Raw genomic sequence first — 218655 nt, forward strand, 5'->3', positions numbered from 1 at the left:
TCAGGCTAGGCGGTGGCGGGCGCTGCGACGGTCGCTCCCGTCACGCGGCGTCACGCGTGCGGGCGGGCGCGGTAGGCGGGGCATGACCCCGCTCTGCGCGCCAGCGCATCGGAGGCCGGATGTCCAGCCCTTCCCGCCCGTCCGAAGCCACCGGAGGATGCGAACGACAGCAGTCGCACGACGGAGAGGCGGACATCATGACCGACGCATCGCAGACGCACGAGCCCTTCGGCTCGAACACGGGTCCGGAGGGCGCCACGATCGCCGACTGGACCGACCTCGGGCGCGAGATGTGGTCGTACCTCACGGGCCGCAACGCCGTCGTCAACTACACGTTCGACGACATGCTCATCGAGGTGCCGCGCGACATCGGGCCCGACTCGCCGCGCGCGACCTGGCGGGTGCATGGCACGCTGCGGGTGACGACGAGCGACGACGCGTCGGGCTCGCACCGCGCGGACTGAGCCCGGGCGATGATCCGCTTCGACATCGACCTGTCGATCGAGCAGCAGGGCGACGACGGCTTCGGGGCCACGGTGACGGCCGCCGGCACCGAGATCGTGGTGACGGTCGACGACGCCTCGCGACTGCCGATGGGCGGGCGGCGCACGCTGCACGACCTCGGCCCGTTCGCCGACGACCTCGCCAGGCAGGGGGTCTCGGTGCGTGTCGACGGGCCCGACGGCACGCTCGTCGCCCTCGGCGACGTCGGCGCGAACGTGCTGCAGCGCCTCGTCTCGGGTTCCCAGCACGTGCGGGTCGGCTCGCCGACCGCGCTCGCGCGGGTCCGGCGCGGCGCGCGCTCGTCGGCGACCATCCCGGTGCCGCCCACGACGATGCTGCCGATCGCGCCTACGCTCGGGCGCCGCATCCGTCGGCGGCCCACCACGACGCACGCGAGCCCTGGCGCGGGTCGTCCTCGCCTCGTCTTCGCCGTCGGCACGGGCTCGTGGGACGACGCGGTGCCGTACGAGTTCGACCTGCTGCCCGAGCGCACGCGCATCGGCTCGGGTGCCGACGTCGACCTGCGGCTGCCCGGACTCGAGCCCCTGCACGCCGAGGTGGTGCATCGCGGCGACGACGAGTACGTGCTCGTCGCGCACGGGCCCATCGGCGGTGGCGCCGCGTCCCGCGACGGCGAGGCCGCGCCGCGCGTGCTGCGCACCGGTGCACGCATCGAGCTGGGTGCGTGGCGGCTCGCGTACGTGCGCGAGGAGTGGGCCGATCACGGTCGGCCCTACGGCGGCAGGCAGGGGGGCGAGCTCGCCATCCAACGCCCGCAGCCGCCGCGGCACGTCGCGCGGCCCGAGGTCGATCCCGGTCCGCAGACGGCCGGCTAGGCGTCTCGACGCGACGGCGGTCGTTCAGCTGCGAGCGACCGCCTTCGCCACGAGGTCGCGCACGCGCGCCTCGACGTCGGCGTTCACCTCGATGACGGCGAACGAGACGCCCCACATGACGCCGTCGTCGAGCGACGCGTGCTCGTCGAAGCTCACCGTGCCGTAGCGGGTCTTGAACTTCGACGCCGGCTGGTAGAAGACGACGACCTTGCCCTCGTCGTTCGCGTACGCGGGGAAGCCGTAGAACGTCTTCGGGTTGAGGTCGGGGGCGACCTCGCCCACGATGCGGTGCAGCATCGTCGCGACCTCGCCGTCGACGCCCTCGAGCGCCTCCACGGCCGCGCCGCACGCCTCGAGCTCCTTCGCGAGCCTCGCAGCGCCCTTGAGGCCCTTCGTCGAGCGCAGCTCCTCGGCGCGCTGCTGCATCGCCGCGCGCTCCTCGTCGGTGAATCCGGTCTTCGTGCTCACGATGCGGTCCTGTCCTCCTGGATGCGGATGCGAGTGCTCGCGGGGTCGCCGACACCTTCGTCGCGCACCCCGGTCATGCGGTGAGCGTACGCCCGCCGCGCACGCACGAGGGGTCGCCCGTGATGGGCGACCCCTCGTGGATCGGTGGACGCGCGGGCCGGGCCCGCTCGGCTGGCCGTCACCGCAGGGGCGGCGTGAGGGCCAGCAGGCGGAGGGCGTCGCGCTCGCGGCGCGCATCGGCCGCGTCGCGGAGCTCGGCCGACCGGCGGTCGGGACGGTGCAGGGCGATGCGTGCGAGCGCCTCGGCGAGCGCGAGCAGCGCACGCCGGGCGGGAGTCGCAGGCCTCGCGGCTGCGAGCCGCAGGGGCTGGGAGATGGTCGACATGGGGGGTCCTTCGGATGAGGCGCGCGGGCACGCCGAATGCAGGTGCGAGCGCATTCGCGAATGCGAGATGGAATGCGTGCGGAATTGCACGCAGAATGCATCCGCGCGGAAAAGGAGTCGCGCGATGGGTGCGCATTCGCGAATGCGAGATGAGGGCCGAGCCGTGGGGCTCGGTGTGCTGTCGTGTCGCGGTCACGCCGACGCGTGCTCCACCCGATCGCATCCGGGCGACGGACGATGCCGAGGCTCGGATGCAGGGGTGCGGGCGCTGCGTTGGCGGCGATGCACGAGCGGCGACGCGGCGGATGCGCGCGTGGCCGGCGGTGCCGACGTGTCCGCGGTGCTAGCGGATCCCGGAGACGAGGGCCGGGCCGGTGCACGTGGTGGTCATGAACATGGCAGCTCCTCTCTCGACGGGATTGCGGCGTGTGCCGTGGACGAGAGCGAGCATATCCACACGAATTGCGCTCGCGCAACTCGAATCGCGGAATTCTCGTCGAGATCCTCGAATGCGGTCGAGATCAGGCGATCGGGGACGCCGGTTCCGCCTGCGCGGTCGTGGCGATGCGACGTGCGCGCAGCAGCCACGTCATCCACCACGTCGCGAGCGCTCCGAGCGGCGCGCCGACGAGACCCAGCAGCACCGCGAGGGTCACGGCCTGCGGCACCGCCGGCGGGCCCCCGATCAGCGTGAGGGCGGGGACGAACGCCGCCGTCGTGACGGTGCCCAGCACGAGCATCGCGACCGCGACGGTCGCCGACGACAGCCCCACGACCGCGCCGGGCGCCGGCACCCGTCGACGCAGCAGCAGCCAGAGCGCCACGAACGACGCCGCGCCCACGACGGCGCCCGCGCCGCCTGCCGTCGCGAGGGGCACCGCGAGCTCGACGAGCGCCTCGTCGTCGAGCACGTCGCCCGGCGGTCCCCACATGATCGAGAGCAGACCGGTGCCGGCGCCGACGAGCGTCGCGACGGCGAGCGCCACGACCACGAGGTTCGAGAGCGACAGGCCCGCACCGAGCATCGCGCCGCCGACCGCGCCTGCGAGCAGGGCCGCGAGCAGCACGCGTCTGGGCAGCCTGGGTCGAGGCTCGCGCAGCACGGTCATGCGGGCACGGTAGCCAGCGCCGGTGTGCAGGTGCTGTGCGCAGGCGTCATCGCGTCTGCACGACGTCGGACGCGAGCATGCACCCGTGCGGCGCCGACCCCTACGACTCCTTCGTGATCTCGACCGTCACGAACAGCTCCGACCCGCCTGCGCCGGCGTACACGCCGCGCAGCGGAGCGACGTCCGCGTAGTCGCGGCCGTAGCCGACCTTCACGTGCCGCTCGCCGATGTCGATGAGGTTCGTCGGATCCCACGCCGTCCAGTCGCCCGTGAACCACTCGACCCACGCGTGGCTCTCGCCCACGACGGTCTCGCCGATCTGCGCGTTCGGCCGCGGGTGCAGGTAGCCCGAGACGTACCTGGCGGGGATGCCGACGGCGCGCAGCGCGCCGATCGTCACGTGCGCGATGTCCTGGCAGACGCCCTTGCGCTTCGCCCACGCCTCGTGCGCGTTCGTGTGCACGTGCGTCACGCCCGACATGTACTGCATCTCCTCGCCGACGTAGCGCGCGATCGCCGCGGCGGCCTCGCCGGGCGTCTCCGTCTCCTCGACGAACCGACGCGCCGTCGCGACGAGGTCGTCGAGCGGTCGCGTCCGATCGGTCTGGCCCAGCTGCTCCACGTACGTCGTCACGCGGCGGGCGACCTTCGCGAGCGCCTCCCACGTGATGTCGTGCCCGCCCGTGAGGCGCGGCCGCACCTCGACGAGGCTCGTGGCCGTGAGCTGCAGCTCGGTGTGCGGCGAGAGCACGTCGAACGACGTGACCTTGTTGCCCCAGTAGTCCTCGTACGTGTTCACGGACGTCGACGGCCGCACGTCGAGGTTCGAGTAGATGACGAACTGGCCGTCGCTCGTCGACGGCAGCATGCGCGCCTCGTTGTACGACGCCACGGCGGGCGCCTTGTAGCGGTAGCCGGTCGTGTGCCGGATGCGGATGCGGCTCATGCTCGCTCCCCCACCCACGCGGGCAGGTTGTGCGTCGGGAAGTACCGTTCCCGCACCGCCTGCGACACGGTCGTCGTCGCCGTCTGCACCTGGTCCATGACGCTCGCGAGGTCGGCGATGATCTCCCCGATCGGTCGGAACTCGAGCTCGGCGCGCACCTGGCCAAGCATCCGCTGCGCCGAGTCGCCGTAGCCGACGCGCTCGTGGCGCGGCTCGATGTCGCGCAGGCACTGCTCGGCCCGACGCACGCTGAAGAGGATCGACCGTGGGAACAGGCGGTCGAGCATGAGGAACTCGGCGGCGTTCGTCGACGACGGCACGCCGCGATACGTGCGCAGGTACGCCTCGTAGGCGCCGACCGAGCGCAGGATGGCGGTCCACGACGGGCTCGCGTCCTCCGTGAGCGCTCGGGTGGCGAGCAGGCGGGCGGTCATGTCGGCGCGCTCGAGCGAGCGGCCGAGCGTGAGGAACGACCACGCGTCGTCGCGGCTCGCGGTCGAGTCGGCGATGCCGGTCGCGAGCGCGGCACGCTCGCGCACCCATCCGAACAGCTCGTGCACCTTCTCGCCCGACACCCGCCTCGGCATGCCGGTGTGCGTCGTGTTGAGCACCTCCCACAGCTCGGTCGAGATGATCTCGCGGGCGCGGCGGGCGTTCTCGCGCGCGGCGTTCACCGAGTAGGCGATGGAGGCGGTGTCCATCCGGTCGATCGCGAGCGACGTGATGACGTCGCCGCGGCGCAGCGTGCGCTCGGGCGGGGCGTCGCTGCCCATGACGCCCAGCAGGGCGCGGCATGCGGTGTCCTCGTCGACGAACGTGTCCTCGAGCAGCAGCTGCAGGTAGACGTCGAGGATGCGGGCGGTGCCGTCGGCGCGCTCGATGTAGCGGCCGATCCAGAAGAGGCTCTCGGCGATGCGGCTCAGCATGCTGCGTCCCCCTCCGTCGCGCGCTGCGCTTGCTGCTGCTGCTCGGCCTGGCGATTCGTGCCGGCATCCTGCGGGCTCTGATCCTGCGGATGCTCGTGGCCGGCGATGATCGAGATGGGTCGCGTCATCGGCTCGCCCGATCCGCCGAACTCCGCCTCGACGTCGTCGAGCGGCGCCGGCTCGCGCGGGTCGCCCAGCACCCAGGTGTCCTTCGACCCGCCGCCCTGCGACGAGTTCACGACGAGCTGGCCCTCGGGCAGCGCCACGCGGGTGAGGCCGCCGGGCAGCACCCACACGTCGTGGCCGTCGTGCACCGCGAAGGGGCGCAGGTCGACGTGGCGCGGACGCATGCCGTCCTCGACGAGCGTCGGGATGGTCGACAGCTGCACGACGGGCTGCGCGATCCATCCGCGCGGGTCGGCGATGAGCCGCTGGCGCAGCTCGTCGAGCTGCTCCTCGGTCGCATCCGGACCCACGACGAGCCCCTTGCCGCCCGAGCCGTCGACGGGCTTCACGACGAGCTCGTGCAGTCGGCCGAGCACCTCGTCGAGCGCGCCCTCGTCCTCGAGCCGCCACGTGTCGACGTTCTTGAGGATCGGCTCCTCGTTGAGGTAGTAGCGGATGAGGTCGGGCACGTACGTGTAGACGAGCTTGTCGTCGGCGATGCCGTTGCCGACGGCGTTGGCGATCGTGACGTTGCCGAGGCGCGCCGCGAGCATGAGGCCCGGGCTGCCGAGCATGGAGTCGGGTCGGAACTGCAGCGGGTCGAGGAAGTCGTCGTCGACGCGGCGGTAGATGACGTCGACGCGCTGCGGCCCCTCGGTCGTGCGCATGTAGACGCGGCCGCCGCTCGTGAAGAGGTCGCGCCCCTCGACGAGCTCGACGCCCATGAGCCGAGCGAGCAGCGTGTGCTCGAAGTACGCGGAGTTGTAGACGCCGGGGGTGAGCACGACGACCGTCGGGTCGTCGACGCCCGCCGGCGCGCTCAGGCGCAGCGCCTGCAGCAGCTTGTCGGGGTAGTCGCCCACGGGGCGCACGCGCATCGACGAGAACATCTCGGGCAGCGTCTGCGCGATCACGCGACGGTTCGAGATCACGTACGAGACGCCCGAGGGCACGCGCACGTTGTCCTCGAGCACGCGCCACTCGCCGTCCTGGTCGCGGATGAGGTCGATGCCCGACACGTGGATGCGCACGCCGTTCGCGCCCACGACGCCGGCCGCCTGGCGGTGGAAGTGCGTCGACGACGAGATGAGCGCCGCGGGGATGATGCCGTCCTCGACGGCGCGCTGCGGGCCGTACATGTCGGCGAGGAACGCCTCGAGCGCGAGCACGCGCTGCCTCACGCCCGACTCGACGTGCGCCCAGTCCTCGCTCGTGATCACGCGCGGCACCGCATCCAACGGGAACGGCCGCTCCTCGCCCGCGAAGTCGAACGTCACGCCCTGCGCCAGGTACGAGCGCGCGAGCGCGTCGGCCCTCCCTCGCAGCTCGGCCTGCGTCATCTCGCTCAGCGACGCGTGCACGTCGCGGTAGGGCGCGCGGGGGGTGCCGGATGCGTCGAACATCTCGTCCCACGGCGTGCCTTGGCGCTTCGGCGGATTCGCGAAGGGCTTGTCGTAGTCCTCGAACAGGTCGCCCATGTCGCGATCCTACGGGCGCGCGTGTTTCCGACTCGTGACGGTGCGACGGCGCCGCGCATTTGCTATCCGCGCGCGGGGCGTCGGGAGCGCGTGGGGATGCGCCCGGCGACCGCGAGGAGATCGCGAGGATCGGCCCGTCGTCGCGCGCGAGCGCGCAGGCTCGTCGGCATGCACTCGACATCGGAGCCCGTCGAACGGACCGACGACCCCTCGCCCGACGCATCCTTCACCGTGCTCATCCCCGCGACCGGGAGCCGCATCCGCATCCGACGCCTCGGCACGCAGCTGCGCATGCAGGCCGCACGATGACGCTCACCGACCAGCTGCCGAGCCTGCGCCGCACGCTGCCCGATCCCCTCGCGATCGACGCGTGGCCGGAGGAGACGCGGGCGCGCGTCGACGACGTGCTCGTCGGCGGGCTCTCGCTGCGCGCCGTCGCCGCCGTCACCGGCACACCGTGCGTGCATGCGGGCGCCGCCGTGCTGCCGGGCACGGGCGGCGTGCCCTGTGCAGATGCGACGACCGCGGTGGTCGTGACGATGGTCGTCGCGAGCGTGCCGCACGGCGCGGGCACGGGCGTGGTGCTCGACGTCGACCCCGGCACGACCGGGCTCGTCTGGCACGAGGCGCGACTGCTCGGCCGCGCGTCGACCGCGCGCCGGATCCCGCAGCCGATCGTGCGCGAGGGCCGCGTGCTCGCCGTGCCGCGGCTCGCGGCCGACCTGCACCCCGGCGACCTGCTCGCGATCCCCTGCCCTGGACGCGTGCACGTGCGCCACGGCGTGCTCGAGCGCGCCGATCGCGAGCGCGAGACGTGGCTCACCGCCCTGCGATGAGCCATCGAACCTGCACGTGAGCGCCTGCTGGAGTGCATCCTGCACCTGAGGCCTCCCTCATGTGCGGATTCGATGCGCGTCAGCCCAGGTGCGCCTCGACGCCGAACCGCTCGCCCGCTGTCAGGGTCACGTCGGTCACGCGCACGCCCGCCGGCAGCTGCGCGGCGAGGTCGATGGGCTGCTTCGTGCGCTCCTCGACCTTGCCGCGCACGGCGGCGAGCAGCCCGGCGACGATGACGTTCGACGACGTGATGCGCAGGTCCTCGACGTGCACCTGCAGGGCGTCGTCGATGCGCAGCGTCGCGGTGGCGCTCGCCGGGGCTCCGAGGAAGCCCTTCTTGATGCGGGCCGTGCCCTCGGCACGCACGGTGCGCGGACCCTCCGACGTCAGCTGCACGTCGAGGTCCGCGAGCGTGACCCCCTGCTCGGCGAGCGCTGCCTCGGCGACGCGGCGCACCGCATCCACCGTCTCGGCCTGCGGCGCCTCGATGCGCACGTGCCCGCGCACGGGGCTCGCGGGGTCCTGCCCGGCGGCGTCGATGCCGACGGTGCCGTCTGCGACGACCTCGACCCAGCGGATCGCGATGCCCTCGAGCGTGATGCCGACGTCGACGGGCACGCCCTCGACGTGCATCGGATGCGCGCGCACCGTCAGCGAGCGCAGCTGCCCGCGATCCGTCTCGCGCACCTCGGCGTCGCGCGTCGGCACGAGGTCGGAGGCACCCGAGTCGTCGCCGAAGAGGCCGTCGAACGACAGCCCCGTCGCGTCGAGGTCGAGGGTCACGTCGGCACCCTCGACCTCGGCGGACGCGTGCGAGAACGCCGCCTCGACCTGCAGCCGCAGCCGCTCGGGGGCGTCGGCGAGTGCTGCCGTGCGCATGCGCGCCAGCAGGTCGGCGCCCGTGGTGGGACGCGGGGCGGGGCCGAGGTTCAGGTGCTCGCTCATCCTCGCCAGGCTATGGGCTCCGGCCGCGTCCCCGCTCGGCTCAGTCGACCAGGCGCGCGCCGATCTCCGCGAGCCGCCGCCCCTGGTAGCGGGCTGCGGCGAGCACCTCGGCGCTCGGCGGCGCCCCGTCGGCGCCCGTCGCGTGGCCCGTGCCGTAGGGGTTGCCGCCTGCCGCGTACAGCAGGTCGTCGGTGTAGCCGGGCGGCACGATCACGCAGCCCCAGTGGTAGAAGACGTTGTTGAGCGCGAGGATCGTCGACTCGATGCCGCCGTGCGCGTTCATCGCGCTCGTCCAGCTCGTCACGGCCTTGCCCGCCATCACGCCCTCGCCCCACTGCTTCGACGCGGAGTCGATGAACTGCTTCAGCTGCGCCGCCGGCAGCCCGAAGCGCGTCGGCGTGCCGAAGGCGTAGGCGTCGGCCCACTCGAGGTCGGCCAGCGTGGCCTCCTCGACGCTCGGCGCGACCTCGTCGACGTGGCGTCGCCACTGCGGGTTCGAGTCGATCGCCGCATCGGGCGCGAGCTCGGCGACGCGGCGGATGCGGACCTCGGCGCCCGCCTCCTCGGCGCCGGCTGCGACCGCCTCGGCGAGGGCGTGGTTCGTGCCGGTGGACGAGTAGTAGATGACGGCGACCTTCATGGGACGCTCCCTTCGTAGCGACCCCCAGGGTGCGCAGACGCGCGGCGTCGCGTCGACGCCTTGCGCGCGCCGCCGGGGCGCGTCAGGGTGCCGGGTGCGGCGCGAACGGCCAGTCGTCGGGATAGGCGTGCGGCACGGCGATCACCTGCACGTCGTCCTCGTAGGTGATGCGCCCCGGCGTCGCCGTGCGCACCTCCATCCACGCCACGCCATGCCGGTCGAGCAGCGCGAGGTAGGGCTCGCACAGGAGCAGCAGGTGCAGGGCGGACGCGCGGAACCACGCGCGGGCGCCCGGATGCAGCACGGGGTCGTAGCAGTCGGGCGCGACGGTCGTCGGGTCGACGTACGCGGCGGTGGCGCGCACGTTCGCCTCGCGCAGCCATGCGACGTCGTCGTGCGACAGCATGCCGGCGTCGCGCAGGCCGTTCGCGAGCGCGAAGACGCCAGGATGGCGCCCGTGCCGGTTGGGCGCCGCGCTCTGGAAGCGCACGAGACCCGTCATGGCGTGATCGTACGGGCGCGGCGCCCGACGCCCTCCTAGGCTGGCGGGGTGACCGACGCATCCCTGGCCGTCCGCCTCGTGACCGACGCGGGAGCTCTCGCAGCCCGCATGCGCGCCGAGGGGCTCGAGACCGAGTTCAAGACGTCGATCTCGGACGTCGTCACGGCGGCCGACCGAGCCGCCGAGGAGCTCGTGGGAGCGGCGCTCGCGGCCGAGCGTCCCGACGACGGCGTGCTCGGCGAGGAGGGAGCGGCCGCCGAGGGCACGACCGGGCGCCGCTGGGTCATCGACCCCGTCGACGGCACCTACAACTTCCTCTCCGGCCTCGCGTACTGGTGCAGCGCCCTCGCGCTCGACGACGCCGACGGCGTGGTCGTGGGCGCCGTGCACCAGCCCGTCACGGGCGAGACGTGGGTCGGTGGCCGCGACCTGCCGACCACGTTGGACGGCACGCCCGTGGCACCCCTCGTCGATCGCCCGCTCGCCGAGGTGAGCCTCGCCACCTACGTGCACCCGACGACGCTCGACGACCCCGACGTCGCGGAGCCGTGGCACGCGATCGTCGCCGGCGCAGCCACGCTGCGCGTGCTCGGGTCGGGCTCGTGCGACCTCGCGGGCGTCGCCGGCGGGCGCGTGGGCGTGTGGGCGCAGCACTCGACGGCCGAGTGGGACTGGCTGCCGGGCAAGGCGCTCGTCGACGCGGCCGGGGGCCGCACCGAGGTCGTCGAGCACCGCGGCCACCGCTGGCACGTCGCCGGCAACCGCCAGGCGGTCGGCGAGCTGCTCGCCCTGCTGCTCGCGAGCTGACGATGCCCGAGGCCGCCGCGTACGACGCCGTCGCCGACGCGTACGACCGACTGCTGCCGGGCCTCGACGCCGAGCACCCGCGCGACCTCGCGATGCTCGAGGCGTTCGCGGATGCCGCGGCGGAGGAGGGCGGATCCGTCGTCGACGTCGGCTGCGGCACCGGCCGCGTCGCGCGCTGGCTCGGCGCCCGCGGCCTGCCGGTGCTCGGCATCGATCCGTCGCCGGCGATGCTCGCCATCGCTCGCGCCGCGCAGCCCGACGCCGACTTCGCGGTCGGCACCGCCACCGCGATCCCCGCGCCCACGGCATCCGCCGCGGAGGTGCTCGCCTGGTACTCGCTCATCCACGTGCCGCCGGCAGAGCTCGACGCCGCCGCGGCCGAGCTCGCGCGCATCGTGCATCCCGGCGGCGTCGTGCTGGTCGCGGCCCAGTCGGGCGAGGGGATGCGCACGATCGCCGGCGCGTACGGCACGGACGCGACGCTGACGGCGTGGGCGTACGACGCCGCCGCGCTCGCCGCGGCGCTGGAGGGCGCGGGCCTCGACGTGGAGGCCACGCTCGACCGCGAGCCCGAGGGTCGCGAGCGCATGCCGCAGGCGGCCGTGCTGGCGCGACGCCGACTGCGCTGACATCGGCGGCGGCACGGCGACGAAGGTCGCCCTGTCGGGCCGGTTCCCGTACCTGCGTGCGGGCGACATGATGGAGATCGGCATCGAAGGCCTCGGCGAGCAGCGCCAGCGCCTCGTCGACGCCGTCGTCCGACCCCAGGAGGAGCCCGATGGCCCGCCAGTCCCCGCTCGCCACCATCGCGTCGATGGTCGACCTGTCGATGCTCACGAACCCCGCCCGGACGCGCCTGTCGAAAGCGTCGAACATCTGGGACCTGCGGCGCATCGCGAAGGCCCGCACCCCGAAGGGGCCGTTCGACTACACCGACGGCGCCGCCGAGGACGAGATCGGCATCGCCCGCGCCCGCCAGGCGTTCCAGGACATCGAGCTGCACCCCACGGTGCTCGAGGACGTCACCAAGGTCTCGACCGGCTGGGACGTGCTCGGCAAGCGCTCCGCGCATCCGTTCGCGATCGCACCCACGGGCTTCACCCGCCTCATGCACACCGCCGGCGAGACCGCAGGCTCCCGCGCGGCCGCCGCATACGGCATCCCCTTCACCCTCTCCACCCTCGGCACCACGTCGATCGAGGACACCCGCGCCGCATCCCCCAACGGGCGCCTGTGGATGCAGCTCTACATGATGAAGGACCGCTCGCGCTCGATCGAGCTCGTCCACCGCGCGAAGGCCGCCGGCTACGACGCCCTCCACATCACCGTCGACACCCCCGTCGCCGGCGCCCGCCACCGCGACAAGCGCAACGGCATGGCCTTCCCGCCCAAGCTCACCCCCACGGCGATGCTCGACGCCGCCCCCAAGGTCGACTGGTGGTGGTCGTTCCTCACCGGCGCACCCATCGAGTTCGCCGCGATCTCCGAATGGGACGGCACCGTCGCCGAGCTGCTCGACACCATGTTCGACCCCTCCGTCGACTACGACGCCCTCGCCGAGGTCCGCGCCGCGTGGGATGGGCCGATCGTCGTCAAGGGCGTCCAGTCCCTCGCCGACGCCAAGCGCCTCGCCGACCTCGGCGTCGACGCCATCACCCTCTCCAACCACGGCGGCCGCCAGCTCGACCGCGCCCCCGTTCCCTTCCTCCTGCTTCCGGAGGTCGCGAAGGAGGTCGGCGGCGACCTCGAGGTCCACCTCGACACCGGCATCATGTCCGGCACCGACATCGTCGCCGCCATCGCCCTCGGCGCCCGCTCCACCATGATCGGCCGCGCCTACCTCTACGGCCTCATGGCCGGCGGACAGGCCGGCGTCAACCGCGCCCTCGCCATCCTCACCGACGAGATCGCCCGCACCATGCGCCTCCTCGGCGTCGGCACCCTCGAGGAGCTCGGCCCCCAGCACGTCACCCAGCTCGAACGCCTCGTGCCGCGGCGGTAGGAGCGGCGGTCGCGTGGTCTCGTGACGCGTGCTCGCTGCGCTCGCGCGCTCCTCGACCAGCTGGTGGGGAGCCGCCGTCCTTCCAGCTGGTCGAGGAGGCCCCGAGCCGCAGGCGAGGAGCCGTCACGAGACCTCGCGACGTGCTCGCTCGGCGCGACCATGCGCATGCCTGTCAGGAGCAGCGGTCGCGTGATCTCGTGACGCGTGCTCGCCCTTCGGGCTCGCGCGCTCCTCGACCAGCTGCAGGGGAGCCGCCCCTCCCGCCCGATCCTCGCCGCCCACGGTTCGGGGACACCGTCCTTCCAGCTGGTCGAGGAGGCCCCGAGCGCAGCGAGGAGCCGTCACGAGACCACGCGACATGCCCGCTCGGCGCGACCATGCGCATGCCTGTCAGGAGCAGCGGTCGCGTGATCTCGTGACGAGTGCTCGCCCAGGGGCTCGCGCGCTCCTCGACCAGCTTCGGGGAGGGGCGAAGGCGGCGTGCGCACGCAGGAGGGCCCGCGACCGGATGGTCGCGGGCCCTCGTGCGCGGGATGCGTGGATCAGTCGTCGACCGACACGACCGCCAGGTCCTCGGCGAGCTCGACGTCGACGTCCTGGTCGCCACCGAGGTCGACCTGCACCTCGAACGCGTGGCTGTCGCCATCCTCGGTCTCGATCGACTGGACCGTGCCGCCACCTGCGGCGGCGATCGCGGCATCCACGATGTCCGAGACGCGCGACGTGTCGATGAGTCGATCGCTCGAGCGGTCGTCGTCGTCCTGCTGCACGAGCGCCTCGCGGCCGTCGGCGTAGACACGCACCTCGACCTCGGTGCCGTCGGCGAGACGCACGTCGACCTTCCAGCCATCGCGCTCGATCTCGACCTGCGTCGCGCCCTCGCCACCGGCGGCGGCGATCGCCGTCTCGATCGCGTCGACGTACGACGACGCCGAGGCGAGCTGGTCGGGGTTCGTGGGCGCCATGGTGCTCGAGCCGCCGTCGTCGGATCCGCCGCCGTTGCCGTCGTCGGAGCCCTGCGTGGGCGAGCCCGACGTCATGGGGGCCGTGACGCCCGGCTGCGTCTGGGGCTGGTCGTCGTCGAGCGCGTCGGCGACCGACAGGCCGATGCCCGCGACGGCGAGCACCGCGACGGCGGCACCGGCACCGATGAGCACTGGCTTGAGGATGCCGCGGCCGCGCCTCGGCGACGCGTCGGCGCCTGCGGGGTTCGCGATGGGCTGCTGCGTGGTGGTCGCCTGGGCGTCGGTGGGCTGGGCCACCGGGTGCTGCGGCGTGGGGTCGTTCGTGCCGACCGGCTGCTGCGGGTCGCGGGGCGTCTGCTCGTTCATGGGTCCCACTGTGCTGGTCGGGTGCTGACGCGCAGTTGAACGATGCTGAACGCGGATTCAGGGATGCGGCGGCTCGACGGCGATACCAGCCCCTCGCCAGCTGGTCGAGGAGCGCGCGAGCCCATGGGCGAGCACGCGTCACGAGACCCGGTGACCCTGCGAACGGCTCCGCGGATCGCCGCATTCGCGATGACTCGGGTCTCGTGACGGCTCCTCGCTGCGCTCGGGGCCTCCTCGACCAGCTGGGGGAGGCGAGGTCAGTCGTGCGCGGCCGGCAGCTCGAGCACGAAGCGCGCGCCGCCGAGCGGGGACTCGGCGATCCAGGCGTCGCCGCCATGGGCGCGGGCGACCTCGCGCACGATCGCGAGGCCGAGGCCCGACCCGCCGTCGTCGCGCGCTCGCGCCTCGTCGAGCCGCACGAAGCGCTCGAACACGCGCTCTCGCTCCGACGCCGCGACGCCCGAGCCGTCGTCGTCGACCCACACCATCGCGCGGCCGTCGCGCACCACCGAGCCGAGGGCGATGCGACTCGAGGCGTGCCGCATGCCGTTGTCGACGAGGTTGCGCAGGGCGCGCCCCAGCAGACGCGCATCCCCCGCGACGGGCGCGACGCGGATCGTCGCGCCGTCGACCGTGCGCCCGAGGGCGCGCACGCGCGCGACCTCGGCGTGCGCGAGGTCGTCGAGGTCGACGGCCTTCCGGGCCGCCGAGCCGTGCTCGTCGAGGCGGGCGAGCAGCAGCAGACCCTCGACGATCCCGTGCATCCGCTCGCCCTCGCCCAGCACGACGTCGGCGAGCTCGCCCGGCGACGTCGCGTCGGGATGCGCCTTCGACAGCTCGGCGAACTGCCGCATGGTCGCGAGCGGCGAGCGCAGCTCGTGCGAGGCGTCCGACACGAAGCGCTGCCTCGCTCGCACGCCGTCGTCGACGCGGCCGAGCATGCGATTCATCGTCGCTGCGAGCCGGTCGACCTCGTCGCCCGACCCCGTCGTCGGCACGCGTCGGTCGAGGGCGGTGGCGTCGATGGCGTCGACGCGCGCGCGGATGCGGTCGACCGGCGCGAGCGCGCGGCCGACGACGATCCACACGACGGTGCCGATGAGCACGAGCGCGAGCGGCACCGCGACGGCGAGCAGCACGGCCGCGGTGCGCACGGCGTCGTCGGCCTCCTGCAGCGACCGAGCGACGACGATCGTGCCCTGCGTGGTCTCGGCGGCGACGACGACGAAGTGCTCGTCGCCGACCCGTGCCTCGGTCGGCGCCGACGTCGGCGGGGTCGGCAGCAGCGCCGCGTCGGCTGCGTTCACCGTGACGCCCGCGGGCGCGCGCAGCGCCACGAGCACGTCGTCGTCACGGGCCACGAGCGCGGCGGTCTGGATCGTGCCCGCATCCACGCCCTCCGCGAGCGCCGTGAGCTCGTCGGAGAGCTGCTCGGCGACCGACGCGCGCAGCTGCTGCTCGAGCGTCCACGTCATCGCGACGGCGCCGATGCCGAACGCGACGGCGACGACCGCGACGGCCGCAGCCGTGATGCGCACGCGGATGGATGCTCGCCGCCTGCGCTCGGGAGCCGGTGCGGGCGCGACGGGGTCGGCGGCGTCAGCCACCGTCGGCCGCCAGCCGATAGCCGGCGCCGCGCACCGTCTGGATCGCGTCGCGACCGAACGGCCGGTCGACCTTGCGGCGGATGCGTCCGACGTAGACCTCGACGATGTTCGGGTCGCCGTCGAAGTCCTCGCTCCACACGTCGTCGAGCACCTGCGTCTTCGTGACCGCCTCGCCCTTGCGGCGCAGCAGCAGCTCGAGCACGGCGAGCTCGCGAGCGGTGAGCTCGACCTCGGTGTCGCCGCGATGCACGGTGCGGGCCGCGGGGTCGAGACGCAGGTCGCCGGCCTCGAGCACCACGGGGCGCTCGCGGCCGCCGCGACGCACGAGCGCGCGTATCCGTGCGACGAGCACGGGGAACGAGAAGGGCTTCGTGAGCCAGTCGTCGCCGCCGGTGTCGAGGCCCTCGACCTCGTCCCACTCGCCGTCCTTGGCGGTGAGGAAGAGCACGGGCGTCCAGATGCCCTCCGCGCGCATCGTCTGGCAGACGCGATAGCCCGACATGCCGGGCATCATGACGTCGAGCAGCACGACGTCGTACGCGAACTCGCGCGCCCGCCACAGGCCGTCGACGCCGTCGTGCGCGACGTCGACCGTCATGCCCTCGGCCTCGAGCCCGCGACGCACGCCGTCGGCGAGGCGCACCTCGTCGTCGACCAGCAGCACCCGCATGGCTCGATCCTGGCGCGGATGCGCTGACGCGGGGCTGAACGGCGCGCCCCGTCGAGCGTCCGCGTTCGCGATCGGCATGACGTCGCGAGTCGCTCCGATGCACCCCGACGCGAGAGGATGGGGCGTCGGGCCGCCCGGCACGGAGGACGCATGCAGCACCAGACGATCGCACCCGACGCACTCGACCGCATCCGCGCGGACTTCCCCGAGCTCGCGGAGCAGGTGCAGGGGCACGCGCTCGCCTACCTCGACACGGGCGCGACCGCGCTGCGCCCCACGCCCGTGCTCGACGCCGAGCGCGTGTTCGCGCAGACGCGCACCGCCGCCGTGCACCGCGGCGCCCACACGCTCGCGGCCCTCGCGACCGTCGCGTACGAGGAGGCGCGCGAGCGCATCGCCGCGTTCGTCGGCGCCGACGCCGACGAGGTGAGCTGGACCCAGAACGCCACCGACGCCCTCAACATGATCGGCCTCTCGCTCGCGCGAGCGCAGCGCGGCCCCCACGAGCAGCTCGTCGACCTCGGGCCCGGCGACGTCATCGTGACGACCGAGGCCGAGCACCACGCCAACCTGCTGCCGTGGCAGGACCTCGCCGCCGCGACGGGCGCGACGCTGCGCATCATCCCCGTCGACGACGACGGCGTCTGGACGGCCGACGACGCCCGCGCAGCGATCGACGAGCGCACGCGCGTCGTCGCCTTCGCCCACGTGGGCAACGTCACCGGCCTCGTCGCCCCCGTCGCCGAGGTCGTCGCCGCCGCACGCGCCGTCGGCGCCCTCACCGTGCTCGATGCGTGCCAGTCTGCGCCGCACATAGCGCTCGACCTCCACGCGCTCGACGTCGACGCAGCGGCGTTCTCGTCGCACAAGATGCTCGGCCCCGGCGGCGTCGGCGTGCTGTACCTGCGCCGCGCGCTGGGTCTCGCGCTGCCGCCCGCGCGCACCGGCGGGTCGATGATCACGACCGTGACCCTCGAGGGCGCCGAGTGGATGCCGCCGCCGCAGCGCTTCGAGGCGGGCACGCAGGCCGTCACGCAGGTCGTGGGCCTCGCGGCCGCCACCGAGTACCTCGACGCGGTGGGGCTCGACGCCATCGCGGCGCACGAGCACGCGCTCGGGCAGCGACTCGTCGACGGGCTCGCGACGATCGACGGCATCCGCATCGTCGGACCGCAGCCCGGGCAGGAGCGCGCGGGCCTCGCGAGCATCGTCGTCGACGGCGTGCACGCGCACGACGTCGGCCAGCTGCTCGATGCGCAGGGCGTCGCCGCTCGCGTCGGCCACCACTGCGCGCAGCCGCTGCACCGCCGCCTCGGCGTCGCGGCCACGACCCGCGCCTCGACGTACCTCTACACGACCGAGGCCGAGGTCGATCGGTTCCTCGACGCCGTCAGCGGCGTGCGCGCCTACTTCGGGGTCGGGCGATGAGCGGCCTCGACGAGCTGTACCAGCAGATCATCCTCGACCACGCGAAGGCTCGGCACGGCGAGGGTGCGCTCTCGGCCGATGCGGCCCACGCCGAGCGGTTCGAGCGCAACCCGACGTGCGGCGACGAGATCCGCCTGCGCATCGCGATCGACGGCGCACACGTCGACGCGGTCGGCTGGGAGGGCCAGGGCTGCTCGATCTCGCAGGCGTCCGCGTCGATCGTGGGGCAGGACGTGCCCGGGCTCACGCGCGAGGACGCCCAGCTGCGCGTCGACGCCATGCGCCGCATGCTGCGCACGCGCGGCGAGCACGACGACGCCGATCTCGACCTGCTCGGCGACGCCTCGGCGTTCGAGGGCGTCGCGAAGTTCCCGATGCGCGTGAAGTGCGCGATGCTGCCGTGGGTCGCCCTCGAGGACACCCTGCGGCAGGTCACCGCGCGCGACTGACGCGGCGCGCTCGCTCCGACGGCCGCGCGGCGTCAACCCCGCGCGCCCCGGCACGGCTGCGCCTAGCGTCGGGGCTCCGCAACGTCAGGAGCACGCCATGCCGATCCCCGTCACCGACTTCGCCCATGTTCGCCTCACCGTCACCGACATCGCGCGGTCGCGGGCGTTCTACGACGAGGTGTTCGGCTTCGACGTCGCGTTCGAGGCGCCGCCCGAGGATGCCGATGCCGAGACGAAGGAGCAGCTCGCGTTCCTGTTCGGCGGCGTGATCTACCAGTTCGCCGGCGGACTCCTCGGCCTGCGGCCCGTGGCAGCCGCGACCGACCGCTACGACGAGGACCGCGTCGGGCTCGACCACCTCAGCCTCGCCGTCGCATCCCGTGCCGACCTCGACGAGGCCGCCGCGACGCTCGATCGCCTGGGCATCGCGCACGAGGGCGTCAAGGACATCGGCGCCGGCTGGATCCTGGAGTTCCGCGACCCCGACCACATCGCCCTCGAGCTCAACGCGCCCGCCTGACCGCGTCGCCGCCTGCCGGAGGGCGGGCGGCCGCAGGTCAGCCGGCCTTCGCCGCCTCGCGCGCGGCGATGCGCGCCTGGACCTCGGGTCGACGCAGCGGCGGCACCGTCTTGGGCGGCTGCCTGCGGTCGGGCAGGTCCTCGAGCAGGTGGTGCGTGATGTGCGCGATCTCGGCGACCGCGCGCTCGAACGCCTCGCTCGTGCGGTCGGTGGGATGCGTGATGCCCGAGACCTTGCGCACGTACTGCCGTGCGGCGGCCTCGACCTCGTCGTCGTTCGCGGCCGGCTCGAGGCCGCGCAGGGTCGTGATGTTCCTGCACATGCCAGCCACGGTACGCCCGACCGTCGACGGACTCCAGAGGCGTGCGGTCAGCGCTCGAGCAGCGCCCGCAGGCCGGCCTCGCCCGCCCGCATGACGGCGTCGTGGTTCGCGCGCAGCCGCCCCGTGGCGACGCGGGCGATCGCCCGCAGCGAGCGACGCTGCAGGATGACGTGCTGCTGGAAGACGACGCACGTGCCGCCGTCGCTCGACGGCGACAGGTGCCACGAGCACCAGCCCAGCAGATCGCCACGGATGCGAGCGGCGAGCACGCCGTCGGGCGCGTCCATCTGCGTCAGCCGCACGCGCAGCGTGTACGGCAGCGGCCCGCGCATCCCGAGCGAGCCCTCGCGACGACCGGGCTCGCCGGACGCCTCGAGCCGCCCCTCGACGACGCTCGGCCACCACTGCGGATAGGCGGCGACGTCGGTGAGCACGGCCTGCACGGCATCGGGCTCGGCCCCGATCCGCCAGACGGAGCGGAAGCGGAAGTCAGGAGCCACGCACCCATCCTCTCGTCCCGACCTCGATGGATGCCGCATGCGGCATGCGACGCGGCCCGGGCGCATCACGCGGGGCCGCATCCCGCCTGGCGACACGCCGAGCGACATCGACGCCAGCCGCTCGCGGGGGCGTTGACACGGAGCGATCGCGGGAGCAGCGTGGCAGGCATGCGGACCACGAGGACCTCCATCGCCGTCGCGATCACGGCGGCAGCGCTGCTGCTCACCGGGTGCGGTGCGGCGTCGCAGGCGCCGACCGAGGGGCAGTCGCCGCCGCCATCGAGCGGCGAGGCCACGACGTCGCCCTCGCCTGCCGACCCGGAGACCGCGGGCGAGGAGGCGCCCTGCGCCGCCGAGTCGCTGCGCGTCACGGCCGCGACGGGCGACGCGGGCGCCGGCTCGGTCACCGTGACCTTCTCGTTCGAGAACGCCGGCGCCGAGGCGTGCACGCTCGCGGGCTTCCCCGGCGTCTCCGCCGTGGGCGGTGGCGACGGCGAGCAGATCGGCGAGCCCGCCGCCAGGTCGGATGCGACCTTCGCGCCGGTCGTCGTCGCTCCCGGTGCCACGGCGAGCGCCGCGCTGCGCATGGTGGACGTCGCAGGCGGCGGCGGTCCGCTCGGCGACGACTGCCAGGCGCAGCCCGCCGACGGCTGGCGCGTCTACCCGCCCGAGTCGACCGAGGCGATCTTCGTGCAGGTCGACGGCCTCACGGCCTGCGCGGGCGACGTCGACTGGATCACGATCGACCCCGTGATCGGCTGACCTCGCCGCCGCTCGTCGACGAGCGATCGTCGCCTCAGCCCGCCAGCGCCCCCTCGAAGGCCTCGAGCAGCAGGTCGACCTCGGCCTCCGTGATGACGATCGGCGGCGCGAGGCGCACGGTCTGACCGTGCGTGTCCTTCGCGAGCACGCCCGCGTCCATGAGCCGCAGGCACACCTCGCGTGCCGTCGCCACGTCGGGATCGACGTCGATGCCCGCCCACAGGCCGGCGCAGCGCACCTCGGTCACGCCGCGACCGACGAGACGGCGCAGCCCCGCCTCGAGCCTCGCGCCGAGCTCGAGCGCGCGCGCCTGCATGTCGCCCTCCGCGAGCATCCGCACGACCTCGAGGCCCACGGCGGCGGCGAGCGGATTGCCGCCGAACGTCGATCCGTGGCTGCCGGGGGTGAGCACGCCGAGCACGTCGGCGTCGCCCACCACGGCCGACACCGGCACGATCCCGCCGCCGAGCGCCTTGCCGAGCAGATACAGGTCCGGCACGACGTCGACCTGCTGGCAGCGGAACGTCGCCCCCGTGCGGCCGAGACCCGACTGGATCTCGTCGGCGATCATGAGCACGCCCTCGCGGCGCGTGATCTCGCGCACGCGCGGCAGGTAGTCGGCAGGCGGGATGCCGACGCCCGCCTCGCCCTGGATGGGCTCGAGCAGCACCGCGGCGGTGCGCGGGGTGATCGCGGCGGCGAGCGCATCCGCATCTCCGTAGGGCACGGTCACGAAGCCGGGCGTGAACGGCCCGAAGCCCTCGCGCGCGTCGGGGTCGTCGGAGAACGACACGATCGTGGTCGTGCGGCCGTGGAAGTTGCCGGCCGCCACGACGATCTCGGCCTGCCCGGCCGGCACGCCCTTGACCTCGTACGCCCAGCGGCGCGCGATCTTGATGCCCGACTCGACGGCCTCCGCACCCGTGTTCATCGGCAGCACCATGTCCTTGCCGGCGAGCGCCGCCAGCTCGGCGACGAACGGCCCGAGCGCTGCCGAGTGGAAGGCGCGGCTCGTGAGCGTGACGCGGTCGAGCTGCGCCTTCGCCGCCGCGACGAGCCGCGGGTTGCCGTGACCGAAGTTCACGGCGGAGTAGGCGGCGAGGCAGTCGAGGTAGCGGCGACCGTCGACGTCGGTGACCCAGGCGCCGGACGCCGACTCCACGACGACGGGCAGCGGGTGGTAGTTGTGCGCGGCATGCTGCTCGACCTGCGCGATGGCGGCTGCCGTGCGGGTCTGCGTCGACGAGGCGCTCACCGGCGGAGCTCCAGGGTGCAGCACTTCACGCCGCCGCCGCCGAGCAGCAGCTCGGAGAGGTCGACGCCGACGGTCGCGTAGCCGCGCGCCTGCAGGTCGCGGTCGAAGCCGGCGGCACGCGACGCGATGACCATCGAGCGGCCGTCGCCGAAGGAGTTGAGGCCGAGCACGGCCGCGTCGTCGTCGCTCACGACCACGGCGTCCGGGAACCGCCGTTCGAGCTCCGCGCGACTCGCGTCGTCGAACGCCTTCGGCAGGTAGGCGACGTTGGCGTCGTCGAGGATCGCGATGGCCGTGTCGAGGTGGTAGAACGACGGGTCGACGAGGCGCAGGCTCACGACCTCGCGGTCGAAGATGCGGCGCAGCTCGTCGTGCGACTCGAGCGTCGTGCGGAATCCGTGGCCGGCGAGGATCGCGTCGCCTGCGACGAGGAAGTCGCCCTCGCCCTCGTTGACGTGCGCGGGTGCGTGCACCTCGAACCCGGCCTCCTCGAGCCAGGCCATGTACGCGGGGCCCTCGGGCGCGCGCTGCTCGTAGGTGAAGAGGGCGCCGTACGCCTTGCCGTCGAGCGTGAAGCCGCCGTTCGCCGAGTAGACCATGTCGTTGAGACCATCGATCGGCGCGATGAGGTGCACGTCGTAGCCGAGCGCGACGTAGGCGGCGTGCAGCGTCTCCCACTGCGTCACGGCGGTCTGCGTGCTGGTGGGATGCTCGGGATGCATCCACGGGTTGATGCGGTAGCTGACCGTGAAGAAGTCGGGTCGGCACATGAGCACGGTCCTGTGCGTGGCGACGCGGTCGGACTCGGTCGGCGGGATGGTCGCGAGCTCGGGCTGCATGCGTTCCATCGTCGCAGCGATCTCGCGCGCCTCAGGCGGATCCCACGCAGGATGCCTGCGAATGTCATGGTCTGGTTGTAGATTCTTGCGCATGGACCGCATCGATCAGGGCATCATCGACCAGCTTCGCTCGAATGCCCGAGCCGGCTACGGCGACATCGGGCAGGTCGTCGGCCTGTCAGCCTCCGCCGTCAAGCGCCGTGTCGACCGTCTCGTCGCCGACGGCATCATCCGCGGGTTCACGGTGCAGGTCGATCCGAAGGTCGAGGGGCTCGCGACCGAGGCGTACGTCGAGCTGTTCTGCCGCGGCACCGTCTCGCCCACCGACCTCAAGCGCATCCTCTCGGGCGTGCCCGAGATCGTCGAGGCCGGCACCGTCACGGGCGAGGCCGACGCGATCGTCATCATGCGCGCCCGCGACGTCATCGCGCTCGAGGAGGCGCTCGAGAAGGTGCGCGCCGCGTCGTCGGTCGACCACACGCGCTCGGCGATCGTGCTGTCGAAGCTCGTCACGCGCGTCGCGGGCTGACCTCGATGGCGGCGGACGCTGGCTAGCCTGACGGCATGGCATCCGACCCTCGTCCGCTGCTCGCCATCCTCGCCGACGACGACCGGAGACTGCTGCTCGCCGAGGCGACCGTGGCCGCTGCGCGGCTCGCGCCGATCGTCGCCGAGCGGCTGACGGCCGTCGAGCGGCGGCGCCTCGAGGCGCTCGAGCGCGTCGGCCTGGTGTCGGTCGTCGACGGCCTCGTGTGGCCGCGCGACCCGTTCACGGCGACGCTCGAGCGCACGCCGAGCCGCACGGGCGTCGAGCGCTTCGTGCACGACGGCCGCATCGACGAGTGGCCGCGCCGCATGGCCGATCGTCTCGACCTCATGCGCTGGGCGATGGAGCAGGCGGTCGCCGCCGACGAGGAGGTCGACGAGCGCACCGTCACGGCACGGCTCGGCGAGGTCTGGCGCGACCCGGCGACGCTGCGCCGCGACCTCGTCGACGCCGGCCTGCTCGACCGCGACCTCGAGGGTCGCGCGTACCGGCGCGCAGGCTGACGCCGGCTCGGCGCCGTCAGGCGTCGTCGCCGAGCAGGTCGCGCCGCGCGGCATCCCATCCCTCGACCTGCAGGGCCCAGTCGGGTCGGCGGAGGTCGGCGGCCTCGAGCCGCATGCGGTGGTCGGTCGTCACGGTCGCATCGTCGTCGCCGACGCCTGCGATCCGCATGCGGGTGCGCCCGTTGTCGACGTAGCCGAGCCGTGTCGAGACGCCGCGGGACGGCGCGTTGCCCTCGGCGTACGACGTCTCGGCGACCTCGGCACCGAGGTGGTCGACGGCGAAGAGCAGCACGGCGGCGCGCATCTCGGTGCCGATGCCCCGCCCGTGCACGTCCTGCCGCAGCCACGATCCGGTCTCGACGGTGCGGCGCAGCGCGAAGTCCGTCGCACCGACGTCCTGCACGCCCACGACGCGTCCCTCGAATCGCACGCCGAGCTGCAGCGCCCAGTCCCTCGGCTCGAGGGAGGCGCGCTGCCGCCACTGGAACTGCACGACGCGGCGCCGGACCTCGTCGGGCGTGCCGACGTTCCACCGCAGCGGGAACGGGGTGACCTCGTCGCCGTGGATGCCGCTGATCGCCGCGTCGACGACGTCGTCGAGGTCCTCGTCGCGCAGCGGCCGCAGCTCGAGCCGGGGCGTGCGCAGCACGAGGTCGAAGAGGGGCCACGAGCGCATGCGGCGACGCTACCGCGCGCGGATGCGGCCGGAGCGCTCGGACGCGGACGCATCGCACCCCACCGAGCGCTCAGACCGCATCTCGGCGGCGCGGCCATCGATGCTCGCGGCGGCGCACCACGGCGAGGATCTCCTGCTCGATCGCGGGCCAGTCGTCGAGCACCTGGCGGTACGTCACGCGCATGACCAGGTAGCCCGAGGCGACGAGCGCTCGATCGCGCGCGCGATCGGCGGACTGCGCTGCCCAACCACCGTGGTGCTCTGCGCCATCGCACTCGATCACGAGCCGGTCGCCGACGACGAGGTCGACGCGTCGCGCACCGATCCAGACCTGTGCACGGACGCGGAGACGGCAGGACCGCAGGCGCACCCGAACGATCGACTCGAGCCCGGACTCGGCACGATCCGTCGTGGCGAGGAGGCCGGTCACCCAACGAGGAGCAGACCGCGCCGAGGCGGCGAGGTCCTCGAGCGTGACGAGACGAAGGTGCAGCAACGAGTCGGCGATGACGACCACGTCCTCCGCGGAGCCGCACCTCAGCACGCACCGGAACGCCGTCTCGAGATCGTCGAGGGCCGCTCGCACCGGAGGATTGCCACCGTGCGGGAGGCAGCCTCGGCGACCCTGCTCCCGCCGGTGATCTGCGTGGCGCACGTGCCGTCCCGCCAGCCCCTCCGGCACCCATGCGCCACGGAGGCGCAACGCACTGGCGCACGAGACGCACCCCTCGGCGCGCACCGCGTCGACGACGGTGCGGTCGGCGTCGGGGCGCGCGAACCATCCTCGGCGGACACGCACCAGGCGTCCCCGAGCGACCGCCTCGTCTCGGCTCCGTCGCGTGACGCCCATCGCGTCGAGCTGCGCCGCCGAGAGGACGCCGAGCCGGTCGAGCAGTGGGTCGAGCATCCCGCCACGGTGGCGCAGACGCGACGGAACGCGGGCATCGCACGGCGCTCCTGGGGATCGATCCGCGCGGATGCGGTCTGTGGAGGCGCTGGAGGACGCATTCCACCGCAGCCGTCGCTCCGACCGCATCTCGGACGGGAGGCGGCGACCAGCTGTCTGGCGCGCGGATGGCTAGCCTCGACGCGTGGGCATCATCACGGTCTCGGCGGTCTGCTTCGCGCGTGACGGGCGCATCCTCACCGTGCGCAAGCGCGGCACGTCGATGTTCATGCTGCCCGGCGGCAAGCCCGAGGGTGGCGAGACCGCCGCCGAGTGCGCGGCGCGCGAGGTGCACGAGGAGCTCGGCGTCGTCGTGGCGCCCGAGTCGCTGCGGCTCGTGGGCGTCTTCGACGCCGTCGCCGCCAACGAGGCCGGCTTCACCGTGCGGGCGACGGTGTTCGCGCACGACGGCGAGATCGACCCCGTCGTGCAGGCCGAGCTCGAGGACGCGCGCTGGATCGACCCCGTGGTCGGCATCGACGATCCGCAGGAGGCGCCGCTCAACCGCGTGCACGTCTTCCCGCTGCTGGTGGCGGCGCAGCGCTAGGCCGACCGCACCGGTCGCGGCGTCACCGCCTCGGCGGGCTCCAGCGCAGCATCCAGTCGGCCGCGATCTCGGCGACCAGCGTCGGCGCGAGGTGGAAGACGCCGTTGCGGGCGGCGGCGAGCACGGGGTTCCGCACCTCCATGCCCGACCGGTAGAGCCGGTGGGACAGCTGCTGCAGCCGCTGCGTGCGCGGGCGGCGCAGGCGGTCGTAGGCACCCAGCAGGTCGTCGACGTCGTCGCGCTGCGCGAGCACGCCGAGCGTCGCGGCGTCCTCGAGCGCCGACGCCGCGCCCTGGCCCATCGTCGGCAGCATCGCGTGCGCGGCGTCGCCCAGCAGCGCGACGCCCGGGGCGACGAACGTGCGCAGCCCCGTCGGCAGGTAGCGCATGTCGTGACGCAGCACGGGCGTCTCGGGCTCGGCGGCCACGTGCGCGCGCACGACCTCCTCGAACCCCCGCACGGCATCCCTCGCGGCTGCGTGCTCGTCGCGCGCCGTGCGCCCCATGCGGGCGCGGGCGGCGACGTACCAGTACACGCGGTCGCCGTCGATGGGCACGAGGCCCGCCTCGGAGCCCGCGCCGTACCACTGCATGCCGCCCGCGGGCGACTCGGGACGGCGCGCGACGACGCCGCGCCAGCACGTGGAGCCGGAGTAGTCGACCGGCAGATCCGTGCGGATCGCCGCCCGCACGAGCGAGTCGATGCCGTCGGCGCCCACGACGAGGTCGGCGACGCGCTCACGCTGCTCGCCGCCCTCGACGGTGGTGACGCGGGCGCGAGATCCAGGATGCACGCGCACGACGTGCGCGCCTGTGACGACCTCGGCACCGCTCGCGGCGTCGGCGAGGATGCGGTGCAGCGTCGTGCGGTGGATGCCGAGCAGCGCACTCGAGGCGAGCTCGGCGCCGCGCTGCAGCCGCGTGCCCTGCGCGGTGCGCACACCCTGCGGCAGCGCCTCGACGCCGACGGCGCGCACGGCATCGCCGAGGTCGAGGGCGTCGAGCGCCGCGAGCCCGTTCGGGCTGAGCGCGATGCCGGCCCCGACCTCGCGCAGCGCGGCGTCCTCCTCGAGCAGCGTCACGCGCCAGCCCGCATCCACGAGCCCCTTCGCGGCGGCGAGCCCGCCGATGCCTGCTCCGACGACGATGGCCTCACGCATGGTGTCGAGGCTAGCCGCGCGGCCCGTGCGCCGACAGGGCGCGCGCGTCGCGCTCGCGGGTGGGACGATCGAGGCATGCGCATCGCCGAGGCCACCTACGTGCTGCTCACCTCGTTCAAGCGCGACGGCGACGGCGTGGGCACGCCCGTCTGGATCGCGCCGCTCGGCGACGGCACCGCGGGATTCACGACGCACTCGAACGCATGGAAGGCCAAGCGCATCCGCCGCACGCCACGCGTCGTCGTGCAGGAGAGCGACGTGCGCGGCACGCCGACGCCCGGCACCGACCCGGTCGAGCTGCATGCGACCGTGCACTCGGATGCCGCGACCGTCGCACGCGTGCGGTCGGCGATCGCCGCGAAGTACGGGTTCCAGTACCGCCTCATCTCGGGCGTCGAGCGCGTCGCCGGGTTCGTGCGGCGTCGCTCGGTCGAGCGCGTCGTCATCGTGCTCGCGGAGCCCGGCGCCGCGTCCTAGCCGTCGCGCGTCACGCGTCGGGCAGCGCGACCGCCGCGACGAGCCGCCGCTGCCGCGGCGTCTCGACCGCGCGTGCGTCGTAGTGCTCGCGCACCCACGCGACCGCGTCGGCGGCGGGCACGCCGCTCATGCGGGCGAGGATCGCGAGCGCCGTGCCCGTGCGGCCGATGCCGCCGGCGCACGCGACCTCGACCCGCTGCTCCGGGGCTGCGTCGTGGATGCGTGCGAGCGCCGCGACGGCGGCGACGGGGTCGCGCGGCAGCCGGAAGTCGGGCCACGCGATCCACACGCTCGGCCACGGCACCTCGGGCGCTCGTGGGAGCAGGTACGCGCCGAGGTCGGGCTCGTCGCCGGGCGCGACGGCGCCGCGGCGCACGCCGCGACCTCGCACCCTGCGCCCGTCGGGCAGCGTCACGACGCCGGGAGCATCCGCATCCCACGCCCGTCGCCCACCGCTCGCAGCCTCCATGCCGCCATCCTGCCCCGGCCTCCGGCGTCGAATGGCCATCTTCCGCGATGCGACGGCATCGATCGGCGCCAATGCGCGCCAATCGACGCACCCGCGCGCCGAGCGGCGAACCGCGTCCGGAGTCCGTCAGCGCAGCAGCGCCCGCACCGCCCGCGCGACGTCGGTCGCATCGACGGGCTCGAGCGACGGCACCTCGAGCAGGTCGCCGATGCCCAGCGGGCCGGCCTCGGCGGCGAGGTCGTCCCACTCGCGCGCGAACCGCTCGCGCGTGCGCAGCCGGTCGCGGCTCGCGAGCGCCCGCGCCTGCGCGACCGCGGGATCGACGTCGCACCACACCTCGACGACGTGCGGCGAGCCCGCGCGCCGCAGCCCCTCCTGCACGAAGCCGAGGTCGCGTGAGCGGATCCACAGCGAGTCGACGATCGGCGGCTCGTCGCTGCGGCCCACGAGGGCCCACACGACGTCCATCGCGAGCGCCCCGTAGATCGCGCCCGGCAGCCCCATGTGCGGCGTCGAGCCGACGATGCCGGCCTTCACGAGGCTCTTCGACAGCAGCGGCACGTCGAGCTCGGCAGAGAGCGCCCGGGCGAGCGTCGACTTGCCCGAGCCGGGCAGACCGTTCACGAGCACGACGCTCGATGCCATCAGGCGGGATCCTCTCGGTCGTCGTGCGCGGACGCGGAGGCCGCGCGAGCGGCGCCGGGCCCGACCGCATCCTCGCCGCGCAGCGCACGCCCCTCGAGCGCCCGCTCGTCGGCGTCGAGCGTGTCGTCGCGCTGGTTCGTGCGTCGATCCCACACGAGCCACTTCGCATCCATCGCCCGCTCGACGTCGACGCCCGTCACCTGCGCGAAGGCGAGCAGCATGCCGATGGAGTCCGCGAGCTCGAGCGCGAACCGCTCGTCGATCTCGGCAGGCGTCAGCCCCTTGTCGCGCTGGCGGCCGGTCTTGGCGAGCCACGCCTGCGCGAGCTCGCCGACCTCCTCCTGCACCTTGAGCATGAGCCAGTCGCCATCGCGCTCGAAGCCGTAGATCTGGGCGTACCGGGCGCTGATGGCGTCGATGCGCCGTGCCAGCTCTGCGAGCTCCATCGCTCCATCATGGGGCGTCGTCCCTCACGACTCGCCGCACACGCAGCGACGCGGCGACCTCGTCGCCGAGGTCGCCGCGTCGGTTCGAACCGTCGTCTACCAGGTGAGGCCGGAGGCGAGCAGGGTCTCGGCGAACGCCACGGCGTCGGTGTCGTTGACCATGTGGATCCGCATCCAGCGGTCACCCTGCAGCAGCCACGCCTGGGTCTCGGGGAACTGCGCGTACGGCTCGGCGGCGTCCACGAAGAGCACATCGCCGGTCGAGAGCGTCACGGCCTCCCAGTCGGGCGAGGCGACCCGGCTCTGCAGCAGCGCGACGTCGGTCGGCTCGAGCCCCGCGCCGAAGTCGACGTGCAGGATGTGCCCGAGCGTCGTGTTCGACCAGGTGCAGTTCGTGAGCCAGTGGTCGGCCATGATCTGCAACTCGTCGGCCGGGTAGCCGATCCACGGGAAGTACGTCGAGTCGGGCGCGACGACGCCATAGAGGGTGAACTGGCGCTCGGACCACATGGCATCGGTGAGGGTCTGCGGCACGACGTTGGTGCAGCGCGCATCGAGCTCGGCGGGGAGCTCTGTCGAGCCCGGATCCACGACGTCGACGGGCTCGAACGTCGGCACCTCGACGCCCGGCGCGAGCTGCAGCTCCGACGGCTCGGGCGCCGGCTGCGCGGTCGGTGCCGACCACGTCAGGTCGGGCGTGGTCGTCTCGACGGGAGCGACGACGACGACCGACTCGGCGACGACGGTCGGCTCGGGGGCGGCGTCGACGGTGACGCGCGCGGCCTCGGCGTGCGCGCTCTCGTTCGTCGCGGCGACGGCGGTCGCCGTGCCGAAGGCGAGCACGAGCAGGATGCCTCCGGCGAGGATGGGGACGGTGCGCACGATGCGGCTCCTCGGTCTCGAGGCCCTCACGGCGAGGGCATCTGATCCGTCATGTCCGGCATCCCCCTGGGGTCACACCGGCGTGTCGCCGATGCTAGGCGCATCGCCTGGGACCGCGGTGGGCAGCGGCTGCTCGCGCATGCCCCACGCCTGGCCGTAGCCACCGTCGGCCTCGGGCGCCGCCATGAGATCGAGGAAGGGCTTCGCGTCGAAGGCCTCGGGGCCGAGCACGCCGGCCCCCGACCAGACGCCTGTCGCGAGCAGCTCGAGCGCGATGACGGGGTTGAGCGCCGTCTGCCAGACGACGCACTGCGAGTCGTACTCGGCCATCGTCCACGCGTTGTCGGACACGTGATAGAGGTACGTCGACCGCGGCTCGCCGTCCAGCCCCGTGCCCGTCACCCACACGCCCGCGCACGTCTTGCCCTCCATCCGCGGTCCGATCGTCGCGGGGTCGGGCAGCGCGGCGGCGACCACGTCGCGCGGCGACACCTCCACGGGGCCGGCCTTCGAGCGCACGCGGATGGGCTCGTTCGAGTCGAGCCCCAGCAGGTTGAGCGTGCGCAGCACGCCGATGAACTCCGAGCCGAGGCCGTACTTGAACGTCACGCGCTCGGCATCGAGCCAGCGCGGCATGAGCAGCACCTCCTCGTGCTCGACGTTGACGCACTCGACGGGGCCGATGCCCTCGGGGAAGTCGAAGACCTCGGGCTCCGAGAACGGCGGCGTCGTGAACCAGCCGCGCCCCCGCTCCCACACGACGGGCGGGTTGAGGCACTCCTCGATCGTGGTCCAGATCGAGAACGACGGCGCGAAGATCTCGTTCCCCTCGTCGTCGCGCACGACGAGGTTCGCACCGTCGCGCGTGCCGAGCTCGTCGATCGACGAGAAGAGGTGGTCGGATGCGTAGCGGGCGAAGACGTCGGAGAGGCCCGGCTCGACGCCCATGCCCACGAGCGCGAGGCGCCCGGCGGCCTCCCACTCCTCCGCCTTGGCGAACTGGCGGTCGCCGAGCATGACGCCGACCTCCTCGTACGGGCGCTCGGGATGGCGCGCCGAGAGGCTCATGGCCATGTCGAGGTAGTCGCAGCCCGCCTCGAACGCGCCGGCGAAGATCGCGTCGACGAAGCCGGGCTCGACGGCGTTCATGACGTGGGTCGCGCGGTGCTCGCGCGCCAGCGCGGCGACGTTCGCGGGGTCGGACGCGTCGACGCGCGCCGTCGCGAACCGCGCGCCGACCTCGGCGCCGTGGCGCTCGGCGATCGCGGCGACCACGGCCTCGGCACGCTCGAGCGCGTAGTCGGCGACCACGATCGCCTCGTGGAACGAGCGCCGGGCGGCGATGCGGGCGAAGGCGGCGCCCACGCCGCCGGCGCCGATGAGCAGGATGCGCATGGTCTCTCCTCGTTCGTGGCCGACCTCGGGCCCGTGCGCCCAGCATCCCCCGCGCGGGCGGAGGATGCCAACGGTCAGGGGCACGACGCGCTGCGCGACATGTGCACGTGCGCGGGGCGGCATCCCCGCACGCGGCCCTGCCGCCTCGCCCAGGTGCACATCTCCCCCGCATGCCACCGGCATCCGACGAGGCGTAGCGTGGACGCCGTGGATCAGCACTTCGACGACCTCCTCGCCGCCAATCGCACGTACGCCGAGACCTTCGACCTGCAGGGGTTCGACGGCATCGCCAAGTCGGGCGTCATGCTCGTGACCTGCATGGACTCGCGCATCGAGCCGCTCGGCATGCTGGGCCTCAAGCCCGGCGACGCGAAGATCCTGCGCAACCCCGGCGGTCGCGTCGACGATCGGGCGCTCGTCGCGCTCGTGCTCGGCAACAACCTGCTGGGCGTCGACCGCATCCTCATCGTCGAGCACACGCGCTGCGCCGTCGCGTCGAACGACGAGGAGACCCTGCTCACGCGCGTCGGCGAGTCCGCCGGGCAGGACGCGCACTGGCTGCCCGTCGACCCGATCGCCGATCAGCGGCGCGCGCTCGCCGAGGACGTGCACAAGGTGACGTCGCACCCGCTCATCGCCGACTCCGTGCACGTCGGCGGCTTCCTCTACGACGTGGACTCGGGCCTGCTCGAGCGCGTCGCCTGAGCGGCCGCCCGGCATGACGCACCCGAACCCGCTCGAGCAGGTGCCGCTCGAGCGGCTGCGCGAGCGCACGAGCATCAAGTGGCGGCACTTCGGGCCCGACGTGCTGCCGATGTGGGTCGCCGAGATGGACGTCGTGCCGGCCGAGGCGATCCAGGATGCGGTCGCGCGGGCGCTGCGCGACGGCGACACGGGCTACGGGCACGGCGTCGCCTACGCGGAGGCGCACGCCCGGTTCAGCGCCGACCGGTGGGGCTTCGCGCCCGATCCGGCGGCGTCGGTCACGGTCGCCGACGTCATGATGGGCGTCTTCGAGCTGCTCCGCATGCTCACGGACGCGGGCGACGAGGTCGTCGTGACGAGCCCCGTCTACCCGCCGTTCCACGGCTTCACCCGGCACGCGGGCCGCGTGGTGCGCGAGGCACCGCTCACGGCCGACGCGCGCCTCGACGTCGACGCGATCGACGCGGCGCTCGCCGCCGCGACGGCCGGCGGCCGCCGCTCCGTGCTGCTGCTCGCGAGCCCCCACAATCCGACGGGCACCGTGCACACCCGCGCCGAGCTCGAGGCCGTGGCCGCCGTCGCGGCACGGCACGGAGCCTCGGTCGTCGTCGACGAGATCCACGCGCCCCTCACGCTGCCCGGCGCCGTCTTCACGCCGTACCTCTCCGTCGACCCTCGCGGCTTCGCCGTCACGTCGGCGTCGAAGGCGTGGAACCTCGCGGGCATCCGCTCGGCGACGATCCTCGCGGGCACGGATGCGGCCGCGACGCTGCGCGAGATCCCCGAGGTCGTGACGCACGGGCCCAACCACCTCGCCGTCATCGCCCACACGGCCGCCTACGACCAGGGGCGCGACTGGCTCGACGCCGTCGTCGCGGGCCTTGCCGCCAACCACGCCCTCGTGCGCGACCTGCTCGTCGGATCGGGGGTCGAGCACCGCATCCCCGACGCCACGTACCTCGCGTGGCTCGACCTCTCGGCCACCGCGCTCGCCGATCCGGATGCTCGGGCCGACGGCGGCGCCGTCGCCGACACGAGCGCGCCGAGCGTCGCGCTGCACCGTGCCGGGCTCGGCGTGAACGCGGGCGAGCCCTTCGGCGCGGGCGGCGAGAACCACGTGCGCGTGAACGTCGGCACGTCGGAGGCGGTGCTGCGCGAGGGCGTCGCGAGGCTGCGTGCCGCGGTCGACGCAGCATGACACGCTGCTCCCCACGCGCACCCAGGATGCAGGGCCGCGATGCGAGTAGCCTCATCCGCGGAATGTCCGATGTCTGGAGGGTTCTGTGAGCGAGCCGATCGTGCCGCAGACGCGCATCCGCGCCGAGATCCGCCCCGACGGTGCCGGCGTGCTCGACGTCAACGGCACGCACCGCCACATCGAGCCCGGACCGTTCCCGCAGACGCGCACGGCGATCGTGTCGCACGCCGCCGAGTTCGCCGCCGCGCTGCGTCGCCCCATCGGCGTGACGATCGCGGGCGCCGACGGCCACTGGGACATCGTCGTGCACCCCGACGGCTCCGTGACCGACGTGCGCCAGCTCGAGGCGCCCGCGCCCGAGGTGATCCCGTCGACGCCGCCGCTCGCGGGGCCGCCCGTGCCGCAGCAGCCGGCCGCGCAGGCATTCGCGGCACCGGAGCCCGAGGCGCAGGCGCCCGCATCGCAGGTGCCGTCCGCACCCGCGGCTCCCCCTGCCCCCGCGCCCGCCCCGTCGTCGGCACCCGCCGCCGACGCTCCCGCCTTCGGCCAGACCGGCACGGTGCCGCCGCTCGCGGATGCGACGCTGGCGTCGCGCGACGAGCTGCCCGAGCCCGAGCCCGTCGTCGAGCCCGCACCGTCGTCGCACGGCGCGCAGGAGCTGCCCGCGACCCACGAGTCGCCCGCCCCCGCGCCCGCCGCCCCGTCGCCCGCGCTGCCGTCGTTCGAGCCTCCGGCGATCGACGACACCGTGGCGGGCGCCCCGTCGGCGACCGCCGCTGCGTCCGAGCCGGCGGGCAGCCCCATCCAGTCGGTCCCCGGCTACGACCCGCTGCTCGACGAGACCGTCACCCGTCCGCCGAGCGCGAGCCCCATCGCGGCGGTGCCCGCGGTACCCGGCACGCCGCCGCCCTCGCTCGGCTACCAGCCGGGCCAGCTCGCCGCAGCGCCCCCGCCCGCGGCCGACATGCCAGCTGCATCCGTGCAGGCGTCGCCGCAGGTGCCCATGCAGGCCTCCGCGCCGCAGGCACCGACGCAGCAGGCGACCGCGCAGCCCGGCTACGCCCCCGGCGAGCTCTCGGGCCCGATGACGGCGGACGGCCGCCACTCCTTCCTCCAGGCGGCGCAGCGCGCGCAGCCCGCGCAGCAGGGACTGCGCGGCGCCATGACCCGCATGGGTCTCAAGATGGCGCCGAGCCAGGAGGAGCTGTCGGAGCGCGCCGACGAGCGCGCCGTGAGCCAGCACTGGTCGGGACCTCGCACCATCGCCGTCGTGAACGGCAAGGGCGGCGCCGGCAAGACGCCCTCGACCGTGCTGCTGTCGGCGATCTTCGCCCAGCTCGGCGGCGGCGGCGTGCTCGCCTGGGACAACAACCAGACGCGCGGCACGCTCGGCTGGCGCACCGAGCGCGGCGCGCACGAGGCGACGCTGCTCGAGCTGCTGCCCCAGGCCGACCGCCTGCTCTCCGCGGGTGCGCAGGCCGGCGACCTCGCCGCGTTCGTGCACCACCAGTCGCAGGACAAGTACGACGTGCTGCGCTCGAAGCCCATGCGCCTCGCCCACGAGAACCGCATCGAGCCCGGCGACGTCGACGCCATCCACGCCGTCGCCTCGCGGTACTACCGCCTCATCGTCATCGACTCCGGCAACGACGAGTCCGACCCCATGTGGCTGCGGATGATCGACCACGCCGACCAGATCGTGGTCGCGACCACGACGAGGGCGGACCATGCCGAGGCCGGCGCCCTGCTGCTCGAGGCGCTCGCCGAGCGCGACGAGCGCTCGGCGATCCTCGCGAAGCGCTCGGTCGTCGTCGTGAGCCAGGCGGATCCGAAGGCATCGCGCCAGGACGTCGACGGCGTCATCGGCGGCTACGGTCCGCTGGCGCGCGAGGTCGTGCGCATCCCCTTCGACCAGGCGATCGTCGACGGTCACCTGCGTCTCGCGTCGCTGCGCCCCGAGACACGGCGCGCGTGGCTCGGCGCCGCCGCGGCCGTCGCTCGCGGGCTCTGACCAGCGTCGTCGCGAGCGCGCGCCCGTGGCGCGCATCCGGCCGCTAGGCGTCGGCGGCGGGCCGCGAGGCGTGATCGTGCGTGCTGCCGCTCGAGCCGCCGCCGCGCGGCGGACGCACCTCCGAGGGCATCATCGTGCGCGAGACGTGCTCCTGCGCGATGCGGCGCATGCCGAGCAGCATCGCGTCGCCCAGCACCGTGCCGATCACGACGGTCTCGGCCATGCGCGAGCGCGCCACGGCCGCGCGACCGACGGCCGAGAGATCCTGCCTGGCGATGAGCTCGATGGGCGTCGCGTAGACCGCGAGCATGTCCTCGACGTCCGCGCGACCGACGCCGATGGCCGTGTCGACGACCGCAGCGCACTGCAGCACCCCGGGATTGTCGTCGCCGACCTCCCACCCCTCGCGCTCGATCGCAGCGCGCACGATGGCGATCGCCTCGTCGGAGGGGCGCTGCTCGACGCGCGACACGGCGCGGTGCGCGTCGCGCACGACGACGTCGATCGGCAGGGTGTCGTCGTCGATGGCCTCGAGCAGCTCGCCGACCGCGGCGAGCGACAGGCGACCACCCTCGACGAGCGCGCGGATGAGGCGGAGCCTCGCGACATGCGTCTCGTCGTACGTCGTGCTGTTGACGGATTCGCGCACGCCGGGGTGGAGCAGGCCCTCGCGCACGTAGAACTTCACGAGCGCGACGCTGACGCCTGCGGCGGCACTGACCTCTCGCACGTGCATCGCAGCACCTCCCCCACCTGACAGCGAGCCGGCGGTGTCGGTCGGGTGGCCTCTCCTCGTCCGCGGCGGATGCAGCCTACTCCCAGGCGGTCGTGCCTGTCGAAGGATTCTCGACAATGTCGAGCATTGCTCGCTCGAACCCGTCCCCCACCTCGAGCACGACACGGTGTCGCGCGTCCGTCTCGTCCTGCCAGGCGCCGTCGACCATCTCGAGCGTCGCGCGCGTGCGTCCGCGCTCGGGTCCGTCGGTGCAGTCGACCGTCACGGTCGCGAGCGGCGAGCGCGTGGTCTGCACGAGACCCGTGGCGATGCCCAGCGCGACGGCGTCGTGGTTGACGGCGGCACGCTCGCCGAGGATCGGCTCGTAGAAGTCCATGTAGGCGTCGAGCATCGCCGCGAGCCGCCGTCCGAGCGCGTCGCCGCCCGCGAGCCGCTGTCGCATCGCATCGGTGATGATCGAGTCCATCGTCACGTCGAGCCCGACGAGCGTGACCTCCCACGAGGCGGCGAAGACCTTCGCCGCCGCCTCGGGGTCGTGGTGGATGTTCGCCTCGGCGAACTCCGACACGTTGCCGCGACGCAGCACCGCGCCGCCCATGATCGTGACCTGGCGGATGCGCTCGGGCAGCGTGGGGTCGGCGTCGAGCGCGTGCGCGAGGTTCGTGAGCGGACCGACGGCGACGAGCTCGAGGTCCTCGACGGCGTGGCTCGATGCGACGATCGTCTCGACGGCGGTGCGCTCCGAGAGCCGCGGGGCGTAGGCGAGGTCGGCGTGGCCTCCCTGCCCGTCGGTGCCGTGCACCTGCGGCGAGTACCAGGCGTCGCGGCCGTCGTAGGGGCCCGCGGCGCCGACCGCGACGGGCACGTCGTCGCGGCCGGCGAGCGCGAGCACCTCGCTCGTGTTGCGCGCGCCCTGCACGACGTCGACGTTGCCCCACACGACGGTGCAGGCGACGAGGTCGATGGAGGAGGAGCGCGCGGCCGTGGCGATCGCGAGGGCGTCGTCGATGCCCGTGTCGACGTCGAGGATGATGCTGGTCACGCTGCGAGCCTAGGTCGCTCGCCATGTCGGTGGTGCCACGCAGGATGGGGCGACCGACTCGAGGAGGAGCCATGTCCGAGCCCACGACCACCGATGACGCATCCGCCGGGTCCCCGCACCACGCCATCGACTACGTCGAGCTGTCGGCGCGCGACCTGCCGGCCGCGCGCGCGTTCTACGAGCAGGCGTTCGACTGGACGTTCGTCGAGTACGGCCCCGACTACGTCGGAATCCAGGGCGACGGTCGCGAGCAGGGCGGCATCGCCGTGGGCGCTGCCCCGCCGCTCGTGCAGCTGTACTCCGACGACCTCGACGCGACCCTCGCGGCCGTGCGCGCGGCGGGCGGCACGATCACGGTCGAGCCGTTCGACTTCCCCGGCGGTCGCCGGTTCGCGTTCGTCGACCCCGCAGGCAACCAGCTCGGCGTCTGGACGGCCGCGTCGGAGTGAGGCGGCCGCGCGGCTGCGAGCGTCGCGTCAGCGCTCCCGCGCTCGCTCCCCGAGGTGCGGGCGCAGCGAGCCAGGCAGAGCGGCCCGGCTACTGACCGTCGCTCGCGCGGCAGAGGCAGAAGGGGTGTCCTGCCGGGTCGAGGAAGACGCGGAAGCCGCCGTCGGTCGAGGGCTGGTGCTCGTGCAGCGTCGCGCCGAGCGCGAGCACCAGCGGCTCCGCGGCGGCGATGTCGTCGACGTTCACGTCGATGTGCATCTGCTGCGGGTGCTCCTGCCCCGGCCACTCGGGTGCGCGGAAGCCGTCCGCGCGCTGGAAGCACAGCGGCGGCCATCCCTGCGAGTACGCCTCGGCCCATGACCCGTCGTCGTCGGCGGTGTGCTCCCACCCGAGGAGCTCGGCGTAGAAGGCGGCGAGCGCTCCGGGATCGGGGCAGTCGACGACGACGATGGGGGTGCGTGCGATGGCCATGCCGTGACGCTAGCCCCGGCATCCGACATCCACGAGGGGCTTGCCGCCGCCGCGGCTCAGGGCAGGAGCGGCGCCGCGAGCGGGAAGAGCCAGATGAGGTCGGGGTTGCGACCGACCACGATCGCGAGGAACACGACGACGTCGAACAGCAGGTGCACCGTGACGACGTAGAGCAGGTTGCGCTTCGACAGGTTGAAGATGAGGCCCTGGATGAGCGCGAACGGGATCGTGAGCAGCGGCCCCCACGACTGGTAGCCGAGCTCCCACAGGAACGACACGAAGATCGTCGCCTGCAGCACGTTGGCGATCCAGAGCGGGAAGTGGCGCAGCAGCAGCGTGAAGACGATGCAGATGAAGAACAGCTCGTCCCACAGGCCCACGGCGTTGACGCCGAGGAAGAAGCGGCCCACCTCGCCGCCGTCGGCGAGCTCGGGCCAGTTCAGGTAGACGCCGGAGCCGAGGAAGTAGAAGGGGAGGATCAGGTACGCGGCGACGATCACGACGCCGACGTACGTCCACTGCGCGCGCGTCCATCGCCCACCCCGCCACGGGAAGGCGATCGACCGCTCCTTGTAGACGTACCGCGTCACGACGAACGGGATGACGAGGGCCAGGCCGAGCACGATCGTGAACCGCGCGACGCCCGCCCACGACACGTCGGCCTTGAGCTCGACGAGGCTGATGACGGTGAGGCTCGCGGCGATGACCGCGAGGTCGGCGCCGAGGCGTCGCGAGAGTCCGGCGCGATCGGTGAGGACGCCGCCGACGACGCCGGAGAGCAGGATGACGTAGCCGGGGATCGTCTCGAGGAACCCGAAGAGCACGACCGCCGACAGCGACACGAGCGCCGCGGGCACCATGGCCAGTGGATGCGTCGCGGCGGGGTCGGGCTGCGCTGCCCGAGCGCTCGCCTGCGCCGACGAGGGCTGCGGCTCGGTGGCCTCGGACGCGGTCACGGCCCCAGCCTACGGGCGAGGCCCCGACGCCCGTGAGGGGCGGCGGGGCCTCGGCAGACGGTGGTAGGGGTCAGCGGGCGAGCGCGTCGAGCGCCTCGCCGATCGGCGTCGCGCCCGTGTTCACCTCGACGATCGCCTTCGTGAGCGCGGGTCGCTCGAGCACGGCTGCGATGAGCGCCGCGACGTCGGCGCGCGCGATCGTGTCGGGCTCGACCGACGCATCCAGCTGCTTGACCTCGACGGCGCCCGTGGGCGCATCGAGCGTGAGGCCGCTGGGGCGCAGGATGACCCAGTCGAGGCCCGACGCCTCGATGGCGGCATCGGCGTCGGTCTTGGCGTCGGCGTAGGCGCGGAACGACGAGTCGTCGGGGACGCCGTGGTCGGGCCCCGCGCCGAAGTACGACACCATCACGTAGCGCGTGGCGCCTGCGGTCTGCGCCGCCTCGACCGTGCGGATGGCGGCGTCGCGGTCGACCGCGAGCGTGCGCTCGGGCGAGCCGCCGCCTGCACCTGCCGACCAGACGACGGCATCCGAGCCCTCGAACAGGCCCGTGAGCGCCGCGACGTCGAGCGACTCGACGTCGGCGACGACGGGCGTCGCGCCCAGGGCGGCGACGTCGTCGGCGTGGTCGGGATTGCGGATGATCGAGCGCACCTCGTGGCCCGCCTCGACGAGCAGGGGCGCCGCGAGCAGCGCCACCTTGCCGTGGCCTCCGATGATCGTGATCTGCATCATGCTCCCTTCTTGAGCAGCGGCAGCACGTCCTCGGCGAACTGGTCGAGGAAGCGCTGCTGGTCATGGCCCGGTCCGTGGAAGACCAGGTGGGTGAAGCCGAGGTCGACGTAGTGCTGGATGGCAGCGGCCGTCTCCTCGGGGTCGGACGAGACGATCCAGCGCTTCGCGACCTGCTCGATGGGCAGCTCGTCGGCGAGACGCTGCATCTCGGTGGGCGAGTGCACCGACTGCTTCTGGTCGGGCGTCAACGACAGCGCCGCCCAGAAGCGCGTGTTCTCGAGGGCGCGCTCGGGATCTCGGTCGTACGAGACCTTGATCTCGATCATGCGGTCGACGTCCGCATCCGTGCGGTCGGCCTTCGCGATCCCCTCCTCGAGGTTGGGGATGATCGTCTCCTGGTAGTACGCGTCGCCCTTGCCGGAGGTGCAGATGTGGCCGTCGCCGACGCGGCCGGCGTAGCGCGTCGTGGCGGGGCCGCCGCCGGCGACGTAGATCGGGATGGGCTCGTGCGGCTTGTCGTAGATGGTCGCGCCGTCGGTGGAGTAGTGCTCGCCCTCGAAGGTGACGAGATCCTCCTTCCACAGCTGGCGGATGAGGCGCACGGCCTCGCGCAGTCGTGCGAAGCGCTCGGGGCCGTCGGGGAACTCGACGCCGATCGCATGCTCGTTGAGCGCCTCTCCCGTGCCGACGCCGAGGATGAAGCGGCCGGGATGCACCTGGCCGAGCGTGCCGAACGCCTGCGCGATGACGGCCGGGTGGTAGCGCAGCGTGGGCGTGAGCACCGAGGTGCCGAGCACGATGCGGCTCGTGCGCTCGGCGGCCATGCCCAGCCACGTGAGCGCGTTCGGGGCGTGACCGCCCTCGTGCCGCCAGGGCTGCAGGTGGTCGGAGATGAAGGCCGAGTCGAACCCGACGCGCTCGGCCTCGACCACGAGGTCGAGGAGCTCGGCGGGCGTGAACTGCTCGGCGCTGGCCTTGTATCCGTAGCGCATGCTCCCCATGCTGCACCCTCTCCGTCGTGCTCGGTCGGGTCGGCCGCCTGCCTGTCGCACGATGCGCGCGCGTGCTATCGCCGCCCTCCCCAGGTGCAACGAGCGGCGCGGGTGGGCATTCCGCGGCAGGTGGGCACGCCCGTCGATCGGCCACTTCCTGCGGTGACTGGTCGCGAATGGTCGCTGACTGGTCGCGAATGGTCGATGACTGGTCACGAATGGTCGCTGACTGGTCGCGAATGGTCGCTGACTGGTCACGAATGGTCGATGACTGGTCGCAGTTGGCAGCCAAGGGCGACCAGTCGACAGCCAGGTGCGACCAGCGTCGCGCTCCCGGCGGGCCCCGAGGGGTCAGGCGCGCGGCCAGGCCTCGACGACGCGGGCGAGGAGGGTGGCGAGCTGCCGGCGCTCGGCCTCGTCGAGCGGGGCGAGCGCCTCGGCGACGGGCGCCGCCCGGCGTTCGCGGTGCTCGTCGGCGTGGCCGCGCCCCCTCGACGTCACGACGATGCGCGTGCGCCGCGCATCCGAGGGATCGGGCTCGCGCCGCACGAGCCCCTCGTGCTGCAGCATCTGCACGACGCGGGATGCGCGCGGCTGGTCGATGCCGATCGCGGCGCCGAGGTCGGTGATCGACATGGGCTCGTCGGACGCTGCCAGCACCGCGAGCGCGCGGTGCACGGCCATCATGCGGCCGCGGCCGCCGGGTCCGCGGCCGTGCGGACCCGGACCGCGATGCTCGCCGTCGCCGGACTCGGCATCGTGCGGGCCGCCCTGCGGCCAGCCACCGCGACCTCCACGACCGAGCGGGCCGGGGCCGTCGGCCTCGCCCCCTCCCGGCCCTCGCCCGCGCCCAGCGGGACCGCGCATCCACGGCCCGCCGGGTCCCGCAAGGCCTCGGCCGCGGCGCAGCATCGCGAGCGCGTCGAGCGCATCGGCGACGGCTGCGACGGATTCGTCGGATGCGGGGTCTTGACGTGACGGGCACATGCATGTCATCCTACATATGCATGCACTTCGACATGCATTGCGATGCGACAGGAACGACCACCGCATCCGCCCCTCGATCCCCACGGACCCGAGCCGCGGACGTCCGGTCCGACGCCACCCAGGCGCCCGGCATCGCCCCTGACCTGAAGGAGCCACCTTGAGCACCCACGACATCCAGAACGAGTCCACGCCCGAGCCGCGCGACGAGCGCAGCTGCGAGCACACCCACGACGGCCACCCGCATGGCGAGCATCCGCACCGCGGACGCGAGCACCGCGGCCACGGCCGCACGGGCTTCGGCCCCCGCCGGCACGAGGGCTTCGGCCCCCGTCGCCACGGCTTCGGCCCCGACCGCACCGACGACGGCGAGCGCGACGAGCGCCGCCCCGTCGGGCGCGGCATGCACCCCGGCCGCGCGTTCGGCCGGCCCATCGGGCACGGCGGCCGGGGCTTCGGCCCGGGTCCGTTCGGCCGGGGTCCATTCGGCCAGGGCTTCGGCCCCGGTCGCGAGACCGAGGGCGAGCACGGCGAGCGGATGCGCGACGAGCGCACCGAGCACCGCGGAGCCCGCGGCCGTCAGCGCCGGCTCGACCGCCGCATCCTGCGCACCGCGCGCATCGTGGCGTTCGCCGAGCACCGCTCGGGCCGCGAGGCCGTCGAGCGCACGATGGCGGCGAGCGTGAGCCACGCCGACCACGAGGCGACGATGCGCACCCTGCGCACCATCGCCCGAGCGGTGCGCGCCGAGCACCTGCCCGAGCGCGGCCACAGCCGACGCCACCAGGGCTGACCCATCCAGCACGAAGGGCCGCACCGCGAGGTGCGGCCCTTCGTCATGCACGAGGGAACGTGCGCGGATCCGGGTCCTCGCGACGCTGAGCGCCGCATGTCCCTGACGTCGCGCACGTTCGTCAGACTGAGCGCATGGACCCTGCGCCGATCACGAGCATCGAGCTGCTGCTCGACGCCGACGCCGAGGCCGCCGTGCGCGCGGAGTGGGATGCGCTGGCCGCGGCCGGGCTGTCGAGCATGGCGCCGCACGCGTCGCCGTCGAATCGACCACACGTCACGCTGCTCGCCCGTCGCGGCGGCGTCGCGCATCCGCTCGCCCTGCCCGACGACGCGCTGCCGGTGCCGCTCGTGCTCGGCGCGCCGCTGCTCTTCGGCGACGGCGACCGGCGCGTGCTCGTGCGGTCGGTCGTGCCGTCGGCGGCGCTGCTCGCGCTGCACGCGACCGTGCGGGATGCCGCGGGCGCGGGCGACGACGTCGACCACATGGCGCCGGGCACCTGGACGCCGCACGTCACCCTCGCGCGACGCACGCGGCTCGCGGACCTCGAGCGCGCGCTGCCGCTCGTCGGCGCCGAGATCGCGTGCGAGGGCGTGGCGCTGCGCCGATGGGATGCCGGCACGCGCACGGTGACGGCGCTCTCGTAGCGGCGCAAGTCCGCGCGCGACGGGGCTCGATCGGTCCAGCTCTGGACCGGTCACGGCGGCCGCAGCTCGATTGGTCCAGTTCTGGACCAATCACGGCGACCGCAGCTCGATTGGTCCAGTTCTGGACCAATCGCCCGGGGCGGACCTACCGGAAGAGACCAATCGCCGCACGAAGTGGCCAATGACCGCAGGAAGTGGCCGCTCGCGCGCAGGCGCTGGCCCGCCGCCCCCGAGGCGCGGCGGCACTCCCGCTCAGTCCTCCCGCGGCGCCGGGGGCACCGGCGTGAGGTGGAACGACGCGAACGAGCGGCTCGCCGTCGGACCGCGCTGGCCCTGGTAGCGATTCTTGTTGTCGCCGGTGCCGTAGGGGTGCTCCGACGGGCTCGTCAGCTGGAAGTAGCAGATCTGCCCGATCTTCATGCCGGGCCACAGCTTCACGGGCAGCGTCGACACGTTCGCCAGCTCGAGCGTCACGTGGCCCGAGAATCCGGGGTCGATGAAGCCCGCGGTCGAGTGCGTGAGCAGTCCGAGTCGGCCGAGCGACGACTTGCCCTCGAGCCTGGCGGCGACGTCGGCCGGCAGCGAGACGCGCTCGAACGTGGCGCCCAGCACGAACTCGCCGGGATGCAGGATGAACGCCTCCCCGTCGGGGGTGTCGACGAGCCGGGTGAGCTCGGGCTGGTCGATCGACGGATCGATGAACGGGTACCGGTGGTTGTCGAACAGGCGGAACTGCCGATCGAGCCGCACGTCGACGCTCGAGGGCTGCACCATCGACGGGTCGAACGGGTCGAGGCCCAGGTCGCCGGAGTCCAGACGGGCACGGATGTCGCGGTCGCTGAGCAGCACGGGTCGAGCCTATGCCGTGGCGCGCCCCGCATCCGAGCCGCCGACTGGTCGCTCGTGGTGGGGAATGGTCGCTCGTGGCAACCACTGGTGACCACTCGATCCCCACGAGCGACCAGTCGGCACCACCGATGACCGGTCACGGGATTGACGCCCGGGCGTCGAGCGCGGATGGTGGGTGCAGGAGGTCGCCATGCCCGCATCCGTGCCCGGCAGTCCCGCGCCGAGGAGCCCGGGGCTCGCGCTGCTCGTCGAGCAGGTCGCTCGCGTCGTCGCGCGCGCTCGGGCGCAGCAGGGCGACGCAGCGGTGCAGGGGCGCGTCGACGAGGCGATCTCGCCCGAGGATGCGGCGACGGCCGCCCGCGTGCTGCGCACGCTCGGCCGCGAGCTCGGCGAGACGCCGCTCGACCTCGGCGCGCTCGATGCGCGCCTGCGGTCGATCGCCGGCGACGCCGCCGGCACCGGCGATGCTGCGACGGGCGAGACGCCCGTCGCCGAGCAGCCGAAGCCCGGCCGCCCCGTGCCGCCCACGGGCCTGCGGTCGGCAATGCGCGGTCGCCGCGGCTGAGGATCCCGACGCCGCGACGAGAGGTCAGCGCTTCGACGCCCAGACGCCGCGCGCGATCGAGAAGACGCCGTACGCACCGAGGCCCAACCCCACGACGAGCAGCACCACCACGCCGAACGGCAGCTGCTGCAGCGACTTCAGCGCATCGTCGAGCCCACCTGCCTGCGACGGGTCGTGCGCGAACGCCGCGGCGACGAACAGCACGCCGACGACAGCGATCGCGACGCCCTTCGCGACGTAGCCCACGACGCCGAGCGCCGAGGCAGCCCGGCGAGCCGACGGCGGCGGCGAGATGTGCTTCTCGAACGATCGACGCACGCCCTGCACGACGAAGGCGACGCCGATCGCGAGGATGCCGACGCCGACGATGCCGACGAGCACCTGCCCGAACGGCTGCGCCATGAGCTGCCCCGTCGCCGACTGCGCCTGCTGGTCGCCGTCGCTGCCGCCGCCGAGCGCCGTGCGGATGCCCGTGACCGCGACCGCCGCATAGGCGATGGCCTTGCCGATGCCCTTCGCGAGGGCCTTCGCTCCGTCGCTCGCCCGGTGCGCGATGCCCTCGAGCACCGCGAAGACCGCGAGCGCCAGCATCGCGATCGCGACGCCCCAGAGGGCCGCGACGCCGAACGGCGTCGCTGCGATCGCCTGCATCGCGCCGCCCTGATCGGCCGACCCTCCGCCGGCCCCGGCGGCGACGGCCACGACGATGCCGGCGAGCGCGAGGTGCACGACGCCGTTCGCGACGTGCCCGACGCGGGCTCCGACGCGCATCCCCCTGCTCCGCTCGAGTCGGGATGCGTGCCGCTCGGCATCGCCTGCCGCACCCTTCGCAGCATCGGAGGCGCGGCGTACGTCATGTCGATCGACCATGCGAACGACGCTAGCCAGCCCACGCCGGATGCGGCGAGGGGTGGCGCCGCCGCTCGCGCACGCGTATCGCATCGGTGCCGCCTGATGCTCACAGCACGTCCAGGCAAGCGCCAGCGAGCGTCCAGCGGCACCTTCCTACGGTGGAGACAGTCCCACCGCTCGAAGAGAGGCTCCTCCATGCCCGCGCGCCGCGCTCCCCTGCTCGCCACCATCGTCGCCGCCGCGGCGCTCGGCCTCACCGCCTGCATCCCGTCGCCGCCCGCGGCACCGGCGGAGACGTCGCCTGCGACGACGGCCCCCGAGACGAGCGCGGCCCCCTCCGAGACCGAGGAGGCGGAGGAGCAGCCCGCGTCGGCCCCTGGCGAGGCCGCCGCCCCGGGCTCGGAGTTCGCGTTCGGCGAGTACGCGACCGTCGAGCTGCTGAACATCGACGACGAGCCGCAGCTCGTGGAGATGACGGTGACGGGCGTGCGCACCGGCTCGGTCGCCGACTTCGAGGCCGCGGGCCTCGACCAGGAGTTCCTCGACCAGCTCGAGGGCTACACGCCGCTGTACGTCGACGTCGAGGTGCGCCAGGTCGCGCCGATGACGGCCGCGCTCGAGTACGAGTCGGTGTACATCGACTTCGGCGGCCTCGACCAGGCCGACCGCGCCCTGCAGGACATCTCGATCTTCGGCTCCTTCGAGCCCTGCGACACGGCCTCGATCGATCCCGACTTCGACTCCGGCACGCCGCACACGACGTGCTTCATCGTCGGCACGGCGGGCGGCGACGAGCTGGCCGGCGTCAGCTACGCCCCGTACGACACGGTCTACGACGACTACGACGGCGAGCCGCTCGTCTGGCGTCCGTAGTCCGGTGCAGCACGAAGGGGTCGCCCGCGAGGGCGACCCCTTCGTCGTGTCCGGCTGGCCCCGGGACACGTGCGGCGGATCGGATGCCCCCATGCAGCCGATCCGCCGCGCTCACGCGGCGCGACGAGCGCGCCACAGGCTCAGCGCGTCTGGCCGGTGTGCTGCCCCTCGGAGATCTCCTCGATCGTCTTCGCGTTGAACGCGGGCAGGTCGTCGGGGGTGCGGCTCGACGTGAGTCCCTGGTCGACGACGACCTCCTCGTCGACCCACTCGGCGCCGGCGTTGATCAGATCGGTGCGCAGGCTGGGGAAGCTCGTCATGCGGCGGCCCCGCACGGCGTCGGCCTCCGTGAGGATCCAGGCGCCGTGGCAGATGACCGAGACCGGCTTGTGCTGGTCGAAGAACGCGCCCGCGAACGCGACGGATGCGGCGTCGAGCCGCAGGTGGTCGGCGTTGCCGGTGCCGCCGGGCAGCACGAGCGCGTCGAAGTCGGCGGCGTCGGCGGCCGATGCGGCGAGGTCGACGGTCTGCACGTGACCGTTCTTGCCCTCGACGGATCCCTCCTTGGGGCTCACGAGCGTCGCCGTCGCGCCCTCGCCGGTCACGGCGTCCCAGGGGCTCGTGAGCTCCGAGTCCTCGAAGCCGTCGGTGAGCAGGAACGCGACCTTCTTGCCGTCGAGCTGCGCCATGGTGTGCCTCCAGATGATTCGGTGATGTGCGGTGCCTCCACGCTAGGAACGGGCGGAGGTGGTTCGCGCGGCCTTGACACCGGTTCGCTCTCGGCGATGCGGTGGGCCACGCTGCGACGGCGTCGGCTGGCACGGCGCCGACCCCGTGCGCTAGCATTCCTGAACGAACGGTCAGGAATTCGCGACCCCGCGCATCCGGCCCCGATTCGTCGAGGAGGACGGATGCCCGAGGCGTACCTCGTGGGTGGCGTGCGCACGCCGGTCGGCCGCTACGGCGGGGCCCTCGCATCCGTGCGGCCCGACGACCTCGCGGCCCTCGTCGTGGGCGAGGCCGTGCGGCGCGCGGGCATCGACGGCTCGGCGGTCGACGAGGTCATCCTCGGCGCCGCGAACCAGGCGGGCGAGGACAACCGCAACGTCGCGCGCATGGCCGTGCTGCTCGCGGGGCTGCCCGACGACGTGCCCGGCATCACCGTCAACCGCCTGTGCGCCTCCGGCATGTCGGCCATCCAGCTCGCGTCGCAGGCGATCCGCGCCGGCGACGCCGACCTCGTCGTCGCGGGCGGCGTCGAGTCGATGACCCGCGCGCCGTGGGTGCAGGCGAAGCCCGAGCGGGCATGGGCGAAGCCCGGCGACGCGTTCGACACGTCGATCGGCTGGCGCTTCACGAACCCGCGGCTCGCAGCGCGGGACAAGGCCGTCTTCACGATGCCCGAGACGGCCGAGGAGGTCGCGCGCGTCGACGGCATCACGCGTGCGGACGCGGATGCGTTCGCCGTGCGCTCGCACGAGCGGGCGATCGCCGCGATCGACGCCAGCCGGTTCGCCGACGAGATCGTGGCGGTGCCGACGAAGGCGGGCGACGTGTCGGTCGACGAGGGTCCGCGCCGCGACACGTCGGTCGAGACGCTCGCGGGACTGCGCCCCGTCGTCGCGGGCGGCTCGGTCGTGACGGCGGGCAACGCGTCGTCGCTCAACGACGGCGCCTCGGCGATCGTCGTCGCGAGCGCCGAGGCCATCGAGCGCTACGGGCTCACGCCGCGCGCCCGCATCGTCTCGGCCGTGAGCGCCGCGCTCGAGCCCGAGATCATGGGCCTCGGCCCCGTGCCCGCCACCAGGAAGGCGCTCGAGCGCGCCGGGCTGACGATCGGCGACATCGGCGCCGTCGAGCTCAACGAGGCGTTCGCGTCGCAGGGCCTCGCGTGCATCCGTCGTCTGGGGCTCGACGAGTCGATCGTGAACGCCGACGGCGGTGCGATCGCGCTCGGGCATCCCCTCGGCTCGTCGGGCTGCCGCATCGTCGTGACGCTGCTCGGCCGCATGGAGCGCGAGGGCGTCGACCGCGGCCTCGCCACGATGTGCGTCGGCGTCGGCCAGGGCACGGCGATGATCCTGGAGCGGGTGCGATGACCGCCGGCGCCCTGCGCGTCGAGCGCCACGACGCCTACGTGCTCGCGACCCTCGACCGGCCCGAGCGGCGCAACGCCATCGACCAGGCCACGATCGACGACCTGCACGCGCTGTGCGCCGAGCTCGAGGCGAGCCCTGCGCCGCTCGTCCTCGCCGGCGCCGGCGGCGTCTTCGCGGGCGGCGCCGACATCGCGCAGCTGCGCGACCGGCGCGCCGACGACGCGCTGCGCGGCATCAACGCCACCGCGTTCGCGCGCGTGCACGCGCTGCCCATGCCGGTCATCGCGGCGCTCGAGGGCTTCGCGCTCGGCGGCGGCGCCGAGCTGGCCTTCGCCGCCGACATCCGCTTCGCCTCCCCCACGCTGCGGCTCGGCAACCCCGAGCCCGGCCTCGGCATCCTGGCCGCCGCGGGCGCGACGTGGCGCCTGCCCGAGATCGCAGGCCACGGCGTCGCCGCCGACCTGCTGCTCACCGCGCGCATCGTGGATGCCGACGAGGCGCTGCGGCTCGGCATCGTGTCGCGCGTCGTCGACGACCCGCTCGCCGAGGCCATCGCGGCCGCCGAGCAGATCGCGAGCCTCGACGCGCTCGCGATCCAGGCCACGAAGCGCGCCCTCGCGGCGCCGCGCGCCGAGCATCCCCGCATCGACTGCGAGGAGCAGGCCGTGCTGTTCGAGAGCCCCGAGAAGGAGCGACGGATGACCGAGTTCCTCGAGCGGAAGGCGCGGCGATGAGCCGGGTCCCCGCGCGCGTCGGCGTGCTCGGCGGCGGACGCATGGGAGCGGGCATCGCGCACGCGTTCGTGCTCGCCGGCGCCGAGGTCACGGTCGTCGAGCGCGATGCGGATGCGGCTGCCGGCGCCCGCGAGCGCGTGGAGCAGGCGATCGACGGCTCGCTCGCGCGCGGCCTCGACGCCGACCGCGGCGCGCTCGCCGCCGCGCTGACGACCGCGACCGACGCAGCCGCGTTCGCAGGCTGCGGCCTCGTGATCGAGGCCGTGCCCGAGGATCCGACGCTCAAGGCGGCGGCCCTCGCCCGCGCCGAGGCGGCGATCGACGAGTCTGCCGTGCTCGCCACGAACACGTCGTCGATCGGCATCGCCTCGCTCGCCGAGCCCCTCGCGCGTCCGCACCGCTTCGTGGGTCTGCACTTCTTCAACCCCGTGCCCGCGTCGCGTCTCGTCGAGGTCGTCGTCGGCGACGCGACCGACGCCGACGTCGTGACCGCAGCCCAGGCCTGGGTCGAGGCGCTCGGCAAGGCCGCGGTCACGGTGCGCGACTCCCCCGGGTTCGCCTCCAGCCGCCTCGGCGTCATGCTGGGCCTCGAGGCCATCCGCATGCTCGAGGAGGGCGTCGCGTCGGCCGCCGACATCGATGCCGCCATGGAGCTGGGCTACCGCCACCCCATGGGCCCGCTGCAGACGACCGACGTCGTCGGGCTCGACGTGCGCCTCGGCATCGCCGAGCAGCTCGAGGCCGAGCTCGGCCCGCGCTTCGCGCCGCCCGCGCTGCTGCGGCGGATGGTCGCCGAGGGGCGACTGGGCCGCAAGAGCGGCAGCGGCTTCTACGACTACGACTGACGGCCGCTCGCGGCCGAGGACCACTGGAAGGACGACGATGACCGAGGTGCTGCCCAGCTACGTGGCCGACGCATGGTGGACGCCCGCAGACGCGAGCGACGCCACCGTCGTGCGCGACGCATCCACCGGCGAGGTCGTGACGCACGTCTCGAGCGCCGGCATCGACCTCGCGGGTGCGCTCGAGCACGCCCGAACCGTCGGCCAGGCGAGCCTGGCGCCGCTCACGTTCCACCAGCGCGCCATGCTGCTGAAGCAGATGGCGCTCGCGCTCACCGAGCGCAAGGACGAGCTGTACGCGCTCTCGGCGCGCACGGGCGCGACGAAGGCCGACACGTGGGTCGACGTCGACGGCGGCATCGGCGTGCTCTTCACCTACTCGTCGAAGGGGCGTCGCGAGATGCCGCAGTCGACCGTCTACCTCGACGGCCCCGTCGAGCCGCTGTCGAAGGACGGCTCGTTCCTCGGCCGTCACATCGCCACGACGCTGCCGGGCGTCGCCGTGCAGGTCAACGCGTTCAACTTCCCCGTGTGGGGCTCGCTCGAGAAGCTCGCACCCGCGTTCCTCGCCGGCATGCCCACCGTCGTCAAGCCCGCGACGCCCACGGGCTACGTCGCGGAGCACATGGTGCGGATCCTCGTCGAGTCGGGCCTGCTGCCCGCGGGCACGGTGCAGCTCGTGTCGGGCTCGGCGCGCGACCTCATGGACCACCTGCGCCTGGGCGACCTCGTGGGCTTCACGGGCTCCGCATCCACGGCGGAGCGCCTCCGCTCGCATGCGACCGTGCAGACCGGCGGCGTGCGCTTCACGAGCGAGACCGACTCGATCAACGCGTCGGTGCTGGGGCCGGATGCGACGCCCGAGACACCCGAGTTCGCCGCCTACGTGCGCGGCCTCGTCGCCGAGATGACCGCGAAGGCCGGTCAGAAGTGCACCGCCATCCGTCGCGCGATCGTGCCGGCGGCGCAGGTGGATGCGGTCGTCGCCGCCGTGCGCGAGCGCATCGCCGACAAGGTCGTCGTGGGCGACCCGCGCGCCGAGGGCGTGACGATGGGCGCGCTCGCCTCGACCGAGCAGCGCGACGAGGTGCTGCGACAGGTCGCCCGGCTCGTGGCTGCGGGCGGCGAGCTCGTGATCGGCGGGATCGACGCCCCCGAGGTGCGGCTCGCCGACGGCTCGACGGGACCGGCGCCCGACGGTGCGTTCGCCTCCCCGATGCTGCTGCGCTTCGCCGACGCCGAGGCGGATGCGCTGCACGAGGTCGAGGCGTTCGGCCCGGTCTCGTCGATCGTCGGCTACGCCGACGCCGACGACGCCGCCCGGCTCGTCGCCCGCGGTGGCGGCTCGCTCGTGACGAGCGTCGCGAGCCACGACCCCGCGTTCGTCTCGACGCTCACGCGCCGCATCGCATCCTCGAACGGCCGCGTGCTGCTGCTGGACCGCGACGACGCCCGCGCCTCGACCGGTCACGGATCGCCGCTGCCGATGCTGCTGCACGGCGGCCCCGGCCGCGCGGGTGGCGGCGAGGAGCTCGGCGGCATCCGCGCCGTGCTGCACCACATGCAGCGCACGGCCATCCAGGGATCCCCCGCCATGCTCACGGCGCTCACGGGCGTGTGGCACGCGGGCGCTCCGGCGACGTCGGGCGGCACGCATCCGTTCCGCAAGTCGCTCGCCGAGCTGCGCATCGGCGATCAGGTCGTCTCGCCGTCCCGCGAGGTGACGCTCGACGACATCGAGACGTTCGCGGCGTTCACGGGCGACACGTTCTACGCGCACATGGATCAGGCCTCGGCCGAGGCGAACCCGTTCTTCCCCGGCCGCGTCGCGCACGGCTACCTGCTGGTGTCGTTCGCCGCCGGCCTCTTCGTCGAGCCGGCGCCGGGCCCGGTGCTCGCGAACACGGGCCTCGAGCACCTGCGCTTCGTGACGCCCGTCTCGCCGGGCGACTCCATCCGCGTCGAGCTGACGGCGAAGCAGATCACGCCGCGCGAGACCGACGAGTACGGCGAGGTGCGGTGGGATGCGCGCCTGCTGAACCAGCACGACGAGGTCGTGGCGCAGTACGACGTGCTGACGTACGTGCAGAAGGAGCAGGGCTCGGAGGTCGTGGCGGCCTGAGCCCACGACGACGCCGGGCGACGCCGGCCCGGGTCGTGCTCAGCGCGTCGGCGGCGCCCCGAGCGCCTGCTGGATGCGCTCGAGCGCCTTCGCCGCGTAGCCCTGCCACATGCGGGCGATGATGGGGGCGGCGACGCGGCCCAGCACGTTGCGGGGGCGCAGCCGCCATCGCCACGTCACGCGCGTGCCGCCGGCGACGGGCGCGAACGTCCACTCGCCCAGCACGCCCGTGAACAGCGCCGCGAACGGGCCCGTGAGGTCGCTCATCGCGTAGGTCGTGGCGCCCGGTGCGTCGACGGTGCGCACGGTCTCGACCATCGTGCCGCCGTCGGCGAGCACGATGCGACGCGACTGCCCCACCTCGCTGCCCCAGCGTCCCGTGCCGGTCAGGGTGACCGTGTCGTCGATCGCGGGCAGCAGCAGGTGCCCACGGTCGAAGAACCCCGTGAGGCGATCGCCGAGCACGCGGTCGAACGCCACGTCGATGGGTGCGGCGACCTCGATCGAGCGCTCCATCAGCGGTGGATCCGTCGGCGCCAGTCGTCGGGCACGCGGCCCTCGGGACCCGGCGAGGGCTGCGACTCGGGGCGCGCGGTGGGCGGAGCGAGCTCGAGGCCGTCGACCGACTCCTCGGGATCGAAGCTCCAGCCCCAGTCCTCGCCCGGCTCGAACGACTGCATCACGCGGTGGCCCGTGGCATTCCAGTGCGCCGTCGCGTGCTGGCCGGGCGACGAGTCGCAGCAGCCCACGTGGCCGCACGCGGCGCAGCGGCGCAGATGCACCCACCAGCCGCCGACGTCGTCGCACTCCGCGCAGCCGGTGCCGCTCGGCGGCACCGCCGCATCCACGTCTCCTGCATGCAGCTCGGCCATGTCGTGAGCGTACGCCCGTGCGGCCGAGCGGCGGCAGACGCGCGCGAACGACGACGCCCCGGACACGAGGTCCGGGGCGCCGCGATGCGATGCGAGGCGTCAGCCCTCGACGGGCGTCTCCGCCTCCGGCTCGGGCGACTCGACGACCTCGGTCGGGGCCTCGGCCGGGACCTCGGTCACGGGTGCCGCCGCCGGCACCTCGCTCGCGATGGGGGCCTGCAGCGACTCCTCGGCAGCGTCGGCACCGCTCGAGACCAGGCCGCCGCGTGCACTGAAGCCCGCGTCGAGACCGACGGGCGGGAAGAGGAACTCGACGTCCGTCTCCAGCGGCACGATGGCGGTCTCGGTCGCGCAGCCGGGACCGGGCTCGTACGACGCGATGACGTTCAGCCCCGTGATGTCGATGCTCGGCGGGAATCCGCCGAGCGGATTGGCGTAGGAGCCAGGGAACGGCGCGGTGAGGGCGGCGAGCTGGGCCTGGTACTGCGCCTCGATGTCCTCGTCCACGCCGAAGAAGCGCAGTCGGTACTCCCCGGCCTCGAAGTCGAAGGTGAGCTCGGTCGGGTACGAGACCGTCACGATCCCGGTCGCGAGCTGCTCGTCCGTCTCGCCGTCGTACACGCCGAACTCCTGGCTCTCGGTGTAGCCCGACCCGTCGAGCGAGTACGTGAGCGTGCCGGCGTCCTGCGCCGCCTGCAGGCTCGGCACGAGCGCCGCGTCGTCGGCGTCGTCCGGGACGATCGGCAGGGTGTCGACGGGGCCGCCGAAGATGTCGACCTCGAGCGTGCCCTGCGTGGCGGCGGGGAGCGCGACGGGCCACGGGGCGCGCACGCTGGGCGTGAGGTCGTAGGTCCACGAGGTCACGGCGCCGGCGAGGATGGCGTAGCCAGGCGCCGCTGCGGCCGTGACGGTGACGGAGGAGCCCGTGCGGGTCTGCGAGTAGACGACGCCCGTGGTCGTGGGGACCTGCAGCGACGGCTCGGCGGCGCACTGCACCGTCGTCGTCGGGATGCCGGGCGTCACCACGATCGCGGCAGCAGCGGGCGCCGGGGTCTGACGTGCGGGCGCGGTCGCGCACTGCGACGAGCCCGTGTCGGCCTGCGCCGATGGGGCGCCGCCGATGCCGGCCACGACGAGCGCGCCCACGATGGCGAGGGCACCCAAGCCGGTCAGCACGCTGCGACGCGCGCGGCCGCTCAGCGCCAGGGCGACGCCGGCCGCGATGACGAGGGCGGCGATGGCCACGAGGAGCAGCCAGTGCTCACCCGCGCCCGTCTGCGGGAGGACGCACAGTTCCATGGAGGCTCCATCGTCGATGTCTGGCTCGGCATCGAGCAGACGGCTCGACCTGTGGTGATCCTATGGATCGTCGAGCAAGCGCGCCAGAGGGAATCGAAGCATCCTCACCGTCGTCCCCCGGGACTCAGCACCCGAGGGGCAGGGCAGACGGGAGCTGCACCCATCCATGCCCAGCGACGCGGCGTCGCTGGGCACGGCGCGGCACGACGCCCCGGATGCTCGGGGCATCCGGGGCGTCGGCGTCGTGGCGAGCGGCTAGCGCTCGTCGGCGGGAGGCGTCGGCTCGACGACCTCCTCGTCCGAGGCCGGTGCTGCGTCGGCCTCGGACGGGGCTGCGGGCTCCTCGGTCGCGGGGGCCTCCGAGGCGGGGGCCTCGGATGCAGGCGCCTCGGATGCGGGAGCAGCCTCGGGCTGCGTGTCGAGCACGTCGTCGAGCCCCTGCAGGAGCGCGTCGGGCGCGAGGCGCGGCGCGTCGCCCGGGATCGGCTGCTGCGGCAGCACGAGCTCGATCGGCACGACGGCGGAGACGGTCTCGCAGCCCGCGCCCGGCGAGTACGACGCGAGGATGCGCAGACCCGGGTACGTGAAGGGCAGACCGTCCTCCGCCGGCACGACGAACGCGTCCGGGTACTGCGCCTCGATGGCCTCGATCTGCTCGGTCAGCTGCTCGAACAGCTCGTCGCCCGGGTTCCCGTCGAAGTCCAACAGGTAGTCGCCCCGCTCGAAGTCGTAGGAGAGCGTCGAGGGCACGGGCACCGATGCCACGGGACGCGCGAGCTCGTCACCGGTCTCGCGGTCGACGACGAGGAACTCGACGGCGAGCGCGAACTGCGATCCATCGAGCGAGTACGCGAGCAGGCCGGCGTCGGCGGCCTGCTGCAGCGCGGGCACGAGCGCGGCGTCGACGGGCGTCAGGTAGGAGCCGCCGTCGGGGGCTGCCTCGGTCGGCGTCGCCTGGGTCGAGACGGGAAGGTCGACGGGCCAGGGCGCGGCGGTCGTCGCCGTCATGTCGAACGACCACGTCGTCGTGGCACCAGCGGCGAACGCGTAGCCCGCGGCGGGCACGGCCGTGACCGTGAGGGTCGTGCCGGTGCGCGCCTGCGTGTACGAGACGCCCTGCGTCGACGGGATCTGCACCGTCGGCTCGGCCGCGCACTGCGCCGTGGCCGTCGGGATGCCGGGGGCGACGAGGGTCGCAGCGGACACCTCGTCACCCACCGGCGCCGGTGTCGTGACGCAGCTCGCCGAGCCTGCGTCGGCCTGCGCGGGAGCCGCGCCGCCGATGCCGCCGGCGACGAGCGCGCCGATGATCGCCAGCGCGCCCAGGCCAGTGAGCACGCTCCTGCGCGCCCGACCGCTCACCGCGAGGGCGATGCCGGCTGCGATGAGCACGGCGGCGACGACGCCGATGAGCAGCCAGTGCTCGGCGGCGCCGGTCTGCGGGAGGACGCACAGATCCATGGGGTTCCGTTCTCGATGTCAGTGACGGCATCGAGCGCGGAGCCCGACCTGCGTCGACCCTATGGATCGCGGCGAGCGTTCGCCACGAATCTCCGAGGGATCCTCACAGATGTCCCCCCGGCATCGCGAGACGCGACGGGAGACGGCCGACACGAGATGCGGGCGGCGCCCGCATCCCGTGCCCGGCTCAGCGACGCGCGAGGCGCGTGGCAGCGCCGAGCGCGACGAGCACGGCCCCGACGATCAGGACGAGCAGCAGCGGCTCCGCACCGGTGCGCGGCAGGGTCGTCGCGCTCGCCGCGGCGGCCTGCGACGGTGCGGGCTGCGCGGCGGCAGGCTGCGCCGCGACGGGCGTCGGCGCGGCGGCGGGCTGCTCGGACGCGGCCGGCGTACCGACCTCGGTCGGCGTCTCGGTCGTCGGCAGCTCGCCCTCCTGCGGCTCGCCGCCGGTCGTCGGCACCTCCGTGGCGGGAGGCTGCTCGGTGGGCGGCTCCTCGGACGGCGCGGGATCCGTCGGCGGGTCGACGGCCGGCACGTCGACGCCAGGCTCGCTCGGCGTCGGCTGCGACGGCGTGGGGTCCGACGGCGTCGGGTCGCTCGGCGTGGGGTCGCTCGGCGTCGGGTCCGACGGCGTCGGGTCGCTCGGCGTCGGGTCCGACGGCGTCGGGTCGCTCGGCGTCGGGTCGCTCGGGGGCGTGGACGCGGGCGGCGTCGCCATGGGGCACGCGCGCGCCGCGAACGTCCAGCTGCGACCGGTGTCGGTCGTGATGACGTACTGGCCGTCGACCGGAGCGATGCGGGTGCCGTCGGCATCCGTGTGGATGCCGCTGCCCGCCGGGAGGAGGTACGAGACGCCGTTGATCGTGTACGTCACGTCGACCGTCGAGGCGGAGTTGTCGAGCACGAACGCCGCGTCGCACGCGCCGACGTAGTCCTGGATCTGCGGAGCGACGACGCACGAGCGGGCCGCGAAGGTCCAGGTGCGACCCGTGTCGGTCGTGATGACGTACTGGCCGTCGACCGGAGCGATGCGGGTGCCGTCGGCATCCGTGTGGATGCCGCTGCCCGCCGGGACGAGGTACGAGACGCCGTTGATCGTGTACGTCACGTCGACGGTCGAGCTGCTGTTGTCGAGCACGAAGGCCGCATCGCATGCGCCGACGTAGTCCTGGATCTCGGGGTGGACGACGACGGGCTCGGAGGGAGCGGGGTCGGACGGCGTCGGGTTCGACGGCGTCGGCTCAGACGGCGTCGGGTTCGACGGCGTCGGCTCAGAGGGCGTCGGGATCGACGGCGTGGGCTCGCTCGGCGTCGGCTCCTGGGTCACGGGCGCGGCCGTGCAGATCGGGTCCTGCCCGCCCTCGCCGAAGTGCTCGTTGAATCCGTCGACCTGCACCCAGATCACGCAGTAGCCGTCGGCGGGCAGCTGCTGCTGCGCACCGCTGAAGGGGTAGTACGACTGGCCGATGTAGGCGCCGCCGGGCTGGTTGTTGTTGGGGTCGAAGTGACGCGTGACCTGCATGGGCGTCCAGTCGGCGCCGCGGGCACGGTAGGTCTCGCCGGGCGTGTACTGCGACAGGGGGATGACCTGCGCGTTGACGTGGCCGTTGGCGTGGAAGGTCTGACCGGCGGGCAGGGTGACGCCCGAGGCGGACACCGTGTACGGAGTCGGCGAGTCGGAGCCGCCGGCCATGGCGGGCGCGGCGACGACCAGGGTCGTGATCGGCAGCAGCAGTGCTCCGGCGACCGCGATGGCCAGTGCGAGTCGGCGCGTTCGGGCGCGCAGGGTGGGACGAGGCATGGGGGCTCTTCTCGGGGATGCGCTCGTTCCGGAGCGCGGCGGGCATGAGGTCGCGAGCGTCGCGTGGGTCATGCGGCCACGAACGAGACTCCTACGAATTCGAAGAAGACCTCGCTGATAGTTGAGGAATGCACGAGAACGCTAACCCGAGACATGCTCATTGCGCAGCGTTTGGAGGATTGCTCAATCCGTCGTACCCCGAACGATCGGCGACGGGATCCGAAGGCGAATCACCTCATGCGCGACGGGATCCGCACACTTCCCAGCGTTCATCCAGGAAGGACGCAGGCGGTCAGCGCGCTCGGATCCCGTCGAGCGCGATCGCGAGCAGGTCGTCGGCGAGCCGGCTCGCGTCCTCGAGACCGCCCGGCCGGTACCACTCGACGATCGAGTTCACCATGCCGAACAGCAGCCGCTCGACGATGCGGGCGTCGACGTCGGCGCGCACGGCACCGGCATCCTGCGCCTCGCGCACGAGCGCCTGCATCGCGCGGTCGAACGCGCGTCGGCGACGCACCGCATCGCGCTCGACATCGGTGTTGCCGCGCACACGCAGCAGCAGCGTGACCTCCGACAGCCGATCCACGAGCACGTGCACCGCGCCCCGCAGCACGTGCGCGAGCCGGTCCTCTGCAGGACCACCCAGCGCCTCCGACTCGACGACCACGGCCTCGAGCCCGCCGAGCGCCTGGTCGAGCGCAGCGGCGAGCAGCGCCTCCTTCGACGCGAAGTGGTGGTAGATCGCCGACTTCGACAGCCCGAGCCGCTCGGCGAGCATCGCGATCGAGGTCGCGTCGTAGCCGTGCTCGATGAACGCCGCGACGGCGACGGCGAGGATGCCCGCTCGGTCGTACCCGGGGCGTCCCCTGCGCTGCTCGACCTCGGTCATCCCTCCATCTTCGCGGATGCGCTGCGCCGGACGGTCCTGGTCGGCGTGCGTTTCGCAGGCGATCCCGGGTGCTGAGGGAGCATTCCCCGCAGGACCCGGAATCGCCTGCGAGACGCGACGGTCGGCGACCGGATGCAACCGTGGCGCACGTCGGCGGTCGGTGCCATGCTCGGCGCATGGCCATCGACGAGGGGCTCGTCGCCCGCATCCGCCCCCTGCTCGAGCCGCACGAGCCGGTCGACGAACGGCGCATGTTCGGCGGCCTCGCCTTCCTCGTGCACGGCCACATGACCGTGTGCGTCACGAGCCGCCGCAGCCTCATGGTGCGAGTGCGCGAGGAGGATCGGGATGCGCTGCTCGCGCTCGACGGCGCGGGCGAGATGGTGATGCGCGGCAGCGCGACGAAGACGTGGGTGCTCGTGTCAGGCCCCGTGCTCGACGACGACGCCGCGCTCGCCGAGTGGGTCGAGCGCGGCGTCGAGACGATCGAGGACCTGCCGCCGAAGGCGTGAGCGGGTCAGCCCGCGTGCGGCACGATGACGGCACGCGCGTCGAGCGTGCCCTCCTCGAGCCTGCGGTACGCCTCGGGGGCGTCCTCGAGCGAGAAGCGCTCGACGTCGGGCACGATCTGCCCGCGCTGGTACATCGCGACGACCTCGTGCAGGTCGGCGATCGATCCCCAGTACGTGTTGGTGATCACGGCCTCGTAGGGGTTCGCGAAGAACGACCACGACACCTCGCCGCCCGCGATGCCCACGACCGAGAGGCGGCCGCCGCGCGCGAGCACGGCCTGGCCGAGCTGGATCGTGGGGGTCGCCCCGACGAGGTCGAAGACCGCATCCACGCCCGTGCCGCCCGTCGCCTCGCGCAGCTGCGCCGCCTGGTCGCCGGATGCGTCGATGGCGATCGCGCCGCGCGCGACGGCGCGGTCGACGGCATCCTGCTTGCGATCGGTGACGTAGACCGTCGCGCCCGTGAGCGCCGTGAGGATCTGCACGGCGATCTGGCCGAGGCCGCCGAGCCCGATGACGAGGGCCGTCGAGCCGCCCTTCGCAAGCACCGGCAGCGCGAGGGAGATCGCGTGGTACGGCGTGAGCGCAGCGTCGGCGAGCGGTGCGGCGGCGACGGGATCGGCGTCGCCGAGCGGCACGAGGTTGCGTGCCGGCACCGTCACGTACTCGGCCATGCCGCCGTCGCGACCGAGCCCCGTCGCGAGGTACGGCATCTCTGCGACGCGCTCGCAGTACGTGTCCTGGCCCTTCGAGCACGGCACGCAGCGGCCGCAGCCGATGGGCCCGTAGACGAGGAACGCCTCGCCGAGCGCGATGCCCGTCACGCCCTCGCCCAGCTCCTCGACCCAGCCGGAGGTCTCATGACCGAGCGTGAACGGCGGCGCCATGCCCTTCGGCGCCGTCGCCGCCTCGAAGTCGTCGTACGCCGCGACGTCCGAGTGGCACGCACCCGCTCCCGCGACCTTGAGCAGCACCTCGCCGGGACCGGGGGTCGGCCGCTCCACGTCCTGCAGGGTGGGCTTCGTCTTCCAGTCGGTGAATCGCAGCGCGCGCACGGGTGTGCCTCCAGGGTCGTCGATGGGCCACCCGCCAGGCTACGCCCGCTCGCGATCAGGCGCGCTGCCGCGGCCGCAGCGTCGACAGGCCGCCGTCGACGCCGAGCACCTGCCCGGTGATCCAGGCGTTCGCGGGGTCGAGGAGGAAGAGGACGGCGCGCGCGACGTCGTCGGGCGTGCCGAGGCGCCCGAGCGCATGCATGGCCTCCGACGCCGACCGGCTCGCCTCCGAGCTCGTGAGCGATGCGGTGAGGCTCGTCTCGACGAGCCCCGGCGCCACGGCATTGATCCGCAGTCCGTGGTTCGCGTAGGTCGCCGCCGACGAGTGCAGCAGACCGATGACGCCCGCCTTCGCCGCGGCGATCGCATCGTGGTTCGGCAGCCCCGCCATGACGGCCGCCGACGAGACGAGCACGACGGATCCGCCCGTGCGCATGTGGCGCCCCGCGGCGCGCACCGTCGCGAACGACGTCGTGAGCGACGCGGCGATCACCTCGTCGTACGCCTCGCGGGACGTGAGGTGCGCGGGCTTCAGCAGCAGCGAGCCTGCGAAGCACGCGATGCCGTCGAACGGCCCGCGCTCGGCGACCACCTCGTCGACGGCGTCGAAGTCCGTCGCGTCGAGCACCACGTCCGCGCCCGCATCCTCGCGCCGAGCGGTCGTGACGACCTCATGACCGCCGTCGCGCAGCAGCGCGACCGCGGCCGAGCCGATGTCGCTGGAGGACGCGATGACGAGGAAGCGAGCCATGCGCCGAGCGTGGCACGCACGGTGCAGGCCGGCGCGGGCTTGACGCGCGGCTCGCAGCGCATCCGGCCGACCGCTACGCCGACGCCGGCTGGTCGCGGAGGTCGTAGACGCGCTTGAGCTTGCCCTCGCTGCGCGGCAGGTGGCCGGGCTGGACGAGGCGCACGGCGACCGACGTGCCGATGCGCTCCTTCACGAGCTCCTGCAGCCGGTCGGCCGCCCGCTGGGCAGCCGCATCCGACGCATCCGGGTCGGGCTCGATGCCCACCGTGAGCGCATCCATGCGCCCGTTGCGCGTGAGCTCGAGCACGAAGTGCGGCGACAGGTCGTCGATGCCGAGCGCGATCTCCTCGATCTGCGTCGGGAACAGGTTCACGCCGCGCAGGATGATCATGTCGTCGTTGCGGCCGGTGATCTTCTCGATGCGGCGCATGCCCGTGCGGCCCGAGCCGGGCAGCAGGCGCGTGAGGTCGCGCGTGCGGTAGCGCAGCACGGGGAACGCCTCCTTCGTGAGCGACGTGAACACGAGCTCGCCCACCTGGCCATCGGGCAGCGGCGTCCCGTCGGCGTCGATGATCTCGGGCAGGAAGTGGTCCTCCCAGATGTGCGGGCCGTCCTTCGTCTCGACGCACTCGCTGCCGACGCCGGGGCCCATGACCTCCGAGAGGCCGTAGATGTCGACGGCGTCGATGTCGAGGCGCTCCTCGAGCTCGCGGCGCATCTCGTTCGTCCACGGCTCGGCGCCCAGCACCGCGACCTTGAGGCTCGTCGAGCGCGGGTCGACGCCCGCGGCCTCGAGCGCATCCGCGATCGTCAGCAGGTAGGAGGGCGTGCAGAGGATGGCGTCGGGCTCGAAGTCGCAGATGAGCTGCGCCTGGCGTGCCGTCTGGCCGCCGGACATCGGGATGACCGTCGCGCCGAGGCGCTCGATGCCCGCGTGGGCGCCGAGGCCGCCGGTGAAGAGGCCGTAGCCGTACGCGTTGTGCACCTTCATGCCGCGACGGATGCCGGCGGCGCGCAGGCTGCGAGCCACGAGGTCGCCCCACCGGTCGAGGTCGCCTGCCGTGTAGCCGACGACGGTCGGCTTGCCCGTGGTGCCGCTGGAGGCGTGGATGCGCGCGACCTGCTCCATCGGCACCGCGAACATCCCGAACGGGTACGTCTCGCGCAGGTCGGCCTTCGTCGTGAACGGCAGGCGGGCGACGTCGGCGAGCGAGCGGATGTCGCTCGGCGCGACGCCGTCGGCGTCGAGCTTGGCCGTGTACAGCGGCACGTTCGCGTAGGCGTGGTGCACTGTCTGCTGCAGGCGCTCGAGCTGCAGCGCCTCGAGGTCGGCGCGGCTGAGGCGCTCCTCGGGGTCGCGCTCCTCGACGGGCGTCGCGGCGACGCGCATGCGCGCGGCCACGATGGCGCCGTCGCTCGTCGGCGTCTCGACGCCGTCGGTCGCAGCCGGGTCGGCGGCGTCGCCGTCGATGCGCTCGGGGTTCGTGATCGTCATCTCAGACTCCTTCGTCTGCTGCGTCTGCGTCCGGTCCTCGGATCGATTGGGCAGTAGTGGCTCGCTCACCGGCGTGTCGTCAGCCACTGCTGCCCAATCGAGCGCCAGAGGCGACCAATCGAGCGGTCAGGGGGTGGGGAGGGGGCGGGCGGTGGTGAACGAGCGGCCGCGGAACTCCGCCACGACGTCGCCCGTCTCGTCGGTGACCTGCACGTCGTAGAGGCCGGATCGGCCCCGCTGCGTGCGACGCACCGCGGTGGCGGTGAGCGTCTGGCCGGGATGCGTCGACTTGAGGAAGGTGACGTCGGCACCTTGCGCCACCGTCATCGCCTCGCCGTCGTTGCACGCGATCGCGAACGCCGTGTCGGCGAGCGCGAACACGAGGCCGCCGTGGGTGATGGCGAAGCCGTTCGTGAGCTCGGGGCGCACGACCATCGACGTGACGGCGACGCCGTCGTCGTCACGCTCGACCCGCATGCCCAGCAGCGCCGAGGCGGCGTCGCGCTGCAGCATCGCTCGCGTGTGCGGGCGCGCGGCGGCGACGGCGTCGCCCGAGATGCCGGACGCGAGCGCGGGGCTCGCGTCGCCGACCGCGCGCTCGACGTCAGCTCGGGTCGTCGCTGCCTCGGCCATCCGCACTCCCTCGTGCTCGAGCATCCGCGACCGAAGGGTGTTCCGGATCGCGTCGTGCCGCTATAGTAACTGAACGATCGTTCGGTAATCCAGTCGGACCGACCGCGAGCGCCTGCGATCGACGAAGAAGGAGTCGACGATGACCGCACCCCTCGCCCCCGCAAGCGCACAGGGCGATGCCCGTGCGACCGCCGAGCAGGCCGCGATCGACGAGGCCGGCCAGGCCCGGTTCGACGCGCTCATCGAGGCCGACGGCCGCATCGAGCCGCGCGACTGGATGCCCGCCGCCTACCGGAAGACGCTCGTGCGGCAGATCTCGCAGCACGCGCACTCCGAGATCATCGGCATGCAGCCCGAGGCGAACTGGATCACGCGCGCGCCGAGCCTCAAGCGCAAGGCCATCCTCATGGCCAAGGTGCAGGACGAGGCCGGCCACGGCCTCTACCTCTACTCCGCGGCGCAGACGCTCGGCATCGGCCGCGAGGAGATGACCGACCAGCTCATCGCCGGCCGCGCCCGCTACTCGTCGATCTTCAACTACCCCACGCCCACGTGGGCCGACATGGGCGCCATCGGGTGGCTCGTCGACGGCGCCGCGATCGCCAACCAGGTGCCGCTGTGCCGCGCCTCGTACGGCCCGTACGGCCGCGCGATGGTGCGCATCTGCAAGGAGGAGTCGTTCCACCAGCGCCAGGGCTTCGAGATCCTGCTCGAGCTGAGCCAGGGCACCGAGGCGCAGCACCGGATGGCGCAGGATGCGGTCGACCGCTGGTACTGGCCGTCGCTCATGATGTTCGGCCCGCCCGACGACGAGTCGCCGAACTCGGCGCAGTCGATGGCGTGGAACATCAAGCGCTTCTCGAACGACGAGCTGCGGCAGCGCTTCGTGGGCATGCTCGTGCCGCAGGCCGAGGTGCTGGGCCTCACGCTGCCCGATCCGAACCTGCGCTGGAACGACGAGACGCGGTCGTACGACATGAGCGACATCGACTGGACCGAGTTCCACGAGGTGCTCGCCGGTCGCGGCCCGTGCAACGCGCAGCGTCTGCAGCACCGCCGCCAGGCGCACGACGACGGCGCCTGGGTGCGGGAGGCGGCGCACGCCTACGCGGCGAAGCAGGCGGCCGCGACGACCGAGCAGGTGGCCGCCTGATGGCCACGCCCGGCGAGCTCGGCACCGAGGCCTGGCCCCTGTGGGAGGTCTTCGTGCGCGCGAATCGCGGCCTGAGCCACGTGCACGTGGGATCGCTGCACGCGCCCGACGCGACCATGGCCATCCGCAACGCCCGCGACCTCTACACGCGTCGCGGCGAGGGCGTGTCGATCTGGGTGATGCCGGCCGACGGCATCACGACGAGCGACCCCGACGAGAAGGGCGAGTGGTTCGAGAGCCCCGCGGGCAAGAACTTCCGCCACGCGATCTACTACACGAAGACCGAAGGCGTGAAGCACCTCTGATGGCGACGACGACCGATCAGACCGCCCCTGACTCCGCAGCTCCCATCGGGCGCCCCGCAGGGGCCCCCGACGCGAGCGCGGGGCGTGCAGCACCTGTGAGCCACGACATCAGCATGGGCGTCGAGGGCGAGGAGGCCCACGGCGACGTGAGCGTCGACGAGCTCGCACTCAGCGTCGAGCTGTCGGGTGCCGACGGCGCCGTCGCCACGCCCGACGTGGCCGAGTACGCCATGTGGCTCGGCGACGACGCGCTGATCCTCGCCCAGCAGCTGGGCTGGTGGATCTCGCGCGCGCCCGAGCTCGAGGAGGACGTCGCGCTCGGCAACATCGGGCTCGACGTGCTCGGTCACGCCCGCTCGTTCCTGCGCTACGCCGGCACGGCCGACGGCCGCACCGAGGACGACCTCGCGTACTGGCGCGACGAGCCCGCCTTCCGCAGCGCGTGGCTCTTCGAGGCACCCAACGGCCACTTCGGCGACACGATCGCGCGGCAGCTGATCGCCTCCGCGTTCCAGCTCGAGCTCTACCGCCGCCTCGCCGACTCCTCCGACCCCGCGCTCGCGGCGATCGCGACGAAGTCGGTCAAGGAGGTCGCGTACCACCTCGACCACGCGGCGCAGTGGATGCTGCGCCTCGGCGGCGGCACCGACGAGTCGCATGCGCGCATCCAGCAGTCGCTCGTCGACGTGTGGCCGCTCGTCGACGAGCTGTTCCGCGACGAGCCGGTCATCGACCGCCTCGAGGGCGTCGCCGTGCGTCCGTCGACGCTGCGCGAGCCCGTGCTGGCGCGCATCCAGGAGATCCTCGACGCAGCGGGGCTCGAGACCCCGAACGTCGAGCCGTCGATGGCAGGCGGCCGCCGCGGCAGCCACTCGACGCGCCTCGGCTACCTGCTCGCCGAGATGCAGGTGCTCGCCCGATCGCACCCGGGAGCGACGTGGTGACCGCGCTCGCCGCCCGCGCCGCGACGCCCGACGCCACGGGCGACGCGACCAGCCGTGCCGCGTGGGAGGTCGCCGCCCAGGTGACCGATCCCGAGGTGCCCGTGCTCACGATCGCCGACCTCGGCGTGCTGCGCTCGGTCGCGAGCGATGGATCCGCGGCGCACGTCGTGCTCACGCCCACGTACTCGGGCTGCCCGGCGATCGACCAGATGCGCGACGACGTCGTGCTGCAGCTCACCGCGGCCGGCTACGACGACGTGCGCGTGGACTTCACGCTCACGCCGGCCTGGACGACCGACTGGATGAGCGCCGACGGCCGCGCGAAGCTGCGCCGCTACGGCATCGCTCCGCCGAACGGCGCGGCGCCGCATCTCGACGGTCCCGTGCGGCTGACGATGGCCGTGAAGTGCCCCCGCTGCGACTCGCTCGACACGCGCGAGCTCGCCCGCTTCGGCTCCACCTCGTGCAAGGCGCTCTACGAGTGCCGCTCGTGCCTTGAGCCGTTCGACTTCTTCAAGGTGCTCTGACATGGCCGCGCAGAACCTCACGTCCGCGCGCACGCGCCGCGGGCAGTTCCACCGCCTCGAGGTCGCCGACGTGCGACCGCTCACCGCCGAGAGCGTCGAGGTGACGTTCGCGGTGCCGCCCGAGCTGCACGGCCAGTACGACTACGTCGCCGGGCAGCACGTCGCCCTCCGTGCCACGATCGACGGCCGCGAGGTGCGCCGCTCGTACTCGATCTGCCGCCCACCGAGCCCCGGATCCGTGTCGGTCGCCATCAAGCGCGACCTCGGCGGCGTCTTCTCGTCGTGGGCGAACGAGACGCTCGAGCCGGGTGCGGTCGTCGACGTCATGAGCCCGCAGGGCACGTTCACGTCGGGGCTCGACGAGCTCGCCGGCGCCCACGTCGTCGGCATCGCCGCCGGCAGCGGCATCACGCCGCTCATGGCGATGGCGCACCGCGTGCTGTCGTCGGCCGACGACTCGCGCTTCACGCTCGTCTACACGAACCGCTCGCAGCTCGACGTGATGTTCGTCGAGGAGCTCGCCGACCTCAAGGACCGCTACCGCGGGCGCCTCGCGCTGCACCACGTGCTCACGCGCGAGCAGCGCACCGCTCCCCTGCTCTCGGGCCGCATCGACGAGGAGCGTCTCGGCCGCATCCTCGACGCCCTCATCCCGCCCGCGACGGTCGACGAGTGGTTCCTGTGCGGGCCGTTCGAGCTCGTGCAGCTGTGCCGCGACGTGCTCGAGCAGCGCGGCGTCGACGCGAGCCACGTGCGCTTCGAGCTCTTCACGACCGGTCGCCCCGAGCGCGTCGAGGGGGATGCGGGTCGCCCCGTCGCCGTGCGGCAGGGCGAGCCCACGTGGCGCCTCGACTTCACGCTCGACGGCCAGTCGGCGAGCGTCGAGAGCCCCGTGGCGGCGAACGAGTCGATCCTGAACGCGGCGCTGCGCGTGCGGCAGGACGTGCCGTTCGCGTGCGCCGGCGGCGTCTGCGGCACGTGCCGCGCCCGGGTCGTCGAGGGCAGCGTGTCGATGACCGAGAACTACGCGCTCGAGCCCGACGAGATCGATCGCGGCTACGTGCTGACGTGCCAGTCGCATCCGAAGGGTGAGCACGTGGTCGTCGACTACGACGGCTGACGAGCATCCAGTCGGCATCCAGGCGCATTGCAGGCAGCACCCAGCGCATCATTGGGATGATCAGCGCATGAGCACTGCGAACGTCGACGTGCCGATCGGCACCCCTGTCTACGGCATCGGCTTCATGCCTGCCGTCAAGCGCTACGTGAAGGGCATCTTCACCTTCTCGGGCAAGGCCTCTCGTGGCGAGTTCTGGTGGGGCTACCTCGCCCTGGCCATCGTGTCGGTGATCCTCGGCATCATCGTCGGGATCGTCGCAGGCGTGGAGTCGGCCGCGATCGTCACCACCTACGCGGCATCGACCGACCCGTACGCCGCACCGCCCATGCCGGTCGGCACGGTCATCGCGAGCATCATCCTCGCCATCATCACGATCCCGATCGCGATCATGACCCTCGCGGCCGGCGCCCGGCGCCTGCGCGACGCGGGCTTCACGCCCCTCTTCCTGCTGCTGAGCATCGTCGGCCTCGGCATCGTGTGGCTCATCATGTGCGCACTGCCCACGAAGGACGCCGCGGCCGGCGGCTACGGCCAGCAGGGCTACGGCCAGCAGGCGTACGGCCAGCCGCAGCCGTCGTACGGGCAGCAGCCGTCCGCACCGCAGCAGTCGTACCCGCCGGTGCCGCCGTCGTCGGCGCAGCAGCAGCCGTGGGGTCAGCAGCCGGGCCAGGCGCCGCAGCAGCCCGGCCAGCAGCCGCCGAGCTTCGGCCAGCAGTAGTCCCATCGACGACAGGAGCGAGGGCTCGGACGCATCGCGTCCGGGCCCTCGCTCGCGTCCGCCCTCGCCTTCCCCGCGTCGCGCACGAGAGGATGGACGGACCGCGCGAAGGAGCAGCATGATCGACCTCACCATCGAGCACGACGTCGCCGAGATCACCCTCGACGCACCCCAGCGCCGCAACGCCCTCGACGAGACGGCCATCCAGGACCTCGGGATGGCCGTCGCCGACGCGGAGTCGGCGGGCGTGCGCGCCCTCGTGCTGCGCGGCGAGGGCCCCTCGTTCTGCGCCGGCCGCGACATCTCGGCGGTCGACCCGGCCACCGACGACGTGCAGGGCTTCCTCGGCCACCGCGTGCAGCCGCTGCTCGAGCACCTCAGCGCCTTCCCTGCTCCCACGTTCGCGGCGGCGCACGGTGCCTGCCTCGGCGTGGGTCTCGGCCTGCTCGTCGCGACCGACGTCGTCTACGTGGCGGAGTCCGCCAAGATCGGCAGCCCGTTCGCGAACCTCGGCGCGACGCTCGACTCGGGCGGCCACGCGCTGTTCGTCGAGCGCCTCGGCACGCATCGCACGCTCGACCTCGTCTACTCCGGCCGACTCATGACCGGCGCGGAGGCCGTCGCCGCCGGGCTCTTCTCGCAGGCGCTGCCAGACGACGAGGTGCTGGAGGCGACGCGCGCCGCCGCCGCGCACGCGGCGCAGGGCGCGACGCTCGCGTTCCGCGCATCGAAGGAGCTCGTGCGCGAGCTGCGCGACGAGCGCCTGGGCCTGTGGCGCTCGATGGCGCACGAGACGCGGGCACAGGCGCGGCTCGCGCGCTCCGACGACTACCGCGAGGGCTTCGCCGCCTTCCAGCAGCGGCGCACGCCCACGTTCCGCGGTCGCTGACGCCTCGCACGACCCGCTCAGCCGAGGCTGGGAGGGTGGAGGGATGACCTACGCAGCGCCGGCCCTCCACGGCCGACTCGATCAGCCCGTGTACGGATGCACCTTCGGGGAGGGCGCGAAGCGCGTGCTGCGCAAGACGTTCTCCGTGCGTGGCCGAGCCAGCCAGAGCGAGTTCTGGTGGGGCTACCTGACGATGTTCATCGTGCAGATGGTGCTGGTGCTCGGATGGGTCGTCGTGCTCTTCGCGGTGATCTTCGGCACCGGACTGGCCGCTGCGTCGTCGCCGACCGACCCGACGACCGGGCTGCTCGGCTCGCTCGGCATCGTGCTCGTCTACATGTCGCTGTACGCGGTGCTGATCATCTCGGCGATCCCGCTGTTCACGCTCACGGCCAGGAGGCTGCACGATGCCGGCCTGTCGGGGTGGCTGACGCTGCTGAACCTCGCCGCGAGCGGCTTCATGGTGGCGTGCGGCTTCATGCACTCGAGCACGGCCGGGCTCCGCTTCGAGGTCGGCACGGTCGATCCGGTCGTCGCACCGCAGGGCGTCGCCCCCTACGGCCAGCCCGTGCCCCCCGTGGCCGACGCGTACGGCATGGCCGCGTACGGGAGCGCCCCCTACGGTGCAGCACCGTACGGTGCAGCACCGTACGCGGGGCAGGCGGATGCCGGCGCGCCGTCCATGCAGGGCGACCAGCGCGCCTGAGCGACGCGCCCGGGGCACGTGCCGCCGGGCGTCACGCGTCGGTGATCGTCACGAACAGACGGTCGCCCTCGACCTCGAGCAGCACCACGTGGCTGCCGTCGCCGTACGTCGACGCCTCCTGCAGCGCGAAGCCGTCGTCCTCGAGGTCGGCGGCGTAGTCGTCGACCGAACCGCCCTGCAGGTCGTACGTGGCCGTGAAGGCGATGATGAGGTCGGTCTCCTCGACGAGCGGCAGCTCGGGTCGCGGCACCGACGACGGCCAGGCGCCCGTCGACTCGCCGCCTCCGCCCAGGAGGTCGACGCCACCGCCCGCATCCGCGCCCTCGGCGCATCCCGCCAGCAGCGCGGCGGCGACGGCCGCGCATGCGACGAGGGGCAGCGCCCGCCCGAAGGCGGGAGCTGCCCCTCGTCGCGTCGCACGCATGGGATCACCCTCGCATGCGCCGCTGGATGCCGCGATCAGGCCGTGAGGATGCCGAGCTCGCGCAGCTTCGCGTCGACGTCGGCGTTCGACGGCTCGACGTGATGCGTCGCGTCGGGGTAGACGACGACGGGGATCTGCGTGCGGCCCGAGATCTCGCGCGCCACCTCGACGGCGTCCGGCTCGGCCTCGAGGTCCACGTACCGGTACGGCACGCCCAGCCCGTCGAGCTGCGCCTTCGTGCGGCGGCAGTCGCGGCACCACTCGGCGCCGAACATCGTGATCCCCTCGAGACGTGCGCTCGCTGCGCTCGTGCGCTCCTCGGGACGGGCGCCCTGCGCTGCGGTGTCGCCTGCCGTGGTGCTGGTCGCGTCGCTCATGCTGCGATCCTCGCATCCCCGAGCGCGCCCCGCTCGGCGACGGTCGCGACGAGCGTCTCGCCCTCGACCGTCACGGCCACGGCGCCACCCTCGCCGACCGATCCGGCCACGAGCAGGTCGGCGACGCGGTCGTCGACCTCGCGCTGGATGAGGCGACGCAGCGGCCGGGCGCCGAGCTCGCGCTCGTAGCCGTGCTCGGCGAGCCACGCGATCGCCGCGTCGTCGACGTGGATGCGGATGCCCTGCCGCTCGAGGCGCGCGGCCGTCTGGCCCAGCAGCATGTGCACGATGGCGTGCAGCTGCTCGCGCTCGAGCGCGCCGAACAGCACGATCTCGTCGATGCGGTTGATGAGCTCGGGCCGCATGACCTCGCGCAGGCGCCCCATGACGCGGGCGCGCAGCTCGTCGGCCGAGAAGCCCGAGCCCCCGTGCGCGACGAAGCCCATGGCTCCCGATCGGCTCGCGAGGGTCTCCGAGCCGACGTTCGACGTCATGATGACGACGGCGTTGCGGAAGTCGACCGTGCGGCCCTGGCCATCGGTCAGGCGCCCGTCCTCGAGCACCTGCAGCAGCAGCGTCAGCACGTCGGGGTGCGCCTTCTCGATCTCGTCGAGCAGCACGACCGAGTACGGACGGCGACGGATGCGCTCGGTGAGCTGGCCCGCCTCGTCGTAGCCGACGTATCCGGGAGGGGCGCCGATGAGGCGCGAGACCGTGTGGCGCTCGCCGAACTCCGACATGTCGAAGCGCACCATCGCCGACGCGTCGCCGAACAGCGACGCCGCGAGGGTCTTGGCGAGCTCGGTCTTGCCGACGCCCGTCGGGCCGAGGAAGAGGAACGAGCCGATGGGGCGCGTCTCGTCGCCCATGCCCGACCGCGAGCGCCGGATGGCGCGCGCGACGGCCTCGACGGCGTCGTCCTGGCCGACGACGCGCTCGTGCAGCTCGTCGCCCAGGCGGGCGAGGCGCTGCCGGTCGTCGTCGCCGATCGACGCGGCGGGGATGCCCGTGGCGCGGCTCACGACCTCGGCGATCTGCGCGACGTCGACGACGGCGTCGGCGGCGGGCGCCGCGGGGGCGTCGCCGTCGAGCTGCGCCTGCACCGCGAGCACGCGGTCGCGGATGCGCGACGCCTCCTCGTAGTCCTCGCGGGCGATCGCCGCATCCTTGTCGGCCTCGAGCGTGGCGCGCTCGGCCTCGAGGGCCTCGACGTCGACGGTCGCGCCGAGACGCAGCCGCAGGCGTGCGCCGGCCTGGTCGACGAGGTCGATGGCCTTGTCGGGCAGGAACCGGTCGGTGACGTAGCGGTGCGACAGGTCGACGGCCGCGCGGATCGCGTCGTCGGTGTAGCGCACGGCGTGGTGCTCCTCGTAGGCCGAGCGGATGCCCTGCAGGATCGCGACGGCGTCGTCGACCGACGGCTCCGCCACGTGCACGGGCTGGAAGCGGCGCGTGAGCGCGGCATCCTTCTCGATGCGGCGGTACTCGGCGAGCGTCGTCGCGCCGACCATGTGCAGGTCGCCGCGCGCGAGCCTGGGCTTCAGGATGTTCGCCGCATCCATGCCGCCCTCGCCGCCGCCGGCGCCGAGGATCGTGTGCAGCTCGTCGATGAACACGACGAGGTCGTCGGCGTTCGCGGCGATCTCGTCCATCGCCGTGCCGATGCGCTCCTCGAAGTCGCCGCGGTAGCGGGTGCCCGCGACCATCGCGGTCATGTCGAGCGACACGACGCGCTTGCCGGCGAGCTGCGGCGGCACCGTGCCGGCCACGATCGCCTGCGCCAGGCCCTCGGCGATCGCCGTCTTGCCGACGCCGGCCTCGCCGATGAGCACGGGGTTGTTCTTCGTGCGGCGCGCGAGGATCTCGATGGTCTGGGCGATCTCGTCGGCGCGGCCGATGACGGGGTCGATGTCGCCGCGCTCGGCGCGCGCCGTGAGGTCGATGCCGTACTGGTCGAGCGTCGGCGTCGTCGAGTCGGCGGCGATGGGCTCGCCCTCGCGCGTCACCGCTGCCTCGCGGCCCTCGAGCTGCTCGCGCTGCGCGTCCGCCATCGCACGGGCCAGCGACTCCTGGCTCACGCCCGCGGCGTCGAGGATGCGCCCGCCGACCGTGTCCTGCGCGAGCAGGAACGCGAAGAGCAGGTGCTCGGGGTCGATGTAGCTCGCACCGTTCGCGCGCGCCACCTGGTACGCGTCGCGCAGCACGCGCTGCGCGCTCGCCGTGAGCACCGAGGGCGTCTCGCTGGCCTCGGACTCGGCGGGCAGTCGCTCCTCGGCGGCCGACTCGATCGCCTCGGTGTCGGCGCCGGCGGCGCGGATGGCCTCGGCGACCTGCGGGTGGGCGACGGTCGCCTGCAGCAGGTGCAGGGCGTCGACGTCCTGGTGGCCGTGCTCGCGGGCACGCTCGACGGCGCGGGCGAGGATCGTGGCGGCGCGACGCGTGAGCAGTCGCGAGACGTCGACCTGGCGGCCCGCGCCCTGCGCCTGCCGCAGGCGCGCGAGGAAGTCGTCGAACGATCCGCTGGGACCGGTGAACTGGGGCATCCTGCCTCCTTGGGTGGCTCGTCGGGCAGCCCACCACGAATGTGAGCGCCCTACGCTCAAGTACGACGCTACGGCGCGGTGCGGCATTCCCGCGGGGCGTTCGCCCACGGCGAGCAGGTTCGAGCGCGGGCGCGCGCCACCAGCCGGTCGAGGAGCGCGCGAGCGCAGCGAGCCCGCGTCACGAGACCCGCCGTCACTGCGAACGACCTCGCGGATCGACGCACTCGCGATGGCTCGGGTCTCGTGACGGCTCCTCGCTGCGCTCGGGGCCTCCTCGACCAGCGGGGAGGAGAGCGTCACCGAGGGACGCGGTGCACGGGTCGCCTGGCAGGCTCGACCCATGCCATCCCCTCGCGCCATCGCCGTCGCCCTGCCCGTGCGCGACGGGCACGTGCTCGTGCTCGACGGCGTCGACCGCACGAAGGGCCAGCCCTTCCATCGCGCGATCGGCGGCGGCATCGAGCCGGGCGAGACGCCCGAGCAGGCCCTGCGGCGCGAGCTCGTCGAGGAGCTCGACGTCACGATCGAGGAGGCGGTGCCGCTCGGCGTCGTCGACAACTGGTTCGTGTACGAGGGCGAGCCCGGCCACGAGGTCGTGCACGTGTTCGGCGTGCGCTCGACGGCGATCGACGCCATCCCGCTCGACGCGCGGCTCACGGTGCTCGACGAGGGCAGCCCCGTCGGCTGGCGCCCGCTCGACGGCCTCGACCGTCCGCTCTACCCCACGGGCTGCGAGGCGCTGGCGAGGCAGTGGGCGAGCCGGGTCTCCTGAGGGCCCTCCCCCAGCAGCCGGTCGAGGAGCGCGCGAGCGCAGCGAGCCCGCGTCACGAGACCCGCCGTCCCGGCCAACGACCTCGCGGATCGACGCACTCGCGATGGCTCGGGTCTCGTGACGCGGAGGCGCTGCGCGCCTGCGCTCCTCGACCAGCTGGGGAGCGGCCCGAGCGGGCGAGGCGTCAGCCCCTTGTCACGTCCCAGGCGTGGTGCTCGAGGTCGTGGAGGGCGTAGACGCCCAGCGAGCGCACCGTGAAGCGCGAGCCGTTCGAGCGACGACCGGGGCGCTCCCACGCGTCGGCCGGCACGGCGGCGTAGGCGTCGGCGAGGTCGGCGGCGGCGACGTCGAGCTCGATCGCGACGCGCGGCGGGCGCTGCTCGCCGTACGCCTCGTCGATGGCCGTCGCATCCTGATCCCAGTTCGCGAACGTCGGGTCGTCGTGCTCGAGCATCGACACGAGTCGCTCGCGCATGATGCGGCAGACGTCGCGCACGTGCGCTGCGTACTCGAGCTTCGACCACGTCGCGTCGTCGGGGCGCTCGCGCACGTCGGCGTCGTGGAGCGCGTGATGCACGGTGCCCACGGCGACGCGGATGCGCGCAGGCAGCTCGGCATCGGGCACCTCGGGCGTGAACCCGCACTCGGCGCACGGGCGCTCGAGCACCCAGGTCCAGTCCTTGGCGTCGGGCTCGATCGGCATGCTCCGATCCTCGCAGCCCAGCGGCGCGCCGCACGCACGCCGAGCCGCGGCGCACCGCAGCGCCCAGCCTCGTCCCCCGACGCCGCCGGACGCCGAGGGATGCGCTCGCACCCCATGCGGTGGCAGGGTCGAGGCATGAGCACCGTGCGCAAGGGTGAGGCCGGAGACCGGTTCGAGATCGTCGACGACGCGGGCGTCGTCGCAGGCAGGGCGTACTTCGTGGAGGCGGCGGGCGCGCGCGTCTTCTTCCACACGAAGGTCGACGACGCGTACGCGGGGCAGGGCCTCGGCCGCGAGCTCGTGGTCGCGGCGCTCGACGCCACGCGTGCCGACGGCCTCCGCGTCATGCCGGTGTGCCCCTACGTCGCGAAGGTCGTCGCAGGCGACCAGCGCTGGGCCGACCTCGTCGTGCCGGTGACGCAGGAGGGGCTCGACGCCATCGAGGCGCGCACGCAGCGCTGACGTCGAGCGCCCCGACGACTCGCCTCAGATCGCGATCGAGCCGTCGGCCGCGATCGTCCAGCCGGGGTTGTGCGCGACCTCCCACACGTAGCCCTCGGGGTCGGCGAACGCGCCCGACGTGCCGCCCCACTCCGCGACCTCCGCGGGGCGCACGATCGAGCCACCCACGGCCTCGGCGTCGGCGAGCAGCGCGGCGACCTCGTCGGGCGTGCGCACGTTGTGGGCGATCTCGATGCCGGGCGCACCGTGCCCGCCGAGGCGCGTCCAGAGCCCGAAGGCCATGCCACCCGCTTGGAAGAAGCACACCTCGTCGTCGGGCTGCTGCGCATCCGCCCAGCCGAGCGCCTCGTAGAACGCTCGCTCGCGGGCGAGGTCGTGCACGCCGAGCGTGATGAGGCTGATGCGCTGCTCCATGGCGTCCACGGTAGCCACGGCCGCCCGCGCGGGTCGCACCGCGGCATCGCCGCAGATCATCCCCGAGGATGACGGCCGCGAGCCTCCCGGACGACGCGCCGCACCCCCTCCTGCCGCGAGGCTCGAAGCGAGCCGAAGGAGATGCGGACATGGACATGGTGCAGCAGGCGCAGGACGTCATGAACCTGGGCGTCGTCGTGTACGCCGCGATCGCGATCATGCTGCTGGGCATGCTCGCCCTGCTGTGCGTCGGCGTCGCCGCGATCGAGCGCCGCGGCACCGCCGCCGAGCGCCGTCGGGCGCGCCGCACGACGACCTCGTACGGCGCGACGCGACGCCGCGTGCTCGCCTCGCGCTGACGCTCGCCGACGCACGGCCGCCGAGATGCGGCCGCAGCGGCGCCACGACAGGTGGCATGCGTCCTCGTGAGCCCGCTGCGCACGCAGGCGCGTGCACATGATGTGCCCCGACCGTCACCATCCGCACCGCTCGCTCGTCGTCATGAGGTGCGACCCCGCTCCCCGCCCGCGACACGCCCGGGTCGATCCGTGCGTGACGAATGCCTCCCTCGCGACGTCTCCGTAGACGCACCGATGACGTCGAAGGAGGTTCGCCGGTCGCATCGCGCGATCGGCACGACGGCATGAGCACCGACGATCATGAGCAGCAGGCTGCTCCCAGCGGCATCAACGACACCGGCGACCTCTCGCGCATCTGGGATGCGCTCGAGCAGATCGCCGGGAAGATCGACGGCGGCGTCCCCGAGCCCGCGGTCGAGGCGGACCCCGAGGACGACGACCCCTCGCCGGCGACGCCGTGATCGGCGCCGCCCGGGTCACTCGGCCGTGAGCTCCTCGTGCACGCGGCGCAGGTCCTCGAGCATCGAGCCGATGACGACCCAGTGCTCGGGGTGCGGCGACACGACCACGAGCGGCGCCGTGAGCAGCGGGCCCGTGTCGGAGGCGACGGCGTCGCCGGGAGCGGCGAGCACGTAGCGGATGCGCAGGTCGTGCGCCGCGCGGCGCAGCTCGGCCGAGATCTGCCCCATGACGGGCTCGCGGTGCAGCGAGTCGTCGTAGTGGTCGCGCATCGCGCGCGTCATGCCCGACACGCGCGTCACGAGCACGCCGAGCGCCACGAGGCCCGCGTCGTAGCCCTCGAGCTCGCCGCGGTGCCTGCCGCCGCGCCAGTTGAGCGTCAGCGAGTCCTCGGCCGTGACCACTGCGGCCTGCGCGCGGGCGAGCATGGGGCGCAGCAGCCGCACCTCCACGAGGTTGCCCTCGAGGGTGCCGCGGCCGACGGGCTCGGAGGCGGCGATCGCGAGGCGCTCGAGGCTGCGGGCGATCTCCTCGGCGAGCGCCTTCACCTCGCGGCGCGCGGGCTCGAGCAGCACGGGGGGCACGATGAGCAGGTTCACGACGAACGCGATCGCGGCACCGAGGACGGTCTCGGCGATGCGGTCGATCGCGTAGATTGGGGATGCGGCGCCGAGCGCGAGCACGAGCATCGCCGAGATGGGGATCTGGTTCGAGGTCTGCTGCGACAGGCGCAGCGCCCAGGCGAGCAGCACCGAGACGACGACGGCGGCGAGGATGATCCACGCCGCCGAGCCGAGCAGCAGCGAGATGCCCGTGGCGAGCACGACGCCCACGATCACGCCGATGGAGCGCTCGAGCGCGCGGCCGAGCGACTGGTTGACGCTCGGCTGCACCACGATGAGCGCCGCGATGACGGCGAAGATCGGCGGCTCCTCGGCGATGAGCGCGTCAGCGGCGAACCACGAGGCGATCGCGGCGACGCTGATCTTCACGACCTGCAGGAACGGCAGGCGACCGGTCGCGCGGATGCGGGCGACCCACGCCGTGGTGCGCTGCAGCTGCCAGCGGGCCATGCCGTTCCCTCCGTCCACCTCAGGCAACCGTGCCACACGTCGCGAGGGCGGCCGGCATCCGGCGCGAAGGGAGGGCGGAGACGAGCGACGGGGCGCGGGGGTCGCACCCCCGCGCCCCGTCGGGTCGATCAGCCCGCGTCGACCGCGCGACGAGCCGCGCGCGCACGCATGCCGAGGCCGGCGCCCACGAGCACGACGAGGAGCCCCGCCACGAGGGCCCAGACCGCGACGTCGGCGCCCGTCACCGGCAGGCCGCCGGAGCCGCCTCCCGCGGCAGGCGGCGTCGACGGCTGACCGGAGCCATCCGTCGGCGGCACCGAGGGCGACGACGGCGAGGGCTCGGCCGCTGCGACGACCGTGACGGCGACCGGGACCGACACGGGCTCGAACGCCTCCGGTGCGAAGCGCGGCGTCTCGCTCGCCGACGACACGGTGAGCGTGCCCTCGACGAGGCCGGGCTCGGGCAGCGTGACCGTGGAGGTCAGCACCCAGCGGTCGCCGTCGCGCTGCGCCGTCACGGGCACCTGCGCGCCGTCGAGCTCGAGCGTCGCGGCGAGCTCGACGTCGTCGACGCTCGTCGCGATCGCTGCGGCAGCCGCACCCTCGGATGCGTCCGCGAGCTCGGCGACGGTCGCGGTGCCGACCTCGATCGTCGATGCGACGTCCTCGGTCACCTCCGCGTCCTGCACCGCGACGTCGGCCACGGCGCGCAGCGGGTCGGCCACGCTCGGCAGCCAGTCGCCGCGAGCGGTGCCCCAGTCGGCCGAGGCCGCATCCTGCGTGAGCGAGAACGCGATCTCGCCGCCTGCGCGCAGCTGCTCGAGGTCGATCCACGTCTCGGTGCGGGGCGCGCCTGCGACCGTGACGCCGTCGATGTAGCTGGGCGTCGACTCCGTCGCACCCGGCGCCGAGAGCGTGACCGTCTCGCCGGAGTCGCCGAGCGTCACGATCGCCTGCTGCACGCGCGGCGCGTTCAGCGCGAGCATGCCCGAGCCCGGCACGACCGGCTGGATGCCGATGGATGCCATGACGTACCAGGCGCCCAGGGTGCCCAGGTCGTCGTTGCCGACGCCGCCACCCGGCGTGTTGGGGAAGAGGTTGAGGTTCGCTGCGAGCACGTCGTTGACGTGTGCGGGCTCACCCGCCGAGCTGTAGAGCCACGGGTTCATGATGGTCGGCTCGTTGCCGGGGTTGTAGCCGATGCTCGTGTAGTAGCTGCTGCCGCCCGGATCCCACGAGGTGGGCCGCTGGCCGGGAGCCGCCTGCAGCGCATCCATCGCGAAGTAGGAGTCGAGCCGGTCGAGGAAGGCGTCGGTGCCGCCCATCGCGTCCTGCATGCCTGCGAAGTCCTGGTTCGCCATCCACTGGTACTGCCACGGCACGCCCTCGTGGAAGCCGGTCTGCTGCACCGGTGCGATCTCCGGCGTGGTCACGAACTCGCCGTCGGGCGTCACGGCGTTGACCATGCCCTGGAATCCGCCGCTCAGCTCGACGTCGGGGTTCCACAGGCGCTGCCAGCTCTGGCCTCGCTCGAGGAAGGTCGCAGCCGTCTCGTCGTCGCCCATGCGCTGCGCCGCCGCGCCGATCGCCGCGTCGGACACCGCGAACTCCATCGTCGACGAGCCGCCGTGACGGTACTCCTCGAACTCCTGGCCGAGGCCCGGCTCGTCCTCGGGGTAGTAGGGGATGTGGCCGTTGGCGATGTAGAACTCGGCGCTCTGACGCCCGACGGAGTCGACGCCCTCGGGCGGCGCGGTCGTGGCGTTCTCGATCAGGTAGCCCCACAGCTCGTCGTGGATGTCGTCGGGCACGGTGCCGAGCGTGAAGTTCTCGGCGAGCCATGCCGACACGGGATCGCCGGCCATGATGTTCGTCTCGACGCCGCCGAGCGACCACCTGGGCAGCCAGCCGCCCTCGACCCGGTGCTGGTACATCGAGCGCACGATGTCCTCCGCGATCTCGGGCGCGATGATGCCGTGGAGCGTCGCCTGGGTGCGGTACGTGTCCCAGAGCGAGAACGTCTGGCGGTACGTCCAGCCGTCGGCGACGTGCACCTCGCCGTCCATGCCGCGGTACTGCCCGTCGACGTCGCTGCCGATCGTGGGCGACAGGAGCGCCTTGTAGAGCTGCGTCGCGAAGATGCGCTGGATGTCGTCGGATGCGGTGATGTCGATGCGTCCGAGCATCGCGTTCCACGCGGCGTTCGCCTCGGCGCGCACCGCGTCGAAGTCGAGGTCGCCCGCGAGCTCGGCGAGTCGGTTGGCCTGGGCGCCGTCGACGTCGACGAACGACATGCCGATCGCGACCTCGACCGTCTGGTCGGCGGTGGCGTCGAAGACGGCGACGGCGCCGTGGCTGCCGCCCGCGCTCTCGCTCGTCTCGGTGCCGGGCACGTAGGTGGCGTCGGCGCCCCACGCGCCGTGCTCGACGGGTGCGCGGTCGAAGGAGGCGCTGAAGAAGATGCGCTGCGCGTCGGTGCCGCCGCAGAAGCCGCCGTTGTCGATCCAGCCCTCGAGGGTGCGGTCGTCGACCCACGTCAGCGAGCTCGCACCGGCGTCGCGGAGGGTCTGCCCGAAGTTGAACGACAGGTTCGCCGTGCCGGTCGCGGGGAACGTGTAGCGGTGCATCGCCGTGCGCTCGGTCGCGGTGAGCTCGGCCGTGACGTCGTTCTCGAGCTCCACCGAGTAGTAGCCGGCCTCGGCGGTCTCGTCGCCCGTGATCGCGAGGAACTCGCGGTCGGTGCGCGGCACGTCGGTCGTCGTCGGCGTCACGAGCAGCTCGCCCGCTGCCGGGCAGCCGGCGCTGTTCACGTGCCGCTGACTGAAGCCCCACACGCGTCGGTCGTCGTACGCGTACGACGTCGAGGCGTAGCTGTTCGTGTTGTCGGGGCTGGGCTGCACCATGCCGAACGGCAGCGTGGCGCCGGGGTAGGCGTTGCCCTCGCTCTCGGTGCCGACGAACGGGTTGACGAGCGCCGCGCGATCGACGTCGTCCGCGGCCTCGGCGGCGGTCGCGACGCCGGCGAGCGGCAGCACCCCGATGCCGAGGACGGCGGCGAGCGCTGCCCCGATCCATCGACGGGATGCGGGCCTGCGGGTGGGCAGGGGTGCGGGCATCGGTCCTCCTTGACGCGAGCGCGGGAGGTGGAATCGATTCCACCTCGGACCACGCTAGAGGTGCCGGATGGGGGACGTCAAGTCACGGCGCCCGGACGATCAGCACGGGGTCGACGAGGCGGCGCCGGGCGGGCCCGTCGTGGCCGTCGAGTCGATCGACGAGCAGCTGCGACGCGATCGCGCCGATCGCGCTCGCATCCTGCGCGACGACCGTGAGGGGCGGATCGAGCAGATCCGCGAGCTCGAGGTCGTCGAAGCCCACGACGTCGAGCCGCACGCCGAGTGCTCGCGTCGCGCGCAACGTGGCGACGGTCGTGCGGTTGTTGCCCGAGAAGATCGCCGTCGGCGGCTCCTCCCCCGCCAGGAGGCTCGCCAGTCGCGCGGCGACGGCCTCGACGTCGGGGGCGGCCTGCGAGACCTCGACCGCATCCCTCGCCAGACCCGCCGCATCGATGGCGTCGAGCACGCCCGCGAGCCGCTCGCCCGACGTGAAGTTCCGTGCGTCGTCGAGCAGCACCGCGATGCGTCGATGGCCGCGCGCGAGGAGGTGCTCGATGCCCATGCGCGCCCCCCGTCGGCTGTCGGTCAGCACGCTGTCGGCCTCGAACGTCAGCGCCGGACGATCGACGAACACCACGTGCACGCCGTCGCGCTGCATCGATGCGAGCCGCGACTCGTCGGCGTCCATCGGCATCGTCACGACGAGGCCCTCGACGCGCCTCGCCGCCAGCCCGTCGACGATGCGTCGCACCTGCGACGACGACCCGCCCGACGAGGCGGCGAGCACCGTGAGGTCGTGGCGATCGAGCGCCGACTCGACCGCGCGGTGCAGCTGCGAGTAGAACGGGTCGGCGACGTCCTCGACGAGGAGGCCGACGGAGGCCGACGCACCGCGCCGCAGCTCACGCGCTGCCGTGTCGCGCACGTAGCCGAGCTCGTCGATGGCGGCGGTCACGCGCGAGCGGCTGTCGGCGCTCACCTTGCCCTCGGCGTTGAGCACGCGCGAGACGGTGCCGACCCCGACGCCTGCGACGCGAGCGACGTCCTTCACGGTCGGACGCCGCGTCGCCGACGGGCTCGGCGCTCCCGTCGTGGGCTGCATCGCGCGAGCGTAGCACCGGGCCGCCGAGCGATCCGGGCCGCGGGAGTCTCGCGCTCGACGGCGATCGACCGACCGCCGCGCCACCTCCGACGCGCGCGTCGAGGAGGACGCGGTCCGATGCGCCGTCACCGCGTGACGCGGGGCGGGCCGCCGAGGGGAATGCTCCCTCGGCGGCCCGCTGCGCGTCACTCCGCGCCGGGTCAGGGGCGCAGCAGCACCTTGCCGACGCGGCCGGGCGTCAGGCTCGCCTCGACCGCGGCCGCGACGTCGTCGAGGCCGTGGATGCTCGACACGGGCAGCGTGAGCGCGCCCGAGGCGAGGCGCTCGCCGAGCTCGCCGAAGAGCGCGCGCCGCGTCGGCGCATCCATGGTGCGGCTCACGACGGAGCCCCAGAAGCCGCGCACCGTCGCCTGCTTGAAGATGATGTCGCCGGAGCGCAGCTCGAGCACGGGCGACGCCATGGCGCCGAACACGACGAGCTCGCCGCCCTCGGCGAGCACCGAGAGCACCTCCTGCGCCGACGCGCCGCCGACGGAGTCGACGCCCGCGACGATCGGCTCGCCGCCCGTGATCGCGGCGACCTGCTCGCGCCAGTCGTCGGCGTCGGTCGCGACGACGTCGCCGATGCCCGCCTCGCGCAGCTCGTCGACGCCGGCGGCGCGACGCACGAGGCCGACGACGCGCACGCCGCGGGCGGCGGCGAGCTGCGCCACCATGCGGCCGACGGCGCCGTTCGCGGCGTTCTGCACGATCCACTGGCCGGGCTCGAGGTCGAGCGAGTGCAGCAGCGAGATGGCGCTGAACGGCATCGCCACGAGCTGCGCCGCGGCCTCGTCGGGCACGCCCTCGGGTGCGGGGATGAGGCCGGCGGCATCGGCGACGACGTGCTCGGCCCATGCGCCGAACGTGCCGCCCGTCACGACGCGGTCGCCGATCGCGAGCGCATCCACGCCCTCGCCGAGCGCGTCGACGACGCCGAGCGCCTCGGTGCCGGAGCCGGCGGGCAGGTCGGGCACGAAGCCGTAGGTGCCGCGCACGGTCCACAGGTCGTGGTTGTGGATGGGCGACAGCACGATGCGCAGGCGCACCTGGCCGGGGCCGGGCTCGGGGGTGGGACGGTCGGCGACCGTCAGGACGTCGGCGGGCTCGCCGAAGGTCTCGTGCACGACTGCGCGCATGGTGGGGTCCTCTCGTGGGAGCGTGCGGATGGCATGCGGCAGCCGACCGACCGCGGGGGTCGGCCGGCTGCGGCGGGGTCAGTCGTCGCTGACCGTCACGACGACGTCGATGTTGCCGCGCGTCGCGTTGGAGTACGGGCAGACCTGGTGGGCGGCGTCGGCGAGCTGCTGCGCCTGCTCCTGGGGCAGGTCGGGGATGACGACCTCGAGCTGCACGGCGAGCTGGAAGCCGCCCTCGCCGTTCGAGCCGATGTGCACGCGCGCGCCGACCGTGGAGTCGCCGAGCTGCACCTTCTGCGAGCGGGCGACGGCCTGCAGCGCCGAGTGGAAGCACGCGGCATAGCCTGCGGCGAAGAGCTGCTCCGGGTTCGTCGCGCCGCCGGCGCCGCCCATCTCCTTAGGGATGGCGAGGTCGAGGTCGAGGCGGCCGTCGTTCGTGGCGACGTGGCCGGCACGGCCGGCGCCGGTCGCGAGGGCCTCTGCGGTGTAGAGCGCATCCATGGTGCTCCTCCTGTCTCGTCGCGGCTGCGACGTCATCGGTCGTCGCCGGCGGCGCCGGCGACGGGTTCGTGGGGTGCGGCCTGCGGCACCGCGGCGTGCATCGACGCCTCGATGCCGCGGAGCCGCCGCAGCAGCCCCTCGGCGTCGGCGGCGTCGGCGAGGCCCATGCCGGTCGCGATCGCGGCGGGGATGTGGCACAGGTCGGTGCGCAGCGCGAGCCCGCGGTCGGTGAGGTGCACGTCGACGACGCGCGCGTCGGCGGCGCTGCGCTCGCGCCGCACGAGGTCGCGCTCCTCCATGCGGCGAAGCAGCGGCGAGAGGGTGCCGGAGTCGAGCTGCATGACCTCGCCGACCTCGCGCACCGACTGCGGCCCCTCGTTCCAGAGCGTCGCCAGCACGAGGTACTGCGGGTAGGTGAGGTCCCACGGTGCGAGCAGCGCGCGGTACGTCTGCGACGTCGCGCGGTGCGCGGCATAGAGCGCGAAGCACACCATCTCGTCGGTCACGGCCATGGCTCGAGCCTTGCACGAATTTCAGTTGTGCACAACCGATCTCGCGCGTGCCGCGCCCCCACGCCTCCACCTCGTGTCGTAGAAAGGACGCATGGACGTCGTGGCTGCCCTCGCCGATCCGGTGCGCAGCCGGCTCGTCGAGCCGCTCGTCGCCGGCCAGACCATCCGCGCGACTCCCGGAGCACCAGCATGAGCACGTTCGCCGACCAGATCCACGAGGTGCTCCGCACCGTCGACAGCACCGCGTCCGACCCCGTCATCGCGGTCGCGCAGACGTTCGCCACGACGCCCGACGACCTGTGGGAGGCGTGCACCGACCCTGCACGCCTCGCCCGGTGGTTCGAGCCGATCGAGGGCGATCTCTCGCTCGGCGGGCGCTACGAGCTCGGGTTCAGCGGCACCGAGGGCACGATCGAGCGCTGCGAGCGACCCATGCTGCTCGCGATCACCTGGGAGTACGGCGACGACGCCAGCCGGGTCGTCGTGACGATCGCGCGGGCCGAGGGAGGGGCGCGGCTGACGATCGCGCATGCGAGCCCCCGCGACGACCACTGGGAGGCCTACGGCCCTGCAGCGGGCGGCATGGGGTGGGACGAGAGCCTGCTCGCGCTCGCGCTGCACCTCGCCGACGACGAGCGGTCGACGCCCGACGCGATGGAGGCGCTGTTCGAGTCGGAGGAGGGTCGGGCGTTCGCCGAGGCCTCGGCGGCCGCCTGGCAGCGGGCCTTCGTCGATGCCGGCGCCGACCCTGCCGAGGCCGAGGCGGCCGCCGCACGCGCCATCGCCGCGGTCTTCGACGAGGACTGACGCTCGTCGCGGAAGCGCGAGCGCGATCGGCCGGACGGCGCTCAGCCGCCGAGCATCGCCCAGCCGCGGGCGTCGAGCACGACCTCGGCGCCCTCGAGGTGCGCGCCCTCGCCCGCGAGCACCTCGGTCGCATCCGCCGCGGGCAGTCGCACGGGCTCGTCGCCGATGCTCAGCGCCGTGACGATCGACGCGTCCGCCGTGCCGGTGCGCAGCACGATCGAGCCGTTCGCCACCGCGACGACGTCGGTGTGCGCGCGCGTGAGCCACGGATGCCGGCGGCGCACGGCGACGAGCTGCCGCGTGACGTCGAGGATGCGCAGAGCCGACGGATCGAGCTCGTCGGGCGACGGCGGCGTCGCGGGCATCTCGGGTCGCACGGCGTCGTCGCCGCCGACCCGCTCCTCCTTGACCCCGAGCATCCCCAGCTCGTCGCCTGCGTAGATCGCCGGCGTGCCCGCGACCGTCATGAGGATCGCGAGCGCGTGCGGCACGAGGTCGACGCCGATCGCGGAGGCGATGCGCGTGACGTCGTGGTTGCCGACGAACGTGTACGGCACGAACGTCGACAGCAGCTCGTCGTGGCGCCCGATGGCGTGCTCGAGCTCGAAGAGGTTCGCGTCGGCGATGCCGTGCCAGATGCCCTGCCACAGCTCGTACTGCGTGACGGCATCCATCGTCGACGCCCGCACGATCTCCGCGTAGTCGCCGTGGATGACCTCGCCGACGAACCATGCATGCGGGTGCCGCTCGCGCACGGTCGGGAGCACGCGGGCCCAGAAGTCGCTCGGCACGCTGTAGGCGGCGTCGAGCCGCCAGCCGTCGACGCCGCGGCGCAGCCAGTGGTCCATGACCTCGACGACGAGGTCGACCGTGGCGTCGGAGGCGTGGTCGAGCGCGACGAGCCCGTCGTGCCCCTCGAACACGGCCGCCTCGCCGCCGTCGAGCCGGAAGAGCGCCGTCTCCTCGCCCCCTGCGAGCGCAGCCTGGAACGCGGGATGCTCGCGCCCGACGTGGTTGAAGACGCCGTCGAGCAGCACGCGGATGCCGCGCTCGTGCGCTGCGGCGACGAGTCGGTCGAGGTCGTCGTCGTCGCCGAGGCGCGGGTCGATGCGGAGGAAGTCGGTCGTGTCGTAGCCGTGCGTGCTGCTGGCGAAGATCGGCCCGAGCGCGACGCCGTTGAGCCCGAGCTCGACGACGTGGTCGAGCCACGCCTCGATGCGCGCGAGCCGGTGCGGCGGATGCGTCGCCTCCTGCTCGCGGATGGGCGCGCCCGTGAACCCCAGCGGGTACACGTGCCACCACATCGCCGACTCCGCCCATGCACGCTCGTTGCCCATCCCTGCAGTCTCCCGGGGCGGCGCTCGGCTCGCGAGTCGGCAGCGACGGGTTGCGGCGAGCACCGCGGACGGGCAGCCGCGACGACGCGCGCGCGATGCAACCCACTGGCGGTCGGCTGGCGTTCCGCGAACCCTGGAGGAGTCGGCGAGACGCGTCGACGCATGTGAGGAGCAGCGATGAGCGACCAGCAGCAGCACGACAGCTCGACCGACCCGAGCGAGGAGGAGCAGCGGCGCGTCGACGACCTGCCCGACGGCTCCGGCACCGACGACGACCAGGCCGACACCGCCTCGGGTGGTGCGCCCGAGCAGCCGGAGCGATGAGCGGCAGCGGCAGCAGCAGCGACGGGGGTGAGCGAGACGCCGACCGCCCGCGCCTGCCGGGCGAGAGCCAGCGCGCCGTGCGCCCGTCGCGCGAGCATCGGCTGCCGCCGCGCTGGTGGATCGCCGGCGGCGTCGCGCTCGTGGTCGTCGGCGTGGTCGGCCTCTCGATCATGATGGCGACGAGCATGGCCCTGCCCGCGACGTTCGTCGTGCTGGTCGTGCTCGTGCCCGTCGGCATCGGCGTCGCGCTGCGCGGGTTCGCGCTCGAGCGCCGCGCGGATGCTCGCCCATCGACCGAGACGCCGCCGGATCCGACGGGCCGCTGACCGCATGTGGGTGGTCCGAGGCATCCTCGGACCACTCGAGCGAGGCGGATGCGGTGCACGAATCACACGGTTGTAAGCCCGCTCCGGCGTGTCGCGAAATCCCTCTCCACAGGTGTGGAGAACGGCATCCACAGGCTTCTGCCGCGCCAGCACTGGGCAGGAATCCCGACCGGTGGAGAAGCGTTGGACATCATGTGGAGAAACGCCGCATCTAGTGCCGCATGAATGTCGGTGGCCCTACATATAGTGGGTGCTCCCGGCTCAGGACCGACGGTCCCGACCACCGAGCAAGCACCGCCCCACCGCGAGAGAAGGATCGAAATGGCTGTCACCGTCTACTCCAAGCCGGCATGCGTGCAGTGCACCGCGACCAAGCGCGCCCTCGACGCGCAGGGCGTCGAGTACGAGCTGTTCGACGTCTCGGTCGACGACAAGGCCCTCCAGACGGTCAAGGACCTCGGCTACATGCAGGCCCCCGTCGTGATCGCCGACGGCGACCACTGGTCGGGCTTCCGCCCCGACAAGATCCAGGCCCTCTCCGCCTGACGCCCGTCCCAGGCACCAGCACCGCAGCGAGGCCGAAGCCCATGCTCCTCGAAGCCCCCGTCGTCGCCCCTGAGATCGTCTACTTCTCGTCGGTCTCGGGCAACACGGCGCGCTTCGTGTCGAAGCTGGGCCGGCCCGCTGCGCGCATCCCCCTCCACGCGAGCGCGCCTGCGCTCGAGGTCGCGAATCCGTACGTGCTCGTCACCCCCACCTACGGGGAGCACGGCCGCGGATCCGTGCCGAAGCAGGTCATCCGCTTCCTGAACGACGAGGGCAACCGTGCGCTCCTCCGCGGCGTCGTCGCGGGTGGCAACACCAACTTCGGGTCCGACTTCTGCATCGCCGGCGACATCATCGCCGCGAAGTGCGACGTGCCCTACCTGCATCGATTCGAGGTCTTCGGGACTCCCGACGACGTCACCATCCTCAACCAGAGATTGGACGACCTGTGGCAACTGTGACCACCGAGCAGTCCGCAGCGGGTACCCACTCGCCGCAGATGGACTACCACTCGCTGAACGCGATGCTCAACCTCTACGGTCCGAACGGCGAGATCCAGTTCGACAAGGACCGCGAGGCTGCGAACCAGTACTTCCTGCAGCACGTCAACCAGAACACGGTCTTCTTCCACTCGCTGAAGGAGAAGCTCGACTACCTCGTCGAGAACGAGTACTACGAGGGCGAGGTGCTCGAGCAGTACTCGTTCGAGTTCATCAAGTCGCTCATGAAGCGCGCCTACGGCTACAAGTTCCGCTTCCCGACGTTCCTCGGTGCGTTCAAGTACTACACGTCGTACACGCTGAAGACGTTCGACGGGAACCGCTACCTCGAGCGCTACGAGGACCGCGTCGTCAACGTCGCGCTCGCCCTCGCGGCCGGCGACGAGCGCCTCGCCGAGGCCCTCGTCGACGAGATCGTCAACGGTCGCTTCCAGCCGGCGACGCCGACCTTCCTCAACGCGGGCAAGAAGCAGCGCGGCGAGCTCGTCTCCTGCTTCCTCCTGCGCATCGAGGACAACATGGAGTCGATCGGTCGCTCGATCAACTCGGCCCTGCAGCTGTCGAAGCGCGGCGGCGGCGTGGCGTTCAACCTCACGAACATCCGCGAGTACGGCGCCCCGATCAAGCAGATCCAGAACCAGTCGTCGGGGATCATCCCCGTCATGAAGCTGTTCGAGGACAGCTTCTCGTACGCGAACCAGCTCGGTGCCCGTCAGGGTGCCGGAGCGGTGTACCTGCAGGCGCACCACCCCGACATCATGCGATTCCTCGACACGAAGCGCGAGAACGCCGACGAGAAGATCCGCATCAAGACGCTGTCCCTCGGCGTCGTGGTGCCGGACATCACGTTCGAGCTCGCGAAGAAGGACGAGGACATGTACCTGTTCTCGCCCTACGACGTCGAGCGCGTCTACGGCGTGCCGTTCGCGGACATCTCCGTGACGGAGAAGTACCACGAGATGGTCGACGACGCCCGCATCCAGAAGAAGAAGATCCGCGCCCGCGACTTCTTCCAGACGCTGGCCGAGATCCAGTTCGAGTCGGGCTACCCGTACATCATGTTCGAGGACACGGTGAACCGGGAGAACCCGATCGACGGCCGCATCAACATGTCGAACCTGTGCAGCGAGATCCTGCAGGTGAACACGCCGTCGCAGTACGTCGAGGACCTCGGCTACGAGTCGATCGGCAAGGACATCTCCTGCAACCTCGGCTCGCTGAACATCGCGCTGACGATGGACTCCCCCGACTTCGGTCGCACGATCGAGACCTCGATCCGTGCGCTCACGGCGGTGTCCGACCAGTCGAACATCGACTCGGTGCCGTCGATCGCCCGCGGCAACGACATGAGCCACGCCATCGGCCTCGGCCAGATGAACCTGCACGGCTACCTCGGTCGCGAGCGCATCTTCTACGGCTCGGAGGAGGGTGTCGACTTCACGAACATCTACTTCTACACGGTGCTGTTCCACGCCCTGCGGGCGTCGAACCTCATCGCGACCGAGAAGGGTCAGACGTTCGAGGGCTTCGAGCGCTCGAAGTACGCGTCGGGAGAGTTCTTCGACAAGTACACCGACCAGGCGTGGGTGCCGGCGACCCAGCGCGTCGCGCAGCTGTTCGCCGAGGCGAACGTGCACATCCCGACGCAGGACGACTGGCGCGAGCTGAAGGCGCTCGTGCAGCAGCACGGCATCTACAACCAGAACCTGCAGGCGGTGCCGCCGACCGGCTCGATCTCGTACATCAACAACTCGACGTCGTCGATCCACCCGATCGCGGCGAAGATCGAGATCCGCAAGGAAGGCAAGATCGGCCGCGTCTACTACCCGGCGCCGTTCATGACGAACGACAACCTGGAGTACTTCCAGGACGCGTACGAGATCGGCCCCGAGAAGATCATCGACACGTACGCCGCGGCGACGCAGCACGTCGACCAGGGCCTCTCGCTCACGCTGTTCTTCAAGGACACCGCGACGACGCGCGACATCAACAAGGCGCAGATCTACGCATGGCGCAAGGGCATCAAGACCGTCTACTACATCCGTCTCCGCCAGCTCGCGCTGGAGGGCACGGAGGTCGACGGCTGCGTCAGCTGCATGCTGTGACCCGCCGAGCGCACTGAGAACAGGACACAGGACGATGACCGACACCCAGCACAGCACCGGCGCGGCCGGGGCGTTCGACGAGCTCGTCGACGCCCCGATCGAGGACACGCGCGAGGCCATCGCCGCCGAGCGCGAGGCCACGGCCGAGACGCTCGCGGCAGGCCACCAGACCGAGGCCCAGAAGCGTCAGCACAAGCACAACCACCTCGTGCAGGCGATCAACTGGAACCGCATCGAGGACGACAAGGACCTCGAGGTCTGGAACCGTCTCGTGAACAACTTCTGGCTGCCCGAGAAGGTGCCGCTGTCGAACGACATCCAGTCGTGGGGCACGCTGACGCCGGCCGAGCAGCAGCTCACGATGCGCGTCTTCACGGGCCTCACGCTGCTCGACACCATCCAGGGCACCGTCGGCGCCGTGTCGCTCATCCCCGACGCGATCACCCCGCACGAGGAGGCCGTCTACACGAACATCGCGTTCATGGAGTCGGTGCACGCGAAGTCGTACTCGTCGATCTTCTCGACGCTCGCGTCGACGAAGGAGATCGACGACGCGTTCCGCTGGTCGACGGAGAACCCGTACCTGCAGCGCAAGGCCGAGATCATCGTCGACTACTACGAGGGCGACGACCCGCTGAAGCGCAAGATCGCCTCGACGCTGCTCGAGTCGTTCCTGTTCTACTCGGGCTTCTACCTGCCCATGTACTGGTCGAGCCACGCGAAGCTCACGAACACGGCCGACATGATCCGCCTCATCATCCGCGACGAGGCCGTGCACGGGTACTACATCGGCTACAAGTTCCAGCAGGGCTTCGCGAAGCTCTCGGAGGAGCGCCAGGCCGAGATCAAGGACTACACGTACACGCTCATGTACGAGCTGTACGAGAACGAGTCGAAGTACACGGCCGAGCTGTACGACGCCGTGGGCCTCACGGAGGACGTGAAGAAGTTCCTGCACTACAACGCGAACAAGGCGCTCATGAACCTCGGGTTCGAGCCCCTGTTCCCGTCGTCGGTGACGGACGTGAACCCGGCGATCCTCTCGGCCCTGTCGCCGAACGCCGACGAGAACCACGACTTCTTCTCGGGCTCCGGCTCCTCCTACGTCATCGGCAAGGCGGTCGCCACCGAGGACGAGGACTGGGACTTCTGATCCAGCCCGCCTGACCCGGTCGGACCTCCCGCCGACCGAACGAGAGCGCCCCGGCCCCGCATCATGCGGGCCGGGGCGCTTCGTCGTTCGCCCGTGCGACCCGTTGCGAGGTGCGGTTCTCGTTGCGAGGTGCGCTTCTCCTGTCGAGGTGCGCGGAGAGCCGCACCTCGACAGGAGAAGCGCACCTCGCAACCGCTGGACCGGCCGCATCCGCTGGTCCAGACTGTCGCGATGACCGTCAGCGCTGACGCAGCATCGTCGTCGACCGACCAGCCCGAGCTCAAGCGGGTGATGGGGCCGAAGCTGCTGCTCCTGTTCGTGATCGGCGACATCCTCGGCACTGGCATCTACGCCCTCACCGGGCAGGTCGCCGCCGAGGTCGGTGGTGCGGCGTGGCTGCCGTTCCTCATCGCGTTCGCCGTCGCGACGATCACGGCGTGCTCGTACCTCGAGCTCGTCACGAAGTACCCGCAGGCCGCGGGCGCCGCGCTCTATGCGCACAAGGCGTTCGGCATCCACTTCGTCACGTTCCTCGTGCTGTTCACCGTCATGTGCTCTGGCATCACGTCGGCGTCGAGCGCGTCGAGCGCGTTCGCGGCGAACTTCGCCATCGGCTTCGGGCTCGGGGATGTGTCGCCGCTGCCCATCGCGGTCGGGTTCATGATCCTGCTGGCGCTCGTGAACCTGCGCGGCGTCGCCGAGGGCGTCGGCCTCAACGTCGTGCTGACGATGATCGAGCTGTCGGGCCTGCTGCTCGTGATCTGCATCTCGATGTTCGCGGTGTTCGGCGGCACCGCCGACTTCTCGCGCGTGATCCTGTTCGAGACGCCCGAGGACAAGAGCGTGCTGCTGGCGGTGAGCACGGCGACGTCGCTGGCGTTCTTCGCGATGGTCGGCTTCGAGGACAGCGTGAACATGGCCGAGGAGGTGCGGGAGCCGAGCCGCATCTTCCCGCGCATCATGCTCACGGGCCTCGGCATCGCCGCCGTCGTCTACGTCGTCGTGTCGCTGCTCGCCGTCGCGATCGTGCCGATCGGCGAGCTCGCCGGCAATGCGGCACCGTTCGTGACGGTGGTGGAGACGGCGGCGCCCGGCTTCCCGATCAACGCGCTCATCCCGTTCATCTCGATGTTCGCCGTCGCCAACACCGCACTGATCAACATGATGATGGCGAGCCGCCTGCTCTACGGCATGAGCCGCCAAGGCGTGCTGCCGCCCATCCTCAAGGGCGTGCTGAAGACGCGTCGCACCCCGTGGGTCGCGATCCTCGTGACGACGCTCATCGCTCTCGGCCTCATCACCTGGGTAGCCACGAACAGCGACGACCCGATCGTGGTGCTGCTCGGCGGCACCACCTCGCTGCTGCTGCTCGCGGTGTTCGCGGTCGTGAACGTCGCGGTGCTCGTGCTGCGCCGCGACCCCGTCGAGCACAAGCACTTCACGACGCCGACATTCCTGCCGGTCATCGGCGTCATCGCCTGCATCTACCTCGTGCTGCCATGGACCTCAGGCCGCGACATCGCCCAGTACGGCATCGCCGGCGTGCTGCTGATCATCGGCATCGCCCTGTGGGCGGTGACGTTCATCGACCGCCGCGTCCGCGGGTATGCGCGCTCGGCATCGGTGCCGGACGAGACGCAGCAGCTGGATCAGATCACCTGAATCAGGCTCGCCGGGCACGCCGATCCGACGAGGCGGCCTACGCCTCGACGCCGTCGCCCACGCCGCCGTCGATCGCGACGCGCAGCATCCCCAGCAGACGCTGCCGCGAGCGGCCATGCGTCGCCTCGGACCGCGCGACCTCGGCGAGCAGGTCGCCGTCCGACCACTCGAGCGCCTGAGCCCCGCCGAGATCCAGCAGCACGTCGAGGAGCAGCAGCAGCTCCGACTCGTCGAGGTCGCGCCGGGCGAGCTGCACGATCGGATGCCCACCGATCATCGCCCCGGGCAGCCCGGCGCCCGCATGCGCGCCGCGCGCGAGCAGCCTGAGCACCACGACCGCGTCGTCGGCCCCGAGCGTCGGGTTCTCGAAGAGGACGTTGATCGGGGTGAGGAACGACAGCGGGGTCGACGCGTCGATCGGCTTCGACAGCAGCCACAGCGCGATCTCGCGACGACGACGCGCATCCGGATTGCTCAGCGCAAGATCGAGCACGGTGCGCAGCTCGCGGGGTCCGTCGAGCTCGCCGACGACGTCGAGCACGTCGTCGAGCGAGCCGGTGAGCGCGCGCGCATGCACGCCGCGCAGGCGACCGACGACGTCCTCCGCCTCCCCCTCCTTGAGCGGACGGTCGAGGACGGCCGACGCGTACGCAGACGAGGCGAGCGCCCTGGGGCCGAGCGGCTCGCCGGTGCGCAGCACCCATGTGAGCTGCGGCACGCCGGACTCGACGCCGAAGAGCGACTCGAGCGGGGTCGCCGTCGAGAGGCCGGTGCCCGCGGCCTTCGCTACGACCACCGCACGCGCACGGCGCAGCATGTCGTCGGAGGCACGCCAGTGCGATCCGTCGAGCCAGAAGACGACGTCGACGACGGGCAGCGAGCGGGCGCTCGCCAGGAGGTCGTCGGCGTCGGGCGCGACGTCGCGCCGCACGACCGGGTAGAGCCCGTCGGACTCGCGGTCGACGACGAGGGAGAGCAGCTCGGGCGGCAGCCCGGCGAAGCGCGCCGCGGCATCGTCGAACGACGCGTCCGACGAGCCCTCGTCGAACGACGCACCCGCCGAGTGCTCGTCGTCGAGCCTCGACCCCACCAGCAGCATGCGCGGACCGTCGGTGACGTGCGTGACGTGCCACACCCACGACCAGTGGCCGGCGCGCAGCCGGCCGCGCACCGCATCCGGCACGATCGTCGAGCCCGTGAGCGGCGGGCCGTCCCACGGGACCGTCTGCGCCGCGATCCGCGGGATGGACCCGGTCGTGGCGACCGCAGCGACCTCGCTCACGAGGCGGAGCCGGTGGCGCACCTCCCACGGGTCGAGGCCGCGCATGAGGTCGATGACCGCATCCGGGCGGCTGACGACGACGATGACCTGCGGGCCGTCGCCGAAGTCGCGATCGGGAACACCGGCGAGCAGCAGCACGGCATGCCCGTCGGCCCACCACATCGGTGCCGGACCGAGCCCCGTGATCCGCAGGTATCTGCCGAGCGGCGTGCGCCGATCGGCGCGGATGCGCTCGTCGTAGGCGTCCATCGACAGCGGCTCGCCCCACCGCGCCGTCATCGCGTCGGTGAGCCCGTCGGTCCAGCGCTGTAGCGCGTCGAGGTTCCACCGCTCGGCCGCCGCGATCGTCGTCGCGAGCAACCGCTCGCCCACCTCGTCGAGATCCGAGCCGCCGATGCGGAAGGTCTCGTCGTTCCACGCCGCCTCGCTCGGCGTGCGCTCCCACCACGCGTCGGAGGCGCGCTCGATCTGCGCGACCAGGTCGGCATGCTCCGCGCTCCGCGGCACGCCGTACGCCAGCCGGGCCGACTCGTCGGGTCGCTCCCGCTCGGGGTACGGGCACGCGGCGAGCACTCGTTCGAACGACGGGTACCGCTCGTCGCCGGGCGGCAGGAGCTGCTCGATCGAGAACGCGCCGCCGAGCCGGTACGCGCGGCGCACCGCGGAGCCGAAGCCGAAGTCGTCCATGCCGAAGCCGTTCTGGCGGCCGATCTCGGTGAGCGGAGCCGGCACGCGCCAGTCGTCGCCGTCGAACCACGCGACGCCCGAGATGACGGGGAGGATGCGGTCGCCGACGGGGCGGAAGGCCAGGTCGTGCTCAGCCGGCTCGCCGTCCGCGCGGTCGGCTCGAGCCGTCATGAGCTCGTGGAGCTCGTCCGGCACGCCGCTGAGCATGCGTGCGACGAGGATCATCATCGCGTCGGCGAGTGCCTCCTCGCGCTCGGCGTCGACGTCGTCGCCTGCGGCGTCCGGCCCGGCGCCGTCCACGCTCGCGCCGTCGTCGTCTGCGAGGTCGTCGAGCAGCTGCCGCGGAGCATCGGTCACGAGCTCGCACGACGGGTCGTGGAGCAGCACGAGGATTCGGCCGTCGTCGGCGAAGGCCCACACCGTCGTCGTGCCGTCGCGAGCCTGCAGACTGCACCGCGTCGCGGCGATCGCGGTGTCACGCACCCGCGTCTCCCCCGCTCCGTAGAGCGTGCTCATGATCCACGCGCGACGCCGCAGCTCGAGCGGGTGCTCGCCGTGCATGAGCAGCTCGTGGATCGTGTCCTCGGGCTGGACGACGGCGCTGAAGCCGCCGAGCGCCATCGCCCGTGGCAGCACGACGAGGATCTGCCGCAACGTGCTCTCGCGCACCTCCCCATCCCAGCTCGTGAGGAGCACGCAGCACAGCTCGCCCCGATCCCACATCTCCGCCTCGGGGATGCCGAGCGTCAGCAGCAGGTAGTCGAGGATGCCCTCGGGCTCCTGCTCGGACCCTGCGGTGCGCGGCGTGCGCACGAGCGGGTCGCCCCACGCCTCGCGCATGACCCGGCGCACGCCCTCGGCCCAGACGTCGGCGACCTCGGCGTAGCCGCCAGGCGGCAGGGACGCATCGACCGGCGCGTCGGAGGGAACCTCGACCGCGTCGGGCACGAAGCCGCCCAGCGGCGCCATCCACACGCCCTGCGCCACGTCGACGTCCACGCCCTCGAAGACGAACTCCTCGTCGGCGCCGCCCACGAGGAGGCGCTCGACGAGCCGCTCGCAGAAGCCGGGCACGGCGTCGAGGCCGAAGGGTGGTTGGTAGATGGGGAGGTCGTCGTCCGCGTCGTCGGGATGCGGATCGGCTGCGCTGCCGGCGTCGTCGGTCATCGGCCCTCGCTCTCGAAGTCGTCGGCGCGGACGCGTCTGCCGACCGTGACGCCTCGTCGGCGCCTCGGCGCGCGGGCGTCCATCGTCGACATCACGTGCGGCTCGATCGTCGCACGCATGCCTGGACGGTGACGGCAACGGACCTCCTGACGGTCACGGGCGCGGCTAGCGTGGATGCATGACCACGCTGAGCGCCGATGCCCTGGACTTCCTGCGGAAGCCGAACCCCGCCGTGATGGCGACGCTCGCGAAGGACGGCCGGCCCGTGGCCGTCGCCACCTGGTACCTGCTCGAGGACGACGGCCGCATCCTCGTGAACCTCGACGCCGAGCGCGTGCGCCTCGGCCACCTGCGCCGCGATCCGCGGTTCGCGCTCGACGTCATCGACGAGACGAACTGGTACACCCACCTGTCGCTGCAGCTCGTCGTCGACGAGATCGCCGACGACCCCGACTTCGCCGGCATCGACTCGCTCTCGAAGCACTACGGCGGCCGCCCCTACCCCGACCACGAGCGGCCGCGCGTCGACGTGCGTGCCCGCATCGTCGGCGCGCACGGATGGGGCGCGCAGCAGGCCGAGTAGCCGCTCGACCGGCTGCCGCAGCGTCAGCGGAACTGCGTCTCGACGGGGTCGAGCAGGAACAGGCCGGGGTCGGGCTCGAACTCGAGGACTTCAGCTCGGATCCTCACCTCGTCGCCGACCCCGATCGTGTCCGGGACGTTCGACCCGGTGAGGTTGAGGTCGGAGACGTTCACGTCTCGAAGTTGAAAGTTGGGACCTCCGAACGACTGCGTCTCGCTGTAGTCCCCGTATGAGATCAGGATGTCGTAGCGAGTCGAATAGCCGTCGTGCGTGTTCATGGCACCGATCGCCCCGTCGAACTCGATCACCTGACCGCGATTGGCCGCCGCGAACGCCGCGACGGACTCACCATCGGTCGGCCCGGCAAGCAGCGCGGCGAGCTCCGGGCTGTTCTCGACGGTGAGGACCGCGGGCGGCGCAGCCGGCTCGGGTGCCGATGCGGACGACGGCGCTTCCTCCTCGTACTGCGTCGGGGTCGGAGCGGGCTCGTCCCGCGCCTCAGCCTCGGCGGAGGCCGTCGGAGGAGCCGATGCCCCAGGCTCGTCGTCGCCACCGAAGGCGCCGCTGACGCCGAGGATGACGAACAGGAGCACGAGCGCGCCGCCACCGATCGCGATGGCGCGCCACGGCGTCTTCGGCTTCGGGCGCCGAAACTGCAGCTCGGTCTGCAGCCTTCCTGGCCGTTGCTCGATGAGCTCCCAACCCGCGCTCTCCCACTTGGCGACCGAGCGTGCCTCGAGACCGCGAATGCTCTTGACGGTCATCTCCTGGTAGCGCGGGGCATCTCTTGGCATGGCGATCCTTGCTGCTCAGCGCGAGCCCGCGCTCGTCGTCGGCGCGAGCCTACGACCCCGTCGCTGTACGCCGTCTCGGGCACCACGGATGGGGCGCAGCAGGCCGAGTAGCGGCGTCCCACGACCGTCGGCAGCGCTCCGTCTGGCATGGTCGAGGTCGTGGACGCATCGATGCGAGTGCTCGTGGCACCGGACAAGCTCAAGGGCACGCTCACGGCAGCTGAGGCGGCGGACGCGATCGCGGCGGGCGTGCTCGCCACGCATCCGGATGCGACCGTGCGGCGGCTGCCGTTCGCCGACGGCGGCGAGGGCACCGTGGACGCCGTGATCGCCGCTGGCGCCGAGGCGCGCGTCGACCGCGTGACCGGCCCGCTCGGCGATCCCGTCGACGCTCGCTGGGCGCTGCTCGGCGACACCGCCGTCATCGAGATGGCGGCTGCGAGCGGTCTGCCGCTCGTCTCGCCGACGCCGGCGACGGCGCTCGACGCCCACACCGAGGGCACCGGCGAGCTCGTGCGCATCGCCGTCGCCGCGGGCGCGCGTCGCGTGCTGCTGGGCGTCGGAGGCTCGGCGTCGACCGACGGCGGTGCGGGGGCACTGCGGGCGCTCGGGGTGCGGCTGCTGGATGCGGACGGCCGCTCCGTCGCCGGTGGTGGCGGCTCGCTGCCGTCGATCGCATCGGTCGATGCCTCGTCGGCACGCGCCCTCCTGGCAGGCGTGGAGGTGGTGCTGTGCAGCGACGTCGCGAACCCGTTCGTCGGCGAACGCGGCGCAGCGCACGTCTTCGGGCCGCAGAAGGGGGCCGACGCCGCCGCGGTGGAGCGACTCGACGAGGGGCTGCGCCGGTTCGCCCGCGTCGTCCACGCGGCGACCGACGTCGACCTCGAGACCGCCGACTGGGGCGGCTCCGGCGGCGGGATCGCCGGCGGGCTCGTCGCCGTGCTCGGGGCGACGGCCGCCGACGGCGTCGAGCTGCTCGCCGACCTCCTCGGCCTCGACGACGCCATCCGCGCCGCCGACCTCGTGATCGTGGCCGAGGGCTCGCTCGACGAGCAGTCGCTCATGGGCAAGACGCCCGTGGGCGTCGCCCGCCATGCGGCCGCGCTCGGGGTGCCGTGCGTCGCGGTCGCTGGCCGCATCGTCGTGTCCTCGGATGCGCTGCAGGCCGTCGACATCGCCGACGCCGTCGCCGCAGTCGACGTCGCGCCGAACGTCGAGGCGGCGCTCGCCGAGCCGGCGCGCTGGCTGCAGGCCGCGACCGAGACCGTGCTCGCCCGCCGCTGAGCGGCCGACCACCCCGCGCCACGCGTTGCGAGGTGCGGTTGCTGCACTCAGGTGCTGCTGCAACCGCACCCCAGTGCAGGAAGCGCACCTCGCAACCGGGCGTCGGCGGCATCCGCGGCTCGGTAGCGTTCGGAGCGATGACCTCCGCACCCGACGCCCCGACCCTCGCCGACTTCTGGGCCGAGTACCGCCTCTGCATGTTGGCGACGCCCCGCCGCGACGGCTCGATCCACCTCGTGCCCGTCGGCGCCACCTACGACGCCGAGGCCGGGCTCGTGCGGGTCATCGCGTCGGGCACGAGCGCGAAGGCGCGGATGCTGACCGCCCGGCCGGGCACACGGGTGTCGCTGTCGCAGGTCGACGGCCGCTGGTGGACGACGATCGAGGGACCCGCGACGGTGTCGAGCGACCCCGACCGCGTCGCCGAGGCCGTGCGCCGCTACGCCGAGCGCTACCGCCAGCCGCGCGAGAACCCCGAGCGCATCGTCATCGAGATCGTCGTCGAGCGCACGCTCGGCAACGTCGCCTGAGCGCGGCCGGTCGGCCGCGCCCGGGCGACGCGGTCAGCGCTCCTGCAGGTCCGGCGGCGCGTCGCCGCCGACCGCGGGCAGCTGGCCGATGATGTCGTCGCCGCGCAGCAGCGCCTCCGCGCCGCCGTCGACGTAGATCGTCTGCCCCGTCATGTGGGAGTTGCCCTCGCTCACGAGGAACGCGAGCACCTCGGCGATCGCCTCCGGCGGCGCGAAGCCGTTCAACGGCATCGGGATCTGCGCCGCGAGCGCATCACGATCGCCGGCGATCAGCTCGCGCGTCATCGGCGTCTCGACGACGCCGGGGCCGACGGCGTTCAGCGCGATGCCCGCGCCGCCCCACTCCGGCGTCGGGCCGACCTTGCGGATCCACCGCGAGACCCCGCGCTTCGACGACGAGTAGTTCTGGAATCCACGCTGCGGCCCATCGGCCTCGAGCGCGCCACCGATCTCGAGCGCGCGCGTCTCGTCGCCGGCGAGCATCGCCTCGACGAGCTCCTCCGACACCGGCTGCAGCGACGAGAACGACGACGTGATCGCCACCCGCGGCGCATCGGATGCGGCGAGCGTCGGCCGCAGATGCTCGAGGAACTCGACGACGCCGAAGAAGTTCACGGCGCTCGTGAGCGCGATCGGTGCGGCGATGCCCGCGCAGGCGACGACGGCATCCACCGTGCCGCCCGCGGCCGCGACGGCGGCCTCGGTGCCCGCACGTCGCCCGTCGGGCGTCGAGAGGTCCGCCTCGACGGTCGCACCCCGCAGATCGACACCGACCACGGTGTCGCCGCGCCGCTGGAGCAGGGCAGCGGTGGCGGCGCCGATGCCGGAGCCCGCCCCCGTCACGATGATGGTCCTGGACATGGGTCGGCCTCCTCGCCGTCGGGGATGGGTCGCTCCCCACGCTCTCGCGTCGGGCTCCTCGCGTCGATGGGGTGGAGGGCTGCGACGACAGTCGCTACTCGATGTCGTCGCCCGCCGCTCGCCTGCGGCGTCGTCGTGGCCGCACGGTCACCCCTCGGCGACCGCGGCACCCTCGGCGAACGCATCCACGAACTCGCCGGTCGGCGGGATCTCGGTGATGACGTCCACGAGCACGCCGGCGGGGTCGGCCACGATGAAGTGGCGTTGGCCGAACGCCTCCGAGCGGATGGCCAGTCGCGGCTCGAGGCCGCCGTCGACGACGAGGCGCTGCCACTCGGCGTCGACGTCGTCGACCTCGAGGTTGACGAGGATCCCGGCTGCGGTGGCGCCGCGGTAGCCCTCCGGGATCGTCGGATGCGTCGCGTCGAGGAACGCGATCTCGGCGCCGCTCGTCTCGTGGCGCAGGCTCACGTACCAGTCGGCCGCGAACGACTCGATGAAGCCGAGGCGCTGCTGCCAGAACGCGGCCGTCTCGGCGACGCGGTCGGTGGCGATGACGGGGTAGAGACGGTGCAACATGGCTTCTCCTTCGTTCGCATACCGTCGGTATGCGGACGAAGGTACGTCGCATACCGTCGGTATGTCAAGATGGCTGCATGAGCCCGTCGATCCGTACCGAGCAGCGCGACGCCACGCGACGCGCGCTCGTCGACGCCGCATCCGCGCGCTTCGCCGCCGACGGCTACGCCGCGACCGGCCTGCCCGCCATCGTCGCCGACGCCGCCGTGACGAAGGGCGCGATGTACCACCACTTTGCGTCGAAGGCCGAGCTCTTCGAGGCCGTGCTCGCCCAGGTGCAGGAGTCCGTCGGCGCACAGGTCGCCGCGGCAGCCGAGGCGGAGACGGATGCGTGGAGCCAGCTGCTCTTGGGGTGCCGTGCCTTCCTGACCGCGTCGACTGACGCATCCGTGCGGCGCATCATGCTCGTCGACGGCCCCTCGGTGCTGGGCTGGGCGCGGTGGCGCGCGCACGACGACGCGACGTCGGCGCGTCACCTCGGCGAGGCGATCGCAGCGCTCATCGCCGACGGCACGCTCACGCAGGTCGACTCGGTGGCGACGACGCGCCTGCTGTCGGGCGCGATGAACGAGGCCGCGCTGTGGCTCGCCGACGCCCCCGCCGCGCGTCGCGCATCCGACCTCGACGCCGCGATGGCGTCGCTCACGCGCATGCTCGAGGGGCTCCGCGCGTAGTCCCCGTCGCGAGGTGCGGTTCGCCTATCGAGGTGGAGCTCACCGCGCACCTCGACAGGACAAGCGCACCTCGCAACGAGAAGCGCACCTCGCAGAGAGAGGCGCACCTCGCAGAGAGAGGCGCACCTCGCAGAGAGAGGCGCACCTCGCAGCGAGAAGTGCACCTCGCAACGGAGCGGCGCGGGTCAGCGCGCGAGCACCTCGTGAGCCGCGGCGAGCACCGCATCCGTCGTCATGCCGCGGCGAGCCATGACCTGGTCGCCGGCGCCCGACTCGCCGAACTCGTCGATCGACACGACGCGGCCGTCGAGGCCCACCCAGCGCCACCATGCGTCGCCGCGGCCGGCCTCGACCGCCACGCGAGCGCGCAGCGTCGGCGGCAGCACCTCGTCGCGCCACTCGGCCGGCGCCGACGAGAACCATTCGACGCACGGCATCGAGACGACGCGAGCCGCGACGCCCTCCGCAGCCAGCGCCTGAGCGGCAGCGAGCGCCAGCTGCACCTCGGAGCCCGTCGCGATGAGCGCGACGTCCGACCCGTCGCCGTGCTGCCATGCCACGTAGCCGCCGTGCGCGACCGACTCGTCGAGGTCTGCCCGCGCGGGCAGCACCGGCAGCCCCTGCCGCGACAGCACGAGCGCCGTCGGGCCGGTGGGCGCAGACAGGATGCGCCTCCATGCCGCGAGCACCTCGGGGCCGTCGGCGGGGCGCACGACGTCGAGCCCCGGGATCGTGCGCAGCGCCGCGACCTGCTCGACGGGCTGGTGCGTGGGGCCATCCTCGCCGACCGCGACCGAGTCGTGCGTGTAGACGTGGATCGCGGGGAGGCCCATGAGCGCCTGCAGGCGCAGCGCCGGGCGCTGGTAGTCGCTGAACGCGAGGTACGTGGATGCGTACGGGCGCCACAGCCCGTGCAGCGCGATGCCCGAGAGGATCGCCGCCATCGCGTGCTCGCGGACGCCGAAGTGCACGAAGTCGCCGCCGGGGTTCGCGCGCGACATGGCCTCGCCCGGCACGGCGACGCTCGTCGAGCCCGACAGGTCGGCCGAGCCGCCGAAGAGGCCGCCCCACTGCTGCAGCGCCTGCAGCACCGCGCCGTTCGTCGCGCGGGTCGCGACCGACGCGCCCTCCGCGGGCGCCTCGACCGCGTCGAGCTCCGCGAGCCCCGCCTCCATCGCGAGCGCGCCCGCGAATCCGCCGTCGGTGTGCCAGCCGGCCACGCCCGAGCAGCGGCGCATCATGACGCGACCGGGCGCCGACTCCATCCAGGCCGCGTACGCGTCGCGCCACTCGCCGTGCAGGCGCGCGCCGCGCTCGAGCGCGCGCCGCGTGACCGTGAGCACCTCGGGCGTCACGAGGTCGTCGAGGGATGCGTCGGCAGCGATGCCGAGCGCGGTCTTCACGGCCGCGACCTCGGCGTCGCCGAACCCGCCGGAGTGCGCGGCGGGCGTGCCGCCGATCACGCGCGAGGGCCAGCCGATCGTCGAGCGCACGGCGACGAGCGTCGGGCGGCCGGTGCGCTCCTTCGCGGCCGACAGCACGCGCTCGATCTCGGCCAGGTCGCGGAAGTCCTCGATCTCGAGCACGCGCCACCCGTAGGCGGCGTAGCGAGCACGCACGTCCTCGTCGAACGCGACGTCGGTGCCGCCGTCGATCGTGATGCGGTTGTCGTCCCAGATGAGCACGAGGTTCTCGAGGCCGAGGGTGCCCGCGAGGCTCGACGCCTCGCCTGACACGCCCTCCTGCAGGCAGCCGTCGCCCGCGAGCACGAACACCGTCGGGTCGAAGACGCCCGTGCCGGCGCCGTGCAGCGCCTCGTCGCGGCGGGCGGCGAGCGCGATGCCGACCGCCGACGCGACGCCCTGCCCGAGCGGACCCGTCGACATCTCGACGCCTGCCGTGTGCCCGAGCTCGGGGTGGCCGGGCGTGCGGGCGTCGAGCTGGCGGGACGCGGCGACGTCGGCGAGCGCGAGGTCGTAGCCCGTGAGGTGCAGCTGCGTGTACAGCAGCAGGCTCGCGTGGCCCGCGCTCAGCACGAGGCGGTCGCGGCCCTCCCACGTGGGGTCGGCGGGATCGTGGCGCAGGATGCGCTGGAACAGCACGTGCGCGAGCGGCGCCATCGCCATCGCGGTGCCCGCGTGGCCGTGGCCCTTGGCCTGCACGACGTGCGCGGGGATCGCGACGGCAGCCGCGACGGCGCGGCGCTCGGCGTCGTGGCGGGCTCCCAGCACGGAGTCGGGCAGGATCGTGGTGACGTCGTCGGCCATGTCCGCTACTTTGGCATAGAAGTAGTCGAAAGTCGACGCGGCATCGGTCCTGAGGGGCTCGCAGCGACGCAGAGAGGAGTCCATCGTGGCCAAGCACCTGTCCACGGGCTCCGGCGTCGTGCTCGACCTCATCCGCTCGGGCGAGGCGACGACGCGCAGCGAGCTCGTCGACCGGCTCGGCTGGTCGCGCGTCACGATCGGGCGGCGCCTCGACGAGCTGCTCGAGCCCGGCATCGTCGTGCGCTCCGGCCAGCAGGACTCGCGCGGCGGCCGCCCCGCCGAGGAGTTCGCCGTCAACGCCGACTCCGGCGTGCTGCTGGCCATGGACATCGGCTCGAGCCACACCAAGGTCGGCGTCACCGACCTCGTGAGCACCGTGCTCAGCGAGGACGAGGCCGACATCGGCCTCTTCGACGGCCCCGACGACATCTTCGACTGGGCCATGCAGGTGTTCGAGCACCTGCTCGCCGCGCACGGCCGCTCGGTCGCCGACGTGCGCGGCATCGGCATCGGCGTGCCCGGCCCCGTCGACTCCCGCACCGGCATCCTCGGCTCGCCGCAGCTCGATCCACGCTGGGACGACGTCGACGTGTCGCGCTACCTCGGCTCGCTCATGCCCGACGTGGTCGTGGCCGTCGACCGCGACGTCAACATCCTCGCCGTCGGCGAGTCGCGCCTCGCGTGGCAGGAGTACCGCGACCTCGTGGTCGTGAAGGCCGGCATTGGCGTGGGCTGCGCGTTCGTGCAGGACGGCGACATCCTGCGCGGCTCGCGCGGCGGCGCCGGCCAGCTCTCGGCGCCCATCCGCGACCGCCTCAGCGAGCCGCTGCGCCGCCTCGAGACCGTCGCCTCCGGCGGCACGGTGCGCGACGAGCTCACGCGCGGCGGCGCGCGCATCCGCACCTCCGCCGACATCGTGGCGCTCGTGGATGCGGGCGACGAGGATGCGATCGCCGCGCTCGAGGAGATCGGCGAGGTCATCGGCTACGCGATCGCCGACGTCGTCGGCCTGCTCAACCCCTCGGCCGTCGTCATCGGCGGCAACCTTGCGGAGGCGGGTGAGCGGTTCATCGGCTCGATCCGCCGCGCGATCTTCGGCGCGAGCCACGTGTTCTCGCGCCAGGGGCTCGTCGTGGAGCGGTCGCGCCTCGGCTCGAAGGCCGGCGTGCGCGGCGCGTCGCTGCTGGCGCAGGACGCGCTCTTCGACGCCGACCGCATCAGCCGCATCACGCGGCGGCGGGCCGGCTGACGGCTCGCCTCTCCCGCGGGTCGCCCATCACGCGCTCGCGGAGGTGCGAGCTCGAAGGGCGAGCCTCGAAGGGCCCCGTTCGCTGACGTCGACCGCAGGGATCCTCTCGAGGCTCGCTTCGTTCGCACCTCGAGGATCGGGCTTGGGGACGATTCCCCAATCAGCTGGTCGAGGAGCGCGCGAGCCCCTGGGCGAGCCCGCGTCACGAGGCCACGCGACGGCCGCTCTCGGCCAGCCATGCGCGTGGCCGCGCCGAGCAGGGACGTCGCGAGGTCTCGGGACGCGGAGGCGCTGCGCGCCTGAGCTCCTCGACCAGCTGATGGGACACCCGACACACCCCGCTTTCGACCAATAGTGTGCAGAAGTCGCCGTTTCCGAGTAGTGTCGGCCACGCCCGCGAGGCGATGACCCTTCCTCGATGACGCAAGGAGCACACGTGGACCTGGCCGAGCAGCTGCCCGAGACGGCGATCGCGACCCACGTCGCCGCCGACGACTGGCGCGCAGCCATCCGAGCAGCAGGCGAGCGGCTCGTCGCGACGGGCGTCACGACCGACGCCTACACCGACGAGATGATCGCCGCCGTCGAGGAGCACGGCCCGTACATCGTCATCGCCCCCGGGTTCGCGCTCGCGCACTCGCGCCCGAGCCCCGCCGTGCAGCGCACCGGGATCTCGTGGGTGACGCTCGCCGAGCCCGTCCCGTTCGGCTCGAAGGCGAACGACCCCGTCTCGCTCGTCGTGGGCCTCGCCGCCACCGACCACGACGGCCACCTCGAGATCATGGCGGCGCTCGCCGGCATCCTCGCCGACGACGACGCCTTCCAGGCGCTGCTCGCCGCCGACTCCCCCACCGCCGTCCGCGAGCGCCTCGCCGCGCTCTCGCCGGCAGCCTGACGCATCCCCATCACCCGATCGAAGAAGAGAGGCACTCCATGAAGATCGTCGCAGTCTGTGGCATGGGCATCGGCACCTCCGTGCTGCTCAAGATGAACGCAGAGAAGGCGCTTCGCGCACTGGGCGTCGACGACGCCGACGTCGAGGCCGCCGACATCGGCACCGCCCGTGGCGCCGCCCGCACGGCCGACGTCGTGCTGACGTCCGACGAGCTCGCTCCCGAGATCGGCGACGTCCCCGCGACGGTCATCGTGATCGACAACTTCACGAGCGTCGCCGAGATCACCGAGAAGCTCACGCCGCACATCGGCTGAGCGCCAGGTCCCTAGAACACACAGCAGAAGGGAGCCGCGATGGAGTGGCTCGTCGTCATCCTCGACTTCATCGGGCAGCAGATCCTCAACGTGCCCGCGTACCTCATCGGCATCATCACCGCCGTCGGCCTCATCGCCCTGCGCCGCAACGCCGGCCAGGTCATCGGCGGCGGCCTCAAGGCGGCCCTCGGCTTCCTGATCCTCGGTGCCGGTGCCAACGTCGTCGTCGCATCGCTCGGCCCGCTCGGCGAGCTCATCCTCGCCGTCACGGGTGCGCAGGGCGTCATCCCGACGAACGAGGTCATCACGGCGATCGCCTCCGAGCAGTACGGCGCGACGAGCGCCTACGTGCTCGTGCTCGGCTTCCTCGTGATGCTCGTGCTCGCGCGCTTCACGCCGCTGAGCTACATCTTCCTCACGGGCCACCACATGGTGTTCATGGCCCTCATGCTCACGGTGGTGCTGACCGTCGGCTTCGGTGAGGACCTCGGATGGCTGGTCGTGCTCGTCGGCGCGGTGCTGCTCGGCGTGATCATGGTCGTCATGCCGGCGTTCGCGCAGCCGTGGATGAAGAAGATCACGGGCGACGACTCGCTGGCGATCGGCCACTTCGGCACGCTCGGCTACATCGCCGCCGGCGCCGTGGGCCAGGCGACGGGACGCCGCAGCCGCTCGACGGAGGACATCACGTTCCCTCAGGGGATGAAGTTCCTGCGCGACTCGATGATCGCCACGGCGCTGTCGATGGTGCTCATCTACGAGGTCTTCGCGATCTGGGGCCTCATCGCCATCCCCGAGCAGGCCATGGAGCTGTTCGGCTCGGCCGACCCGGGCGCGTTCATCATGGCCGCGTTCGCGCAGGCGCTGCAGTTCGGCGTCGGCGTCGCCGTGATCCTCTACGGCGTGCGCACGGTGCTCGGCGAGCTCGTGCCCGCCTTCCAGGGCATCGCCGAGAAGGTCGTGCCGGGCGCCAAGCCGGCCCTCGACATCCCGATCGTGTTCCCGTTCGGCGCGAACGCCGTGCTCATCGGCTTCCTCGCGTCGTTCGCGGGCGGCCTCGTGACGCTCGGCATCATCGCGGTGTGGCTCAACCCGGTGCTGGGCCTCGCGCTCATCCTGCCCGGCATGGTGCCGCACTTCTTCACCGGTGGTGGCGCTGGCGTCTTCGGCAACTCGACCGGTGGTCGCGTCGGCGCAGCGGTCGGTGGCTTCGTGAACGGCGTGATCATCACGATCCTGCCCGCGGTGCTGCTGCTCGTGCTCGGCGAGTTCGGCTTCTCGAACTCGACGTTCGGCGACGCCGACTTCGGCTGGTTCGGCACGCTCATCGGCGTCTCGCTCATGGGCGGCACGACGCTCGGCGTCATCCTCTGCATCGTCATCGCGGTGGTGCTCGTCGTGGCGGCGTCGATCTTCCAGAGGAAGGTCGTCGACGGCGGATGGGTGCCCGGCGCCAAGCGCGACGCGCTGCTCGCGGCGCAGGCGGCCGAGGCGAAGGCTGCCGCCGATGCCGAGAAGGCTGCGAAGGCGGAGTCGGCGAAGGCCTGACGCTCGCTGCTGTCCTGACGGGCGCGCACTCCTCGCGGGGTGCGCGCCCGTTCGGCGTTCGCGGGGCGTGAGCGCGCCGCGCCCGGTGGCGTTGCCGTTGCGAGGTGCGCTTCTCGTTGCGAGGTGCGCTGCTCCTGTCGAGGTGCGCGGAGCGGTGCACCTCAGATGGAGAACCGCACCTCGCAACGGGATCGCCCGAGCCGCTCAGCCCGCCGACCCCGCATCCGCCAGCACCGACAGCAGCGCGAGGCGCTCGTGGCTGGGCGTGCCGGGGATCGCCGTGTAGACGAGCAGCGTGTGGGATGCGGCGGGGTCGACGAGCTGCTGGCATGCGAGATCGAGCTCGCCGACCTCCGCATGCACGAAGCGCTTCGTCTCGCGCGGGCGCACGCCCACCTCGTGCCGCTCCCACACCGCGCGGAACTCCGCCGACCGCTCGAGCAGCAGCGACGCGTACGCCGCGGCTCGAGAGCCGGGCCCGCGCCGCGCGGTCAGCTCGCGCAGGCCCGAGGCGTACATGCGCGAGTAGAACGGATGGTCGTCGGCCGGGTGCAGGTCGCGAGCGCCGGGCGTCATGAACCATCGGTAGCCGATGGAGCGCTCGGGTCCGCGCAGCGCCGCGAGGTCGCCCAGCAGCGCCACGGCCATGCGGGTCTGCCGCAGCGTCTCGCCCAGCTCGGTCACGATCTCGGCGGGGTGTCGTCGAGCCGATCGAGCACGCGCAGCAGCCCGGGCGCCACGTGCTCGCCCTCCACGCCGGTCGCGGGTGGCTCGTGCCCGGCGAGGCGGAACAGGTGGTCTCGCTCGATGCGAGACAGGTGCAGGCCCTGCGCGATCGACGCGAGCATCTGCGGCGACGGCTGCGGCCCCACCTCGCGCTCGAGCCTCGCGACGTAGTCGACGCTCATGTGGGCGAGGGCGGCGACCTCCTCGCGGCGCAGCCCCTCGGTGCGGCGCCGCTGCCCGCGCGGCAGGCCGACGTCCTCGGGCTGCAGCGCCCCCCGACGCGTGCGGAGGAAGTCGGCGAGCCCGGCCCGATCGAGGTCCATGTCCTCGATCCTGGCCGACCGGGCTCGCCGCATCCACGGATCGGCGATCCCTGGATGCGCCCGCGCGACCGGGCGAGGCTGGTCGCGACGACGAGGAGTCCACCCATGCCACGCACGATCGACGTGACCGTTCCCGACCTCACCGGCCGCCGCGCCCTCGTGACGGGAGGCAGCGACGGCATGGGCCTGGCGCTCGCCGAGCGCCTCGCTCGCGCCGGCGCCGACGTGCTGCTGCCGGTGCGCAACCCCGCGAAGGGCGAGGCGGCGGTCGCCCGCATCCGCGCCGCCGTGCCGGATGCGCGGCTCGCGCTGCACGCGCTCGACCTGTCGTCGCTCGACTCGGTCGCAGCCCTCGGCCGCGCGCTCGCCGAGGCGGGCGAGCCCATCCACATGCTGATCGGCAACGCCGGCGTCATGACGCCGCCCGAGCGGCGGACCACTGCCGACGGCCTCGAGCTGCAGCTGGGCACGAACCACGTCGGCCACGTCGCCCTCGTGGCGCATCTGCTGCCGCTGCTGCGCGCCGGGCACGCGCGCGTCGTCTCGCAGCTGAGCATCGCGGCGGCGAGCGGCTCGATCCGTTGGGACGATCCGCAGTTCGCTCACGGCTACGACGGCATGGCCGCGTATCGGCAGTCGAAGATCGCGTTCGGGCTGTTCGGGCTCGAGCTCGCACGGCGGTCGGAGCAGCACGGCTGGGGACTCACGAGCGTGCTGTCGCATCCGGGCGTCGCGCCCACGAGCCTGCTCGCCGCGCGCCCCGAGGTGGGGCGCGCGCAGGACACGCGGGAGGTGCGCGTCATCCGCTGGCTGTCGGCGCGCGGCCTGCTCGTGGGCACGCCCGAGACGGCGATGCTGCCGGCGCTCGTCGCCGCGACGTCGCCCGACGTGCGGGCGGGTCAGCTCTGGAGTCCGCGCGGCCCCGGTCGAGTCGGTGGTGCGCCTGCGCTGCAGCCGCTGTTCCGCTCGCTGCGGTCGGAGGCGGATGCGGTGCGCGCGTGGGATCTGTCGCAGGAGCTCGCCGGGGTGCGGTTCCCCGGCTGATCGCCGACGCACCGAGGACCCGGCCGACGTGCGGCCGGGCCCCCGTCGGATGCGTCTAGCGCTCCTCCTTCTTCAGCGCGAGGCCGATGAGGAAGAACGTCGGTGCCCAGTGTCCGGTGAAGATGCCCCACCGGTCCGACTGCGCGCGGTCGTCGTCGGGCTTGCCGCGCGAGATGAGCCACGTCGTGAACGAGAGGCCGATGGACGCGAATCCGGCGATGTAGGCGTGCTGGCTGCGCATGCCCACTCCGTGGATGAGCGCGATGGGGTCGAATCCTGCTGCCTTTTCGATGGTGGCCTTGGCCATGATGTCCTCCTGAGGTTCCTGGATCGAGCTCGCGTCACGAGCGACGACGACCGGGGGCGTGGCATCCACCGTCCTCGCATCGACGAACGCATGCGTCCCCATGGCGATCGCGGTCCCGGGGCGCTAGCCTGCCGTGCGCGGTCGGCCTCGGCGCACGTCGGTGCGCGGCGCCGCGGCTAGGCTCGCCGCATGAGCCCGAGCGCCCGCGGCACCCTCGACTGGCGGCCCGCCGCCGAGCATCCCGAGCTGCTGGCCCCGGCGGTCGCCGCCGCCATCCATCTCGTGCCCGAGGCGCTCGTCGCCCCGATCGACGCGTCCCTCGCCGACACGGCCGCGTTCTGCGAGGCGTACGACGTCGCGCTCGAGGCCAGCGCGAACTGCGTCATCGTCGCGGGCCGCCGCGGCGACGACACCCGCACGGCGGCGGTCATGGTGCTCGCCACCCATCGCGCCGACGTCAACGGCGTCGTGCGCAAGCACCTCGACGCACGCAAGGCGTCGTTCGCGCCCATGGACGATGCCGTGCGCGACACCGGCATGGAGTTCGGCGGCATCACGCCCGTCGGCCTGCCGGGCTGGCCGATCCTCGTCGACGACGCCGTCGCCGAGGCGGGCGACGTCGTGATCGGCGCCGGCATCCGCGGCGCGAAGCTGCTCGTGCCGGCCACCGCGCTGCTGCGCCTGCCGCTCGCCGAGCGGCTCGAGCTCGCCCGGCCCGCCTGACCCGCATGGACGTGCTGCGCCCCGTCGAGCGGCTGCTCGCGACCGCCGAGCTCGGCGCACGCTCGCGGCGCGAGCTCGAGGCCGTCGCCGCCGCCCTCGTCGGCGGCCTGGCAGCCTTCGTCGTGGGGCTCGTCGCGCTCGCCATCATGGACGGCGCCACGCATCCGCTCGCGGGGTCGCGCTCGGTCGGCACCGTCGCCGCTGCCGTCGCCGCCGTCGCCGCGGGGGCGTCGTTCGTCGGTGCGTACCTGCGCTCGACCGATCCCCGTCATGCGGCGACGACGCAGCGGCTCGGCGCATTCGTGCGCGTGCTCGCAGGCGGCTGCCTCACGGTGGTGGCGATGGGCTTCGCCTACCTCGCGGTGCTCACGATCGCGCTCGTCTTCCAGGAGGGGTTCGCGGGCCTCGAGCTCGACTCCTTCGGCGGAGCGATCGCCGTCGCGATCGCGTCGGGTGCCGCGGCGTACCTCGCGCATCCGCTCGGCGAGGAGATCGACACCCGCGTGCTCGGCGCCCTCGTGCCCGCCTTCCTCGTCGTGGGCGTGCTGTTCTCGATGCTCACCGCCTCCGACTCGTCGTGGTGGGAGGTGCACTTCTCGGAGCTCGGCGCCGGCGGCGGCATCTCGGGGCTCGCGTTCAACGGCACGCTCGTGATCTCGGGCCTGCTCGTGGCGACGATGGCGGCGTACCTGACGCACGACCTCGAGCGCGCGGTGCCCGAGGGCGGTCGCACCGCATGGGTGGGTCGGCTGCTGGCGACGATCGGCGTGCTCATGCTGCTCACGGGCGTCGTGCGCGTCGACATCGCCCAGTGGCTGCACATCGGGCTCGCGGCCGGCATGGTGCTCGTGTTCCTCGTGCTGTGCGCCGCGCTGCCGTGGATCGCGCCGGGACTGCCGCGCGGCGTCCACGCCATCTCGACCCTCATGGTCGCGGGCACGATCTTCGCGCTGCTGCTGTGGGTGCCGATCGGGTACTACAACTTCACGGGGTTCGAGTTCGCCGCCTGCGGCCTCATCTTCGTCTGGCTCACGACGTTCCTGCGCTCGATCGCCGCCGTCACCGACGACCGCGACGAGTCGGACCGCGCCGCCGCCGGCCGCGACGCGACATCCTGACCGTCGCCGCCGTCGTCGCGCGCAACCCCGTGGCGGGGGATGCGCGGGCAGTGCCAGGGTGGGGACATGACCGACGCCGAGATCGAGACCCCGCCCGACACTCCCGAGGGCACCGAGACGCCCGAGGAGGCGCAGCGGCGCAAGTTCCGCGAGGCGCTCGCGAAGAAGGAGCAGCAGCACCACGGCCAGGGTCAGGCCGCCGGCCCGATCCAGCAGGCCCACACGGGCCCTGCGGTGCAGAAGCGCGTGCACCGCAGGAAGTCCGGCTGACGCGACCGCCGCATCCCCGGCTGTCCACCGATCGAGAGGAGACGCGATGAGCGACGCACGTCCGCATGACGAGGCCAGCGAGGTCGAGGCGCTGACCGACCAGCAGGAGGTGCAGGAGGGCGCGAGCCCCGATGCGCAGCGCGACGCCGCGGAGACGGTCGTCGAGGGGTCCGGCGTCGACGCCGACCGCGAGGTCGACACCGGCTCCGGCGCACCCGAGCAGACCGACGCGGATGCTGGCGCATCCGAGACCGACGCGACCGGACAGGACGTCGAGGACGCCGGCACCGGCACCGCCGACACGACCGACGACCCCGAGCTCGACAGCCCCGACTGACGCCCGCTCGGCCGACGCCCCATCCGCCTCCGGCGGGTGGGGCGTCGTCGTGCGTCGGGCTCGGAGGCCCGCGTGCGTCAGCCGCGCAGGTACGTCAGCTGCGCCGCGACCGAGGCCTCGACCGCCGACCGCACCGACGAGGGCACGTCGGCGTAGACGAGGTTCGCGACGGCCTCGACCGAGGCGTCCTGCCCCAGCCGCGCGAGCGCCTCGCGCACCTCCGTCAGCCGCTGCTGGCGATGCTCGCGGTAGGCGCGCACGACCTTCGCGAGCGACGGCAGCTCGTCGCCATGGCCCGGCAGCACGCGGGCGTCGCCGAAGCCCTCGAGCCGGTCGAGCGTCGCGAGGTAGTCGTCGACCGAGCCGTCGGGCTGCGCGATCACCGTCGTGCCGCGGCCGAGGATCGTGTCGCCCGTCACCATCGCGCCGTGCTCGCCGTGGTGCTCGATCCACAGCGCGATCGAGTCGGCGGTGTGGCCGGGTGCGGCGACGACCCGGATGGGCGCCTCGAGCACGTCGAGCACCTCGTCGTCGACGAGCGGATCGGCGCCGACGCACCAGTCGTCGTCGAACCCGCGCAGCGGCACCCCGACGCGCTCGGCGACCTCGATCGCCGCATCCGTGTGGTCGTGGTGGTGGTGCGTCACGACCACCAGCCGCACGGGCAGGCTCGCGAGCGTCGCGATGTGGGCGGCGTTGCGCGGTCCGGGATCGACCACGACGACGCCGCGCATGTCACCGACGATCCACGTGTTCGTGCCGTCGAGCGTCATGGGCCCCGGATTGGGGGCGAGGATGCGGCGGATGCCCACGTTGGCGACCATGCACCAACGCTATCCCCGGTGCCATGCGCCGCGCGTGCGGCAGCAGTGGCGCGTCGATGGGTTCGGCCGGGCAGGACGTGACGCTCAGCGGCACGCCGAGGGGGATGCTCCCTGGAGCGCCTGCTGAGCGTCACATGCTGCCGGCGCGGGTAGCGTGACGGCATGGTCGATGCCGCCCTCCCCGCCGCCGCGACGGTCGTGCTGCTGCGCGACGCCGACGATCCCGTGCTGCCGGGCGTGGAGGCGCTGCTGCTGCGCCGGCCCGATCGCGGCTCGTTCGCAGGCGCGTGGGTGTTCCCCGGCGGCCGGGTCGACGAGACGGATGCGGGTGCCGACGAGGATGCGCGAGCCGTGTCGGCCGCGATCCGCGAGACGCGGGAGGAGACGGGTCTCGTGCTCGCCGCCAACGACCTCGCGGCGCTGTCGCACTGGACGCCGCCCGAGGAGACCAGCCGCCGCTTCCGCACGTGGTTCTTCATCGCTCGCGCCCCGCAGGCCGAGGTCGTGCCGAATCCCGGCGAGGTCGAGGAGCATCGCTGGCTGCGTCCGCAGGATGCGCTCGACGCGCACGCCGAGGACGACCTGCTGCTCTTCCCGCCGACCTGGGTCACGCTGCACGCGCTCGTCGGTGCCGCCTCGGTCGACGACGCGATCGCCGGCGCGCGCGCGGCCGAGATCGACCGCTTCGTCACGCACCACGACCCCGCCGCGCAACGGTTCCTGTGGCACGGCGACGAGTCGTACGGCGGGGCCGCCGAGACGCCCGACGGGCCGCGGCACCGCCTGCTCACGGCCGAGCAGCCGTGGCGCTACGAGCGGCGCTGATCGCCGCGCGCACCGGCCATCCAGGCGAGCGGCCTAGCCTCGCGGCATGCGGATGCGTCGGCTCGGATTCGTCGCGGCCACCGCGTTCGCCGCGAGCGCGACCGTCGCGTGCATGCCGTTGCCCGTCGTCTGCACGACCGTCGGCTACGCCTCGGTGCTGACGGTGACGCCGGCCGAGCCGCGCGCCGACATCTCGCTCGAGCTGTGCGTCACCGAGGGCTGCACGCCCCGCGCGTTCGACGAGGCACCTTCCGACCAGCCGATCGAGGTCTGCGAGACCGAGGAGTGCATCACGGGCGCGCCGGAGGAGCCCGCGGCGAGCGCCGACGACGGCATCTGGCAGATCGAGAGCGGCGACGGGCGCGACGGCTGGACGGTCTCGATCTTCAGCGGCAGGACCGTCGTCGCGTACCGGCTCCTCGATGCCGACGGCGCCGTGCTCGCCGAGGGCGAGGTGGAGCCCGATTGGGTGCGCGTCGGCGGCTCCGAGCAGTGCGGCGGACCGGCAGAGGCGGAGGTCGTGCTCGGCTGAGCGCTCCCAGCCTGCATGCCGCAGCGCGTGCGACGCTGCTCGCACCGCCGACCGAGGAGCTCCATGCGCCGTACCCTGCCGTTCGCGATCGTCGCCGTGGCCGCGCTCGCGGGATGCGGTGCTCCACCGCCGACTCCGGCATCGTCGAGCGCGCCCGAGACGACGTCCGTCGCGGACCCCATCTCGTCGACCGACTCGCTCTGCAGCCTCGACGTCGCGCTCGTCTGCGAGCAGCTCGCGGGCGTGCTCTACGTCACGGTCGCGGCCGAGGCGGCCGACGCCGACGTCATCGCCCTCGCGAGCGACCTGAGGAACGCTGCCGACCACGAGCAGCTGCCCGGCGCCGTGCTGCAACGCGAGGTGACGACGCTCATCGCCCCGATCTCGGAGTACTCGACGCCGCCGCCGTGGTCGACCGACGTGCTCGCCGTCGACACGGCGCAGCAGGCCGCCGACGTCGTGGAGTCGCTGCTGGCGGTCGAGGACGTGCCGGGCGTCGTCATGACCGATGCGCGCGGCACGTGGCCGTCAGTGGTCGTCGACGACGTCGCGACGATGCCCGCCGCGTTCGCCGGAGCCTCCGCGCTGCCGCTCTTCGCCGACGGCGGCTCGTATCAGCTGCTGTCGTTCGACGATCGCCTGCGCATCGAGCACACGCCGCGCTGGGTCGCGCCGATCGCGGTCGAAGCGGTCGTCGCACTCGCGGTCGCCTACCCGGAGGCCGAGGTGCTGCTCGAGGCCATGGCGGGCGGCGAGGCCGCGCCGACGCTGTACGTCGCGCGCCTCACGACGACGCAGCTCGCCGAGGTCGAGGCGTTCCTCGCAGATCCCGCATACGCGGGCGCGAGCCGCACGGGTGGCGTGCCCTACGTGCTGACGACGTACGAGGGAGCGGGCGCGACCGTCACCGGCGCGTTCGGCGCCTGACGACGCGACCCCGACCGCGTCAGCGCGTGAACGCGTACAGGATGCAGAGCATCGTCACGACGAAGCCGCACGCGTAGTTGATGCCGAGGAACCAGCGCCAGCCGCCGTTCGCGCGACCCGAGTCGGCATCCGACACCGAGCGGTACGGCCACGCCGCGATCACGTAGGGAATGGCGAGCACGGCGGCGAGCACGCCGGGCCAGCCCGTGAGCAGCATGAGCAGGCCGGCGCCGATCCACATGCCGATCGCGAGCCGCGTCGTGCGCGCGGCGCCGAGCACCGTGGCGATCGAGGCGATGTCGGCCTCGCGGTCGGGCACGACGTCCTGCACGGCGCCGAACGCGTGGCTCGCCATGCCCCAGAGGAAGAAGGCGGCGAGCAGGGCGACGAGCTGCGGCGTCCACGTCGCGTCCGCGAGCACGAGGCCGTAGACGGCGGGCGACACGAAGTGGGTCGACGACGTCATCGAGTCCGCGAACGGCCGCTCCTTCGTGCGCAGCGGCGGCGCCGAGTACGCGACGACCGCGACGAGGCTCACGGCGAGCACGATCCACGACGGCCACGACCCCAGCACGACGAGCGCCACGACGAACGGCGCGCATGCGAGCGCCGACGCGACGAGCGTCGGCCGATGCAGCTCGGGCGCGAGCAGCGCGCCCTCGACGCCGCCCTTGCGCGGGTTGCGCAGGTCGGAGGGGTAGTCGAAGACGTCGTTGATGCCGTACATCGCGAGGTTGTACGGCACGAGGAAGAAGACGGTGCCCACGACGAGCGCCACGTCGACGCGACCCGTGACGAGCACGTACGCGGCGGCGAACGGGAAGGCCGTGTTGATCCATGACAGCGGCCGCGACGACGCGACGAGGCGGCCGATCATGCGCGTCCCTCCCGTGTGCGGTCCGCATCCGCTCGCGGTCGTGCCGGCACGAGCGACCACACCGCGACGCCGACGAGCAGCGCGACAGCCGGGTACGCGAGGTCCTCGATCGGTGCGAGCCACAGTCGGATGCCCGTCGTGCCCGGACCGTACGAGAACAGGTCGGCAGCGATCATGAGCGAGTCGAACACGATCGTGAGCACCGCCAGCGCGACGAACGCGAGCAGCATCGCCTGCAGGGCGCGGGGCGCGAGCCGACGGCGCGCGACGAGCAGCAGCACGAGGGATGCCGCGCCGAAGATCGCGATGAGCAGCAGGTAGGTCACCGCGCGGCCTCCGCACCGGCCCGGCGGGACTCGAGCACCCGCAGCGCCGCGCGCCACAGCACGATCGCGATGTACGAGAGGAAGACGAGGAAGACGGGCTCCTCGATCGGCATGTGCGGCCCGAGCTCGATGCCCGTCATGCCGGCGCTCTCGCCGATGCGGAAGAGGTCGACCGAGATCGCCACGAGATCCCACACGAGCAGCAGCGCCGTGGATGCGGAGACGGCGACGATCGTGCGCCGCGGGTCGTGCCACAGCGCGAGCCGCCAGCGCCGGTCGATGATCGCCATGCCCGCCATCGACCCCAGCAGCGATCCGAGGTAGGCGAACGACAGCAGGGTCACGCGTCCACCGCGTCGACCGGCGGCTCGGGCAGCGGCCCGACCGAGCGGTCGCCGCGCACGTGCTTGAGCACGAGCTCTGCCGAGATGAGGCACATCGGCATGCCGATGCCCGGCACGGTCGACTGGCCGGCGGTGAGCAGGCCGTCGACCCCGCGGTAGGCGGTCGTGCCGCGCAGGAACGCCGACTGGCGCAGCGTGTGCGCCGGGCCGAGCGCGGTGCCGCGCCACGCGTCGAACCAGTCGGCGAAGTCGGCAGGACCGATCGTGCGGCGCACGCGGATGCGGTCCGCGAGGTCGGTCGCGCCCGTCCACTCGGCGATCTGCGCGATGGCGTCGTCGGCGATGCGCTCGACGGCGGCGTCGCCCGCGCCGTCGATCCCGCCGTGCCCGATCGAGGCATCGGCAGGCAGCGGCACGAGCACGAAGAGGTTCTCGTGGCCCTCGGGGGCGACGGTCGCGTCGGTGCGACTGGGCGCGCAGACGTAGATGTTCGCGTCGCCGCCCGGCCACGGCACCGTGCCATCGAGCGCGCGGAAGCCCTCGCGCCAGTCGCCGGTGAACATGAGCGAGTGGTGGGCGAGCTCGGGCAGACGCCCCTCGACGCCCAGCAGCACGAGCACGGCGCTCGGCCCCGGCGTCGCCTTCGCCCAGCGCCGCTCGCCGCGCGCGTGGAACCGCTCGGGCAGCAGGCGCGTCTCGACGGCGTGCATGTCGGACGCGGCGACGACGACGTCGGCGTCGAGCGACTCGGTGCCCGCGCCGCGGTCGACCTCGACGCCGACCGCACGACCGTCGACGACGCGGATGGACGAGACGCGCGCGCCCGTCTCGATCGCGACGCCGTGGGCCGTCGCGAGGCGCGCGAACGCCTCGACGATCGTGCCGAAGCCGCCCACGGGATAGCCGACGCCGTCGACGAGGTCGAAGTGGCTCATGAGGTGGTACATGCTCGGCGCCGCATACGGATTCGTGCCGAGGAAGACCGCCGGATACCCGAGGATCTGGCGCAGCCGCTCGTCGGAGACCGTGCGGTCGATGCGGCTCGAGAGCGGCTCGAGCAGCAGGCGCGCGAGGGTGCCCGACTCCCGCACCACGCCGGTCCCGCGCAGCGACGCGGGCGAGTCGAAGCGGTTGTAGAGCAGGCCGTCGACCGCGAGCGAGGCGACGTGCTCCGCGGAGTCGAGGTACGACCCGAGCGCGGCGCCCGCGCCGGGCTCGATGCCCTCGAACACCGCGAGCGAGTCGTCGCGATCCGACCGCAGCTCGACCGGCTCGCCGCCCGCATGCCACACGCGGTATGCGGGATCCAGGCGCACGACCTCGAGCTCGCGCTCCATCGTCGTGCCGAGCATGCGGAACGCGTGCTCGAACACCGAGCCCATGAGCAGCCACGACGGACCGGTGTCGAAGGTGAAGCCCTCCGCGCGCCAGGTGCCCATGCGGCCGCCGACCTCGTCGCGCTGCTCGAGCAGCGTCACGGCATGGCCGTCGCGCGCGAGCAGAGCCGCGGAGTGGAGGCCGGCGATGCCGCCGCCGACGACGACGATGCGCTTGCGCGCGTGCGCGCCCGCGCGCTGGGCGGAGCCCATCACCGCACCGCCGCGGCGGCGAGGATGCGCAGCTTCTCGGGCGCGGGCACGCGCACCCGCTCGCGGCGCAGGCGATCGGCGGGCGTCGCGCGCAGCCGGCGCGACAGCGCGGCGAACAGCCCGTGGGCGGCTCCCACTGCGCGACGCGCGTCGCGCGGCAGCATGGGCAGCGTGCCCTCGGCGATCGCCAGGTCGGCATCGATGCGGTCGAGCACGGCGTGCTTCGCCTCCTCGGTCGGATGCGCAGGGTCGAGCTGCGGCAGGTAGCGGCGGCCGAGGCCGTCGGCGTCGGCGGCGAGGTCGCGCACGAAGTTCACGCGCTGGAACGCGGATCCGAGCGCGCGAGCGCCCGCATCCAGCCGCTCGCGATCACGGGGCGCCGGCGGCGCGTCGGCGAGGAACGCCGCGAGGCACATGAGCCCCACGACCTCGGCCGAGCCGTAGACGTACTCGTCGAGCTCGGCCTCGTCGGTGAGGTCGACGGGGTCGAGGTCGCGGCGCATCGAGGCGAAGAACGGACGCGTGAGCTCGGGCCCGAAGGACGCGACCGCCGCGGCGTCCTGGAAGGCGTGCACGAGCAGGTTCGTCGAGAAGCGGCGCGTCAGCGACGCCTCCACCTCCTGCTCGAGCGCGTCGAGCAGGCGTCGCCGCTCGTCGACGGGCACGCCCGCGGCATGCGCGGGGCCGTCCACGACCTCGTCGGCCAGCCGCACCACGCCGTAGATCGCGCCGATCTGCCAACGCACGCGCGGCGTCAGCAGCCGCGACGCGAGGCCGAACGACGTCGAGTAGTCGCGGATGACGAGCGCGGCCGACCGGCGGGCGGTGCGCGCATAGAGCTCGAGGCCCGTCTCCTCGGCCATCAGCCGACCTCGACGGGCGAGCACGCGCTCACGCGGGCTCCGGAGCGAGGTCGCGGTCGAGCTCCTGCAGCTGCCACGCGAGCCACGGCGAGAAGGCGAACGGTGCCCCCGCGACGGCGGCACGCAGCGCGGCGGGCGCGACCCACGCGACCTCCTCGACCTCGGCCGGGTTCGGCGCGGGCTCGGAGAGCGCGACGGCCTCGAAGACCGGGCACACCTCGTGCTCGACGATGCCGCCGGCATCGACGGCGCGGTAGCGGAAGTCGGGCAGGATCGGCGTGAGCGGCCCGAGCTCGAGCCCGAGCTCGTCGCGCGCACGCCGGCGCACGGCGTCCTCCATGTCCTCGCCGGGTGCGGGATGCCCGCAGAACGCGTTCGTCCACACGCCCGGCCAGGTCCGCTTCGCCAGCGCCCGCCGCGACACGAGCACGTCACCCGACGCGTTCAGCACGTGGCACGAGAACGCGAGGTGGAGCGGCGTGTCGGTGGTGTGCACCGTGGCCTTCGGGTGGCTGCCGATGGGCGTGCCGTCGTCGTCGACCAGCACCACGAGCTCGACCGGTTCCTCCATCCCGCCACGCTACCGCGCGTCGCCTGCTGCGAGCTGCTCCGCCTCGGCCGTGATGCGCTCCGCCATGCCCTGGAAGATGAAGTGATGGAAGGGCGTGACGCCGAGCCAGTAGAGGCGACCGGAGAGGCCCTTGGGGAAGAACACCGCGCGCTGGCGGTAGCGGCTGCCCTCGCCGTGCGGCTCGACGCTCAGCTCGAGCCACGCACGCCCCGGCACGCGCATCTCGGCGCGCAGCCGCAGCGACCGACCGGGCTGCAGGTCCTCGACGCGCCACCAGTCCAGCTGCTCGCCGACGCGGATGCGGCGCGGATCGCGGCGGCCGGCGAGGCCGGCCCCTCCCGCGATGCGATCCATCCAGCCTCGCGCCGCCCACAGCAGCGGCATGGAGTACCAGCCGTTCTCGCCGCCGATGCCCTCGACGATCCTCCACACGGCCTCGGGCGGCGCCGTCGACTCGCGCTCGCGCTCGTCGCTGAGCACGAGCGTGCCCGCCCAGTCGGGATCCGACGGCAGGGGATCCGACGGCGGCGCATCGTCGCCCGCCGCATCCCGCCACGACGTCTCGACCTCGGAGCCCTTCTCGCGCTTGAGGGCCAGCGCGACGGCACGACGGTACGGCACGAGGCCGGCCTCGGGCCTGGCGATGACGTCGTCGATGCGGTGGTCGCGCATGACGCAGTCGTGGATGAGGGATCCGATGAGCGGCACCGCGATCGACCGCGGCACGGGCGTGACGAGGTTGACCCAGTGGGAGGCGAGCCACGGCGTGAGCACGGGCAGCGGCGCGATGGGCCGCTGCGGCAGGCCCGCCTCGACCGCGTAGCCGTTCATCATCTGGCCGTAGCGCAGCACGTCGGGACCGCCGACGTCGTAGGCGCCGTGCACGTCGTCGGGCAGCGTCGCCGACTCGATGAGGTAGTGCAGCACGTCGCGCACGGCGATCGGCTGCACGAAGTTGCGCACCCATCGCGGTGCGGGCATGTACGGCAGCACCTCGGTGAGGTGGCGGATCATCTCGAACGACGCCGACCCCGAGCCGATGACGATGCCCGCCTGCAGCACGATCGTCGGCACGCCCGATGCGAGCAGCACCTCGCCCACGGCCACGCGGGAGCGCAGGTGCTGCGACAGCTCGCCGTCGGGATGCAGTCCGCCGAGGTAGACGATGCGGCCGACGCCCGCGTCCTTCGCGGCGTCCGCGACGTTGCGGGCCTCCTGCGCCTCCTCCGTCTCGAAGTCGCCGCCCGCCGACATCGAGTGCACGAGGTGGTAGACGACGTCGATGTCCTGCATCGCTGCGCGCACCGACTCGGGGTCGGCGAGGTCTCCGCGCACGACGTCGACGTCGCCCTCCCACGGCACGCCCGCGAGGCGGTCGGGGTTGCGTACGAGCGCGCGCACGACGTGGCCTCGGGCGACGAGGCGCGGCGCGAGGCGCCCGCCCAGGTAGCCGGTCGCGCCGAGCACCAGGATGCGGCGCGGATGGTCGGTCGGGGTCGCCTGCGGCTCGGCGGGGAGGTCGTCGGGCTCGACGGGCTTCGCAGCGTGCTTCGGCATGGATTCGACGCTACGGGCGGGGGCCGCAGGGCACCTCGTCGCGGGTGGGGGTGGACAAGCCCGCGGGTGCGGTGCATGCGATCGCGCGGCCGCCGCGTCCGGCGTCAGCGGGGCTCGGCGCGGTCCACGAGCTCGCGCAGGTGCTCGAGGAAGTCGCGCACCGCGATGGCCTGCTCCTGGGTCAGGCCGGCGACCGCCGTGCGGATCTCGTCGGTGAGCGCGTCGTCGCCCTCGATGTGGTCGTTGCGGTTCATGGGCGACAGCACCTTCGACCGCCCGTCGCGCGGATGCTGCCGGGTCGCCACGATGCCGTCGTGCACGAGCTTCGCGATGAGCTCGCTCGCCGTGGACTGGGAGATGCCGAGATGCTCGGCGAGGTCGCTGGGCGTCGCCGGGTCGCCGGCGTCGTCGCGCTCGAAGATCCAGCGCGTCGCCGCGCGCTCTCGAGAGGTGGGCGCGCGGCCCTGCCTGCGGCGGTCGAGCCTGGCCTCGGCCAGCCGCAGCTCCTCGAGCGCCCAGGCGACGCCGTGCTCGTCGGTGTCCTCGCGCGCCTGCTGCATGGTGTCGTCGGTCACGTGCTCATCGTGCGCGGATGCTGCGGATGCTCGCGAGGGGTTGCGCTGCGCGCGTCGGGCGCGAGCGACGGCCGGGACGATGCTTCGCCAGCCGAAGCATCGTCGTGCGGCGTCGATAGCGTGCCTCCGCCCGCATGCAGCGATCGAAGACGAGGCCGTGCCGTCCAACTGCTTCGCGGAGCGAAGCTTCCACGGACGGAGATCGTTGCCTCAACCACCCCTGTCGCCGCTGGCCGACGACACCGAGCCCGCTGCCCATCTCGCGCCGCGGTCGACGGCCGGCGCCCTCGACGCGGCCCTCGAGCGACTGGCGGTCTCGCTCGAAGGCCTCGACGACCTCGACGCCGACGCGCGCGTGCTCGGCGAGACGCGCCGGTCGGTCCTGACGAGGATCGTCGGACACCTCGACCGAGCGACCGCAGCACTGCACGCGCACCGGACGCGCGACGGGCGTGCGCCCGCCGACCCACGCGACGCTCGCCTGCTCGCGACGGGCGCCCCGCTCGCCGTCGGTGGCGCGATCGACCGGCGACGCGGACGCCTCGCCCAGGCCCTCGAGCGCGCGCTCGAGCACGCGTGCCCCGACGACGAGGCCGACCTCGTCGACGAGCTCGACGCCCTCCTCGCCCGCGTCGAGCTCGCGCACGTCGCGCTCGATCACGACTACGACCTCGCCGACCTGCCCGCCGCATCCGTCAGCGCCTGCGCGCGAGTGGCGGCGGCGTTCGCGCGGCTGCAGTCGACGCTGCCGCCCGATCCGCGCATCCGCCCTACCGCTCGGCGACGCGCGGGCATACCCTCTCCCCGAGGCCGCCGTTCGCAGTGAGCCGCGGCACCGACCGAAGGAGTCACCGATGGGTGCGCTGGACGACCTCGCCAAGAAGGCGCAGGGCTTCGTGGAGGAGAACAAGGACCAGATCCAGGCCGCGCTGAAGAGCGAGAAGGCCGAGGACGTGAGCGACAAGGTGCTCGACGCCGTCTCGGAGAAGATCGACGACGTCACGGGCGGCAAGCACAGCGACGCGATCAAGAACGCGCGCGACACCGCCGACAAGCACGTCGGCACCGAGTAGTCCCGTCGCCCTCGGGCGATGGATGCGGGAGGCCGCGGCGCACGGGCGTCGCGGCCTCCGTGCACGGCGTGATGCTGAGAGCACCGTGACGTGCACATCGCGCATGACGGCCCGCTCAGCGACGCTTCGTGCACGCCGATGACCGATCCCACGCGTCCCCAGCCCCTCGACCTCGCGCGCGAGGTCGACGCCTACCTCGCCCGCGTCGGGCAGCTGCGCGTCGTCGAGGTGCCGCCGCTGCTCGGCCTCGCCATCGACGGCCACGGCGACCCGAACACCGCCGATCGGTTCCAGGAGGCGGTCGCTGCGCTCCACCCGCTCGCCTACGCCCTGAAGTTCGCGAGCAAGGCCGAGGGTCGCGACTTCCGTGTCATGCCGCTCGAGGGCCTGTGGTGGGCCGACGACATGGCGTCGTTCACGGCGCAGCGCGACAAGCGTCGCTGGCACTGGACGCTGCGCATCGTCGTGCCCGACCACGTCGACGGCGCGGCCCTCGAGGCCGCTCGCGCGAAGGTCGCCGCCAGGCACGAGCTCGCGGCGCTCCCCGACGTGCGCCTCGAGGTGCTCGACGAGGGCCTGTGCATGCAGACCCTCCACGTCGGAGCCTTCGACGACGAGGCAGGGGTGCTCGCGCACCTGCACGACGTCGCGATCCCCGAGGCCGGCTACCGCATGACAGGCCGCCACCACGAGATCTACCTCTCGGACGCGCGCCGCACGCCGCCCGAGCGCTGTCGCACCATCCTGCGGCAGCCCATCGAGCCCGCCTGACCCGAGCCCGCCGGCCTGAGCGCCGAGCAGGGAACTCGCAGGGCCACGACCGTGCAGCGGCTGCACGGTTGGATGGACGCATGCCCGCCCTCCGCCTCGCCGTCGGCGACCGCCGCCTGCCGCGCGGCGTGACCTTCGTGGTCGCGACCGCGTCGCTGCTGCTCGTCTTCGCCGCAGCGGGCACGCCCATCCCCCACTTCAACGACTACCTCGCCGGCGGCCTCGGCCAGTCGGGCATCGCCACCGCGGCCGTCGTCTACCTCGCCGCCGCGGCGCTGTCGCTGCTCGTGCTCGGACGGCTCTCCGACCACGTCGGTCGGCGTCCGATCGCGATCGCGGCGATGACGCTCTCGATCGTCGGCACCCTCGTGCTCACCACGGTCGAGACCGAGCCGCAGCTGCTCGTGGGACGCATCCTGCAGGGGCTCGGCTGCGGCCTCGCGACCGGGAGCCTCGGCGCGCTCGTGGTCGACACGGCACCCGAGCGACCCGCCTGGCTGCCCGCGCTCATCACGGGCACCGTGCCGATGCTGGGCGTGCCGCTCGGCGCCCTCGCGTCGGGAGCGCTCGTCGACCTCGCACCGTGGCGCGACGTGCTCGGCTACGCGCTCGCCGCAGCACTGCTCGTCGTGTGCGCCGTGCTCGTGCTGCTCGGCCGCGAGACTCGCTCCCGCGTGACCGGCGCCACTCGATCGCTCGTGCCGCAGCTGGTCATCCCGAGGGGATCGGGGATGCTCGTGCTCGCGGTCGGCGCCGCGTACGGCGCGACGTGGTGCATCGGGTCGTTCTACCAGGCCTTCGGCCCGCAGGTGGCCCAGGAGAGCCTCGGCTCGGGGTCGGCCGTCGTCGCCGCGGCCGTCTTCGCGAGCGCGATCGTGCCGGGCGTGCTCGGCGGGCCCATCGCGGGCCGGGGCCGCCCGCAGGTGCCGCTCGTCGTCGGCATCCTCGTGTTCGTCGCGGCCATCGCCGGCGTCGTCGTGGGCGTGCGCCTCGGCTCCGTGCCGGTGTACTTCGTCGCCGCCGGCATCGCCGGCCTCTCGGGCGGCGTCATCGCCACCGCGGGCAACCGCCTGCTGCTGCCCACCGCCGGGCCCGAGCAGCGCGCCGGGCTGCTGTCGACGATCTTCCTCATCTGCTACGCGTCGGCGGCGATCCCGGGCCTCGCCGCGAGCGCGGTCGCCGAGGCGTTCGCGCTCGACGACATCGCGGTCGGCTACGGCGTGCTCGTCGCGCTCATCGGCGCCGTCTCGCTCGGCACGCTCGCGCTGCTCGCGCGCCGCGCACCTGCGGCGAGCTAGCTCGCCGCCGCCTTCCGGCGTCGCTTCGCAGGCGCCTTCGCCGGCGCCGGATCCGGCGTGGCGGCCGCAGCAGCGGCCTCCTTCGCCTCCGCCGCCTTCGTGCGCACCTCCGAGATGTACTCGCGCACGCGCTGGTCGACGATGATGTCGGCGGGCCGCAGCGGTCGCGACAGGTACAGCCCGTCGAGGCTTGTGAGTCGCGAGAGCGCGACGTACGTCTGCCCGGGGCTGAACGCGCGCGAGCCGAGGTCGATGATCGCCTGCTCGAACGTCGAGCCCTGCGACTTGTGGATCGTGACCGCCCACGCGAGCCGCAACGGGAACTGCGTGAACTCGGCGACGACGTCGCGCCGCAGCTCCTTCGTCACCGGCGAGTACTGGTAGCGGTAGCGCTCCCACACCGCCGGCTCGACCTCGTGCTCCTCGCCGTCGATCTCGACGCGCACCGTCTGCGCGATGCGCACGACGCGGCCGATGGATCCGTTGACCCAGCGCTGCTGCGAGTCGTTGCGCAGGAACATGACCTGCGCGCCGACCTTGAGCTCGAGGACCTCCTCGGCGGGCTTGGCACGAGGCCCGAAGTCGCCGGACACCTCCGCGAGGGCCTTCCTCACCGACCCCTTCAGGCGAGCGAGCTCGCGTGCGTTCGTGCGCTGCACCATGTCGTTGCGCGTCGCGAGCGTGAGGATGTCGTCCTCGGGCGGCGTGCGCGCGCCCGCCTCGTTGAGCAGCTGCGCGATGTCGGCCGTGACGGTGCCGTGCCGTACGGCGTTGAGCGCGACCTTGAAGTCGAGGTCGGCCTGCCGGTGGATCTCGACGAGCTCGACGGTGTCGAGGTCGGCCTCGAGCCACACGCGCGCGTCGAAGAACCACATCGAGCGGTAGTGGTCGGCGACGTAGGCGCGCTCGTCGGCGTCGCCGGGCACGGGGGCCAGCTGGTACGGGTCGCCGAACATGACGATCTGCACGCCGCCGAACGCCTCCGCCGGCCGCTGGCGCGCCTGCCGCAGGGAGCGGTCGATGGCATCCATGAGGTCGGCGTTCACCATCGAGACCTCGTCGATCACGAGCGTCTCGATCGAGTTGAGCAGCTTGCGCGTCTCCTGCGTCTGGTCGATCGCGGCATCGCCGATGAGTCCGAGCGGCAGGCGGAAGAGCGAGTGGATGGTCTGCCCGCCTACGTTGAGCGCCGCGACGCCCGTCGGCGCGCAGATCGCGAGCGCCTTCGACGTCTGCCACGCGAGATGCTGCAGCAGCGTCGACTTGCCCGTGCCGGCGCGGCCCGTGATGAACAGGTGGTCGCGCGTCAGCTCGATGCGGTCGAAGACCGCCTGCTGCTCCGCGGTCAGCGACACACCCATCCGTCCAGGGTACGCGCGGCCCGGTGCAGGCCCGAGCAGCGGCGCACCGCTGTGGAGCGGCCCCGCGATCGAGACGCTGGGAGGGATGCTGGGGCTTGCCCCGCGCACGTGGGCGTGTCACCGTCGAGGCATGAGCGGCACCGAGGCCGAGCCCGACGCGGTCGTCGACCACGTCGTGCAGGCGATCACGACCCGGCATCCCGAGCTCGACGGCGACACCGTCGAGCACCTCGCCCGCGAGGAGCACGCGAAGCTCGCAGGCAACCCCGTGCAGGACTACGTCGAGGTGCTCACCGAGCACGCCGTCAAGCAGCGCCTGCACGACGCGCCCTGATCGGGCGCGTCAGTCGGCGGCTGCCTGCAGGCCCTCCGCCTGCGTGAGCCGCTCGCCGGCTCGGCGCGCTGCAGCCGGCCGGGCGAGGACGACGGCGAGCACGATCACGACGATCGCCATCGCCATGCCGGGTCCCCACCATGCAGCGGCCTCGGTGGGCAGCGGGAAGACGTTGCGGAAGAGCGTGTAGGCGAGCACCGCGATCCCGAGGACGGGGATCGCGATCTCCCATCGCGAGACCGTGGTCTGACCGGTGAAGAAGAGCAGCCTGACGGCGCCGACGGACGCGAGCAGGTAGGCGACGAGCAGCACGAGCGTGCCCGTGACGCCCGCGATGGCGAACAGGTCGTAGGGCTCGGCGCCCAGCACCAAGCCGATGACCTCGATGACGGCGACGAGGCCGACGACCGCGGCGACCGCGCGATTCGGGATGCCGTGGCGCGGGTGCACGTGGTCGAGCGCCTTCGGGCCGAGACCGTCGCGCGACAGCGCGAAGAGCAGCCGGCTCGCGCCGACGACGCACGCGAGCGCGCACGCGGCGGCCGAGATGGCGGCGCCGATCGTGATGACGTCGCCGAGCCACGGCGTGATCCAGGTGCTCGCGAGGTCGCCGATGAGGGCGCTCGACCCGATGAACGCCTCGATGCCGCCCTCGTCGGTGCCGAACGCCATGACCTCGATCGCGGTGACGATCACGAAGAAGAGCCCGCCGAAGATCGCGGTGCCGAGGATGGCGCGCGGGATGTCGCGACGCGGCTCCTTCGCCTCCTCGCCGAGCGTCGCGGCAGCCTCGAAGCCTGCGAACGAGAGGAAGCCGAAGACGATGCCGAGGAACACCGTCGAGAGGTCGGTCCCCTCGGGCACCGTGAACACGGACAGGTCGAACGAGGTGCCGTTCGGGGTGTCCCCGGCGATGAGCCGGCCGAGCACGATCACGGCGACGACGAGGATCAGGGCGATCGTGACGCCCTCGACGACGACGAGCACGAGCGTGCCGCGCTTCGCGGGCCGCGAGCCGAGGAACCAGACGACCGCGAGGGCGATCCAGGCGAACACGAACGCCGCCCAGGTGGGCGGCGACGGCCAGATGCCGAACTCGTCGACGAGCTCGGTGACGAAGATGCCGGCCGCCATCGAGGTGACGACGCCGTAGAAGACGTACGTCGCCGCATTGAGCCAGCCTGCCGTGATGCCGGCTCGCGCGCCGAGGGTGGCGCCGACGAACCCGTAGACGCTGCCCGCGTGGTTGAAGCGCTGCGAGAGTCGCACGAACGTGTACGCGATGAGCAGCACGCCGATCGTCGCGAGCAGGAAGGCGAGCGGCACGGCGCGGCCGACGAGCCCCGCGGTGCCCTGCGGGTTGATGTTGATGGCCATCGACGGCGCCATGAGCGCGATCGAGACGCCGATGGCCTCCCATACGTTGAGGGTGCGCGTGAGGGCCGGGGCCGAGGTCGTGCCGGCGTCGCCGGGGCCGGTGCTGCTGGTGCTGGTGGACTCGGACATCGGGATCCTGTCGAACGGAGTCGGCCTGGCGGCCGGGCTCAGAGCCGGTAGAGGCGCCGCGCGTTGTCGGCGGCGATGAGGGTGGCGACACGGAGGGCGTCGCGCTCGGACCAGTCGCCGTCGGCGACGAAGCCCTCGAGCACGCTCGCGGTGCCGTCACGCCACAGGCGCGACCCGAGCAGGTGCAGCTCGGGAGGGCCGTAGGCGTCGGACGAGTAGAGGATCTTGCGGAACGGCGCGAGCTCGAGCGAGCGGGCGATGAGCGACCGTGATCGGGCGCCCACGTAGTTGATCGCGAGGCCCACGTCCATGTGGACGCCCGCGAAGCCCTGCGCGAGGTAGCCGGCCTCGCGTTCGAAGGGGTAGCAGTGCAGCAGCGCGATGGGAGCGTCGGGGTGCTCGCGCAGCAGGTCGATGAGGTGCATGGGATTCGTGTGGTCGAGTCGCTCGTCGCGGTCGCCGAACCCCACGTGGAACTGCAGCGGCACGCCGGCCGCGATGGCGCAGCGGATGCCGAAGACGAGCAGCCGCGGGTCGTCGACCCGGAGGCCGCCCGCGTCGCGCCATCGGTCTGCGAGGCCATCGGCCTCCGCGTCCTCGACGTGCGACCAGTCGACGACGAAGCCCGTGCGGTAGGCGATGATCGTCTTGCATCCGACCGCCTGCGGCTCGGCGAGCCGGCTGGCGAGCTCGGCGCGGAACGCCTCGGCGTACGACCCGCCCGCGGCGACCGCGACCTCGGCGACCTGCTCGAGTCGCACGATCTCGTGCGCAGCGCCGCCCGCCATCGCGGCGAGCTCGCTCGGCGAGCAGACGCCCTCGGTGAACCCGACGTCGACGAGCCAGGCGTCGGTGCCGCTCGCGGCCGTGAGCCGGCGCGCGACCTCCGCGGCGCCGAGCTGCTCGCGGCGGGCCCAGTAGTCGTCGGGATCGGCGTGGGCATCGAGGTCGAGCAGCGGCGCGCATCGCGCACGGATCGCGAAGCCGAGCTGCGTGTCCCACACGGAGTCCCATGCGGGCAGCTCGACCGTCGAGGCCTCGTTGAGCGCGAGCTCGAAGCGCTCGCGCGGCACGGGCGCCACGAAGGCGCCGTGCACGTGATGGTCGACGACGGCGAGCGCGTCGAGGTGCTCGCGGATGCTCGATCCACCTGCGGGCATGCTCACACCGACCACGCGAAGCGGAAGCGCTCGACGGCGGTCTCGTCGTCGAGGTCGCCGTGGTGCGCGAGCTCGTGGCGACGTTGCGCGACGATCGCGTCGACGAGCTCGTCGCCGAGCACCGAGCGCGCCACCGTGCCCGCGTCGAGTCGGTCGATCGCGGTGGCGAGGTCGCTCGTGAGCTGCACGATGCCCGCGGTCTCGCCTTCGTCCGCGCTCATCCGGCCCGGGTCGTCGGTGGCCTCCGGGCGCAGCGGGAGGCCGCCACGGATGCCGGCGAGCGCCGCGCCGAGGATCGCCGCGGAGGCGACGTACGCGCTCGTCGACGGGTCGACGATCTTCACCTCGACGTTCGGCGAGCGTCCGGCGATCAGCCGCACGGCCGCCTCTCGGTTCTCGAGCCCCCACGTGGCCCACGCGCCGGCCCACATGCCCGGGACGAGCCGCGAGGCCGACAGCAGCGATCCGGCGAGCGCACCCTGCAGCTCGGGTAGCGCGTCCACGATGCCGGCGATGGCGCTCGCGCCCTCCCCGGTGATGCCGTGCGGCCCGTCGCCGCCGGCGAGCAGCGGCACCCCGTCGCGATGCAGCGAGACGTGCTGGTGCGCGCCGTTGCCGGCCGAGTCGGTGCGGGGACGAGGGCTGAACGAGATGCGCAGCCCGTGGTCGCGGGCGACGCGTCCGAGCACGAGGCGCATGAGCACGAGACGGTCGGCGGCCTCGACCGGCGACGCGGGCGCGAGCGACAGCTCGAGCTGCTGCATGCCGTACTCGCAGTGCAGCTGCTCGATCGGCAGCTGCACCGCAGCGGCCTCGACGTACACGTCGCGGATGAAGGCCTCGAACCGGATCGTGCCCGCGAGCCCGTACGGCGCCCACCCCAGCGGCGAGAGGGGCTCGCCATCCTCGTCGAACAGCAGCATCTCGAGCTCGTGGCCGACGAGCGCCGTCAGCCCCTCGGCGGCGAGATCGGCCTCGATGGCGGCGAGACGGCTGCGGGTGCACTCGGGCACGACCTCGCCGTCCTGCGTCTCGAAGCGCATCGGCGCCCATGCCAGCCCACCAGGCAGGACGCGCGCGGCGTCGGCATCGATGCGCATGCGCTGATCCCCGACCGCGCCGATGCGGTCGGTGTAGGCGATGCCTCCCTGGTCGATCGTGAAGGCGTGCCACGTGTACGAGGCACCGAGGCCCGTCTCGGCGAAGGCCGTCGCCCGGGGGATGGGCACCGTCTTCGCGAGGATGAGCCCGCCCGGATTCCAGGTGGTGCCGACCAGCATGGTCGCGCCGTCGGCGGTCAGGCGCTCTGCGAAGGCATCCGTCATGACCCCATCATGCAGGCGCATCGTGTCACGTGTGTTACATCTGCGTGATTCTGCGATGATTGTTCTGTTCGTTACATGGCCGACATCTCGCACGAACGCGTGCGCGCGACCATGGAGACCATCCCGTTCGACCTCAAGGAGCGCACCATGTGCCGGCTGCTCGGCTACGCAGCACCTCGCCCCACGACCGCCGCCGAGGTCATCGGCGGCCTCGCATGCGCCGAGTGGCAGCGCATGGGCAGGCTGCACTGCGACGGCTGGGGCACGGCATGGCTCGACGAGCTCGGCTCGGTGCGGCAGTTCCGCGATCCGAGCGACGGCACGACGAACCCCGACCTCGCCAGCGCCCTCGTCGAGCACGAGGCGACCGCGCGCATCACCCACCTGCGGCTCGCGACCGAGGGCATGCGCAACGAGCTCACGAACACGCACCCGTTCGTCGCCGACGGCATCGCCTTCGCCCACAACGGCTCGCTGCACCCCGTCGAGCGGCTGCGCGCCATGGTGACGCCCGACCAGGTGGCGCGCGTGGGCGGCACGACCGACTCGGCGATCGTCTTCGCGCTCATCCTGCGCGCCGTCGATGCCGGCGTGCCGCTGCTCGAGGCGACCACCTCGACGGTGGCGACCCTGCGCGACGAGTTCCCGACCGCGGCGATCAACCTGCTCGTGCTGAGCGACGCCGAGCTCATCGCCGTGCACTCGAACGAGGGCGCGCCCGTGCCCACCGAGGACTTCGAGGCCTCAGGTCTCGGTCCCGACCTGCCGCTCGACCACGTCGACCACTACTACCAGCTGTCGTGGTCGCGAGCCGCCGACGGAGCCGTCGCCTTCTCCTCGAGCGGGCTCGAGGGAGACGGCTGGCAGCGCATGGCGCAGCACACCGCCGCCCGCGTCGACCTCGCGACCCTGCAGGTCGACGTCGTCGATCTCGCGCACGCGCGACGCCGCGCGGCATAGGCGCGCGATGCGCGTGCTCGACGCCATCGACGCAGCCGACCTGCGGCCCAGCGAGCTGCGCGTCGCCCGCGTCATCCGCTCCGACTACCCGGCCAGCGCGCTCGGCACCGTCGCGCAGATCGCGGAGGCCGCGGGAGTCTCGGGCCCGACGGTCGTGCGGTTCGCGAAGGCCATCGGCCATGCGTCCTTCTCGGCGATGCAGGATGCCGTGCGCACCGAGCTCTCCACGCGGCGCGGACCCCTCGGCAAGCTCGACCATCGGCCCGCCGGCGCGACCGCCGACCTCGCGGGCTTCGCCCGGGCCGTCGCGGACGCGGCGGTCGTCTCGCTCGCGCGGATCCCCGGTGCCGAGCTCGAGGCGGCGGTCGACGCGCTCGTCGCCAGGAAGGGCTGGGTGCTCACGGTGGGCGGGCGCTACTCGCGCGTGCTCGCCGCCCACCTCGCGATCAACCTCGCCACCGTGCGGCCGCGCGTGCAGCAGCTCGAGGACCCCCTCGGCCGAAGCCTCACGAGGCTCGTCGACGTCGAGGCGCGGGACACGGTCGTCGTGTTCGACTCCGCCCGCTATCAGCGCTCGAGCGTGCGCGCAGCCGAGCTCGCCGCGACGCGGGGCGCGACCGTGCTGCTCGTCACCGATCCCGGCCTCTCCCCCGCCGCGCGCCACGCCTCCGTCGTGCTGCCCGTCGCCGACGCCGCGCCGACGCCGCTCGACAGCGCGGCGGGCGCCGTCATGCTCGTCGACTACCTCGTGGCACGTGCGATCGATCGGCTCGGGCCCGACGCGACGGCGCGCCTGCAGCAGTGGGAGCCCAGCCGCGAGGGTGAGCTGCTCGCCTGATCCGAGGGACGCGCGCAGCGTCACGTTGCGCCGCATGACGTCGTCCGATGCGCGCGCCGCGAGCGACGACCAGGATGGAGTCGACGAAGGGGGATGCGCATGTGCCGACTGCTCGGCTACGCCGCTCCCCGTGCGACGACGGCCGCAGCCGTGCTCGGTGCCGCCGATGCGCGGGAGTGGCAGCGGATGGGACGGCTCCACGCCGATGGCTGGGGCACCGCCTGGGTCGACGGCGCCGGCGACGTGCGTCGCTACCGCGACCCGAGCGACGGTGCGCAGAGCGCCGACCTGGCGGGGGCCATCGACGACGGCGAGGCCGTCGCCCGCATCGCCCACCTGCGCCTCGCGACCGAGGGCATGGGCAACGTGCTGCGCAACACGCATCCGTTCGTCGCCGACGGCATCGCCTTCGCCCACAACGGCTCGATCCACCCCGTGCAGGAGCTGCGCGCCATGGTGCGGCCCGAGGAGGTCGAGCGCCTCGGCGGCACGACCGACTCCGCGATCGTCGCCGCGCTCGTGCTGCGCGAGGTCGCGCGCGGCGTGCCGCTGTTCGAGGCGACGACGTCGACGGTCGCGCGCCTGCGCGAGCGCTTCCCGACCTCGGCGATCAACCTGCTCGTGCTGTCGGCGGACGAGCTCGTCGCCGTGCACGCCAACGAGGGCGCCCCGGTGCCGCTCGAGCTGTTCGAGTCGTCGGGGCTCGGCCCCGACCTGCCGCTCGACCACGTCGAGCACTACTACCAGCTCTCGTGGCGGCGCGAGGCGGATGGCGCGGTCGCGTTCACGTCGAGCGGGCTGCCCGCCGAGGGCTGGCAGCGCATGGCGCAGCACACCGCGGCCCGCGTCGACCTGACGACGCTCGAGGTCGAGGTCGTCGACCTGCCGCAGGCCGCGCGCCGCGCAGCCTGAGCCGAGCCGCCCCGGCGACCTCGATCGCGTGGTTCGCGCGCGTCAGACGGCCGGCGCCGCCGCGGTCGGGCCCTCGGTCGGCACGCGCAGCGGGATGCGCGAGGGCAGCAGCCCGAGCCTGCGGCGCGACACCGCCCGCGCGACCTCGTACGCGAGCGCGATGAGATGGTCGTCGCCGCGAGGGTCGTCGACGAACGCGGCGCCGACGACGGCGTCGACGACGTGGAAGCAATCGACGAACCGCTCCCGGTAGTCGTCGTCGACCACGATGCCGTGGCGCGGGCCGATCGCGGCGGACACGCGCTCGACGAGCTCGACGACCACGGCGCCCATGGGCCGCATCGACGTGGGCAGCGTCTCGCCCGTGCGCACCGAGCGGTACCCGGGCAGGTCGCGGTACAGCGCCACGTACGCGTCGAACAGCGCCGTGAGCTCGTCGAGCACGTCCTCGCGCGGCTCGGCGATGACCTCGTCGAACCGCTCGCCGAGCATGCGCACGTTGCGGTCGGCGATGCCCTGCAGGATCGCGATGCGGTCGGGGAAGTAGCGGTAGACGGTGCCGACCCCGGCCCCGGCTCGCTCGGCCACGAGCGTCGTCGTGAGCAGCTCGGTGCCGACCTCGTCGACCACCGCCGCGGCGGCGTCGAGGATCTCGTCGATCCGATCGGATGCGCGGCGCTGCACGGGCGGCGTACGGAGGGCCTTGCGCTGCGGGCTCATGGCGGTCCCCCCTCCTCGTCGCTCCATCCTGCGACGATCGCCGTCATCCTGGCACGACCGGTGGACACCGTGTCGCGAATTCGTACCCTGGCCGCGCGCGTGCGGGCGGCGCCAGCCGAGGGGGGCGCCCGCCGAGCCGGCGTCCCCTCGTCAGGCCGCGAAGGCCTCGGGGCGCTCGCCGACGCCGTCGAGCGACCACGTCGTGCCCTGCAGGCGCACGGTCGAGATCGAGCAGTTCGGCAGGATCGTCGTGGGCGTCATCTCGGGCGTCAGCTGCCGCAGCAGCGTCGTGATGAATCCGCCGTGGCTCACGACGAGCACCGTGCGCTCGTCGCCTGCCGTCGCATCGGCCGTGACGGTCTCGATGACGTGCGACAGCGCGCGGTCGGCCCGCACGACGGTCTCGGCCGCCTTCTCGCTCTGCCCCGTCTCGTCGAGGTCGGCGATGCCGTCGAAGATGTCGCTCCACGACATGCGGTCGGCGAGCACGCGCATCGCCGACAGCTCACGGTCGACCTCGAGCCCGTGCTGCGCGAAGAGGCGCCCCCACACGACGGCCGACGGCACCTCCTCGTGCCCGCCGAAGTTCCACTCGCGCAGGTCGTCGCGCAGCTCGAGCGACGGCGGCGAGGGATGCGCGGCGAGGATGCCCTCGGCCGTCAGGCGCGTGCGCTCGAGGTCGCTCGAGAAGGCCGCGTCGAGCCGCACGTCCGCGAGCGCGGCGCCGGCAGCGGCGATCTGCTCGCGACCGCGCTCGGTGATCGGCGAGTTCGACCAGCCCTGCATGACATGGGCGACGTTGTACTCGGTCTCGGCGTGCCGCACGATGTGCAGCGTCAGCGAGACGCCGTCGGCGAGCGCGCCGAGCTCATCGGGCAGTCGCTGCCTACCGGTGGTCATGGCCTCGGTCATCGCTTCGACATCCTCTCGAGCATCGCGTTGTAGTCCTGCAGGTCCGCGTCGCCGTCGCGGTCGGCCTTGCGGTCGACGCGGCGCTGCTCGCGTTGGTCGGTGCGCGCCCACAGCACGCAGGTGATGAGCGCGAGCACGATCGTGGGGAACTCGCCGATCGACCAGGCGATGCCGCCGCCGACCTGCTGGTCCTCGAGCGCGTCCACGCCGTTGCCCATCGCGCCGAACCAGTCGGCGAGCAGCAGTCCCTCGCCCGTCATGATCGTGACGCCGAAGAACGCGTGCGCCGCCATCGCGGCGAGCAGCATGACGAGGCGCATGGGGAACGGCGTGCGGTGCGACGACGGGTCGGTGCCGATGAGCGCCTGCACGAACAGGTAGCCCGAGCCGACGAAGTGCACGACCATCCACACGTGACCGAGGTGGTTCTCCATCGCCCAGCGGAACAGCGGCGAGAAGTAGAACACCCACAGGCTCGCCACGAAGATGCCCGTCGAGACGATCGGATGCCCGATCACCTGCATGTAGCGGGAGTGGACGATCGCGAGCAGCCACTCGCGACCGCCGCGCGTGCCGTCGGTGCGCTTCGTCAGCGCGCGCATGCCGAGCGTGATGGGCGCGCCCGGCACGAGCAGCAGCGGCACGGCCATGCCGAGCAGCATGTGGCCGGCCATGTGGAACGAGAACTGGTAGTGCTCGTAGACCGCGAGCGGCCCCGAGGTGACCCATGCGAGCAGGCCGACGCCCGCGAGCCATGAGATGGTGCGCAGCACCGGCCACGCATCGCCGCGACGACGCAGGCGCACGACGCCCGCGACGTAGAAGAAGGCCAGCATGGCGCACACGACGGCCCACAGCGGGTCGAGCGACCACTCCGTGACGAGGCGGCCCAGGTCGAAGGTCGGCGGCAGCGGCGAGCCGGTGAGGATCGTGGCGGGGCTCGAGTCGACGAGCGTCTCGGACACCGGCGTCGGGGTCTGCGCGAGGCCGTTCGCGACGCCCATCGCGACGCCCATGAACGCGAGCTCGGCGACGAGGAACCAGCGCACGCGACCCGTCTCGACCGCGCGAGGGATGAGGCGCGTGCGCTGCCACGCTCCGAAGGCGCCGAGCACGACGAGCAGCACGGTCTTCACGACGACGAGTGCGCCGTACGGGGTCGCGAGCCCTTCCCAGCCCGTGCGGACCCACGCCGAGACGACGCCCGAGAAGCCGACGACCGCGAACGACACGAGCGCGAGCGACGAGTAGCGGCGCATCGCGTCGTGCAGGCTCGGGCTGCGGTCGAGGCGCAGGATCGCGAGATGGATGAGGCCGCCGACCCAGATGCTCACGAACACGAGGTGCAGCCAGAGCGAGCTCGTCGCGAGCGTGTGGTTCTCGGCCGTGCCGGCGTGACCGGCCGCGGCGAGCAGCACGAGCGGCGCCGCCGAGAGCACCGTCACCCACGCGATGCCCGCGGCGGAGCGCACGACGACGAGCAGCGTCGTCACGACGGCGAACGCGAGCGTCGCCGCGCCGAGGTACTGACCGCGCTCGATCTGCGTGAAGAACTGCAGGAAGGAGTCGGTGAACGTCGCGTCGACCGACAGGGGGCTCGTGACGAGGGTGCGGAACGCGAGGAAGGCGACGGCGGCGGATGCGGCGGTCGCGACGCCCGCGGCCGCGGCCGCGACGTCGATGGCTCGATCCCACGCCTTCGAGCCCGGCACGAGCGCGAAGCACGACAGCACGAGCCCGCCGATGAGCGTCGCGGTGGCGATGTCCTGCAGCAGTCGGGCGATGGGCGTGCCCCATCGCACGCCGGCACCGGGGTCGCCGACCGTGAGCGGGGCCGCTCCGCCGCCGAGCTCGAGGGCGATGATGACGGCGACGAGTCCTGCGGCGACGACGGCACCGGGACCGATCAGTCTCGCTCGTGCCACGCATCCAGGGTATCGGCGCACCCTATGCATGCCCGCCCTCGGCCTCACGGTCCCGATCGGTCACGTGTGCCGCCCGATCGGGCAGCAGTGACGCGCCCACCGGCGTGGCACGAACCACACCTGCCCGATCGAGGAGCCGGCCGCACGACGAAGGCCCCCGTCGAGATGACGGGGGCCTGCGTGCGCTGCGAAGCGGTGACTACTTGACGGCAGCCTTGAGCTTCGAGCCAGCGGTCAGCTTGACGCGGTGGCCGGCAGCGATCTTGATCTCGGCGCCCGTCTGCGGGTTGCGGCCCGTGCGGGCAGCGGTCGCGGTGCGCTCGGCCGTGAGGAAGCCGGGGATCGACACCTTGTCGCCCTTGGCGACGGCGCCCGAGATCTCGGCGAACAGCGCGTCGAGCACAGCGCCGACGGTGGCCTGGCTGGCGTCGGTCGACGCGGCGATCTTCGCGACGAGGGTCGTCTTGTTGATGGTCTCTGCCATGGTGTCCTCCTGGACTCGTTCCTGCCCCGCCAGGGCGGGTCGTGCACGGCGGCCCGGTCAGTGCCCGTGCCGCACCGCCACGGTACCCGCGCAGCGCGTGCCGACCGCGCAGGCGGGGCCGACACGCCGGAGATTCCGCGGGATTCCGCGGGATTCAGGGTCGATTCGTGGCAATCCGACCCGAATCGGGCCTTCCATGCATCTCGTCGGCCCGGACGCCGAGCAGCGCGCACGGCCGACCGTCCCGCTCGTTCGCACCGTGCGTGCAGCCCGGATCCAACCTTCGGTGCGGCCTCGGGGATACGGTCGCGACATGCCCCATCCCCTGCGCCGACGACGGCGCGTCACGCTCGCCGCCGCGCTCGCCGTCGGAGCGGTCGCGACCACGACGCTCGCAGCATGCACCCCCGACGCCTCGGGGGCCGGAGCACTCGCACAGCGATACGTCGACCTCATCGCGAGCGCCGACGCCGACGACCTCGAGGCCCTCTGGATGGCCTCCGGCGCCGAGCCGGCGATCGGGAGGGCGGCGGGGCAGCTGCTGCTCGACGCCACGGAGCGCATCGAGGTGCTGGAGGTCGGCGACCCGTCGCCGGCGGCCACCTCGACGTCGGCCGACGGCGTCGGGTCGGACGTCGAGGGGTGGGAGGCCGTGCAGGTGCCCGTGCGCTACGCGCTCGCAGGCACCGAGCACGACGGCGTCGTCGTGCTCGCGCCGCTCGAGGATGCGCCGCGCGGCCTCGAGCGCAGCTGGCGCGTCGTCGCCCCGCTCATGGGCGAGCTCCAGGTGCCCGCGACCGGCATCGCCGGCCTCACGCCCGACGTCTTCGTCGGCGGCACGCGTCTCGAGATCGACTCGGCGTACGCCGGCGCGAGCATCCCGCTGTTCCCCGGCGTCTACGACGTCGATCGTCGCGCCGAGCCGTACCTGGCAGCCGAGACGTCGGCCGTCACGGTCGTGGCCGGCGCGTCGGCAGCGCTCCCCGACCTGCCGCTCGAGCCGACCGACGAGACGGCGACGGTGCTGCAGACCTCCTCCGACGAGCTGTTCGCGCGGTGCGCGCAGGAGCTGATCGAGTGCCCGTTCGACATCGGCGACCTCGCGAGCGACCTCGGCCTCCCCTATCCGTGGCAGGCCGAGGTGACGTCGGCGCCGACGATCACGCTCGGCGATCGGTTCACCCTGACCATCGAGGGCGGGGCGCTGCTCGTGCAGGGTGACGATGGCCCCGTGACGCTCACCTTCTCGGGCAGCGGCCCGTGGTTCATCGACAACCAGTCGTGGCGCCCGTACCTGCCGTACACCGACCTCGCGCTCACGGTGGACGCATCGTGAGGCGCGCGCTGGCCGCCGTCGTCGCCTCCACGCTGGCCCTCGCGGGCTGTGCAGCGACCGACGTCGAGGCCGACCCCACCATCGAGGGTGCGCGCGCCGCGGTCGAGGCGTACGTCGATGCCGTCGCCTCGCTCGACCTCGACACGGCGAACGCCATGACCGATGCCCGCGCCCTCGCGGCGCCGTCCGCCAGCTCGCCGGCCGACGACGTGACCGCCGCGCTGCCGAACGCGATCGCAGCGATCGAGGACCCGTGGATCGCGTACGAGGGGATCGACTTCACACGACTCGACCCCGACGGGCAGGGCGAGACGACCGACGTCGTGTGGTTCACGGTGTCGTTCACGATCGCGGGCATCGCCGGTGCGGACCACGTCCAGGTCACGAGGATCGGCGACGACGAGGGCGACGTCGGCGACTGGCTCGTCACCGATCCGCTGCTCGTCGAGGCCGAGTCGTTCGTCGACGAGACGATCGCCGTGGCGTCGTTCGGCGGCGTCGAGATCGAGACCGTCGGCGGCAACGCCTACCAGCCGGTGTGGGGCTACCCGGCGCTCTACGTCCACGAGGCGATCGCGCTGGCGCCCGACGTGCCCTCCGACGCCGTCGTCACGCCGCTCGAGGTGCCGATCGGCGTGACGATCGAGCCGAGGTGGGACGAGTCGCTGCGGATGCTCCAGGTCGAGGAGCGCTAGCGGCTAGCCCTGCAACGCCGCGACGCGGGCGGCCTCGCGCGCCTCCGCGGCGCTGCGACGGCGGTCGAACCACGGCAGCGTGCGCCCGACGACGGGGCCGACGCCGAAGGCGAAGATGAGCGCGCCGACGCCGAGCGGGCCACCCAGCAGCAGGCCGACGACGAGCACCGAGCCCTCGATGAGCGTGCGCGCGAGCCAGATCGGCCACCGCGTCACGCGCACGATGCCCGTCATGAGGCCGTCGCGCGGCCCCGGGCCGAAGCGCGCCGTGATGTACATGCCGGTCGCGATGGCGAGCACGACGAGCCCGAGCAGGAACAGCGGCACGCGGAACCACCACGTCGCGGGGTCGGCCGTGGGCACGCGCGGCACGATCGCGAGCGTGAGCTCGGCGAAGGGACCCACGAGCAGGCCGTTCACGAGCGTGCCGACGCCCACGCGCTGTCGCAGCGGGATCCAGAGCAGCAGGACCGCGGCCGAGGTGAGGATGATGATGAGCCCGAAGCCCAGGCCCGTCTGCTGCTGGATGCCGAGCGTCAGCACGTCCCACGGCGAGACGCCGATCTCGGCGCGCACCATGAGCCCGATGCCGACGCCGTAGAGCCAGAGGCCGACGACGAGCTGCACGAGGCGGCGGCCGACGTCGCGACGCGAGACGGCCTCGACCGGCAGCACGAGCCGCGTGAGCCATGCAGGCATGGCGAGGCGTCGGCGTGCGGATGCGGCGGGCTGGGTCATGCATGCCAGCATGCGACGAGAGTGGCCCTGGATGCACGGTCCACCGGTGAGCGCGTGGCCCGTGCAATCCGGTCCACTCGGGGGCATGATGGTGCGATGGGATCAAGGCTCGGTCGCCAGCTCGGCGAGTGGTACCAGGGCGGCGCCGTGGCGCAGTCGCTCGCCGACCGCATCCGCATGCTCATCCTCGACGGCCGTCTCACGGTCGGCGAGCGCGTGCCGAGCGAGCGGGCGCTCGCCGCCGAGGTGGGCCGCTCGCGCGCCACCGTCACGAAGGCGTACGAGACGCTCGCCGACGCCGGCTACCTCGCCCGCGTGCACGGCTCCGGCACGCGCGTCGCCCTCCCCCACCGCTCGGCGACGCGCGTGCCCGCCCCCAGCGACGACGTCATCGACCTCACGATCGCATCGGTCGGCTCGACGCCCGGGCTGCACGCCGCGACCGTGCGGGCGCTCGACCGGCTCGCATCGCTGCTCGGCACCCCCGGCTACTCCCTCGACGGGCTGGCCGACCTCCGCGAGCGCATCGCCGCGCGCTACACGCAGCGCGGCCTGCCCACCGACCCGTCGCAGATCGTCGTGACGAGCGGCGCGATGCACGCGCTCACGCTCATCACGGCGGCGTTCGGCGAGCGCGGTCGCGCGGCGATCGTCGAGCAGCCCACGTTCCCGCACGCCATGGATGCGCTGCGCCGCGTCGGCATGCGCCTCGTGCCGACGCCGGTGACGCCAGAGGGGTGGGATCTCGCGCACCTCGCCGGCCGCATCCGCGAGACCAGGCCCGGCATCGTCTACACGATCGCCGACCTGCACAACCCGACCGGCGCGACCATGCCCGACCTCGAGCGCGCGAAGCTCGCCGCGACCGCGCGCAGCGTCGGCGCGCTCGTGATCGTCGACGAGACGTGCGTCGAGCTCGACGTCGATCGCGGCTGGACGCCGCATCCCTTCGCAGCGCACGGCCCGGCGATCAGCATCGGCTCGATGTCGAAGCTCGCGTGGGGCGGCCTGCGCATCGGCTGGATCCGCGCGGACGCACCGCACGTCGAGCGGCTGCTCGCGGTGCGGCCGTCGTTCGACCTCGGCAGCCCGCTGCTCGAGCAGTGCATCGCCACCGAGCTGCTCGACGACATGGAGGGGCTGCTCGCGCACACGCGCCGCCGCCTCACGGCCGGTCGCGCGTCGGTGCGCGCCGGGCTCGCGACGCACCTGCCCGGCGTCGTGATGCCCGCGGTGCCCGGCGGCCTCGCCGCGTGGGTCGACCTCGGCTCGCCGATCTCGACGAACCTGTCGCTCGCCGCCCGCGAGCACGGGCTGCTGCTGCCGCCCGGACCGCGCTTCACGGCGACGGGCGTGCTCGACCGCTTCGCCCGCATCCCCATCACGTGGGAGCCCGAGGTCATGGATGCCGCGATGGAGCGGCTCGGGATGGCGTGGCGCGACCTGCGCGCCGGATCGACGCCGCGCGGCGGCGCCTACGAGGAGCTCGCGGTCGTCTGACCCGCGCTCGGCACGTCGACGGCCCCGGGCGCGGATCGCCCGGGGCCGTCGACGCACCGTCAGGCGGGCGCGGGTCCGTCGCGCAGCTGCTGCTGCGACGACTGCTGCTGCTGCGGCGGCGCAGTCGAGTCGGCCTGCACGCTCGGCGCCTGCTGCTGCCACGCGCGCTGGTCGGCATCCGTCGCCTGCGCCACGGGTGACGCAGGCGCCTGCACGACGGGCGCCGCCACGGGCGCCGCGACGACCCGCGCGGGCTCGCCGCGCACGGCGCGCTCGATGGCGCCGAGCCTGCGCAGCACGAGCACGCCGAACAGCACGACGCCGCCGAGCACGAGCAGCGTGACGATCGACTGGGCGATCGCCGCGCCGTCGATGCCCGGCCCGCCCCCGAATCCGGGTCCTGGGTTCATGGTCCCTCCTCCTGCCGTCCAGCGTCCGCCCGACGGCCTCTCACTGCCTCGCACGGTAGGCACGACGACGATGCGCCCACGGTGGCGCGCATTGGAGACGCACAAGAGCGGGCGCCGGGCGATGGGCGTACCGTCGGACGGATGCGCACGCGAACCCTGACCCTCTCCGCGCTCGCCGGTGCCGGGCTGCTGCTGCTCGGCGGCTGCGCCGCCGGCGACGAGGCACCCGACGCGAGCGAGCCGACCGCGAGCGAGAGCGCCGATCCCAGCGCATCCGCCTCCCCCGCGCCCACCGAGATCACGCCCGGCGCCACGGCCGAGACCCTCGCGGGCACGTCGTGGTTCGGCACCGCCGAGGGCGTCGCCGAGGTGACGTTCACGCTGAACGCCGACGGCACCGTCGACTTCGAGAGCTTCAACGGCCAGCCGTTCGACGCCCCGACCGACGTGTGGAGCGTCGACGGCGAGACGTTCTCGCTCACGATCTCGCAGCTGCAGGCGCCCACGGGCGAGGTCGTCGACATCGTCTTCACGGGCACCGCCGCGACCGGTGGCATGGAGCTCGTCGGCGACGACGGCAGCGGCACGCAGTACGCGATGACGATCGCCCAGGTCTGAGGCGAGCGGCGCACGCACCTAGGCTCGAGACCATGGGCATCGGCGCGACCATCCACACGTTCGACGTGGCGCTCGCCGACGTCGACCGCGGCGTCTACGACGACCTCTCGTTCAAGGTCGCGCAGCACCCGTCGGAGACGCTCGCGTTCCTCACGACCCGGGTGCTCGCGTACCTGCTCGAGTTCGAGGAGGGCATCGCGTTCGGCGACTCCCTCTCGGGCGGCGACGAGCCGGCCGTGCTCGTGCGCGACCTCACCGGTGCGCTGCAGGCGTGGATCGAGGTGGGCGCGCCCGAGGCCGACCGCATCCACCGCGGCAGCATGGCCGCCGAGCGCTGCGCCGTCTACACGCACCGCGACCCCGACAAGGTGGCCGGCCGGTGGGCGGGCAAGCGCATCCACAAGGCAGAGCACGTGCGGCTCGTGTCGTTCGACGACGGGTTCGTGGATGCGGTCGCAGACGCGATCGCGCGCCGCACGACCATGGCGTTCTCGGTGACCGAGGGCGTCGTCTACGCCGAGGTGAACGGCACGACGCTCTCGAGCGCGATCCACGAGCGCCGCGCAGGCTGATGCAGCCCGAGCGCGGCACGCTCTCGTCGCTCGTCGTCGCGGGCGTCGCGCTCATCGCGTGCTGCTACGGCCTCGCCCGATTCGCGTACGGGCTCTTCGCGCCCGACTTCGCGCGCGACTTCGCCCTCACGCCCGCCCTCTCCGGCCTCATCGGCTCGGGCGGGTACGTCGGCTACTGCGTCGCGATCGTCGCGAGCACCGTCGCGACGCCACGGCTCGGCGCACGCCGCGTCGCGGTGGCTGCGGGCGTGCTCGCGACGGCGGGCATCGCGACGGTCGCGGCCGCGCCGAATGCGACGGTGCTCGCGATCGGCATCCTCGTCGCCGGCTCGAGCACGGGCGTGGCCTCGCCGCCGCTCGCCGCAGCCGTCGCCGCCGCCATCCGCGAGCGGTCGCGCGACGCCGCGCAGACGATCGTCAACGCCGGCACGGGCATCGGCGTGCTCGTGTCGGGCCCCGTCGCGGTGCTGCTCGCCGACGACTGGCGCGTCGCGTGGACGATCTTCGCGGTCGTCGCCGCCGGCGTCACCGTCTGGGCGGCGTTCGCCGTGCCGGATGCTCGCCCAGAGGCGGGCGGGTCGACGGCGTCGCCCGTGCGGCCGTCGCGACCGCTCGCGCTGCTCGTCGCCGCCGCAGCGACGATGGGCGTCGGCAGCATCGGCGTGTGGACGTTCGGCAGGCAGGCGGTGCTCGACGCCGGTGCCGCGGACTGGGTCGCCCCGGCCGTCTGGACGGCGATCGGCGCTGCCGGGGTGCTCGGCGCCTTCGCCGGCGCGCTCATCGCCCGCATCGGCATCCGCTGGTCGTGGGCGCTCGGCATGGTCGCGATGGCGGCCGGCGGGGCAGCGCTCGCGCTGCTCGCGGCGAGTCCCGTCGCGGCGCTCGCCGCCGGGGCGGTCTTCGGCGCCGCCTACATCGCGCTCACGGGCGTGCTGCTCGTGTGGTCGACGCGGCTCGTGCCGGGCCGGGCGGCGTTCGGCGTCGGCCTCGCCTTCCTCGCGATCGCCGTGGGCCAGGCGATCGGCGCTCCCGTCGTCGGCGTCGTGGCCGACGCGGTGCCGCTCGCGGCCGTGCTCGTCGGATGCGCTGCGATCGCAGCCGTCGGCGCGGTGCTCGCGCCGCGGCGCATGCCCGCGCCCTGACCGGCGCGGCGTCCGCGGCTCAGGCGGCCGCGACCGTGCGCCGCATGACCGTGTTCCTCAACCCCTTCGGGCGCACGAACGCGAACCCGGCCGCCTCGTACATCGCGCGCGTGCCGTTGTAGACGAACGAGTTGCTCATGCGCTTCTCGTCGACCTCGTGCGGGTAGCCCTCGACGACGCCGCCGCCCGCCGCGGCGATGAGGTCGAGCGCCCCGTCGAGCGCCGTGCGGGCGAGACCGTTCCGCCGGAACCGCTTGTCGACGAAGATGCACGTCACCCGGTAGTCGGGCACGGCATCAGACTCCGCGTCGTACTGCTTGCGGTGGTGGATGTTCGGCAGCTCGGCGGGCGTGCCGAACTCCGCCCACGCCACGGCCTCGCCGTCGACCATCACGAGCGCCGCGTGGGCGACGCCCGCCTCGACGAGCTGCCGCTTCGCCTTCCTGCTGCCCTCGTAGCCGGGCTCACGGGCCGGGCAGTCGTGGAAGTAGGTGCACCAGCAGCCGCCGAAGATGCCGCCGTGCCGCTCGACGAGGCCTGCGAACGCATCCCACGTGTCGACCGACAGCGGCTCGATGGTGTGCGCGACCTGCGTCATGAGCGCGAGCCTAGGTCGGATGCGGGCGGGCGTCCACGCATGGCGCCAGACGTCGCGCGTAGGGTGCGCTGCATGGAGATGCTCACTGGCTCGCACCTCGTCGAGGCCGGCCTCGACGACTGGCGTCACCTCGCGCAGGGGCTGCATGCACGATTCGCCGTCGACGGGCTCGCCACCGGGGCTGCCCTCGCGACGGGCGTCGCCGACGTGGCGAGCGCGGACCACGACCACGTGCGCCTGACGATGGGGCACGCGCACGTCGACGTGCGCCTCGCCAGCCCGGACGCCACGTTCCGCGACGGGTCGGGCGTCGAGCACGTCGTCGAGTGGATCACCCAGCGCGACCTCGACCTCGCGCGGGCGATCTCGGCGCTCGCCGCATCGTCGGGCGCGACGGCCGAGCCCGATGCGGTCGTCGCGGTCGAGCTGGGTCTCGACGTCGCCTCGTCTGCCACGGTCGCACCCGTGTGGGCCGCGCTGCTCGCGGGCGACCCCGCCGCGCGAGGCAGGGGCACGCCCACCGACGAGGTCCGCGATGCGACGGGACGCGTGCCGAACCTGTGGTTCGGCGGGCGCGACGATGCCGCAGCCTCGCCGTGGCATCTCGAGCTCTACGTCTCGGCAGCCGAGTCAGGTCGTCGCATCGCTGCAGCCGTCGCCGCCGGCGGCGCGATCGTCGACGACGCCCAGGCACCCGGCATGACCGTCGTCGCCGACCAGGAGGGCAACCGCTGCGTCGTGTGCGTGCAGGTCGACGCCGCGACCTGACGCGACGTCGTGCACCTCGCCCGCACGACGAAGGCCCCCGACCGTCAGGATCGGGGGCCTTCGTGCTGCTGTGATCAGCGGCGGCTGGTGCCTACCAGCTCGACTTGGTCACGCCGGGCAGCTCGCCACGGTGCGCCATCATGCGGAAGCGCACACGCGAGATGCCGTACTGGCCGACGTGGCCGCGGGGGCGGCCGTCGATGGCGTCGCGCTTGCGCACGCGCACGGGCGAGGCGTTGCGGGGCAGCTTCTGGAGACCCAGGCGGGCCTCCTCGCGCGACTCGTCGGTGCCGTTCGGGTCGACGAGCGCCTTCTTGAGGGCAGCCCGCTTCTCGGCGTAGCGCGCGACGATGACCTTGCGCTGCTCGTTCTTCGCGATCATGGACTTCTTGGCCATGTCAGCGCTCCTCTCGGAACTCGACGTGCTTGCGCACGACGGGGTCGTACTTCTTCAGCACGAGACGGTCGGGGTTGTTGCGACGGTTCTTCTTCGTCACGTAGGTGTAGCCGGTGCCGGCAGTCGAGCGGAGCTTGATGATCGGACGAACGTCCTGTGCCTTCTTGGCCATCAGAGCTTCACCCCCTTCTTCTGCAGGTCACGGACGACGGACTCGATGCCGCGCGCGTCGATCACCTTGATGCCCTTGGCGGACAGGGTGAGCGTCACGTTCTTGCGGAGCGAGGGGACGTAGTACGTCTTCTTCTGCACGTTCGGGTCGAAGCGGCGCTTCGTCCGGCGGTGCGAGTGCGAGATTGCGTGACCGAAGCCGGGAACGGCTCCAGTCACCTGGCACACTGCTGCCATGGTTCCTCCAGGGGTACCGTGAGGCCTTCGGCCTCACCCAAGATCACTTGCCTGCGCGCCCAGTCCCGCTCCGAGGAACGGCTTGGGAAGCGCCGTGCGGCGACGCCACACAAACGACCATCCTACGACACGCCCGGGCTGCCGCGCCACCGCGGCGTGGCGCGACAGGGATGCGGTCGCGGTCAGAGCCAGCGCTTGCCGCGGAAGACCGCGTACAGCCCGACGCTCGTGGCGACCATGAGGCCCAGCGCCATCGGGTAGCCGAACGCCCACTCGAGCTCGGGCATGTGCTCGAAGTTCATGCCGTAGATGCCGGCGACGAGGGTGGGGCCGAAGAGGATGGCCGCCCATCCCGAGATCTTCTTCACGCTCTCGTTCTGCTCGAGCGCCGTCTCGGTGTGCCGCTCTGTCACGAGCGTCGCGTTCACCGTGAGGGCGTTCTGCAGCCCGACGCGGAAGGTCGCCATCTTCTCGGTCGTGCGAATGACGTGGTCGAGCACGTCGCGCAGCGCGCGCCGCAGCTCGAGGTCGACGGACTGCTGCTCGGCGCCGTCCCGCAGGCCCTCGAGCATGTCGACGAGCGGCACCGTGGCGCGCTGCACCGCCACGACCTCGCGGGCCAGCTCGTAGATGCGCCGCGCGAGACCGGCCTCGCCGCCCTGGAACAGCGCGTCGTCGATCTCGTCGATGTCGTCCTGCAGCCCTCGCGTCACCGGGTCGTAGCCGTCGACGACCTCGTCGAGGATCGCGTAGAGCACCGCCTCGGGCCCCTTCGCGAGCAGCTCGGGCTCGGCCTCCATGCGCGCGCGGACCTTGCCGAGGTCGGGGCCCTCCGCATGGCGCACCGTGACGACGAAGTCCGGCCCCACGAAGACGTGCAGCTCGCCGAGGTCGACCGTCTCGCTCGCGTCGAGGTACCGGGCGGGCCGCAGCACGACGAAGAGCGTGTCGCCGTATCGCTCGAGCTTCGCGCGCTGGTGTCCGTCGAGCGCATCCTCGACGGCGAGCGGATGCAGCGACAGCTCGTCGGCGACCCGCTGCAGCTCGTCGGGCGTCGGCCGCAGCAGCCCGATCCAGGCCATGCCGCCCGCCGCGCGCATGTGCTCGAACGTCTCGTCGAGGCTTGCGGGGTCGTCGATGCGTCGCCCGGCGACGTACACGGCGTTGTCGATGATCGGCACGCGCTCATCCTCGCGCGCTGCGAGCGCTCGGGGCGCGCATCCTCACGGAACTCGTGCGGCGTGGCGCGCCCCGAGCGCAGCGGAGCTCACTGCTGCTGCGCGTGCGGCGGCTGCGTCGGCGGTGGCGCCGTGGGGTTGGGCACCTGCTGCTCGGTCGGCCAGCCGTATGTCCACGGCTGGCCCTGCAGCGGCTGGCCCTGCCACTGCTGCGGCGGCACGGGCTGACCGGGCCAGGGCTGGTAGCCGGGCGGAGCCACGGCACCAGGATGCGGCATCCAGGCCTGTGCGGGCGGCATCGCCGCCGCCGGTGCGGCCTGGGCTGCGGCGGGCGCGGGCGAGGGTGCGGGTGCGGGTGCGGGCGGCGGCGCATCGAGCTGCCTGCGATTCCAGTACAGCAGCGTCGTGATGCAGGCGGCGAGCGCCGCGAGCACGACGGTGGCGACGGCGAAGCGCCAGTAGAGGTCGCCGATGCGCACGCCGAACGGCGTGATGGCGAGGTGCAGGGTGAGCAGCACGGCGGCGAGGCCCAGCAGCGCGGCGGCGACGACGCCCATGACCCTCGCGAGCGCGATGGCGCCGCGGCGGCCGAGTGCGACGAGTGCCCACGCGCCCGCCGCGGCGGCGCGCACGACGACGAACGCCAGCAGGAAGACGCCGAGCAGCGCGATGCCGAGCGGCGGCCCGTACGGATCGGGATTCGCGTAGTCGCACCCGTCGATCGGGTCGCAGATCGTCTCCGGCGGCAGGATGACGACGGGCTGCACCCATGTCGCGAGCATGAGCACGGCGAGCAGGTAGACGTTGGCGCAGACGCCGATCACGAGCGGCACCGATGACCGGCGCGAGAGCGACAGGTCGAGCGCCAGCAGGCCCGTGAAGGCGACGAAGGCGATGACCGTCCACACGACCCGCGGCGCCTGCGTGCCGATGTCGCCGACGAACACGAGCACGATCGTGAGCAGCGTCACGAGCACGAGCAGCACCATGCCGACGAGCAGCACGGGCTGGATGCCCAGGATGCGCATGGGCGGGCGGGGTCCGGCGGGTGGCGTCGGCATCGCTCGCGGCTGCGCTGCCTGCGGCTCGGCCGCGGCCGGCTGCGGCGCGGGCTCCTGCGAGGGTGCGGTGGGGTCGCTCATGACGGTCCTCTCGACGCCGTCACCTCATCACGCCGCGCTCCACGCGCTCTGCGAGGTGTGGATGAAGGCGCTGTGGCGACGCCTGTGGAGCCCGCCCGCGTCAGGGCCCGAACTCGCGTCGCACCTCGGCGATGCCGACGAGCTCCTGCTGCAGGGCGGCGTGCAGTCGCCCGCCCTCCGCGATCCATGCCGCCTCGTCGGGGAGCGCCGCGTCCCATGGCCGGTCCTGCCACGTCTCGCTCCACGCATGCAGCGCGTCACCGAGTGCCGCCGACAGCCCCAGGTCGCTCGGCGTCGGCATGTTCGGCTCGCCGTGCGTCTCCCAGAGTGGCCACCGTGCGCCCCAATCCACGAACATGCGGATGACGCGCCGACCATCCGGCAGCACCGGCGGCTGGCCGGTGCGCGTTCGCGCCCTGAGCAGCCGGTCCTGCATCTCCGCTCGGCGGCGCCACTGCTGCCGTGTGCGCGGCAGCTCGTGGTAGTCCATGCCCGAGAGCCACACGAGCCCCTCGGCACCGCGGTCGTCATGGCTCACGAGCGCGAGGGACCAGAGGAGCGCGTCGTCACGAGACAGGGTGCGAGCGGCCTCGAGCGCCTGCTCGATCGATGCGTCGAGCACGTCGGTCGTCGTCGTCGTCCCATGCGGCCCGTCGTACACCGTGAGCCGGTAGCGGGCGTCGTCGCGCTCCCAGGTCGACGAGCGCTCGTCGACCTGCTCCCAGCGCATGAGGACCTCGACCGCGTCAGGCCGCGGGCACCGTCGGGGGCACCTCGTCGGCGCGACGCGTGAGCACGACGGGGCCGTCCTCGGTGATCGCGACCGTGTGCTCCGAGTGCGCGGTGCGCGAGCCGTCGGCCGAACGCAGCGTCCACCCGTCGGCATCCATCCGCAGCTCGTCGGTGCCGGCCATGACCCACGGCTCGATCGCGAGCATCAGGCCCGGGCGCAGCGTGTAGCCGCGGCCCGCGGTGCCGTCGTTGGCGACGTGCGGATCCTGGTGCATCGTCGAGCCGATGCCGTGGCCGCCGAACTGGCCGTTCACCGAGAAGCCCGCGCCGCGCAGCACCTCGCCGATCGCGTTCGAGATGTCGCCGATGCGGTTGCCGACCTGCGCCTGCGCGATGCCCGCCTCGAGCGCGATCCTCGTGGCGTCGACGAGCGCGACGTCCTCGGGCCGCGTGCCGCCGACGCCGAACGTCAGCGCCGAGTCGCATGCCCATCCGTCGACGATCACGGCGATGTCGAGCGTCAGCAGCTCGCCCTGGCGCACGACCCGGTCGTACGGCTTGCCGTGCAGCACGGCATCCTCGACCGCGGTGCAGATGTGGAAGCCGAACGGACCGCGCCCGAACGACGGCGCGTAGTCGACGTAGCAGGACGTCGCGCCGGCGTCGCGGATCATCTCGGCGGCCCACGCGTCGATCTCGAGCAGGTTCGTGCCGGGCACGACGCGGTCGCGGATCGTCTGCAGGATGCGCCCGACGAGCTCGCCCGCGGGCTTCGCCGCCTCGACCTCGCGTGGGGACAGGATCTCGATCATGCTGCGCCTCCGGATGCGTGCCGGTCGCAGATGCCGGTGATCTCGATGGTGTGGTGGGGGTCGGTGTAGCCGTGCTTGGCGGCGACCTCGCGGGTCCACGCCTCCACGGGGTCGGCCTCGAGCTCGACCGTGCGGCCGCATTCGCGGCAGATGAGGTGGTGGTGGTGCGTCGGCGTGCACGCGCGGAAGACGGTCTCGCCGTCGTGCTGCACGGCGTCGGCCGCGCCGTCCTGCTCGAGCGTCGCGAGCGCGCGGTAGACGGTCGCGAGGCCCACGGTCGAGCCGGCGTCGCGCATCGCCGCGTGCAGCGACTGCGCCGACACGAAGCCGTCGGCGGCGTCGAGCGCCTCGCGCACGGCCTCGCGCTGCTTCGTGGATCGTCGGCGCACGTCGGTCATGATGCGACCACGCTACCGGCGGCGGCCGGTGCGGGCACCGTGCGGCGCTGCGGCACGAGGTGCGCGAGCCCCACGACGGCGGCGGCGATGAGCGTGATCGCACCGCCCGCCGACACCGACCAGGCGCGCGACACCAGCAGCCCGGCGACGGCGCACGCGATGCCGATGACGGGCGCGACCCACAGCATCGTCGTCGCCGAGCGCACGAGGCGACGCGCGGCCGCGGCGGGCGCGACGATGAGGCCGACGGCGAGGATGGCGCCGAGCGCGGGCATGATGGCGACGACGGTCGCGGCGATGAGCGCGAGCGACACCGCCTCCGCCCGAGCGGGCTTGAGACCCGCGGCGCGGAAGCCCGTCTCGTCGAAGGACGCGAAGAGCAGGTGCCGACCGTAGACGGCGATGACGACGATCGCCACGACGAGCACCGCGGCCGTGAGCCCGAGGTCAGCCGTCGTCGTCGCGAGGATCGTGCCGGTGAGGAACGAGCCGACGTCGATCGGCACGTGCGCGGCCGTCTCGGCGAACGATCCGACGGCGAAGCCCGCGGTGAGCATGATGCCGGAGGCGACGGCGGAGCCCTGCGTGGGGATCCGGCCGATGAGCGTCGCGATGAGCACGAGCGCCACGGCGGTCGCGGCGGCGCCGAGCGGGATCGAGACGCCGAGGATCGCGGCGAGCACCGCGCCGGGGAACGTCGCGTGCGTGAGCGACATCGTGAAGAAGGCGCGGCCGCGCAGCACGACGAGCACGCCGACGAGGCCCGCGAGCGCGCCGGCGAGCACCGCCTCGAGCAGCGCACGGGTGAAGTAGTCCAGGCTCACGCGGCCACCCTCCGCGCCAGCGCGCCCTCGCGCACGGCGCCGACGGCGAGGGCGACGAGGTAGGCGGCGAGCATCGTGAGCGCGACGATCGACGACGGCGACGCCTGCACCCCCGCGCTCGACGCCGCGAACGCGACCGACATCCCGAGCCACGACGCGACGGCGGCGATGCCCGTCGCGACGAGGGCGCCGGGCACGACGTGGCGCGTGACGGCACGGGATGCGGCGGCGGGCACGATGAGCACCGCGAGCACCAGCAGGGTGCCGACGGCGGCGGATGCGGCGACGACGACGAGGGCGACCGCGACGTTGGCGACGACGTCGGTGACGCGCACCGGCACGCCCGCGATGCGTGCGGCCTGCTCGTCGAACGCACGCAGCACCTGCCAGCGCCACGTCGCCACGACCCCGGCGGCGGCGAGCGCGACGATGCCCACCGAGAGTCCGAGCTGCGCATCCGTGACCGTGAGCAGGCTGCCGAAGAAGAACGACTCCATCTGGCCCGCCCACTCCGAGCGCAGCGACACGAGCACGACGCCGAGCGAGAAGCAGGCCGTGAGCACGATCGCGACGCCCGTCTCGGTGCCCGTGCGGCGCGCGATCGCGACGAGCACGAGCGCGGCGACCACGGCGGCGACGAGCGCGCCCGGCAGGATGCCGCCCGCGCCCGCGACGATGAAGCCGATCACGAGGCCCGGGAAGACCGCGTGCGTGAGGCCGTCGGAGGCGAACTCGAGCCTGCGCAGGTTCACGATCGTGCCGACGGTGCCGGCCGCGACGGCGAGCACGAGCAGCAGCACGAGCGGCCGCAGCATGAACGGCAGCTGGAAGGGCGTGACGAGGTCGAGCACGTCAGCGGGGGTCGTGCTCGTGGGCGTCGTCGTGCTCGCGGTGCTCGGCGTGCCCGTGCTCGACGGCGTGGTGCTCGGCGGTCGCGAGCGTGTGGCCGTCGATCTCGACGGCGTGGTGCTCGAAGGCCTTGCGCACCTGCTCGAGCGTCAGCACGCACGCCGTGTCGTCGAACGCGATCTGCTCGCGGTCGATGAGCAGGGTGCGCTCGCACACCGCACGGGCGAGCTCGAGGTCGTGCGTCGTCACGACGAGGCCGACGCCCGCGAGCTTGAGGCGCTCGATCGCGTCGAGCAGCGACTGCCTGCTGGCGGCGTCGAGGCCGTTGAACGGCTCGTCGAGCAGCAGCAGCGCCGGCTCGCCCGCGATCGCGCGCGCGAGGAGCCCGCGACGCTGCTGGCCGCCGGAGAGGTCGCCGAAGCGGGCCTTGCGATGCGCGGTCAGGCGCACGGTCTCGAGCGCCTGCGCCACCGCATCCCGGTCGGCGCGACCCGGCCAGCGCAGGCCGAGGCGCGCGGTGCGGCCCTGCATCACGACCTGCTCGAGCGAGATCGGGAACGAGCCGTCCGTCGTCGTCGACTGCGGCAGCATGCCGATGGCGCCCGCGCCCGTCGGCACCTCGAAGCGGTCGGCGTCGTGCGGCACGAGGCCGAGCAGGCCGTCGAGCAGCGTCGACTTGCCCGCGCCGTTCGGCCCGACGAGCGCGACGGCCTCGCCCGGCTCGACCGCGAACGTCACGCCGGACAGCACCGTGCGCCCTCCCCTGCGGAAGGACGCACGATCGATGCTGACGATGCTCACCTACGCGAGGCTATCCGGCACCGGCAGGGGCTCGACGCCCCACGACTCGACGATGAGGGTCACGTTGTGGATGACGCTGCCCACGTAGGTCGCGCCGGGCGTGCCCGAGGCACCCAGCGAGTCGGCGTAGAGCGCGTCCTCGCCCGAGTACACCTCGACGTCGGCCTCCGACGCGATCGTCTCGGCGATCTGCGGGTCGATGCTCGTCTCGGAGAAGACGGCGCGCACGCCGGACTCGCGGATGGCGGCGACGAGGGCGTCGATGTCGGCGGCGCTGGGCTCGGCGTTGTCGTCGAACGCGGGCATCACCGAGCCGACGATCGTGATGCCGGTCGCCTCGGCGAGGTACGAGAACGTGTCGTGGTTCGTCACGAGCAGACGCTGCTCGGCCGGCACCTGCTCGATGGAGGCGTGCACCCACTCGTCGAGGGCCTCGAGCTGCGCGACGTAGTCGGCCGTCGACGCCTCGATCGCGTCGGCGTCCGCCGCGTCGGCGGCCGCGAGCGCCGTGCCGATCGTCTCTGCCATGTGGACGACCTGGTGCGGGTCGCTCCACACGTGGGGGTCGGTGCCGCCGTGGTCGTGGTCGTCGTGGCCCTCCTCGGCCTCGGCCGACTCGGACGCGGCGGGCTCGGAGGCCTCGGCCGACTCGTCGGCGTGCTCCTCGTCGGCGTGCTCCTCGCCCTCGGCGCCGTGGTCGTGCGCCTCGCCCTCGTGCAGGTGCACGTCGGCCGACGCATCCACGAGCTCGCCGTCGAAGCCCGAGGCCTCGATCGTGTCGTCGAGCCACTCCTCGAGGCCCGCGCCGTTGATCACGAGCACGTCGGCGTTCGCGAGGGCCGTGAGCGCCTCGGGCGTCGGGTCGTACGAGTGCGCGGACTGGCCGGGCTGCAGCAGCTGCGTGACCTCTGCGTCGTCGCCGACGATCTCGCGCACGACGTCGCCCATCTGGGTCGTCGTCGCGACGACCCGCAGCGTGCCGTCGTCGGCGCCCGTGCCGGCCGAGGTCGAGCAGCCGGCGAGCGCGATGACGGATGCGGCGAGGGCCGCGGGCAGCGCGATGCGCGTGAGGGAGCGAGGCATGGAGACGACGCTACTCGCGAATGAGAACCGTTGTCAAAACGAAGGGGCCCGCGCCGCGGCGACCCCACAGGACGAGGCGGGGCTCGGCCCTCTCGGACCGAGCCCCGCCTCGTCGCGTCGGGCTACGACCGACGACGGCGCACGAGGAGCGCGCCCGCGAGGAGCAGCAGCAGCGCACCGCCGAGCAGCGCGAGCGGCAGCTCGACGCCCGTCTGCGGCAGCGGCACGGGCGCCGGAGCGACCACGACCGGCAGCGCGAGCGGGAAGTCCGCCGTCAGCACGGACTCGCCGGGACCGACCACGACGGCCAGCTCGGCACCGCCCTGCGTCACCTCGTAGCCCTCGGGCACCGTCGACAGGTCGATGCGCACGACGTACTCGCCGGGGGCGACGTCCTCGAAGAGGTAGCGGCCGTCGGCATCCGTGACCGTCTCCGCCACGACGCGACCCTGCGCGTCGACGAGGCGCACCGTGACGCCGCCGATGCCGGCCTCGCCGGCATCCTGCACGCCGTCGCGGTCCTCGTCGTGGAAGACGGTGTCGCCGACCTCGCCCGTGGGCACGAGGCCGTGCTCGACCGAGCCGGTGCCGTCGACCGGCACCTGCACGACGACCGCCGCGGGCGTGGAGCCCACGAGGTGGGGCGGCACGGTGTCGAGGTCGACGCGCACCGTCCAGTCGCCAGCAGGCACGTTCGGCAGCGTCCACGCGCCATCGGCGTCCGTCACGACCGTCAGCTCGATCGGGCCGAGCGGACCCTCCCAGACCACGATCACCGTGACGTCGGGGATGCCGGGCTCGCCCGCGTCGCGCACGCCGTCGCCGTCCTCGTCGACCCACACGACGCCCGAGAGCATCTGCGTGCCGACGACCGCGAAGTCGACGTCGTCGCGCGCCTCGCCGGAGCCGACGGGAGCGAAGGCCTCCGTCGCATCGCCGCCGTCGAGGTCGCTCGAGGGAGCCGTGCCGCCCGGCAGGGTCGTCGCGTCGTAGCCGACGACCACGGGGCCGGCAGGCAGGCCGCCGACGCCGTACTGCCCGAGGGCGTCCGTCTCGACCTCGACGACGAGGTCGTCGTCGGTGCCGGAGATGCCGTCGACGCCGGGCAGGGTCACGGTGACCGTGACGCCGCCCACGCCGGGCTCGCGCTCGCCCTGCACGCCGTCGCCATCCACGTCGAGCCAGATCGTGTCGCCGACGCTCGCGTCGCCCACGAAGCCGAAGTCCTGGCCGAGGTCCTGCTCGCCGGGCTCGAGCTCGACGAGCGAGCCGAGCTCGCCACCGTCGGGGTCGGCCGAGGCGACGAGGCCCGCGGGGACGCCCGCGAGGGACACCTGGAACGAGCCGGCGGGCAGCCCGCCGACCTCGTAGGAGCCGTCGTCCGCCACCGTGGTCGTCCACGAGCGGTCGTCCTCGGTGCCCGCGACGCCGTCGGGGCCGGCCCAGACGATCGTCACGACGACGCCCTCGAGACCGGGCTCGCCGGCGTCGCGGACGCCATCGCCGTCCAGGTCGAGCCACACGAGGTCGCCGATGATGCCGGATCCGGCGTAGCCGAAGTCCTGGTCGAGGCGCTCGAGGCCCGTCCCGCCGTCGAGCGTCACGATGCTCGAGCCGTCGGGGTCGACCTTGTCGCCCGCGTCGACCGTCGGAGCCAGGCCGGCGGGGATGCCCTCGCCCACCTCGACCGCGTACGTGCCGGTCGGCAGGCCCGTGAGCAGGTAGCGGCCGTCCGCGTCCGTCGGCAGCGTCGGCAGCACGACGTCGTCGGCCGTGCCGCGCTCACCGTCGGGACCGAACCACGTCACCGTGGTCGAGACGCCCACGAGGCGCGGCTCGCCGTCCTCGTCGATGCCGTCCGCGTCGTCGTCCCACCAGATGGTGTCGCCGAGCGCGCCGGCGCCCTGGTAGCCGAAGTCGAGGTCGAGGCGCTCGCGCACCTCGCCGTCGAGCACGAACCCGGCGATGGAGTCGCCGTCGCCGTCGGGGTCGGTGACGTTCGTCGCCGTGCCCGTCACGCCGTCCACGACCCGCACGACGTACGCGCCGTCGGGCAGCCCCTCGAAGCGGTACGCGCCGTTCGCATCCGTCGTCGTCGTGAACACGAGGTCGTCGCCGCCGGAGGCGCCGTCGCGACCGAGCCAGGTGAGCTCCACCTGCTGCCCGGGCACGCCAGGCTCGCGGTCGCCCTGCGCGCCGTCGCCGTCGAGGTCGAGCCACACGAGGTCGCCGACGACGCCGGCACCGCGGTAGCCGAAGTCGGCCGTCGTGTGCTCGTCGCCCTCCTCGAGCACGGCGAGGGAGGCGCCATCGCGGCCACCGTCCTCGTCGAACGTCGCGGCGAGGCCGCCAGGCAGCGTCGATGCGTCGACGCGCACGCGGTAGTCGCCCGCGGGCAGGTTCGCGAAGCCGTAGGCGCCGTCGGCGTCGGTCGTCGTGGTGAACGTGACGTCGTCGGCCGAGTCGAGGACGCCGTCGACGCCCTCCCACTCGAGCGCCACGGTCACGCCGCCGAGGCCGTGCTCGGCGTCGCCCTGCTCGCCGTCGCCGTCCTGGTCGAGCCAGACGAGGTCGCCGAGCGAGGCCGAGCCGCGAACGCCGAAGTCGACGTCGGTGCGGGCGTCGCCGGTGGCGAGGTCGAGCGTGGTCGTGCCGTCGGCGTCCTCGTCGAGGTCGTGCGTCCACGTCACGCCCGGAGGCAGCGTCGCCGCGTCGACCGCGATGGTCACGGTGCCGGCGGGGAGGCCCGTGAAGGCGTAGGCGCCGAGGGCGTCGGTCGTCGTCGTGAGCACGACGTCCTCGAGCCCCTCGCGCACGATCGTGAGCGTGACGGTGACGCCGGCGAGGCCGGGCTCGCCGGAGCCCTGCACGCCGTCGCCGTCGAGGTCGAGCCACACGAGGTCGCCGACCGAGGCCGAGCCGCGGTAGCCGAAGTCCTGCAGCAGCGAGCCGGCAGCGCCGAGCTCGACGATCGAGACGCCGGGCGTGCCGGTGCCGTCGAAGTCCGCGGTGGGCGTGACGCCGTCGGGCAGACCCTCGCCGATCGTGACGGTCCAGATGCCCTCGACGACCTCGGTGAAGAGGTAGTCGCCGTCGGCGTCGGTCGTCGTGGTGAAGACGAGGCCGTTGGGGCCCGTGGCCGTCACGGTGACGCCCTCGAGACCGGGCTCGGCCGGCCCCTGCACGCCGTCGCCGTCGAGGTCGAGCCACACGCGGTCGCCGAGGAGCACGTCGGCGCGGTAGCCGAAGTCGATCGTCGCGAGCGTCTGGCCGGCGCCGAGCGAGCCGGACGCGACGGAGTCGCCGTCCTCGCCCGCTGCGGCATCCGGGTCGAACGAGTTCGTCACGCCCGCGGGCAGGGCGCCCGTCACGCGCACGACGTAGTCGCCGGCCGGCAGGTTCGCGAAGCCGTAGATGCCGTCGTCGCCCGTCGTCGTCGTGAACGTCGAGACCTCGCCCGTCCGACCGGTGAAGGTCAGCTCGACCGTCACGCCCACGAGTCCGGGCTCGCCGGCGTCCTGCACGCCGTCGCCGTCCTGGTCGAGCCAGATGCGGTCGCCGATCGACCCTGCGCCCGCGAAGCCGAAGTCCTGGTCGAGGTTCGACGGTGCGGTCGCCGAGAGCGTCGCGCTCGACGTGAGGTCGAGCTCGTCGTTCGAGACGGCCGAGACCTGCTGGTACGACCCGAGGGAGTCGCCCGGCACCACGCGGACGTCGTAGACGCCCCACGGGAGCGCGCCGAGGCGCCAGCGACCGGCGTCGTCGGTCGTCACGACCTGCACGACGGGGGCGCCGGTGCCGTCGGGCCCGAGCCACGTGACCCGCACGTCGACGTCGGGGATGCCGGCCTCGCCGACGTCCTGCACGCCGTCGCGGTCCTGGTCGAACCAGACGAGGTCGCCGAGCGAGCCGAGGCCGCGGAAGGCGAGGTCGACGTCGCGTCGCGCCTCGTCCTCGCCGAGCGAGCCGATCCAGACGCCGTCGGCGGCGCCGGACTGACCGGGACCGTCGGAGGTCGGCACGAGGCCGGAGCCTGCGATCGCCTGCGCCGAGCGATCCACCGACACCACGTAGGCGCCGCCGGGCAGGTGCTCCACGAGGTAGACGCCGTTCGCGTCGGTCGTGACGGTGCGCGACTCGTCGTCGCCACCGCCCAGCACCCCATCGGCGCCGAGGTAGGTCACGGTCACCGGGACGCCTGCCAGTCGCGGCTCGCCCGCGTCGATCGCGCCGTCGCCATCGACGTCGTACCAGAGCGTGTCGCCGATCGACGCGAGGTCGAGCTCGACCTCCACGACGTCCTCGCCCGCGTCGTACGCGGGATAGGTGCGCTCGGGCTCTGCCTCGCGCGTCGCCTCGGGCAGGCCGAAGCCGCCGGCTGCCGCCGTGTTCACGATCTCGGCGCCGTCGACCTCCTGCTCCTCGTCCCAGCCTGCCGGCACGGTGAACGCGTAGGTCAGCGTGACGCTGCCGCCCGCGGGGATGGGGCCTGCGACGAACCACTCGAGCGAGCCGTCGCTCGGGTCGCCGTCGACGAGGGTCGCGCCGTCGACGCCCGCGATCGCGTACTCGCCGAGCGAGCCGGCGACGACGACGTCGTCGGTGATGGAGACGTCGTACGCCGGGCTCGTGCCCGTGTTCGACACGACGATCCGGTAGGTCAGCTGCTCTCCGGGCACCGCGCGGCGCTCGGCGACCCAGGCGTCGCCCCGGGCGACGTCCTTCGCGATCGACAGGACGGGCTCGACGATCGTCGTCTGCGCGCGCGCCGGCTCGGTCACGACGTCGGACGACGTCGGGACGGTCGTGGGCGTGCCCTGCACCCGATCCTCGAGGTTCGAGCGCACGACGGCCGAGTTCGCCACGACGTCGCCGGACGACAGGTCGTCGGTGACGTGCGCGGCGTAGACGATGCGCACGACCCGCTCGACGGGCTGGGCCGTCACGTCGCCGATGACGAAGGCGACCTGCCCGTTCGCGCCCTCGATGGTCGTGACCGGGATCGACGACGACACGAGGCCGTCGAAGGCGATGCCGGCGGGGAGCTGGTCGACGACGGTGACGTCGTACGACTGCGTGCTCGCCGGGATCGTCACGTCGACCGTGTACGCGAGGCTCTGGCCGATCGTCGCCTGCGGGAGGTCGACCGACTTCGTCAGCGAGATCTGCGGGGCGTTGACCGACACGTTGCTGCCGGCGCTCACGGTGGAGCCCGTCTCACGACCGGGCGTGCCCGTCGGCGTCGTCGACGAGGTGACGCTCGCGACGTTGCGCAGCGACGAGCCGCTCGTCAGCGGGTCGGAGACGACGGCCGGGATGCGCAGGTCGATGCGTTGGCCCGGCTGCACGGTGTCGAAGGTCCACGCGATCGTGCGCGACTCCTGGTCCCACATGCCGCCGTTCGGCAGCTGCTGGTCCTCGGTGACGGGTGCGCCGTTCGCGTCGGTCGGCGTGATGTCGACCGGCATCTGGTCGACGACGCGCACCTGGTGCGCGACCGAGCGGCCGGCAGCGTTGCCCACGCTCACGATGTAGGCGATCGACTCGCCGGGCTGCACGCGCTGCGCGCCGCCCTCGACGACCTTGGCGATCGTGACCTGCGGCTCGACGATCGTCACGCGCGTCGTGTTGGACGAGACCGTGCCGCCGCCGTTCCACAGCAGCTGTGCCGTGTTCGATCGGTTGACGCCGTGCGCGTTGCCCGCGACGTCCGTCACGCGCGCGGAGATGCGGACCTCCAGCACGTCGTCTCCCGAGCCCGCCGCGTTCAGGTAGGGGGCGTCGCGCGTGATGCTCACGAGCTGACCCGACGTGGTGAGCTGCCAGCCCTGCGGCAGGGCGCCGCCGTTCAGGGTCGCGGTCGGCGCGCCCGTGATCTGCAGCCCCGTCGGCAGCGTGTCGCGCAGCGAGCCGGCGGGCAGCGTCGTGCCTGCCGGGATCGTCGCGGTGACGACGTACGAGACCGTCTCGCCGATCGTGGCCTGGTTGGCCGCGGCGTTGCCGGCCTCGGCGATCGAGGTCGTCTGCGACTTCACGACCGTGGGCGCCACGATGCGCACCGTCTCGTCGCTCGTGGTGCCGGGCGTGTACGGCGTCTCGGTGCCCTGGTTCGAGACGACGACGAACCGGTCGAGCGTCGCGACGTTCCTGAGCGCCGCGCTCGGCGCGAAGGTGCTGGGCACCGTCACCGAGTAGTCGAAGGTCGCAGTGGCGCCTGCTGCCAGCGTGAAGAGCGGCCACGCGAGCACGGTGCGGCCCGCGCCGTTCGTCGACACCGTCGCCGTGCCGGGGTTCGTCACGTCGGCGGGTGCGATGCCCGCGGGCAGCACGTCGGTCACGGCCACGTCCTCGACCGGGACGGCGCTCGGGTTCGCGACCGTCACGCGGTACGGCACGACGTCGCCGCCGCGCACCGTCGACGAGGCGCCCGGGACGAGCGACTTGTCGATCGTCAGGCTCGGCGCCTGGAAGACCGCGGTCGCGTCGTCGCGCAGCTGCAGGACGTCGCCGGACGTGTTGCGGTACGAGAGCTTCGCGAGGTTGGAGGTCAGGTCGCCGGACTGCCGGGCCGTGGCATCCGTGACGGTCGTCGGGATGATGGCGACGAACGTGCGGCTCGTCGCGGCGGCATCCACGGTGCCGAGGTTCCAGGTGATCGTCTGTCCGTCGACCGTCGGCTGCGCACCGGGCTGCACCGTGCCCGGGTAGGTCGCATCGCCGGCGGCGTAGGTGAAGCCTGCCGGCAGGAAGTCGGTGACGACGACGTCGAGCGTGTCGAGCTCTGCCGGGAAGACCGCCGTGATCCGCCAGCACACGCGGTCGCCGACCGTGAAGGCCCCGGTGGCCGTCTGGCTCGACCAGTCCGCGTCGGCGACGGCCGAGCAGTCGAGCGTCGCGCCGGCCGCCGGCGCGTTCGCGACGTCCTTGCTGAGGGTCACGAGGCCGGTGGTCTGGCCCGCGGCCGACGCGTCGACGATCTCGAGCTGCGAGGTGGAGCCGTCGTTCGCGGTGATGACCGTGGCCGTCGTCGACAGGGTCACGTCGTTGGTCCACGAGTCGGCCGCCGACACGGGACCGGCGCCGAGGTAGTCGGTGCGCGTCGTCGTCGTGTACGAGATGGTCTGCGTGCCGTTGCGGTCGGCGAATCCGGGAAGCACCCAGGTGACGACCTCGTGGCCGTCGACGACCTCCACGGTGTGCGGCGTCGCGCTGCCCGTGAAGTCGAGGGAGGTGGGGATGGTGTCCACGACCGTGATCTCGCCGGTCGCCGTCGCGTACTCGCTCGACTCGACGAGCAGGGTCCACGTGCTCGAGGCGCCCTGCTGCGACGTGGCCTGCTGCACCGACTTGTGGATCGACACGTCCTCGGCGACGACCTCGTGCGTCGTCGTCACGGTGCGCGCGGCGCCGAGCGTCGTGCCGGTGACGGCGACGTGGTTCACGAGCGACTGCTCGTCGGTCGTCAGCGCGCCCGTGTTGTTGCCCAGGTTGGCCGTCGAGACCTCGGGGGCCGGCATGGCGTTCTGGCGCAGGGGCACGGCGGCCGCGTAGTCGATGCGCACCTCGCTGCGGGCCTGCAGGGTCGTGGGCACGCCGGCGGCGGCGAGCGTCGCGGTCGACCACTCGACGCGCGTGTAGACGCCGAACGACAGCGGACCGGCGGCGCCGTCGGGGTCGACCTCGACGGTCGTCACGCTCGTCGGCGTGACGCAGGGGTTCGCGAAGCGGTCGGCCGTGATCGTCGGGATGCGCCCAGCGCCCGGGTACTCCTCGGTGTCGGCAGGGCTGGCGTCGACCACGCCGCAGCCGAGGAACTCCAGGCCCGCGGGCAGGTGATCGACGATCGAGACGCCCGACGTGGGGGTCTCGAGGTTGTTGCGCACCGTGAGGGTGTAGACGGTCGCGTGGTCCTGCACGCCCCGCAGCAGCTCGGCCTCCGCGCTCGGCTCGGACTTCGTCACCTCGAACGCCGCGAGCTCCGTGGTGCCGGATGCGGTGTTCGCGCCCGTCTCGCCATCGAGGTCGGGGGCGCCCGCCGCCGTGAAGGCGGCGAGGTTGCGCGGGTTCGTCGAAGCGGCGGCAGCGAGGTCGACGAGCACGTCGTCGCCGATCGTGAAGGCCGGCGGTGCGAGGAACGTGACGTCGAGCGCGACGGTCGCGCCCGCGACGAGGTCGGCGACGTTCGTCCAGACGGCCATGACGCGCCCGTCCTGCAGCGTGGTGACGGTCGGCGCGGGCATGTTCTCGCTCGCCGTCGCGACGCTGCCGACCGGCGTGCCGGCGGGCAGGAAGGCGCGGAACGCGAGGTTGTAGGCGTTCGTCGTCGTCTCGTTGCTCGCCGAGAAGGTGACGGCCACCCGGTCGCCGAACAGCGTCGTGGTCGGCACGCCGGCGTCGGCGCCGATGACGATGGCGCCGGTCGGCTCCGCCGCGGCCTGCGGCGCGGATGCGGTGATGGGTGCGACGAGGGGCGCGACGACGAGCGTCGAGAGCGCGAGGGCAGCGGTGAGCGCGCGCAGGATGCGACGGGGCATGGGGTCTCCGAGGACAGTCCACGGACGTCCACGCCGCCGCGGTGTTCGTGCGCCAGCAAGGAGTGACGCATGCTCACAGTTTCGCGAGCATCGCTCACTCTATACGGGGGACACGATGATGCAAGCGCTCCTCGCGATCCGTCCCCCGATCGAGGGACGCCGGGTGACGGGCAGCGCGCCGCGCCGCCCTATCCTGAGCCGCATGGACACGCGACCGGCGATCCTCCTCGCCGCCTCCGACGCCGCCGACTCGATCGAGCGGGAGTTCCGCGCCCGGTACGACCGCGACTACCGCATCGAGATGCTGCCCGATGCGGCGACGACGCTCGCGCGCCTCGCCGAGCTGCTCGACGCCGGCACCGCCATCGCGATGCTCGGCGCCGAGCGCACGCTGCCCGACGCATCCGGCCTCGAGCTGCTGCGCGCCACGCAGCACCTGGCGCCGGCCGCCCGACGCGTCACGCTGCTCGTGCCCGGCGAGTACGTCGACGCCATCGAGGAGATGCGGCTCGCGATGCTGCGCCGCGACATCGACACGTTCGTGGGCGTGCCGCGCGGCAAGCGCGACGAGGAGTTCCACATCGCGCTCACCGAGCTGCTCTCGGAGTGGGGCTGGTCGGTCGCCGGCCCCGTCGTGTCATCGGCCGACATCGTCGCCGAGCCCGGCGACCGCCGCGTCGGCGCCATCCGCGACCTGCTCGACCGGCTCGGCATGCCCAACCGCACGCTCGCGCCCGACGACCCCGAGGCGCTCGAGATGCTCGTGCTCGCGGGCCCCGACCCCGTCTTCCCGCTCGTGCGCTCGTTCACGGGGCAGGTGCTGCAGGATGCGACGCCCGCGAAGGTGAGCGAGGCGATGTACGGCGGGTTCGACGAGATCCCCGACGGCGAGGTCGCCGACGTCGTCGTCGTCGGCGCGGGGCCGGCCGGCCTCGCCGCCGCGGTCTACGCCGCATCCGAGGGGCTCTCGACGATCGTGCTCGAGGGCGACGCCATCGGCGGGCAGGCCGGATCGTCGTCGATGATCCGCAACTACCTCGGCTTCCCGCGCGGCATCTCGGGCATGCGGCTCGCGCAGCGCTCGCGCATCCAGGCGTCGCGCTTCGGCGCCCGCTTCTACACGGGCCGCGAGGCGATCCGCATCGAGCGGGGACCGGCGGACGAGCCCGAGCACCACCACGTCTTCGTCGACGGTGCGCAGATGTGCGCGCGCACGGTGATCCTGGCGACGGGCGTGCAGTACCGCCGCCTCGACGTGGCCGGCGTCGACGAGCACGTGGGCAACGGCGTCACCTACGGCTCGGCGACGACCATGGCCCGCGAGATGCAGGATCGCGACGTCTTCGTGGTCGGCGCCGGCAACTCGGCCGGGCAGGCGGCGGTGCACCTCGCGAAGTTCGCCCGCTCGGTCACGCTCGTCGCACGTCGCGGCGACCTGTCGGAGACCATGTCGGACTACCTGATCCGCGAGATCTCGGCGACGCCCACCGTGCACGTGCGCTGCCGCACGCGCGTCGTCGACGGCGGCGGGGATGCGCACCTCGAGCGGCTGACGCTCGAGGACCTCGACACCGGCGAGCGCGAGACGCTGCCCGCCGACGGCCTGTGCTGCATGCTCGGCGCCGAGCCCGCATGCGGGTGGCTGCCCGACGGCATCGCCTGCGACGCGCACGGCTTCGTGCTCACGGGCCGCGACGTGCCCAAGGACACGTGGGTCGACGGCCTGCCGCCCGCGAGCCTCGAGACGACGGTGCGCGGCATCTTCGCCGTCGGGGACGTGCGCGCCGGCTCGATGAAGCGCGTCGCCTCCGCCGCCGGCGAGGGTGCCTCGGCGCTGCCGCTCGTGCACGCGGAGCTCGCGCGCCCGCGAGCGCTGCAGCTCGTCGACTGAGCTCGCCAGCGCGGCCGGCTCCCGGATCCGGACGCGCCGTCAGCGGGTCGCCAGCGCGGCACCCATCGCCGCGACCGCCTCCTCGAGGATCGGCCTCGGCGTCGCGAACACGAGCCGCACGTGCCCCTCGGCGCCCGCACCGCACAGCGCGCCGTCGGTGAGGGCGACGCCTGCACGCTCGCGGAAGTACGTCGCCGGGTCGTCGAGCCCGAGGGCGGATGCGTCGAGCCATGCGAGGTAGGTCGCCTCGGGCGAGCGGTGCGCGACGCCCGGCAGGTGCTCGGCGACGAGGTCGGCGAGCACCCGGCGATTGGCGTCGAGGTAGTCGAGGGTGCCGTCGAGCCAGTCGGCGCCGCCCGCGTAGGCCGCCGTCGCGGCGACGACGCCGAGCGTCGACGCCCCGTGCACGACCGAGAAGCCGAAGCGGCCGTAGCGCTGCTCGTCGACCGCGTTCGACGTGATGAGCTGCGCCGCCTTGAGACCGGGCACGTTGAACGCCTTCGATGCGCTCGTGCCGGTGATCGCATGCGCTGCCGCAGCATCCGACACCGATGCGTACGGCACGTGCACGGCGTCGCCGAAGCGCACGTCGGCGTGGATCTCGTCGGCGAAGACGCGACCGCCGTGCCGCTCGACGACCTCGGCGATCGCGAGCAGCTCGTCGCGGGTCAGCACCGTGCCGGTCGGGTTGTGCGGGTTGCAGAGCACGAGCGTGCCCGCCCCGGCGGCGAAGGCCGCGTCGATCGCGTCGAGGTCGTGCTGCCAGCGGCCGTCGACGACGACGCCCGGCACCTCCACGACCTCGCGCCCGAGCGTCGGCAGGTACGTGAGGAACGGCATGTAGGCGGGCGTCGGCACGATGACGGCAGATCCTGCCGGCGAGTACTCGTCGACGGCGACGCGCAGCGCCGCCATGACGTCGGACACGGGGTGCACGCGTGCGGGGTCGATCGTCCAGCCGTGCCGCGCTCGCATCCACGCCGCCGTCGCCTCGCCCATGTCGGCCGCGACCGACGGCGCGAGGTAGCCGAGCACCTCGTCGGCGATCGCCCGCTGCAGCGCAGCCTGCACGACCGGCGCGGTGCCGAAGTCCATCTCGGCGACCCACGCCCCGATCGTGCCCTCGTGGAGGCTCCACTTGCGGCTCGACGGTCGCGCGAGCGTCGCGCGCGTGCGCAGGTCGAAGGGATGCGTCGGACAGTCGCTCACCATGCGCAGCGCCCGGCCCGGTCGATGGATGCCATGCCTCCACCGTCGCATCGCTCCGCGGCCGTCGCACCCCGCCGCGTCACGGGGCTCAACGTTGCCGCGGACGCCTACGACCGACGACGGGCCGACGCGAGCGCCGCCTCCTTGGCCTCGATCGCCGCGATCATCGTGCGGCCGTCGTGCGGGCCGCGATGGCGCGTGCCGTTGATGAAGAACGTGGGGGTGCCGCGTGCGCCGCTGTCGCGCGCGCTGCGCACGTGCTTCTCGACGAGCCGAGCGGTCGCCGGATCGGCGACGTCCTCGTCGTAGCGGTCGAGGTCGAGGCCGATCTGCTCGGCATGGCGGCGCAGGTCGTCGGCCTCGAGCGCCGACTGATTCGCGAACAGCACGTCGTGCATCTCACAGAATCGGTCCTGCCGGGCCGCGGCCTCGGCCGCGATCGCGGCTCCACGCGCATGCGGGTGCACGTCGTCGAGCGGCAGATGGCGCACGACGTATCGGATGCGGTCGCCGAAGTGCTCGCGGATGTCCTTCCACATGCCCGTCGCGCGGGCGCAGAACGGGCACTCGAAGTCGAGGTACTCCACGACGGTCAGCTGCGCTCCCTCGGTGCCGCGCGTGTGGTCGAGCTCGGGGTCGAAGGCGGGCTCGAGCGTCGAGGGCAGGTCGGCCTCCGTCTCGCCGAGCTTCGTGCGCGCGACGCGGAAGACGACCCATCCCATCGCCCACGACAGCACGAGCGCGATGAGCACGCCCACGGTCGCGGCATCGGCGGTCGCTCCCTCGAAGGCGAGGGAGATGATGAGCAACGACATCGTGAAGCCGATGCCCGAGAGCGCGGCTCCCCCGGCGACGCTGCCGGGCCCGACGCCGTCGGGCAGTCGCCCGAGTCCCGCACGGACCGCTGCCCATGCGCCGAGCGCGATGCCGCCGAGCTTGCCGAGCACGAGGCCGGCGACGACGCCCCACGTCACGGGGCTCATGAGCGCCTCGCCGAGCACGCCGCCGCGCAGGTCGACGCCCGCGTTCGCGAGCGCGAAGATCGGCACGATCACGAGCGAGACCGGACCGCGCAGCACCTCGTGCAGACGCTGGTTCACCGAGATCGATCGGGCGAGCCCTCGCGAGACCGAGCGGGCGACGCTGGCATCCGGCGATTGCCAGTAGTCGCGGAAGAGGTGCTTGGCGGCGACCACGTCGCCGCGCGCGGTCGCAGCGGCGGGCACCAGCAGGCCCGCAGCCATGCCCGCGAGCGAGGGATGGATGCCGGACAGCAGCGTCGCCGCCCACAGCACGACGATGACCGCGACGTACGGGCTCGACCGCCACTGCCTCGCGCGACCGAGCCAGTACAGCAGCGCGAGGCTCACGACGGCGATGCCGAGGGGCATGAGCTGCACGTCGTCGGTGTAGAAGACGCCGATGATCGCGACGGCCAGGAAGTCGTCGACGACGGTGAGGGTGAGCAGGAAGACGCGCAGCTGGGCGGACATCCGCGGTCCGACGAGCGCGAGCGCCCCGAGCAGGAACGCCGTGTCGGTGCCGATGACGACGCCCCAGCCGTCGGCGGCCTCACGGCCGGCGATGAGCAGGTAGATCGCGGCGGGCAGGGCGACGCCGGCGAGACCGGCGACGAGCGGCACGAGCGCTCGCCTGCGATCGCGCAGCGTGCCGACGGCGAGCTCCTCGCGCACCTCGAGGCCGATGAGGAAGAAGAAGATCACCATGAGGCCGTCGTTGACCCAGTGGTGCAGGCTCAGGTCGATCGAGAAGTCGCCGATCGTCACCGCCGCCTGCGTGTGCCACAGGTCGACGTACGACTGCGACCACGGCGAGTTCGCCCACGCGAGCGCGACGAGCGCCACGGCCACCAGCAGCAGCGCGCTGCCCGACTCCGTCCGCAGCCTGTCGATGACGGCCTGCGCCCATCCGACCCCTCGCGCCATGCCCCAGCCTCTCGCCGCATCCGCCCGTGCTTGCACGGTACCCGTCGGCACTAGCGAACGCGGGGGCCGCGGAACGGCTTCCCACGGAGAGGGGCTCTGCGAGGGCTCGGCTCAGCCGTTGCCGTTGCCGTTGTTGCCGGTGCCGCCGTTCCCGTTCCCATTGCCGTTGCCGTTGCCGTTGCCGTTGTTGCCGGTGCCGCTGTTCCCGGTGCCGGGGTCGACGGCAGGAGCCGGCACGGGGGCAGCGCTCGGCGCCACCTCGGTCGGGGTGACCGGGTCGGCGACGGTCGGCTCGGTCGGCGCCGTCGGCTCGGTCGGCGACGGATCGACCGCGGGCTCGGAGACCTCTGCGACCTCGGCAGGCGGCGTCGATGCGGTGGTCGGCTGCAGCGCGACCGCCGCCAGCACGATGGCGGCGACCCCGACCGCGGCCGCCACGATGCCGACCACGACGCGACGCGGTCGACGGCGCTGCACGCGAGTGGCGGTCGCCGCCGCGAGGGGCACGGTCGCCGCGGCCGTCGACCGCGTGGCCCCGTCGGTCGCGAGCGCGGGCGTCGGCATGGGCAGGGTGGCCGCGACCTCGTCCGACCACGTCGGCACGCGCTCGGCGACGAGGCCGAGCGCCAGCTCGTGCACCCGCTCGGGCGTCGGTCGATCCGCTGCCTCGCGCGCCGTCATGGCGGCGAGGAGCCCCGCCCAGCGCGGATGCATCGCGTCGGGGATCACGGGATCGCGCAGCATCCGTGCCGTCAGCGCCTCGAGCACCGGCCCGGGGAACTCCCGCGTGCCGGTGATGGCCTCCAGCAGCACGAGACCCAGCGAGTACACGTCGGCGGCCGGCGTCACGTCGCCGCCCATCGCCTGCTCGGGACTCAGGTAGGCGGCGGTGCCGAGCACGGCGCCCGTCGCGGTGAGGCGCGATCCGCCCTCGAGCGTCGCGATGCCGAAGTCGGCGAGCCGCGCGTCGAACTCGCGCCCGGCGAGCGGCGAAGGCGCGAGCAGGATGTTCGACGGCTTCACGTCGCGGTGCACGATCCCCCGCGCGTGGACCACGATGAGCGCCTCGGCGACGTCCACCGCCAGCCGCGCGAGATCCGCGTCTGCGATGGGAGCATCCCTGCGGCGCTCGGCGAGCGTGGGGCCGTCGACGAGCTCCATCACGATGATCGTGCTCATGCCGCCCGCGAGGCGCACGGTCGCGGCATCGAAGACCGTGACGAGCGCCCGGTGGCTCAGCGCGGCGAGCATGTCGATCTCGGCGCGCTCGCGCTGCCGTGCGACCGGATCCTCGTCGGCGTGCGCGAGCACCTTCATCGCGACGTCGCGGCCGAGCACCTCGTCGCGGGCGCGGTGCACGCTGGCCATCCCGCCCGCGCCGAGCATCGCGCCCACGCGGTAGCGACCCGCGATCAGCGACCCGACCTCGAGCGTCGGCGCGTGGAGCTCCTCGACCATGACCTCGCGAGCGTATCCCTCGGCGACGGCCGACGAGGAGGGTTGCGCCCCACCGCACCGCGTGCATCGCTCGGCGGGCCGTGGGCGCCGGGACGCGTCGCCTAGGGAGTCGGCACGGGGACGCTCGGCGCGGGATCGCTCGGGACCGGGTCGCTGGGCACCGGATCCGACGGCACCGGGTCCGACGGCACCGGGTCGACCGGCACCGGGTCGACCGGGGTCGGCTGCTCCTGCGTGGGCGGCGCGCTCGGCTGCGGTGCAGGCTCCGACGAGGCAGGTGCGCTGGTCTCGGGCGCGGTCTCGGACGGCGACGGAGCGGGCTCGCTCGTCGTGGGCGCCGTCGGGCTCGGCGACGTCGACGGCGTGGGGCTCGGCGTCGTGCTGTCCGCCTCCTCGGCCGGTGCCGACGGTGCCGCCTCCTCGTCGCCGAGGCCCTGGATCGCGAGCGCGCCTGCACCGATCGCGGCGGCGACGAGCACGACGGCCGCGGTCGCGATCACCGCGGTGCGGCGGCGACGGCGTGCCGGCAGGTGCTCGACGTCGGCGTCGTGGCCGGCATCCGCGACGGCCATGGGCGCGGTCGCCGTGTCGGTCGCAGCGGCGCCCGCCACCCCAGCGGCAAGCGCGCCGGCGCCGACCGCGGGCAGCAGCGCGGTGCGCCCGTCGACCTCCGACTCGTCGTCCGCGGCGGCGTTCGCGGTGCTCGGTGCGGCAGCCAGCGCAACCGTCGCGACGTCGGAGCCCGCCTGGGCCACGACGTGCACGGGCGTGCCCTCGAGGTCGGCGAGCAGCACGCGCAGCTCGTCGGTCGTCGGACGATCCGCCGGCTCGCGCGCCGTCATGCCGCGGAGCAGCCACGCCCACCGCTCGTCCATGGTGGGCGGGATGACGGGGTCGCGCAGCATGCGCGCCGTGAGCGCCTCGATCGCGGGGCCGGGGAACTCCCGCTCGCCGGTGATCGTCTCCAGCAGCACCAGGCCGAGCGCGTACACGTCTGCGGCGGGGCCGACGTCGCCTCCGACCGCCTGCTCGGGGCTCAGGTACGCCGCCGTGCCGAGCACGGCACCGGTCGCCGTCAGGTCTCCACCACCGTCGACCGACGCGATGCCGAAGTCGGCGAGCCGCGCGTCGAAGTCGTGCTCGGCGAGCGGCGACGGCGCCAGCAGGATGTTCGACGGCTTCACGTCGCGGTGCACGATGCCGGCGGCGTGCACGACCGCGAGCGCCTCGGCGAGGTCGCGGGCCATGCGCAGCAGCTCCGCGTCGGCGATCGGCCCCTCCGACCGGCGCTGCGACAGCGTGGGCCCGTCGACGAGCTCCATGACGACGACGATCGAGTCGTGGCCGTCGATGCGCGCCGACACGGCGTCGAAGACGGTGACGAGCGCGCGGTGGCTCAGACGCGCGAGCAGCTCGACCTCGGTGCGCTCGCGCTCGTGGGCTGCGGGGTCGGAGGACCCGCGCGTGACCGCCTTCAGCGCGACGTCGCGGCCCAGCAGCTCGTCGCGGGCGCGGAAGACGCTCGCAGTGCCGCCCGAGCCGATCCGCTCGCCGACCCGGTACCGGCCTGCGAGCAGCGCTCCGGGCGCGAGCGGGTGCTCGTCGTCGTCCACGTGCATGCCTCGACTCTCCTCCTCGCCCCGCCGACGAGCCTAGGGACGCGAACGGCGGGCGCGCGCATGGTTGCGCGCGCCCGCCGGATGCGGCATGGCCGGGGCTAGCGGTTCGCCGAGTCCTGCCAGACCTTCAGGCCCACGTCGACGCCCTCGACGGCCTCGTCGATGCGCGTGAGCTCCTCGGCCGTGAGGGCCGGAGCGTCGAGCGCCGCGAGGTTCTCGTCGATCTGCTCGGGACGCGAGGCGCCGATGAGCGCCGACGTCACGACGTCGTCGCGCAGCACCCACTGCAGCGCGAGCTGCGCGAGGGACTGCCCGCGCTCCTTCGCGAGGTCGTTCACCGCGTTGAGGATCGCGACGGTCTCGTCGGGCAGCGGCTTCGACGACAGCGAGCCGCGCTGCATGCGCCGCTCGGCCGTGCCGTCGCCGAGGTACTTGCCGGTCAGCAGGCCCTGCGCGAGCGGCGTGAACGCGATCGCGCCCATGCCCGCCGAGCGCAGCGCATCCGTGAGCCCGTCCTCGACCCAGCGGTTGAGCATCGAGTACGCGGGCTGGTGGATGACGAGGGGCGTGCCGAGACGCTCGGCGATCGCGTGCGCCTCGGCCGTGCGCTCGGCCGAGTACGACGAGATGCCCACGTAGAGCGCCTTGCCCTGGCGCACGAGCGCGTCGAGCGCGCCGATGGTCTCCTCGAGCGGCGTCACCGGGTCGGCGCGGTGCGAGTAGAACACGTCGACGTGGTCGATGCCCATGCGGGTCAGCGACTGCTCGGCGCTCGCGAGGATGTACTTGCGCGAGCCCCACGAGCCGTAGGGGCCCGGCCACATGGGGTAGCCCGCCTTCGACGAGATGATGAGCTCGTCGCGGTAGCGACCGAGGTCCTCGCGCAGCATGCGGCCGAAGTTCGTCTCGGCGGTGCCGGGAGGCGGGCCGTAGTTGTTCGCGAGGTCGAAGTGCGTGATGCCGCGATCGAACGCGTGGCGCAGCAGCGCCCGCTGGTCGTCGAACGGGATGTTGTCGCCGAAGTTCCACCACAGGCCCAGCGAGATCGCCGGCAGGTAGAGGCCGGACGTGCCGACCTGGCGGTATCGGTCGACCGCGTAGCGGTCGGGCGCCGCCGTGTAGGGGCGGTGCAGCTCGAAGGTCTCGGGATTCCAGCGGGGGGCGTCGTCGCTCACCCTCCCCACGCTAGCGGGGGCATCCCAGGGCCTGGATCCGCTGCGAGCGGAACGGCATCGTCGAGGGCACGGCGACGCACGGCGCCCGCTCCCCGTCGATCGTCGGCTCGGTCGTGTCGGCGGCGTCGCGCGCCGCCACCCTCCGCGTCACCCCTCGGAGCTGAGGACTTCGGCCCGATGCGAGGTCACATCGGGCCGAACACCTCAACTCTTCAGTCGCGGCGCACGTACCACTCGGTGAAGTCGCATGCGCGGCCGAACGCATCCAGCCGCACGACCCAGAGGTTGTCGTACGTCGAGCCCTCGGCGTACGCCGTGACGCCCTGGATCACCGCGACGTCGCCCTCCTCGGCCACGATGTGCCAGTCGAACGACCACGAGCCCGGCGCGTCCGCCTCCTCGTGCCACATCCGCACGATCGCGTCGATGCCGATCGCCGGCTCGTCGTCGGAGGGGTAGCCCCGGTAGATCGCATCGGGCGCGAACGCTGCGCGCACGACGTCGTCGTCCTCGGTGAGCCACGCGTCGACGTAGCGCTCCACGAAGTCCTCGGCCCGCGTCATCGCATCGACCTCCTGCTGCGAGCGTAGCGACGGGGCACCGTGCGGGCTCGCATCTCACGAGCCCGACGATGCCCCGTCGGCAGGGGTGACGCGTCAGTCGCCCTTCACGTTCACGAGCTGGCGCAGCGTGTGCCGCACCCGCACGAGGTCAGCAGCGTCGGCCATGACCTGGTCGATCGGCTTGTACGCCTGCGGGATCTCGTCGATGAACGCGTCGGTGTCGCGGTACTCGATGCCCACCATCGCCTCCTGCAGCTGCTCGCGCGTGAACTCGCGCCTCGCCGCCGCTCGCGACCGCGTGCGCCCGGCACCGTGCGGCGCCGAGTGCAGCGACAGCGGGTTGCCGAGGCCCTCGACCACGTACGACGCCGTGCCCATCGAGCCCGGGATGAGCCCCATCCGACCGGCGTCGGCCTGGATGGCGCCCTTCCTCGACACCCACACGCGCTTGCCGAAGTGCTGCTCCGACTCGGTGAAGTTGTGGTGGCAGTTGATCCGCTCGAGCTCGTCGATCGGCACCCCCATGAACCTGCCGAGCTGGTCGGCGACGCGGTCCATCATCTCCTCGCGGTTGAGGAGCGCGAACCGCTGCGCCCAGCGCAGCTCGCGGATGTACCTCGTGAACTCCGGCGTGCCCTCGACGAGGTACGCGAGGTCGGGGTCGGGCAGGTCGATCCACCACTGCTTCGCGAGCCGCTGGGCGGCCTTGATGTGGTGCTGCGCGATCTTGTTGCCGACGCCCCTCGAGCCCGAGTGCAGGAACATCCAGACCCTGTCGGTCTCGTCGACCGAGACCTCGATGAAGTGGTTGCCGCTGCCGAGCGACCCGAGCTGCTCACGCCACCTGCCCGCGTACGACGCCGGGTCGAAGCCCGCCTGCTCGGCGAGCGCCTCGAGCTCCGTGATCCGCGGCTCGGCCGTGTGCCGGATCGTGCGGTTGTCGTGGCCCGCCGACAGCGGGATGCTGCGCTCGATCTGCGAGCGCAGCTCCGCCAGGTCGCGACCGACGAGGTCGTCGCGCACGAGCTGGGTGCGCACGGCGATCATGCCGCAGCCGATGTCGACGCCGACGGCCGCGGGCACGATGGCCCCGAGCGTCGGGATGACGGATCCGACCGTGGCACCCCTGCCGAGGTGCGCATCCGGCATGAGCGCCAGGTGCGGGTAGATGAACGGCATGCTCGACGCGGTGCGGGCCTGGTCGAGGGTGTTCTCCTCGATGAGGCTCGCCCACGACAGCAGGCGGTTCGTGAGCTTCTCCATGGTTCCTTGGTTTCCTCGTGATGTGCGGCGTTCGTGCGAAGCGGTTCGGGACCGCTCGCACGCATCACGTGGATGTGCGAGGAAGCCCCGGACCTCTCGGTGCGGGGCGTGGAGCGATGGGTGCTATCGCTCGGCGTCCGGCGCCGAAGGGGTCGACTCAAGTCGACCGAAGCGCTGGGAGCGCTTGGCCGAGTCCAAGGACAGCGTCCTCGTGAGCATGGTCGGATCCCTCTGCAGCGAATGCCGTGTGCAGCCGCGCACGGTGCGCAGCCTTGCGACGGTAGTGGTGCGCGACGCGATGCGTCAAGCGTCGGGGGGCGCCGCCTCGTGCAGCGCGCGGAGCCGCGTCGTGAGGCCTGCGGCGTCGAGGCCGTGCTTCGCGAGCAGCTCGGCGTACGGGCCGTAGCCGATGTGCACGTGCGGCACGGCGACGATGTCGACGCGGCCGGCAGCCTCGGCGGCGACGACCTCGGCGACGCGTGCGCCGAGCCCGCCCGTCGGGTAGTGCTCCTCGACCGTCACGACGTGGCCGGTGCGGCGCACGCTCTCGAGCACCGCTGCGGCGTCGAGCGGGGACACCGTGGGCATGCCGATGAGGTCGATCTCGATGCCCTCCTCGCGCAGCGCATCCACGGCCGCGACGACCTCGGCCGCGATGTAGCCCGTCGTCACGACCGTCATCGCCTCGCCCGACCGCAGCGGGTAGGCTCGCCCGATCTCGAACGAGCCGCGCGGCACGAGGTCGCCGAGGGGGCTCGCGCCGATGCGCATGTAGACCGGCCCCTCGTGCTCGAGCATCGCGGCCGACGCATCGACGATCTGGCCGGCGTCGAGCGGTGCGAGCACGACGACGCCCGGGATGGTGCCGATGATCGCGTAGTCCTCGAGCGAGTGGTGCGTGGGGCCGAGGTCCGAGTAGGTGAAGCCGCCGTTGCGGCCCACGACCTTCACGTCCTGCCGCATGTAGCCGACGTCGTTGCGGAACGCCTCGAACGAGCGGCACGTCACGAACGCGGCGATGGCGCAGAAGACGGGCTTGAGGCCCGTCGTGGCGAGGCCGGCCGCGACGCCTGTCGCCCCGTGCTCGGCGATGCCCGTCTCGACGTAGCGCTCGGGATGCCGGGCGCGGAAGTCGCCGAAGCCCGAGCTCTTGCCGCTGTCGGCCGAGAGCACGACGATGCGCTCGTCCTGCTCGGCGAGCGCGGTGACGGCGGCGCCGAACGTGGTCCTGGGGTCGTGCAGCGTCGTCATGCGAGCACCTCCGAGAGGGATGCGACGTCGGCGTCGGCATCGGCGACCGCCCGGCCGAGCTCCTCGGGCGTCGGCTTCCAGTAGTGGGCGGCGACCGTGCCCTGCACGGAGCGCACGCCGAGGCCCTTGATCGTGTGGGCCACGATGGCCCGGGGCCGGTCGGAGCGCGCCTGCAGTGCCGGCACGAGCTCGTCGAGGTCGTGCCCGTCGACCTCCTGCACCTCCCAGCCGAAGGCGACGAGCTTGTCGACGATCGGCTCCATGTCCATGACCTCGGCCGTCGTGCCCGAGATCTGCATGCCGTTGACGTCGACGATGGCCGTGAGGCCGTCGAGCCCGTGGTGCGCCGCGATGGCCGCCGCCTCCCAGTTCGAGCCCTCGGGCAGCTCGCCGTCGCCGAGCAGCGTCCACACCCGCGTCGGCAGCCCCTGCATCCGCGCGCCCATCGCGATGCCGGCCGCGATCGCGAGGCCGTGGCCCAGCGCACCCGTGTTGGCCTCGACGCCCGTGAGCTTGTGCATGTCGGGATGCCCGCCGAGCGGGGTGTCGAGCCTGCCGTAGGTGTCGAGGATGCTCGCGTCGAAGAAGCCGCGGTCGGCGAGCACGGCGTACTGGCACATCGCCTTGTGGCCGGCGGAGAGCAGGAAGCGGTCGCGTGCGGGGTCGTGCGGGTTCGCGGGGTCGATGCGCAGCACGCGACCGTAGAGCGCCGTGACGATGTCGATCGCCGACATCGCGCCGCCGAGATGGCCGGCGGGCGTCGACTCGAACATGCGCAGCACGTTGCGGCGCGCCCGTGCCGCGGCGAGCTCGAGATCGGGATGCGCGCTGCGCACGGGCGTGCGGACGTCGGCTTCGGTCACTTCGGCACCTCGCTGTGCTGGACGTGGTTGTCTAGCCCAGTATATGCAAGTGCATGCAAGTAGTCCACGGCGGCGTGGGCGACGGCGCGCATCAGTCGCCGGGGCGCCACCCGTGCAGCAGCGCCGCCGTCACGCCGTTCGACCAGCCGAAGCCGTCCTGCAGCTCGTACTCCCCGCCGCCGCCGATGCCGTCGTCGCCGTCGATCTCGTACTTCTCGATCAGCTTGTGCTCGCGGTCGAACACCCCCTGCACCGTCGCGAGCCAGCGCTCGGCGATCTCGTCGCCCAGCGGCAGGTCGTGGCGACGGAACCCTTCGATCGCGAGCCACTGCAGCGGCGCCCAGCCGTTCGGCCGGTCCCACTGGTCGCCCGTCTCGTGCTCGCTCGTGCCGATGCCGCCGCTACGGAGCAGCCTGGCGCGCACGGCCTCCTCGGTGCGTCGCGCCTGCTCGTCGCTCGCGCAGCCGGCGAAGAGCGGCACGACGCAGGCGCCGACGATCGACCGACGCGGCGCGCCGGTGCGCAGGTCGTGGTCGAGGTACGCACCCGCCTCGTCGTCCCACAGCCAGCGATCGATCGCCGCGCATCGATCCGCGGCCGCGGCTGCGAACCGCTCGGCGGACTCGTGGTCGCCATCCGCCTCGCTGAGCCGCGCCACGAGCCGCTCGAGCACGACGAGCAGCGCGTTGAGGTCGACGGGCACGATCTGCGTCGTGCGGATGGTCGAGAGGTCGTCCGGCACCTCGTTCCACCGCGACGAGAAGTCCCAGCCCGACGCCGCGCCCGCGCGCAGGTCGCGATACACCTCGTGCGCGGGGCGGTCGGATGCGGCGGCGGTCGCGACGTCCTCGCGGTACGACTCCTCGCGCGGCGAGTCCCGATCGTCCCAGTACCGCTGCAGCACCGCGCCGTCGGGCATCGCGACCGACGACCGATGCGCCTCCCCGGGTCGCAGCGCATGGGCGCCGTCGACCCAGTACGCGTGCTCACGTCGCAGCGCGTGCAGCAGATCCCTGCCGTCGATCGCCCCGCACGCCTCGGCGAGCTCGACCATGCACGCGAGCATCGGCGGCTGCGAGCGGCTCAGGTAGTACGTGCGATTGCCGTTGGGCATGAGGCCGTAGCGATCGATGAGCGACGCGATCGCCTGCACCGCGTCGCGCACCGACTCCGTCCGCCCGCTCGCGGCGAGCCCGAGCATCGAGAAGTAGGTGTCCCAGTAGTACAGCTCGCGGAATCGCCCGCCCGGCACCGGGTAGGGCGTCGGCACGTCGATGAGCGAGCCCATGAGCCTCGGCGACGCGCTGTGGGTCAGCGGATCCCACAGTCGATCGATGTGCGTCGCGAGGTCGTCGGACGCACGGGGGTGGAAGCCGCTGTGCCCGGGGCGGGGCTCGTCGAAGTGCTCGCCGACGAAGACCGCGAGGTCGAAGCCCTCCCGGTGCCGCTCGCGACGGTACGCGCGCAGGATCTGCTCGGGATCGTCGCGCGGCACGCAGTCGACGAAGGTCTTCGAGTCGTCGAAGACCTCGCCCTCCTGGACGGCGAGGAAGAGCTCCTGGTAGCGCTCGGCGGGCGTGAGGGTGTCGGCGGCCATCGGCTCCCCTGGGTCGGCGTCACCCCAGTCAAGCAGGACGCCGCACGTGCATCGGGCCGCTTGACGCGCCCCACGACGAGTCCCGTCAGTCGAGCAGCAGCGCCGGCTCCTCGAGGATCGACGCGACGTCGGCCACGAAGCGCGAGACGACGTCGCCGTCGATCGCGCGATGGTCGAACGAGCCGCCGACGGTCGTCACGAAGCGCGGGCGCACCTCGCCGTCGACGACCCACGGCTTCTGCTTGATCGTGCCGAGCGCGATGATGCCCGTCTCGCCCGGGTTGAGGATGGGCGTGCCCGTGTCCATGCCGAACACGCCGATGTTCGTGATCGTGATGGTGCCGCGCGCGAGGTCGGAGGGCTGCGTGCGTCCGTCGCGGGCGGTGAGCGTGAGGTGCTCGAGCGCCTTCGCGAGCTCGAGCAGGCTCATGTCCTGCGCGTCCTTGACGTTCGGCACCAGCAGGCCGCGCGGCGTCGCCGCCGCGATGCCGAGGTTCACGTAGTGGTGCACGACGAGCTCGTCGCCCGTGAACGTCGAGTTCACGTTCGGGTTGCGGCGCGCAGCCCACAGCACGGCGCGAGCCATGATGAGCAGCGGCGAGACCTTGACGCCTGCGAAGTCCGTCGACTGCTTGAGCCGTGCGACGAACTCCATCGTGCGCGTCGCATCCACGTCGACGAACACGCTCACGTGCGGGGCCGAGTACGCCGAGTCGACCATCGCCTGCGCGATCGCCTTGCGCACGCCCTTCACGGGGATGCGCTCCTCGCGATCCCCCGACCACGCGGCCGGCGTCTCGAGGTTCTTGAAGACGCTCGGCTGCTCGGCGGCGCGCACGACGTCGTCGCGCGTGACCTCGCCCGCGAGGCCCGTGCCGACGACCGACGCGAGGTCGACGCCCAGGTCGCGTGCGAGCTTGCGGATCGGCGGCTTCGCGATCGTGGGCACCGCGGATGCGGCGGGCACGGATGCCGGGCGCGCGGGCTCGGTGCGCACGGGCGGCTGCTCGACGGTGCGCGGCTTGCGACGCCGGGTCTGCGCGTCGCCGCGCACGCCGTAGCCGACGAGCACGGCGCCGGGCTCGTCGTGCGTGATCGAGGCCTGCACGTCGGCGACGGCCTCGCTCGTCTCGATCGCCGAGGGGTCGACGGGCTCGGGCGCCGCCTCCGCCCCGTCGGCGATGCGGATGATGGGCGAGCCCACCTCGACGGTGTCGCCGGGCTCGGCGAGCAGCGCCTCGACGCGGCCGGCGAACGGGCTCGGCAGCTCGACGAGCGACTTCGCGGTCTCGATCTCGAGGATGACGTCGTTGACGGCGACCTCGTCGCCTACGGCGACCTTCCACGCGACGATCTCGGCCTCGGTGAGGCCCTCGCCGGGATCCGGCAGTCGGAACTCCTGCATCATGCCTCCATCAGTAGGCCAGCACGCGATCGACGGCGTCGAGCACGCGGTCGGCGTCCGGCAGGTACACGGCCTCGAGCGCGGCCGGCGGGAACGGGGCGTCGAAGCCCGAGACGCGCAGCACGGGCGCCTCGAGCGAGTAGAACGCGCGCTCGTGGATCGTCGCCGCCACCTCGGAGCCCACCGACACGTGGCCGGGCGCCTCCTGCGCCACGACGACGCGGCCCGTGCGCTGCGCGGACTCGACGATGGGCCCGAAGTCGATGGGCGACAGCGAGCGCAGGTCGATGACCTCGCACGACGTGCCCTCGCCCTCGGCGATCTGCGCCGCCTGCAGCAGCACGTGCACCATGGCGCCGTGGCCCACGAGCGTCACGTCGGTGCCGGGGCGGGCCACGACCGAGCGGTGCAGCGGCCCGGGCGGCGCCGACAGGTCGACCTCGCCCTTCGCCCAGTACTTCGCCTTCGGCTCGAGGAAGATCACGGGATCGTTGCCCTGGATCGCCTGCTGGATCATCCAGTACGCGTCGTTCGCCGTCGACGGCGACACCACGCGCAGGCCCGAGGTGTGCGCGAAGTACGCCTCGGGGCTCTCCTGGTGGTGCTCGACGGCGCCGATGTGCCCGCCGTACGGGATGCGGATGACGACGGGGAACGAGACGGTGCCCGCGTGCCGCGAGGTGAGCTTCGCGAGCTGCGAGGTGATCTGGTCGAACGCCGGGTAGACGAAGCCGTCGAACTGGATCTCGCAGATCGAGCGGTAGCCGCGCATCGCGAGGCCGATGGCCGAGCCGACGATGCCCGACTCGGCGAGCGGGGTGTCGAGCACGCGCTTCGCGCCGAACTCGGCCTGCAGGCCGTCGGTGACGCGGAATACGCCGCCGAGGGGGCCGATGTCCTCGCCCAGCAGCAGGATGCGCTCGTCGGCGGCCATCGCGGCGCGCATGCCCGCGTTCAGGGCCTTCGCGATGGGCATCGTCACGGTGCCGGAGGGCGCGGATGTCGGCGCGGTCTCGGTGGTGGCTGCGTCGGTCATGCGTCGCCTCCGAACGATGCCTCGAACTCCGCGAGCGCGAGCTTCTGCTCGGCGAGCGGCGCGTGCGGGTCGGTGTAGACGTGGTCGAAGATCACGTCGCTGGGCGGGCTGCCGGCCGAGAGCGTGCGGCGACGCACGTCGGCCGCGGTGTCGGCCGCCTCCTCGTCGATCGACTGCAGCAGCGCATCCTCGACGCCCTGCGCGCGCAGATGCGCGGCGAGGCGGGCGATGGGATCGCGGCGCTGCCACGCCGCCTCCTCGTCGCTCGAGCGGTAGCGCGTCGGGTCGTCGCTCGTCGTGTGCGCGCCCATGCGGTACGTGTCGGCGGCGATGTAGCCGGGGCCCTCGCCGCCGCGCGCGGCGTCGAGCTCGGCGCGGCCGACGGCGAAGGCGATGAGCGGGTCGTTGCCGTCGATCCAGTGCGCGCGGTGGCCGAACCCGGCCGCGCGCAGGTGCAGCGGCGTGCGCGACTGCGTGCTCGACGGCACCGAGATCGCCCACTTGTTGTCCTGCATGTAGGTGACGAGCGGCGCGTCGTACGTCTTCGAGAACACGAGGCCCTCGGAGGCGTCGCCCTGGCTCGAGGCGCCGTCGCCGTAGCAGACCAGCACGGCCTCGTCGCTGGCGACGTCGCCGGAGCCGACCTTGCCGTCCATGGTCGCCCCCATGGCGTAGCCCGTCGCGTGCAGCGCCTGCGTCGCGATGACGAGCGAGTAGATGCGGCAGCCTCGGGTCTCGTCCGGGTTCCAGCCGCCGTGCCGTGCGCCGCGGAACACGTCGATGATCTGCATCCACTCGACGCCGCGCACGTGCGCGATGACATGCTCGCGATACGACGGGAAGACGGTGTCCTGGTCGCGCATCGCGAAGGCCATGCCGACCTGGCCGCCCTCCTGGCCGACCGACGGCACCCACAGGCCCAGTCGGCCCTGGCGCTGCAGGTTGCGCGCCTCCATGTCGACGGCGCGGGTCTCGACCATGGCGCGGTGCATCGCGATGCGGTCGTCGAGCGTCAGCTCGTCGGCCAGCGCGTGCCAGCGCTCGGTCGCGGCGCTCAGCACCAGCGCGCCCTCGGCGTCGAGGAGCCGCAGCGGCTCGTCGAGGTCGGTGACGGCCACCGTCATGCGAGCTCCCGGATGCGGCGCACGGCATCGACGATGCCGTCGTGCGCCTCGCGCTCGGCGACCGTGATGCGCACGCCGTCGGGGAACTGGCGCGCGACGATCGCCACGTCGTCGAGGATCTCGGCGATCGCCTCCGCCTGGTCGGGACGGGCTGCGACCCAGACGAAGTTGCCGTGCGCCTCGGGCACGGGCGTGCCGGCGTCGGCGAGGCGCTGCTGCAGGGCGTCGCGGTCGGCGGCGAGCTGCTCGACGCGGGCGAAGAGCTCGCCCTCCGCCGCGATGCTCGCGAGCGCAGCCTGCGTCGCGAGACCCGTGACCGACAGCGGGATCCCCGAGATCGTCGCGGCGCCGATGATCGTCGGATCGCCGATGGCGTAGCCGACGCGCAGGCCGGCGAGGCCGTACGCCTTCGAGAAGGTGCGGAGGATCACGACGTTGTCGTGCGCGGCCTGGGCGGCGAGGCCGTCGACCACCGGCACCTGCACGAACTCGATGTAGGCCTCGTCGAGCATCACGAGCACGTCGGAGGGCACCTTCGCGATGAACGCGTCCCACTGCTCCTGGGTGACGATCGGGCCCGTGGGGTTGTTGGGGCTGCACACGAACACGGCGCGCGTGCGCTCGGTGATCGCGGCGGCCATGGCGTCGAGGTCGTGCTCGGCGGTGGGCGTGAGCGGCACCATGATGGGCGTCGCACCCGCGACCTGCACGAGCAGCGGATACGCCTCGAACGAGCGCCATGCGAAGACGACCTCGTCGCCCGGACCGGCGACGGCCGTGACGAGCTGCATGATGCCCGAGACGGAGCCGTCGGAGACCATGATGCGCTCGGGCGCGACGCCGTGCTTCGCCGCGAGTGCGGCGACGAGCGAGGGCGCGCCGGCGGCCGGATACCGGTTCACCGTGGCGGCCTGCTCGACGATGGCGTCGACCACCGAGGGCAGCGGCGGGAAGGGGTTCTCGTTGCTCGAGAGCTTGAATCCACCCTCGGGAGCGGGCCTGCCCTGCTTGTATGCGGGGATGGCCTGGATCGCGTCACGCAGTCGTACTGGCACCATCCCAGGCTAGGGCGAAGGGGCGTCCGTCGGGGCATGGATGCATCCATCCGGGCACATCCGCCGCCGGGATGCAGGGCGTGGATGCGATGATGTGCGCATGCGCTTCCTGCTGCGAATCGCGGGCACTGCCCTGTCGATCTGGGTCGTCACGCTCATCGTGCCCGGCATCCACATCGTGCCCTGGGCCGAGGGCACCGGGCCCGAGGTCGGCACGCTGCTGCTCGTCGCCCTCGTCTTCGGCGTCATCAACGCCACGATCGGCAACGTCATCCGCATCGTCGCGTTCCCCATCTACCTGCTGACGCTCGGCATCGCGGCGCTCTTCGTCAACGCGCTGCTGCTCATGTGCGTGCACTGGCTCTCGGAGGCAGCCGGCTTCGGCCTGCGGCTCGACGGCTTCTGGTGGGGCTTCCTCAGCGCGATCCTCATCTCGTTCGGCACGTGGCTCGTCACGGTGATCACGCGGCCGCTGTGGCGCAAGGAGCGTGCTCGCGACCGCGAGTGAGCGATCGCGGCCCGCGCCCGCTGAGGGCAAGGGCTGGAATGCGCGCCCGCTCGCGTCGTTGGATCGATGCATGAGCGAGCAGACGATGCAGGCGGTCGTGTACGACGAGTTCGGCGGCCCCGAGCGGCTCGCGCTGCGCGAGGTCGCGGCGCCGACGCCGGGGCCGGGCGAGGTGCGCATCCGCGTGCGGCGCGCCGGCGTGAACCCCGTGGACTGGAAGGTGCTGTCGGGCGGGCTGCGAGGCCTCATGCCCCACGTGCTGCCGATCGTGCCGGGCTGGGACGTCGCGGGCGTCGTCGATGCGCTCGGGCCCGACGTGCCCGAGCTCGAGGTCGGCGACGAGGTGCTGTCGTACGCGCGCAAGGACTGGGTGCAGCAGGGCACGTTCGCCGAGCTCGTGACCGTGCGCGTCGTCGACGTCGCCCGCAAGCCCGCTGCGCTGTCGTGGGATGCGGCGGGCGCGCTGCCGCTCGCGGGCCTCACGGCCGAGCGCGTGCTCGACGCCGCGGGCGTGAGCCGCGGCAGCACGGTGCTCGTGCACGCCGCCTCAGGTGGCGTCGGCACGCTCGCGGTGCAGCTCGCACGGCTGCGCGGCGCCCGCGTGATCGGCACGGCCTCGCCGTCGGGCCACGATCGCCTGCGTGCGCTGGGTGCCGAGCCCGTCGCGTACGGCGACGGCCTCGTCGACGCCGTGCGTGCGCTCGCGCCCGAGGGCGTCGACGCCGTCGTCGACCTCGTGGGCGGCGTCATGGAGCAGACCCTGGCGGTGCTCGCCGAGGGCGGGCAGCACGCGTCGATCGCCGACCATGCCGCGGGCGAGCACGGCGGCCGCTGGGTGTGGGTGCGCCCCGACGGTCCGCGGCTCGAGGCCCTCGCGCAGCGCGTCGCCGACGGCGAGCTCGACGTCGAGATCGCGGGAACGTTCCCGCTCGCCGACGTCGCGGGCGCCTTCGAGCAGAGCATGTCGGGCACGACGCGCGGCAAGCTCGTCATCCACGTCGCCGACTGAGCCGGGCGGCTCACCGCTGCACGTCCCAGCCGGCCGACTCCAGCTCGACCGGCCCGACCTGCGCGCCCTCGACGGGCGCCCAGACGGCGTCGACGACGTCGTCGCCGAGCGCGTCGAGCTGCTGCGCGGTCGCCCAGTAGGCCTCGGGGTAGTGGCCGCCGACCATCAGGTCGGAGAGCGGCTGCCCGGCGTCGTCGTAGCGCCGGGTCTCGATGGCATCGAGGTCGGGGGATCCCTCGAGCACGAGCCGGTCGTCGACGTGCGGTCCGCCCAGTGCGGCGACGACGTCGGAGTCGTTCTGCACCGCGACGGCCGTCGTGCCCTCCGGCACCGCCATGGCACCGACGGGACCGGCGAAGGTCACGACCGACTGCACGCGCACGCCGGCACCGAGCGCAGCACCCGCCACGGCCGCGCCGCCCTGCGAGTAGCCGAACATCTGCACGACGTCGCCGTCGGCGACGCCCGCCGCCTCCATCGCCTGCAGCACGGCGTCGGCGCTGCCGAACGTGTCGCCGCCGGCGACGTTCATCGCGTTCTCGACGTTCGAGGTCATGTCGTAGGCGGTGTCGGGATCGTCGAACGCGAACGACTCGGTGCCGCCCGCGAACACCTGCACCACGACGGTGCCGTCGGCGAGCTCGTAGCGGTCGATCTCGACGTTCGACTGCATCGACTGGATGCGGGCGAACGCGTCCGAGTACGACGCGACGGGCGCCTGGCCGGGCGCGGCGCCCGTCGCCCCGCGCTCGATGGCGACGGGCGTGGACCCGGGCAGACGGGGCGGATGGCCGGTGAGCAGGAGGCCGAGCACCGTCGCGACCATCGCGCCGGCGCCGAGCGCCCGGTCGTCGTCGACGAGCGATCCGGGCAGCAGCGCGAACCCCGCGCCGACGTCGTCGAGCTGCGCCATCGCGAGGCGCACTGCGTCGACGAACGCGGGATGGTTCAGCAGGTCGGCCCCGTGCTGCTGCACGAGCGCCTGCAGCCCGTGCAGCAGGGGTGCTGCGAGCCTGCCTGCCGCGTCGACCGCGGCGCCGGCCATCGAGAGCACGTGGGGATTCCGCGCCGCGAGTGCCAGCAGCGGCATGAGCAGCATGCCTGCGCCGACCGCGGCGATGCCGACGCCGCCGACCGCGGCGGTCACGAAGGCGCGCGTCGCGACGCCGAGCCCGACCGACAGCCGGTCGGCCGCCCAGTCGACGGCGCCGCGCACGACGGCGTCGGTGGTCTGGTAGCTCCAGCCTGCGAGGTCGACGGCGAGTCCGAGCCGATCGAGGTCGGCGATCGCGAGCCCGCACGCGACCTCCGCGTCGTCGGCGAGCGCCTGCACGCCGGCGACGACCGCGGCGTCGTCCGCCGACAGCGCGGCGGCGCTCGGCCAGGTGCGCGTGCGCAGTCGCGACTGCGCACGCTCGAGCTCGTCGCGCGCATCCGCGAGCCCCGAGCGCACGACGGCCGCGGCATCCGGGCTCCAGCCGACGACGCTCACGGGATCGCTCGATCGAGCAGCGGCACCGCCTGATCGAGATCGGCGTGGATGCCCTCGACCCCGACGCCCAGGCGACGCAGCGCGTCGCGCAGCGACTGCGAGGCGGGGCCGAACCAGTCGAGGGTGGTCGAGGGCACGTCGGCGACGGCGGCGAGCGTGGCGCTGCGGGCCGCGACGAGGTCGCCGCGCAGGTCGAGCAGCGACGCCCGTGCAGCGGCGCGCACGATCGCGATCGTCGGATCGTCGTCGGGCATCAGCGGGATCTGCATGGCAGGCACCCTGCACCGCGCCACCCGCGAGACGACCCCGCCTGCATGCCGCCTGTGGATGGATGCCGCGCACTCCCGTCTGTGGAGGATCCTTGCCATGATGTGCTCGTGACCATGGACCGCGCGTTCCTCGACGCGTCGCGGTTCCGCATCTGCTTCGTGTGCACCGGCAACATCTGCCGATCGCCCATGGCATCCGCGGTGCTGCGGCGGCTCGCCGACGAGCACGGCGTCGCCGATCGCGTGCTGGTCACGAGCGCGGGCGTCAGCGACTACCACGTGGGCGAGACGGCCGACGAGCGCACGATCGCGGCGCTCGAGCGCTCGGGGTATCCCGCATCCGACCACCGCGCGAAGCACTTCACGCGCAAGTGGTTCGACGGCTTCGACCTCGTGATCGCGCTCGACCGCGGCCAGGAGCGCGTGCTGAAGCAGCTCGCGCGCGACGACGAGGCGCGCTCGAAGGTGCGCCTGCTCATGGCGTTCGAGCCCGACCCGCCGACGCTCGACGTGCCGGATCCGTACTACTCCGAGCCCGAGACGTTCGATGCGGTGCTCGCGCAGATCGAGTCGGCCTGCCGCCGCCTGTTCCGCCAGATCCACCCGGTGCTCGCGGCATCGCGCCGCGGCTGAGCCCGCACGACGCGATCAGCTCGCGCGACCGCGCGCCCGATGCCTGCGCACGCCGTCCCGGTTCGCGCAGCGCACCGAGCAGTAGCGCTGCCGCCCGTTGCGGGTGACGTCGACCACGACGTTCGCGCAGTGGTCGCCGGGCGCGAGCCCGGCGGCGCACCGTGCGAGCCGATGCATGCCGCGCGTGGTCACGTGCAGCGCGGTGCCGACCGCGATCACGGCGCGCAGCACCTGCGGCAGTCGCTGGTCGTCGTCGCGGTAGTGCAGGTGCCAGTCGCCGTCGTGGTCGGTGAGCCGCGGGTAGGCGGTCGCGGCCGCCATCTGGGCGTTGAGCAGCGCGGCGCGCGCGTCGGGCGTCGGTGCGTCGACGACGGCGAGCCACGCGTCGACGACCTCGCGGGTGCTGGCGTGGTCGGTGGATGCCGCGGGTGCGTAGACGGCGGTCATGCCGTGCTCGTACGTGCGGGCGACGATGCCGTCGCGGTCGGCCGGCCAGTCGTTGGCGAGCGATGCCGCGAGCTGCACCGCGTACTCGCCGTAAGGGTTGAGTTGCACAACGGCATTACACCACGCTCGGAGCCATGGCCTCCAGCACCCTCGAGCAGCATCCGCAGACCCGCCCGATCGCCGTGCACGAGCACGGCTGGGCGACCGAGTCGCGGCACGTGACGAGCGAGGGCATCGTGCGCTACGTGCGCTGCACCGCGTGCGGCAGCCGCCGCGTCGACGTCGAGCGCGCACCGATCGGGCCGCCCGAGCCGGCGAGCGCCGTCGTCGGCCGCTGACGCCTCGCCTCGCGGCATCGACGACCTCGGTGGGATGATGGAGCACGTCCGCGCGCGCGAGCGCGACGAGCATCCCCACCGACAGGACGTCATGACGCTTCCCCCGCAGCCCGTCTCCCCGCTCGACGGCCGCTACCGCACCCAGGTCGGCGCGATCGGCGAGCACCTGTCGGAGGCGGCGCTCAACCGGGCCCGCGTGCACGTCGAGGTCGAGTGGCTGATCTTCTGCGCCGAGCGCGGCCTCTTCTCGACGCCCGCGATCGGCGAGGCGGATGCCGCCTCCCTGCGCGAGTGGGCAGCGGGCTTCGGCCAGGCCGAGATCGACTGGCTCGCCGCCAAGGAGGCCGTGACCCGCCACGACGTGAAGGCCGTCGAGTACCTCGTGCGCGACCGCCTGCACACCCAGGGCCTCGACGCCCTCGCCGAGGCGACGCACATCGCCTGCACCAGCGAGGACGTCAACAACCTCTCGTACGCGCTCACGATCCGCGACGCGGTGCACGAGGTGTGGATGCCCGCGCTGCGCGAGGTGATCGGCCGCCTGTCGGGCCTGGCCGTCGAGCACCGCGACCTGCCCATGCTCGCCCACACGCACGGCCAGCCGGCGACCCCGACGACGCTCGGCAAGGAGATGGCCGTGTTCGCCTGGCGCCTCGAGCGCGTCGCGGGCCAGATCGAGGACGTCGAGGTGCTCGGCAAGTTCGCCGGCGCCACCGGCACGTTCTCGGCGCACGTCGTCGCCGACCCCCAGGCCGACTGGCCGAACCTCGCCAAGGAGTTCGTCGCGGGCCTCGGCCTCACGTGGAACCCGCTCACGACGCAGATCGAGAGCCACGACTGGCAGGCGGAGCTGTTCCAGCGCATCAGCCATGCGGGCCGCATCCTGCACAACCTCGCGACCGACGTGTGGACGTACATCATGATGGGCTACTTCACGCAGATCCCCGTCGAGGGTGCGACGGGCTCGTCGACCATGCCGCACAAGATCAACCCCATCCGCTTCGAGAACGCGGAGTCGAACCTCGAGATCGCGAGCGCGCTGCTCGAGTCGCTCGCGGCGACGCTCGTGACGAGCCGCCTGCAGCGCGACCTCACCGACTCGTCGACGCAGCGCAACGTGGGCGTCGCGCTCGGTCACTCGCTGCTCGCGCTCGACAACCTGCGCAAGGGCCTCGGCGAGATCGCGGTCTCCGAGACGCGCCTCGCCGCCGACCTCGACGGCAACTGGGAGGTGCTCGCCGAGGCGATCCAGACCGTCATCCGCGCCGAGGTGCTCGCGGGCACGTCGTCGATCGAGGATCCGTACGCGCAGCTGAAGGGCCTCACGCGCGGTCACCGCGTCGGCAAGGCCGAGCTCGCGGCGTTCGTCGACGGCCTGGACATCTCGGATGCGGCGAAGGAGCGCCTGAAGGCCCTCACCCCGCACACGTACGTCGGCCTGGCGCCCGAGCTCACCGACCTCGCGCCGTGACCTGCAGCGCGTGACGGGTCGCGAGCGGGCCGAGCGCCTGCGCATCGTCGGCGAGCGCTGCGTGCTGCGCGACTGGGCGCTCGGCGACGCCGAGCCGCTGCGGGCGCTGCTCGACCCGCGCGCGTCGTGGCACGACACGAACGGCCCCTACTTCGGGCGTCCGAGCGCCGAGGACATGGCGCGCGTGCGCGACGGCTACCTCGCGCTCGCCGCCATGCCCGCCGACCAGGTGCCGATGCCGCGGGCGTCGCTCGCGATCGCCGACCCCGTCAGCGACGCGGTGCTCGGCTGCGTCTCCTGGTACTGGGAGAGCCGCGACACCGACTGGCGCCGCATCGGCATCGTGCTCTACGACTCGGCGGCGCGCGGTCGCGGCATCGGCCGCGAGGCCCTCGCGCTGTGGACCGACCACCTCTTCGCCGTCACGGACGCGCTGAGGCTCGACCTCGCGACCTACTCCGGCAACGTCGGCATGCAGCGCGCCGCCGAGGCGGCGGGCTTCACGCTCGAGGCGCGGATGCGGCAGGCCCGCCGATGGTCGGGCGGCGTGCACGACGCCCTCGTGTACGGCGTGCTGCGCGAGGAGCGCTGAGCCTTCAGCGCAGGTGATCGATCGCGATCGACGACCTCGCCCACCACGGTGCCGTGATCGAGACCTCGCTCGTCCACGCGGGGTCGAATCCGTGGATCCACGCGAACGTCGCGATGGCCGCGAGGACCGGGACGACGATCGCGGCCATCTCGCACGAGGGCGCCAGCCAGGCGAGGCGGCCTCGCACCTCGCGAGTGGCCCACGCCAGGATGAGCGACGCGAGCACGATCACCACGATGAGCGGCGACGGGCCGAGCTCGATCGCGTAGGTGAGCGGCGCCTCGGTCGTGGGCTGCCCTTGCCCATCGCGCCACGAGCCGTCGGCCGCGACCGCCCCGATCGCGCCGACCATCGAGCCGCGCGCGACGGACCAGTAGCCGACGAGCATGACGACGCCGGTCGCGACGAGCCGGCGCGTCGGCAGCCGCCGCGCCGCGGTCGGTGCCTGCTGCGTGTCGGTGCTCATCCCGTTCCCTCTCGCCCCCTCCACCGTCGCATGCGCGACATCGGGGCACAAGCGGTCAGCGCGGGAGCGCCACCGAGAGCTGCGTGCCGGGCACCGGCTCGAGCGCGTAGCCGGCGAGCGCGTCGGCGCGGAGGCGGCGCTGCACGAGGACGCCGGGATCGGTGGAGGCCGCGACGCGGCCCTCGTCCGTGACGACGAGCGCGCCGGCGCCGGCGGCACGGAGCGCATCGCCGATCGCGCGTTCGAACTCCGGCACCGTGACGTCGGCGCCGACGACGCCCGCGAACGCGCCGTCGACCACGAGCGGCGCCGTGAACGTGAGCGTGGCCTGGTCGGTGCACAGCAGGTCGACGTAGGGGCCGGTCATGTGCGGCGCGGCGGTGTCGGCGGGCACGCGGTACCACTCGAGGTCCTCGTACGAGCGCACGTAGCCGCCGTCGGTCGCACCGGCGTCGAGCCTGCGCACGTCGCGGGCGACGCCGAGCGCCTGCCACCACGCCATGAGCGGCTGGCCGACGAGCCGCGGATCGACGACGAAGCCGCCGCCGAAGACGACGGTGCGCGCCGCGAGCTCTGCGCCCATGACCCGCTCGACGACCGTGAGGGCCGCCGCCGGGTCGAGCGCGACCGCGGCATCGCCCAGCGATCCCTGCAGCCTCGCGATGACCGCCTGTGCCTCGCCCACGACCTGCTGCACCGCATCCACTGCGCTCATGCGAGCCTCCGCTTCGCCTCGAGCAGCCACCGCACCGCGCGATCGCATGCTGCCTCGACCTCGGCGCGCGCCCGGTCGCCGTCGCCGTCGCGGATGGCCGCGACGAGCCGCTCGCCGCCGGCGTGCGCTGCCGCGCGCTCGTCCGGCTCGTGCAGCGACGCCCACAGCAGCGGGCCGTCGGCGTGCTGGAGGCGCACCTGCTCGCGCACGAGGCGCACGGATCGGCTGAGCGCGACGACCTGCAGGTGGAAGCCGCCGACGCCGCGGCGTGCTGCGAGCTCGTCGTCGAAGTCGATGCCGGCGAGGTCGCGCGCGAGGGCATCGGCCTCGAAGGCCGACGCCTCCTCGGCCGCGAGCACGGCACCCGTGCCGGCGATCGCGACGGCGTGCACCCCCAGGTCGGCGAGCTCGGCGCTCGACAGGCCGCGGATGCGTCGCTCCACGGCCTCGACGCGGTCGGCGTCGTCCATCGTCACGAACGAGCCGCCGCGGCGGCCGCGCTGCGTCGTCACGAGGTGACGGTCGCGCAGGTCGGCGAGCGCCTCGCGCACGGTCGCGGGCGCGACGCCGAAGCGCTCGGCGAGGCGCGACTCCGCGGGGAGGCGCTCGCCGGGATGCAGCATGCCCAGCACGATCGCCTCCTCGAGCCGTGCCGTGACGGCCTCGGCGCGACCGACCTCGTCGATCGGCGCGAAGACGGCGGAGCGCGCGAGCGTCGCTGGCTGCTCCATCCGGGTCCCCCGTCTCGGATTCGTGACGCAACCGTAACACCGCGGACTTCCAAACCTTTGGAAACAGAGGTTTTATGGGGCGCACGTCACAGCATCCGCACAGCCAAGGAGGCGCGCGTGACCGCAGCGCAGCACCCGGCCATCCGTCTCAGCGGCCTCCGCCGCGAGTTCGGGCCCGTCATCGCCGTCGACGGCATCGATCTCGACATCGCCGAGGGCGAGTTCTTCTCGATGCTCGGGCCCTCCGGCTCCGGCAAGACGACCGTGCTGCGGCTCATCGCGGGCTTCGAGACGCCGACCGCCGGCGCCGTCGAGCTGTTCGGCAGGGACGTCTCCGCCGACGCGCCCTACGACCGCCCCGTCAACACCGTCTTCCAGGACTACGCGCTCTTCCCGCACATGAGCGTGCTCGACAACGTCGCCTACGGCCTGCGCGTGCGCGGCATCGGCAAGACCGAGCGCACGCGGCGTGCGACGGAGGCGCTCGAGCGGATGCGCCTGGGCGACTTCGCGAGGCGCCGACCCAACCAGCTCTCCGGCGGCCAGCGCCAGCGCGTCGCGCTCGCGCGCGCCATCGTCGTCGAGCCGCGAGCGCTGCTGCTCGACGAGCCGCTCGGCGCCCTCGACCTCAAGCTGCGCGAGCAGATGCAGGTCGAGCTCAAGCAGCTGCAGCGCGACCTCGGCATCACGTTCGTCTTCGTGACGCACGACCAGGACGAGGCGCTCACGCTCTCCGACCGCATCGCCGTGTTCGACGCCGGGCGCATCCAGCAGGTCGGCGCCGCGTCCGAGGTCTACGAGCGGCCCGCGACGCCGTTCGTCGCGACGTTCGTCGGCACGTCGAACCTCTTCGACGACGCACAGTCGCGCGCGCTGCTCGGCCACGGCGGCATCCACGCCATCCGCCCCGAGAAGCTGCAGATCCACCGCGGCGAGGCGGGCGACGGCCTCGCCGGCACGGTCGCCGAGGTCATCTACGCCGGCGCGAGCGTGCGCTGCGTCGTCGACACGGATGCGGGCATGCGCATGACGGTGCTCGAGCAGTCCTCGTCGGGCCACGCGAGCGTCGTGCGCGGCGACCGCGTGCGGCTCGCATGGGCCGACGCCGACGTGCGCGACCTCGTCGAGCCCGAGACGGTGCAGCCCGCCCCCGAAGACCAGTCCCCCTCCCCGGCGACGGCATCCGCCTGAGCCCCACCCACAGCAAGGAGTCATCATGCAGGCACGCATCATGCGCCGACGCCGCACCGCGGCGATCGGCGCCGGCCTCGGCGTCGCCGCGCTCGCGCTCAGCGCGTGCGGCACGTCCGGTGGCGGCAGCGAGGCCACGGGCCCCGCGACCGAGCTCGGCGAGACCGACGGCGGATCCGTCTCGATCCTCGCGTGGCCCGGCTACGTCGAGGACGGCACGAACGACCCCGCCGTCGACTGGGTCACGCCCTTCGAGGAAGCAACGGGCTGCTCGGTGACGGCGCAGACCTACGGCACGAGCGACGAGGCGTTCAACCTCATGGGCGACGGCGGCTTCGACGTCGTCGCCGCCTCGGGCGACCTCACGCTGCGCCTCATCGCCTCCGACGCGGTGCAGCAGCTGAACACCGACCTGCTCGAGTCGTACGACGCGATCTTCGACTTCCTCAAGGAGCAGGAGTGGAACTCGGTCGACGGCGACGTCTACGGCATCCCGCACGGGTACGGCGCCAACCTGCTCGCCTACAACACCGACGTCTTCCCCGAGGCGCCCACCTCGTGGTCGGTCGTGTTCGAGGGCGCAGGCGACAACTCGGGCGGCATCACCGCCTACGACTCGCCGATCTACATCGCGGACGCCGCGGTCTACCTCATGACGCACGAGCCGGACCTCGGCATCGAGAACCCCTACGCCCTCGACGAGGAGCAGCTCGCGGCCGCCGTCGACCTGCTCACCGAGCAGCGCAGCCACATCGGCGAGTACTGGAGCGACTACCTGCTCGAGCTGCAGGGCCTCGAGGCCGGCTCGATCGTGGCCGGCACCACGTGGCAGGTCATCATCAACTCGCTCGCCGAGGGCACGCCCGTCGCGGCGACGCTGCCCGAGGAGGGTGCGACCGGCTGGTCGGACTCGTGGATGATCTCGTCGAGCACCGAGCAGACGCCGTGCGCGTACGCGTGGCTCGACTGGATCGCGAGCCCCGAGGGCAACGCGATGGCGACGGAGTACTTCGGCGAGGCGCCGAACAACCCCGACGCGTGCGACTTCACGCAGGACCCCGGTCACTGCGAGGCGTACCACGCGGGCGACGAGGTGTACGCGTCGCAGATCTACTACTGGACGACGCCGATCGCCGAGTGCCTCGACGGGCGCACCGACGTCGAGTGCACCGACTACGCGGCCTGGACCGAGGCGTGGCAGCAGATCCAGGGCTGACGCCCACGGATCCACGCACCGCAGTCGCATGACCGCATCCACCCAGACGCTCGCCGCACCCCCCGAGACGGGGGTGCGGCGGGCGTCGCGCGCCTTCGACCGGCACCCGCGCGCCGGCCTCGCCTCGCTGCTCGGCCTGCCGCTGGGCTGGCTCGTCGTCGTCTACGTCGTGAGCCTCGGGTTCCTGCTCGTCACGGCCCTGTGGCAGACGGACTCGTTCACGAACGAGGTCCGCATGGAGTGGACGCTCGACAACCTCGCGCGCATCGTCACGCAGGACCTGTATCGAGCGGTGACGCTCCGCACCCTCGGCGCCGCCGTGCTCGTCACGCTCATCGACGTCGCGATCGCGCTGCCGGTCGGCTACGCGATGGCGAAGGTCTTCGGGCCCAGGGCCCGCGCTGCGCTCGTCATCGCGTTCCTCATGCCGCTGTGGGCGTCGTACCTCGTGAAGGCGTACGCGTGGCGCTCGATCTTCATCGAGGGCGGGCTGCTGTCGTCGCTCGGCATCACGCCCGGGTTCGGCGAGGTGGCGACGATCGTGACGCTCGCGTACATCTGGCTGCCGTACGTCGTCATGCCGATCTACGCGGGGTTCGAACGGGTGCCCGACTCGCTCGTCGAGGCATCGAGCGACCTCGGCGCCCGCAACCTGCGCACGTTCGCCGCGGTCGTGCTGCCGCTCATGTACCCGGCGATCATCGCCGGCGCGATCTTCTCGTTCTCGCTCACGCTCGGCGACTACATCGCCGTGCGCATCGTCGGCGGCTCGACGCAGTTCCTCGGCACGCTCATCTACGACAACGTCGGCGTCGCGGGCAACGTGCCCATGGCCGCCGCGGTCGCGCTCGTGCCGATCGCCGTCATCCTGCTCTTCCTGCTCGCCGTGCGTCGCACGGGCGCGCTGCGGAACCTCTAGGAGCCATCCATGCGCATCTCGAAGCCCGTGCGCGCGACGTTCGTCGCGATCGTCGCGCTCGCGCTCGCGTTCGTCTACGTGCCGCTGCTCGTCGTGCTCGTGAACTCCTTCTCGACGAGCCAGGCGCTCGCCTGGCCGCCGCGCTCGTTCACGCTGGACTGGTGGGGTCGCGCCGCCGCGAACGCCGGGGCGTGGGAGGCGGTGGGCACGTCGGTGCTCGTCGCCGTCTGCGCGACGGCGATCGCGCTCGTGCTCGGCACGGTGTGCGCGCTCGCGCTCGACCGCTTCGAGTTCTTCGGCAAGGAGGCGGTGAACCTGCTCATCGTGCTGCCGATCGCGCTGCCCGGCATCGTGACGGGCATCGTGCTGAACAACCTCTTCCGCACGGGCCTCGGCCTCACGCTCGGCCTCGGCACCCTCATCGTCAGCCACGCGACCTTCTGCATCGTCACGGTCTACAACAACGCGTTCGCGCGCCTGCGCCGGCTCAACGGCAACCTCGTCGACGCCTCCGCCGACCTCGGCGCCGATCGGTTCACGACGTTCCGGCTCGTGACGCTCCCGCAGCTGCGCTCGGCGCTCTTCGCCGGTGCGCTGCTCGCGTTCGGCCTGTCGTTCGACGAGATCATCGTCACGCAGTTCACCGCGGGGCCCGGCGTCACGACGCTGCCGATCTGGATCTTCCAGAACATGTTCCGGCCCGGGCAGGCGCCGATCGTCAACGTCGTCGCCGTCGTGCTCGTGATCGTGTCGATCGCGCCGATCGCGCTCGCGCAGCGGCTCGAGGCGCGGGCCGACCGCGCCTGACGCAGGGCGCGCTCGGCTGGCTCAGCGCAGGGCCAGCATGCCGTCGAGCCACCGCTCGAGGCGCGCGTACGCATCCGCTCGCGCCTGCTTGCGGGAGAGGAAGACGTCGTGCAGGGCGCCGTCGATGCGCTCGATCGTCACCGACGAGCCCAGGTGCAGCGCGGCGCGGGCGACCTGGTCGACGGTGAGCACCGTGTCGACGCGCGTGAGGTCGTCCGACCACCGCGTCGGGAGGATCGACCGCGTCGACAGCATGACGAGCACCGGCACGTCGATGCGCAGCCCCGCGGCGACCTGCGCGTGCCCGGCGAGGATCGCCCGGATCCAGCCCGCATGCGCCGTCATCGCGATCTCAGGCCGCCACGCGTGGTCGACCTCGTACGGGTCGTCGTCGTCGAACGTCTCGCGCTGCGCCCGCGCGTAGAAGCCGAGGTCGATCTGCGGCGCCGGGGCGAGCGGCGAGATGCGCGCCCGCAGGTCGGCCACCGGCATGAGCGCCGCGCGCGAGCGGGCGCCGAACTGCAGCTCGAGCCACGGCGAGTTGAGCACGAGCGCGCTCGCCACCCCGGGATGCCGATGCGCCCACAGGCTCAGCGTGAGCCCGCCGGTCGAGTGCCCCATGAGCACGAGCCTGCGGCCCTCGCCCGCGCCGCCCTCGCGCATGGCCGCGATCGCGGCCTCCACGTCCTCGTCGTACGTCGCGAGGTCGGCGACGAACCCGAGCGTCTGGCTGGGGCGGATGCTGCGGCCGTACTTGCGCAGGTCGAGCGCGAAGAACCGAGCACCGCGGTCGGTGAAGACGCGCGCGAGGCGGCGCTGGAAGAAGTAGTCCGACCACCCGTGCACGTAGAGCACGTCGACGTCCTCGAGGTCGCGCTCCGTCTGCCAGAAGCGGCGGCGTGCCGGCAGCGACCGCACGAGGGTCGCGACGACGTCGCCCTCGTCGTCGGGGCGCAGGTCGAGCGTGCGCTGCTGGAAGCCGGCACCCAGCACGTCGTCGCGCCAGCCGCCATCCATGGCGCCACGATAGCCGCGATGCCTGGGCCGCCCGCTCAGGCGATGCGCGACGCGAACCTGCGGATCCGCCGAGAGGGCAGTTCTGCCCATGGTGCCTTCCTGCGCACGGTCCTAGCGTCATCTTCAGACAGTGAGGAGAGGTGCATGGCGCTCAACATCCCGAGCGAGCTGGCATTCGTCCTGAACCTGCTCGGCTTCGACTGGCCCGAGCTCGACGAGGACGAGATCCATCGCGCTGCGCACATCATGCGGCAGTTCTCGGACGACATCCAGGGGACGATGGACGAGGTCGGCGCCCGCGTCACCGGCGACGTCCCCAGTGCCGTCACGGCGAACGCCGCCAGCTCCTACTCCGAGGCGTGGGAGGAGTCGCAGTCGAGCATGGGCGAGTTCTGCGAGCTCATCGACGGTGCCGCCACCGGGGTCGACCTCGCGGCCGACGCCGTGCTCGCCCTCAAGCTCAAGGTGATCGCCGAGCTCGTCATCACGGCCGCGCAGCTCGCCGCAGCCACGGCTGCCGCGTTCGCCACGTTCGGTCTCGCTGCCGCCGCGCAGCCGGCGATCATCCTGGCGCGCAAGAAGATCATGGACATCATCGTCGGCGAGATGGTCGCCGCCGCCGTCATCCAGATCATCACGCTCGTGCAGGACCCGCTCACGGACGTGCTCGAGTCCGTGCTCGACGAGATCCTCGACGCACCGGTCGTCTCGAGTGCCGTGGGCCAGGTGGAGGAGTACCAGACCGACTACGCGGCGCTCGAGCAGGCGTCGCGCGACATGGATCGCTCCGCACGCGAGCAGGAGCGCCTCGGCGAGGACTTCATGGCGCAGATCATGAGCCTCCAGATCTCGACGGCGGGTTGACGATGGGCATGGGAAGCAAGGACCTCGGGCACAAGCTCAAGGAGGTCGTCGAGGACACGGTCGCCAACGTCGGTCCGCGCGTCGGCAAGAAGATGGCAGGGCGCGTCGACCGGCAGAAGCAGAAGGCCGATCAGATCAAGGATCGGTCGGAGCAGACCGACCGCGACCTCGCGAAGGACGGCAAGAACCCCGACGGCAGCAAGAAGGCCGTGGAGGAGCTCGAGACGGGCAGCTACAACCAGCTACGGGGTCGCGAGGTCGTCGGCGACCAGCTGCAGCACGACCACATCCCGTCGCTCGCGGCCCTCAAGAAGGCCAAGGAGATCGAGCTGGGCCGCAAGCTCACGCGCGCCGAGGCGCGCCAGCTGAAGAACGACGGCGCCGCCGTCGAGCTGACCGACCTCATGCACTCGCTGAGCCGCACCTACAAGGGCCGCAACACGGCCAACCAGGTCGCGCTCGACGCTCAGGACCTCACGGCCGCGATGAACAACGATCTCGCGACCCTGCGGCAGAATCTCATCGACGACGGCCGGTTCTCGAGCGCCGAGATCTCCGACGTGCTCGATCGCATCCGTGCGCTGAACCGGGAGCGTGGCATTTGACCTCCATCGCAGGGACCGTGACCGACATCCTCGGCACGCTCGGGGCGTCGAAGGACGACGTGGCCGGCTGGGCCGACCTCCTCGGCCTCCTCGGGCCGGGGTTCGAGGAGCAGGCCGTCGAGTCGTCGGCGGGCCGCCAGGTCGTGTGCACGTTCGCGCGCACGGGATCGACGGCGCTGTTCCAGGACGGCATCCTCGTCGGCATCCTCGTGCCCATCGCGCACACGGGCGAGATCGGCTACCCGGCCGACGGCGGCCTGATCGACGGCGTGGACCTGTCCGCGACGCGAGCGGCGATCGTCGCGGCCCTCGGCGCACCCGCCCGGACGAGCCAGCGCATGGACCTCTACCGGCTCGGCGACCGCTACCTCCGGCTCGACTTCGACAGGGACCGGCTGACATCGATCTCGGGCTCGCTGCAGGGCGTCGCCCCGGCGTGAGCTGAAGGTAGCGTTGCACTGTCCATCACGCCACCCACGAACGGAGCAGGCATGACCGCCATCACGGGCGAGGTCGCCACGTACCTCGAGATCCTCGGCCTCGCGCCCGACGCCCCTCGCGTCTCGGCCTTTGTCGACGCGTTCGGCGTCGACGTCGAGGTGGACGAGATGGAGCTCGGAGGCGAGCAGGAGCGGTACGTCATCCTCGCCGACGCAGGCGTGGAGCTGAACTTCACCGACGGCGAGCTCACGGCGATCTTCGCCTACCTCGATGGCGACGACGAGCACGAGCCGTTCCGGACGCCCGGGTCCCTCATCGACGGGCTCACGCTCGAGGAGGACAGGGACGGCATCCGCGCCGTCCTCGGGGCACCGATGCGTCAGGCCGGCGGCTACGACTTCTACGCCGTGGGCGACCGGTTCCTCCACGTCGAGTACGCCGACGACCACGCTCGCATGATCACGGCGCTGCTCCGCGACCCGCTGGCCTGAGGTTCGACGGGTCGATCGATGCGGGGGGCCTGCTCGCCATGCACGTGACGCACCTGGACGGATCCTCGGACCCGGGGCGCATCGATGACCTGCCGGCCCTCATCGCGGAGCTCGACGACGCCGACGACGAGCACGTCGAGGTCTCGGCGGGTGACCCCTACGGCTGGATGGCGTCGGCGTTCGCCTCGGGCACGGTGGTGCTGTCCGACGGCGCGCGGCCGCACGCGCCGGAGCACGTCCGCTCCGATGTGCCGCGTGACGAGATGCTCGCGATCTTCGTGGAGGTCGCAAGGGGAGAGGTCGAGGCGGCACTCGCGCGCGGGTGGACCCTCGAGTGACCGAGGGAGCCACGGCCATCGTAGGTGCGATGACCACGGTGCTCGACGCGTCGGGCTGCGAGCCCGCCGGCGAGCGCGCCCGCCGATGGAGCGCGCCCGCGGCTGACGGCGGCGGCCGGGGCGCGCCGGCTCAGTCGCCGACGGCGACGGGGCGGCCCGAGTCGGGGCGGCCCCACTCCGACCACGAGCCGTCGTAGACGCGCACGTCGTCGCGGCCGGCGAGCGTGGCGGCGAGCGCCACGACGCAGGCGGTGACGCCCGAGCCGCACGTCGTGATGATGGGCGCGTCGCCCGCGGCCTCGTCGATGCGGTCGGCGAGGCAGCCGACCTCCTGCAGCCGACCGTCGCACTCGAGCGCCTCGTACGGCAGCGACACCGAGCCGGGGATGTGCCCGCCGCGCAGCCCCGTGCGCGGCTCTCGCGCGATGCCCGCGAAGCGCTCGAACGAACGCGCGTCGAGCACGACCGCCTCGTCGGAGGCGATCGCGCGGGCCACGACGTCGGCGCCGACGAACGCGTCGTCGCGCCACCGCACCGTCACGTCGCCAGCCTGCTCGGCACGCTCGCGCGTCGGCTGCGTCTCGCCGCCGGCATCCACCCATCCGGGCAGGCCACCGTCGAGCACCGCGGCCTCGACGCCGGCCGCCTCGAGCATCCACCACGCGCGCGCGCTCGAGAAGATGCCCTGCGCGTCGTACGCGACGATGCGGTCGCCGTCGCGGATGCCGAGGTCGCGCAGCCGCTGCTCGAACTCGACCGGGTCGAGCATGTCGTGCACGCCGTCGGTGTCGTGGCGCGACATGACGCCGTCGAGGTCGAAGCGCAGCGCGCCCGGGATGCCGTCGGCGCCGCGGAACGCGCCCACCGACGCGTCGACCACGACGAGCCGCTCGTCGTCGAGGTGGTGCTGGAGCCAGGTCGCGGAGACCAGGTCGGGAAGGGTCAAGGATCCACCTCATCGGGGAAGGACGTGATGATGCTGCTCGACGAGAGACCGTAGCCCACCGTGACGATCCATGCACGTTCGACCTCGCCCGTGTCGCCCACGAGCTCGACGCGCACGTCGTAGTTCACGATGTCGTCGCGGTACTCCTCGACGTTCGTCGGTGCCTCGAGCGCCTGGTCGATCGCGAACCACGCGACGTCCTCCCACGACGAGCCCACCTCGTCGGCGAGCTCTCCGAAGTCGCCCGTGTGCCCGTCGGCGATGTGCCGCCAGCCGGCGCCGTCGGCGTTGCCGCACGTGAGCGTCGCCTCGCCCGCCGCGACGCCCAGCTCGGGCCAGGCAGCTCGGTCGAAGACCTCGAGCGCCTCGCGCCCGGCGACGCCGTCGCACGCCTCGGTGCCCGCGACGTCGTCGGCGACGGGGTCGAAGATCGCGGCGTCGGTCTGCAGGGACGGGCCGTCGGGCGCCGCATCGGCCGCCGGGTCGACGACGACCATCGACTGGCAGCCGGCGAGGAGGGCCGTGCCGGCGACCGCGCACGCGGCGAGCAGCCGCATCCGCCCGCCCGTCGTCGTCATGACGTCAGTGCCCGCGGGGCTCGTCGTGCTCGTCGCGCTCCTCGGGCGTCGGCGGATTCGCGACGAGGGTGAGGGTGGCGATGACGACGAGCGACACGATGAACGCGACGCCGCCGATGATGAGCGCGTGGACGGGCTCGCGGATGACGAGCAGCACGACGAGCGCCGAGAAGATGCCGATGCCGCCTGCGAAGCCGAGGTACTCGACGGGCTTGAGACGGTCGCGACGCGAGGGCTTCATGCGGTTGCCTCCTGGGCATCCTTCGCCGCGATCCGCGCCGAGTAGGCCGCGATGCCGTGGAAGACCCCCACGATGATCGCGTACGCGCCGACGAGGCCGACGAGCACGACGTCGTGGCTCGGCATGAGGGCGAAGACCACGGCGGCGACGAGCGTGAACGCGGCGACGAACCGCCAGTCGGCGGCGATGCGGCGCACCCGCGCGTCCGTGGTCGCGCGCATGCGGAACCATGCCCAGCCCTCGACGCCCGCCGCGACGAGCGCCCAGGCAGCGACGACGACCTTGAGCGCGAGCCCGCTGGGCGCGGTGATCGCGAGGGCGATGGCGACGACGCCCGCGACGAGGCCCGCGACGCCGGCGATGCGCGGGAAGCGAGCGACCTCGGCGAAGACGGCGCCCTGCAGCGCCAGCAGGGCCGCACCCGTGCCGAGCGCGACGATGGCGAAGGCGACGAGGCCGACGAAGGCGTCGTGCGACTGCAGGAAGGTCACGACCAGGCCAACGGCCACGGCCGGGATGGCGCGCGCAGCCGGCAGCTGCCAGACGGGTCGCTCGCTCGGCGTCGGCGACCCGTGGTCGCCCTGCTGCTCGATCGTGCTCACCGCATCCCAGGGTATCGCGGTTGCGTCCGGCGCCGGGCCGCCGTCAGCCCACCCGCTGCAGCAGCCGCCGATGCACGCGATCGTCGCCGACGAGCTCCGGATGGAACGAGACGCCCAGCAGCGCGCCCTGCTCGACGGCCACGATGCGGCCGTCGTGCTCGCCGAGCACCGTCACGCCGTCGCCCACCTGCTCGACGACCGGCGCGCGGATGAACGACGCCGCGACCGGCACGTCGCCGATCGCCGGCATCGCCACCGCGGTCTCGAACGAGTCGACCTGGCTGCCGTACGCGTTGCGTCGCACCGTCACGTCGAGGCCGCCGAGCGTCTGCTGCCCGGGCGCCGCGTCGACGATGCGGTCGGCGAGCAGGATGAGCCCCGCGCACGTGCCGAGCACCGGCATCCCGTCGGCGATCCGCTGCCGCAGCGGGCCCTGCAGCCCGAGGATGCGGGTGAGCCGGTCGATGACCGACGACTCGCCGCCGGGGATGACGAGCGCATCCACGTCCTCGAGCTGCGCGGCCGAGCGGACGGGGGCGGCGTCGGCGCCGAGCCCGTGCAGCACGGCGAGGTGCTCGCGCACGTCGCCCTGCAGCGCGAGCACGCCGACGCGCGTCACCAGCCGCGCTCGGAGAGCCGGTGCGGCGCGGGCAGGTCGGCGACGTTGATGCCGACCATCGCCTCGCCCAGGCCGCGCGACGCCTCGGCGATCGCGAGCGCGTCGTCGAACTGCGCCGTGGCCTTCACGATCGCCGCGGCGCGCTCGACGGGGTTGCCCGACTTGAAGATGCCCGAGCCCACGAAGACGCCGTCGGCGCCGAGCTGCATCATCATCGCGGCGTCCGCCGGCGTCGCGACGCCGCCGGCGACGAACAGCACGACGGGCAGGCGGCCCTCGCGGGCGACCTCCTCGACGAGCGCGTACGGGGCCCGCAGCTCCTTCGCGGCGACGAACAGCTCGTCCTCCGACAGCGACGCGAGGGCGCGGACCTCCTTGTTGATCGTGCGGATGTGCTTCGTCGCCTCCGAGACGTCGCCCGTGCCGGCCTCGCCCTTCGAGCGGATCATCGCCGCACCCTCGGTGATGCGGCGCAGCGCCTCACCCAGGTTCGTCGCACCGCACACGAACGGCACGTCGAAGCCCCACTTGTCGATGTGGTTGACGTAGTCGGCGGGGCTCAGCACCTCGGACTCGTCGACGTAGTCCACCTCGAGCGCCTGCAGCACCTGCGCCTCGACGAAGTGGCCGATGCGCGCCTTCGCCATGACGGGGATCGAGACCTCGGCCTTGATGGCGTCGATGAGGTCGGGGTCGGACATGCGGGCGACGCCGCCCTGCGCGCGGATGTCGGCGGGCACGCGCTCGAGCGCCATGACGGCGACGGCGCCGGCGTCCTCGGCGATGCGCGCCTGCTCGGGGGTGACGACGTCCATGATGACGCCGCCCTTCAGCATCTCTGCGAGACCGCGCTTCACGCCGTCCGTCGCGCGTGCGGGAACCTGAACTTCACTCATGGGGCTGGACGCTACGCGGGTCGCTCCAGGCCACTCGGCGCGGAGTGGTCCTGGGTGGCCTGCGCATCCCAGTCCACTCGCGATGTTGAGGTTCTCGGCCCGATCGGAGGTCGCATCGAGCCGAGGACCTCACGGCTGCAGAGGTGAGACCAGGAGGGACTGCGCGATGCGGCCGACGGGGCCGTGCTGGTCGTGCACGACCGCCTGGCTCAGGCCGATGCCCTGCGAGCCGATCGACGACTCCGCCTCGATGCCGGTCCACTCGCCCGTCGGGCGCTCGAAGAGGTGGATGGCGAGCTCGGTGTTGATGAACGTCCACGCTCGCGTGTCCAGACGTGCGCCGACGCCGTTCGCCGCATCGATCGGCAGGATCGCCCGCAGCGACGCGCTCGGCTCCTCTCCTGCGACGAAGGGCATTCGCAGCCGCGCCCACGCGACCGTCGGCGCACCGCGCTCGCCGAACGTCGACGCGAAGCGCCAGTCGAGCGAGCCGACGAAGCCCTCGAGCCACAACGGCGGCACCGGGGCGTCGTGCAGCGTGGGCGCGCCCTCGGGCGGCAGCGCGAACCGCTGCCCGGCGCGATGGGCGACGGATGCGGTGTCGGCCGTGCGCATCCGCCAGCCGCGCGCGCGTGCCGCTGGCCGCCAGGCGCCGCCGGGCCCGCGCTGCAGCACCTCCGCCTCCACGAGATCCGCCGAGCGGCCCGAGCGCACGACCTCGGCGTGCACGGCGACCTCCTCGACGCTCACGGGGCCGAGCAGCTCGACCGCGAGCCGCGTGAGCATCCACCCCTCGGCACCGGGTGCCTGCTCGCACGCCCGCCACAGCAGGCCCGCGACCGGGCCGCCGTGCTGGATGCCCGCGCTCCATGGGCTGCCGGTGTGCGCCGTCGGCTGCAGCACCTCCGCGCCGTCGTGGGTGCCCGCGGGGAGGAAGTAGGCGTCGTCGCTCATCCGCTCCATCCTGGCGCTGCTCCCGCCGCGGGGCTACCGTCGCCGACATGGACATCCGCCTCGTCAACGTCGGCATCGCCGTGCGCGACCTCGACGCCGCCATCGCCTTCTTCACCGCCCTCGGCATGGTGCTGGAGGGTCGCGACGAGGTCAGCGGCGAGTGGGCGGACGTCGCCGTGGGCCTCGACGGCAACCACGCGCGCATCGCCGTCCTGCAGACGCCCGACGGGCAGGGCGCGCTCGAGCTGTTCGAGCCCATCCATCCCGTCGGCGTCGAGGTGGAGCCGGTGATGGCGAACACCATCGGCATGCACCGCGTGGCGTTCCAGGTCGACGACCTCGACGCGGCCCTCGCGATCGCGGCGCATCACGGGGTCGAGCCGCTGCGCGGCGTGGCGCGCTACGAGGACGCGTACCTGCTCACGTACCTGCGCGGACCGAGCGGCATCCTCGTGATGCTCGCGCAGGATCTGCAGCGCAACCGGCTCCCGAGCGCCTAGCCGACGCGGCCGAGATGCACGGCGACGTGCAGCATCGCCGCCATCGTCTCGGCGTCGGCGATCTCGCCGCGGCCGATCATCGCGAGCACCTCGCCGAACGGCACGCGCCGCACGCCGGCGATGCCCTCCTCGGCCTGCGACGCAGCCGTCGCCTCGACGTCGGCGGACACGGGGCGCAGCCCGCGCGCCAGGAAGACGTGCTCGGGCGCGTCGCAGATGCCGTTGAGCGACGCCATCGTGCCCACCTCGATCCACTCGTCGGCGGCGAGGCCCGTCTCCTCGGCGAGCTCGCGGCGGGCGGCGACGAGCGCGTCCTCGCCGTCGGTCGACCCCGCGGGCACCTCGGTCGACCAGCGGCCGGTCGTGTAGCGATAGAGGTCGACGAGCACGACCTCGTCGGCGTCGGTCATCGCCACGACGAACACCGCGGGGTTGGCGACCTCGACGACGCCGTAGATGCCCGTGCCGCCGTCGGGCCGCACGACCTCGTCCTCGCGCAGGCGCAGCCACCGGTTCGCGTACACCTCGCGCGTCGCGGTCGTCGTCCAGCCGGTCGGTCGCTCGTCGCTCACGTGACCATCCTGCCCTCGCACGCCCTGGACGGGTCGAGCGCAGCCGGCCGGCGTTCGTCGGCGTGCTCGTCGCGCGCACCGCCGGCTGACGCGGCCGGCCTCGTCGCGAGGCGTCAGGCGGCGTCGACCGCCGCGACGCTCGCGAGGCTGCGGCGCATCGTCTCGGCGACGAGGTCGTCGAGCGTGCGCTGGTCGACATCGTCGGCGCCGCGCAGCATGGCGTCGGCCACCATGGCGGCCCGCACGCACGATCGGCGAGCGCGCGCCTCGCTCACGCCCAGCGTGCCGAGCGCCGTCGCAGCGGGCGCAGTCGCCTCGATCCAGGCGGCGTCGACGGCGGCTGCGCCGAGCGGGTCGACGCGCTCGCCGATGCCGAGCGCCAGATACGACGGCTCGGCATCGCGCGAGGCGCGGATGGCCCAGACGAGCGCGCGGGCGACGGTCTCCTCGCCGGGAGGTGCGATGGCGAGCACCTCGACGAGGTGGCGGTGCACCCGGTTGCGCGCGCGGGCGCCGAGACCCTCGAGCAGCGCGGTGCGATCGGGGAAGTAGCGGTACACCGTGCCGATCGACACGTCGGCACGCGTGGCCACGTCGGAGGTCGTGAGCGCCTCGCGACCGCGCTCGGCGACCTCGAGGGCTGCAGCGTCGAGCAGCGCGTCGATGCGGCGCCCCGCGCGCGCCGTCGGGGCGTCGACGCGCACCTCCACGATGGGCGCGTGCTCACGCTGGACCGCGGACGCGGCACTGATGACCATGCTCGACTGCTCCTTTTAGTGACCTATCCTCACCTACGTAAGTTATCATAACGGTCAAGATGCATTCGGGCACGTCGGGGGGAGGTGCGGTGCCGCGGCGCGACCCGCCTACGCCGCGTCGGGCCCGAGCAGGTGGGTCAGGATCGCCTCGATCGCGAGCTCCGCGGCCGCCGCCGCGGCATCCCGGTCGTCGGTGAGCACGAAGCCGAACTGGGTGCCGAAGAGCGCGTCGGCGAGCGCGCGGGCGCCCACCGACGCCCTCGCAGCCTCGAGACCCTGCGCCTCGAACCACCGCGCGAACTGCGACGCCCACGCCGCGTGGCTGTCGGCGATGCGCTGCCCCATGTCGGGATCGATGCGCTCGAGCGCGCCGGCCTCGAACTGCATCCGGACGCCCGCGGCGTACGGCGCCTGCAGCGTGAGCGGATAGCCGTCGCGCAGGAAGACGCGCAGCTCGGCACGCGTGAGCGTCGAGAGGTCCTGGTCGCCCAGCAGCTCGGCTCGGGCCCGGATCGTGCCCTCGAGGATCGCGTCGATGAGCTCGGCACGCGAGCCGAAGTGGTAGCTCAGCGAGTAGGTCGACAGCCCGAGCTCGCTCGCGAGGCCGCGGAAGGTCACGGAGCTCAACGTCGAGCCCTGCATCGCCTGCTGGATCTCGCCCAGCAGTCGCGGTCGGATCGTCGGATCCTGCGGTCGCCCCATCGTTCCCTCCTCACCCGTTATGGTAACCGGCGCGGGGTACAGGACGGCTACTTGAGCAGCCTCGACAGCACGCGGTCGGAGAGCGGCGTGCCGCCGGTCTGGCACGTCGCGCAGTACTGGAAGGTCGAGTCGGCGTACTCGACCTGCCTGACCGTGTCGCCGCAGACGGGGCACGCCTCGCCCGTGCGGCCGTGCACCCGCATGTCGGAGCGCTTCTCGGACTTCAGGCTCGATGCCGGCACGCCCGCGCGCGCCGCCACCGCCTGCTGCAGCGTCTCGCGCAGCGCGACGTAGAGACGATGCCGGTCGTCCGCGCCCATCGAGGCGGGATGGAACGGCGACATGCGCGCGACGTGCAGGATCTCGTCGGAGTAGGCGTTGCCGATGCCCGCGATGCGGCGCTGGCTGCGCAGCACGCCCTTGATCTGCGCTCGCCCGGCCTCGTCGAGCACGGCGCCGAACGCCGCCTCGGTGAAGTCGTCGGCCAGCGGATCGGGGCCGAGGGTCGCGATGTCGTGCACGTCGGTCGGCTCGCGCACGACGTGGATGGCGAGGCCCTTCTTCGTGCCCGCCTCGGTGAGGTCGAAGCCGGCGTCGTCGTCGAGCATGAGCTGCGCCGCGAGCGGCCCCTTGCCCATGCGCGGCCGCGTCTTGGGCGCCTCGTCGCGCCACCGCAGCCAGCCGGCGCGGGCGAGGTGGATGCACACGTGCAGGGTCGTCGGCGCGTCGCCGACCGTGGCGACGGCGAGGTCGAGCCACTTGCCGTGCCGCTCGACGCCCGTGATCGCGCCCCCGTCGAGCGCGCGCACGGGCGGATCGAACGTCTTGAGCGCCGAGATCGCGTACGTGTCGAGCCTGCGCACGCGTCGACCCACGAGGCGGCCGCGCAGATCGTCGGCGAGCGCCTGCACCTCGGGCAGCTCCGGCATGCGTGCAGTCTGCCGCGCACCACCGACGAGCGCGACCCCTTCCGTCGGGACGCCTTCGCGCGCAAGGTGGGAGCAGCATCGACGACCGAGGCGGTGCTCGAAGGGATCACGTGGCAGCGCCCGCTCCGACCGTCTGCGCCATCGGCACCGCCGTCCCTCCCGCCCGACTCGCGCAGGACGCCGCCCGCGACCTGCTCGCGCGGCAGCCCGGGCTCACGCGGCTCGGCGCTCGGCTCGTCGGCGCGGCGTTCGACGCATCCGCCATCGACGCGCGGCACGTCGTGCTCGACGAGCTCGTCGATCCGGCCGACTCGCCGTTCCTCGATGCCGCGAGCGGCGACCTGCGCAGCCCGAGCACCGGCGTGCGCAATGCGCGCTACGCCGAGCGGGCGCCCGCGCTCGCGCTCGAGGCCGCGCACGACGCGCTCGCGCAGGGCGGCATGGAGGCCCGCGAGATCACGCACGTCGTCACCGCCTCCTGCACCGGCTTCTTCGCCCCGGGCATCGACCATCTGCTCGTGCGCGACCTCGGCCTGCCCGCGCAGACGCCGAGACTGCACGTGGGCTTCATGGGCTGCTACGCCGCCTTCCCCGCGCTGCGCGCCGCCGACGCCATCTGCCGCGCCGACCCCGACGCCGCCGTGCTCGTCGTGTGCGTCGAGCTGTGCTCGCTGCACCTGCGCTCCTCGAACGACCCCGACACGATCGTCGCCTCGTCGGTGTTCGCCGACGGCGCGGCGGCAGCGCTCGTCACGGCCCGCCCACGGCCGCGAGCGCTGCGGATCGTCGCGCTCGCCTCGACGATCGCGCCGTCGACGGAGGAGGAGATGGCCTGGACCATCGGCGACGAGGGGTTCGAGATGGTGCTGTCGGGTGCCGTGCCGCGGCTCGTGGGTGCGCACGTCGTCGACGCCATCGCCCCGCTCGAGCACGCGCGCTCCGTCGCGTCGTGGCAGGAGCTCGCGGGGTGGGCGGTGCATCCCGGCGGTCGCTCCATCCTCGACACCGTGCAGCGCACCCTGGGGATCGACGATGCCGGCATGGCGCCGTCGCGGCGCGTGCTCGCCGAGCGCGGCAACATGTCGAGCGCGACGGTGCTGCACGTGCTCGCCGCGCAGCTTCGCGACCGCGCCGCCGGCGAGCAGGTGTGCGCGATGGCCTTCGGACCGGGGCTCACGATGGAGACGGCGCTGCTCGAGCTGCAGGTGACGGGATGAGGTCGCTCGCGCACCGCTCGCGCGAGCTCGAGCGCATGGACGACCCGCACGTCGACCCCGCGCTGCTCGAGCGCACGTACCGGCAGTTCGCGTCGGTGAACGCCCTCGTCTCGCGCTGGCGCGCGCTCTACCGCCGACGCATCCGACCCGCGCTGCCGACCGACCGCCCTGCGACCGTGCTCGACGTCGGGTCGGGCGGCGGCGACGTCGCGCGGAACCTCGCCGACTGGATGCGACGCGACGGCATCGACGCGCAGGTGACGGGCGTCGATCCCGACGAGCGGGCGCACGCGTTCGCGACGGCGCGTCCCGCTGACGGCGTGCGATTCGAGCGCGCATCGAGCGCCGACCTCGTCGCCCAGGATCGCCGCTTCGACGTCGCCGTCTCGAACCACGTGCTGCACCACCTCGACGACCGCGCGCTCGCCGAGGTGCTCGCCGACAGCGAGGCGCTGACCGACCGGCTCGCGATCCATGCCGACCTCGAGCGCGCACGCGTGCCGCTCGTCGCGTTCGGCATCGCCACGTGGCCCCTGCGACGCGGGTCGCTGCTGCACGACGACGGCACCGCGTCCATCCGCCGCAGCCATCGCGCCGACGAGCTGCGTGCGCTCGCCCCCGAGCCGTGGCGCGTCGAGCGTCTGCTGCCGTACCGGCTGCTGCTCGTGCTCGACCGCGGGGACCGCGGATGAGGGCGTCGCGCCGCCTCGCGACGGGGGCTCTCGCCGTCTACGCGACGACCGCCTGCATGGGCGTGGGCCTCGCGACCGGCGCGTGGCGCAACGAGCGCCACCGCTGGGTGCACCACGTCGGCTTCATCGGCGCGACGACGCTCGTCGTCGCCACCGTCGTCGTCGGCCTCGTCGACGCGCCCCGCCGAGCCGGCCGCATCGCGCCCGCGCTGCTGCCCCTCGCGACGCTGCCGCGCATCCCGACCCGATCCGGGCGGCATCCGCTCGTCGCCCTCACGGCAGCGCCGTGGCTCGTCGCCGCAGCCCTGCCCCTCGACAAGGAGTGATCCATGGAGCTCTTCGACGCCATCCGCCGCCGGCGCACGACCAACGGCGCCTTCCTGCCCGATCCGGTGCGCGAGGAGCATCAGCGCCTGCTCATCGAGATGGCGGGGCGTGCGCCGTCGCAGCTCAACAGCCAGCCGTGGCGCTTCGTCATCACCGAGCAGCGCGACACGATCGAGCAGGTCGCCGCGATCAGCGGCGGCAGCATGACGGAGGCGATGGCGACCGGATCGTTCTTCGAGCGCTACCGGCGCTACTTCCGGTTCTCGAGGAAGGAGATGGAGGAGCGCCGCGACGGGATGCTGTTCGATCGCCTGCCCGCACCGCTGCGGCCGTTCACCGGGCAGGCGATGACGCCGCGCGGACAGCGGCTCATGAACACGCTCAAGGTGCCGCAGACGCTCGGCGAGGAGAACCGCAGGCTCGTCGCCGGCTCGCCCATGCTGCTGGGCGTCATGCTCGATCGCGCCGAGCACCGGCCGGGAGAGCTGTCGTCGTTCTACTCCCTGTTCAGCATGGGCGCGGCGATGGAGAACCTCTGGCTCTCCACCGTCGAGCTGGGTCTCGGCATCCAGTTCGTGTCGTTCCCCATGGAGGTGCCGGGCCAGTGGGAGCGGATCGTCGAGCTGTTCCGCGTGCCCGACGACCTCGAGCTCATGGCCGTCTACCGCATCGGCTACGTGCCCGACGAGGCACGGCGTCCCCGCATCGACTGGTCGAGCTCCGAGCGCAAGCGACCCTCGCAGGTCGTCTTCCGCGACACGTGCGAGACGCCGCAGCTCGGATGGGACGACGCGCCGGGCGACGCCGCGCGCGCCTAGGCTCGCAGCATGATCGCCGTGCACCTGCGCTACACCGACGCCCCCGGCCGCCTCGAGCTGCGCCCCCGCCACCGCGAGCTGCTCGAGGAGCTCGTCGCCGAGGGCGTGCTGCTGGCAGCAGGCCCCTACGAGCACGGCGAGGGCGCCCTGCTGCTGTTCTCCGCCGATCGCGAGCGCGTGCAGCAGGCGATCGACGCCGACGCCTACATGACGCACCCCGGCGTCGTCATCACGGCGATCGAGGAGTGGAACCCCGGCATCGGCGGCGTCCGCGCCCTCTGAGGAAGGAATGGAGGTCTTCGGCCACGTGTGAGGTCGAACGTGGCCGAGAACCTCGATTCCTTGGGCGGTAGGTTGAGCGGCATGCGCGTGCTCGACGACCTGGCCTCCGTCCGCCCGTTCACCGAGGAGCTGTACCGGCACCTCCACGCGCACCCCGAGCTCTCGGACCGTGAGCACGAGACCGCTGCGCGCATGGCCGACGAGCTGCGCGCCACCGGCATCGACGAGGTGCACGAGGGCGTCGGCGCCTCGACGGGCGTCGTGGGCATCCTGCGCAACGGCGACGGCCCCACGATCCTCGTGCGCGCCGACATGGACGGCCTGCCCGTCGTCGAGGACGACATCGTCGACTACCGCTCGACGCAGACCGCCGAGGTCGACGGCGGCATCGTGGGCGTCATGCACGCGTGCGGCCACGACGTGCACATGGCGACGCTGCAGGGCTCCGTGCGCCTGCTCGCCGCGCACCGCGAGGCCTGGAGCGGCACCCTCGTCGTCGTCTTCCAGCCCGCCGAGGAGACCGTCGCCGGCGCTCGCAGCATGACGGATGCGCTGCGCGCGCTCGTGCCGTCGATCGACGCCGCGCTGGGCCAGCACGTCGCGCCCTACCCGGCGTCGCAGGTGCGCCTGTCCGCCGGTCCGATCATGGCCGCGGTCGACGAGCTCATCGTCACGGTGCACGGTCGTGGCGGCCACGGCTCGCAGCCCGAGACGACCATCGACCCCGTCGTCATCGCGGCGTCGATCGTGCTGCGGCTGCAGACGATCGTGAGCCGCGAGGTGCCGTCGTCGCAGCAGGCCGTCCTCACGGTCGGCACGATCCACGCGGGCACGAAGTCGAACATCATCCCCGAGTCCGCCCGCCTCGGCCTCAGCATCCGCACGTACGACGAGGCGCTGCGCACGCAGATCCACGCCGCCGTCGAGCGCATCGTGCAGGCGGAGTGCCAGGCCGCGGGCACGGCGCGTCCGGCGACGATCGAGCACACGCTGTGGGCGCCCGTCACCGACAACGACCCCGGCGTCGTCGCGACCCTGCAGCCCGCGTTCGACGCCGAGTTCGGCGGCGACGTCGTGCCGATGGAGCGGCTGTCGGGCTCGGAGGACTTCTCGGAGCTCGCCGCCGCGTACGGCGCGCCCTACTGCTTCTGGTTCACCGGCGGCATCGACGATGCGCGGCATGCCGCTGCGGTCGAGGCCGGCACGGTGCTCACCGACATCCCCACGAACCACTCCCCGGCGTTCGTGCCCGTGCTGCAGCCGACGCTCGACACCGCGGTGCGCGCCATGACGACCGCGGTGCTCGCGCACCTCGGTCGCTGACGCGTCGGCGGGCGACGCGGATCAGGATGCGTCGGGCTGCTCGACCGGCGTGAGCCGGAAGATGGGGAACACGCGGCCCTCGGCCGTCGCCTCGTAGCCGGCGAACGACGGGCCGGCCTGCTTGAACGTCTCCCAGACGCGGTCGCGCTCTGCCCCCTCGAGCTCGGTGACCGCGACGCGCACCACGCGGATCGGCTCGCCCAGGTCGCCTGCGACCTCGAGGTCGATCTCGTCGGCGCGGCGCAGCCCGAACGTCCACGCCGGATGCCTCGGCGAGCCCGCGGCGCTCGCCACCACATGCCAGCCACCGTGCTCCTCGAGCGCCATGAGCGGCGTGAGGGCGATGGTGCCATCCTTCTTGGGGATGTGCAGCAGGCCGAGCGAGCGGCCGAAGTCCACCGGCGCGTGCACCTCGCCCTCGCCGGTGCGGAACGCGTCGATGATCATGTCGTTGAAGGCCATGGTGTGGGCAACGCCGGGCGCGGTCCGCGTGTTCCTGCAGAGACCGATCCGTGAGGTGCGAGCGCAGCGAGCCTCGAAGGGATCCGAACCGAGGTCATCGGCAGGGAACCCTTCGAGGCTCGCCCTTCGGGCTCGCACCTCAGGGAGCGAGTGGTGCACGTCCTCGGGAGGACGGCGAGCTACGCCGTCGCCACGTGCGCCGTCGCGACGCGGCGCAGCAGCGGCCGCGTCACGAGCAGACCCACCCCGACGATCACGACGCCCGTCACCACGACGCCGGCGGTGATGAGCACCGTCACGGGCTCGAACAGCAGCGCCATGCCCAGCAGCGGCACCACGAGCACGCTTGCGGCGATCGCCGAGACGGCGACGACGAGCAGCAGCGGCGACAGCACCGCCCAGCGGCGGGCGGCATCCATCGTCGACACGTCCATGCCGCCGTGGTGCAGCGCGCGCGACAGCGCGCGGCCGTCGAGGATGGACGCCGCCTGCTGCAGCCCCACCGTGCACGCGACCGTGAGGAACGATCCGACGATCGTGATGATCAGGCCGGTGCGGATGTCGGCGGCGAGGGTCATCTCGCCCCCGGCGTCGGCGCTGCCGAGCAGCGCCGAGCCGACGCCGGCGATGACGCCGACGAACGTCACGAGCGCGACGCCGCCCACCTGCCGCCAGGCCGCCTTGGGCGACTCGAGCACCGTGCGCGCCGCGATGAGGCGGACGGGGCTCGACGCGCGACGCGCCTGGATGCGCGCCTGCACGCCCAGCAGCCACGGTCCCAGCAGGTTGAGCACGAGCATGGCGATGCCGAACCCGACGCCCAGCACGGCGACCATCGCGACCACGCCGAGGGCCGCTCCGATGCTCGCGAACGACGAGAACGCGCCTGCGACGATCGCCATGGCGGCGACGGCGAGCACGATGACGATCCAGTGCACGCGAGCCGGTGTCTCGCGGCGGGCGACGCCGAGCGGCGTCACCATGACGCGCCGCATCGACAGCAGCGCGCTCGAGGCGGCGAGCAGCGTGACGGCTGCGGCCAGGCCGATGGACCACGTCGCCGGCAGCAGCGCGCTGGCACCCAGCGGCTCGCCCGCGAACGGGATGAGGCCGATGAGCGGGCTCGTCGCCGCGGCACCGGCGACGCCGAGGATGGCGCCGACGAGCGCGAGCGCCGTCGCCTCGGCCACCGCGAGCGCCAGCACGGTGCCGCTCGTCGCACCCAGCAGCCGCAGCGCTGCGAGGCGGTCGTCGCGGCGGCGGGCCGACAGCCGTGCCGCCGAGCCGCCGAGCGAGACGAGCGGCACGGCGAGCAGCGCCAGGGCGACGACGGCGAGCAGCTGGTAGAGCGCGGCGTCGGGCGTCGTCCACGTGAAGAACGCGCGCGCACCGCCCACCACGATGCCGAGCAGCCACGTCACGATGCCGAACGCGATCATCGGCAGCGCGAGCACCGCGGCGCCCTGCGTCGACGGGCGCAGCATGAGCGGGGCGAGACGCAGGGCGCTCATGCGCGCACCTGCCACTGCTGCTCGGTGGTGAGCGGCACGCGCGGTGCGGCCGGGGTGCCGTACGCGGGATGCGGCGCGGCCACGGCCGTGCCGGGCGCGGGCGGCGCCAGCGTGCCGGCCGGCTGCGGCGACGCGGCGGGTGCGCCGGCAGCCCCGGCGCCCGCATCCACGAGCAGTCCGTCGCGCATCCGCACGACGCGGCTGCAGCGTGCGGCGACCTGCTCGTCGTGCGTCACGAGCACGAGCGTACGGCCGCGACCGACGGTCGCCGACAGCAGCGCCGACATGACCTCGGCGCTCGTGACCGAGTCGAGCGCGCCGGTGGGCTCGTCGGCGAAGACGATGGATGCGCCCGTCACCTGGGCACGGGCGATGGCGACGCGCTGTGCCTGGCCGCCCGAGAGCTGGCCGATGCGGCGATCCTCCATGCCCGCGAGGCCGAGGGAGCCCAGCCACATCGCGGCCTCCTGGATCGCCGACGCCCGGGGAGCGCCGACGAGCATGAGCGCGAGCGCCACGTTCTCGACGGCCGTGAGCTCGGGCACGAGCATGCCCTCCTGGAACACGAAGCCGAAGCGCTCGCGCCGCAGCCTCGTGCGCTCGGCATCCGACAGCCGTGCCACGTCGACGACGCCCATGGGCGTCGCGAGGTGCACGGCGCCCACGTCGGGCGTCACGATGCCCGCGAGGGCGTGGAGGAGCGTCGTCTTGCCGGAGCCCGACGCGCCCATGATCGCGACGGCCTCGCCGGGCGCGATGTCGATGTCGACGCCCGCGAGGGCTGTCGTCGGTCCATAGGTCTTGCGGAGTCCCCGCGCACTGATCGCCTGCATGTTGCAAGCCTCGCCGCGAGGCCCTGACGGCCGCGTCGGGCGTGCGGACGATCCCCGCCCGCGCCCCTCATCCGCGCGGATGAGGGACGTGGGCCCGCGGGACTAGTCCTTCGCCGTGAGGCGGATGAGGCGGGCCTGGCCCTCCTCGCGCATCTGCGCGAGCTCCTGATGCGCCGTGACGAAGTCGGTGAACGAGCGGTACCCGAGGGTCTTCTCGTTGAACGACGGATCCATGCGCTTCATCTGCGCCTTCACGACGTTGGCATGCAGCCACTCGTCGTCGTCCTTCGCGTGGCTCACGCGCATGGCGCGCTCGAGCAGCGCCGCGGCCGCCTCCTCGGCGTCGCCGATCGGGTCGGCACCGTCCTCGTCGTCGTCCTCGTCGATGTCGACGATCTCGCGCTCGACGGGCTTGGACGCCGCAGGCGCCTTCGTCTCGGTCGCGGGGATCTCGACGGCGGGCGACTCGGTCGACGACTCCTCGGCCCTGGGCCGACGGCGCCGGCCGTTCGACCTCGGCTGCTCGGGCTCGGCCGACGGCTCGGTCGACGGCTCGGCCGCCACCTGCTCCTGCGCCGCCGTGGGCTTCGAGCCCTTCGGCGGGATGTCGGGACGCTCGACGCCCGGCAGCGCGTCGTAGTCGGCGAACTCGTCGCACGCGGCGGCGAGCGACTTCGACGTCGAGCCGGCCACGCCGATGCCGACGACGAAGCGGCCGAGGCGCTTGGCCTTCTGCGCGAGCGCGATGTAGTCGGAGTCGCCCGCCACGATCACGACGTGCGTGATGTCGGGCAGGCGGAAGAGATCCTCCATCACGTCGACCGCGAGGCGGATGTCGGCGCCGTTCTTGATGCCGCGCGTCGTCGGGAAGAGCTGCACGAGGTCGACGGCGCGGGCGAGCAGCTGCTGCCGGTAGCCGGCGTTCACGGCGACCGACCAGTCGGCGTACGCCTTCGAGATCACCGGCGTGCCGAACGACGCGGCGTAGTCGAGGATCGCGCCCACGTCGACCGTCGCCTGCTCGACGCGCGTCGCGACCGCATCCGTCGACCCGCGCTGCACCGACTTCACGCGCTGCTGGTGGAACGTGCCCCTGCCGTGCAGCTGGTCGTAGCGCGAGATGACGATGTTGTCGAAGTCGATGTAGACGGCGACGCGGGAGTCGGCCGGATCGATCATGGTGCCCCTTTCGGCGGCTTCCAGTCTGGCACCGGTCCCCCGCCGGTCGTCGCCGAGTCGCCGTGCGTCGCCCTACCCGCCCGCCTTCAGGCGGGCGGGAGTAGCATCCGCATCGAGCCGCCGCGCACCCGGCGGCCGTCTCGACGTCGCCGCGTGGCGACGAGCGCATGAGGAGACTCGACGTGAGCAGCACGACCCCCGCAGGCTGGTACCCCGACCCCGAGCGCGAGGGCGCGACCCGCTGGTGGGACGGCGCCCAGTGGGCCCCGTCCCAGGACCCCGCGGCGACCGACGACCGCTTCAAGCCCAAGGACGACGCGGATGCGGGCGCCGGGACCGGCGAGACCGGCGCTGCCGCGACGGATGCGGAGCCGTCGTGGTCACCCGAGCCGTACGCGGGTCCCGGCTCGGCCTGGGACGGCCAGGATGCCGCCGCGTCGTCGACGTCGTCGTGGAACCCCACGCCCGCCTCGACCCCGCAGCCCTCGGCATCCGCTCCGTCCTGGCAGCAGCAGGAGCCGCCGTCGTGGCAGCCGCAGCAGTCGGCACCCGCGTGGGGACAGGGCCAGCAGGCGGCAGCGCCCGCGTACGGCGCACCGCAGGACTTCAGCCAGCCCGGCGCGCAGCAGTGGAACTCGTACGGCACGCCGCCGAAGAAGAGCCGCACGGGCCTGTTCGTCGGCATCGGTGCCGGCGTGCTCGTGCTGCTGCTCCTGCTCGTCGGCGGCGGCATCTGGGCGGTGTCGAGCTTCATCGGCGGCGCGAGCCAGGTGCAGACGCAGGGCGGCGGATCCGGTGGCGGCGGCACCGGTGGCGCGCAGGGCCCCGGCACGTGGCAGGTGGAGGTCGGCGCCGGCGGCGGGGAATCGGTCACCGAGTTCGAGATCACGACGGCCGGGAACTACGAGATCAGCGTCGTCGCCCTGAACGACGGCGATCCGCGGATCACTGTGTCAGGCAACGGTCAGACGTGGGAGGACGACGACAGCGGCGAGGGCACCGACTCGCTGCTCACTGCGTCGCTGTCGCCGGGCACGTACACGATCGCCGTCGAGGAGTACTTCGACGACGCGCTCGTCGCGAGCATCACGGTCACGCAGCGCTGAGGCCATCCTCGGGCGGTCCAGCGACACGCCCGAGGGGGTCGGCGCAGGGTTGCATCGTGCGTCGATCCTCGGCATCGTGGCCTGCTCGCGATCCGAGAGGAGCACCATGCTCACCCTGACCGAGACCGCCCAGACCGTCATCACCGGCATCGTCGGCCAGTCCGAGGCAGCCGAGACCGGAGGCCTCCGCATCAGCGGCGCCGAGGGAGACCAGCTGAACGTGGGCGTCGCGCCCGCCCCCGCCGAGGGCGACCAGGTGCTCGACGCATCCGGTGCCCGCGTCTTCCTCGACGACACGGCCACGTCCGCCCTCGCCGACAAGGTGCTCGACGCAGCACCCGACGACCAGGGCCGCGTGACGTTCACGATCGCGCAGCAGGCCTGACGCGATCCCTCCGCTCGAACGGGGCGCCGACTTTCCGGGTCGGCGCCCCGTTCGCATGCGCGGCGCGGATGCGCACCCCCTGTCGCGCGGTCGCGACGCGCGGCAGCATGGAGGCATGCTGACGATCCCCACCGTGCCCCTCGCCGACGGCACCGCCTTCCCCGAGCTCGGCTTCGGCACCTACAAGCTCGACGGCGACGACGGCGTCGCAGCCATCCGCTCGGCGATCGACGTCGGCTACCGCCTGCTCGACACGGCCGTGAACTACGGCAACGAGGAGGAGGTGGGCCGCGCGATGCGCGAGAGCGGCGTGCCGCGCGACGAGCTGCTCGTGACGTCGAAGGTGCCCGGTCGCGACCACGGCTACGACGAGACGCGCCGCAGCGTCGACGGCTCGCTCGAGCGGCTCGGCCTCGACCGCATCGACCTGCATCTCATCCACTGGCCGAACCCGTCGGTCGACCGCTACGTCGACACGTTCCGTGCGCTCGTGGCGCTGCGCGACGAGGGCGTGCTCGGCTCGGTGGGCGTGTCGAACTTCACCGAGGAGATGCTGCTGCGCGTCGCCGACGCCACCGGCGTCATGCCCGCGGTGAACCAGGTCGAGCTGCACCCGTACTTCCCGCAGGCGAACCTGCGCGCGTTCCACGCCGAGCACGGCATCCGCACCGAGTCGTGGAGCCCGCTCGCACGCCGCAGCGAGCTGCTCACCGAACGCGTGATCGCCGACGTCGCCGGCACGCACGGCGTCACCCCGACGCAGGCGGTGCTGCGCTGGCACACGCAGCTGGGCTCGACGCCGATCCCCAAGTCGGCGAACGCCGAGCGGCAGCGCGAGAACGCCGACGTCTTCGACGTCACGCTCGACGAGACCGAGCTGCGCGCCATCTCGTCGCTCGCCCGCGGCCGCCTGTGGGACGGCGACCCGGAGCGGCACGAGGAGCAGTGACCGGCTAGAAGCCGCCGCCCGCGGGCGCGCCACCGATGTCGGCGGGCGCACCGCCCTGGGGCATCGCGGGCGGGCCGCCGCCGAACGACGACGAGTCCTGCGCCATGTCGACGAAGCGCGACAGGTGACCCTGGAACGACACGGCGATCGTCGCCGTCGGACCACCACGGTGCTTGCCGACGATGATGTCGGCCTCGCCGGGGCGGATGTCGGGGGCGTACGCATCCTCGCGGTGCAGCAGGATGACCATGTCGGCGTCCTGCTCGAGCGATCCGGACTCGCGGAGGTCGGAGACGGCGGGCTTCTTGTCGGCGCGCTGCTCGGGGCCACGGTTCAGCTGCGACAGGGCGATGACCGGCACCTGCAGCTCCTTCGCGAGCAGCTTGAGCGACCTGGAGAACTCCGAGACCTCCTGCTGACGCGACTCGACCTTCTTGCCGCTCGTCATGAGCTGCAGGTAGTCCACGACGACCATGCCGAGGCCGATCTGCTGCTTGAGGCGACGGCACTTCGCGCGGATCTCGACGAGCGTGAGGTTGGGGCTGTCGTCGATGTAGAGGGGAGCGTCGTTGATGCGGCCGCGCACCTGCGCGAGGGTCGTCCAGTCGCGCGACTCGATCGTGCCCTTGCGCATCTTGTGATGGTGGATGCTCGACTCGGCCGAGAGCAGCTTCATCGCGATCTCGGACTTCGACATCTCGAGCGAGAAGAAGCACGTGGGCACGTCGGCCTTGATGGCGGCGGCGCGCGAGAAGTCGAGGGCGATCGTCGACTTGCCGAAGCCGGGTCGGGCGGCGACGATGATGAGCTGGCCGGGGTGGAAGCCGTTCGTGAGCTCGTCGAGCTGGCGGAAGCCCGTGGGCACGCCCGTCATCTGGCCGTCGAGGCCCTTCGCCGCCTCGATCTCCTCGATCGCCGAGACCATCGCGACCGACAGGGGCACGTAGTCCTCGGACTGCTGGCCGCCGTTCACGGCGTAGACCTCGGCCTGCGCGTTGTTCACGAGGTCGACGACCTCGCCCTCGGCGTTGTAGCCCATCTGCACGATGCGCGTGCCGGCCTCGACGAGACGGCGCAGCACGGCCTTCTCGGCGACGATCGTCGCGTAGTAGCCGGCGTTCGCGGCGGTGGGCACGACCGACGTGAGCGAGTAGAGGTACTCGATGCCGCCGACGCGCGAGAGGTGGCCGGCCTTCTGGAGCTCGTCGGAGACGGCGATGACGTCGGCGGGCTCGCCGTGCGAGTAGAGCGAGAGGATCGCCTCGTACACGTGCTCGTGCTTCGGCATGTAGAAGTCGGGGCCGCGCAC

At 73.0% G+C, this 218655-nt stretch carries 236 protein-coding genes and 2 pseudogenes (1 of these 238 running past the window's edge); 105 read left to right on the plus strand and 133 right to left on the minus strand.

Features of this window, described 5'->3' with window-relative positions; translation table 11 throughout:
• Positions 1–197 precede the first annotated feature (197 nt).
• Both FS793_RS09205 and FS793_RS09210 read left to right on the plus strand, forming a co-directional pair.
• The gene (locus tag FS793_RS09205; protein WP_144720198.1) at positions 198–464 is read left to right on the plus strand and encodes a hypothetical protein; all 267 of its coding nucleotides are present in this window, start codon (positions 198–200) and stop codon (positions 462–464) included.
• Between the two features lie 9 nt (positions 465–473).
• Positions 474–1340, plus strand: a complete 867-nt coding sequence (locus FS793_RS09210; RefSeq protein ID WP_186329420.1) for an FHA domain-containing protein — start codon at positions 474–476, stop codon at positions 1338–1340.
• A 24-nt stretch (positions 1341–1364) separates the two neighbouring features.
• Here FS793_RS09210 and FS793_RS09215 read toward each other — a convergent pair whose 3' ends face one another.
• From FS793_RS09215 to FS793_RS09240, 6 genes are all read right to left on the minus strand, one after another.
• Complete coding sequence (locus tag FS793_RS09215) at positions 1365–1808, minus strand: hypothetical protein (protein WP_313959373.1); 444 nt, start codon at positions 1806–1808, stop codon at positions 1365–1367.
• Positions 1809–1986: 178 nt separating this feature from the next.
• The gene (locus FS793_RS09220) at positions 1987–2193 is read right to left on the minus strand and encodes a hypothetical protein (protein WP_144720199.1); all 207 of its coding nucleotides are present in this window, start codon (positions 2191–2193) and stop codon (positions 1987–1989) included.
• Between the two features lie 521 nt (positions 2194–2714).
• Positions 2715–3302 (minus strand): hypothetical protein, encoded by a 588-nt coding sequence (locus FS793_RS09225; RefSeq protein ID WP_144720200.1) that lies wholly within the window; start codon positions 3300–3302, stop codon positions 2715–2717.
• 100 nt (positions 3303–3402) lie between these two features.
• Entirely contained in the window at positions 3403–4248 is an 846-nt protein-coding gene (locus tag FS793_RS09230) for a transglutaminase family protein (RefSeq protein ID WP_144720201.1), read from the minus strand.
• Positions 4245–5174, minus strand: a complete 930-nt coding sequence (locus FS793_RS09235) for an alpha-E domain-containing protein (protein ID WP_144720202.1) — start codon at positions 5172–5174, stop codon at positions 4245–4247. Before FS793_RS09235 ends, FS793_RS09230 begins: the two co-directional genes overlap by 4 nt.
• A complete protein-coding gene (locus FS793_RS09240; protein ID WP_144720203.1) occupies positions 5168–6817 on the minus strand; it encodes a circularly permuted type 2 ATP-grasp protein in 1650 nt (549 codons plus the stop codon). Before FS793_RS09240 ends, FS793_RS09235 begins: the two co-directional genes overlap by 7 nt.
• Positions 6818–6985: 168 nt before the next feature.
• Between FS793_RS09240 and FS793_RS16210 the strand changes: the two genes are divergently transcribed.
• Together FS793_RS16210 and FS793_RS09245 are read left to right on the plus strand one after the other, a co-directional pair.
• Positions 6986–7126: a hypothetical protein gene (locus FS793_RS16210; RefSeq protein ID WP_186329421.1), complete on the plus strand. Its 141-nt coding sequence runs from the start codon at positions 6986–6988 to the stop codon at positions 7124–7126.
• Positions 7123–7653: a hypothetical protein gene (locus tag FS793_RS09245; protein ID WP_144720204.1), complete on the plus strand. Its 531-nt coding sequence runs from the start codon at positions 7123–7125 to the stop codon at positions 7651–7653. The genes FS793_RS16210 and FS793_RS09245 overlap by 4 nt, the downstream gene beginning before the upstream one ends.
• A gap of 79 nt (positions 7654–7732) precedes the next feature.
• On the opposite strand, the gene FS793_RS09250 is transcribed toward FS793_RS09245, so the two are convergent.
• The 3 genes from FS793_RS09250 to FS793_RS09260 all read right to left on the minus strand — a co-directional run bounded on the left by FS793_RS09250 (position 7733) and on the right by FS793_RS09260 (position 9741).
• A complete protein-coding gene (locus FS793_RS09250; RefSeq protein ID WP_144720205.1) occupies positions 7733–8599 on the minus strand; it encodes a hypothetical protein in 867 nt (288 codons plus the stop codon).
• A 40-nt stretch (positions 8600–8639) separates the two neighbouring features.
• On the minus strand, positions 8640–9239 hold the full coding sequence (wrbA, locus tag FS793_RS09255) for an NAD(P)H:quinone oxidoreductase (protein ID WP_144720206.1): 600 nt from the start codon (positions 9237–9239) through the stop codon (positions 8640–8642).
• A gap of 82 nt (positions 9240–9321) precedes the next feature.
• Complete coding sequence (locus FS793_RS09260; protein WP_144720207.1) at positions 9322–9741, minus strand: hypothetical protein; 420 nt, start codon at positions 9739–9741, stop codon at positions 9322–9324.
• 48 nt (positions 9742–9789) lie between these two features.
• On the opposite strand from FS793_RS09260, the gene FS793_RS09265 reads away from it, so the two are divergent.
• The 3 genes from FS793_RS09265 (at position 9790) to FS793_RS09275 (ending at position 12550) form a co-directional block, all read left to right on the plus strand.
• On the plus strand, positions 9790–10548 hold the full coding sequence (locus FS793_RS09265; protein WP_222123724.1) for an inositol monophosphatase family protein: 759 nt from the start codon (positions 9790–9792) through the stop codon (positions 10546–10548).
• A 2-nt stretch (positions 10549–10550) separates the two neighbouring features.
• On the plus strand, positions 10551–11177 hold the full coding sequence (locus FS793_RS09270; RefSeq protein ID WP_144720208.1) for a class I SAM-dependent methyltransferase: 627 nt from the start codon (positions 10551–10553) through the stop codon (positions 11175–11177).
• A gap of 149 nt (positions 11178–11326) precedes the next feature.
• Positions 11327–12550, plus strand: a complete 1224-nt coding sequence (locus FS793_RS09275; RefSeq protein WP_144720209.1) for an alpha-hydroxy acid oxidase — start codon at positions 11327–11329, stop codon at positions 12548–12550.
• A gap of 542 nt (positions 12551–13092) precedes the next feature.
• Here the strand turns inward: FS793_RS09275 and FS793_RS09280 are convergent.
• From FS793_RS09280 to FS793_RS09290, 3 genes are all read right to left on the minus strand, one after another.
• Positions 13093–13881, minus strand: coding sequence for a hypothetical protein (locus tag FS793_RS09280; RefSeq protein WP_144720210.1), 789 nt, complete (start codon positions 13879–13881; stop codon positions 13093–13095).
• Between the two features lie 257 nt (positions 13882–14138).
• Positions 14139–15488, minus strand: a complete 1350-nt coding sequence (locus FS793_RS09285; protein WP_260980096.1) for a sensor histidine kinase — start codon at positions 15486–15488, stop codon at positions 14139–14141.
• Positions 15481–16158: a response regulator transcription factor gene (locus FS793_RS09290; protein ID WP_144720211.1), complete on the minus strand. Its 678-nt coding sequence runs from the start codon at positions 16156–16158 to the stop codon at positions 15481–15483. Before FS793_RS09290 ends, FS793_RS09285 begins: the two co-directional genes overlap by 8 nt.
• Positions 16159–16308: 150 nt before the next feature.
• Here FS793_RS09290 and FS793_RS09295 point away from each other — a divergent pair, with 150 nt between their 5' ends.
• The 3 genes from FS793_RS09295 (at position 16309) to FS793_RS09305 (ending at position 18555) form a co-directional block, all read left to right on the plus strand.
• Positions 16309–17586 carry a SufS family cysteine desulfurase gene (locus FS793_RS09295; protein ID WP_186329422.1) on the plus strand — a complete coding sequence of 426 codons (1278 nt, stop codon included), beginning with the start codon at positions 16309–16311 and terminating at the stop codon, positions 17584–17586.
• The gene (gene sufU / locus FS793_RS09300; protein WP_144720212.1) at positions 17583–18035 is read left to right on the plus strand and encodes a Fe-S cluster assembly sulfur transfer protein SufU; all 453 of its coding nucleotides are present in this window, start codon (positions 17583–17585) and stop codon (positions 18033–18035) included. Before FS793_RS09295 ends, sufU begins: the two co-directional genes overlap by 4 nt.
• Before the next feature lie 97 nt (positions 18036–18132).
• On the plus strand, positions 18133–18555 hold the full coding sequence (locus tag FS793_RS09305) for a VOC family protein (protein ID WP_144720213.1): 423 nt from the start codon (positions 18133–18135) through the stop codon (positions 18553–18555).
• Positions 18556–18592: 37 nt separating this feature from the next.
• Here the strand turns inward: FS793_RS09305 and FS793_RS09310 are convergent, their stop codons facing one another.
• Both FS793_RS09310 and FS793_RS09315 read right to left on the minus strand, forming a co-directional pair.
• Positions 18593–18877 (minus strand): DUF2277 domain-containing protein, encoded by a 285-nt coding sequence (locus tag FS793_RS09310; RefSeq protein WP_144720214.1) that lies wholly within the window; start codon positions 18875–18877, stop codon positions 18593–18595.
• A gap of 47 nt (positions 18878–18924) precedes the next feature.
• Positions 18925–19377 (minus strand): SRPBCC family protein, encoded by a 453-nt coding sequence (locus FS793_RS09315; RefSeq protein WP_186329423.1) that lies wholly within the window; start codon positions 19375–19377, stop codon positions 18925–18927.
• A gap of 168 nt (positions 19378–19545) precedes the next feature.
• Between FS793_RS09315 and FS793_RS09320 the strand changes: the two genes are divergently transcribed.
• Positions 19546–20139 (plus strand): DUF4232 domain-containing protein, encoded by a 594-nt coding sequence (locus tag FS793_RS09320; RefSeq protein ID WP_186329424.1) that lies wholly within the window; start codon positions 19546–19548, stop codon positions 20137–20139.
• Positions 20140–20173: 34 nt separating this feature from the next.
• Here the strand turns inward: FS793_RS09320 and rocD are convergent, their stop codons facing one another.
• Both rocD and ddaH read right to left on the minus strand, forming a co-directional pair.
• The gene (gene rocD, locus FS793_RS09325; RefSeq protein ID WP_144720217.1) at positions 20174–21394 is read right to left on the minus strand and encodes an ornithine--oxo-acid transaminase; all 1221 of its coding nucleotides are present in this window, start codon (positions 21392–21394) and stop codon (positions 20174–20176) included.
• The gene (ddaH, locus tag FS793_RS09330) at positions 21391–22233 is read right to left on the minus strand and encodes a dimethylargininase (protein WP_144720218.1); all 843 of its coding nucleotides are present in this window, start codon (positions 22231–22233) and stop codon (positions 21391–21393) included. Before ddaH ends, rocD begins: the two co-directional genes overlap by 4 nt.
• Before the next feature lie 91 nt (positions 22234–22324).
• Between ddaH and FS793_RS09335 the strand changes: the two genes are divergently transcribed.
• The gene (locus FS793_RS09335; protein ID WP_092503597.1) at positions 22325–22762 is read left to right on the plus strand and encodes an Lrp/AsnC family transcriptional regulator; all 438 of its coding nucleotides are present in this window, start codon (positions 22325–22327) and stop codon (positions 22760–22762) included.
• A gap of 35 nt (positions 22763–22797) precedes the next feature.
• Positions 22798–23283, plus strand: a complete 486-nt coding sequence (locus FS793_RS09340; RefSeq protein ID WP_144720219.1) for a DUF2087 domain-containing protein — start codon at positions 22798–22800, stop codon at positions 23281–23283.
• Positions 23284–23299: 16 nt separating this feature from the next.
• Here FS793_RS09340 and FS793_RS09345 read toward each other — a convergent pair whose 3' ends face one another.
• A complete protein-coding gene (locus FS793_RS09345) occupies positions 23300–23959 on the minus strand; it encodes a GNAT family N-acetyltransferase (RefSeq protein ID WP_144720220.1) in 660 nt (219 codons plus the stop codon).
• A 70-nt stretch (positions 23960–24029) separates the two neighbouring features.
• Complete coding sequence (locus FS793_RS16810; protein ID WP_144720221.1) at positions 24030–24995, minus strand: endonuclease domain-containing protein; 966 nt, start codon at positions 24993–24995, stop codon at positions 24030–24032.
• 55 nt (positions 24996–25050) lie between these two features.
• Between FS793_RS16810 and FS793_RS09355 the strand changes: the two genes are divergently transcribed.
• Entirely contained in the window at positions 25051–25452 is a 402-nt protein-coding gene (locus FS793_RS09355) for an NUDIX hydrolase (RefSeq protein ID WP_144720222.1), read from the plus strand.
• Between the two features lie 22 nt (positions 25453–25474).
• On the opposite strand, the gene FS793_RS09360 is transcribed toward FS793_RS09355, so the two are convergent.
• Positions 25475–26611, minus strand: a complete 1137-nt coding sequence (locus FS793_RS09360; RefSeq protein ID WP_144720223.1) for an FAD-dependent monooxygenase — start codon at positions 26609–26611, stop codon at positions 25475–25477.
• 75 nt (positions 26612–26686) lie between these two features.
• On the opposite strand from FS793_RS09360, the gene FS793_RS09365 reads away from it, so the two are divergent.
• Positions 26687–27088, plus strand: a complete 402-nt coding sequence (locus FS793_RS09365) for a PPOX class F420-dependent oxidoreductase (protein WP_144720224.1) — start codon at positions 26687–26689, stop codon at positions 27086–27088.
• A gap of 10 nt (positions 27089–27098) precedes the next feature.
• Here the strand turns inward: FS793_RS09365 and FS793_RS09370 are convergent, their stop codons facing one another.
• The 5 genes from FS793_RS09370 to FS793_RS09390 all read right to left on the minus strand — a co-directional run bounded on the left by FS793_RS09370 (position 27099) and on the right by FS793_RS09390 (position 30925).
• Positions 27099–27557: a protein-tyrosine phosphatase family protein gene (locus tag FS793_RS09370; RefSeq protein ID WP_144720225.1), complete on the minus strand. Its 459-nt coding sequence runs from the start codon at positions 27555–27557 to the stop codon at positions 27099–27101.
• 126 nt (positions 27558–27683) lie between these two features.
• On the minus strand, positions 27684–28202 hold the full coding sequence (locus FS793_RS09375) for an AAA family ATPase (protein WP_144720226.1): 519 nt from the start codon (positions 28200–28202) through the stop codon (positions 27684–27686).
• Positions 28202–28648, minus strand: a complete 447-nt coding sequence (locus tag FS793_RS09380; protein WP_186329426.1) for a pyrophosphatase — start codon at positions 28646–28648, stop codon at positions 28202–28204. The genes FS793_RS09375 and FS793_RS09380 overlap by 1 nt, the downstream gene beginning before the upstream one ends.
• Before the next feature lie 96 nt (positions 28649–28744).
• Positions 28745–29530 carry a hypothetical protein gene (locus FS793_RS09385; RefSeq protein ID WP_144720227.1) on the minus strand — a complete coding sequence of 262 codons (786 nt, stop codon included), beginning with the start codon at positions 29528–29530 and terminating at the stop codon, positions 28745–28747.
• A 72-nt stretch (positions 29531–29602) separates the two neighbouring features.
• Positions 29603–30925 carry a saccharopine dehydrogenase family protein gene (locus FS793_RS09390; protein WP_144720228.1) on the minus strand — a complete coding sequence of 441 codons (1323 nt, stop codon included), beginning with the start codon at positions 30923–30925 and terminating at the stop codon, positions 29603–29605.
• Positions 30926–31132: 207 nt separating this feature from the next.
• Between FS793_RS09390 and FS793_RS09395 the strand changes: the two genes are divergently transcribed.
• The 3 genes from FS793_RS09395 to FS793_RS16600 all read left to right on the plus strand — a co-directional run bounded on the left by FS793_RS09395 (position 31133) and on the right by FS793_RS16600 (position 34839).
• Positions 31133–31630, plus strand: coding sequence for a beta-class carbonic anhydrase (locus FS793_RS09395; protein WP_260980098.1), 498 nt, complete (start codon positions 31133–31135; stop codon positions 31628–31630).
• Positions 31631–31643: 13 nt separating this feature from the next.
• Positions 31644–32828, plus strand: coding sequence for a MalY/PatB family protein (locus FS793_RS09400; protein WP_144720229.1), 1185 nt, complete (start codon positions 31644–31646; stop codon positions 32826–32828).
• A gap of 85 nt (positions 32829–32913) precedes the next feature.
• Positions 32914–34839: a hypothetical protein gene (locus FS793_RS16600; protein WP_260980099.1), complete on the plus strand. Its 1926-nt coding sequence runs from the start codon at positions 32914–32916 to the stop codon at positions 34837–34839.
• 43 nt (positions 34840–34882) lie between these two features.
• On the opposite strand, the gene FS793_RS09410 is transcribed toward FS793_RS16600, so the two are convergent.
• Both FS793_RS09410 and FS793_RS09415 read right to left on the minus strand, forming a co-directional pair.
• Positions 34883–35575 (minus strand): MerR family transcriptional regulator, encoded by a 693-nt coding sequence (locus tag FS793_RS09410; protein ID WP_144720230.1) that lies wholly within the window; start codon positions 35573–35575, stop codon positions 34883–34885.
• 76 nt (positions 35576–35651) lie between these two features.
• Positions 35652–36617: a nucleoside hydrolase gene (locus tag FS793_RS09415; RefSeq protein ID WP_144720231.1), complete on the minus strand. Its 966-nt coding sequence runs from the start codon at positions 36615–36617 to the stop codon at positions 35652–35654.
• A 71-nt stretch (positions 36618–36688) separates the two neighbouring features.
• On the opposite strand from FS793_RS09415, the gene FS793_RS09420 reads away from it, so the two are divergent.
• Positions 36689–37066 (plus strand): VOC family protein, encoded by a 378-nt coding sequence (locus tag FS793_RS09420; protein WP_144720232.1) that lies wholly within the window; start codon positions 36689–36691, stop codon positions 37064–37066.
• An 88-nt stretch (positions 37067–37154) separates the two neighbouring features.
• On the opposite strand, the gene FS793_RS09425 is transcribed toward FS793_RS09420, so the two are convergent.
• The 5 genes from FS793_RS09425 to FS793_RS16605 all read right to left on the minus strand — a co-directional run bounded on the left by FS793_RS09425 (position 37155) and on the right by FS793_RS16605 (position 41206).
• Entirely contained in the window at positions 37155–37535 is a 381-nt protein-coding gene (locus FS793_RS09425; RefSeq protein WP_144720233.1) for a VOC family protein, read from the minus strand.
• Between the two features lie 56 nt (positions 37536–37591).
• On the minus strand, positions 37592–38491 hold the full coding sequence (locus tag FS793_RS09430; protein WP_260980100.1) for a CPBP family glutamic-type intramembrane protease: 900 nt from the start codon (positions 38489–38491) through the stop codon (positions 37592–37594).
• Between the two features lie 70 nt (positions 38492–38561).
• Positions 38562–39227 carry an NAD(P)H-binding protein gene (locus FS793_RS09435; protein WP_144720234.1) on the minus strand — a complete coding sequence of 222 codons (666 nt, stop codon included), beginning with the start codon at positions 39225–39227 and terminating at the stop codon, positions 38562–38564.
• Positions 39224–40228, minus strand: a complete 1005-nt coding sequence (gene fgd / locus FS793_RS09440) for a glucose-6-phosphate dehydrogenase (coenzyme-F420) (RefSeq protein ID WP_144720235.1) — start codon at positions 40226–40228, stop codon at positions 39224–39226. The genes FS793_RS09435 and fgd overlap by 4 nt, the downstream gene beginning before the upstream one ends.
• Before the next feature lie 342 nt (positions 40229–40570).
• Positions 40571–41206: a MarR family winged helix-turn-helix transcriptional regulator gene (locus FS793_RS16605; protein WP_260980101.1), complete on the minus strand. Its 636-nt coding sequence runs from the start codon at positions 41204–41206 to the stop codon at positions 40571–40573.
• A gap of 157 nt (positions 41207–41363) precedes the next feature.
• Here FS793_RS16605 and FS793_RS09450 point away from each other — a divergent pair, with 157 nt between their 5' ends.
• Positions 41364–41996, plus strand: a complete 633-nt coding sequence (locus tag FS793_RS09450) for a hypothetical protein (RefSeq protein ID WP_144720236.1) — start codon at positions 41364–41366, stop codon at positions 41994–41996.
• Between the two features lie 134 nt (positions 41997–42130).
• The gene (locus tag FS793_RS09455; RefSeq protein ID WP_144720237.1) at positions 42131–42643 is read left to right on the plus strand and encodes a 2'-5' RNA ligase family protein; all 513 of its coding nucleotides are present in this window, start codon (positions 42131–42133) and stop codon (positions 42641–42643) included.
• 252 nt (positions 42644–42895) lie between these two features.
• Here FS793_RS09455 and dcd read toward each other — a convergent pair whose 3' ends face one another.
• Positions 42896–43492 carry a dCTP deaminase gene (gene dcd / locus FS793_RS09460; protein WP_144720238.1) on the minus strand — a complete coding sequence of 199 codons (597 nt, stop codon included), beginning with the start codon at positions 43490–43492 and terminating at the stop codon, positions 42896–42898.
• A 190-nt stretch (positions 43493–43682) separates the two neighbouring features.
• On the opposite strand from dcd, the gene FS793_RS09465 reads away from it, so the two are divergent.
• Positions 43683–44057, plus strand: coding sequence for a hypothetical protein (locus tag FS793_RS09465; RefSeq protein WP_144720239.1), 375 nt, complete (start codon positions 43683–43685; stop codon positions 44055–44057).
• Positions 44058–44081: 24 nt separating this feature from the next.
• Here the strand turns inward: FS793_RS09465 and FS793_RS09470 are convergent, their stop codons facing one another.
• Positions 44082–44828 (minus strand): DUF1206 domain-containing protein, encoded by a 747-nt coding sequence (locus FS793_RS09470; protein WP_144720240.1) that lies wholly within the window; start codon positions 44826–44828, stop codon positions 44082–44084.
• Between the two features lie 276 nt (positions 44829–45104).
• Here FS793_RS09470 and FS793_RS16220 point away from each other — a divergent pair, with 276 nt between their 5' ends.
• Positions 45105–45782 (plus strand): hypothetical protein, encoded by a 678-nt coding sequence (locus FS793_RS16220; RefSeq protein ID WP_186329427.1) that lies wholly within the window; start codon positions 45105–45107, stop codon positions 45780–45782.
• Positions 45783–45922: 140 nt separating this feature from the next.
• On the opposite strand, the gene FS793_RS09480 is transcribed toward FS793_RS16220, so the two are convergent.
• Positions 45923–46471: a type 1 glutamine amidotransferase domain-containing protein gene (locus FS793_RS09480; protein WP_144720241.1), complete on the minus strand. Its 549-nt coding sequence runs from the start codon at positions 46469–46471 to the stop codon at positions 45923–45925.
• A 222-nt stretch (positions 46472–46693) separates the two neighbouring features.
• On the opposite strand from FS793_RS09480, the gene FS793_RS09485 reads away from it, so the two are divergent.
• Genes FS793_RS09485 through paaZ form a run of 4 tightly spaced genes read left to right on the plus strand, consistent with a single transcriptional unit; the run spans position 46694 to position 51579 of the window.
• Positions 46694–47881 carry a thiolase family protein gene (locus FS793_RS09485; RefSeq protein ID WP_144720242.1) on the plus strand — a complete coding sequence of 396 codons (1188 nt, stop codon included), beginning with the start codon at positions 46694–46696 and terminating at the stop codon, positions 47879–47881.
• A complete protein-coding gene (locus FS793_RS09490) occupies positions 47878–48615 on the plus strand; it encodes an enoyl-CoA hydratase/isomerase family protein (RefSeq protein WP_144720243.1) in 738 nt (245 codons plus the stop codon). The genes FS793_RS09485 and FS793_RS09490 overlap by 4 nt, the downstream gene beginning before the upstream one ends.
• Entirely contained in the window at positions 48612–49460 is an 849-nt protein-coding gene (locus tag FS793_RS09495) for a 3-hydroxyacyl-CoA dehydrogenase family protein (protein ID WP_144720244.1), read from the plus strand. The genes FS793_RS09490 and FS793_RS09495 overlap by 4 nt, the downstream gene beginning before the upstream one ends.
• Before the next feature lie 37 nt (positions 49461–49497).
• Positions 49498–51579, plus strand: coding sequence for a phenylacetic acid degradation bifunctional protein PaaZ (gene paaZ / locus FS793_RS09500; protein WP_144720245.1), 2082 nt, complete (start codon positions 49498–49500; stop codon positions 51577–51579).
• Positions 51580–51618: 39 nt separating this feature from the next.
• On the opposite strand, the gene FS793_RS09505 is transcribed toward paaZ, so the two are convergent.
• The 6 genes from FS793_RS09505 to FS793_RS09530 form a co-directional block, all read right to left on the minus strand.
• On the minus strand, positions 51619–52095 hold the full coding sequence (locus tag FS793_RS09505) for an SRPBCC family protein (protein ID WP_144720246.1): 477 nt from the start codon (positions 52093–52095) through the stop codon (positions 51619–51621).
• Entirely contained in the window at positions 52095–52451 is a 357-nt protein-coding gene (locus tag FS793_RS09510; RefSeq protein ID WP_144720247.1) for a UBP-type zinc finger domain-containing protein, read from the minus strand. The genes FS793_RS09505 and FS793_RS09510 overlap by 1 nt, the downstream gene beginning before the upstream one ends.
• A gap of 99 nt (positions 52452–52550) precedes the next feature.
• Entirely contained in the window at positions 52551–53750 is a 1200-nt protein-coding gene (locus FS793_RS09515; RefSeq protein ID WP_144720248.1) for an LPXTG cell wall anchor domain-containing protein, read from the minus strand.
• Positions 53751–54005: 255 nt separating this feature from the next.
• Complete coding sequence (locus tag FS793_RS09520; RefSeq protein WP_144720249.1) at positions 54006–55211, minus strand: hypothetical protein; 1206 nt, start codon at positions 55209–55211, stop codon at positions 54006–54008.
• A 187-nt stretch (positions 55212–55398) separates the two neighbouring features.
• Positions 55399–57012, minus strand: coding sequence for a hypothetical protein (locus tag FS793_RS16225; protein WP_186329428.1), 1614 nt, complete (start codon positions 57010–57012; stop codon positions 55399–55401).
• Positions 57013–57304: 292 nt separating this feature from the next.
• Positions 57305–57901: a TetR/AcrR family transcriptional regulator gene (locus FS793_RS09530; RefSeq protein ID WP_144720251.1), complete on the minus strand. Its 597-nt coding sequence runs from the start codon at positions 57899–57901 to the stop codon at positions 57305–57307.
• Between the two features lie 176 nt (positions 57902–58077).
• On the opposite strand from FS793_RS09530, the gene FS793_RS09535 reads away from it, so the two are divergent.
• Positions 58078–58413 carry a TfoX/Sxy family protein gene (locus FS793_RS09535; RefSeq protein ID WP_144720252.1) on the plus strand — a complete coding sequence of 112 codons (336 nt, stop codon included), beginning with the start codon at positions 58078–58080 and terminating at the stop codon, positions 58411–58413.
• Positions 58414–58418: 5 nt separating this feature from the next.
• On the opposite strand, the gene FS793_RS09540 is transcribed toward FS793_RS09535, so the two are convergent.
• The 4 genes from FS793_RS09540 to FS793_RS09555 form a co-directional block, all read right to left on the minus strand.
• The gene (locus tag FS793_RS09540; protein WP_144720253.1) at positions 58419–59468 is read right to left on the minus strand and encodes an NAD(P)-dependent alcohol dehydrogenase; all 1050 of its coding nucleotides are present in this window, start codon (positions 59466–59468) and stop codon (positions 58419–58421) included.
• Between the two features lie 55 nt (positions 59469–59523).
• Entirely contained in the window at positions 59524–60219 is a 696-nt protein-coding gene (locus FS793_RS09545) for an SDR family NAD(P)-dependent oxidoreductase (protein WP_144720254.1), read from the minus strand.
• A 73-nt stretch (positions 60220–60292) separates the two neighbouring features.
• On the minus strand, positions 60293–61609 hold the full coding sequence (paaK, locus tag FS793_RS09550) for a phenylacetate--CoA ligase PaaK (RefSeq protein ID WP_144720442.1): 1317 nt from the start codon (positions 61607–61609) through the stop codon (positions 60293–60295).
• Positions 61610–61840: 231 nt separating this feature from the next.
• Positions 61841–62347 (minus strand): hotdog fold thioesterase, encoded by a 507-nt coding sequence (locus FS793_RS09555; protein WP_186329429.1) that lies wholly within the window; start codon positions 62345–62347, stop codon positions 61841–61843.
• Between the two features lie 139 nt (positions 62348–62486).
• Between FS793_RS09555 and paaA the strand changes: the two genes are divergently transcribed.
• The 8 genes from paaA (at position 62487) to FS793_RS09595 (ending at position 68709) form a co-directional block, all read left to right on the plus strand.
• On the plus strand, positions 62487–63500 hold the full coding sequence (gene paaA, locus FS793_RS09560) for a 1,2-phenylacetyl-CoA epoxidase subunit PaaA (RefSeq protein ID WP_144720255.1): 1014 nt from the start codon (positions 62487–62489) through the stop codon (positions 63498–63500).
• Positions 63500–63805, plus strand: a complete 306-nt coding sequence (gene paaB, locus FS793_RS09565) for a 1,2-phenylacetyl-CoA epoxidase subunit PaaB (RefSeq protein ID WP_092503672.1) — start codon at positions 63500–63502, stop codon at positions 63803–63805. The genes paaA and paaB overlap by 1 nt, the downstream gene beginning before the upstream one ends.
• Positions 63806–63918: 113 nt before the next feature.
• Positions 63919–64749, plus strand: coding sequence for a 1,2-phenylacetyl-CoA epoxidase subunit PaaC (paaC, locus tag FS793_RS09570; RefSeq protein WP_144720444.1), 831 nt, complete (start codon positions 63919–63921; stop codon positions 64747–64749).
• Positions 64746–65276, plus strand: a complete 531-nt coding sequence (gene paaD, locus FS793_RS09575; protein ID WP_222123725.1) for a 1,2-phenylacetyl-CoA epoxidase subunit PaaD — start codon at positions 64746–64748, stop codon at positions 65274–65276. Before paaC ends, paaD begins: the two co-directional genes overlap by 4 nt.
• 1 nt (position 65277) lies before the next feature.
• Positions 65278–66396, plus strand: a complete 1119-nt coding sequence (paaE, locus tag FS793_RS09580) for a 1,2-phenylacetyl-CoA epoxidase subunit PaaE (RefSeq protein WP_144720256.1) — start codon at positions 65278–65280, stop codon at positions 66394–66396.
• Between the two features lie 67 nt (positions 66397–66463).
• Positions 66464–67114 (plus strand): DUF805 domain-containing protein, encoded by a 651-nt coding sequence (locus FS793_RS09585; protein ID WP_144720257.1) that lies wholly within the window; start codon positions 66464–66466, stop codon positions 67112–67114.
• A 118-nt stretch (positions 67115–67232) separates the two neighbouring features.
• Positions 67233–68003: an enoyl-CoA hydratase/isomerase family protein gene (locus FS793_RS09590; protein WP_144720258.1), complete on the plus strand. Its 771-nt coding sequence runs from the start codon at positions 67233–67235 to the stop codon at positions 68001–68003.
• Between the two features lie 43 nt (positions 68004–68046).
• Positions 68047–68709 (plus strand): DUF805 domain-containing protein, encoded by a 663-nt coding sequence (locus FS793_RS09595; RefSeq protein ID WP_144720259.1) that lies wholly within the window; start codon positions 68047–68049, stop codon positions 68707–68709.
• Between the two features lie 31 nt (positions 68710–68740).
• On the opposite strand, the gene FS793_RS09600 is transcribed toward FS793_RS09595, so the two are convergent.
• The 3 genes from FS793_RS09600 to FS793_RS09610 form a co-directional block, all read right to left on the minus strand.
• Positions 68741–69133, minus strand: a complete 393-nt coding sequence (locus FS793_RS09600; RefSeq protein WP_144720260.1) for a hypothetical protein — start codon at positions 69131–69133, stop codon at positions 68741–68743.
• Positions 69134–69168: 35 nt separating this feature from the next.
• Positions 69169–69408, minus strand: coding sequence for a glutaredoxin family protein (locus tag FS793_RS09605; RefSeq protein ID WP_144720446.1), 240 nt, complete (start codon positions 69406–69408; stop codon positions 69169–69171).
• A gap of 98 nt (positions 69409–69506) precedes the next feature.
• A complete protein-coding gene (locus tag FS793_RS09610; protein ID WP_144720261.1) occupies positions 69507–72053 on the minus strand; it encodes an ATP-dependent Clp protease ATP-binding subunit in 2547 nt (848 codons plus the stop codon).
• Positions 72054–72393: 340 nt separating this feature from the next.
• On the opposite strand from FS793_RS09610, the gene FS793_RS09615 reads away from it, so the two are divergent.
• Positions 72394–72825 carry an NUDIX domain-containing protein gene (locus tag FS793_RS09615; protein ID WP_144720262.1) on the plus strand — a complete coding sequence of 144 codons (432 nt, stop codon included), beginning with the start codon at positions 72394–72396 and terminating at the stop codon, positions 72823–72825.
• Positions 72826–73009: 184 nt separating this feature from the next.
• Here the strand turns inward: FS793_RS09615 and FS793_RS09620 are convergent, their stop codons facing one another.
• Positions 73010–73528 carry a DinB family protein gene (locus FS793_RS09620; RefSeq protein WP_144720263.1) on the minus strand — a complete coding sequence of 173 codons (519 nt, stop codon included), beginning with the start codon at positions 73526–73528 and terminating at the stop codon, positions 73010–73012.
• A 135-nt stretch (positions 73529–73663) separates the two neighbouring features.
• Here FS793_RS09620 and FS793_RS09625 point away from each other — a divergent pair, with 135 nt between their 5' ends.
• Positions 73664–73990 (plus strand): GNAT family N-acetyltransferase, encoded by a 327-nt coding sequence (locus FS793_RS09625; RefSeq protein WP_144720264.1) that lies wholly within the window; start codon positions 73664–73666, stop codon positions 73988–73990.
• 24 nt (positions 73991–74014) lie between these two features.
• On the opposite strand, the gene FS793_RS09630 is transcribed toward FS793_RS09625, so the two are convergent.
• A complete protein-coding gene (locus FS793_RS09630) occupies positions 74015–74404 on the minus strand; it encodes a VOC family protein (RefSeq protein WP_144720265.1) in 390 nt (129 codons plus the stop codon).
• 149 nt (positions 74405–74553) lie between these two features.
• On the opposite strand from FS793_RS09630, the gene FS793_RS09635 reads away from it, so the two are divergent.
• Positions 74554–74763, plus strand: a complete 210-nt coding sequence (locus FS793_RS09635; protein ID WP_144720266.1) for a hypothetical protein — start codon at positions 74554–74556, stop codon at positions 74761–74763.
• A 284-nt stretch (positions 74764–75047) separates the two neighbouring features.
• Positions 75048–75224: a hypothetical protein gene (locus FS793_RS16230; RefSeq protein WP_186329430.1), complete on the plus strand. Its 177-nt coding sequence runs from the start codon at positions 75048–75050 to the stop codon at positions 75222–75224.
• A 15-nt stretch (positions 75225–75239) separates the two neighbouring features.
• On the opposite strand, the gene FS793_RS09640 is transcribed toward FS793_RS16230, so the two are convergent.
• From FS793_RS09640 to FS793_RS09665, 6 genes are all read right to left on the minus strand, one after another.
• Positions 75240–76295, minus strand: a complete 1056-nt coding sequence (locus tag FS793_RS09640) for an FUSC family protein (protein ID WP_144720267.1) — start codon at positions 76293–76295, stop codon at positions 75240–75242.
• A 128-nt stretch (positions 76296–76423) separates the two neighbouring features.
• Positions 76424–79411 carry a GH92 family glycosyl hydrolase gene (locus FS793_RS09645; protein ID WP_144720268.1) on the minus strand — a complete coding sequence of 996 codons (2988 nt, stop codon included), beginning with the start codon at positions 79409–79411 and terminating at the stop codon, positions 76424–76426.
• 82 nt (positions 79412–79493) lie between these two features.
• Positions 79494–80513 (minus strand): LacI family DNA-binding transcriptional regulator, encoded by a 1020-nt coding sequence (locus FS793_RS09650; protein WP_144720269.1) that lies wholly within the window; start codon positions 80511–80513, stop codon positions 79494–79496.
• A gap of 200 nt (positions 80514–80713) precedes the next feature.
• Positions 80714–81691 (minus strand): zinc-binding dehydrogenase, encoded by a 978-nt coding sequence (locus FS793_RS09655; protein ID WP_144720270.1) that lies wholly within the window; start codon positions 81689–81691, stop codon positions 80714–80716.
• Positions 81692–81769: 78 nt separating this feature from the next.
• Entirely contained in the window at positions 81770–82192 is a 423-nt protein-coding gene (locus tag FS793_RS09660) for an organic hydroperoxide resistance protein (protein ID WP_144720271.1), read from the minus strand.
• Between the two features lie 32 nt (positions 82193–82224).
• The gene (locus tag FS793_RS09665; protein WP_186329431.1) at positions 82225–82704 is read right to left on the minus strand and encodes a MarR family winged helix-turn-helix transcriptional regulator; all 480 of its coding nucleotides are present in this window, start codon (positions 82702–82704) and stop codon (positions 82225–82227) included.
• A 189-nt stretch (positions 82705–82893) separates the two neighbouring features.
• Between FS793_RS09665 and FS793_RS09670 the strand changes: the two genes are divergently transcribed.
• Entirely contained in the window at positions 82894–83511 is a 618-nt protein-coding gene (locus FS793_RS09670; protein WP_144720272.1) for an SRPBCC domain-containing protein, read from the plus strand.
• 41 nt (positions 83512–83552) lie between these two features.
• Here FS793_RS09670 and FS793_RS09675 read toward each other — a convergent pair whose 3' ends face one another.
• Positions 83553–84848: an alpha-amylase family glycosyl hydrolase gene (locus tag FS793_RS09675; protein ID WP_144720273.1), complete on the minus strand. Its 1296-nt coding sequence runs from the start codon at positions 84846–84848 to the stop codon at positions 83553–83555.
• Between the two features lie 177 nt (positions 84849–85025).
• Here FS793_RS09675 and FS793_RS16235 point away from each other — a divergent pair, with 177 nt between their 5' ends.
• From FS793_RS16235 to FS793_RS09705, 7 genes are all read left to right on the plus strand, one after another.
• Positions 85026–85172 carry a hypothetical protein gene (locus FS793_RS16235; RefSeq protein ID WP_186329432.1) on the plus strand — a complete coding sequence of 49 codons (147 nt, stop codon included), beginning with the start codon at positions 85026–85028 and terminating at the stop codon, positions 85170–85172.
• Positions 85169–85498: a hypothetical protein gene (locus FS793_RS09680; protein ID WP_144720274.1), complete on the plus strand. Its 330-nt coding sequence runs from the start codon at positions 85169–85171 to the stop codon at positions 85496–85498. Before FS793_RS16235 ends, FS793_RS09680 begins: the two co-directional genes overlap by 4 nt.
• A 321-nt stretch (positions 85499–85819) precedes the next feature.
• Positions 85820–86044 (plus strand): glutaredoxin-like protein NrdH, encoded by a 225-nt coding sequence (gene nrdH / locus FS793_RS09685; protein ID WP_092503710.1) that lies wholly within the window; start codon positions 85820–85822, stop codon positions 86042–86044.
• A 41-nt stretch (positions 86045–86085) separates the two neighbouring features.
• Positions 86086–86505, plus strand: a complete 420-nt coding sequence (gene nrdI / locus FS793_RS09690; protein WP_144720275.1) for a class Ib ribonucleoside-diphosphate reductase assembly flavoprotein NrdI — start codon at positions 86086–86088, stop codon at positions 86503–86505.
• 38 nt (positions 86506–86543) lie between these two features.
• Positions 86544–88649: a class 1b ribonucleoside-diphosphate reductase subunit alpha gene (nrdE, locus tag FS793_RS09695; protein ID WP_144720448.1), complete on the plus strand. Its 2106-nt coding sequence runs from the start codon at positions 86544–86546 to the stop codon at positions 88647–88649.
• 34 nt (positions 88650–88683) lie between these two features.
• Positions 88684–89802 carry a class 1b ribonucleoside-diphosphate reductase subunit beta gene (gene nrdF, locus FS793_RS09700; RefSeq protein ID WP_144720276.1) on the plus strand — a complete coding sequence of 373 codons (1119 nt, stop codon included), beginning with the start codon at positions 88684–88686 and terminating at the stop codon, positions 89800–89802.
• 231 nt (positions 89803–90033) lie between these two features.
• Entirely contained in the window at positions 90034–91464 is a 1431-nt protein-coding gene (locus FS793_RS09705) for an APC family permease (RefSeq protein ID WP_260980102.1), read from the plus strand.
• A 37-nt stretch (positions 91465–91501) separates the two neighbouring features.
• Here the strand turns inward: FS793_RS09705 and FS793_RS09710 are convergent, their stop codons facing one another.
• Entirely contained in the window at positions 91502–94600 is a 3099-nt protein-coding gene (locus tag FS793_RS09710) for a hypothetical protein (protein ID WP_144720277.1), read from the minus strand.
• Positions 94601–94778: 178 nt separating this feature from the next.
• On the opposite strand from FS793_RS09710, the gene FS793_RS09715 reads away from it, so the two are divergent.
• Entirely contained in the window at positions 94779–95183 is a 405-nt protein-coding gene (locus FS793_RS09715) for a TIGR03618 family F420-dependent PPOX class oxidoreductase (RefSeq protein WP_144720278.1), read from the plus strand.
• Between the two features lie 23 nt (positions 95184–95206).
• Here FS793_RS09715 and FS793_RS09720 read toward each other — a convergent pair whose 3' ends face one another.
• Positions 95207–95947, minus strand: a complete 741-nt coding sequence (locus FS793_RS09720) for a DUF4839 domain-containing protein (protein WP_186329433.1) — start codon at positions 95945–95947, stop codon at positions 95207–95209.
• A 213-nt stretch (positions 95948–96160) separates the two neighbouring features.
• Between FS793_RS09720 and FS793_RS09725 the strand changes: the two genes are divergently transcribed.
• A complete protein-coding gene (locus FS793_RS09725) occupies positions 96161–97261 on the plus strand; it encodes a glycerate kinase (protein WP_260980103.1) in 1101 nt (366 codons plus the stop codon).
• A gap of 137 nt (positions 97262–97398) precedes the next feature.
• Positions 97399–97791 (plus strand): pyridoxamine 5'-phosphate oxidase family protein, encoded by a 393-nt coding sequence (locus tag FS793_RS09730; RefSeq protein WP_144720280.1) that lies wholly within the window; start codon positions 97399–97401, stop codon positions 97789–97791.
• 33 nt (positions 97792–97824) lie between these two features.
• Here FS793_RS09730 and FS793_RS09735 read toward each other — a convergent pair whose 3' ends face one another.
• Together FS793_RS09735 and FS793_RS09740 are read right to left on the minus strand one after the other, a co-directional pair.
• Entirely contained in the window at positions 97825–98652 is an 828-nt protein-coding gene (locus tag FS793_RS09735) for an SDR family oxidoreductase (RefSeq protein WP_144720281.1), read from the minus strand.
• Positions 98653–98799: 147 nt separating this feature from the next.
• Positions 98800–99231: a VOC family protein gene (locus FS793_RS09740; protein ID WP_144720282.1), complete on the minus strand. Its 432-nt coding sequence runs from the start codon at positions 99229–99231 to the stop codon at positions 98800–98802.
• Positions 99232–99308: 77 nt separating this feature from the next.
• Between FS793_RS09740 and FS793_RS09745 the strand changes: the two genes are divergently transcribed.
• Positions 99309–99905: a TetR/AcrR family transcriptional regulator gene (locus FS793_RS09745; RefSeq protein WP_144720283.1), complete on the plus strand. Its 597-nt coding sequence runs from the start codon at positions 99309–99311 to the stop codon at positions 99903–99905.
• Between the two features lie 185 nt (positions 99906–100090).
• Here FS793_RS09745 and FS793_RS09750 read toward each other — a convergent pair whose 3' ends face one another.
• On the minus strand, positions 100091–102172 hold the full coding sequence (locus FS793_RS09750) for a transketolase family protein (RefSeq protein WP_144720284.1): 2082 nt from the start codon (positions 102170–102172) through the stop codon (positions 100091–100093).
• A gap of 85 nt (positions 102173–102257) precedes the next feature.
• Here FS793_RS09750 and FS793_RS09755 point away from each other — a divergent pair, with 85 nt between their 5' ends.
• The 4 genes from FS793_RS09755 (at position 102258) to FS793_RS09770 (ending at position 106178) form a co-directional block, all read left to right on the plus strand.
• Positions 102258–103421, plus strand: coding sequence for an ROK family transcriptional regulator (locus FS793_RS09755; protein ID WP_144720285.1), 1164 nt, complete (start codon positions 102258–102260; stop codon positions 103419–103421).
• A 418-nt stretch (positions 103422–103839) separates the two neighbouring features.
• Complete coding sequence (locus FS793_RS09760; RefSeq protein ID WP_144720286.1) at positions 103840–104316, plus strand: PTS sugar transporter subunit IIA; 477 nt, start codon at positions 103840–103842, stop codon at positions 104314–104316.
• Between the two features lie 38 nt (positions 104317–104354).
• A complete protein-coding gene (locus tag FS793_RS09765) occupies positions 104355–104630 on the plus strand; it encodes a PTS sugar transporter subunit IIB (protein WP_144720287.1) in 276 nt (91 codons plus the stop codon).
• 39 nt (positions 104631–104669) lie between these two features.
• Entirely contained in the window at positions 104670–106178 is a 1509-nt protein-coding gene (locus FS793_RS09770) for a PTS ascorbate transporter subunit IIC (protein WP_144720288.1), read from the plus strand.
• Between the two features lie 204 nt (positions 106179–106382).
• Here the strand turns inward: FS793_RS09770 and FS793_RS09775 are convergent.
• A pseudogene (locus FS793_RS09775) lies at positions 106383–107227 on the minus strand (helix-turn-helix transcriptional regulator).
• 105 nt (positions 107228–107332) lie between these two features.
• Between FS793_RS09775 and FS793_RS09780 the strand changes: the two are divergent.
• Positions 107333–108271 (plus strand): SDR family oxidoreductase, encoded by a 939-nt coding sequence (locus FS793_RS09780; RefSeq protein ID WP_144720289.1) that lies wholly within the window; start codon positions 107333–107335, stop codon positions 108269–108271.
• 55 nt (positions 108272–108326) lie between these two features.
• Here FS793_RS09780 and FS793_RS09785 read toward each other — a convergent pair whose 3' ends face one another.
• On the minus strand, positions 108327–108578 hold the full coding sequence (locus tag FS793_RS09785) for a hypothetical protein (protein WP_144720290.1): 252 nt from the start codon (positions 108576–108578) through the stop codon (positions 108327–108329).
• A 189-nt stretch (positions 108579–108767) separates the two neighbouring features.
• Here FS793_RS09785 and FS793_RS09790 point away from each other — a divergent pair, with 189 nt between their 5' ends.
• From FS793_RS09790 to FS793_RS09805, 4 genes are all read left to right on the plus strand, one after another.
• Positions 108768–109301 (plus strand): YbaK/EbsC family protein, encoded by a 534-nt coding sequence (locus tag FS793_RS09790; RefSeq protein WP_144720291.1) that lies wholly within the window; start codon positions 108768–108770, stop codon positions 109299–109301.
• A 5-nt stretch (positions 109302–109306) separates the two neighbouring features.
• Positions 109307–110419 carry a DUF998 domain-containing protein gene (locus tag FS793_RS09795; protein WP_144720292.1) on the plus strand — a complete coding sequence of 371 codons (1113 nt, stop codon included), beginning with the start codon at positions 109307–109309 and terminating at the stop codon, positions 110417–110419.
• 66 nt (positions 110420–110485) lie between these two features.
• Positions 110486–110689 (plus strand): DUF5302 domain-containing protein, encoded by a 204-nt coding sequence (locus FS793_RS09800; RefSeq protein ID WP_144720293.1) that lies wholly within the window; start codon positions 110486–110488, stop codon positions 110687–110689.
• A 46-nt stretch (positions 110690–110735) separates the two neighbouring features.
• Positions 110736–111026, plus strand: coding sequence for a hypothetical protein (locus FS793_RS09805; RefSeq protein WP_144720294.1), 291 nt, complete (start codon positions 110736–110738; stop codon positions 111024–111026).
• A gap of 77 nt (positions 111027–111103) precedes the next feature.
• Here the strand turns inward: FS793_RS09805 and FS793_RS09810 are convergent, their stop codons facing one another.
• Positions 111104–111850 (minus strand): MBL fold metallo-hydrolase, encoded by a 747-nt coding sequence (locus tag FS793_RS09810; protein WP_144720295.1) that lies wholly within the window; start codon positions 111848–111850, stop codon positions 111104–111106.
• A gap of 162 nt (positions 111851–112012) precedes the next feature.
• Here FS793_RS09810 and FS793_RS09815 point away from each other — a divergent pair, with 162 nt between their 5' ends.
• The 3 genes from FS793_RS09815 (at position 112013) to FS793_RS09825 (ending at position 114134) form a co-directional block, all read left to right on the plus strand.
• Complete coding sequence (locus FS793_RS09815; protein WP_144720296.1) at positions 112013–112675, plus strand: NUDIX hydrolase; 663 nt, start codon at positions 112013–112015, stop codon at positions 112673–112675.
• 46 nt (positions 112676–112721) lie between these two features.
• The gene (locus FS793_RS09820) at positions 112722–113207 is read left to right on the plus strand and encodes a hypothetical protein (protein ID WP_144720297.1); all 486 of its coding nucleotides are present in this window, start codon (positions 112722–112724) and stop codon (positions 113205–113207) included.
• A gap of 63 nt (positions 113208–113270) precedes the next feature.
• A complete protein-coding gene (locus FS793_RS09825) occupies positions 113271–114134 on the plus strand; it encodes a hypothetical protein (protein WP_144720298.1) in 864 nt (287 codons plus the stop codon).
• 19 nt (positions 114135–114153) lie between these two features.
• Here FS793_RS09825 and FS793_RS09830 read toward each other — a convergent pair whose 3' ends face one another.
• From FS793_RS09830 to FS793_RS09865, 8 genes are all read right to left on the minus strand, one after another.
• On the minus strand, positions 114154–115011 hold the full coding sequence (locus FS793_RS09830; protein WP_144720299.1) for a prenyltransferase: 858 nt from the start codon (positions 115009–115011) through the stop codon (positions 114154–114156).
• The gene (locus tag FS793_RS09835; RefSeq protein ID WP_144720300.1) at positions 115008–115337 is read right to left on the minus strand and encodes a lycopene cyclase domain-containing protein; all 330 of its coding nucleotides are present in this window, start codon (positions 115335–115337) and stop codon (positions 115008–115010) included. Before FS793_RS09835 ends, FS793_RS09830 begins: the two co-directional genes overlap by 4 nt.
• Positions 115334–115681 (minus strand): lycopene cyclase domain-containing protein, encoded by a 348-nt coding sequence (locus tag FS793_RS09840; RefSeq protein ID WP_260980104.1) that lies wholly within the window; start codon positions 115679–115681, stop codon positions 115334–115336. The genes FS793_RS09835 and FS793_RS09840 overlap by 4 nt, the downstream gene beginning before the upstream one ends.
• Positions 115678–117270 (minus strand): phytoene desaturase family protein, encoded by a 1593-nt coding sequence (gene crtI, locus FS793_RS09845; RefSeq protein ID WP_144720301.1) that lies wholly within the window; start codon positions 117268–117270, stop codon positions 115678–115680. Before crtI ends, FS793_RS09840 begins: the two co-directional genes overlap by 4 nt.
• The gene (locus FS793_RS09850) at positions 117270–118133 is read right to left on the minus strand and encodes a phytoene/squalene synthase family protein (RefSeq protein WP_144720302.1); all 864 of its coding nucleotides are present in this window, start codon (positions 118131–118133) and stop codon (positions 117270–117272) included. Before FS793_RS09850 ends, crtI begins: the two co-directional genes overlap by 1 nt.
• A 28-nt stretch (positions 118134–118161) precedes the next feature.
• Positions 118162–118704: an isopentenyl-diphosphate Delta-isomerase gene (gene idi, locus FS793_RS09855; RefSeq protein WP_144720303.1), complete on the minus strand. Its 543-nt coding sequence runs from the start codon at positions 118702–118704 to the stop codon at positions 118162–118164.
• 9 nt (positions 118705–118713) lie between these two features.
• Complete coding sequence (locus FS793_RS09860; RefSeq protein WP_144720304.1) at positions 118714–120261, minus strand: SDR family oxidoreductase; 1548 nt, start codon at positions 120259–120261, stop codon at positions 118714–118716.
• Positions 120262–120365: 104 nt separating this feature from the next.
• Positions 120366–120836, minus strand: coding sequence for a MarR family winged helix-turn-helix transcriptional regulator (locus tag FS793_RS09865; RefSeq protein ID WP_144720305.1), 471 nt, complete (start codon positions 120834–120836; stop codon positions 120366–120368).
• Positions 120837–121041: 205 nt separating this feature from the next.
• Here FS793_RS09865 and FS793_RS09870 point away from each other — a divergent pair, with 205 nt between their 5' ends.
• The 4 genes from FS793_RS09870 to FS793_RS09885 all read left to right on the plus strand — a co-directional run bounded on the left by FS793_RS09870 (position 121042) and on the right by FS793_RS09885 (position 123978).
• Complete coding sequence (locus tag FS793_RS09870; RefSeq protein WP_144720306.1) at positions 121042–121662, plus strand: hypothetical protein; 621 nt, start codon at positions 121042–121044, stop codon at positions 121660–121662.
• A 28-nt stretch (positions 121663–121690) separates the two neighbouring features.
• Positions 121691–121909, plus strand: coding sequence for an Rv0909 family putative TA system antitoxin (locus tag FS793_RS09875; RefSeq protein WP_144720307.1), 219 nt, complete (start codon positions 121691–121693; stop codon positions 121907–121909).
• A gap of 138 nt (positions 121910–122047) precedes the next feature.
• The gene (locus tag FS793_RS09880) at positions 122048–122680 is read left to right on the plus strand and encodes a GyrI-like domain-containing protein (RefSeq protein WP_144720308.1); all 633 of its coding nucleotides are present in this window, start codon (positions 122048–122050) and stop codon (positions 122678–122680) included.
• A gap of 80 nt (positions 122681–122760) precedes the next feature.
• The gene (locus FS793_RS09885) at positions 122761–123978 is read left to right on the plus strand and encodes an MFS transporter (RefSeq protein WP_144720309.1); all 1218 of its coding nucleotides are present in this window, start codon (positions 122761–122763) and stop codon (positions 123976–123978) included.
• Here the strand turns inward: FS793_RS09885 and FS793_RS09890 are convergent.
• On the minus strand, positions 123975–125339 hold the full coding sequence (locus FS793_RS09890) for an ATP-dependent DNA helicase (RefSeq protein ID WP_144720310.1): 1365 nt from the start codon (positions 125337–125339) through the stop codon (positions 123975–123977). The two genes, FS793_RS09885 and FS793_RS09890, sit on opposite strands and share 4 nt — an antisense overlap.
• Before the next feature lie 130 nt (positions 125340–125469).
• Here FS793_RS09890 and FS793_RS09895 point away from each other — a divergent pair, with 130 nt between their 5' ends.
• Positions 125470–125673, plus strand: a complete 204-nt coding sequence (locus FS793_RS09895) for a three-helix bundle dimerization domain-containing protein (protein ID WP_144720311.1) — start codon at positions 125470–125472, stop codon at positions 125671–125673.
• A gap of 9 nt (positions 125674–125682) precedes the next feature.
• On the opposite strand, the gene FS793_RS09900 is transcribed toward FS793_RS09895, so the two are convergent.
• From FS793_RS09900 to FS793_RS09910, 3 genes are read right to left on the minus strand one after another with little or no spacing between them, the layout of a single operon-like run.
• The gene (locus FS793_RS09900) at positions 125683–127179 is read right to left on the minus strand and encodes an APC family permease (protein ID WP_144720312.1); all 1497 of its coding nucleotides are present in this window, start codon (positions 127177–127179) and stop codon (positions 125683–125685) included.
• A gap of 38 nt (positions 127180–127217) precedes the next feature.
• Complete coding sequence (locus tag FS793_RS09905) at positions 127218–128339, minus strand: amidohydrolase family protein (RefSeq protein ID WP_144720313.1); 1122 nt, start codon at positions 128337–128339, stop codon at positions 127218–127220.
• Between the two features lie 2 nt (positions 128340–128341).
• Complete coding sequence (locus tag FS793_RS09910; RefSeq protein ID WP_144720314.1) at positions 128342–129664, minus strand: glutamine synthetase family protein; 1323 nt, start codon at positions 129662–129664, stop codon at positions 128342–128344.
• Positions 129665–129739: 75 nt separating this feature from the next.
• On the opposite strand from FS793_RS09910, the gene FS793_RS09915 reads away from it, so the two are divergent.
• The 3 genes from FS793_RS09915 to FS793_RS09925 all read left to right on the plus strand — a co-directional run bounded on the left by FS793_RS09915 (position 129740) and on the right by FS793_RS09925 (position 132374).
• Positions 129740–130624: a class II glutamine amidotransferase gene (locus tag FS793_RS09915; RefSeq protein WP_144720315.1), complete on the plus strand. Its 885-nt coding sequence runs from the start codon at positions 129740–129742 to the stop codon at positions 130622–130624.
• A gap of 7 nt (positions 130625–130631) precedes the next feature.
• A complete protein-coding gene (locus tag FS793_RS09920) occupies positions 130632–131462 on the plus strand; it encodes a MurR/RpiR family transcriptional regulator (protein WP_144720316.1) in 831 nt (276 codons plus the stop codon).
• Positions 131463–131561: 99 nt separating this feature from the next.
• A complete protein-coding gene (locus FS793_RS09925; protein ID WP_186329434.1) occupies positions 131562–132374 on the plus strand; it encodes a class II glutamine amidotransferase in 813 nt (270 codons plus the stop codon).
• Positions 132375–132416: 42 nt separating this feature from the next.
• Here the strand turns inward: FS793_RS09925 and FS793_RS09930 are convergent, their stop codons facing one another.
• From FS793_RS09930 to FS793_RS09945, 4 genes are all read right to left on the minus strand, one after another.
• Positions 132417–133094: a TetR/AcrR family transcriptional regulator gene (locus FS793_RS09930; protein ID WP_186329435.1), complete on the minus strand. Its 678-nt coding sequence runs from the start codon at positions 133092–133094 to the stop codon at positions 132417–132419.
• Between the two features lie 150 nt (positions 133095–133244).
• On the minus strand, positions 133245–134006 hold the full coding sequence (locus FS793_RS09935) for a histidine phosphatase family protein (RefSeq protein WP_144720319.1): 762 nt from the start codon (positions 134004–134006) through the stop codon (positions 133245–133247).
• Complete coding sequence (locus FS793_RS09940; protein ID WP_260980105.1) at positions 134003–135931, minus strand: bifunctional copper resistance protein CopD/cytochrome c oxidase assembly protein; 1929 nt, start codon at positions 135929–135931, stop codon at positions 134003–134005. The genes FS793_RS09935 and FS793_RS09940 overlap by 4 nt, the downstream gene beginning before the upstream one ends.
• A gap of 199 nt (positions 135932–136130) precedes the next feature.
• Positions 136131–136415 (minus strand): HU family DNA-binding protein, encoded by a 285-nt coding sequence (locus FS793_RS09945; RefSeq protein ID WP_092503791.1) that lies wholly within the window; start codon positions 136413–136415, stop codon positions 136131–136133.
• A 313-nt stretch (positions 136416–136728) separates the two neighbouring features.
• Between FS793_RS09945 and FS793_RS09950 the strand changes: the two genes are divergently transcribed.
• Both FS793_RS09950 and FS793_RS09955 read left to right on the plus strand, forming a co-directional pair.
• Complete coding sequence (locus tag FS793_RS09950; RefSeq protein ID WP_144720320.1) at positions 136729–137751, plus strand: hypothetical protein; 1023 nt, start codon at positions 136729–136731, stop codon at positions 137749–137751.
• Positions 137748–138446, plus strand: coding sequence for a hypothetical protein (locus FS793_RS09955; RefSeq protein ID WP_144720321.1), 699 nt, complete (start codon positions 137748–137750; stop codon positions 138444–138446). The genes FS793_RS09950 and FS793_RS09955 overlap by 4 nt, the downstream gene beginning before the upstream one ends.
• A gap of 3 nt (positions 138447–138449) precedes the next feature.
• Here FS793_RS09955 and yczE read toward each other — a convergent pair whose 3' ends face one another.
• On the minus strand, positions 138450–139184 hold the full coding sequence (gene yczE / locus FS793_RS09960) for a membrane protein YczE (protein ID WP_260980106.1): 735 nt from the start codon (positions 139182–139184) through the stop codon (positions 138450–138452).
• A 96-nt stretch (positions 139185–139280) separates the two neighbouring features.
• On the opposite strand from yczE, the gene yczR reads away from it, so the two are divergent.
• Complete coding sequence (gene yczR, locus FS793_RS09965) at positions 139281–140684, plus strand: MocR-like transcription factor YczR (RefSeq protein WP_144720322.1); 1404 nt, start codon at positions 139281–139283, stop codon at positions 140682–140684.
• Positions 140685–140743: 59 nt separating this feature from the next.
• Here the strand turns inward: yczR and FS793_RS09970 are convergent, their stop codons facing one another.
• Complete coding sequence (locus FS793_RS09970) at positions 140744–141094, minus strand: hypothetical protein (RefSeq protein WP_144720323.1); 351 nt, start codon at positions 141092–141094, stop codon at positions 140744–140746.
• Between the two features lie 141 nt (positions 141095–141235).
• Between FS793_RS09970 and FS793_RS09975 the strand changes: the two genes are divergently transcribed.
• Genes FS793_RS09975 through FS793_RS09985 form a run of 3 tightly spaced genes read left to right on the plus strand, consistent with a single transcriptional unit; the run spans position 141236 to position 143426 of the window.
• Positions 141236–141712 carry a hypothetical protein gene (locus FS793_RS09975; protein ID WP_144720324.1) on the plus strand — a complete coding sequence of 159 codons (477 nt, stop codon included), beginning with the start codon at positions 141236–141238 and terminating at the stop codon, positions 141710–141712.
• A gap of 32 nt (positions 141713–141744) precedes the next feature.
• Positions 141745–142284 (plus strand): YaeQ family protein, encoded by a 540-nt coding sequence (locus tag FS793_RS09980; protein WP_144720325.1) that lies wholly within the window; start codon positions 141745–141747, stop codon positions 142282–142284.
• The gene (locus tag FS793_RS09985) at positions 142284–143426 is read left to right on the plus strand and encodes an MFS transporter (protein WP_144720326.1); all 1143 of its coding nucleotides are present in this window, start codon (positions 142284–142286) and stop codon (positions 143424–143426) included. The genes FS793_RS09980 and FS793_RS09985 overlap by 1 nt, the downstream gene beginning before the upstream one ends.
• 19 nt (positions 143427–143445) lie before the next feature.
• Here FS793_RS09985 and FS793_RS09990 read toward each other — a convergent pair whose 3' ends face one another.
• Positions 143446–144024 (minus strand): GNAT family N-acetyltransferase, encoded by a 579-nt coding sequence (locus tag FS793_RS09990; RefSeq protein WP_144720327.1) that lies wholly within the window; start codon positions 144022–144024, stop codon positions 143446–143448.
• A gap of 72 nt (positions 144025–144096) precedes the next feature.
• Between FS793_RS09990 and FS793_RS09995 the strand changes: the two genes are divergently transcribed.
• On the plus strand, positions 144097–144792 hold the full coding sequence (locus FS793_RS09995; protein ID WP_144720328.1) for a 4a-hydroxytetrahydrobiopterin dehydratase: 696 nt from the start codon (positions 144097–144099) through the stop codon (positions 144790–144792).
• Positions 144793–144883: 91 nt separating this feature from the next.
• Here FS793_RS09995 and rpsN read toward each other — a convergent pair whose 3' ends face one another.
• The 13 genes from rpsN to FS793_RS10060 all read right to left on the minus strand — a co-directional run bounded on the left by rpsN (position 144884) and on the right by FS793_RS10060 (position 161950).
• On the minus strand, positions 144884–145189 hold the full coding sequence (gene rpsN / locus FS793_RS10000; protein WP_144720329.1) for a 30S ribosomal protein S14: 306 nt from the start codon (positions 145187–145189) through the stop codon (positions 144884–144886).
• A gap of 1 nt (position 145190) precedes the next feature.
• Complete coding sequence (gene rpmG / locus FS793_RS10005) at positions 145191–145361, minus strand: 50S ribosomal protein L33 (RefSeq protein ID WP_092503806.1); 171 nt, start codon at positions 145359–145361, stop codon at positions 145191–145193.
• Complete coding sequence (gene rpmB, locus FS793_RS10010) at positions 145361–145597, minus strand: 50S ribosomal protein L28 (RefSeq protein ID WP_092503808.1); 237 nt, start codon at positions 145595–145597, stop codon at positions 145361–145363. Before rpmB ends, rpmG begins: the two co-directional genes overlap by 1 nt.
• A 182-nt stretch (positions 145598–145779) precedes the next feature.
• Positions 145780–146778 (minus strand): magnesium and cobalt transport protein CorA, encoded by a 999-nt coding sequence (locus tag FS793_RS10015; protein WP_144720330.1) that lies wholly within the window; start codon positions 146776–146778, stop codon positions 145780–145782.
• 86 nt (positions 146779–146864) lie between these two features.
• Complete coding sequence (locus tag FS793_RS10020) at positions 146865–147917, minus strand: hypothetical protein (protein WP_144720331.1); 1053 nt, start codon at positions 147915–147917, stop codon at positions 146865–146867.
• A gap of 100 nt (positions 147918–148017) precedes the next feature.
• Positions 148018–148647 carry a hypothetical protein gene (locus FS793_RS10025; RefSeq protein WP_144720332.1) on the minus strand — a complete coding sequence of 210 codons (630 nt, stop codon included), beginning with the start codon at positions 148645–148647 and terminating at the stop codon, positions 148018–148020.
• 16 nt (positions 148648–148663) lie between these two features.
• A complete protein-coding gene (map, locus tag FS793_RS10030; protein ID WP_144720333.1) occupies positions 148664–149461 on the minus strand; it encodes a type I methionyl aminopeptidase in 798 nt (265 codons plus the stop codon).
• Entirely contained in the window at positions 149458–149859 is a 402-nt protein-coding gene (locus FS793_RS10035) for a Fur family transcriptional regulator (RefSeq protein WP_186329437.1), read from the minus strand. Before FS793_RS10035 ends, map begins: the two co-directional genes overlap by 4 nt.
• Positions 149856–150683 (minus strand): metal ABC transporter permease, encoded by an 828-nt coding sequence (locus FS793_RS10040; RefSeq protein WP_144720334.1) that lies wholly within the window; start codon positions 150681–150683, stop codon positions 149856–149858. The genes FS793_RS10035 and FS793_RS10040 overlap by 4 nt, the downstream gene beginning before the upstream one ends.
• A complete protein-coding gene (locus FS793_RS10045; protein ID WP_144720335.1) occupies positions 150680–151534 on the minus strand; it encodes a metal ABC transporter permease in 855 nt (284 codons plus the stop codon). The genes FS793_RS10040 and FS793_RS10045 overlap by 4 nt, the downstream gene beginning before the upstream one ends.
• 1 nt (position 151535) lies before the next feature.
• Positions 151536–152333: a metal ABC transporter ATP-binding protein gene (locus FS793_RS10050; protein ID WP_144720336.1), complete on the minus strand. Its 798-nt coding sequence runs from the start codon at positions 152331–152333 to the stop codon at positions 151536–151538.
• Positions 152334–153416, minus strand: coding sequence for a metal ABC transporter substrate-binding protein (locus FS793_RS10055; RefSeq protein WP_144720337.1), 1083 nt, complete (start codon positions 153414–153416; stop codon positions 152334–152336). It abuts the gene before it with no gap.
• Positions 153417–153538: 122 nt separating this feature from the next.
• Entirely contained in the window at positions 153539–161950 is an 8412-nt protein-coding gene (locus FS793_RS10060) for an SdrD B-like domain-containing protein (protein WP_144720338.1), read from the minus strand.
• A gap of 202 nt (positions 161951–162152) precedes the next feature.
• On the opposite strand from FS793_RS10060, the gene FS793_RS10065 reads away from it, so the two are divergent.
• A complete protein-coding gene (locus FS793_RS10065) occupies positions 162153–163841 on the plus strand; it encodes an FAD-dependent oxidoreductase (RefSeq protein ID WP_144720339.1) in 1689 nt (562 codons plus the stop codon).
• Positions 163842–163880: 39 nt separating this feature from the next.
• On the opposite strand, the gene FS793_RS10070 is transcribed toward FS793_RS10065, so the two are convergent.
• The 14 genes from FS793_RS10070 to FS793_RS10135 all read right to left on the minus strand — a co-directional run bounded on the left by FS793_RS10070 (position 163881) and on the right by FS793_RS10135 (position 181405).
• Positions 163881–165053, minus strand: coding sequence for a MalY/PatB family protein (locus FS793_RS10070; RefSeq protein ID WP_144720340.1), 1173 nt, complete (start codon positions 165051–165053; stop codon positions 163881–163883).
• 104 nt (positions 165054–165157) lie between these two features.
• Positions 165158–166996, minus strand: a complete 1839-nt coding sequence (gene nhaA, locus FS793_RS10075; RefSeq protein WP_144720341.1) for a Na+/H+ antiporter NhaA — start codon at positions 166994–166996, stop codon at positions 165158–165160.
• A gap of 111 nt (positions 166997–167107) precedes the next feature.
• Positions 167108–168454 (minus strand): serine/threonine-protein kinase, encoded by a 1347-nt coding sequence (locus FS793_RS10080; protein WP_144720342.1) that lies wholly within the window; start codon positions 168452–168454, stop codon positions 167108–167110.
• A 101-nt stretch (positions 168455–168555) separates the two neighbouring features.
• Entirely contained in the window at positions 168556–170073 is a 1518-nt protein-coding gene (locus FS793_RS10085; protein WP_144720343.1) for a serine/threonine-protein kinase, read from the minus strand.
• 98 nt (positions 170074–170171) lie between these two features.
• On the minus strand, positions 170172–171248 hold the full coding sequence (gene mgrA, locus FS793_RS10090; RefSeq protein ID WP_144720344.1) for an L-glyceraldehyde 3-phosphate reductase: 1077 nt from the start codon (positions 171246–171248) through the stop codon (positions 170172–170174).
• Positions 171249–171460: 212 nt separating this feature from the next.
• Positions 171461–171811, minus strand: coding sequence for a nuclear transport factor 2 family protein (locus FS793_RS10095; protein WP_144720345.1), 351 nt, complete (start codon positions 171809–171811; stop codon positions 171461–171463).
• 93 nt (positions 171812–171904) lie between these two features.
• The gene (locus FS793_RS10100; RefSeq protein ID WP_144720346.1) at positions 171905–173074 is read right to left on the minus strand and encodes an RtcB family protein; all 1170 of its coding nucleotides are present in this window, start codon (positions 173072–173074) and stop codon (positions 171905–171907) included.
• A gap of 303 nt (positions 173075–173377) precedes the next feature.
• On the minus strand, positions 173378–174325 hold the full coding sequence (locus FS793_RS10105) for a transketolase family protein (protein ID WP_144720347.1): 948 nt from the start codon (positions 174323–174325) through the stop codon (positions 173378–173380).
• Positions 174322–175188 (minus strand): transketolase, encoded by an 867-nt coding sequence (locus FS793_RS10110; RefSeq protein WP_260980107.1) that lies wholly within the window; start codon positions 175186–175188, stop codon positions 174322–174324. The genes FS793_RS10105 and FS793_RS10110 overlap by 4 nt, the downstream gene beginning before the upstream one ends.
• Positions 175189–175279: 91 nt before the next feature.
• Positions 175280–176785, minus strand: coding sequence for an alpha,alpha-trehalase TreF (treF, locus tag FS793_RS10115; RefSeq protein ID WP_144720348.1), 1506 nt, complete (start codon positions 176783–176785; stop codon positions 175280–175282).
• A gap of 85 nt (positions 176786–176870) precedes the next feature.
• The gene (locus tag FS793_RS10120) at positions 176871–178193 is read right to left on the minus strand and encodes a dihydrolipoamide acetyltransferase family protein (RefSeq protein WP_440130459.1); all 1323 of its coding nucleotides are present in this window, start codon (positions 178191–178193) and stop codon (positions 176871–176873) included.
• 7 nt (positions 178194–178200) lie between these two features.
• Positions 178201–179226 carry an alpha-ketoacid dehydrogenase subunit beta gene (locus tag FS793_RS10125; protein WP_260980108.1) on the minus strand — a complete coding sequence of 342 codons (1026 nt, stop codon included), beginning with the start codon at positions 179224–179226 and terminating at the stop codon, positions 178201–178203.
• Entirely contained in the window at positions 179223–180350 is a 1128-nt protein-coding gene (locus FS793_RS10130; protein ID WP_144720349.1) for a thiamine pyrophosphate-dependent enzyme, read from the minus strand. The genes FS793_RS10125 and FS793_RS10130 overlap by 4 nt, the downstream gene beginning before the upstream one ends.
• On the minus strand, positions 180347–181405 hold the full coding sequence (locus tag FS793_RS10135) for a histidinol-phosphate transaminase (RefSeq protein WP_260980109.1): 1059 nt from the start codon (positions 181403–181405) through the stop codon (positions 180347–180349). The genes FS793_RS10130 and FS793_RS10135 overlap by 4 nt, the downstream gene beginning before the upstream one ends.
• Before the next feature lie 100 nt (positions 181406–181505).
• Here FS793_RS10135 and FS793_RS10140 point away from each other — a divergent pair, with 100 nt between their 5' ends.
• Together FS793_RS10140 and FS793_RS10145 are read left to right on the plus strand one after the other, a co-directional pair.
• The gene (locus FS793_RS10140; protein ID WP_144720351.1) at positions 181506–181913 is read left to right on the plus strand and encodes a phage holin family protein; all 408 of its coding nucleotides are present in this window, start codon (positions 181506–181508) and stop codon (positions 181911–181913) included.
• Positions 181914–181983: 70 nt separating this feature from the next.
• Positions 181984–182922, plus strand: a complete 939-nt coding sequence (locus FS793_RS10145) for an NADP-dependent oxidoreductase (RefSeq protein WP_313959374.1) — start codon at positions 181984–181986, stop codon at positions 182920–182922.
• Positions 182923–182932: 10 nt separating this feature from the next.
• Here the strand turns inward: FS793_RS10145 and FS793_RS10150 are convergent, their stop codons facing one another.
• The gene (locus FS793_RS10150) at positions 182933–184414 is read right to left on the minus strand and encodes a hypothetical protein (RefSeq protein ID WP_144720352.1); all 1482 of its coding nucleotides are present in this window, start codon (positions 184412–184414) and stop codon (positions 182933–182935) included.
• Entirely contained in the window at positions 184411–184683 is a 273-nt protein-coding gene (locus FS793_RS10155; RefSeq protein ID WP_144720353.1) for a hypothetical protein, read from the minus strand. Before FS793_RS10155 ends, FS793_RS10150 begins: the two co-directional genes overlap by 4 nt.
• A 114-nt stretch (positions 184684–184797) precedes the next feature.
• On the opposite strand from FS793_RS10155, the gene FS793_RS10160 reads away from it, so the two are divergent.
• Positions 184798–185316, plus strand: coding sequence for a low molecular weight protein-tyrosine-phosphatase (locus FS793_RS10160; RefSeq protein ID WP_186329449.1), 519 nt, complete (start codon positions 184798–184800; stop codon positions 185314–185316).
• A 15-nt stretch (positions 185317–185331) separates the two neighbouring features.
• Here the strand turns inward: FS793_RS10160 and FS793_RS10165 are convergent, their stop codons facing one another.
• The gene (locus tag FS793_RS10165) at positions 185332–185871 is read right to left on the minus strand and encodes a CGNR zinc finger domain-containing protein (protein ID WP_144720354.1); all 540 of its coding nucleotides are present in this window, start codon (positions 185869–185871) and stop codon (positions 185332–185334) included.
• Positions 185872–185897: 26 nt separating this feature from the next.
• On the opposite strand from FS793_RS10165, the gene FS793_RS10170 reads away from it, so the two are divergent.
• The 3 genes from FS793_RS10170 (at position 185898) to FS793_RS10180 (ending at position 188164) form a co-directional block, all read left to right on the plus strand.
• Entirely contained in the window at positions 185898–186101 is a 204-nt protein-coding gene (locus tag FS793_RS10170; RefSeq protein WP_144720355.1) for a hypothetical protein, read from the plus strand.
• A 91-nt stretch (positions 186102–186192) separates the two neighbouring features.
• Entirely contained in the window at positions 186193–187572 is a 1380-nt protein-coding gene (purB, locus tag FS793_RS10175; RefSeq protein WP_260980110.1) for an adenylosuccinate lyase, read from the plus strand.
• Positions 187573–187582: 10 nt separating this feature from the next.
• Entirely contained in the window at positions 187583–188164 is a 582-nt protein-coding gene (locus FS793_RS10180) for a GNAT family N-acetyltransferase (RefSeq protein ID WP_186329438.1), read from the plus strand.
• Positions 188165–188168: 4 nt separating this feature from the next.
• Here the strand turns inward: FS793_RS10180 and FS793_RS10185 are convergent, their stop codons facing one another.
• Genes FS793_RS10185 through FS793_RS10195 form a run of 3 tightly spaced genes read right to left on the minus strand, consistent with a single transcriptional unit; the run spans position 188169 to position 190076 of the window.
• Positions 188169–188630: a hypothetical protein gene (locus FS793_RS10185; protein ID WP_144720358.1), complete on the minus strand. Its 462-nt coding sequence runs from the start codon at positions 188628–188630 to the stop codon at positions 188169–188171.
• Between the two features lie 55 nt (positions 188631–188685).
• A complete protein-coding gene (locus FS793_RS10190) occupies positions 188686–189345 on the minus strand; it encodes a cache domain-containing protein (protein WP_144720359.1) in 660 nt (219 codons plus the stop codon).
• Positions 189342–190076 (minus strand): FadR/GntR family transcriptional regulator, encoded by a 735-nt coding sequence (locus FS793_RS10195; protein ID WP_144720360.1) that lies wholly within the window; start codon positions 190074–190076, stop codon positions 189342–189344. The genes FS793_RS10190 and FS793_RS10195 overlap by 4 nt, the downstream gene beginning before the upstream one ends.
• A 117-nt stretch (positions 190077–190193) precedes the next feature.
• Between FS793_RS10195 and FS793_RS10200 the strand changes: the two genes are divergently transcribed.
• The 4 genes from FS793_RS10200 to FS793_RS10215 are packed head-to-tail and all read left to right on the plus strand — an operon-like array spanning position 190194 to position 194209.
• Positions 190194–191267 carry an ABC transporter ATP-binding protein gene (locus FS793_RS10200; protein WP_260980111.1) on the plus strand — a complete coding sequence of 358 codons (1074 nt, stop codon included), beginning with the start codon at positions 190194–190196 and terminating at the stop codon, positions 191265–191267.
• Positions 191268–191292: 25 nt separating this feature from the next.
• Complete coding sequence (locus FS793_RS10205; protein ID WP_260980112.1) at positions 191293–192483, plus strand: extracellular solute-binding protein; 1191 nt, start codon at positions 191293–191295, stop codon at positions 192481–192483.
• Positions 192484–192511: 28 nt separating this feature from the next.
• Positions 192512–193402: an ABC transporter permease gene (locus FS793_RS10210; protein ID WP_144720362.1), complete on the plus strand. Its 891-nt coding sequence runs from the start codon at positions 192512–192514 to the stop codon at positions 193400–193402.
• A 9-nt stretch (positions 193403–193411) separates the two neighbouring features.
• The gene (locus FS793_RS10215; protein WP_144720363.1) at positions 193412–194209 is read left to right on the plus strand and encodes an ABC transporter permease; all 798 of its coding nucleotides are present in this window, start codon (positions 193412–193414) and stop codon (positions 194207–194209) included.
• A gap of 21 nt (positions 194210–194230) precedes the next feature.
• Here FS793_RS10215 and FS793_RS10220 read toward each other — a convergent pair whose 3' ends face one another.
• Complete coding sequence (locus FS793_RS10220) at positions 194231–195226, minus strand: alpha/beta hydrolase (protein ID WP_144720364.1); 996 nt, start codon at positions 195224–195226, stop codon at positions 194231–194233.
• A gap of 144 nt (positions 195227–195370) precedes the next feature.
• Between FS793_RS10220 and FS793_RS10225 the strand changes: the two genes are divergently transcribed.
• From FS793_RS10225 to FS793_RS10245, 5 genes are read left to right on the plus strand one after another with little or no spacing between them, the layout of a single operon-like run.
• Entirely contained in the window at positions 195371–196090 is a 720-nt protein-coding gene (locus FS793_RS10225; protein ID WP_144720365.1) for a hypothetical protein, read from the plus strand.
• An 8-nt stretch (positions 196091–196098) separates the two neighbouring features.
• Entirely contained in the window at positions 196099–196695 is a 597-nt protein-coding gene (locus tag FS793_RS10230; protein ID WP_144720366.1) for a hypothetical protein, read from the plus strand.
• A gap of 17 nt (positions 196696–196712) precedes the next feature.
• Positions 196713–197135 (plus strand): hypothetical protein, encoded by a 423-nt coding sequence (locus FS793_RS10235; RefSeq protein ID WP_144720367.1) that lies wholly within the window; start codon positions 196713–196715, stop codon positions 197133–197135.
• 51 nt (positions 197136–197186) lie between these two features.
• The gene (locus FS793_RS10240) at positions 197187–197627 is read left to right on the plus strand and encodes a hypothetical protein (RefSeq protein ID WP_144720368.1); all 441 of its coding nucleotides are present in this window, start codon (positions 197187–197189) and stop codon (positions 197625–197627) included.
• A gap of 44 nt (positions 197628–197671) precedes the next feature.
• The gene (locus FS793_RS10245) at positions 197672–197965 is read left to right on the plus strand and encodes a hypothetical protein (protein ID WP_222123726.1); all 294 of its coding nucleotides are present in this window, start codon (positions 197672–197674) and stop codon (positions 197963–197965) included.
• 130 nt (positions 197966–198095) lie between these two features.
• Here FS793_RS10245 and FS793_RS10250 read toward each other — a convergent pair whose 3' ends face one another.
• From FS793_RS10250 to FS793_RS10280, 7 genes are all read right to left on the minus strand, one after another.
• Complete coding sequence (locus FS793_RS10250) at positions 198096–198911, minus strand: sulfurtransferase (RefSeq protein ID WP_144720370.1); 816 nt, start codon at positions 198909–198911, stop codon at positions 198096–198098.
• Complete coding sequence (locus FS793_RS10255; RefSeq protein ID WP_144720371.1) at positions 198908–199489, minus strand: hypothetical protein; 582 nt, start codon at positions 199487–199489, stop codon at positions 198908–198910. Before FS793_RS10255 ends, FS793_RS10250 begins: the two co-directional genes overlap by 4 nt.
• A gap of 4 nt (positions 199490–199493) precedes the next feature.
• On the minus strand, positions 199494–199730 hold the full coding sequence (locus FS793_RS10260; protein WP_144720372.1) for a DUF2207 domain-containing protein: 237 nt from the start codon (positions 199728–199730) through the stop codon (positions 199494–199496).
• The gene (locus tag FS793_RS10265) at positions 199727–200332 is read right to left on the minus strand and encodes a hypothetical protein (protein WP_144720373.1); all 606 of its coding nucleotides are present in this window, start codon (positions 200330–200332) and stop codon (positions 199727–199729) included. Before FS793_RS10265 ends, FS793_RS10260 begins: the two co-directional genes overlap by 4 nt.
• 43 nt (positions 200333–200375) lie before the next feature.
• The gene (gene pdxT, locus FS793_RS10270) at positions 200376–200951 is read right to left on the minus strand and encodes a pyridoxal 5'-phosphate synthase glutaminase subunit PdxT (RefSeq protein WP_144720374.1); all 576 of its coding nucleotides are present in this window, start codon (positions 200949–200951) and stop codon (positions 200376–200378) included.
• Positions 200948–201847, minus strand: a complete 900-nt coding sequence (pdxS, locus tag FS793_RS10275; RefSeq protein WP_144720375.1) for a pyridoxal 5'-phosphate synthase lyase subunit PdxS — start codon at positions 201845–201847, stop codon at positions 200948–200950. Before pdxS ends, pdxT begins: the two co-directional genes overlap by 4 nt.
• Before the next feature lie 129 nt (positions 201848–201976).
• Entirely contained in the window at positions 201977–202801 is an 825-nt protein-coding gene (locus tag FS793_RS10280) for a thioesterase family protein (RefSeq protein ID WP_186329440.1), read from the minus strand.
• Positions 202802–202848: 47 nt separating this feature from the next.
• On the opposite strand from FS793_RS10280, the gene FS793_RS10285 reads away from it, so the two are divergent.
• The gene (locus tag FS793_RS10285) at positions 202849–203301 is read left to right on the plus strand and encodes a VOC family protein (RefSeq protein WP_144720377.1); all 453 of its coding nucleotides are present in this window, start codon (positions 202849–202851) and stop codon (positions 203299–203301) included.
• On the opposite strand, the gene FS793_RS10290 is transcribed toward FS793_RS10285, so the two are convergent.
• The 4 genes from FS793_RS10290 to FS793_RS10305 form a co-directional block, all read right to left on the minus strand.
• The gene (locus FS793_RS10290) at positions 203298–203873 is read right to left on the minus strand and encodes an NUDIX domain-containing protein (RefSeq protein WP_144720378.1); all 576 of its coding nucleotides are present in this window, start codon (positions 203871–203873) and stop codon (positions 203298–203300) included. The two genes, FS793_RS10285 and FS793_RS10290, sit on opposite strands and share 4 nt — an antisense overlap.
• Positions 203874–203986: 113 nt before the next feature.
• Complete coding sequence (locus FS793_RS16400; RefSeq protein ID WP_144720379.1) at positions 203987–204631, minus strand: TetR/AcrR family transcriptional regulator; 645 nt, start codon at positions 204629–204631, stop codon at positions 203987–203989.
• A gap of 108 nt (positions 204632–204739) precedes the next feature.
• Entirely contained in the window at positions 204740–205333 is a 594-nt protein-coding gene (locus tag FS793_RS10300; RefSeq protein ID WP_144720380.1) for a TetR/AcrR family transcriptional regulator, read from the minus strand.
• 47 nt (positions 205334–205380) lie between these two features.
• Positions 205381–206262 carry a DNA-formamidopyrimidine glycosylase family protein gene (locus FS793_RS10305; protein ID WP_144720381.1) on the minus strand — a complete coding sequence of 294 codons (882 nt, stop codon included), beginning with the start codon at positions 206260–206262 and terminating at the stop codon, positions 205381–205383.
• Positions 206263–206372: 110 nt separating this feature from the next.
• On the opposite strand from FS793_RS10305, the gene FS793_RS10310 reads away from it, so the two are divergent.
• The 6 genes from FS793_RS10310 to FS793_RS10335 all read left to right on the plus strand — a co-directional run bounded on the left by FS793_RS10310 (position 206373) and on the right by FS793_RS10335 (position 210921).
• Positions 206373–207479, plus strand: coding sequence for a type III polyketide synthase (locus tag FS793_RS10310; protein WP_144720382.1), 1107 nt, complete (start codon positions 206373–206375; stop codon positions 207477–207479).
• Complete coding sequence (locus FS793_RS10315; RefSeq protein WP_144720383.1) at positions 207476–208171, plus strand: methyltransferase domain-containing protein; 696 nt, start codon at positions 207476–207478, stop codon at positions 208169–208171. The genes FS793_RS10310 and FS793_RS10315 overlap by 4 nt, the downstream gene beginning before the upstream one ends.
• Positions 208168–208497 carry a hypothetical protein gene (locus FS793_RS10320; protein ID WP_144720384.1) on the plus strand — a complete coding sequence of 110 codons (330 nt, stop codon included), beginning with the start codon at positions 208168–208170 and terminating at the stop codon, positions 208495–208497. Before FS793_RS10315 ends, FS793_RS10320 begins: the two co-directional genes overlap by 4 nt.
• Before the next feature lie 3 nt (positions 208498–208500).
• On the plus strand, positions 208501–209316 hold the full coding sequence (locus FS793_RS10325; RefSeq protein ID WP_144720385.1) for a nitroreductase family protein: 816 nt from the start codon (positions 208501–208503) through the stop codon (positions 209314–209316).
• Positions 209317–209325: 9 nt separating this feature from the next.
• A complete protein-coding gene (locus tag FS793_RS10330; RefSeq protein ID WP_144720386.1) occupies positions 209326–209598 on the plus strand; it encodes a YciI family protein in 273 nt (90 codons plus the stop codon).
• 81 nt (positions 209599–209679) lie between these two features.
• The gene (locus FS793_RS10335; protein WP_144720387.1) at positions 209680–210921 is read left to right on the plus strand and encodes an amidohydrolase; all 1242 of its coding nucleotides are present in this window, start codon (positions 209680–209682) and stop codon (positions 210919–210921) included.
• A gap of 21 nt (positions 210922–210942) precedes the next feature.
• On the opposite strand, the gene FS793_RS10340 is transcribed toward FS793_RS10335, so the two are convergent.
• The 4 genes from FS793_RS10340 to FS793_RS10355 form a co-directional block, all read right to left on the minus strand.
• Positions 210943–211368, minus strand: a complete 426-nt coding sequence (locus tag FS793_RS10340; RefSeq protein WP_222123727.1) for a nitroreductase/quinone reductase family protein — start codon at positions 211366–211368, stop codon at positions 210943–210945.
• Between the two features lie 194 nt (positions 211369–211562).
• Positions 211563–212894, minus strand: coding sequence for an FtsX-like permease family protein (locus FS793_RS10345; RefSeq protein WP_144720389.1), 1332 nt, complete (start codon positions 212892–212894; stop codon positions 211563–211565).
• Complete coding sequence (locus FS793_RS10350) at positions 212891–213727, minus strand: ABC transporter ATP-binding protein (RefSeq protein WP_144720390.1); 837 nt, start codon at positions 213725–213727, stop codon at positions 212891–212893. The genes FS793_RS10345 and FS793_RS10350 overlap by 4 nt, the downstream gene beginning before the upstream one ends.
• Before the next feature lie 102 nt (positions 213728–213829).
• Positions 213830–214906 (minus strand): NYN domain-containing protein, encoded by a 1077-nt coding sequence (locus FS793_RS10355; RefSeq protein ID WP_144720391.1) that lies wholly within the window; start codon positions 214904–214906, stop codon positions 213830–213832.
• 182 nt (positions 214907–215088) lie between these two features.
• Here FS793_RS10355 and FS793_RS10360 point away from each other — a divergent pair, with 182 nt between their 5' ends.
• The 3 genes from FS793_RS10360 (at position 215089) to FS793_RS10370 (ending at position 217346) form a co-directional block, all read left to right on the plus strand.
• A complete protein-coding gene (locus FS793_RS10360) occupies positions 215089–216012 on the plus strand; it encodes a DUF2510 domain-containing protein (RefSeq protein ID WP_186329441.1) in 924 nt (307 codons plus the stop codon).
• 106 nt (positions 216013–216118) lie between these two features.
• On the plus strand, positions 216119–216397 hold the full coding sequence (locus FS793_RS10365; protein WP_144720393.1) for a hypothetical protein: 279 nt from the start codon (positions 216119–216121) through the stop codon (positions 216395–216397).
• A 115-nt stretch (positions 216398–216512) separates the two neighbouring features.
• Positions 216513–217346: an aldo/keto reductase gene (locus FS793_RS10370; protein ID WP_144720394.1), complete on the plus strand. Its 834-nt coding sequence runs from the start codon at positions 216513–216515 to the stop codon at positions 217344–217346.
• Between the two features lie 100 nt (positions 217347–217446).
• Here the strand turns inward: FS793_RS10370 and dnaB are convergent.
• A pseudogene (gene dnaB / locus FS793_RS10375) lies at positions 217447–218655 on the minus strand (replicative DNA helicase); its annotated part runs 42 nt beyond the window's last position; the annotation flags it as partial.

This window comes from Agrococcus jejuensis, from assembly GCF_007679035.1.
In the GTDB taxonomy this organism is placed as follows: Bacteria; Actinomycetota; Actinomycetes; order Actinomycetales; family Microbacteriaceae; genus Agrococcus; species Agrococcus jejuensis_A.

What these genes read in the sequence shown, in the direction of transcription:
- FS793_RS09205 (WP_144720198.1), top strand. Translation starts at nt 198, where the DNA reads ATGACCGACGCATCGCAGACGCACGAGCCCTTCGGCTCGAACACGGGT.
- FS793_RS09210 (WP_186329420.1), top strand. Translation starts at nt 474, where the DNA reads ATGATCCGCTTCGACATCGACCTGTCGATCGAGCAGCAGGGCGACGAC.
- FS793_RS09220 (WP_144720199.1), bottom strand. Translation starts at nt 2,193, where the DNA reads ATGTCGACCATCTCCCAGCCCCTGCGGCTCGCAGCCGCGAGGCCTGCG.
- FS793_RS09225 (WP_144720200.1), bottom strand. Translation starts at nt 3,302, where the DNA reads ATGACCGTGCTGCGCGAGCCTCGACCCAGGCTGCCCAGACGCGTGCTG.
- FS793_RS09230 (WP_144720201.1), bottom strand. Translation starts at nt 4,248, where the DNA reads ATGAGCCGCATCCGCATCCGGCACACGACCGGCTACCGCTACAAGGCG.
- FS793_RS09235 (WP_144720202.1), bottom strand. Translation starts at nt 5,174, where the DNA reads ATGCTGAGCCGCATCGCCGAGAGCCTCTTCTGGATCGGCCGCTACATC.
- FS793_RS09240 (WP_144720203.1), bottom strand. Translation starts at nt 6,817, where the DNA reads ATGGGCGACCTGTTCGAGGACTACGACAAGCCCTTCGCGAATCCGCCG.
- FS793_RS16210 (WP_186329421.1), top strand. Translation starts at nt 6,986, where the DNA reads ATGCACTCGACATCGGAGCCCGTCGAACGGACCGACGACCCCTCGCCC.
- FS793_RS09245 (WP_144720204.1), top strand. Translation starts at nt 7,123, where the DNA reads ATGACGCTCACCGACCAGCTGCCGAGCCTGCGCCGCACGCTGCCCGAT.
- FS793_RS09250 (WP_144720205.1), bottom strand. Translation starts at nt 8,599, where the DNA reads ATGAGCGAGCACCTGAACCTCGGCCCCGCCCCGCGTCCCACCACGGGC.
- wrbA (WP_144720206.1), bottom strand. Translation starts at nt 9,239, where the DNA reads ATGAAGGTCGCCGTCATCTACTACTCGTCCACCGGCACGAACCACGCC.
- FS793_RS09260 (WP_144720207.1), bottom strand. Translation starts at nt 9,741, where the DNA reads ATGACGGGTCTCGTGCGCTTCCAGAGCGCGGCGCCCAACCGGCACGGG.
- FS793_RS09270 (WP_144720208.1), top strand. Translation starts at nt 10,551, where the DNA reads ATGCCCGAGGCCGCCGCGTACGACGCCGTCGCCGACGCGTACGACCGA.
- FS793_RS09275 (WP_144720209.1), top strand. Translation starts at nt 11,327, where the DNA reads ATGGCCCGCCAGTCCCCGCTCGCCACCATCGCGTCGATGGTCGACCTG.
- FS793_RS09280 (WP_144720210.1), bottom strand. Translation starts at nt 13,881, where the DNA reads ATGAACGAGCAGACGCCCCGCGACCCGCAGCAGCCGGTCGGCACGAAC.
- FS793_RS09290 (WP_144720211.1), bottom strand. Translation starts at nt 16,158, where the DNA reads ATGCGGGTGCTGCTGGTCGACGACGAGGTGCGCCTCGCCGACGGCGTG.
- FS793_RS09295 (WP_186329422.1), top strand. Translation starts at nt 16,309, where the DNA reads ATGCAGCACCAGACGATCGCACCCGACGCACTCGACCGCATCCGCGCG.
- sufU (WP_144720212.1), top strand. Translation starts at nt 17,583, where the DNA reads ATGAGCGGCCTCGACGAGCTGTACCAGCAGATCATCCTCGACCACGCG.
- FS793_RS09305 (WP_144720213.1), top strand. Translation starts at nt 18,133, where the DNA reads ATGCCGATCCCCGTCACCGACTTCGCCCATGTTCGCCTCACCGTCACC.
- FS793_RS09310 (WP_144720214.1), bottom strand. Translation starts at nt 18,877, where the DNA reads ATGTGCAGGAACATCACGACCCTGCGCGGCCTCGAGCCGGCCGCGAAC.
- FS793_RS09320 (WP_186329424.1), top strand. Translation starts at nt 19,546, where the DNA reads ATGCGGACCACGAGGACCTCCATCGCCGTCGCGATCACGGCGGCAGCG.
- ddaH (WP_144720218.1), bottom strand. Translation starts at nt 22,233, where the DNA reads ATGCAGCCCGAGCTCGCGACCATCCCGCCGACCGAGTCCGACCGCGTC.
- FS793_RS09335 (WP_092503597.1), top strand. Translation starts at nt 22,325, where the DNA reads ATGGACCGCATCGATCAGGGCATCATCGACCAGCTTCGCTCGAATGCC.
- FS793_RS09340 (WP_144720219.1), top strand. Translation starts at nt 22,798, where the DNA reads ATGGCATCCGACCCTCGTCCGCTGCTCGCCATCCTCGCCGACGACGAC.
- FS793_RS09345 (WP_144720220.1), bottom strand. Translation starts at nt 23,959, where the DNA reads ATGCGCTCGTGGCCCCTCTTCGACCTCGTGCTGCGCACGCCCCGGCTC.
- FS793_RS16810 (WP_144720221.1), bottom strand. Translation starts at nt 24,995, where the DNA reads ATGCGGTCGGAGCGACGGCTGCGGTGGAATGCGTCCTCCAGCGCCTCC.
- FS793_RS09360 (WP_144720223.1), bottom strand. Translation starts at nt 26,611, where the DNA reads ATGCGTGAGGCCATCGTCGTCGGAGCAGGCATCGGCGGGCTCGCCGCC.
- FS793_RS09365 (WP_144720224.1), top strand. Translation starts at nt 26,687, where the DNA reads ATGCGCATCGCCGAGGCCACCTACGTGCTGCTCACCTCGTTCAAGCGC.
- FS793_RS09370 (WP_144720225.1), bottom strand. Translation starts at nt 27,557, where the DNA reads ATGGAGGCTGCGAGCGGTGGGCGACGGGCGTGGGATGCGGATGCTCCC.
- FS793_RS09375 (WP_144720226.1), bottom strand. Translation starts at nt 28,202, where the DNA reads ATGGCATCGAGCGTCGTGCTCGTGAACGGTCTGCCCGGCTCGGGCAAG.
- FS793_RS09380 (WP_186329426.1), bottom strand. Translation starts at nt 28,648, where the DNA reads ATGGAGCTCGCAGAGCTGGCACGGCGCATCGACGCCATCAGCGCCCGG.
- FS793_RS09390 (WP_144720228.1), bottom strand. Translation starts at nt 30,925, where the DNA reads ATGCGCATCCTGCTCATCGGCGCCGGCGGCGTGGGCGCCGCCTTCGCC.
- FS793_RS09400 (WP_144720229.1), top strand. Translation starts at nt 31,644, where the DNA reads ATGACGCACCCGAACCCGCTCGAGCAGGTGCCGCTCGAGCGGCTGCGC.
- FS793_RS09410 (WP_144720230.1), bottom strand. Translation starts at nt 35,575, where the DNA reads ATGCACGTGCGAGAGGTCAGTGCCGCCGCAGGCGTCAGCGTCGCGCTC.
- FS793_RS09420 (WP_144720232.1), top strand. Translation starts at nt 36,689, where the DNA reads ATGTCCGAGCCCACGACCACCGATGACGCATCCGCCGGGTCCCCGCAC.
- FS793_RS09425 (WP_144720233.1), bottom strand. Translation starts at nt 37,535, where the DNA reads ATGGCCATCGCACGCACCCCCATCGTCGTCGTCGACTGCCCCGATCCC.
- FS793_RS09435 (WP_144720234.1), bottom strand. Translation starts at nt 39,227, where the DNA reads ATGATGCAGATCACGATCATCGGAGGCCACGGCAAGGTGGCGCTGCTC.
- fgd (WP_144720235.1), bottom strand. Translation starts at nt 40,228, where the DNA reads ATGGGGAGCATGCGCTACGGATACAAGGCCAGCGCCGAGCAGTTCACG.
- FS793_RS16605 (WP_260980101.1), bottom strand. Translation starts at nt 41,206, where the DNA reads ATGTGCCCGTCACGTCAAGACCCCGCATCCGACGAATCCGTCGCAGCC.
- FS793_RS09455 (WP_144720237.1), top strand. Translation starts at nt 42,131, where the DNA reads ATGGACCCTGCGCCGATCACGAGCATCGAGCTGCTGCTCGACGCCGAC.
- FS793_RS09465 (WP_144720239.1), top strand. Translation starts at nt 43,683, where the DNA reads ATGCCCGCATCCGTGCCCGGCAGTCCCGCGCCGAGGAGCCCGGGGCTC.
- FS793_RS09470 (WP_144720240.1), bottom strand. Translation starts at nt 44,828, where the DNA reads ATGCGCGTCGGAGCCCGCGTCGGGCACGTCGCGAACGGCGTCGTGCAC.
- FS793_RS16220 (WP_186329427.1), top strand. Translation starts at nt 45,105, where the DNA reads ATGCCCGCGCGCCGCGCTCCCCTGCTCGCCACCATCGTCGCCGCCGCG.
- FS793_RS09480 (WP_144720241.1), bottom strand. Translation starts at nt 46,471, where the DNA reads ATGGCGCAGCTCGACGGCAAGAAGGTCGCGTTCCTGCTCACCGACGGC.
- FS793_RS09485 (WP_144720242.1), top strand. Translation starts at nt 46,694, where the DNA reads ATGCCCGAGGCGTACCTCGTGGGTGGCGTGCGCACGCCGGTCGGCCGC.
- FS793_RS09490 (WP_144720243.1), top strand. Translation starts at nt 47,878, where the DNA reads ATGACCGCCGGCGCCCTGCGCGTCGAGCGCCACGACGCCTACGTGCTC.
- FS793_RS09495 (WP_144720244.1), top strand. Translation starts at nt 48,612, where the DNA reads ATGAGCCGGGTCCCCGCGCGCGTCGGCGTGCTCGGCGGCGGACGCATG.
- paaZ (WP_144720245.1), top strand. Translation starts at nt 49,498, where the DNA reads ATGACCGAGGTGCTGCCCAGCTACGTGGCCGACGCATGGTGGACGCCC.
- FS793_RS09505 (WP_144720246.1), bottom strand. Translation starts at nt 52,095, where the DNA reads ATGGAGCGCTCGATCGAGGTCGCCGCACCCATCGACGTGGCGTTCGAC.
- FS793_RS09510 (WP_144720247.1), bottom strand. Translation starts at nt 52,451, where the DNA reads ATGGCCGAGCTGCATGCAGGAGACGTGGATGCGGCGGTGCCGCCGAGC.
- FS793_RS09515 (WP_144720248.1), bottom strand. Translation starts at nt 53,750, where the DNA reads ATGGAACTGTGCGTCCTCCCGCAGACGGGCGCGGGTGAGCACTGGCTG.
- FS793_RS09520 (WP_144720249.1), bottom strand. Translation starts at nt 55,211, where the DNA reads ATGGATCTGTGCGTCCTCCCGCAGACCGGCGCCGCCGAGCACTGGCTG.
- FS793_RS16225 (WP_186329428.1), bottom strand. Translation starts at nt 57,012, where the DNA reads ATGCCTCGTCCCACCCTGCGCGCCCGAACGCGCCGACTCGCACTGGCC.
- FS793_RS09530 (WP_144720251.1), bottom strand. Translation starts at nt 57,901, where the DNA reads ATGACCGAGGTCGAGCAGCGCAGGGGACGCCCCGGGTACGACCGAGCG.
- FS793_RS09535 (WP_144720252.1), top strand. Translation starts at nt 58,078, where the DNA reads ATGGCCATCGACGAGGGGCTCGTCGCCCGCATCCGCCCCCTGCTCGAG.
- FS793_RS09545 (WP_144720254.1), bottom strand. Translation starts at nt 60,219, where the DNA reads ATGGCTCGCTTCCTCGTCATCGCGTCCTCCAGCGACATCGGCTCGGCC.
- paaK (WP_144720442.1), bottom strand. Translation starts at nt 61,609, where the DNA reads ATGCGCGTCGCCGCGACGCCCGTCGAGGAGCGCGACCCCGAGGAGCGC.
- FS793_RS09555 (WP_186329429.1), bottom strand. Translation starts at nt 62,347, where the DNA reads ATGGCCGAGGCAGCGACGACCCGAGCTGACGTCGAGCGCGCGGTCGGC.
- paaA (WP_144720255.1), top strand. Translation starts at nt 62,487, where the DNA reads ATGACCGCACCCCTCGCCCCCGCAAGCGCACAGGGCGATGCCCGTGCG.
- paaB (WP_092503672.1), top strand. Translation starts at nt 63,500, where the DNA reads ATGGCCACGCCCGGCGAGCTCGGCACCGAGGCCTGGCCCCTGTGGGAG.
- paaC (WP_144720444.1), top strand. Translation starts at nt 63,919, where the DNA reads ATGGGCGTCGAGGGCGAGGAGGCCCACGGCGACGTGAGCGTCGACGAG.
- paaE (WP_144720256.1), top strand. Translation starts at nt 65,278, where the DNA reads ATGGCCGCGCAGAACCTCACGTCCGCGCGCACGCGCCGCGGGCAGTTC.
- FS793_RS09585 (WP_144720257.1), top strand. Translation starts at nt 66,464, where the DNA reads ATGAGCACTGCGAACGTCGACGTGCCGATCGGCACCCCTGTCTACGGC.
- FS793_RS09590 (WP_144720258.1), top strand. Translation starts at nt 67,233, where the DNA reads ATGATCGACCTCACCATCGAGCACGACGTCGCCGAGATCACCCTCGAC.
- FS793_RS09595 (WP_144720259.1), top strand. Translation starts at nt 68,047, where the DNA reads ATGACCTACGCAGCGCCGGCCCTCCACGGCCGACTCGATCAGCCCGTG.
- FS793_RS09600 (WP_144720260.1), bottom strand. Translation starts at nt 69,133, where the DNA reads ATGCGTGCGACGCGACGAGGGGCAGCTCCCGCCTTCGGGCGGGCGCTG.
- FS793_RS09605 (WP_144720446.1), bottom strand. Translation starts at nt 69,408, where the DNA reads ATGTTCGGCGCCGAGTGGTGCCGCGACTGCCGCCGCACGAAGGCGCAG.
- FS793_RS09610 (WP_144720261.1), bottom strand. Translation starts at nt 72,053, where the DNA reads ATGCCCCAGTTCACCGGTCCCAGCGGATCGTTCGACGACTTCCTCGCG.
- FS793_RS09615 (WP_144720262.1), top strand. Translation starts at nt 72,394, where the DNA reads ATGCCATCCCCTCGCGCCATCGCCGTCGCCCTGCCCGTGCGCGACGGG.
- FS793_RS09620 (WP_144720263.1), bottom strand. Translation starts at nt 73,528, where the DNA reads ATGCCGATCGAGCCCGACGCCAAGGACTGGACCTGGGTGCTCGAGCGC.
- FS793_RS09625 (WP_144720264.1), top strand. Translation starts at nt 73,664, where the DNA reads ATGAGCACCGTGCGCAAGGGTGAGGCCGGAGACCGGTTCGAGATCGTC.
- FS793_RS09630 (WP_144720265.1), bottom strand. Translation starts at nt 74,404, where the DNA reads ATGGAGCAGCGCATCAGCCTCATCACGCTCGGCGTGCACGACCTCGCC.
- FS793_RS09635 (WP_144720266.1), top strand. Translation starts at nt 74,554, where the DNA reads ATGGACATGGTGCAGCAGGCGCAGGACGTCATGAACCTGGGCGTCGTC.
- FS793_RS16230 (WP_186329430.1), top strand. Translation starts at nt 75,048, where the DNA reads ATGAGCACCGACGATCATGAGCAGCAGGCTGCTCCCAGCGGCATCAAC.
- FS793_RS09640 (WP_144720267.1), bottom strand. Translation starts at nt 76,295, where the DNA reads ATGGCCCGCTGGCAGCTGCAGCGCACCACGGCGTGGGTCGCCCGCATC.
- FS793_RS09645 (WP_144720268.1), bottom strand. Translation starts at nt 79,411, where the DNA reads ATGCCCGCACCCCTGCCCACCCGCAGGCCCGCATCCCGTCGATGGATC.
- FS793_RS09650 (WP_144720269.1), bottom strand. Translation starts at nt 80,513, where the DNA reads ATGCAGCCCACGACGGGAGCGCCGAGCCCGTCGGCGACGCGGCGTCCG.
- FS793_RS09655 (WP_144720270.1), bottom strand. Translation starts at nt 81,691, where the DNA reads ATGCGCGCAGTCGTGCACGAGACCTTCGGCGAGCCCGCCGACGTCCTG.
- FS793_RS09660 (WP_144720271.1), bottom strand. Translation starts at nt 82,192, where the DNA reads ATGGATGCGCTCTACACCGCAGAGGCCCTCGCGACCGGCGCCGGCCGT.
- FS793_RS09665 (WP_186329431.1), bottom strand. Translation starts at nt 82,704, where the DNA reads ATGGCCGTGACCGACGAGATGGTGTGCTTCGCGCTCTATGCCGCGCAC.
- FS793_RS09670 (WP_144720272.1), top strand. Translation starts at nt 82,894, where the DNA reads ATGAGCACGTTCGCCGACCAGATCCACGAGGTGCTCCGCACCGTCGAC.
- FS793_RS09675 (WP_144720273.1), bottom strand. Translation starts at nt 84,848, where the DNA reads ATGGGCAACGAGCGTGCATGGGCGGAGTCGGCGATGTGGTGGCACGTG.
- FS793_RS16235 (WP_186329432.1), top strand. Translation starts at nt 85,026, where the DNA reads ATGAGCGACCAGCAGCAGCACGACAGCTCGACCGACCCGAGCGAGGAG.
- FS793_RS09680 (WP_144720274.1), top strand. Translation starts at nt 85,169, where the DNA reads ATGAGCGGCAGCGGCAGCAGCAGCGACGGGGGTGAGCGAGACGCCGAC.
- nrdH (WP_092503710.1), top strand. Translation starts at nt 85,820, where the DNA reads ATGGCTGTCACCGTCTACTCCAAGCCGGCATGCGTGCAGTGCACCGCG.
- nrdI (WP_144720275.1), top strand. Translation starts at nt 86,086, where the DNA reads ATGCTCCTCGAAGCCCCCGTCGTCGCCCCTGAGATCGTCTACTTCTCG.
- nrdE (WP_144720448.1), top strand. Translation starts at nt 86,544, where the DNA reads ATGGACTACCACTCGCTGAACGCGATGCTCAACCTCTACGGTCCGAAC.
- nrdF (WP_144720276.1), top strand. Translation starts at nt 88,684, where the DNA reads ATGACCGACACCCAGCACAGCACCGGCGCGGCCGGGGCGTTCGACGAG.
- FS793_RS09705 (WP_260980102.1), top strand. Translation starts at nt 90,034, where the DNA reads ATGACCGTCAGCGCTGACGCAGCATCGTCGTCGACCGACCAGCCCGAG.
- FS793_RS09710 (WP_144720277.1), bottom strand. Translation starts at nt 94,600, where the DNA reads ATGACCGACGACGCCGGCAGCGCAGCCGATCCGCATCCCGACGACGCG.
- FS793_RS09715 (WP_144720278.1), top strand. Translation starts at nt 94,779, where the DNA reads ATGACCACGCTGAGCGCCGATGCCCTGGACTTCCTGCGGAAGCCGAAC.
- FS793_RS09720 (WP_186329433.1), bottom strand. Translation starts at nt 95,947, where the DNA reads ATGACCGTCAAGAGCATTCGCGGTCTCGAGGCACGCTCGGTCGCCAAG.
- FS793_RS09730 (WP_144720280.1), top strand. Translation starts at nt 97,399, where the DNA reads ATGACCTCCGCACCCGACGCCCCGACCCTCGCCGACTTCTGGGCCGAG.
- FS793_RS09735 (WP_144720281.1), bottom strand. Translation starts at nt 98,652, where the DNA reads ATGTCCAGGACCATCATCGTGACGGGGGCGGGCTCCGGCATCGGCGCC.
- FS793_RS09740 (WP_144720282.1), bottom strand. Translation starts at nt 99,231, where the DNA reads ATGTTGCACCGTCTCTACCCCGTCATCGCCACCGACCGCGTCGCCGAG.
- FS793_RS09745 (WP_144720283.1), top strand. Translation starts at nt 99,309, where the DNA reads ATGAGCCCGTCGATCCGTACCGAGCAGCGCGACGCCACGCGACGCGCG.
- FS793_RS09750 (WP_144720284.1), bottom strand. Translation starts at nt 102,172, where the DNA reads ATGGCCGACGACGTCACCACGATCCTGCCCGACTCCGTGCTGGGAGCC.
- FS793_RS09760 (WP_144720286.1), top strand. Translation starts at nt 103,840, where the DNA reads ATGACGCAAGGAGCACACGTGGACCTGGCCGAGCAGCTGCCCGAGACG.
- FS793_RS09765 (WP_144720287.1), top strand. Translation starts at nt 104,355, where the DNA reads ATGAAGATCGTCGCAGTCTGTGGCATGGGCATCGGCACCTCCGTGCTG.
- FS793_RS09770 (WP_144720288.1), top strand. Translation starts at nt 104,670, where the DNA reads ATGGAGTGGCTCGTCGTCATCCTCGACTTCATCGGGCAGCAGATCCTC.
- FS793_RS09780 (WP_144720289.1), top strand. Translation starts at nt 107,333, where the DNA reads ATGCCACGCACGATCGACGTGACCGTTCCCGACCTCACCGGCCGCCGC.
- FS793_RS09785 (WP_144720290.1), bottom strand. Translation starts at nt 108,578, where the DNA reads ATGGCCAAGGCCACCATCGAAAAGGCAGCAGGATTCGACCCCATCGCG.
- FS793_RS09790 (WP_144720291.1), top strand. Translation starts at nt 108,768, where the DNA reads ATGAGCCCGAGCGCCCGCGGCACCCTCGACTGGCGGCCCGCCGCCGAG.
- FS793_RS09795 (WP_144720292.1), top strand. Translation starts at nt 109,307, where the DNA reads ATGGACGTGCTGCGCCCCGTCGAGCGGCTGCTCGCGACCGCCGAGCTC.
- FS793_RS09800 (WP_144720293.1), top strand. Translation starts at nt 110,486, where the DNA reads ATGACCGACGCCGAGATCGAGACCCCGCCCGACACTCCCGAGGGCACC.
- FS793_RS09805 (WP_144720294.1), top strand. Translation starts at nt 110,736, where the DNA reads ATGAGCGACGCACGTCCGCATGACGAGGCCAGCGAGGTCGAGGCGCTG.
- FS793_RS09810 (WP_144720295.1), bottom strand. Translation starts at nt 111,850, where the DNA reads ATGGTCGCCAACGTGGGCATCCGCCGCATCCTCGCCCCCAATCCGGGG.
- FS793_RS09815 (WP_144720296.1), top strand. Translation starts at nt 112,013, where the DNA reads ATGGTCGATGCCGCCCTCCCCGCCGCCGCGACGGTCGTGCTGCTGCGC.
- FS793_RS09820 (WP_144720297.1), top strand. Translation starts at nt 112,722, where the DNA reads ATGCGGATGCGTCGGCTCGGATTCGTCGCGGCCACCGCGTTCGCCGCG.
- FS793_RS09825 (WP_144720298.1), top strand. Translation starts at nt 113,271, where the DNA reads ATGCGCCGTACCCTGCCGTTCGCGATCGTCGCCGTGGCCGCGCTCGCG.
- FS793_RS09830 (WP_144720299.1), bottom strand. Translation starts at nt 115,011, where the DNA reads ATGATCGGCCGCCTCGTCGCGTCGTCGCGGCCGCTGTCATGGATCAAC.
- crtI (WP_144720301.1), bottom strand. Translation starts at nt 117,270, where the DNA reads ATGGGCTCCGCCCAGCGCGCGGGCGCGCACGCGCGCAAGCGCATCGTC.
- FS793_RS09850 (WP_144720302.1), bottom strand. Translation starts at nt 118,133, where the DNA reads ATGGCCGAGGAGACGGGCCTCGAGCTCTATGCGCGCACCGCCCGCCGG.
- idi (WP_144720303.1), bottom strand. Translation starts at nt 118,704, where the DNA reads ATGGAGGAACCGGTCGAGCTCGTGGTGCTGGTCGACGACGACGGCACG.
- FS793_RS09860 (WP_144720304.1), bottom strand. Translation starts at nt 120,261, where the DNA reads ATGCCGAAGCACGCTGCGAAGCCCGTCGAGCCCGACGACCTCCCCGCC.
- FS793_RS09875 (WP_144720307.1), top strand. Translation starts at nt 121,691, where the DNA reads ATGGGTGCGCTGGACGACCTCGCCAAGAAGGCGCAGGGCTTCGTGGAG.
- FS793_RS09880 (WP_144720308.1), top strand. Translation starts at nt 122,048, where the DNA reads ATGACCGATCCCACGCGTCCCCAGCCCCTCGACCTCGCGCGCGAGGTC.
- FS793_RS09885 (WP_144720309.1), top strand. Translation starts at nt 122,761, where the DNA reads ATGCCCGCCCTCCGCCTCGCCGTCGGCGACCGCCGCCTGCCGCGCGGC.
- FS793_RS09890 (WP_144720310.1), bottom strand. Translation starts at nt 125,339, where the DNA reads ATGGGTGTGTCGCTGACCGCGGAGCAGCAGGCGGTCTTCGACCGCATC.
- FS793_RS09895 (WP_144720311.1), top strand. Translation starts at nt 125,470, where the DNA reads ATGAGCGGCACCGAGGCCGAGCCCGACGCGGTCGTCGACCACGTCGTG.
- FS793_RS09900 (WP_144720312.1), bottom strand. Translation starts at nt 127,179, where the DNA reads ATGTCCGAGTCCACCAGCACCAGCAGCACCGGCCCCGGCGACGCCGGC.
- FS793_RS09905 (WP_144720313.1), bottom strand. Translation starts at nt 128,339, where the DNA reads ATGCCCGCAGGTGGATCGAGCATCCGCGAGCACCTCGACGCGCTCGCC.
- FS793_RS09910 (WP_144720314.1), bottom strand. Translation starts at nt 129,664, where the DNA reads ATGACGGATGCCTTCGCAGAGCGCCTGACCGCCGACGGCGCGACCATG.
- FS793_RS09915 (WP_144720315.1), top strand. Translation starts at nt 129,740, where the DNA reads ATGGCCGACATCTCGCACGAACGCGTGCGCGCGACCATGGAGACCATC.
- FS793_RS09920 (WP_144720316.1), top strand. Translation starts at nt 130,632, where the DNA reads ATGCGCGTGCTCGACGCCATCGACGCAGCCGACCTGCGGCCCAGCGAG.
- FS793_RS09925 (WP_186329434.1), top strand. Translation starts at nt 131,562, where the DNA reads ATGTGCCGACTGCTCGGCTACGCCGCTCCCCGTGCGACGACGGCCGCA.
- FS793_RS09930 (WP_186329435.1), bottom strand. Translation starts at nt 133,094, where the DNA reads ATGAGCCCGCAGCGCAAGGCCCTCCGTACGCCGCCCGTGCAGCGCCGC.
- FS793_RS09935 (WP_144720319.1), bottom strand. Translation starts at nt 134,006, where the DNA reads ATGACCGAGGCCATGACCACCGGTAGGCAGCGACTGCCCGATGAGCTC.
- FS793_RS09945 (WP_092503791.1), bottom strand. Translation starts at nt 136,415, where the DNA reads ATGGCAGAGACCATCAACAAGACGACCCTCGTCGCGAAGATCGCCGCG.
- FS793_RS09950 (WP_144720320.1), top strand. Translation starts at nt 136,729, where the DNA reads ATGCCCCATCCCCTGCGCCGACGACGGCGCGTCACGCTCGCCGCCGCG.
- yczE (WP_260980106.1), bottom strand. Translation starts at nt 139,184, where the DNA reads ATGACCCAGCCCGCCGCATCCGCACGCCGACGCCTCGCCATGCCTGCA.
- yczR (WP_144720322.1), top strand. Translation starts at nt 139,281, where the DNA reads ATGGGATCAAGGCTCGGTCGCCAGCTCGGCGAGTGGTACCAGGGCGGC.
- FS793_RS09970 (WP_144720323.1), bottom strand. Translation starts at nt 141,094, where the DNA reads ATGAACCCAGGACCCGGATTCGGGGGCGGGCCGGGCATCGACGGCGCG.
- FS793_RS09975 (WP_144720324.1), top strand. Translation starts at nt 141,236, where the DNA reads ATGCGCACGCGAACCCTGACCCTCTCCGCGCTCGCCGGTGCCGGGCTG.
- FS793_RS09980 (WP_144720325.1), top strand. Translation starts at nt 141,745, where the DNA reads ATGGGCATCGGCGCGACCATCCACACGTTCGACGTGGCGCTCGCCGAC.
- FS793_RS09985 (WP_144720326.1), top strand. Translation starts at nt 142,284, where the DNA reads ATGCAGCCCGAGCGCGGCACGCTCTCGTCGCTCGTCGTCGCGGGCGTC.
- FS793_RS09990 (WP_144720327.1), bottom strand. Translation starts at nt 144,024, where the DNA reads ATGACGCAGGTCGCGCACACCATCGAGCCGCTGTCGGTCGACACGTGG.
- FS793_RS09995 (WP_144720328.1), top strand. Translation starts at nt 144,097, where the DNA reads ATGGAGATGCTCACTGGCTCGCACCTCGTCGAGGCCGGCCTCGACGAC.
- rpsN (WP_144720329.1), bottom strand. Translation starts at nt 145,189, where the DNA reads ATGGCCAAGAAGTCCATGATCGCGAAGAACGAGCAGCGCAAGGTCATC.
- rpmG (WP_092503806.1), bottom strand. Translation starts at nt 145,361, where the DNA reads ATGGCCAAGAAGGCACAGGACGTTCGTCCGATCATCAAGCTCCGCTCG.
- rpmB (WP_092503808.1), bottom strand. Translation starts at nt 145,597, where the DNA reads ATGGCAGCAGTGTGCCAGGTGACTGGAGCCGTTCCCGGCTTCGGTCAC.
- FS793_RS10020 (WP_144720331.1), bottom strand. Translation starts at nt 147,917, where the DNA reads ATGAGCGACCCCACCGCACCCTCGCAGGAGCCCGCGCCGCAGCCGGCC.
- FS793_RS10025 (WP_144720332.1), bottom strand. Translation starts at nt 148,647, where the DNA reads ATGCGCTGGGAGCAGGTCGACGAGCGCTCGTCGACCTGGGAGCGCGAC.
- map (WP_144720333.1), bottom strand. Translation starts at nt 149,461, where the DNA reads ATGATCGAGATCCTGTCCCCACGCGAGGTCGAGGCGGCGAAGCCCGCG.
- FS793_RS10035 (WP_186329437.1), bottom strand. Translation starts at nt 149,859, where the DNA reads ATGACCGACGTGCGCCGACGATCCACGAAGCAGCGCGAGGCCGTGCGC.
- FS793_RS10055 (WP_144720337.1), bottom strand. Translation starts at nt 153,416, where the DNA reads ATGCCTCGCTCCCTCACGCGCATCGCGCTGCCCGCGGCCCTCGCCGCA.
- FS793_RS10060 (WP_144720338.1), bottom strand. Translation starts at nt 161,950, where the DNA reads ATGCCCCGTCGCATCCTGCGCGCGCTCACCGCTGCCCTCGCGCTCTCG.
- FS793_RS10065 (WP_144720339.1), top strand. Translation starts at nt 162,153, where the DNA reads ATGGACACGCGACCGGCGATCCTCCTCGCCGCCTCCGACGCCGCCGAC.
- FS793_RS10070 (WP_144720340.1), bottom strand. Translation starts at nt 165,053, where the DNA reads ATGGTGAGCGACTGTCCGACGCATCCCTTCGACCTGCGCACGCGCGCG.
- nhaA (WP_144720341.1), bottom strand. Translation starts at nt 166,996, where the DNA reads ATGGCGCGAGGGGTCGGATGGGCGCAGGCCGTCATCGACAGGCTGCGG.
- FS793_RS10080 (WP_144720342.1), bottom strand. Translation starts at nt 168,454, where the DNA reads ATGGTCGAGGAGCTCCACGCGCCGACGCTCGAGGTCGGGTCGCTGATC.
- FS793_RS10085 (WP_144720343.1), bottom strand. Translation starts at nt 170,073, where the DNA reads ATGCACGTGGACGACGACGAGCACCCGCTCGCGCCCGGAGCGCTGCTC.
- FS793_RS10095 (WP_144720345.1), bottom strand. Translation starts at nt 171,811, where the DNA reads ATGACGCGGGCCGAGGACTTCGTGGAGCGCTACGTCGACGCGTGGCTC.
- FS793_RS10100 (WP_144720346.1), bottom strand. Translation starts at nt 173,074, where the DNA reads ATGGAGAAGCTCACGAACCGCCTGCTGTCGTGGGCGAGCCTCATCGAG.
- FS793_RS10105 (WP_144720347.1), bottom strand. Translation starts at nt 174,325, where the DNA reads ATGACGACGCTGCACGACCCCAGGACCACGTTCGGCGCCGCCGTCACC.
- treF (WP_144720348.1), bottom strand. Translation starts at nt 176,785, where the DNA reads ATGGCCGCCGACACCCTCACGCCCGCCGAGCGCTACCAGGAGCTCTTC.
- FS793_RS10120 (WP_440130459.1), bottom strand. Translation starts at nt 178,193, where the DNA reads ATGATGCAGGAGTTCCGACTGCCGGATCCCGGCGAGGGCCTCACCGAG.
- FS793_RS10125 (WP_260980108.1), bottom strand. Translation starts at nt 179,226, where the DNA reads ATGACCGACGCAGCCACCACCGAGACCGCGCCGACATCCGCGCCCTCC.
- FS793_RS10130 (WP_144720349.1), bottom strand. Translation starts at nt 180,350, where the DNA reads ATGACGGTGGCCGTCACCGACCTCGACGAGCCGCTGCGGCTCCTCGAC.
- FS793_RS10140 (WP_144720351.1), top strand. Translation starts at nt 181,506, where the DNA reads ATGCGCTTCCTGCTGCGAATCGCGGGCACTGCCCTGTCGATCTGGGTC.
- FS793_RS10145 (WP_313959374.1), top strand. Translation starts at nt 181,984, where the DNA reads ATGAGCGAGCAGACGATGCAGGCGGTCGTGTACGACGAGTTCGGCGGC.
- FS793_RS10155 (WP_144720353.1), bottom strand. Translation starts at nt 184,683, where the DNA reads ATGCAGATCCCGCTGATGCCCGACGACGATCCGACGATCGCGATCGTG.
- FS793_RS10160 (WP_186329449.1), top strand. Translation starts at nt 184,798, where the DNA reads ATGGACCGCGCGTTCCTCGACGCGTCGCGGTTCCGCATCTGCTTCGTG.
- FS793_RS10170 (WP_144720355.1), top strand. Translation starts at nt 185,898, where the DNA reads ATGGCCTCCAGCACCCTCGAGCAGCATCCGCAGACCCGCCCGATCGCC.
- purB (WP_260980110.1), top strand. Translation starts at nt 186,193, where the DNA reads ATGACGCTTCCCCCGCAGCCCGTCTCCCCGCTCGACGGCCGCTACCGC.
- FS793_RS10185 (WP_144720358.1), bottom strand. Translation starts at nt 188,630, where the DNA reads ATGAGCACCGACACGCAGCAGGCACCGACCGCGGCGCGGCGGCTGCCG.
- FS793_RS10190 (WP_144720359.1), bottom strand. Translation starts at nt 189,345, where the DNA reads ATGAGCGCAGTGGATGCGGTGCAGCAGGTCGTGGGCGAGGCACAGGCG.
- FS793_RS10195 (WP_144720360.1), bottom strand. Translation starts at nt 190,076, where the DNA reads ATGGAGCAGCCAGCGACGCTCGCGCGCTCCGCCGTCTTCGCGCCGATC.
- FS793_RS10205 (WP_260980112.1), top strand. Translation starts at nt 191,293, where the DNA reads ATGCAGGCACGCATCATGCGCCGACGCCGCACCGCGGCGATCGGCGCC.
- FS793_RS10210 (WP_144720362.1), top strand. Translation starts at nt 192,512, where the DNA reads ATGACCGCATCCACCCAGACGCTCGCCGCACCCCCCGAGACGGGGGTG.
- FS793_RS10215 (WP_144720363.1), top strand. Translation starts at nt 193,412, where the DNA reads ATGCGCATCTCGAAGCCCGTGCGCGCGACGTTCGTCGCGATCGTCGCG.
- FS793_RS10220 (WP_144720364.1), bottom strand. Translation starts at nt 195,226, where the DNA reads ATGGATGGCGGCTGGCGCGACGACGTGCTGGGTGCCGGCTTCCAGCAG.
- FS793_RS10225 (WP_144720365.1), top strand. Translation starts at nt 195,371, where the DNA reads ATGGCGCTCAACATCCCGAGCGAGCTGGCATTCGTCCTGAACCTGCTC.
- FS793_RS10230 (WP_144720366.1), top strand. Translation starts at nt 196,099, where the DNA reads ATGGGAAGCAAGGACCTCGGGCACAAGCTCAAGGAGGTCGTCGAGGAC.
- FS793_RS10240 (WP_144720368.1), top strand. Translation starts at nt 197,187, where the DNA reads ATGACCGCCATCACGGGCGAGGTCGCCACGTACCTCGAGATCCTCGGC.
- FS793_RS10255 (WP_144720371.1), bottom strand. Translation starts at nt 199,489, where the DNA reads ATGACGACGACGGGCGGGCGGATGCGGCTGCTCGCCGCGTGCGCGGTC.
- FS793_RS10260 (WP_144720372.1), bottom strand. Translation starts at nt 199,730, where the DNA reads ATGAAGCCCTCGCGTCGCGACCGTCTCAAGCCCGTCGAGTACCTCGGC.
- pdxS (WP_144720375.1), bottom strand. Translation starts at nt 201,847, where the DNA reads ATGAGTGAAGTTCAGGTTCCCGCACGCGCGACGGACGGCGTGAAGCGC.
- FS793_RS10280 (WP_186329440.1), bottom strand. Translation starts at nt 202,801, where the DNA reads ATGAGCGACGACGCCTACTTCCTCCCCGCGGGCACCCACGACGGCGCG.
- FS793_RS10285 (WP_144720377.1), top strand. Translation starts at nt 202,849, where the DNA reads ATGGACATCCGCCTCGTCAACGTCGGCATCGCCGTGCGCGACCTCGAC.
- FS793_RS16400 (WP_144720379.1), bottom strand. Translation starts at nt 204,631, where the DNA reads ATGGTCATCAGTGCCGCGTCCGCGGTCCAGCGTGAGCACGCGCCCATC.
- FS793_RS10300 (WP_144720380.1), bottom strand. Translation starts at nt 205,333, where the DNA reads ATGGGGCGACCGCAGGATCCGACGATCCGACCGCGACTGCTGGGCGAG.
- FS793_RS10305 (WP_144720381.1), bottom strand. Translation starts at nt 206,262, where the DNA reads ATGCCGGAGCTGCCCGAGGTGCAGGCGCTCGCCGACGATCTGCGCGGC.
- FS793_RS10315 (WP_144720383.1), top strand. Translation starts at nt 207,476, where the DNA reads ATGAGGTCGCTCGCGCACCGCTCGCGCGAGCTCGAGCGCATGGACGAC.
- FS793_RS10320 (WP_144720384.1), top strand. Translation starts at nt 208,168, where the DNA reads ATGAGGGCGTCGCGCCGCCTCGCGACGGGGGCTCTCGCCGTCTACGCG.
- FS793_RS10325 (WP_144720385.1), top strand. Translation starts at nt 208,501, where the DNA reads ATGGAGCTCTTCGACGCCATCCGCCGCCGGCGCACGACCAACGGCGCC.
- FS793_RS10330 (WP_144720386.1), top strand. Translation starts at nt 209,326, where the DNA reads ATGATCGCCGTGCACCTGCGCTACACCGACGCCCCCGGCCGCCTCGAG.
- FS793_RS10335 (WP_144720387.1), top strand. Translation starts at nt 209,680, where the DNA reads ATGCGCGTGCTCGACGACCTGGCCTCCGTCCGCCCGTTCACCGAGGAG.
- FS793_RS10340 (WP_222123727.1), bottom strand. Translation starts at nt 211,368, where the DNA reads ATGATCATCGACGCGTTCCGCACCGGCGAGGGCGAGGTGCACGCGCCG.
- FS793_RS10345 (WP_144720389.1), bottom strand. Translation starts at nt 212,894, where the DNA reads ATGAGCGCCCTGCGTCTCGCCCCGCTCATGCTGCGCCCGTCGACGCAG.
- FS793_RS10350 (WP_144720390.1), bottom strand. Translation starts at nt 213,727, where the DNA reads ATGCAGGCGATCAGTGCGCGGGGACTCCGCAAGACCTATGGACCGACG.
- FS793_RS10355 (WP_144720391.1), bottom strand. Translation starts at nt 214,906, where the DNA reads ATGATCGATCCGGCCGACTCCCGCGTCGCCGTCTACATCGACTTCGAC.
- FS793_RS10365 (WP_144720393.1), top strand. Translation starts at nt 216,119, where the DNA reads ATGCTCACCCTGACCGAGACCGCCCAGACCGTCATCACCGGCATCGTC.
- FS793_RS10370 (WP_144720394.1), top strand. Translation starts at nt 216,513, where the DNA reads ATGCTGACGATCCCCACCGTGCCCCTCGCCGACGGCACCGCCTTCCCC.